This window comes from Janthinobacterium sp. CG_23.4 (assembly GCF_029892305.1).
Classification (GTDB): Bacteria; Pseudomonadota; Gammaproteobacteria; order Burkholderiales; family Burkholderiaceae_D; genus Janthinobacterium; species Janthinobacterium lividum_D.
In genome coordinates, this window is the sequence record NZ_JARXUX010000001.1 from 3,621,109 (window position 1) to 3,851,794 (window position 230,686).

Sequence of the window (230,686 nt, forward strand, 5' to 3'; positions counted from 1 at the left end):
AGGGCGTCGCGGATGAAGATGTCGCGCGCTTCGGGCAAGTTGAAATTGCCGTAATTGATGCGGCGCTGGCTGTACACCACCAGCCCATACAAAGTCGCCCGTTCGGATGCCGTCACCTGCGCCGAACGTTTTTCCCAGCGTGGTTCGCCCCAGGATTTTTTTAGCAGGTGTTCGCCCACTTTTTCCAGCCACTCTGGCTGGATCTGCGCCACGCCGCGCGCATACAAGCGCGTCGTGTCGACCAGTTCGGCCGCCATGATCCACTTGCCCGGCTTTTTCAGCAGCGAGGAACCGGGCCAGATATGGAACTTGATACCACGCGCGCCCAAATAGCCCGCGCCCGGCTCGTCCTCGCCCTTGAAGCCGATATTGCCCAGCAAGCCGGTCAGCAAAGCCATGTGCAAATTATCGTAGGTGGCGGGTGCTTCATTCAAGCGCCAGCCCTGTTCCTTGACGATGGTTAGCAACTGCGAATGCACGTCGCGCCATTCGCGCAAGCGCATCTGCGACAGGAAATTCGTGCGGCAATTGTCTTGCAACTGGCGGTTGGTTTTCTTGTGCTCGATGGCGGCTTCGAACCAGCGCCAGATTTTCAGATAGCTCAAGAATTCCGACTTTTCATCGGCGAATTTTTTGTGCGCCTCGTCAGCCGCCTGCTGATGCTCCATCGGGCGGTCACGCGGATCTTGCACGGACAAAGCGGAAGCGACGATCAGCACTTCCGTCAAACACGCGTTATCGAGCGCGGCCAGAATCATGCGGCCCACGCGCGGGTCGAGCGGCAGCTTGGCCAGCTTGTTGCCCAACGGCGTGAGTTTATTGACATCATCGACGGCGCCCAGTTCCTGCAGCAACTGGTAGCCGTCGGCCACCGCGCGCGCCAGCGGCGGCTCGATGAAGGGGAAGGTTTCCACGTCCGTCAGGTGCAAGGATTTCATGCGCAAGATGACGGCGGCCAGCGAGGAGCGCAGGATTTCCGGTTCCGTGAATTTCGGCCGCAACAGATAATCCTGCTCTTCGTACAGACGGATGCAGACGCCATCGGCGACGCGGCCGCAACGGCCGGCGCGCTGGTTGGCGGCCGACTGGGCGATCGGCTCGACCTGCAACTGCTCGACCTTATTGCGGTAACTGTAGCGTTTCACGCGGGCCAGGCCTGCATCGACGACATAGCGGATGCCGGGCACGGTCAGCGAGGTTTCCGCCACGTTGGTGGCCAGCACGATGCGGCGCGCATTGCTGGTTTTAAACACGCGCTCCTGCTCTTCGGCCGACAAGCGGGCGAACAGGGGCAAAATTTCCACGTGCGGCGGATGGTGCTTGCGCAGCGCTTCGGCGCAGTCGCGAATTTCGCGCTCGCCCGGCAAAAACACCAGCACGTCGCCCGAGCCGATGCGGCACAGCTCTTCCACGCCATCGACGACGGCATCCATCAAGTCGCGCTTTTCGCGCGCGGCGGCGGTACGTTGCCCCGGCTTGTCGGCGCTGTTGCTACCCGCGCCCGCGCCCGGCATGGCTACCTGCTCGCGCTCCACGGGACGATAGCGCACTTCGACCTGGTACAAACGGCCCGACACTTCGATCACCGGCGCGGGCTTTTCCGGCGTGCCGAAATGGCGCGAGAAACGCTCCGCATCGATGGTGGCCGAAGTGATGATGATTTTCAGATCGGGCCGGCGCGGCAGCAGCTGCTTCAGATAGCCGAGCAGGAAATCGATGTTCAGGCTGCGTTCATGCGCTTCATCGATGATGATGGTGTCGTAATTTTTCAACAACGGGTCAGTCTGCGTCTCGGCCAGCAAAATACCGTCCGTCATCAGCTTGACGGAGGCGCCACGGCTCAGGGTATCGGTAAAGCGCACCTTGAAACCCACGGTTTCGCCCAGCGGCGTACCGAGCTCCTGCGCGATACGCTTGGCCGTCGATGAGGCGGCGATACGCCGCGGCTGCGTGTGGCCGATCATGCCCTTCTGGCCACGCCCCAGTTCCAGGCAAATCTTCGGCAACTGGGTCGTCTTGCCGGAACCGGTTTCGCCCGAGACGATGATGACCTGGTTTTCCATCAGGGCCTTGGCGATTTCGGCGCGCCGGCCCGAGACGGGCAAGTCTTCAGGGTACGTGATCAAAGGCAGCGGGTTGCGAAAAGCCTTTTCCGCCTCGCGCACGGCGCGCGCTGCGTCACGGCTTTCCTGCCCCTCGCGCGGCGGGCGCGCGCGAGGCTTGTCCTCTCCCGCGCGCGGCTGCTGTTGCTGCTGCGATGGTTGTTTCTGCTGTTGCGCGCGCGGCTGCTGCTGCCTTTGCTGGCTCACGGGCGGGCGCGGGCGGACCTGCGCGGGCGTGACGACAGGCGTGGAAACATCTGCGCTGACGGGCACATTTGCAACGGTGGAAGGAGGGGAAGACTTATTGCTGGCTGAAGACATTGTTTTTTACAGGTATTTTAAGCGCGCACATCGCGCAGCGAATTATAATGCGCTTAATGGAAAACCCTACCCAATTCGTCCAATGGCTGCGCTCGGTCGCGCCCTACATCCACGCCTTTCGCGGCAAGACCTTCGTGGTCGCCTTCCCCGGTGAACTCGTCAGCGCCGGGGCGCTGCAGGTGCTGGCCCATGATTTGTCCCTGCTCCATGCGCTCGACATCAATGTCACCGTGGTCTACGGCTCGCGGCCGCAGGTGGCTGAACAACTGGCCTTGCGTAACGTCGAAGGCCGCTTCCACAACGGCGTGCGCATCACCGACATCGCGGCGCTGGAATGCGCGAAAGAGGCGGCCGGTGAGCTGCGTCTCGATATCGAGGCCGCATTTAGCCAGGGCTTGCCGAACACGCCCATGTCGCATGCCGCCATCCGCATCATTTCCGGCAATTTCATTACGGCGCGCCCGCTGGGCGTGATCGATGGCGTGGACCTGGAACTGACGGGCATCACGCGCAAGGTCGACGCCGAAACCATCCATTCCATCCTCGGCTCCGACGGCCTGGTGCTGCTGTCGCCACTTGGTTTCTCGCCAACCGGCGAAGCGTTCAATCTGACCATGGAAGACGTCGCGTGCAGCGCTGCCATCGCCCTGCACGCGGACAAACTGATTTTCATTACCGAAACGCCGATGATGGAAGACGCCACGGGCGTGGAAATCCGCGAACTGTCGTCGCACCAGGCCGAAGCCGTGCTGATGGCCGGTTTCTTGCCAGACGCCACGGCGTTTTACCTGAAACATTGCGTCAAGGCATGCCACAACGGTGTCGAGCGCTCGCACATCGTGCCCTTCTCGATGGACGGTTCGGCCCTGCTGGAATTGTTTACCCATGATGGCGTCGGCACCATGATCAGCCATGAAAACCTGGAAAGCCTGCGCCTGGCCACCATCGAAGACGTGGGCGGGATTATTAAACTGATCGAACCACTGGAAGCGGACGGCACTCTCGTCAAGCGGGGCCGCGAGCTGATCGAGCGCGAAATCGATTATTTCTCCGTCATCGAGCATGATGGCGTGATCTTCGGCTGCGCCGCCCTGTACCCATTCCCGGCGCAAAAGATGGCAGAAATGGCATGTTTGACCGTCAACCCGGAAGTACAAGCCCAGGGCGATGGCGAGCGCATCCTGAAACACATGGAAAACCGCGCCCGTGCAGCCGGCCTGAACAAGCTGTTCGTGCTGACCACGCGCACCTCGCATTGGTTCAAGAAGCGCGGCTTCGTCACGGCCACGGTCGACGATTTGCCGAAGGACCGCCAGCATATGTATAACTGGCAACGCAAGTCGCAGGTGTTAATGAAAACCCTGTAACACTGAAAAAGCCCGCTTCCTGCGTAATGCCGTTCAGTTAGTGTGTTGGTGACGCTATTTTTAGCCCAAGAACCAGGACAGGGGTCGGACCCGGCGGGTCCGACCCCAGCTCTTTGCCTCTGGGGTTAGCGAATTTACTGGCGCTCATCAATCACGCCAAAACCCTTAACTGAACGGCATTACCGCTTCCTGCGGGCTTTTCTACTTTGCTATCGTTATTTGATATTCAAGGGGGCAAACGACTTGACCAAGTCGTCCAGCGCCTTCAATTGCGCCAGGAATGGCTCCAACTGGTCCAGCGGCAAGGCGCTGGGGCCGTCGCAGCGGGCGTTGTCGGGGTCCGGATGGGCTTCCAGGAACAAGCCGGCGATGCCGACGGCCAGGCCGGCGCGGGCCAGGTCCGCCACTTGCTGACGGCGGCCACCCGAGGCGGCACCACCGGGGTCGCGCTGCTGCAGCGCGTGCGTGACGTCGAAGATGATGGGCAAGTCGTCGCAGGTCTTTTTCATGACGCCAAAGCCCAGCATGTCAACTACCAGGTTATCGTAGCCCAGGCAGGTGCCGCGGTCGCACAGTATCAATTGCTCGTTGCCCGCTTCCTTGAACTTTTCGACGATATTGGCCATCTGGCCAGGGCTCAAAAATTGCGGCTTCTTGATATTGATCACCTTGCCAGTTTTCGCCAGGGCCACGACCAAGTCCGTCTGGCGCGCCAGGAAGGCGGGCAATTGCAGCACGTCCACCACCTCGGCCACCTGCTGCGCCTGCCATGGCTCATGCACGTCGGTAATCACGGGCACGCCGAACGCCGCCTTGACATCCTGGAAGATGCGCATGCCTTCTTCCAGGCCCGGGCCGCGGTAGGAATGGATCGATGAACGGTTGGCCTTATCGAAACTGGCCTTGAACACATAGGGAATGCCCAGTTTTTGCGTCACGCGCACATATTCTTCGCAAGCGCGCATGGCGAGATCGCGCGATTCGAGCACGTTGATACCGCCAAACAACACGAAGTTGCCTGCATTGCTGACGTCGATGCCATGGACTTTCACTGAGGTCATAGGGACTTCCATATTGGTTAATTACTACTACTTACTTGGACGAGGCACAGCCAGCGGCTGGCGCGATAGGGCATCTTACTAGCTGGGGCGGCGCAGATCAAATTTGATCCGGCGCAAGGATGCGGCAAACGGCAACAAAGCTGGCCGCGATGACCCCGCGAGGGCTGGCGCAAAGTGCCTTATAATCACGCTTTATCTCTACACTGATTCAGGAGCACAGATGGCCCGCACGATCCACTGCAGCAAACTCAACAAGGAAGCCGAAGGACTCGATTTCCCACCGTACCCGGGCGAACTGGGCAAGAAGATTTACGAATCGGTATCGAAAGAAGCATGGGCTGCCTGGCTCAAGCATCAGACCATGCTGGTCAATGAAAATCGCTTGAACCTGGCCGACGCGCGCGCCCGCAAATACCTGGCCACGCAAATGGAAAAGCATTTCTTCGGCGATGGCGCCGATGCGGCCATGGGCTACGTTCCACCAACGGAATAAAACACCTAACCAAACCTACTGCGCGTCATGATTTGCGGCCTCCGATGCTCACTTTGCTAAAGCACAGCTCCGCTTCTCAGCCACAACTCACTACCGCTCGCTACGGTTTTCTTAGGTGTTGAAGTTTTTCGACATTCCCGCCCGTGGCCGATGCGCCACGGGTAGCTTCCGCTGCCGCCTTCCCGCTTTTCCATTTTCCCGCCTTCATATTTCGCGCCGCCTGACGCCGTTTCACGGCAAGCCGCGCCCGTTTCGTCGCACGCCGCTCGTCATCGGCGCCGTTGGCGGGCACAGTACAGCCATCGACAACCTCACACCAAGGCGGACACCATGTTGCAGCAAATCTTCAGCCACACTCCCCTCTACGTCTGGGCCATCCTGGGCTTTCTCGTATACCGCGGCGTGCTGGCCAGCCGCGCACGCGAAGTGAGCTTGCGCAAGCTGTGCATCATTCCCCTGGTCATGCTGGCCCTTTCCCTGAGCGGCGTGCACGGCAGCTTCGGCTTGGCCGGCAGCGCGCCATTCGTCTGGGCCACCGGCACCCTGGCCGGTGCGGCGCTGGCCTGGACACTGCTCGATACGCACAAGATCGTCGCCATTCCCGAGCGCAGCAGCGTGCAGCGTCCCGGCAGCTGGCTACCATTGATCTTGATGATGAGCATCTTCTGCATGAAATATGCGGTCGCAGTGACCCTTGCCGTCGCCCCGTCGACTGCCCATGCAAGCGCCTTCATCGTGCCGGTCTGCCTCGCTTACGGCGTCTTCAGCGGACTTTTCCTGGGAGGCTTGCTGCGCACCGTGAGCGTGTACCGGGCGGTACAAACGTAAGGCTGGGGTCAGACCCGGCGCGGGGAGTGCGCCCCAGTGGGGCGCATTCCGATCACGCAGTGACTGACCACGGATTTCTGCTGCGTATCAGTAAGCCAACGTCCGCACGCCTTCCGGCATGCCCAGCAGGCAAACGTTGGCGCCGCGCACGGCGAACAGGCCGACGGCGATGACGCCGACGATTTGATTGATCTGCTGTTCCAGCGCCAGCGGATCGGCAATCTGCAAGCCCAGCACGTCGATGATTTCGCCACCGTTGTCGGTAATGAACGCTTCGTTGCTGCCGGCCTTCAGGCGCAAACGGGGCGTGCCGCCCAGCGCGGCCAGCTGGCGCGATACGGCGGCGCGGGCCATCGGCACCACTTCCACCGGCAGCGGGAAGGCGCCCAGGGTATCGACCAGCTTGGAGCCATCGGCGATGCAGACGAACTGTTTCGCCACGGAAGCGACAATCTTTTCACGCGTCAATGCTGCGCCGCCGCCCTTGATCATGGCGCCGCTGGCCGTGATTTCATCGGCACCGTCGATGTAGACGGCAATCGACTCGACATCGTTCAAGCTGAACACGGCGATGCCATGGCCGGCCAGGCGCGCGGCCGTCGCTTCGGACGATGCCACCGCACCCTTGATGGTGTCCTTGATCTTGGCCAATTCATCGATAAAAAAGTTGGCAGTAGAACCGGTGCCGACACCGATGATTTCACCCTCGACCACGTACTTAATGGCGGCACGGGCTACGGCTTGCTTCAATTCGTCTTGGGTCATGACATTCAGGCTAAAGTGGGGAATGGCGCTATTTTAACGGATTGCCAGCCCCGCTTACCCGCCATGCAGCGCCAGCATTGGCTTTGATACAACAGGTAAGCGGAAAAACCTTACTAAAATGCATTTCCACATCCGATTACTCTATCAAGATTTAAAATATGCGAAAATGTAACAACAGACCACTACGACGTTTGAGGAACAGGAAATGAATCATAACAAACAGGTACTTGTCGTCGATGACAGCCGTGTTTCACGTTTGATGTCGCATCAATTCATTCTCAGCAAACATGCCGACTGGCAAGTGATTGAGGCGGCGACAGGTGAAGAAGCGCTGGAAAAAATGAAGACTATCGCCCCTGTTATGATACTACTCGATGTCAACATGCCCGGCATGGGCGGCGTGGCGGCGGCAGAACAATTGCGCGCGCTATACCCGCAAACGCACATCATTCTCGTCACGGCAAATGTGCAAAATGCCATCCGCAACCGCGCCAGCGAAATGAACGTGGGATTCATGGAAAAGCCCATCACGGAAACGCGCATCCATCAGCTGATCGAATCACTGGGACTGTGAGCATGATCAATCTCTCCGAACTGGAAAATGATGCGCTGGTAGAGATATTCAACATCGGGGTAGGCCATGCGGCCGCCGCGATGAGCGAGATCGTCAATGAAGAAGTCACCATGTCGGTGCCGTCGATCAGCTTCGTGAACCGTGACGATGCGGCCGCCCTGCTCGGCAGCAAAAAGGATGACGAACGCATCTGCGGCATCAGCCAGCATTACGATGGCGCATTCACCACCGAAGCCATCCTGATGTTCCCGGAAGACAAGAGCCTGGAAATCGTCCGTCTGATGGTGGGCGACGCCATGCCGCTGCAGGAATTGACGGAGATGGAACAGGAGGCGATGAGTGAAATCGGCAACATCATCCTCAACGCCTGCGTGGGCACCCTGGCCAATCTGTTCGACAGCGAACTGCATGGCTCGCTGCCCGTATACCACCTGGGCACCAGCGCGGAAATCCTGTCCTCATTCGGCGGCCAGGAAGAAGAAGCCGTCGTGCTGATGCTGCACATCGACTTCGTGCTGTCCCGGCACCAGATCCACGGCTATGTCGCCTTCGTGCTCGACCTATCGGCCTTGCACGACCTGAAGCAGCAAGTGAGCCACTATTTGGCCAAGGTCCTGGGACAGGCGTGACGATCATGCCGGATGCCTTGCACCGACTCGCTCTGCTCGAGAACATACTCGGTGCCGTGAACCTGGGCGCCATCGTGCTCGATGAGCAGCAGCGCATCGTGCTGTGGAACCAATGGATGGCGCACCACTCGGCGTGTCAGGCCGACGCCATGCTGGGCCAGAACTTTTTCGCCGTCTATCCGGAATTGCGGCACAAGCGCATCGACTCGGCCATCACCCAGGCCCTGCGCGGCAATTTCCAGTCGCTGTTGTCGCAAACCCTGCACAAGGCGCCATTTGCCCTGTACACGCATGGCGCGACCGATGGCGCGCTGGAAGGCCAAGAACGCATGCAGCAGGCCATCGCCGTGACACCGATCAATTTGCCTGCTTTACCGCGCCACTGCCTGATCCAGATCAATGATGTCACCAGCGCCGTGGGCCGTGAAAAGCTGCTGCGTGAACAAACCATCGTCTTGCGGTCGCAAACTTTTTCCGACGGCTTGACGGGCATCGCCAACCGCCGCCACTTCGATGTGGCGATCGAGAAAGAAATGCGGCGCGCCATGCGCACAGGCAGTCCCCTGTCGCTGCTGATGATCGACATTGACTGTTTTAAGGATTACAACGACCATTACGGCCACCAGCAAGGCGACGACTGCCTGATACGCGTAGCAGCCGAACTGGCCGCCATGCTGCAGCGCCCCACCGACCTGCTGGCGCGCTATGGCGGCGAGGAATTTTCCGCCATCCTGCCCGACACCGACGCCGTGCAGGCACTGCGCATGGGCGAGATGATGCGCGCACGGGCAGCCGAGCTGTGCATTCCGCATGCCAGGGCGTGCACTCAAGACAAGCACGTCACGGTCAGCATCGGCATCGCCACGCAACATCCGCAGCAGCAACTGGCTGTCGCCACCCTGATCGGCGCCGCCGACCGCGCCCTGTACCTGGCCAAGGGCGCCGGGCGCAACAGGGTCATGGTGCAGTCGCTGTAGCAAAGCCAGGCCGGCGACGCCATTCCAGCACACAACTTTACGGCGGCGGCGTAGACAGCTGTATCCTTGCAGCAAAAAATCAAGGATTGATCTGCGCCTCCCTCAAGTACGCTCGACAATGCGCACAGGAAAAGCCATAGAATGACATTAGCGCGGCAGCAAGCGGCGGTCGGCGGGGTTGCGCAGGAAACCGTGCAGTATCTGCTGCAGTTGCGGCAACTTCGCCACGTAGGCGGCAATGCCCAGCTGGCGCGCGCCGAAATAGTGGGCGATGATATCGCCCTGCTGCTCCATGTTGAAGTCGGACAGGACGCCGCCGGCTTGCGCGTCGTAGCGGTAGGCCCGCTGCCCGATGTAGCCGCCGCACAGCGCCAGCAGTGCGCCATGCAGCAGCACGCTATAGCCAAGCTGGTACTGCCACACATGCACCATTTCATGGATGAAGAACAACTTGCCGCCAGTGCCTTCGCGCGAAAAATCGTCGCGGTACTGGGCCGGCATGAAATGCAGGCTGCCGCGCGGCGTCATCGCCGTATTCTGGTCCTGCAGGCCAAACGGAAGAAAAGAGCCGCGCACCACGCGCACGCGCGCGTAGTCGATGGCGTCCTGAAAGACGCTGCGGGCCATGGCGATTTCGCCAATGGTGAGGGGGCGGCGCAAGACTCGCATAATGAGTATGGAATAAAGCGCGGCAGGCATAAAAGCCTGCCGAATACTATAACTGCAAGTACCTGACAGAAGCGTAGCGAGCGGCAGTGATTTGTGGCTAAGAAGCGCAACCGTACTCTAGTACGGTGAGCATCGCAGGCCGCAAAGCGCGACGCGCAGTAGCTTATGTCAGGTACGACTAGGCGGAGCGCAGGCCGCTGGCCGCTTTCGCGATTTCCGTGATGCGGTCCCAGTTGCCGGCCGCAATCGCGTCTTTCGGCGTCAGCCAGGAACCGCCCACGCAGGCGACGTTCTTGCAGGCCAAAAATTGCGACGCCGTCTCTTGCGAGATGCCGCCCGTCGGGCAAAAGGTAATGTCCGGCAGCGGGCCGTAGATGGCGTTGAGCATGCCGATGCCGCCAGCCGGCACGGCCGGGAACAGTTTCAGCTGCTGGAAGCCGTTTTCACGCGCCGCCATCACTTCACCGGGCGTCATCACGCCTGGCAGCAGGGGCAAGCCGCTGCTTTTCGCCGCCGACACCAGGGCCGACGTCAGGCCTGGCGAGACGCCAAACACGGCGCCCGCATCGCGTGCCTGGACGAATTCTTCCGGGCGAGTCAGCGTACCGACGCCGACGATGGCGCCCGGTACGGCCGACATGGCGCGGATCGCTTCGAGGCCGTGCTTGGTGCGCAGGGTCACTTCCAGCACGCGGATACCGCCCGCCACCAGCGCGCGCGCCAGCGGTACGGCGTGTTCAGGATCGTCGATCGCAATCACGGGGATCACGCTCGAGGTGCGCATAATTTCCAGTAGTGTCATGGTCATCTCTTATTTCCTAGCCAAAAAGTCTTCATCGGAACCCGGTACGGTATCACCGACATTGTCGGCGTCGTGCAAGGCGACGGTGGTGGGAATCGGCGACGGCAGGCCGAAGGTGGTGGCACCCTCTTCCGCCGCGCTGACGGTGGAACGGAACATGGCAAACAGCTCGCGGCCCATGCCGACGTGGTTCGGCGACAAGTCCGCCGTTACCAGCGAACGGGCGTGCCAGACGTCGGCCGGCACCAGCGCTTCCAGGACGCCGGTAAACGCGTCGAGGCGGATGATGTCGCCATCGCGCACCAGGCCCAGCGGGCCGCCGGCGAGGATTTCAGGCGAGACATGGATGGCGGCCGGCACCTTGCCCGACGCGCCCGACATGCGGCCATCGGTGACCAGCGCCACCTGGCGACCCGCATCCTGCAGGTTGGCCAGCGCAGGGGTCAGCGCATGCAGTTCCGGCATGCCGTTGGCGCGCGGGCCCTGGAAGCGCAGCACGGCGACGAAGTCGCGGTCCAGGGTGCCAGCCTTGTAGGCGGCCATGAACGCTTCCTGCGAATTGAACACCAGGGCAGGCGCTTCGACCGTGCGGTGCTGCGGCTTGACGGCCGAGACCTTCATCACGGCGCGGCCCAGGTTACCTGCGACCAAGACCATGCCGCCGTCCGGCGCGAACGGCTTCGCCGCCGGGCGCAACACGTTTTCGTCGGCGCTGGCGGCCGGTGCATCTTTCCAGAAGACCTTGCCGTCTTCGCCCAGGAACGGTTCCATGCAGTGCGCGCGCAAGCCGTGGCCGAGGATGGTATTGACGTCTTCGTGCAGCAAGCCCGCATCGAGCAGTTCGCGGATCAGGTAACCGGTGCCGCCAGCCGCGTGGAAATGGTTGACGTCGGCGTCGCCGTTCGGGTAGATACGCGTCAGCATCGGCACGATGGCCGACAGCTCATTGAAATCATTCCAGTCGATGACGATGCCGGCTGCCTTGGCGATCGCCACCAGGTGCAAGGTGTGATTGGTCGAGCCGCCCGTGGCGAGCAAGCCCACGACGGCGTTGACGATACATTTCTCGTCAACGATATGACCGACTGGCAAGTAGCTGGCGCTTTGCGCCGTGATGCCGGCAGCGCGCTGGGCCGCAGCTTTGGTGAGCGCATCGCGCAGCGGCGTGTTCGGCGTGATGAAGGCGGCGCCGGGCAAGTGCAGGCCCATCACTTCCATCAGCATCTGGTTGCTGTTCGCCGTGCCATAAAAAGTACAGGTGCCGGCACCGTGGTAAGCCTTGCTTTCACCTTCGAGCAAGTCTTCGCGCGTGGCCTTGCCTTGTGCATACAACTGGCGCACCTTGGCTTTTTCCTGGTTCGACAGGCCCGACGTCATCGGACCTGCCGGCACGAAGACGGCCGGCAAATGGCCGAAGTGCAGCGCGCCGATCAACAGGCCCGGCACGATCTTGTCACACACGCCCAGGTACAGGGCCGCATCGAACATATTGTGCGACAGCGCCACAGCCGTCGACATGGCGATGGTGTCGCGCGAAAACAGCGACAACTCCATGCCCGGCTGGCCTTGCGTCACGCCGTCGCACATGGCGGGCACGCCGCCGGCGAACTGGGCCACGGCGCCCACTTCGCGCACGGCTTGCTTGATGATTTGCGGGAAACCTTCGAAGGGCTGGTGCGCCGACAGCATGTCGTTGTACGAGGACACGATGGCCACGGAAGGCTTCTTGTATTCCTTCAGCGACAGCTTGTCGTTGGCAGGAAAGGCGGCAAAGCCATGCGCCAGGTTGGTGCACGACAAAGCGCCGCGCTGCACGCCCTGGATGCGGGCCGCATCCAGATGCGCCAGGTAGGCGCCGCGCGATGGCCGGCTGCGCGCGATGATGCGCGCTGTTACGGATTCGACTACTGGATGCAGCGCCATATGAATTTCCTTAAAAATGAGTATTTCGTGAAATTTTACTACAAAATGATCGCGCAGAAGCACTCTTGCAGTGGCCAGCGACAGAAATAATGCATTTTTACACGACCTTTCAAGGCAAAACAACAACGCCCCACATCCATTCGTCTCGCTTGCTTCTCTATTACAGCAAGCATAAAACCCCAAAAAAAATACCAAAAATGCCATATTTCCGCATAAACTGTAGTGAAATTACCTTTTTCTAATGTATTATTCCCACACCAAGGCCGGCACGTCCGTTCGCCAGAATGAATGCGCCGCGCTCCTTTTAACCGAGACAAGCACCCAAGCCGACCGCCATGCGCCAGCCAGCACCTACTCCTGCCATCACCGCCACCGCCAGTTTCCAGTCCCTGCAAACGCACAGCGCCAGCCTGCGCGAGGTGCATCTGCGCCAGCTGTTCGCGCTCGATCCCGCGCGTTTTTCCAGCATGACAGTCGATGCGGCAGGACTGCTGCTCGATTACTCGAAGAACCGCGTCGACGCCACCGCCATGGCACTGCTGATGGACCTGGCACGCGAGCGCGGTGTGGAAGCGCAGCGCGAAGCGATGTTTACAGGCGAGAAAATCAATCTTACCGAACATCGGGCCGTTCTGCATACCGCCTTGCGCGCACCGCGTGGCACCGCCCTGGTGGTCGATGGCCAGGATATCGACGCTGACGTGCAAGATGTGCTGCAGCGCATGAAGGCGTTTACGGACAAGGTACGCAATGGCAGCTGGCTCGGCTACACCGGCAAGCCGATTTGCGACATCGTCAACATCGGCATCGGCGGTTCGGACCTGGGCCCGAAAATGGCCTGCCTGGCACTGCGCTCCTACGCCAACCCGGGCCTGGAAATGCACTTTGTATCCAACGTCGACGGGCACGACATGGAAGCGACCTTGTCCAAAGTCGATCCCGAAACTACCCTGTTCATCGTTGCATCGAAAACCTTCGTCACGGCCGAAACCATGCTCAACGCCAACACGGCGCGTGCCTGGTTCCTGCTCGAAGGCGAAGAAAAGGACTTGGCGCAGCACTTCGTGGCCGTCTCGACCAACGTGCAAGCGATCGTCGATTTCGGCATCGCGCCGGAAAACATGTTCCCGTTCTGGGACTGGGTCGGTGGCCGCTATTCCGTCTGGTCCTCGATCGGCCTGGCCGTGGCCCTGTCCGTGGGCTTTGAATACTTCAGCGATTTCCTCGCCGGCGCGCATGCGATGGATCAGCACTTCCGCCAGGCGCCACTGGAGCAAAATATGCCCGTGCTGCTGGCCATGGTGGGCTTCTGGAACCGCCAGTTCCTCGACTGCGACTCCGTTTCCATCGCCCCCTATCACCAGGACTTGAGCCGCTTTGCCGCCTACTTGCAACAACTGGACATGGAAAGCAACGGCAAGCGCGTCACCAAGGATGGCCTGCCCGTCGACGTGCCGACCGGTCCCGTGATCTGGGGCGATTGCGGCACGAATGCGCAGCACGCATATTTCCAGCTGCTGCACCAGGGCAGCGACATCACGCCCATCGACTTCATCGCTGCCCTGCGCGCCACGCACGATTTGCCGGGCCACCATGACGCCTTGCTGGCTAACTGTTTCGCCCAGTCGGAAGCCTTTATGACGGGCAAGACGGGCGACGAAGTGCGCATGGACCTGCAGGCGCAGGGCTTGCCGGAAAGCGAAGTCGAGGCGCTGGTGCCGCACAAGACCTTCCCCGGCAATCGCCCCAGCAATACGATTCTGATGGACCAGCTGACCCCGACCACGCTGGGCGCCCTGATCGCGCTGTACGAACACAAGACGTTCGTGCAAGGCGTCCTGTGGAACGTCAACAGTTTCGACCAGTGGGGCGTGGAACTGGGCAAGGTACTGGCCAAGAAAATCCAGGCCGAACTGACGGGAGTAGCCCGTCCCGAACACCACGACAGCTCAACGAATGGCTTGATCGCCCTGGCCAAGGCCGCAAAAGCCGCATATTAAAGAGAGATAGATGAATATTTACGAGATCAAGGCAGTCAGCGACAAGCCCATGCAAGTGGGCGAATGCCCGCTATGGCATGGCAAGGAAGCGGCCCTGTACTGGGTCGACATCGATGGCCGCGCCGTACATCGTTTGCACCCGGCCAGCGGCCAGCAGGCGCAATGGAGTATGCCGACGGAGCCGTCGGCACTGGCTATCAATGCCGGAGGCGGTCTGATCGTGGCCTTGCGCAGCGGCTTCGCCCACCTCGACACCAAGACAGGCAGCTTGGCGCAAATCGCTCCCGCGCCATTCGACGTTGCCACCACGCGCTTCAACGATGGCAAGGTCGACCCAAGCGGCCGCTTTTGGGTTGGCACGATTTTCGAACCACGCAGCGCCGCTGCAGCAGAAATGTTTGTGCTGGAAAAAGGGCAGGTACGCAAGGTCTGGTCCGGCGGCATGACGGTATCGAACGGCCTCGGCTTCAGCCCGGACGGGCGCACCATGTACCACTCAGATACCACTACGCACCGCATCGATCGCTTTGATTTCGATGCAGCCACGGGAGCTATTTCCGAAGCGCAACCATTCCAGCGCTTCTCCACCGACAAAAAAGCGGCGGACTATGGCGGGCGCCCGGACGGCGCGGCCGTCGACAGCGAAGGCAATTACTGGTCGGCCATGTTTGAAGGTGGAAAAATTTTACGCTTCGCCCCCGACGGCCACCTGCTGGGCGAAATTACCGTGCCCGTGCGCTGCCCTACCATGGTGACGTTTGGCGGCCCCGACCTGCGCACCCTATACATCACCAGCGCCAGCCACAACCGCTCAGCTACCGAGCTTGCCGACTATCCGCTAACGGGCCACGTGCTGTCCGTGCGCGTGGACGTGGCGGGCCAGCCGGAAACGCCGTACCAGGCGTAACAATACCGGGGTCAAACCCTCAATAATAATACCGGGGTCAGACCCTCAATGCCGCCAACTCAGGGGCTTGTGCTGTCGCCCCGGGGGTCTGACCCCAGCTTTTCCGCCCCCGGGGGGTCTGACCCCAGCTTTTCGACCTTGGGTTGAAATTACCGGGCCAGCACTTTGCGGATGGTGTCAGCCAATTCCGCTGCCACAAACTTGGCCACATAACCGTCTGCGCCCACGCCCTTGACGTGGTCTTCGTTGGTCGAGCCCGTCAAAGACGAGTGAATCACCACGGGGATGTTGGAGAAGCGGCCATCGTTCTTGATGTTGCGCGTCAAGGTGAAACCATCCATTTCCGGCATTTCCAGATCCGTCAGCACCAGCGCGACCTTGTCTTTCGCCGTCTTGCCTTCGGTCGCCGCCTGGGCCGAGATCGCCTGCAGGCGCTCCCATGCTTCCTTGCCCGTCTTGGTCATGATGAACGGTACGCCCATCGCTTCAAGACCCTTTTCGATCAGCGAGCGGGCCAGCGAGGAATCATCGGCCGCAAGGATCACGGCACCGGCCGGCAAGCGCACTTGCGGGCCGATACTGTTCTTGTCCACGTCCGGGTCGCCCGACGGCAGCACGTCGCGCAAGATTTGCTCTACGTCCAGCACTTGCGCCAGGCGCGTCTTGTCCGTGTCGCCATCGAGGCGCGCGATACTGGTGACGAGGCCGCCACCGACGCTCGATTCGGCCGACAGCACCTGATTCCATTCCAGGCGCACGATTTCATCGACCTCTTCCACGGCAAACGCCTGTGTCGAGCGGGCAAATTCGGTCACCATCAGGATCTTCAAGCCGCTGCTCTTGCAACCGACCGCCATCGGCAAGTCGATCACGGGCACGATCTGGCCACGGATATTGACCACACCGAGCATGTGCGGGTGCGAACCGGCGACTGCGGTGATGGCCGGCATTTCCATGATTTCACGGACTTTGAACACATTGATGCCGAACAGTTCGCGGCTGGTCGAGTGATCACTGGTGCCCAGCTTGAACAGGAACAGTTCGAATTTGTTATTGCCTGTCAGGCTGGTGCGTTCATCGACATCTTGCTGCATTGAATTCATTGTGTCCCCTTGAGCCGTCATGTAAAGTTAAGCTGCCTACCCGTGATGCTGCTGGCAGCGCCAACTACACGTCGCACGTACGCCGGACGGCGGGTTCGGGGCATGGCCGGCGCTGCGTTTCAGTGTAGTTCGTACGACCAATAGTTGCTATCGTTTTCGGCTCCAATTATACGGTTTTTTACTTTCCTTAAAGCTACTTTACGCTGCCAACAGCGATCCTGAAAGCATTTCTTGACTTGCTTGTTGCTACAACGCAAATGATGATGAAGAGAATCGAAAATTTCCCTGGCAACCATGGTAGCTTTGAAAAGTCCGCTGCCAAGCGTGCCCGCGTACCTGCACCGGCGAACGGCATATAATGCGCTTGCGAGCGCCAATGGCAAGCAGACAGGGCTAAACTGCGACGCCAGACCATGGGATGTAGTAAAATTTCTTGCAATTGCCTGTTCTGCGTAGTAAATTTACACCATCGAATATAGTAGCGACAGACTGGCACTTCCGGTCGGCCTCCTCCCCGTTCCGGCTCTTTTACTTTTGCGACGACACTCACTTATGGCACTTACCGATTTTGACCTGGTCCTGTTTGGCGGCAGCGGCGATTTAGCAATGCGCAAGTTGCTGCCTGCAATGTATGCGCGCGACGTCGCCAACGATTTGCCGCCGACGGCGCGCATCATCTGCGTGGGCCGCCAGGACAGCGGCCAGGATGCGTTCTTGAACATGGTGGAGAGCAACTCGCGCCCCCATATCAAGGCCAGCACCCTCAATGCCGCCACCTGGAGCAAGTTTTGCGCGCGCATCGTGTATGTGTCGCTCAACGCCAGCGATGCGGCCACGTACGCGCCGCTGGTCGAAGCGCTGCGCGGCGATGCCGACCTGACGCGCGTGTACTACCTGGCCACGCCGCCGCACCTGTTTGCCTTGATCTGCGATAACTTGAAAGACAACGGCCTGGTGACGCCGAATTCGCGCGTCGTACTGGAAAAACCGCTGGGCCGCGACCTGGCCAGCGCCAAGCAGATCAATGCTGAAGTGGGCAAAGTCTTCCAAGAGTCGCAGATCTACCGTATCGACCATTACCTGGGCAAGGAAACTGTGCAGAACTTGCTGGCCCTGCGCTTTGGCAATATCCTGTTCGAGCCGCTCTGGCGCCGGGAATGGATTTCCGACGTGCAGATCACCATCGCCGAGAAACTGGGCGTAGGCAACCGCATGGGTTATTACGACACCTCGGGCGCACTGCGCGACATGCTGCAAAACCACTTGCTGCAACTGCTGTGCATCGTCGCCATGGAACCGCCGACCTCAATCGCACCGGACGCCGTGCGCGATGAAAAGCTGCAAGTGCTGCGCTCGCTGAAAAAATTCACGCCCACTACCCTGGCGCAAAACATCGTGCGTGGCCAATACCGCGCCGGTCACGTCGACGGCGCCACCGTGCCGAGCTACCGCGACGAGCCGGACGCGCCAGAGCATTCGCGCACCGAGACTTTCGTCGCGCTGAAGGCGGAAATCGACACCTGGCGCTGGGCTGGCGTGCCGTTCTACCTGCGCACGGGCAAGCGCATGGCCGACAGCCTGGCCGAGATCGTCGTGCGCTTCAAGCAGATCCCGCACTCGATCTTCAACCAGCCGACGTCCAGCTTCCAGCCGAACTGCCTGGTGATCCGTCTGCAGCCGGACGAAGGCTTGCGCATGAATCTGATGGCGAAAACCCCGGGCGACGGCATGCGCTTGAAACCGGCAGAACTGGAACTCGATTTCCGCGAATCGTTCAAGACCCCGCGCATGGATGCCTACGAGCGCCTGCTGCTCGACGTCCTGCGCGGCCAACTGACCCTGTTCATGCGCGGTGATGAACTGGAAGCGGCCTGGGAATGGGTCGAACCGATACTCGAGAACTGGGAACAGAACGACAGTGCGCCGATTCCCTACACGGCCGGTACCTGGGGTCCGGCTGCGGCCAGCGCCCTGATCGGGCGCGATGGCTTGCAGTGGCGTGAAGAGGCCTTACCCGAGGATTAACAGGCAACGCCATAGCCTGCCCTTGCAAGGCCATACCGTAACGCAGGCGTGGAGCGGTGCTCCACGAAATCCCTGTTCCACTGCTTCTTGAAGACTGGGACCGTGAATATCTGACTAAAGCCAGGACGGCAGAAATGCCGGGGTCGGACCCTGAGGGTCCGACCCCGGAACTTGCTTTTGGGGTGAAGAAGGACGCCAACTCAACGGGCATTAAGCCAGAAAATTAATCAATGCTACTCGACTCCATCCGCACCCAGCTCGATTCTCTCTCCAAGTCGGAGAAAAAGGTCGCGCTGGCCGTGCTTGACCAGCCTAACCAGACGGTCAGCCAGAACATCACCGCGTTGGCGAAAAGCGCGCAGGTGTCGGAACCGACCGTGGTGCGCTTTTGCCGCACCCTGGGCTATGACGGCTGGCATGAATTCAAGCTCAAGCTGGCGCAGGGCCTGGCGCTGGCCATGCCCGGTGCGAACGAGCAGCCGACGCAGGACGACTTGGCAGCAGATCTGGTAAATAAAATCTGCAGTCGCTCGATCAACACCCTGCTCGACCTGCGCAACAACCTGAACCCGGAAGCGATCCAGCGCGCGCTCGACATCCTGTCGCGCGCCAGCAAGATCGAATTCTATGGCCAGGGCACGTCGGGCATCGTGGCGGCCGACGCGCAACACAAGTTCTTCCGCTCGGGCGTGCCGACGGTCGCCTACAGCGACCCGAACATCCACAGCATCGCCGCAGCCCTGCTGCGCGGCGGCGACTGCCTGGTAGCCATCTCGCAGCGCGGCAACAGCCCCGCCCTGGTGCGCTCAGTGAAACTGGCGCGCCGCGGCGGTGCCGACGTCGTCGTACTGGCGCCATCGGGCACGCCGCTGGCCGACCTGGCGACCGTGCTGATCCCGATCGACTTGGTATTCAATACCGATCCCTACACACCGATTTCCGCCCGCCTGGCCTACCTGGTGGTGATCGACGTGCTGGCCGTGGGACTGGCCCTGCAGCGCGGGCCAGAATTTCGCAAGAAGATGCAGAACGCGCAGAAGGCGCTGCAGGAATTCGACATGCAGTTCGACTCTTTTATTGGCTAGATGGCATAAATCCGGGGCCCGACCCGGCGGGTCTGCCCCCGGCTCCCAATTTTTGGGGGGGCAAGACAAGCGTTCCCTCCCGCCACGGATACCGCCTGCTTTACCCCAAAAGCCACAACTGGGGTCGGACCCTGAAGGTCCGACCCCGGCACTTTAGCCCTTGGGTTAAAAGCGCCGCCACCGTCCCGCATTCGGTACAATAGCCTGGCAAGCCCTTTCACTTTCTCCCGAGCAGCCATGAACCAACTCGAACAACTCAAACAATTTACTACCGTGGTGGCCGATACCGGCGACTTCCAATCGATCCAGGCTTACACGCCACGCGATGCGACGACGAATCCTTCGCTGATCCTGAAGGCCGTGCAAAAGGACGAATACAAGCCGCTGCTGGAAAAGGCCGTACGCGACCATCCGAACGCCTCCACCAGCGAAATTATCGACCGCCTGCTGATCGCGTTTGGCGTGGAAATCCTGCAAATCATCCCCGGGCGCGTCTCCACCGAAGTCGATGCGCGCCTGTCGTTCGACACCGCAGGCACGGTAGCCAAGGGCCGCGACCTGATCGCCCTGTATTCGAACGCAGGCATTGCACGCGAACGCGTACTGATCAAGATCGCCGCCACCTGGGAAGGCATCCGCGCAGCGGCCATCCTGGAAAAGGAAGGCATCCGCTGCAACATGACCCTGCTGTTCTCGCTGGCGCAGGCCATCGCCTGCGCCGAAGCGGGCGCGCAGCTCATCTCGCCCTTCGTTGGCCGCATCTACGACTGGTACAAGAAGTCGACGGGCATCGATTACATGGGTGCGGAAGACCCGGGCGTGCAGTCGGTCCGGCGCATCTACAACTACTACCGCAAGTTCGGCTACCAGACTGAAGTCATGGGCGCGAGCTTCCGCAACACCTCGCAAATCCTCGAACTGGCCGGCTGCGACTTGCTCACCATCAGCCCCGACTTGCTGCAAAAGCTGGCCGACAGCGAAGCGCCGGTGGAGCGCAAGCTGAGCGCCGAAGCGGCGCCATCGGCCAGCATCGTGCACATGACGCTCAACGAAGAAGCCTTCCGCTTCATGATGAATGAAGACGCCATGGCGACGGAAAAGCTGGCCGAAGGCATCCGCGCTTTCTGCGTCGATTCCGGCAAGCTCAAACAGATGATCGCGGCGCTGCGTTAAGCGCCGATGCCTGTTGCAAAAAGCGGCCTCCGTGCAGTGCACGGCGCCGCTTTTTTTTACGCGATGGCATCGCGCACACGAGCAATGGCGCTAGAATAAAGCATCGCCACCCATCGCCGCCGCATGTCTTTTACTTCATCTGCCATCAGCATACGACTGGGACGCCGCGCCCGTGCCCGCATCGCCGAAAACGGCTTGTGCGCGCTTGACGTCGCCATCGTCCCCGCCGCCGCAGGCGGGCCGAAAGGCTTGATCCTGCACCAGCTCGATTGCTGGATGTTGCGCGACTTTCTGCCACAGGCGCCGCGCCCCCGCCACTTCGTCGGCGCCTCGATCGGCGCCTGGCGCATGGCCGCCGCCGTATTGCCCGACCCGCTCGCCGCGCAGCGCCGCCTGGTGCGCGAATACGTGGGCCAGCGCTATCCCGACAAACCCGATGCGACGCACGTCAGCCGCACCTGCCGCGCCCTGCTCGACGCCGTCCTCGATGGCCAGGATGCGCAGCTGCTGTCGCATGCGCAGCATAGCCTGTCGGTGCTGGCCGTGCGCGGTATCGGCGCGCTGGCACAGCCGGGAAAATGGCGCGACCGGCGCGGCTTCCTGCTCGCAGCAGCCGGCAATATGATGGCGCGCACACGTCTGGCCGCCTCACTGGAGCGCGTGGTATTGCATGCCGGGCCCGATGGCGCCAGTTGGCTACGCTCGCGCTTCGATGCCGTTCATACCCATTTCGTCCCGCTGGCGCAAGACAATCTGCGCGACGCACTGCTGGCCTCCGCTTCCATCCCGCTGCTGCTCGATGCAGTAACGGACATCGCCGGCGCACCGCCCGGGCGCTACTGGGACGGTGGCCTGGTCGACTATCATTTGCACTTGCCATACCAGCGCGAACCGGACCTGGTACTGTACCCGCACTTTGCCGAGCACATCGTGCCGGGCTGGCTGGACAAGGCCATGCCGTGGCGCCACGCGCGCAGCGGCGATAGCGCACTCGACAACATGATCCTCGTCTCGCCCTCGCCTGCCTTCGTGGCCAGCCTGCCCAATGGCAAACTGCCGGACCGGCGCGACTTCCGCCATTACGGACAAGACCATGCGGCACGCATGCGCGACTGGCGCCGCGCCATCGCAGAAAGCGAGCGCATGGCGGCCGCTTTCGCCCGCTGGGTGGAGCAGCCGGACTTGCGCCAGGCGGGCGAGCTGTAGCACGGGCGTGGCTGCAACAGTGAGCAAAACAGGATGTTTTTTCGCTTACCTATTGGTCACTTATCAGTGCATACTATGTTGCACAGGCAAGCTTAATCCCTCTGCGACAGGAGTCTCACCATGCACGCTCTCTCCCATCTTCGTATCGGCATCCGCCTGGCTGCAGGCTACGCCCTGGTGCTCCTGCTGTGCGTGATCTCCACCTCGTACGCGCTGTACAGTGCGCGCGTGAATACCGACGCGACCCGGGAAATGATGGAAAAACCGCTGGCCAAGGAACGTCTGATATCAGACTGGTATGTGCTGATTCACTCGGCCATCGCGCGCACCTCGATGATCGCGCGGAGCACGGATGAAACTCTGTCGAGCGTCTTTGCCGACACCATCGCCGACAGCAGCAAGCAAGGCGCTGAGCTGCTCAAGCAAATCGAAACCCTGCTCGTCAACGAGGAAGAAAAAGCCATCTTCAAGTCCTCCCTCGAGATACGCGTCAAATACCAGGATGCCAAGACCTCGGTGATGAACGCGCGCAAGGGCGGCAACGCGGCCCAGGCGGAAAGTATTTACAACGCCAGCTTTGCCCCGGCGGCGGCCAGTTACCAGAGCAACGTCAAGGCCCTGCTGGCGCAGCAGCGCAAGGCCATCGACGACACGGCGCACGCCATCGAAACGGCCAATGGACGCAGCTTCACCCTGTTGTTGTTGCTGTGTGGGCTGGTGGTGGCCTTGGGCAGCATCTGCGCCTGGCTCATCACGCGCTCAATCACCGTGCCCCTGCAAGCGGCCGTGAAGGTGGCCGAGACGGTCGCTGCGGGCGACTTGCGCACGCACTTCGGCGCGGCGGCCCGCGATGAAATCGGCGACCTGATGCGCGCGCTGCACGGCATGAACGAGGCACTGCGCAAGGTCGTGTCGGAAGTGCAGACGGGCACCAACGCCATCGCCACGGCATCGGGCGAGATCGCCGCCGGCAACCAGGATTTGTCGTCGCGCACGGAGCAGCAAGCCAGTTCACTGGAAGAAACGGCGTCGTCGATGGAAGAATTGACCAGCACCGTGAAGCAGAATGCCGACAATGCGCGCCAGGCCAATCAGATGGCGGTCGCCGCGTCTGGCGTGGCCGAACGCGGCGGCAGCATCGTCAGCCAGGTGGTCGATACCATGGGTGCGATCGACACGGCATCGACGAAAATCGTCGACATCATCGGCGTCATCGATGGCATCGCCTTCCAGACCAATATCCTGGCATTGAACGCGGCAGTCGAAGCGGCGCGTGCCGGTGAACAGGGGCGCGGCTTTGCCGTCGTCGCCACGGAAGTACGCAGCCTGGCGCAGCGCTCGGCGGCGGCGGCACGTGAAATCAAGACCCTGATCGGCGACTCGGTAGATCAGGTCAACAACGGCACGCGGCTGGTGCAGCAAGCTGGCAGCACCATGGGCGAGGTGGTCGACAGCGTGCGCCGCGTTACCGACATCATGGCCGAGATCACCGCCGCCAGCGCCGAGCAAAGTCTGGGCATCGACCAGGTCAACCAGGCTATCGCGCAGATGGATCAGGTAACGCAGCAAAATGCGGCCCTGGTGGAAGAAGCGGCAGCGGCGGCCGAAAGCATGCAGGACCAGGCGGCACGCCTGGCGCAGGTGGCGGCCGGTTTCCAGCTCGAACTCGTGGCCACGGCAGCGCCAGTGCGCGCCGCGCGACCTGCCAGCACCCAGCTGGCCAAGCCGGCGGCCAGGAGCGCGCCCGCCAGGCAGCCAAGCACTGCGGCCAAGAGCACGCCCGCTGCGCGCAAGCCCCAGGCAAACGTGGCTGGCGAACAGGATTGGGAAGAATTTTAAGGCGGGAGGACCAGTTTAAACGGGCAGCTTAAACAGACAACTTAAACGGCCAGCTTAAACAGTAATGCCGTTCAGTTAGTGTATTAGTGATGCTATTTTTAGCCCAAGAACGAGGACAGGGGTCGGACTCTGAGGGTCCGCCCCCTGCTCTTTGCCTCTGGGGTTAGCGAATTTACTGGCGCTCATAAATCACGCCAAAATCCTTAACTGAACGGCATTACAGCTTAAACAGACAGTTTAAGCTGGGCGGACTGCGCCTTGGTGCGCGAGGCGCCGTGTTTCAGGCGGCACGGGACAGCAGCGACGGCAATACATGGTGCGCCTGACATGGTTCCACGGCGCACTAGCAGCTTCTAATCTTCCAGGAACATTTGCTGCAGGTCGTTCAGGAAGCGCAATCCCAATGGCGTCGGGCCGATGATCTGGTGGTCGCGGTACAGCAAGCCTTTCGCTTCCGCAGCATTGAGCGGTTTGTCGATGGCGTTGATGGCCAGGCCAGTGCGCTCGGCGAACAGGTTGGGCGCAAAGCCCTGCGTCAGGCGCAGGGTGTTGAGCATGAATTCAAAACCCATTTCCTCGCGTGCCAGCTCGCGCTCTTCCTGCACCGGCTGACCCGCCAGTACCGCGTCCATATAGGCGCGCGGCTGCTTGTAGCGTGCCTGGCGCAGGACGCGGTGCGGGAACGAGATTTTTGAATGTGCGCCCGCGCCGATGCCCAGGTAGTCGCCGAACTCCCAGTAATTGCGGTTGTGGCGCGCCTGCCGGCCCGGCTGCGCGTAGGCCGACACTTCGTAGCGGCCATAGCCGGCCTGCGCCGCGCGTTCTGCCACCATGTCGGCGATGTCGGCGCTTTCGTCGTCGTCCGGCAGCACGGGCGGGTACTTGGCGAACAGGGTGTTCGGTTCGAGCGTCAGGTGGTACAGCGACAGGTGCGGCGGCGCGAACGACAGCGCCGTTTCCAGGTCCTGCTGCGCCTCTGCCAGCGTTTGCGTGGGCAGCGCGTACATCAGGTCGAGATTGAAATTGTCAAAGTTGGCGTGCGCGATTTCGACCGCGCGGCGCGCTTCGTTGTCGTCATGGATACGCCCCAGCGCCTGCAGATGGCGGCCATTGAAGCTCTGGATGCCGATCGACAGGCGGTTGATGCCGCTGGCACGGTAAGACTTGAATTTTTCCGCTTCAAAGGTGCCGGGATTGGCTTCCATGGTGATTTCGCAATTACCATCGAGCGGCAGCAGGGTGCGCACGTCCGACATCAGGCGCTCCAGTCCCGCCGCCGACATCAGGCTGGGCGTGCCACCGCCTATGAAAATGGTGTGGATCTTGCGGCCCCAGATCAGCGGCAGCGCCATTTCCAGGTCCAGGCGCAGGGCTGCCAGGTATTGCGCTTCCGGAAAGCCATCGCGCACTTCATGCGAATTGAAGTCGCAATACGGGCATTTTTTCACGCACCACGGGAAATGGATGTAGAGCGACAGCGGCGGCAGGGCCGTCAGGTTCAACGCGCCCGGCTGCAGGTACTTCAGCGCCGCGCCCGCCGCGCCGGAAATGCCTTCCTGCGGCGCGGGCGAGACTGCCGCCTTGGCGCCTGATTTGGCAACCGCACCGACCAGTTTGATCGGGATCATCGCAGGGTCCGCAACTTGTCGACCAGCGCGCGCAAGGCCTGGCCCCGGTGCGATAGCGCGTTCTTTTCATCAGACGTCAGTTCGGCCGCGCACTTGCCCAGCGCGGGAACAAAGAAATGCGGATCGTAGCCAAAACCGCCCTGGCCGCGCGGCGTCGCAATCATCTCGCCATTCCAGCGGCCATCGGCGATCACCGGCTGCGGGTCGTCCGCATGGCGCACGTACACCAGCACGCAGTAGTAATACGCGCACTTGTCGGCATGCGCTTCCAGGTCGGCGATCAGCTTGGCGCTATTGGCAGCGTCCGATTTCGGCTCGCCCGCATAGCGCGCCGAATACACGCCAGGGGCGCCGCCGAGCGCATTGACGCACACGCCGGAATCATCGGCTAGCGCCGGCAAGCCGGTCAGGCGGGCAGCGTGGCGCGCCTTTTGCAGGGCATTTTCCACGAAGGTGTGGAACGGTTCGTCGCTTTCCGGCACGGCGTACTCGCCCTGAGCATGGACGGAAAAACCGATGGTCGAGAGCAGCTCGTTGAATTCCTTGAGCTTGCCGGCGTTATTGGAGGCGAGAATGAGGCGTTGGGTCATGTCAGTAGTCCGGTTGAGGTGCCGACATTGTAAACCTTTTGCGTCCCCCTCACCGCGCCGCGCCGCTGCCGAAAAAACGGCAGCGGCAGGCTTTTTGCCGCGCGCGGCGAAGAAATAGCTGTCACTCCACGTCAGGATTACAGTCCCAGCGCCTGCTTCTGCATGACGATAAGATCGGCAATCCCACCGTGTGCCAGATCGAGCAAACGGTTCATGCCGGCGCGGTCAAAGGCGGCGCCTTCGGCCGTGCCCTGCACTTCGATGAAGTGACCGGCTTCCGTCATCACCACGTTCATGTCCGTGTCGCAGCCCGAGTCTTCCACATAGTCGAGGTCCAGCACCGGCATGCCCTGGTAGACACCCACCGAGATGGCGGCGACAAAGCTTTTCACGGGGATGGCGGCAATCGCGCCGCGCGCCTGCAGTTGGGAAAAAGCGTCATACGCGGCCACCATGGCGCCCGTGATCGAGGCGGTGCGCGTGCCACCATCGGCCTGGATGACGTCGCAATCGAGGTGCAGGGTGCGTTCGCCGAACGCTTGCAGATCAAAGGCGGCGCGCAGCGAGCGGCCGATCAGACGCTGGATTTCCTGCGTGCGGCCAGACTGCTTGCCGCGCGCCGCTTCGCGATCCATGCGCGTGTGCGTCGAGCGTGGCAACATGCCGTACTCGGCCGTCAACCAGCCCTGGCCCTTGCCCTTCAGGAAACCCGGCACCTTGTCTTCGATGCTGGCGGTGCAGATGACCTTGGTGTCGCCGCACTCGATCAGCACCGAGCCTTCGGCATGCTTGGTGTACTGGCGAGTGATGCGGATGGCGCGCAGCGCATCGACGGCGCGGCCGCTCGGGCGGGATTCAAATGTCATGGCGGGTGTCCTGTGTGATTGGAGTTGCGGCGCCGATTTTACCACTGCGGCGCCATCACACGGTGCAGACCGGGCTGCACACAAGATCCCTACAATCCTGCCCCGCCAAACACAATTTTCTTTACAATGCGGTAAAACGCACAGTAACCAGCAATTTTCAGGCCATCGCGCACTTTGGGCTTGTTTTGCGGCGCCGGCGGTATTGCCTGCGCTGGCTGATTAAGTGTATAAGTGACTGTATATAAGACCAAATCGGGGAATCCTTTGAGCATTTCAAGCATGACAGGCTACGCGGTTGCCACCAGCGAAGGGGCTGCAGGCACACTGACAATTGAAATCAAGAGCGTCAACTCGCGCTTTCTCGACCTGCAATTCCGGATCAACGATGATCTGCGGGCGCTGGAGCCTGACCTGCGCGCCGCCGTCATGTCTGCCATCACGCGTGGCAAAGTCGAGGTACGCCTGAGCTTTGGCCGCAAGGCAGCGACAGCCGGCACGCAGGCGCTGAACTTGCCCCTGCTGGCCGAACTGGCGCGCCTGCAAAACGAAGTGGGCCAGCATTTTGTCTCCGCCCCCGTCATGACGGTGGCCGAACTGCTGCGCTGGCCGGGCATCATAGAAGAAGCGCAAGTGGGGCAAGAGTCCTTGCAGGCGGACGTGGCCGCGCTGACCCGCCGCACCGTGACTGCCTTCGTCGACAGCCGCAAGCGCGAAGGTGCGGCACTTGAAACTGTGCTGGTGTCGCGCATCGAGGCGATGGAAGCCATCGTCAAGCGCATCACGCCATTGATTCCGCAAGTCGTGGCGGCCTTCCAGCAAAAAGCCATCGAGCGCATGCAAGATGCGCTAGGCCTGGCCAGCCAGGGCTCGAATTCGGCCCTCTCGCGCCAGGACGCCATGGAGCGCATACGCCAGGAAGTCATTTTGTACGGCATTCGCATCGACGTTTCGGAAGAACTGGCGCGCCTGTCGGCCCACCTGGGCGAAACGCGCCACATCCTCACCAAGGGTGGGCAAGTGGGCAAGCGCCTCGATTTCATGATGCAGGAACTCAATCGCGAAGCCAATACGCTGGGCGCCAAGGCTTCCGTCAAGGAACTGGCGGACGCCTCGATGGACTTGAAGCTGCTGATCGAGCAGATGCGCGAACAAGTGCAGAACCTGGAGTAAGCGATGAGCACGCCGCGTACATTGATACTCGCCTGCGCCACCGTGGCGCTGCTGGCAACCGGCGCGCAGGCGCAAACGACGCAGCAGCCATCGCCGTACGCGATCGAAAGCTGCACGTCCGGCTGCTTTATGCTCAAGGAGCGCGGCGCCGCCATCTACACGGGCGCCGATCCCGCTTCCTATCGCATCTGCTCGCGCAGCAACTTGGGCGCGGAAGTGTCCGTCGACAACACTGTCGTACGCCTCAATAACCGCGACTGCACCGATGTGAATGGCCGCACCATCATCCTCAATACGGGCGAAATCGCCCTGGGTCGGCTGCCACGCTGAGGCTGCTCTGGACGGTTTGTTTTTTATCATGCCGCAGGCAGGGACTGGCTCAGCGCCTTGCCTCTTGGTAAAATACCGGATTGGGCGCCGCCTGCGCAGGCATCGGCGCCATCACACGCCTATTGAAAGATCCGCATGAGCCACCCTACCGCCTTCTCGGGCAGCCTGTTCGTGGTTGCCGCGCCATCGGGCGCCGGCAAATCGACACTGGTCAACGCATTGCTGGCGCAAGAGCCAGGCATTAAATTGTCAATTTCGACGACCACGCGCGCGCCCCGTCCGGGCGAGCAGCACGGCCGCGAATACTACTTCACGACGGCGGAAGACTTTATTGCGCGCGCCGACCAGGGCGAATTCCTGGAATGGGCGGAAGTGCATGGCAATTACTATGGCACCTCGCGCATCATGGTGGAACAGCAAATGCTGGCCGGTACCGACATCCTGCTGGAAATCGACTGGCAAGGTGCGCGCCAGGTGCGCAAGCAATTCCCGCGCGCGGCCGGCATTTTCATCTTGCCGCCATCGATCGATGCGCTGGAAGAGCGCCTGAACAAGCGCGGCCAGGACGAGCCGCATGTGATCACGCGCCGTTTGCTGGCAGCCGGCGGCGAAATCGCACACGCTCCAGAGTTCGAGTATGTTATTATCAATGAAGAGTTTACGGTCGCTTTGTCCGAACTGAGCGCGATCGTGAGAGCGGCCCGTTGCCGGTTTGCGCAACAAGCGGCCCGCAACGCATCGCTATTCGCCCAACTGGGCCTGCACGCAGAGTAACGCGTCTGCACGTCAGTTCACACAGCGCCACGCACCACGCATAAAATTTAGGAGTTACTATGGCCCGTATCACAATCGAAGATTGCCTGAAGCAGATCCCTAACCGTTTCCAGCTGACCCTGGCTGCAACGTACCGCGCACGTCAGTTGTTGCAAGGCCACACCCCTAAGGTGGAAGCCAAGGACAAGCCTACCGTTGTTGCCCTGCGTGAAATCGCTGCCGGCAAAGTCGGCATCGAAATGCTGAAAAAGGTCCCGATGTAAGTGGGAACCCGCGTGCCGGAACAGTGCTGATCCCTGGTTCTACCGTATCCTTTATTCACACTGTAAAGCAACGCGACGTTTTATGAGTCTGACCCCAGCCGACACGACTTCTGCAGCACTGCCGCCCTTGGCCCCGCGCCAGGCGGCAAAAACACAGGGCGCGTCCGCGTCCGGTGCCGGTACGTCCACCGGGACCGCCTCCGCCACACCGACAGTCCCCGCCTTGGGCGTGGCCTCGGTCAGCCACCTGGCCGACAAGCTGGCCCAATACCTATCCCCTGCGGACCTGAAAAAAGTCAAGGAAGCCTACCGCTTCTCCGACGAAATGCATCTGGGCCAGATGCGCCGCTCGGGCGAGCCATATATCTCGCATCCGATCGCCGTCGCCGAAATCTGCGCCGACTGGAAACTCGACGCGCAAGCGATCATGGCGGCCCTGCTGCATGACGTCATGGAAGACCAGGATGTCAAGAAGGAAGAATTGATCGAGCGCTTCGGCGCGCCCGTGGCGCATCTGGTCGATGGCCTGTCGAAGCTGGAAAAAATCGAATTCCAGAGCCAGATCGAAGCGCAGGCAGAAAACTTCCGCAAGATGCTGCTGGCCATGGCGTCCGACGTGCGCGTGATTCTGATCAAACTGGCTGACCGCCTGCACAATATGCGCACGCTGGACTTCATGACGGCGGCAAAAAAACGCCGCATCGCCAGCGAAACCATGGAAGTGTATGTGCCGATCGCGCACCGCCTCGGCCTGAACAATATTTACCATGAACTGCAGGACCTGTCGTTCTCGCACCTGTATCCGATGCGTTACCGCACCCTGGCGAAAGCGGTCAAGGCGGCGCGCGGCAACCGGCGCGAAGTGGTCAAAAAGATCATGGAAGCGGTAAAAAGCACCCTCTCCATGGCCGAACTCGAGGCCGACGTCACGGGCCGCGAAAAGACCTTGTACGACATCTATAAAAAGATGCGCAGCAAGCATTTATCGTTTTCGCAAGTGCTGGACGTGTACGGCTTCCGCGTGGTGGTGGGCAGCTTTGCCGACTGTTACGTGACCCTGGGCACCCTGCACAGCCTGTACAAGCCCATGCCGGGCAAGTTCAAGGATTACATCGCGATTCGCAAGCTGAACGGCTACCAGTCGCTGCACACGACCGTCATCGGTCCGTACGGCACCCCGGTCGAATTCCAGATCCGCACGCAAGAGATGCACCGCACGGCAGAATCGGGCGTGGCGGCGCACTGGCTCTACAAGAGCGGCGAATCGAACCCGTCCGACATGCAGCAGCGCACCCATGCATGGCTGCAATCCTTGCTCGACATCCAGCAGCAGACGGGCGATTCGGCCGAATTCCTCGAACACGTCAAGGTCGACCTGTTCCCCGATTCCGTCTATGTGTTTACGCCGAAGTCGAAGATCATCGCCCTGCCGCGCGGCGCCACGGCCATCGACTTTGCCTATTCGATCCATACGGGCATCGGCGACCAGACCGTGGCCGTGAAGATCAACAATGAAACCTCGCCGCTGCGCACCGAGCTGCACAATGGCGATATCGTCGAAATCATCACCGATTCCTCATCGCGCCCCAGCCCCACCTGGCTGTCGTTCGTGCGCACCGGCAAGGCCCGTTCGGCCATCCGCCACCATTTGCGCACAATCAACCTGCCTGAATCGATCGCCCTGGGCCAGCAACTGCTGTCGCAAGCGCTGCAAGCGCTAAACATTGACGCCGAGCTGCCGGCGCCGCTGGTCGAACGCCTGCTCAACGAATCGAGCGCCAATTCCATGGACGAGCTGTACGCGGACATCGGCATCGGCAAGCGCATGGCCACGCTGGTGGCACGTCACATTTTTGGCCTGATCGGCGGCGAAGCGGCCAACATGCCCGTGGAGCACAACAGCGGCAGCGAACTCGACCCCGTCACCATCTGCGGCAGCGAAGGCGTTTCGGTGCAGCTGGCGCCCTGCTGTTTGCCGATTCCCGGCGACCAGATCATCGGCCAGCTGCGCCGCGACCAAGGCTTGCTGGTACACACCAGCGACTGCTCGCTAGCCAAGCGCCAGCGCGCCAAGGAACCGGACCGCTGGATCGCCGTGCGCTGGGGCACGGAACTGAACCGCCGCTTCGACTGCCGCATCAAGGTCCTGATCAACAGCGAACGCGGCATCCTGGCCCGCGTGGCGGCCGAAATCGGTGAATCCGACGCCAACATCATCTATGTGGGCATGGATGAAGACAAGGACAACGTCCTCGACCAGCTGCGCTTTACCGTGCAGGTCAAGGATCGCGTCCATCTGGCCGCCCTGCTGCGCAATGTGCGCCGGGTCGCTGGCGTCAACCGCATCTTGCGCGAGCGCAACTAACTATGGGGTCAGACCCGCCGGGTCTGACCCCAAGCTTACGCCTGCGGCTAATTTCCACGCTCTGCAACATGTCACAAAAAATCCTGATCACCAAGTGCAAATTCGGCATTAATACTGGTGCGCAACTGACTCAACTCTTTCAACGACCAAGCCCGTTGAAAAAGTTCACGATAAGCAGCCCGTACTTCCACCTGACTCCTACCCAAACGCCAATACAGCGGATGCGCAGTCACCAAGCTATCTTGTTCTCCACAAGCGTTACAGTGATAGCTGGACCAACGATACTCTCCTGACAGGTCAACCATTCCAGCGCGAACAGGATTGAGCTCTATATAGCGCTGACAAACAAGTAGGTATACCTCGTCTTGCACCAGGCAAGACTTATAACGGCCATCCCATATGCTTCCAGTCCTTCCGTAACGCCAATTGAAATATTGCGCATAACGCTGCGCCAACGACTTCATTAAACCAGCGGGAGTGGCGGAAGTATCTGCTGACAACAACAAATGCACATGATTAGTCATGAGCACGTAAGCATGGATTTTGCACGGATTCGCTTGCAGCGCCAGGCTCAAATAGGACAAATATCGCAGATAATCTTCTGCATCAAGAAAACATGCTTGCCTGTCAGCCCCCCGCTGCACTACATGCAAGGGCATGCCAGGCAAAAATAAGCGCGCGCCACGGGGCATAGCCAATCCTCACAAAACAAGGAGCCTTCAGTCTGACGAAATACGCCGCTTGCCACCGTGCGTCACCGCAAACTACGCCGCCCCCGGCGCCGGATACGTCACTTCCAGCAACTCCAGTTCCTGCTCTCCCTGCGGCGTGTTGAGGGTGATCACGTCGCCTTCGCGCGCCTTGGTGATGGTGCGGGCCATCGGCGAGACCCAGCTGATCTTGCCGTTCAGGGGATCGAATTCATCGATGCCGACGATGGTGATGGTGTGCGTTTCGCCGTCACTGGTACGATAGCTGACCGTGGCGCCGAAAAATACCTGGTCGTTGCCATGGTGTACGCTGGGATCGACGATGGCGGCGAGGTCCATGCGCTTGGTCAGGAAGCGGATGCGGCGATCGATTTCGCGCAAGCGCCGCTTGCCGTAGATATAGTCGCCATTTTCCGAACGGTCGCCGTTTGACGCCGCCCAATGCACGATGCGCACCACTTCCGGGCGGTCGACGTCGATCAGCTGCAGCAGCTCTTGCTTGATGCGCTCGTAGCCGGCCGGCGTGATGTAGTTCTTGGCGCCGGCCGGAATGGCCAATGCCAGTGCGACCGCTTCCTCATCGTCGTCGTTGTCGGATTCTTTTACAAAGGCTTTATTCATCTGCCTATTGTAGCCCCGCCAGCGTGCCACAGGCGCACCGGATGCCACGGCAGGCGGGCTTTTTTGACGTATCATCGAGGCAATCGCAGTCATCGCGGCCAACCTGCGCCGCACACAGAAACGGATGAAAAAATTCTACAGAGTCAGGCGTTGGCTGTTCGCGCCACTGGTCTACCTTGCCGCCATCTTCCTGCTGATCGAAGAATGGCTGTGGGTGACGGGCGCGCGCATCATGCAGGTGGTGGCGCAATTTCCGCCCCTGCAAGCGCTGGAGGCCTGGATCAAGCGCCTGCCGCCGTACTGGGCGCTGGCCGTCTTCATGCTGCCGGCCGTGCTACTGTTTCCCGTCAAGCTGCTGGCCCTGCTGGCGATCGCGCGCGGCCATGCGCTTTACGGCATCGGCGTGATCTTCATTGCCAAGCTGGGCGGCGCGGCCGCCGTGGCGCGCCTGTACAGCCTGACGCGCCCTGCCCTGCTCAGTTTGCCGTGGTTTGCGCGCTGGCATGGCCGCTTCATGGAAACCAAAGAGCGCTGGATCGCCCGCCTGCGCGCCACGCGTCCGTGGCGCCGCGTCAGCCGCCTGTCGGGCGCGCTGGGCCGCGCCCGCCGCGCCTGGTGGCAACGCTTGCGCAAGGGTGCGCCAGGCCGGCATCAGTCCCGACCGGCCAGAATACTGCGCCGCTTCGCCGCTTTTTGGCGTGCCCGCCGCAGATAAAGAAAGGCAATGCCATGCACGATACTGCCTGCCTAGCCCCCGCCATGCGCGCGGCGACGCCGGAAATTTACTTGTACGACGCGAGCAGCTTGCAATTGCTGGACGCCAATGATGCCGCCTGCGCCAACTTGCAATATGCACGCACGCAATTGCTGGCGATGACACCCTTCGCCCTGGCGCCGCAGCTCGACGCGCAACAACTGGCGGCCGTGCTGGCCACCCTCGATGACGGCATCGGTGCGCAAGCCCAGCTGCACGTTCAGCAGCGCCGCCGCGATGGCAGCCTGTATTCGCTCAGCCTGCAACTGTCGCGCGCCAGCCACCATGGCCGCGCCCTGCTCCTGGCCGAAAGCGAAGACTTGCGCACGCCACAGGCAACGGCCGCCGCCCTGGCGCAGGTGCAGTCGCGCTTTAACGCCATCGTCTCGAATACGCCGGGCCTGGTATACCAGTTCTGCCTGCATGCGGATGGGCGCGCCGCCTTCCCCTACCTGAGCGATGGCTGCCAGGCCTTGCTGGGTTTGGCCCCGGCACAGCTGCACGCGCGCCCGGAACTGTTTTACCAGCTGATCCTGGCCGACGACCGCGCCGCCTATCTGGAGTCGATGCAGGCCTCAAAAACCGCCTTATGGAGCTGGAACTGGGAAGGCCGGATCTGGATCGATGCCTGGAAAGATGTCAAATGGATCAACCTGCGCTCCACGCCGCGCGCGCTGGCCGACGGTACGGTGCAGTGGGAAGGCATCATGACGAATATTAGCGAAAGCCGGCTCGAACAAATCGAAGTACGCCAGTCGCGCGCGCGCCTGGCCGAACTGACGGCGCATATCGACAAGGTCAAGGAACACGAACGCACACGCCTGGCGCGCGAATTGCACGATGACCTGGGCGGCAATTTGACGGCGATCAAGATGGCACTGGCCATGCTGACACGCCGCCTGCCCGCGGACGACCCGCTGCTACAGGAAAAGGCCGACTATCTCGATGCCCTGGTCGACCGCAGCATCGATGCCGTGCACCGCATTTCGCTGGACTTGCGCCCCTCCATGCTGGACCTGGGACTGGTCGCCGCACTGGACTGGCAGGTGAAAGAGTTCGCGCGCCAGGCCGGCATCGAATGCCAGTTCATGTCGAACCGCCAGCATATCGAACTGGAACTGGACCAGGCGACCAGCCTGTTCCGCATCGCCCAGGAGGCGCTGACAAATATCGCCAAGCATGCGCAGGCCAGCAAAGTGAGCGTGCGCCTGGCCCGGCAGCGCCAGCATTTGCGCCTGACCATCGCCGACAATGGCGTCGGCACGCGGCTGTCTGACCGCGCCAAGCCGCAATCGTTCGGCATCCGCGGCATGGCTGAGCGCGCCAGCGCGCTCGGTGGCACCCTGAGCCTGACGGATGGGCCCGATGGTGGCACCATGCTGAGCATAAAAATCCGGCTGAGCACGCCGCGAGAGGCGATAATAGCGGCCGCAGCCAGCACACCAGCGCAAAGCGGACCGCCCTAAGGCTACGGGGTTGCCGCCGGGCGCAGAGATTCAGATAGGAAACAACGCAGTTATGAAAGAAAAAGCCACCATCCGGGTATTCATCGCCGACGATCATGCGATCGTGCGCGAAGGCTTGAAACAAATCCTCGCCGACACGCGCGACATCGTCGTTGCCGGCGAGGCTGAAAATGGCCACGATGCCATCAAACTGTTCCGCGCCTCGAAATGTCAGGTATTGCTGCTCGACATTTCCCTGCCCGACCGCAGCGGCATCGAGGTGCTCAAGCAGATCAAGAAGGAAAAGCCGGAACTGGCGGTGCTGATGCTCTCCATGCACCGCGAGGACCAATACGCGATCCGCTCGCTCAAGGCGGGCGCGGCCGGCTACCTGACGAAACAGAGTGCGCCGCGCGAACTGGTCACGGCCATTCGCCAGGTGGCGCAAGGTTTGAAATACATCAGCGCCTCGCTGGCGCAGGAATTGGCCAACACGGTAGGCGAAGACCATGAAACGGCATTGCACGACACCTTGTCGGACCGCGAATACCAGACGCTGGTCATGATCGCCTCGGGCAAGGCGGTGGGCGTTATCGCCGAAGAGCTTAAATTATCCGTAAAAACCGTCAGCGAATACCGCGCCCGCTTGTTGCTCAAGATGAAACTCAAGAACAGCGCCGAACTGACGCATTACGCCATACGCAATCAGTTGGTGGATTGACGAAAAAGTTGACGACACAGCGGCATGCCCGCTGGCATCGGGCGAATTGACAGGCCTTTTCCTTGCTTCTCGCACAATAAGTTCTTTGCCAACTCGCCTATCATGAGGATAATGAGAAATATCTGAAAAGGCTGCGTCTATATGTCCAGTAAATTGCCACCTTCACCAGCAAGCGTCCCCGCTGGCGCCACGCATACCGCCGCCGCTGCGGTGATGAATCCGGCCGATATCGCGCGCGAGGCGTTTCGCCGCCTGGCCACGCGACGCATCGCCCCTACGCCCAACGCCTACCGCGACATCTACAACGAGATCGCGGGCATCAGCGAACCGGCCGAAACGCCAGGTGCGCCTGCTGCGGTGCTGGCCGCCAGCGCCCCGCTTGACGGCGGCGCAGAAAACGTCCTGACGCAGTTTGCCGCCAAGATGAGCGAATCTGCGGGTGAACTGGGCGACTTTGGCAGACGTTTCCAGCGCGCCCTCAAAGCGCGCGACTGGGACAGCTATGCCCGCACGCTGGCGCAGCTGGCGGAAAAACAAGTCAAAAAAGGCGGCGGCATCGAATTGCCGCCCCTGCCGGACGGCGAACAGACGCGCACCCTGCGTGAATTGCTCAGCCGCACCCTGGGCTTTGCCGTTGCCACCTTGCTCACGGGCACGCCCGCGCTGGTGGAAGAGGCTGAATCGCTGGGCGCGGCCATCAAGCTGGCGCATACGGAAGAGGCGCTGAACGAAGCGGCGCTGCGCTTAAAGCAGCTGTGCTACCAGATCGAACTCAAAAGCGGCGATACGGCCGAACAGCAGGAATTGCTGCTGCGCCTGTTCAAGTTACTGCTCGACAACGTCAGCCAGTTGCTCGACGACGACAGCTGGTTGCGCGGCCAGGTCGATGCCGTGCAAAACCTGATCACCGGCCCGCTCGACCAGCGCGCGCTGGAAGACGCCACGCGCAGCCTGAAAGAAGTCATCTACAAACAAAGCCAGCTCAAGCACAGCCTGTCCGACGTCAAGCTGACGGTGAAGAACATGATGATGACCTTCATCGACCGCCTGGGGCAAGTGGCGGCCAGCACGGGCGACTTCCATGAAAAGATCGGCGGCTATTCGGAAAAGATCAGCCAGGCGGAAAATATCAGCGAACTGAACAGCGTTCTTGACGAAGTCTTGCGCGAAACGCGCATGGTGCAGAACGAAGCCTTGCGCGCCCGCGACAAAATGGTGCTGGCGCGCCAGGAAGTGCAGGATGCGGAACAGCGCATCCACAACCTGGAAGCGAAGCTCCAGCACATGAGCGAACTGGTGCGAGAAGACCAGTTGACGGGCAGCTTGAACCGCCGTGGCCTCGATGATGTATTTGAGCGCGAAACGGCGCGCTCCGACCGCCGCGGCACGCCGCTGTGCATCGCCATGCTGGACCTCGACGATTTCAAGCGCCTGAACGACACCTATGGCCACCTGGCCGGCGATGCAGCCTTGAAACACCTGGTCAAGATCGTCAAGGAAACCCTGCGCTCGATGGACGTCATCGCCCGCTTCGGCGGCGAGGAATTCCTCATCTTGCTGCCGGAAACCACGGTCGAAGCAGCCTCATCGACGATGACGCGCTTGCAGCGCGAGCTGACCCGGCATTTCTTCCTGCACGACAACGAAAAAGTCTTGATCACCTTTTCCGCCGGCGTAGCCCTGCGCCAGCCCAACGAAGAACAGGCCGAACTGGTCAAACGGGCCGACCGCGCCATGTACCAAGCCAAGCAGACGGGCAAGAACCGGGTGGTGGTGGCCGACTAAACGGCAACTTGCAGGCTGTCACACGCTACGCCCACCCTACGGTGGGTTTTTTTTTGCCTGCGCCCGGCCTGGGAGTACGGCGGCGCTGGAGCGGCCGACATGCCCCCCCCTGTGGCAATCTGAACATCGCGAACAATATTTCTTATATTTAATTATTTACACCCCTAAAGTTTAGTCAAAGCGTGCCGTCTACGCGTCCTCGCTTATGACAACTTGAGGGGCAATACAAAAAATATACTCGCTTCATTTTCCTAAACTTTACATGAGCCACTCCGTTAATGAATATAACTGCGGTGTGAGTGTCCCGGAAGGCAGGGGCAGACCAAGGTACAAGGCACATAGCCAAAACATATAGTAAGGAGCTTCAAAATGGCCTCAGTCATCAATACCAATACCTCGTCACTGAATGCGCAACGCAACCTGAGCACATCGCAGTCCGCCCTGTCCACATCATTGCAACGCCTGTCTTCGGGTTTGCGCATCAATAGCGCTAAAGACGATGCTGCTGGCCTGGCTATTTCCGAGCGTTTCACCTCGCAAATCCGCGGTCTCGATCAAGCCAAGCGCAACGCCAACGACGGCGTGTCGCTGCTGCAAACGGCCGAGGGTTCGCTGGCTTCGACGGGTAACATCCTGCAGCGCGTACGTGAATTGTCGGTGCAATCGTCGAACGCCACCAACTCGGCAGGCGACCGCAAGGCAATCCAGGCTGAGGTAGGCCAGTTGCTGTCGGAAGCCGACCGCATCTCGCAAACGTCGGAATTCAACGGCTTGAAACTGCTCGACGGCTCGTTCGGCACGGCATCGTTCCAGGTCGGCGCCAACGCTGGCCAGACCATCCAGGCCACGACCGCCAACTTCCGTACCAGCAACTACGGCAACAACGAGGCAACCAGCGCCGCACCGACCACGATCACCGGCGGTACCGCCTACAGCGGCGGCACCTTCGACATTCAAGGTCTGCAATCGGCAACGATTACGGCCAAGACAACGGACACCGCGCAATCGCTGGCAGCGACCATCAATGGTTCGACCGACAAGACGGGCGTGACGGCAACGGCCAAGACCGAAGAATCGGCCAAGTTTGTTGCGGGCAAAGTGTATTCGCTGGCAGTCAACTCCGACAACGCTACCGCCGCCAACGTCACCTTCACGGTCGGCGCAGCGCTCAATGCATCGGGCTTGGCCTCGGCAGTGAGCGCCTTCAATGACGTGTCGTCCACCACCGGCGTCACCGCCAAGTTGAACGATGCCAACGATGGCCTGGTGCTGACCAACGCTTCCGGCAATAACATCACGCTGAAAAACAACAGCACCGATGCCGGCTCGCTCGTGACCGCGGCGTCCATCGACTCGGCTGGCGCGGTAGGCACCACGGCCTCGATCGGCACTGGCGAGACAGCAAAGACGATGGGCTATATTTCGATGAACTCCGACAAGGGTTTCTCGCTGGGCAATGTCACGGCAGGCAACGGTGTTGTCGCCGCCTCCGCCAGCCTGAAATCGGTGGCCAGCATCGATGTATCGACCGTCAAAGGCGCTAACGATGCGCTGAAGATTCTCGATTCGGCCTTGTCGAGCGTCAACAGCCAGCGCGCTTCCTTCGGCGCCTTGCAGTCGCGTTTTGAAACGGCTGTGAGCAACCTGGAATCGACCTCGGAAAATCTGTCGGCTTCGCGTAGCCGCATCCAGGATACCGACTTTGCGGCGGAAACGGCCAAGCTGACGCGCGGCCAGATCCTGCAACAGGCTGGTACCGCGATGCTGGCCCAGGCCAACTCGCTGCCTAACGGCGTGCTGTCGCTGCTGCGCGGTTAATCACCGCCAAGTAGCACCGTAGCTTAGCCCTCCCCGGCCGGTCAGATGACGCATCTTGATCTGCCGGGGATTTTTCTTTAGAGGACAACATCATGGATATCCAGGCAACAGGCGGCATGCCAGCCGCACTGCAGCAGCGCGGCGCGGTCACGTCAGGCGGCACCACTGCCCCCAAGCCTGCAGCGCCAGCGCCAGCGCCAGCGACCACGGACAGCAAGCCCGCCGGCAAGGCCACTAGCAAGGAAGACGCGCAGTCCGAGCTGAAAGAGGTCAGGCAGGCCGTCAGCGACATCAACAAAGCCATGCAGTTCATGTCGCGCGAACTGGAGTTTTCGGTCGACACCGACAGCGATCGCACCGTCGTTAAAGTGATCGACCAGCAAACGCGCGAAGTCATCCGCCAGATGCCCACCAAGGAAGCATTAGAAATCGGCAAGGCCCTGGAAAAAGTGCAAGGCTTGCTGATTCGGCAAACGGCGTAAGCGCCCCCCTTCTGTCACCGCTTTGTGCATAGGGCAAACAGGCGGCCAAATACCCCTCTAAAGTACGGATGAAATGTGCCGTTAACTGGTTATATTCATGCATTCCCTAGGAGGTCATTGTGGCTGTTTCATCCCTCAGTACTGGTGGTGTCCTTGATGTAAATGGCCTGGTCAGTCAACTGATGGCCGTGGAGAGCCGCCCCTTTGTCGCCATGCAGAACAAAGAGAAGGCCATCACCACCCAATTATCGGCCTATGGCACCCTGAGCGGCGCCGTCGGCGCATTCCAGACCACCGTCACCGCCCTGGCCGACTCCTCGAAATACAAAGTGGCCAATGCCAGCTCTTCCGACATCACCATCCTGACCGCCACGGCGGGCAAGGATACCGTCAAGGGTAACTACAGTGTCAATGTGAGCCAACTGGCACAGGCGCAAACCGTCAGCGCCGCCGGACAAGTCAGCACCAGCGCGCTGATCGGCTCTGGCGCCAGCACCGTGCTCACTTTTGACTTCGGCAGCGTCACGGGCGGCACCCTGGCCGACGGCAAGTATACGGGGGCCACTTTCGATCTCGATGCGACGCGCACGGCGCGCACCGTCACCATCGACGGCAGCAACAACTCGCTGCAAGGCATCCGCGACGCCATCAACAAGGCTGGCGTCGGCGTGACCGCCAGCATTATTTCCGACGGTAGCAGCACGCCGAACCGCCTGGTGCTGACCTCGGACAAGAGCGGCGAAACGTCGAGCATGCGCGTTTCCGTCGCTGGCGACCAAGACTTGAGCGATTTATTGTCCTACGCGCCGAACGGTACGCAGAACATGAAGCAAAGCAATGCTGGCCAAAATGCCAAACTGACCGTCAATGGCGTAGCCATCACCAGCCAGACCAATAGCGTCGACAACGCCGTGCCGGGTGTCACGATGTCGGTGCTGAAGATCGGCACCAGCAATGTCGGCATCAGCACGGACACCTCCGGCATCAAGACGGCCTTGAACAATTTCGTCAAGGCCTACAATGAGCTCAATACGACCATCACCGGCCTGACGGCCGTCACGCCGGACCAGAAGCAGGGTGCGGCGCGCACGGGCGGCCCGCTGGTGGGCGACTCGACCGCGCTGAGCTTGCAGGCGGGCTTGCGCAAGATGTTTGCCAGCAACGTGCCTGGCTTGTCAGGCAGCGTGACAAGCCTGAGCCAGTTGGGCGTCGCCTTCCAAAAGGATGGCACACTCAAGCTCGATACGGGCAAGCTGCAAACGGCCATCGACAAGAATTCGGAAGACGTCATCAAGCTGCTGGCCACCTCCGGTTCGACCACCGACAGCCTGGTCAGCTTCGTCAGCTCGACCAGTAACTCGACGGTTGGCACCAAGCCCATCTCGATTTCCAAGCTGGCCACGCAAGGCACCCTGGTGGGCAGCGCGCCAGCGGGCCTGAACATCATCGCCGGCGTCAACGACAACCTCTCGATGACGATCAATGGCGTCAGCAGCAAGGCCACGCTGGTGCCGGGCGCCTACACGGCGGAGAGCCTGGTCAGCCATCTGCAGTCGCTGATCAATGGCGCCTCCGGCAGCACCGACAAAACTGTCGGCGTGACGGTCAAGCAGGAAAACGGCATCATCAGTATTACCTCGAACAAATATGGTACCGCGTCGAAGCTGGAAATTACCGGCAACGGCGCCGATGGACTGTTTGGCAGCCCGACCATGACCACCGGCGTGGACGTAGCGGGCACCATCGACGGCGCCGTGGCCGTCGGCAGCGGCCAGACCCTGACCGGTTCGCCAGGCTCCGGCAGCGCCGGCATTGCGGTGCTGGTCAACGGCGGCCAACTGGGCAGCCGGGGCACGGTGAACATTTCGAAAGGCGTCAGCGCGCTGTTTGCCAGCACTACCGACAGTTACCTGGGCACGTCGGGCCTGATTCAAAACAAGAATGATGGCTTGAACAAGAGCATTTCCGATATCACCAAGCAGCGCAGTGCGCTCAATAGCCGCCTGACCCTGACCGAAGCGAGGCTGCGCAAGCAATACAGTTCGCTCGACGTGAAGCTCAGTTCGATGAACAGCACCACCAATTATTTGACTCAGCAACTGGCGAAGCTGTCTTAGAGCTAATCAATATCCACTAGAGGAAAACAAATGTTTGGATCATCAAACAAAGGCGCGCAATCCTACGCCAAGGTTGGCCTGGAAACAGGCATAGGTGCCGCGTCCCCGCACAAGCTGATCGCCATGCTGTACGACGGCGCGCTGGTAGCCGTGCTGAGCGCGCAGATGCACATGAAAGCAGGCAATATCCCTGAAAAGGGCAAGTCCATTTCACGCGCTATGCAGCTGATCGACCAAGGACTGCGCGCCAGCCTGGACAAGAATGCGGGCGGCGAGATCGCCGAAAACCTCGATGCGCTGTATGAATACATGGGCGCGCGATTGCTGACGGCGAACCTGAAAAATGACTTAAGCATCCTCGATGAGGTACAACGCCTTTTGACCGAACTGCGCGACACCTGGAACGCCATAGGCACGCCTTCCGGCATCAATATTGCCGCTAGCGATGCATCTGTTACCCGCATCTCCAACTATGCGAGCGCCTGATCCATGATGACGAATCAAGAAGTCCTGAGCACCTACGAAACCATGCAGTCGCTGACGGGTCAGATGGTCACCGCCGCCAGCAACGCCGACTGGGACGCCCTTGATGCGCTGGAGCAGCAAGTGAGCGCGCATGTGGCAACACTGAAAGCGAATGAAGAAAAGGTCGTGCTGGAAAGCGCCGGCCGCCAGCGCAAGGTCGCCCTGATCAAGCAGATCCTGGAAGACGACCGCAAGATCCGCGACCTGACCATGCCGTGGATGGCGCAATTGTCTAATCTGATCAACAGCACGGGCACCGAAAGGCGCCTGGCCAACGCCTACGGCGTCTAAACGCCCACGGGGCAAGGTCTTATATCATGTTGCCGAAGATGGATGCCATCGGCATGACGCCCCTCACTGCGGTCAAGGGCACGCGCCCGGCCGACAGCGTCGGCGACCCGCGCCAGGCCGAGTTCCAGCGTTCGCTGCAGGGCCTGATCGGCAAATCCATGCAAGGCCAGGTGCTGGCCCGCATGGGCGATGGCAACTACCTGGTACGCGTGGCAGGCACGCCGGCCCGCATGCAGCTGCCCGCCGGCGCCCAGCCGGGCACCGACGTTCCGCTGACCTTGATCGGCATCAATCCCCGTCCCTCGTTTCAGATAGGCAATAATCGCGACCAGCCCGCCAGCGCCCTGCTGACGTATGCCGACGCCGAAGCAGAACCCGCCGCCCTTGAAGCGCGCGGCCCCCAGGCCGGTGCGGCCGAAGCGGGCACGCGCGCCAGCAGCACGGCCGCCACCCTGCTCAGCCGCGCACCGCTGACACCAGCGAACTTGCTGCCCGCCCTGGCCGGCGACACGCCAGCACCAGAGCTGAGCACCACTGCGCGCGCTATCAGCAGCGTGCTCAGCCAGGCCGAAAGCGTACCCGGCGCACCGCTGGCGCTGCTCGGCAAGACGCCGCTGATGGCTAGGCCGGGGGCCGATCCGGCCCAGGTGGCGCAAAAGCTGCGCGACACGGTCGGCAGCAGCGGCTTGTTCTATGAATCGCACGTGGCCGAATGGGCCGAAGGCAAGCGCCCGCTCGCTTCGCTGCTGCTGGAACCGCAAATGCAAAAGGCGGCGCCGGGCGAGACGCCCAGGACGGGCACCGACCTGGCCTCGGCGCAGCTGATCAATTTACAGCTGCACACGCACGAACAGGCGCGCGTGCAATGGCAAGGCGAAGCCTGGCCAGGCCAGAAGATGCAGTGGGATATCAGCCAGGATGCGCCACAAGGCGGACAGCACGCGAGCCGCAACGGCGACGAGGAAGCGACCGCCTGGCGCAGCAATGTGCGCTTCCAGTTCGCCCTGCTGGGCGACTTGGCCGCGCACGTGCTCTTGCAGGGCGGGCGCGTGCACATCGAGTTGCAAGCGGGCAGCGAAGGCAGCGCCGACACCTTGCGCCAGCATGCGGCGCGGCTGGAAGCGTCGCTGGCGGCCGCCGGCTGGCCCCTGTCCTCCCTCAGCATCGCCAGCAAGCCGGCGGCGGCCGACGCGCCAGCAGCGGTGCCAGCGCAGATGGCCGCAGAAATGGCAACGGAGACAGCAGCAATACCAATAGCAGCAGGAGCAGGAGCAGGCGATGCCTGACGATACCAAGCGCAAGGTGCCGCAGACGGCCGTCGCCCTCGCCTACCAGAGCGGCACGCCGGCACCCAAGGTGGTGGCCAAGGGCAGTGGCCTGGTCGCCGACAAGATCATCAGCACGGCGCGCGAACACGGCGTCTTCGTGCATGAATCAAAGGAATTGGTAGCGCTGCTGATGGATGTCGACCTCGACCGTCAGATTCCACCGGGCCTGTATCGGGCGATTGCGGAACTGCTGGCATGGTTATATTATATTGAATCTGCGAATGGCGGACCGATCCCGCCGCCGCCCGACACCAGCGTCAACCTCACCGATACATAGACAGGCATCAATGCAAGCACATATTATGGATTCCGGCCTCGAAAACTGGCATGACTTTGAAGTCGAGTCGCGACGGGAAATCATCTCCTTGCTGCGCAGCATCAGCGAAAAGAACCAGCTGATCCGTATGCTGATCCACGGTGAATCCGATGTGTGCGTCACCTCTATCCTGGAAGTCGATGCCGAACGCAATATCGTCATCCTCGACCGTTCCGTGAATGCCGACCAAAACCGTCGCATGGTGGTCGCTACCGGCATCTCGTTTGAAACGTCGCTCGACAAGATCCGCATCCTGTTTGCCAGCCCCATGGTACAAGAGTGCAATTATGGCGGCACGCCCGCCTTGAAAATTGCCATTCCAGAAACACTGATCCGCTTGCAGCGGCGCGAGTATTACCGCATGAGCACGCCCGTGAGCAATCCCGTGCGCGTCTCGATTCCCCTGCCACCCTCGCTGGGCGGCGCCAACACCCTGTTTCCACTGGCCGACATCAGTTGCGGCGGTATCGCCATCCTGGACAATAAATTGATCATGGGCGAGACCATCGGCCGCGATTATCCGGGCTGCCGCATCGACTTGCCCGAGGTCGGCATGGTCACCGCCACCTTGCAAATTCGCAATTCGCTGGACATGACTCTGCTCAACAATAAGCTGAACCGTCGCCTGGGCTGCCAGTTCGTCGACCTGCCGCGCAGCATGCTGGCGCACGTGCAACGCTATATCACGCGGCTCGAACGCGAGCGCAATGCGCGCATGGCGGGGTTAGGTTAATAACCCAAAACGAAGACTGGGGTCGAACCCTGAGGGTTCGACCCCGGACCTTGCACTTGGGGTTGTCATGACTTAAACCTGCATATTCATGATCTCGTGATACGCAGAAACCAGTTTATTCCTCACCTGCACCGTGGCCTGGAATTCGATGCTCGATTTTTGCATCGACACCATCACGTCCGACAGGCTGACCTTTTCGTCGCCCATGGTAAAGCGCCGACCCAGCGCCGACGACGCTTGCTGCGCACCGCTGACGGAATCGAGCGCGCTCTTGAAGGCATCGGCAAAGTTCACCTTCGCCGCCGGCGCCTCGGTCTGGATCGCCGGTATTTTTGCCTCCGGCCGCGTGGCTGCCGACTTCAGTTGCGCGATCATCGCCTCGATCCTGCTGCTATCGATACCGCCTGTTTTCACTTTGCCTCCCGATTCTGGTCTGCTGCATAACTGTTCCTTGCCTGTTGCACCCAGAGAACAAAACTCTGGCTTGCAAGGCAACGACGGGTACAATAACTTCCGTCACATGTTGCCAGGGTTCCACAATACCAGCGCCAACACCAGCCGCTCGGCCGAGCAGGCGGCAAAAGCGCCTTCTGTTTGGACGATTGAAGCGCGTGACAGTGGCGGATAATTCTGCCTATCGCCCCTCCTCACGAGGAAGCGGACCCCGCGCATCACCCAATATCCGTCAAACCACGCGCCCTGGAAGGCAATCATGGCTGTAGCCGAAGAAATCGATGTGAACCGCATACCGCCGGAACCGGCGCCTGCCCGCTCGCCCGTGGAATCCGTGCAAGCCTTCGCCAAGACGCCGATGGGCAAGAATTTTCTGCGCGGCCTGGGCGTGGCGGCACTGATTGCCATCGGCGTGGCGCTGTACATGTGGAACCAGCCGCCCGAGTACAAGGTCCTGTTTTCCAACTACACGGACCGCGACGGCGGCGCCATCACCGCGTCGCTGGACCAACTGGGCATCAAGCACAAGTTTTCCGAAGGCGGCGGCGCCATTCTCGTGCCGTCCGAACAAGTCCACGACGCGCGCCTGAAACTGGCCGCGCAAGGCTTGCCGAAAGGCGGCAACGTGGGCTTCGAACTGATGGAAAACCAGAAGCTGGGCGTGTCGCAATTCCTGGAACAGGTCAATTTCCAGCGTGCGCTGGAAGGCGAACTGGCAAAGTCGATCGAATCGGTGTCCGCCGTCGATACGGCCAGAGTCCACCTGGCCCTGCCCAAACCGTCCGTCTTCGTGCGCGACCAGCAAAAACCGACCGCCTCCGTGCTGCTGAACCTGCATCCGGGGCGCGGCCTTGACCAATTGCAGGTCAGCGCCATCGTGCACCTGGTGGCGTCGAGCGTGCCGGAACTGTTGCCCGTCAACGTCACCGTGGTCGACCAGGCCGGCACGCTGCTGTCGAACCAGGAAAAAGACAAGGACCGCGCCAATGGCATCAAGAGCCTGGACCCGAACCAGCTAAAGTACGTACAGCAATTGCAACAAAGCGTGATCAAGCAAGTCGAATCGATTTTGCTGCCCATCGTCGGCGAAGGCAATGTACGCGCCGAAGCGACGGCCGACGTGGACTTCTCGCAAAGCGAGCAGGCGGCCGAAACCTACAAGCCCAATTCACCGCCGGAAGCGTCCACCATCCGCAGCCAGCAAACGAGCGAATCGACGGGCGCCGGCAATGCCAACCCGTCCGGCGTGCCGGGTGCCTTGTCGAACCAGCCGCCGGGCGTGGCCACGGCACCATTGAGCGCCGAAGCGCCAGGCGCTGCGGCTGGCGCGCCGACGGCACCGACCCAGAAAGAATCAACGACAAATTACGAAGTTGACAAGACCGTGCGCTACGAGCAGAAATCCATGGGCGGCTTGCGCCGCCTGTCGGTCGCCGTCGTCGTCAACTACCGCCGCAGCTTCGACAAGGATGGCAAGGTCACGGTGAAGCCGATTTCGCCTGCCGAAATGCTGCAGATCAATAATCTGGTCAAGGAAGCGATGGGCTACAACAAGGAGCGCGGCGACAGCTTCAGCGTGGCCAACTCGCCCTTCGACGGCATCGATCGCGCGCCGGAAGGCAAGCCGGAGTGGTGGCGCGATACGGCCAACCTGCCGCTGGCGAAGGAACTGGCGAAATTTCTCATCACGGCCCTCATTTTGCTGTATATCTTCATCAAGATCGTGCGCCCGATGCTGCGCCCGGTGATGCGCAAGATCGACGATTTCGGCGCGCCACCGCCCGTCATCGAGCCGGAAGTGAGCAAGGAAGACGAAGAAAACGAAGTCCTGCTCAGCGAAGCCGAGCTCGAAGAGCTGGAAGCAGACACGGCACGCGGTTATCGCGAAAACCTGGCGATGGCGAGGAAACTGGCACAAGAAGACCCACGCGTGGTGGCCAACGTAATCAAAGCATGGATAGGCAATAATGACTGAAACAACGGGACTGCAAAAAGCATCGATCCTGATGCTGGCACTGGGCGAGAGCGAAGCGGCCGAGGTCATGAAGTTTCTCGGCCCGCGCGAAGTGCTGAAACTGGGCGCCGCCATGGCCACCATGAAGGGCATCGCCCACGAACAGGTGGTCGAAGTGCTGGGCGACTTCCGCGCGCAAACGGAGCTCAATTCCACGGTCGGCCTCGATTCGGACGAATACATCCGCCAGGTGCTGACCAAGGCGCTGGGCGACGACAAGGCATCCGTGCTGCTATCGCGCATCCTGGGCGGCAAGGATGCGTCCGGCATCGAATCGCTGAAGTGGATGGATTCACAATCCGTGTCCGAGCTGATCCGCAACGAGCACCCGCAGATCATCGCCACCATCCTGGTCCACCTGGAGCGCGATCAGGCGTGCGAAATCCTCGGCCATTTCACGGATCGCCTGCGCAACGACGTGGTGCTGCGCATCGCCACCCTGGACGGCGTACAGCCGGCCGCCTTGCGCGAACTCAACGATGTGCTGACGAAACTGCTGTCGGGTAACGAAAACATCAAGAAATCGTCGCTCGGCGGCGTGCGCGCGGCGGCCGAGATTTTGAACTTCATGAGCGGCGAGCAGGAAGGCTCCGTCATGGACAATATCAAAAACTACGATAACGACATGGCGCAAAAGATCATGGACGAAATGTTCGTCTTCGACAACGTGATCGATATCGACGACCGCGGCATTCAATTGCTGCTGCGCGAAGTGCAGTCGGAAATGCTGATCATCGCCCTGAAAGGCGCCTCGCAAGAGCTACGCGACAAGATCTTCAGGAACATGTCGCAGCGCGCCGGCGAGATGATGCGCGAAGACCTGGAGTCGAAAGGCCCCGTGCGCTTGTCAGAAGTGGAATCGCAACAGAAACAGATTCTGCAAATCGTGCGCCGCCTGGCGGACGAAGGGCAGATAGTACTGGGTGGAAAAGGCGAGGATTCGTTTGTCTAATTTAATCCCCAAAGAGCAACAAACTGCTTACCAGCGCTGGGAAATGACCTCGTTTGGCGACGAGCGTCCCAGCGTGGTGGCGGCGCGCAAGCTGCTCGAACCCGAGCCGGAACGGCAATTCGACCCGGAAACGGATCCCTACGGCGAGCTGGAGCAAGAAGAGCCGGGGCCGCCGCTCGCCTATCCGACGCAAGAAGAAATCGACGCCATCCGCGAAGAAGCGCGCGCCACGGCCTACGATGAGGGCCGCGCCGCCGGCTATGCAGAAGGCCACGCGGCCGGCCATGCCGATGGCCATGCGCAATCGTATACCGAAGGCAAGGCGGCCTCGGACGTGGAACTGGCGCATCTGCAAAGCATCGCCGTCGACTTCGGCACGGCCGTGCACCAAGCCGATGAACTGATCGCCAACGAAGTCATGGAACTGGCCTTGCAGTTGGCCAAGAGCATGCTCAAGGCCGCCTTGCCCGTGCGCCCGGAACTGATGCTGCCGCTGGTGCGCGAGGCCATCGAATACTTGCCTGTGCTACAACAACCGGCCTTGCTGATACTCCATCCCGACGATGCGCAAGTGGTACGCGACGGCATCGGCGACGAGCTCGACAAGAGCGGCTGGCGCGTCATCGAAGACCCGAGCGTGGAACGCGGCGGTTGCAAGATCGACACGGCCAGCAACCAGATTGATGCGCAAAACGCCACCCGCTGGCAGCGCCTGACGCATGCGCTGGCCAAAGACCTGGACTGGCTGGCGCCGTGAACGATTGCGTCAAAGGCACGCAAGCCCATGCGGCGCGCTGGCGCGCCTACCTGAGCGACTGTTCGGCCGTGCTCGGCTTTGTGGAACCGATGCAAATATCGGGCCGGGTCACGCGCGTGGCTGGCCTGGTGATGGAAGCGGTGGGCCTGCGCCTGGCCGTCGGCGCCGCCTGCACCGTGCCGCTGCCCAATGGCGGGCGAGTCGAGGCGGAAGTGGTCGGCTTTGAAGGCGAGCGCCTGTTCCTGATGCCGCAAAGCGACGTCGAAGGCATCGTGCCCGGCACGCGCGTGTTTTCCGTCGAACCGGCCATTCCCCGCCCCGGCAGCGTGGCGCATCCGCGCCGGCGCCCCAGCGACCGTGCGCGTCACCTGCCCGTCGGGCCGCAACTGCTGGGCCGCGTGCTCGACGGCGCGGGCCGCCCGCTCGACCAACTGGGTCCGCTGCACACGACCGACAGCGCCCCCATCAATGTACGCCCCGCCAATCCCCTGGGCCGCGCGCCCATCGTCGATACGCTCGATGTGGGCGTACGCTCGATCAATGCCATGCTGACCGTGGGCCGTGGCCAGCGCATGGGCTTGTTCGCCGGTTCCGGCGTGGGCAAGAGCGTGCTGCTGGGCATGATGGCCCGCTACACGGAAGCGGACGTGATCGTCGTCGGCCTGATCGGCGAACGGGGCCGCGAAGTGAAGGAATTCATCGAGCAAATCCTCGGCGCCGAAGGCCTGGCCCGCTCCGTCGTCGTGGCGGCACCGGCCGACACGCCGCCGCTGATGCGCTTGCAGGGCGCCGCGTATGCGACGGCCATTGCCGAGTACTTCCGCGACCAGGGGCAAAATGTATTATTGATCATGGATTCGCTGACCCGCTACGCCATGGCACAGCGCGAAATCGCCCTGGCCATCGGCGAGCCGCCTGCCACCAAAGGTTATCCGCCGTCCGTCTTCGCCAAGCTGCCCGTGCTGGTGGAACGGGCCGGCAATGGCGAGGAAGGCGGCGGCTCGATCACGGCCTTCTACACCGTGCTGACCGAGGGCGACGACCAGCAAGACCCGATCGCCGACTCCGCGCGCGCGATTCTCGATGGCCACATCGTGCTGAACCGGCGCCTGGCCGAGGCGGGCCATTATCCCGCCATTGACATCGAGCAATCGATTTCGCGCGCTGCCCACTCGATCACCACGCCTGCACACCAGCAGCAGGCGCGCAAGCTGAAACAGCTGTATTCGCGCTATGAACGCAGCCGCGACCTGATCAGCGTGGGTGCCTACAGCGCCGGCACCGACCCGGTGCTGGACCAGGCCATCGCCCTGCATGAAAAGATCGAGGCATTTTTACAACAGCAAATCACGGAGCGGGTCAGCATGGACGAGAGCTTGGGGCAACTTACCGCTCTATTCGACTGATGAGCGCTTGCATGGCGGGAATATAATCGGGCATGGCCTCTCCTTCCCAACTTGCAACCCTGATTGACCTTGCCCAGCGCGAAACGGATGATTGCGCCAAGCGCCTGGGCGCGGCCCTGAAGGCGCTCGACGATTGCCGCCAGAAGCTCGATATGCTGTCCGGCTACCGCGATGACTATGCCAAGCGCTTCGAGGCGAGCATGAGCAACGGCATGACGCCCATGGCCTACCGCAATTTCCAGGCCTTCATGCTCAAGCTCGACAGCGCCATCATGGGTCAAGAGCAAGTAGTCAAGCACGCGCAGGCACGCAGCGACAATGAAAAGCAGCGCTGGCAGGACGCCGAACGCAAGCGCATGTCGTACACCACCCTGAACAACCGGGCGCAGGAACAGGCGCTGAAGCTGGAAAACAAGCGCGACCAGAAAGCAATGGATGAGCACGCGGCGCGACAAGCCTATTACAAACGCTAAGCTACACTGAGGCAGCATCATGCAAACCCTGCAAAACCCGATTTCCCAGATTGTCTCGCCGAACGCCACGCCGGGCACCGCCAAGCGCAGCCAGCCGCCCACCAGCGGCACGGCGGGCGACTTCCAGCGCACCTTGAACCAGCAGATCGAACAACGCCAGGCCAGCCGCAACAGGGAGCAAGCAGCAGCACCGGCCGCAGCTGCGGCCCGGACCGCCAACCCTGCCGCCCCGCAAGCCCCCGCCAAGGCGCCGGCCAAGGAAACGCAGCCAACGCAAGTGGACAAGGAACAGGGCGGCAACAGTGAACTGCCGTGCGCACCGGCCAGCGAAACGGCCGCGCCCGCCACCGGCGACCGCACCACGGCCGAGGCCAGCATGCTCGCCACCGCCACCGCGCCAGTAGTGCCGCCAGCCGATCCGGCCGCCGAGATGCTGGCCCTGGTGGGCAGCATCCAATTGGCCATCGAGCCGCCAGCGGCAGCCACGGCGGCCAAGGAAGTAGCGGAACTGCCCGCGAACGCGAGCATCAAGGCCGACGGCAAGAACCTGGCAACAGAGCGATTGCTGGCAGCCGGCCAGGGCAGCGGCAAGACTGTCGCCAGCGCCGCCACTGCGCAAGCAGAGCGCGGCGACTTCGCCGACAGCTTGGGCCAGGCCCAGGGCAAGACAGCCACTGCACAGGGCAGCAGCGTGCTGAGCGGCAAAGCCGAGCCGGGCAAGCTGGCCATCGATGCCCAGTTGGCGGCCAGCGCCAGGGCTGGCACCGCCGTGGCCGAACCAAGCATCAAGGAAACGCCAGCCGACCTGAGCCGCCTGGCCGCGCAGTTGCAGCCAGGCGCGCTGCCACTGGCAGCCGCCGCTGCGGCCGTGCCAGCAGACAAGCTGACGGGCAGGGTCGGCACGCCGGCCTGGGACCAGCAACTGGGACAGAAAGTCGTATGGATGGCGGCCGGGGGCGACCAGAGCGCCACCCTGACCCTGAATCCGCCCGATCTCGGGCCCGTGCAAGTGGTCTTGACGGTCACCAATGACCAGGCCGATGCCGCCTTCATGTCAGCCCAGCCCGAAGTGCGCCAGGCACTGGAAGCGGCCATGCCGCGCCTGCGCGAGATGATGAGCGAAGCGGGCATCGCCTTTGGCAGCGCCACCGTCTCGGCCGGCACGCCGGAACAGCAAAACAATGGCGAGCGTGCCGCCTCGGGGGAACGCCGTGGCACAGGCCAGGGCGAGCGCGTATCCGGTGGCGAGATCGCCATCGCACCGGCCAGCCGGCCCAGCCTGAGTGCCGTGGATACCTTTGCCTGAGGATAATTCATCGCGTGCAAGCCACTGGCGCGCGCCACAGCATCACTTTTCTTATAAAAACAGCGAGTTGAGGGCGCTTCCGCCCTCTTTTCACTGCATCCTTCTGCGCAGAATTTGCCGATAATGACATAATGGCGTCGTGATCCACTTCCATGCACTCGTGTACCATTGAAAGCAAATCCAAAAATGAAAGCAGATCCGAAAGCAGATGCAGGCCTGCCCCCCGCCGGTGCCTCGAAAAAGAAGCTTCTGATCATAGTGCTGGCCGCGGTGCTGTTGGCCGGCGGTATCGGCGGCGGTGCCGCCTGGTACTTCCTGCATGGCAAGGCCGATAAGGAAGAAGAAGCGGCGCCCAGCAAGAAGAAGCAGAAACATGCAGCCTCCAAAGCGGGCCCACCCGTCTTCGTGCCCATCGACTCCTTCACCGTCAACTTGCAGCCGGAAAATGGCGAGCAATACCTGCAAATCGCCTTCACCTTGCAGGTCAGCAGCCCGGAAGAAATGGACTTGATCAAGGTCAACATGCCGAAAGTGCGCAGCCGCTTGCTGCTGCTGCTGTCCGGCAAAAAGGCCTCCGAACTGAACACCGTGGAAGGCAAGCAGCAACTGGCGGCCGAAATCATCAATCAGGTGAACCAGCCGTTTGAAGGCAAAGGGCCGGAGCAAGACGTGACGGACGTATTATTTACCGCATTCATCATTCAATAAGCAGCCATGGCCGATAATTTCCTCTCCCAGGAAGAAGTCGATGCCCTTCTGAAGGGCGTCAACGGAGACCAGGACGACGCACAGACGCCGGAAGATGTCGCGGGAGTTCGTACCTACAACCTGGCAACCCAGGAGCGCATCGTGCGCGGCCGGATGCCAACGTTGGAAATTATCAACGAGCGTTTCGCCCGCCTGCTGCGCGTGGGCCTGTTCAACTTCCTGCGCCGCAGCGCCGAAGTGTCGGTCGGTTCCGTACGCGTATCGAAATACAGCGAGTTCATCCGTAACTTGGTGGTGCCAACCAATTTGAACCTGGTCCACATGAAGCCGCTGCGCGGCACGGCCCTGATGGTCTTCGATCCGGGCCTGGTGTTCTTGCTGGTCGACAATCTGTTCGGCGGCGATGGACGTTTTCATACGCGCGTCGAAGGGCGCGACTTTACGCAGACCGAGCAGCGCATCATTTTGCGCATCCTCGACATCGTTTTTGAAGCTTACACCAAGTCGTGGGAGCCGGTCTTCCCCGTCGAGTTCGAATATATCCGCTCGGAAATGAACACGCAGTTCGCCAACATCGCCACGCCGAACGAAGTGGTGGTGGCGTCGACGTTTACGGTGGAATTAGGCTCTGTTTCCGGACAAATTCACTTCTGCATGCCGTATTCGATGATCGAACCGATCCGCGATTCGCTCACTTCGAGCCTGCAGGGCGAGGCGCTGGAAGTGGACAAGCGCTGGATCCGCCTGATGACACAGCAAATCCAGATCGCCGAAGTCGAACTGGTGGCCTCGCTGGGCACGGCGCGCGTCTCGTTCGACGAAATCTTGAACATGAAGGTGGGCGACATTATCCCCCTCAACATTCCCGAACTGATCGCCGCCACCGTCGACGGCGTGCCCGTGATGGATTGCACGTACGGCGTGTTGAATGGACAATATGCGCTGAAGGTCGAAAAGTTGTTGGCGAACGCCGACAACATGAACAATCACTAAATAATTGCACTGGCCGCGTTGCGGTCCGTATCTGTACAACAGGAGAAACACATGTCTGACAACCAAGACGACCAAACTGCGGAAGACGATTGGGGCGCGGCCATTGCCGAACAGGCCAAGGCCGAAGCGGAAGCGCTGCAAAACCAGGCCGCCAGCACGGCCAGCGCGGCCAGCGCGGCCGTGTTCAAGGACTTTTCCAAGCAGCCATCGAAGTCGGAAACGCACAACGATATCGATTTCATCCTCGATATCCCCGTGCAGCTAACGGTCGAACTGGGGCGTACCAAGATCGCCATCAAGAACCTGCTGCAACTGGCGCAGGGTTCCGTGGTCGAGCTCGACGGCCTGGCCGGCGAACCGATGGACGTGCTGGTGAACGGCTGCCTGATTGCCCAGGGCGAAGTGGTGGTGGTGAATGACAAGTTTGGTATCCGCCTGACCGACATCATCACGCCTTCCGAACGCATTCGAAAATTGAATAAATGAAGCCTGGCCTGTTCATTTCCACCGTGCTGCCGCTCATGGCGGCATGCAGCATTGCGCTGGCGGCGCCGGCTTCGGCGCCCGTACCAGCTTCGGTCCCGGCCGAAACGGCGGCGCCCAGCGCAGCTGCCGAAGTTGCATCTGAAAAACCCGCTGCCGCCGCTGCAGCGGCACCCGCCCCTGCCGCCGCCCTGCCCGCCATGCCGGCCGGCGCGCCCATGGCGATGGCGCCGACCAGCTCGGCGGGCAGCCTGCTGCAAACCATCTTCGCGCTCGTCTTCGTGCTGGCCCTGCTGATCGGCCTGGCCTGGTTCATGAAGCGTTATGGCCCCAAGGTCATGGGCGGCAACAACAAAATGCGCGTCGTCAGTTCGCTCAACCTGGGCGGACGCGAACGCATCGTCCTCGTCGAGGTAGCCGACCAGTGGATCGTCGTCGGCGCCTCGCCTGGCCGCATCAACGCGCTGGCGACCATGGCGCGCCAGGAAGGCGAGTTGCCGCAACTGGCAGCGGCACAAAACGGCCCCGCCGCCGCCAATTTTTCCGAGTGGCTGAAACAGACCATCGAAAAACGCAATGGGAAATAAGCAGCAAATGATGTGCTCCAAGCTAAAGACTCCCTTGACCTGGCTGCTGGCGGGCGTCGCGCTGGCCTTGCCGCTGTGGGCCATGGCCCAGCCGGGCATACCGGCCTTCAACAGCACGCCAGCGCCGGGCGGCGGGCAAAATTACTCCTTGCCGGTGCAGACGCTCATCCTGATGACGTCGCTCACCTTTTTGCCGGCGGCGCTGTTGATGATGACCTGCTTTACGCGCATCATCATCGTGCTGTCCTTGCTGCGCCAGGCCATCGGCACGCAATCGGCGCCACCCAACCAGGTGCTGGTAGGGCTGGCCCTGTTTTTGACCCTGTTCGTCATGGGTCCCGTGTTCGACAAGATGTATACGGATGCCTATCTTCCCTACCAGGAAAACAAGATCAGCATGCAACAAGCGATGGACAAGGGCGTCGATCCGCTGAAAACCTTCATGCTCAAGCAGACGCGCCAAGCCGACTTGGCCCTGTTTGCCAAGATGTCGCGCTCGCCGGCGCTGCAAGGCCCGGAAGACGTGCCGCTGCGCATCCTCGTGCCCGCCTTCGTCACCAGTGAACTGAAAACCGCGTTCCAGATCGGCTTTGCCATCTTCATCCCGTTTTTGATCATCGACATGGTGGTCGCCAGCGTGCTGATGTCGATGGGGATGATGATGATGTCGCCAGCGACGATTTCGCTGCCATTCAAATTGATGCTCTTCGTGCTGGTCGATGGCTGGCAGTTGCTGCTGGGCTCCTTGTCTCAGAGTTTTTACTAGGGGAGGCACGATGACACCCGAAAGCGTCATGACCCTGGGCCGCCATGCGATGGAAGTGACCCTGATGGTGGCTGCGCCCATGCTGCTCGTCGCCCTCATCATCGGCTTGATCGTGAGTATTTTCCAGGCCGCTACGCAGATCAACGAGTCGACCCTGTCCTTTATCCCCAAGCTGGTCGGCATCTTTGTTGCCCTCGTCGCGGCGGGCCCGTGGATGCTGTCCGTCATGCTCGACTACATGCGCCAGGTATTTACCGGCATTCCGAACCTGGTAGGCTAGGCATGGCGCCACGGCAGACGCAATGCTGACCCTGTCGAGCATCGAACTCAATACCTGGATCGCAGCATTGCTGTGGCCGCTTAGCCGCATCCTCGGCCTGATTGCGGCCGCGCCCCTGTTCGGCAACGCTGCCGTACCGGCCAGCGTGAAGGTGACCCTGGGCGCGCTGCTGGCCATGATCATCGCCCCCACCGTGCCAGCCCTGCCTGCCATCAACCCGATGTCCTTGCCCGGTTTGCTGATCCTGACGCAAGAGATGCTGGTGGGCCTGGCCATGGGCTTTTCCATCCGCATCGTGTTTTCCGCCATCGAAATGGCCGGCGAGCTCAGCAGTCTGACCATGGGCCTGGGCTTCGCCTCCTTCTTCGACCCGCAAACCAAGGGCCGCTCGTCGGCCATCAGCCAGTTCCTCGTCATGCTGGCCACGTTGATGTTTCTCACCGTCAACGGCCACCTGGTCTTGCTGGCGGCGCTGGCGGAGAGTTTTATCAGCCTGCCGATTTCATCGAGTCCCATCAGCAGCGGCGGCTTCCAGCAAGTGGCGGCCTGGGGCGGGGAAATCTTCCGTTCCGGCCTGCAGATTTCGCTGCCCGTCATCGCTGCCTTGCTGCTGACCAACGTGGCGCTGGGCATTTTGACGCGCGCTGCGCCGCAGCTGAACATTTTCGGCATCGGCTTCCCCGTCACCCTGGGCGTGGGCTTGCTGGTGATCAGCATGGTCTTGCCCTACTTGGCGACACCCTTCCAGAATATGTTCCTGCGCGGCATAGAAACGGCGCGCCTGCTGCCGCGCGGCTTTGCCACGCGCGACCGCCCGCCACCGCCCGCGCCGCCGAACCCCTTGCGCCCTGCGCTACCGGCGCCGTCGCCGCTGCCACCCGCGCGCTGATGCTCGCCGCCGCGCTCAGATAGCCATGGGCAGCAGGCAGTGGCTCAACGATCCTCCAGCACAACAGCGATGCAGTAGACTGCACAGCTTGCCTGCGTAGTTTGCAAGGATGGCCAGCTTGCGGGCGCAAAAAAGCCGGGGCGGGAGACGCACTGCCTGCCCCGGCTTGCCGCTCATTGCGCGCTGCTGGCCGCTTAGCTGATGTAATTGAACAGCGACAGGCCCGAGATGGAGCTGAACGATTTTTGTGCCGCCTGCAGGGTCACTTGCTGCTGGGTGAAGCTGGAGATGGCCTTGACCATGTCGAGATCTTGCAAGTCGGACAGCGTGGTGGCGTACTGGATGTCGAGGTCTTCGCCTGCGCTGTCGAGATAATCGAGTTCCTTCATGCGGGCGCCCACTTCGGTGCGCACCGACAGTACATTGTCGTAAGCGGTGTCGAGAATATTATGCGCGGCGTTCAAGCCATTCGTCAGGCGCGCCTGGCCCGCGTCGCCGACGGCCGTCTGGCGCAGCACGCCGATCAGGTTTCTCACGCTGGTAAACAGCGATTCCTTGGCGCTCGGCTCCAGCGTAAAGCTGTCCAGATCGGCCGGTTTTCCCGTGATGTTCAGCTGCTGGCCGTCGAAGGTGATGGTGTCGCCCGACTTGTAGGCGACGGGTACGGCGGGATTTGGCACCGTCTGGCCCAAGGTGGCGTCCGTGACAGTATAGGTGGTGACGGCGGTTGTGCCCGTGCCCGTGATGTTGAAATCGATCGAATACTTATGCCCCGTCAAGGCCGACGGATCCGTCACCGTGCCGCTGGAAATGATGCCTGAGCCGCCGCGCGTGAAATTGGCGGTGGCCGCTGCCGTGGTGAACTTGCCGTTGCCGGTCAGGTTATTCTCGAACACGATGGCGCCGGAATCGCTGGTCGGCAGGTAGCGCGCCGATCCCACCTGCAGTTCACGCTGTCCCTGGTCGCCCACGTAGGTGGCGCCCGTCGGCGTCTGGCTGAATGGCTGGGTGGTGGATTTATAACCGGAAAACAGATAGCCGCCAGCGCCGTCGGCCGTGTTCGCAATGCCCAACAAGTCGGTCAGCCGGCCTTCCAGCTCCTTGGCCAGGGTTTCGCGGTCGACATCCTTGAGAGAAGTATTACCGGCCTTCACGACCAGGTCTTTCACGTCGGCGATCAGCGAGGTGGTGCTGGCCAATGCCAGCTCTTCCTGCGACAGGAAATTCTTTGCATTCAAGCGGTTCGTCACGAACTGGGTATTGATCGATTGCGACTGCGTCACTTCCAGCGCGCGCGCCGAGGCGATCGGATCATCGGCCGGCGTCAGATTGCGACGGTTCGACGACAGCTGCATCTGCGTACGGTTCAAGGCGCCCTGCAGATTGTTCAGCTGGGCGCTGCCCTGGTCATAAATCATTCGTGTGCTGATGCGCATGATGCTGCCCTTCCTGAAAGCCGCGGCGCGCTGCGCTGCGGTAAAAATTAATTAACGTCCCAGACCGATCACCACATCGAACAAGGTGCTGGCGATCTGCATGACCTTGCCGCACGCCTGATACGATTGCTGGTAACGCAGCAGGTTGGCCGCCTCTTCGTCGAGGTTGACGCCAGAAATGGCCTGCTGCTGGGTGCTGGTCTGCTGCAGCAAGGCCAGGCTGGCCAGGCCACTGACCTGTACTTCGCGTGTCTTGTTGCCCACGAAACTGACGGTTTGCGCATACGAACCCTGGAACGTGGTATTGCCGCCATCGAGGATATTCTTGGTCTGCAAGCCCGCCAGCAGCACCGCGTTGCGGTTGTCGCCCACGCCGCCCGTGTTGGGCGCAATGGTAAATTTATCGCCCTGCGCCGGCGCGCCCGTCATGCTGACATTGATGCCGCCGAAGCTGAAGTTATCGCCTTCCTTGTACGGGATATTCGCCGTCCCGGCCGGATAGATCGTGGTGCTGCCATTCAAGCCCTTGACCGTCACCGCCTGGCTCGGCGGGAAACCCGTCAGCGAGGTAGTCGCCTTGTCATATGTTAACGTCAGCGGACCCGTCAGGGCATTGCCCGGGGTCAGGTAGGCCTTGTCGACCGAGCCTGGACTAAGCTTGCCTGAACCCGTATTGGCCACCGGTGCCGAGGTGGCAATGGGAGAGGCGGCGGCCATCTTGTTGCGGTCGGTGATCAGCACAGCCAGGCCGGCCGCGCCATTTGCCGTCGGCTTGATGACGTAATTATCGCCCTGCGCGGCCGCGCCCGAGATCGAGAAATCGACGCCATCGATGGTTTGCGGCGCGGTTTGCGGATACGGGTTGATGATGGTGTGCGTGCCGTCCGATTCGCGCGTCACCACGTAGTTGCTGCCATCGTATTTCAGGCTGTAATCGCTGGCTGTCAGCTTGGTGGCGTCGCTGACCTTGGCCGACAGCACGGTGGTGCTGCTGGCGTTGTTGCCACGGTCGGCACCGATCACGGGGTCAGGTATCTTGAAAAAGTCGCCGCCCATGGCGCCACTCAAGTCCTGGCCCAGCTTGTGCTGGTCATTGAAGGTGCTGGCCAGCGCGATGGCCACCTTGCCCAGAGAGTTCTCGACATTGTCCAGCGTGCCGCTGCGAAACTCCAGCAAGCCGCCCAGCGAGCCACCGGTCAGGGAGCTGTCCGGCAGCACCGTGACAGTACTGCCCGTGACGTAGCCCACCTCTATGCGGTTCGGGTCGGTCCGCGAAGGCGTGGCGGCGAGCGCAAAGCTGCGCTCAGCCACCACCAGCGGCTGGCCCGCGCCGATGGAAATGGTCACGGTATTGTTGGCTGCCGGTTGCACCGTCGCCTTGACATATTTGTTCAATTCCGTGATCAGCTGGTCGCGCTGGTCCAGCAGATCGTTGGGCTGGTTGCTGGCATCGACCGACAGCTGAGAAATCGATTGATTCAGCTCGGCGAGCTGCTTGGCATAGGTATTAATCACCGTCACACTCGACGTGATCTGCGAATTGACGCCGTCGCCGATCTCCGTCAGGCGCGCGCTCAAACCCTGGAAACGGGAAGTGAGCGAGCCGGCGCTCGACAGCAAGGCCTGGCGCGAAGCGACCGAGGACGGATTGGCGCTGAAGTCCTGCACGCCCTTGAAGAAATCCTGCAGCGCGGGCGAGAGACCGGCCGTGGGATCGGCCAGCAAGTTGTCGATCTGGCTGATCTGCGTGTGATAACTATCGAGCGCACTGGTGGCGCTTTGTGCAGCATTGACCTGGGTGGCGATGAAGCTGTCGTACTGGCGCTTGATCTGCGACACTTCCGTGCCCGTGCCGACGAAGCCGTAGCCGGCATAGTTCGAATGCGCAGTCTGCTGCAGTACCGTCTGGCGATTATACCCGGGCACATTTGCATTGGTGATGTTATGCCCGGTCGTCGACAGGCCCACCTGCGCTGCAAGCAAACCGCTTTTACCAATACTGAGGAGATTCGAAGTCATGGTGTCTTATTGTTTACCGTCAAGATGATTTACGGCAGTTGCGGCAAAAACTTGAAGCACGCGGCCTGCACAAGGGTAGGGACGCGCCTTAACCGACCAGCGAATGATTGATTATTTTTGTCAATTTGGCCGCATAGTTGGGGTCCGTCGCGTAACCAGCCTTTTGCAAGCCCTGGGCGAACTTGCTGGCGTCGCCCGCACTGGCCAGCACTTTTTCGTAGCGCTTGTTGCCGGTTATTAACTGCGCGTAATCCTTGAAGCTGTCCGCATAACTGTCGTAGGCGCGGAATTTTTCCACCTTGCGCTGCGCCTTGCCATTTACATATTCCGTGGTGACCGCTTCCGCGACCTTGCCCTTCCAGTCGCTTGAGGCCTTGATGCCGAACAGGTTGTGGCTGCTGCTGCCGTCGCGGCTGATGATTTCGCGCTTGCCCCAGCCCGTCTCCAGCGCAGCCTGGCCCAGCATGAACTTGGCCGGGATGCCGGTAGCGCGGCTGGCTTCTTCCGCATGCACGCCGAGTTTTTCCTGAAACGCGCGCACGTGTGGCGCCTGCGTGGCATTGGCCTTGTCGCTCAAGGTCTTGCCGGTGGCGCTGGCCGCGCCATCGGTCAGCGCGCCCTGCTGCTGGCGGAAGGCTGCCAGCGCCTGCGCCATGCTCGACGAACGCGGCGACGGCGCTTCGGCGCCATCGGCAGCGAGCGCCTGGTTCGAGGACGACAACTGACGTATCAGCACGTCCGCCAGGCCCGTGCCACGCTTGGCCAGGTTCTGGCTGGTCTGCTGGTCCAGCATCGAGGTGTACATCTTGCTTTGCTGGCTATCCATGATGCCGTCCTGCGGCGAGGCGTCGCGCATGCTTTTCATCATCATGTTGATGAACATGGCTTCAAACTGCGTAGCTGCCTCTTTCAGGGCGGCTGGGTCCTTCGCCTTGGCGGACTGGCGCAAGCCATCCATGCCCTTGACGTCGTAAGCGGCGGTATTGCTGAGGTCGGTTTGGCTGATCATGGCGTACCCATCAAATGATTTCGAGTTCGGCGCGCAGCGAACCGGCCGCCTTCATCGCCTGCAGGATGGCCAGCAAGTCTTGCGGCGAGGCGCCGATGGCATTCAAGGCTTTCACCACCTCGGCCAGCGAGGCGCCGCCCTTGACCAGCATGACCTTGCCCGGTTCTTTCTTGATATCGATCTGTGCTGTCTGCGTAACCGTCGTGCGCCCGCCCGACAAAGGCGCCGGCTGGCTCACATCGGGCTCGACATTGACGGTGACGGACAGGTTGCCATGCGAAATGGCGCACGTTTCCAGGGTCACGGACTGGTTCATCACCACGGAACCGGTACGCGCATTCATGATGACCTTGGCGGCCAGGCGGGCCGGATTGACTTCGATGCTTTCCAGTTGGCCCAGAAAGGTCACGCGCTGGTCGCTGCCACCGGGCGACTGCACCTGGATCACCCGCCCGTCCAGCGCCGCAGCCGTGCCGGCGCCGTAGCGGCTGTTGATGGCGTCGACGACGCGGCTGGCGGTAGCGAAATCGGTCGCATTCAATTCCAGGCGTATCGTGTTGTTGGCGCCCAGTACCGAAGGCACGGTGCGCTCGACGGTGGCACCGCCCGAAATGCGTCCCACGCTCAAGTGATTGATGACCACCGAGCTGCCGGCCGCCTGCGCGCCTACGCCACCCACCAGTACATTACCCTGCGCCATGCCATACACCTGGCCATCGGCGCCCTTCAAAGGCGTCATCAATAAAGTACCGCCGCGCAAGCTTTTTGCATTGCCCATCGACGACACCGTCACGTCGAGCAACTGGCCCGGCTGGGCAAACGCGGGCAAGGCTGTCGTCACCATCACGGCGGCCACGTTTTTCAGCTGCAAGCTCGTGCCTTGCGGCAAGTTAATGCCTTGCTGCTGTAGCATCGCCGCCACGCTCTGGATGGTGAACGGCGTTTGCGTGGTCTGGTCGCCGCTGCCATCGAGGCCGACGATGAGGCCATAGCCCATCAGCTGATTCTGACGTACGCCGGCGATGCTGGCCAAGTCTTTCAGGCGCTCGGCCTGCGCCACGGGTGCCAGCAGGCACATGGCCAGGCCGATGGCGATCAAAACGCGCTGAAAAGTAAACGTAGTCATGATCAGAATGGCAGCAAGCTGAGGAAGAAGCGCGAAGCCATCGACGCCATTTCGGCGCGGTCGATCTGGCTGTTGGTGCGGTATTCGACGCGCGCGTCGGCTACCTGCGTCGATGGCACGACGTTGCCGATGCCGATGGTGTCGGGATTGACCATGCCCGAGAAGCGGATGAATTCCGTGCCCTTGTTCATGGCGATCTGTTTTTCGCCAGCCACGATAAGGTTGCCGTTTGGCAGCACCTCGATCACCGTCACGCCGATCGTGCCGGAAAAGGTGTTGCTGGCGGATTGGTTGTCGCCATCGGCAAATTTCGTTGCGCCATTTGCCGAGACGGTGCCGCCCAGACGGCCCTGGGCCAGGCCGGGCGTGCTGAAGCCCACGCTGCCGGACTTGTTGCCGGAACTGGCGCCCGCCTTGACGGCATTCGTGCGCTCGGTAATGGCGATGATCATGATGTCGCCCACGTGGCGCGCGCGGCGATCTTCGAAGGCGGGACGGTAGGTCGATGGCTGGTAGATGGAACCGTTGCTGACGACCACCGGTTCGGGCATCGGCGCGCGCGTGGTGGTCGGGTATTGCACGATCGAGGTGGGCGTAATGGCGCAGCCTGATAACAGGACTGCAGACAACAGGGCGATGATGGGGTATTGCATGAGGAACCTCCGCGGCCATCCGTTGGCGGATGGCAGGACGACGATGAACATTAGAGTTGCGACAATTTCTGCAGCATTTGATCGGATGTGGTGATGGCCTTGCTGTTGATCTCGTAGGCGCGCTGCGTCTGGATCATGTTGACCATTTCCTCGGCCACGTTGACATTCGAGCTTTCAATATAGCCCTGCATCAGCACCCCCGCGCCATTCGTGCCTGGGGTATTGGTCTGCGCCACGCCGGAAGCGCCCGTTTCCATGTACAGGTTTTCACCCTTCGATTCGAGGCCAGCCGGATTGACGAAGGTGGTCAGCTGCAGCGAACCGATCTGCGATGGCGCCACCGTATTGGGCAGGGTAACGGAGACGGTGCCGTCGCGCGCCACTGTCAGGCTCAGCGCGTTCGTCGGCACGGTGATGGCGGGCTGGATGACGAAGCCTTCGGAAGTGACGAGCTGGCCGTTGGCATCGGTCTGGAAGGAGCCGTCGCGCGTGTAGGCGGTGGCGCCATCGGGCAGCAGCACCTGGAAGAAACCGGTGCCATTGACCATCACATCGCGCGAATTGCCCGACGCCTGGGGATTGCCCTGGGTATGGATGCGCTCGGTAGCCACGGTGCGCACGCCCGTGCCGATCTGCAGACCCGAAGGCAGCTGGGTTTGCTGCGACGATTGCGCGCCCGGCTGGCGCACATTTTGATACAGCAAGTCTTCAAACACGGCGCGCGACTTCTTGAAGCCGGTGGTGCTGACGTTGGCCAGGTTATTGGCGATCACGTCCATCTGCGTCTGCTGCGCTTCCAGGCCGGTCTTGGCTATCCAAAGGGAACGAATCATGTTTTTTCTCCAATAACAGCGCTTGCCAGCCCTGTAAGCTATTTCTATGTAACCATTATGCGACCGGCTCTATCAATTCAAAGCGAGGATCTGGGTGGCTTTCGCCGCGTTATTCTCGGCATTCTTCAACAAGCTCATTTGGGTTTCGAACTGGCGCGCCAGAGCGATCATGCTGACCATCGATTCGACGGGGCTGACATTGCTGCCCTCCAGCGCGCCCGTGGTCAATTTGACGGCCTGGTCGGCCTGCGCCAGCGTGCCATCCTTCAAGCGGAACAGGCCGTCATCGCCGCGCACCAGTTGCTGCTCGGGCGGGTTGACCAGCTTGATGCGCCCCAGCACCGTGGACGGCCCTGGCGGCACGTCGGTGGAAATCGTACCCACCGTGCCATCGCCGGCAATAGTCACTGTCACGCCCGGTGGAACGGCCAGCGGGCCCGTGTCGCCCTGTATCATCAGGCCCGATTGCGTCTGCAGCATACCGTTTTCATTGAGCTTGAAAGCGCCATTGCGCGTATAGGCTTCGGAACCGTCGGTCGACTGTACCGCGATCCAGCCGCTGTTTTCCACGGCCACATCGAGCGCGCGGCCCGTGTGCTGCATGGGTCCTTGCGTGAAATCGGAACCGACGGTCGAATCGACAACGAAAGCACGTGTCGGCATCATGCCATCGGCCACGACGGGCACGGCGCGAAACGAGTCGAGCTGGGCACGGAAACCCGTGCTGGTGGCGTTCGCCAGATTATTCGCGGTAGTGGCCTGCTTGTCCAGGATGTGCTTGGCGCCCGAGCCGGCGGTGTAGATGAGACGGTCCATGTTTTTTCTCCGTGCAAAACGAAAGCCGGGAGCAGTCCGAAAGAACTGCTCCCCTTACACTTAACGCAGGTTGACGAGTGTTTGCAAGACCGAATCCTGCGTCTTGATGGTCTGCGCGTTCGCCTGGTAGGCGCGCTGGGCAGTGATCATGTTGACCAGTTCGGCCGTCAAGTCCACGTTCGACACTTCCACCGACGAGGCGCGCAAGTCACCCAGGCCACCCGAGCTCGGCTCGCCCGTCATGGGGCTGCCCGAGGTCGAGCTTTCCGCCCAGGCATTGTTGCCCAGCGGCTCAAGGCCATTCGGATTGGCAAACTTGGTCAGCACCACCTGCCCCAGGTCACGCGTCTTGCCATTGTTGTACTGGCCCTGGATCACGCCATCGGTGCCCACGACGAAACGGCTCAACTGGCCAGCCGCATAGCCATCGGCCACGGTCCGCTTTTCGCTGGTGGACGAACTGAGCTGGGTGGAATTGCTGAAGTCGACCTTGATCGCCAGGTTCGAGTTCGCGCCTGTGGCGGGGAACACAGGCAGGTTGACCGTCACCGGCAAGGTTTGCGGCGGCGTCAGGGCCAGCATGGCTGCCTTGTCCAGGCTGCCGACGCTGTTGAACACCAGCGAAGCCGACCTCACGGCGGGCACTTGCGTCACCTTAGCGATATTACTGTCGATCTGATCTGGCGTCAGGCTCGAATTGATGCCGTTGGGCACGGCGCTGCCATAGGTGGCGCTGATGGCGGCCAGCTGGGCAGGGCTGGCGCCGGCCGTGGCGGCTGCGGCGCGCACGGCAGCGCCGGCGGCGTTGCCATAGGCGACGGCGGCAGCCGTGATATTGGCCGGCACCAGCGGCACGGCCGTGGCGGCGGCCTGATAGGCGGCGCGCGCAGCGAGCGAGGCGGCATCGGTCTGCGCCGTCGACGCCACTTTCGCGCTGGTGATTTCCATGCCGTCAGTGGCTGTGTAGACATCCCAGGAATTGGTGCCGGTCTTGACGTAGAAATTGGACATGGTGTGCGAATTGCCGAGCGAATCGAAGACCGGCACGGGGAACTGCTTGGTCCACGATTTCTGCTCGCTCACGCTGAACGGCACCACGGTCGGCATCTCCGAATTGGAATCGAGGTTGACCTGGGTATCGACCTTGCTGGTCGCCTGCGGCGCCATGTCGGCCGGGTCGATCTGCAGGGGCACGGTGGCGCCAGCTAAGATCTTGCCGTTCACATCGGCCGGATAGCCGGTCAGCTGGGCTTTCTGTGCATTGATGATGAAGCCGCTCTTGTCGACCTGGAACTGGCCGTTGCGCGAATACTGGATGGTGCCGTTGACACTGGTGCGGAAGAAACCGCCGCCATTGATGGCGATGTCGAGCGGATTGGACGAACTCTCCAGGTTACCCTGGTTAAACAGCTGCGCTACTTGTGATACGGAAACACCGATGCCAGGCTGGTTGCCGCCCACGCCATACAGCGAGTTGGCATAGATATCGGCGAACTGCGCCTGCGATTGCTTGAAACCTACGGTGGCCGAGTTGGCGATGTTGTTGCCGATGACGTCCAGCGATTTGGCGGCGCCGTTCAAGCCGCTCAGGCCTTGTTGGAAAGACATTGTATTCTCCTGGTAGAAATGAGGTGTAGAGGGTCTACGCTACAAATGAGCGGCTTACAAAATTTGTTTCACATCGGCCATGGTGATGCTGCCCACGCCCGGCACATTCAATTTCACGCCAGCGGCGCCCGTCGATACGCTGGCGACCGAACCGAACATCAGCGCCGCTGCATCGGTGAGTTTGCTACCGCCGCGCGTTGCTTCCACCGAGAAGGTGTAGGCACCGTCGGCCAGCACGATCGGCTTGCCATCCTTGTCGAGGTCGGCAGTGGCGCCATTCCAGCCCAAGGGCAAGGTACCCGCATCCTGCGGGCCCAGGTCGATGGAATGGACTTGCTTGCCCGCACCGTTGTAAATGAGGACCTTGACGCTGTCGGCCGGCGTCGCCAACTCCACGCCCAGCAAGGCCGCGCTCTTGCTCAGGGTGATGTTCTTGCCTGCCGTCAGCACGCCATGACCGATGATATTGGCCGCCTGCATGGATTCGGCCTGCTGGTAGCTGGTTTTCAGCGTTTCCAGCGTGGTATTGAGCTTGTTGACGCCCGTCACCGTCGACAGCTGGGCCAGCTGGCTGGTCAGCTGCGCATTGTCCAGCGGGTTCATCGGGTCCTGATTTTTCAGCTGGGTCACCAGCAACGTCAGGAATTTGTTCGTTTCTTCCTCGACGCTGCCCTTCGCGGCCGTCGTCTTCTTCGGATTCATTGTCGCCATCAAGTCGGTGACGGTGGCAGAGCTGGTATCGATGGTTGCCATAATAGTCAGTCAGCCTTATTGGCCGAGCGTAAGGGTTTTCAGGAGCAGCGACTTGGCCGCATTCATGGTTTCCACATTGGTCTGGTAGGAGCGCGAAGCCGACAGCATGTTGACCATCTCGTCGACCGTATTCACGTTCGGCATGGTGACGTAGCCCTTCTCGTCGGCCAGCGGGTTCTTCGGGTCGTAGACCAGCTTCATCGGCGACGGGTCTTCGATCACCTTTTGCACCTTGACGGCGGTGGCGCCGTTGGCCATGGGCACGGCCTCGAACACCACTTGCTTGGCGCGGTAAGCCTCGCCACTGGCGCTGGTGGCGCTGTCGGCATTGGCCAAATTGCTGGCTACCGTGTTCAGGCGCTGCGCCTGGGCGCTCATGGCCGAACCGGACACATTGAAAATATTAAACAGCGACATAATTATTGTCCTCCCTGGATGGCCGTCAACATGCCCTTGATCTGCGAGTTGAGGAACGTCACGGCTGCCTCGTAGCGGATGGCGTTGTCGGCAAAGGCATTGCGTTCGAGATCCATGTCCACCGTATTGCCATCGACGGCGCCCTGGGCCGGTGCGCGGTACAGCAGCGGCGTGCCGTCGGCCAGCGCGCCGACCTTGCCGCCCGTGCTGCTGCCTGCGCCAGCGGCTAAGCCCTTGCCCGGCATATGCTGCGGCGCCGTGCCCTTGAGGGCCGGCGGCACGCCATCCTTGCGCGCCATCGCCCCCTTCAAGGCGCTGGCGAAATCGACATCGCGCGCCTTGTAGTTGGGCGTGTCGGCATTGGCGATATTCGAGGCGAGCAATTCCTGGCGCGTCGAGCGCAGGCTCAGCGCCGTCTCGTTGAAGCGCATGTAATCGTCGAGTTTCCCTATCATGTCAGGCTCCGGAAAAATCTGCCACTGGCGCCTGAGATGGCGGAAGGATGGCGGTATAGTGATGACAGGAAACATAGTACGGCGCGCACCGGCAAGGCCATCGCCGGATCAGACCATACTTTTACCCCTTAATCGACGCTTCGATCAGGGCGGCGCGCACTATCATGGCACTATTCCAGAGGCCTATCACCATGAAAACACCGCTTGCACTCTTACTCGCTCTTGCCGCCCTGCCACCGCTGACGCAGGCGCAAAACGCCGGCCGGCAGACGCCGGAAGCGCTGCGCAACAGCGTGGAACAATTCCTGCAGGTACAAAGCAAGGGCTTGCCGGGCAAGGTGACGATCAGCGTCGGCGCCGTCGATCCGCGCCTGAATCTGGCGGCGTGCCCCGCACCGCAAGCATTCATGGCGCCGGGCGCCCGCGCCTGGGGCAAGACCACCGTGGGCGTGCGCTGCACGGCACCGAGTAACTGGAGCATTTATCTGCAAGCCAACGTAGCCGTCGTCGGCGATTACGTGGCCAGCGCCGTGCCGCTGGCGCAAGGGCAAGCCATCGACGCCAGCCAACTGGTGACGATGCAGGGTGACTTGGCCGCATTGCCAGCAGGCATCGCCACGGACATGGCCCAGGTCGTGGGCGCGAGCACGAATATTTCCTTGCCACCAGGCACGCCGATGCGCCTCGACACCCTGCGCCGCAAGCCAGTGGTGATGCAGGGCCAGCTGGTGCGCGTCGTTTCGAGCGGTAATGGTTTTCAGGTAGCATCAGAAGGACGCGCCATCGGCAGCGCCGGCGATGGCCAGACGGTGCAAGTACGCACGCAGAGCGGCCAGCAGATCAGCGGCGTGGCGCGCGCTGGCGGCATGGTGGAGGTCGCCTTTTAAACAGCGAAGAACAGCGATGCACAGCGATATTCTGGTCTGGCGCACTAAAGTTTCGGAAGAAGGTGCCGATAAAGAGCTATATCCCGGAGTTTATTGACTTCGACCAGACGAGGATCACGCTGTGAAAATTACCGACAACACTATTAAAAGCAATCCCGGCCTGCCGGTGTCGCCCGCGAGTACCTCCGGCGCCCGCAATGCCGAGAAAGCCCAGGCAACACCGACGACGTCGGACAATGTACGCCTGTCGCCGCAAGGACAGGCGTTAGCGGCCAGTGCAACTGCCGGCAGCAACACCGTGTTCGACACGAAAAAAGTCGAACGCATCAAGCTGGCGATCGCCGACGGCCAGTTCCAGGTCAACTCTGAAAAAGTGGCAGACGGTCTCCTCGACACAGTCAAGGACTTGCTGCACTCACGCAATAGATAGGTTCCCTCATGCAATCAGTGACTCCGTTTTCCAGCCTGCGCGACGAGCAACAGCTCATGACCACATTGCTGGCATTGATGAAAGAAGAACAGCGGCATCTGGTTGCCGCTGACATCGATGCAATCACGGAGTTGACGGCGCGCAAGACGGCACTCGTAGGACAATTGAGCCAACTGGCGGCGCAACGCCACAAGGCGCTGGCGGCAGCTGGCTTCACGGCTGCAGAAGCTGGCATGGAAGACTGGCTGGTCGGTGCCAGCGAAGCCGAAGCGGCGCCCCTGTGGAAAGCCCTGCTCGATATCACGCGCGAAGCCAAGGAACAAAACCGGCTGAACAGCCTGCTGGTCAACAGGCACATGCTGCATACGCAAGGCGCCCTGAACGCCATGCGCCCCACGGCCCAGAGTGGCAATTTCTACGGCCCCAGCGGCCAAGCGATGACGAACACGGCCAGCCGACGCGTCGTCATCGGCTAACTGTCCCAACGCCACACCATCACACCATCACACCAAGACGCAGCAGCCTTGCAGCGTCAACCATGCGCAGCAGGCCGCGCATGCTGGCGACATTCATGCTGGCGACATTTCGCTGCGATGACCTGCCCCTTCGCCGCTGGACCAGCGGATCGTCGGGACGTTAGCCCACGCGCATGCGCGCACGTCAAAGCTAAGCGCCAGCCTTTTTAGGCTGGTGGCCCAGCTTGGCCAGCGCGGCCACGATGGTATCGACATGGTCGCCCTGCACTTCGATCACGCCATCCTTGACCGTGCCGCCCGAGCCGCACTGCGTGCGCAACTGCTTGCCCAGCAGGGCCAGCGCGATGGCGTCGAGCGCCAAGCCTTTCACTACGGTGACGCTCTTGCCGCCGCGCCCCTTGGTCTGGCGCGACACGCGCACCACGCCATCGCCCGCCAGCACCGCCTTGGCTTGCGCCTTGCATGCGCATTGCGCCAGCGGCTGGCGGCATGCGGGGCACATGCGGCCCGTTTCGGTGGAATATACAAGAGCGCCTGCGGAACTGCTTTTCATGATGGAGAGAGAATAAGGGAGAAGGCCGCGATTGTACCAAGCAATACCGGGGTCAGAGCCGACGGGGCTGACCCCGCCAGTCAGTTGGCCGGTGCCGGCGCTGGCGATACCGGCGCCGTCGGCACCTCCATCACCGTCTCGGGGATGCCGGAGAGGATCGTCACGGCGACCCTGCGGTTGCGCGTGCGTCCTTCCGGCGTGGCGTTTGGCGCCACGGGGATGTTGTCGGCGTGCCCCACGGCCGACAGGCGCGACGCTTGCACACCGCTGGCGATGAACAGGCGCACCACGGCGCTGGCGCGCGCGGCCGACAATTCCCAGTTCGAGGCAAAATTTGAATTGCTGATCGGCTGTACATCCGTATGCCCTTCCACCTGCACGTCGTGCGTATCGTCCTTGAGCAGCACGGCCACGGCGCGCAAGGCCTGGTCCGACTCCGTCGTCAAGCCGGCAGCGCCCGGATCGAACAGCACGCTGGCGTTGATTTCCACGCTCACGCCGCGGCTCGTCTGCGTGACCCTCACTTTGCCTTCCTTGACCAGCGGCGCCAGCGTCGATGTGAGGTCCTGCGCCAGGCGCGTCATGTGTTCGCGCTCGCGGCGGATGGCTTCGGCGCGGCGTTTCAGGGCGGGGTTCGGCAGCGCGATGGCTTGCGGCGCTTCCATGATAATGGGCGGCGCGCCCTTTTCCAGGCTGAAGGCCTCGCCGATGGCATTCTGGAAGACGCGGTACTTACCTTCGTTGACTTGCGAAATCGCATACATGACAACGAAAAAGGCGAACAGCAAGGTAATGAAGTCGGCGTACGAAATCAGCCAGCGGTCCTGGTTATCCGCTTCCTCGTCATACTTCCTGCGCGCGCGCCGCATCATGCTCAGTGCTCGTGCAGCAGGCTGGCCACGCGCTCTTCGATGATGCGCGTATGGTCGCCCGTGGCGATGTCGTACAGCACGGCGGCCGTGATCTCGTACTGCAGCACGCGGCGCGACACGATGGCCTTGAGTTTATTCGCCACCGGCAGGAACAGCAGGTTGGCCAGCCCCACGCCGTAGATGGTCGAGACAAACGCCACGGCAATGCCACTGCCCAATTTGCTCGGGTCGGTCAGGTTTTCCATGACGTGGATCAAGCCCAGTACGGCGCCCACGATACCGATGGTGGGCGAATAGCCGGCCGCCGATTCCCACACCTTGACGGCTTGGCGCTCGGCCATTTCGTAGGCAGAGATTTCCACATCGAGCACCTGGCGCAGCTTGTCGGGCGCAATGCCATCGACGATCATCCTCAAGCCCTTGGCATTGAAGCGGTCGGTCGTGTCTTCCATCAGGCGCTCAAGCGCCAGCGTGCCGTCGCGACGCGCCGTCAAACTCCATTGCCCGATATCGCGCGCCAGCGCGGCGCGCGTATCGGCGGGCGGCAGGAAGACCCAGCGCAGCATTTGCATGCCGCGCGCGAAGGTACGCAGCCGCGTTTGCAGCAGCACGGCACCAAAGGTGCCGACGATGACGATGGCAAAGGCGGCCGGCTGCAGCAGGGAGGCCATCTTGCCGCCTTCCAGTGTCTGGCCGACCAGCAGGCCCGCCAGCGCCAGCGCCAGCCCGATTACGCTGGACCAGTCCACGCCTGCTCCCTCAAAGTTGCGCGCAGGCGCGCGACGGCCTGGGTATGCAATTGCGAGACGCGCGATTCGGACACGCCCATCACCGCACCGATTTCCTTCAGGTTCAGCTCTTCTTCGTAATACAGGCCCATGAGTATTTTCTCGCGTGGCGGCAGCGCGTCGATGGCATCGATCACGGATTGCCGGAAATCGGTATCGAGCAGGGAACGCAAAGGATCGCTATCCTCGTCCACGCAATGGCGGTCAAGGAAGCTGTCATTGCCGTCCGGGTCATGAAAGTCTTCGTAGTACACCAACTGGTGCCCACCGCCATCGCCCAGCATTTCCTGGTAGTCGGCGAGCGACATTTTGAGCAGCTTGGCCACTTCCGACTCGGTCGGCGGATGACCGAGGCGCTGCTGCAAGGTACTCATCGCCTCTTCGATCTTGCGCATGTTCTGGCGCATGCTGCGCGGCAGCCAGTCGCTGGTGCGCAATTCGTCGAGCATGGCACCTCGGATGCGCAGCACGGCATACGTCTCGAACTGCGCGCCATGCGTCTCTTCGTAGCGACTGATAGCGTCGAGCAGGCCGATCATGCCGGCCTGGATCAGGTCATCGACCTCGACCGAAGGCGGCAATTTCGCCTTCATATGGTGCGCCAGACGCTTTACCAACGGAATATGCTCCGTCAGCAAATAGTCCTTGTTCGATTTCCCTTTGACCGTGTACATAGGCTGCTTATTGTTTTAACTGCTATCGAGTGCTGATAATGGAATCAGGCGCTGAACTGGTGCAGGCTTCCCGTCTGGTACAAGGTGCCGCCGAGCACTGGCGCCGCCGAACGGGCCAGCCGCTCGGCCAGTCCGCGAAACGCCACCGAGGCCCCCGCCAATGGAAAGGCATCGACCACGCTGCGTCCCAGACGCGCCGCGCGGTGTAGATACTCGTCGGCAGGCACCGACCCCATCGAGGTCAATTTCACGGCCAGATAACGGCTCGCCGCCTGCGCCATATTATCGTACACCACTTTTGCCTCAGATTCGGAAGCGCCGGTAACAAGAATGCCAAACGGACGCCGTCCCAGTTCCTGGCTCAGGCGCTTGATGAGGCAGTAAGCGGCCTTGATCGAGGTGGCGCTGGTCGAGACCTGCACCACGATGTCGGATGAGGCCATCAGCGGCACGGGGAAGCAGTCGCCCGCGTCGGCCATGACGCCGTCGACCAGCACGATGCCGCTCTGGCGCGCCAGCACCTCGAAGGTCTTGCCTAGGCGGCGCAGTTCTTCCTCGCCAGCATAGTCCAAGCTATCCATCAGATGGTTGCGCGCGCCCAGGCTGGCCACGCCGAAGCCTTGCGGCACTTGATGGATGACCTGGTTCAAGGCGCACTGCTGGCGTGCCACGTCGCGCAGGCTGGCGCCGTGCGCCAGTCCCAGGCGGGCAGCGACGCCGTCGCTGCCGCCGCTGGCGTCGAGCAGCAGCACGTCATTGCCGCCGTACACCAGCGAGGCCCCAAGGTTGACCAGCATGGCGCCCTTGTCGTCTTGCGGCGTGGCCGACAAGAACGTCATGACGCGCGGCTGCGGGCCGGCCAACATGCGGCGCAAGCCTTCGGCCTGGTCGAAATCAAAATTAGCCAAGGTGCACCCCGCGCGCTTCATTGTTGCGCGATGCCGCCTGTGCCATCAACAGCGGCAGTTCGGCATCGGAAAACTGCGTCGCCGCGGCATCACGCTTGAGCTTGAAAGCGCGGTCGATCAGGTAGCCACGGTCGGCCAGGTACAAGTCTTCCGGCACGCGCTGGCCATTCGACACATAAAACAGGTTCAGTTTCTGGCGGATCACCACGTCGAGCACATTGCCGATCGAGGCCGCTTCATCGAGCTTGGTCATGATGCAGCCAGCCAGGCCGCTGCCCTGGTAGGCGCGCACCACTTCGTTCAAGGTTTCCTGCGTGGCCGTGGAGTTCAGGCACAGCAGGCGTTTCACGTCGGCGCCGGCGCCAGACAGCATGGCCACCTGTTCGGTCACCATCTGGTCGCGCTGGCTCACGCCCACCGTATCGATCAGCACCGTGTGCTTGTTTTTCAATTCCTTCAAGGCGATGCGCAAGTCCGCCTCATCCTTCACCGAATGCACCATCACGCCGAGAATCTTGCCGTAGATGCGCAGCTGTTCATGCGCGCCGATACGATAGGCATCGGTGGTGATCAGGGCCAGCTTTTCCGGGCCGTGGCGCATCACGCAGCGGGCCGCCAGCTTGGCCGTGCTGGTGGTCTTGCCAACACCGGTCGGGCCCACCAGCGCAAACACGCCGCCCTGCTCCAGCATGGCGTCTTCGTTGGCGACTGTATTGAGGTTGCGGCTGAGGACGGTCTTGATCCAGCGCATGCTTTGCGCGCCATCCAGGCCGGCGGGCAGCTTGTCGATCAGGTAGCGCGCCAGGCTGGCCGAGAAACCGGCGGCCAGCATTTCACGCAGCACCACGGCTTTTTGCGGCTCGCGCTGCTGCGTCGAGCCCCACGAAATTTCCGCCAACTGGGTTTCCATCATGCCGCGCATGGCGCGAATTTCATTCATCATGCCGCTCATCTCGGCGGCGGCGTTCTCTTTCACGTGCGCCAACGCGCTGGCCATCATCTGCTGCATGCGGGCCATGTCCACTGGCTCGCCGGCTGCTTGGCGCGGTGCGGCAGGACGTGGCGCAGCCGGGCGCTGGGCCGGGGCGGGCTGACGCTGCGGCGTAGCGAACTGGGTCTGCAACTGGGGCCGCGGCTGGGACATTTCGGACGCCGCCGGCGGCGACGCCAGCGAAGCGGCATCGTCATTGGCCAGCGCCAGGATTTCCACCACGCCATCGGCCTGGCGGTTCGACAAGATCACGGCATCGGGGCCCAGCGCTTCACGCACCTTGCGCAAGGCATCGCGCGACGAGGCACCGGTAAATTTTTTCACATTCATGATCGGCCTCCCGGGGCGGGGGTAGCGCAATACTGGCTGAACTGTGTGACCATCATCGACTCCTGTTGCTTGGGTGCTGTCTTCCACATGGACACAGATCACCCGGACAGTTTCTATTATTAGCGATGCTTGGAAGAAATGATCGAAGGAACAGGACGGGAAAGTACCCGTTATTCAGTTTGCCAGCAGGAAATTGATGTTTATTTGACCAAAGGCAAGGGCTCAGCAAAGGATGGGGTCAGACCCCCACTGACGCTAACGCAAAGCTCAGCGCTAACGCTGCAGGGGGTCTGACCCCGGTATTCGGCTAACGCAAAGCTCAGCGCTAACGCTGCAGGGGGTCTGACCCCGGTATTCGGCTAACGCAAAGCTCGGCGCTCACGCTGGAGGGGGGCTGACCCCGATGCCGATGCTGTCAACTATTGCGCACCGACCAGGCTGGTGACGCGGATGGTTTTGGTTTCCGGCACTTCGGCATGCGACAACACTTTCAGCTGCGGCAAGGCGCGGCGCAGAAAGCGCGACAGCAGAGCGCGCAATGGTGCCGGCACCAGCAGCACCGGCGTCAGGCCCAAGGCTTCCTGTTGCTGCGCAGCCAGGCCCGCCTGATGCGCGATGGTGTCGGCCAAGCCCGGCTCGATGCCGGCGCCATCGCCGCCATTGCCCATCGCTTGCAGCAGCAGGCGCTCCAGGCGGCTGTCCAGGGTCATCACGGACAGTTCGGCAGCGCCAGGGAACAGTTGTTGCACGATGGCGCGGCCCAGGGCCACGCGCACCAGCGCCGTCAGCTCGTTCGGGTCTTGCGTATTGACCGTATGCTCGGCCAGGGTTTCGATGATGCTGCGCATATCGCGGATATGCACACCCTCGGCCAGCAGATTTTGCAGCACTTTTTGCAAAGCCGACAGCGACAGCATCTTCGGCACCAGGTCTTCCACCAGGCGCGGCGCATCCTTGCCCAGGTGATCGAGCAGCGATTGCACTTCCGCGCGCCCCAGCAGTTCGGAAGCGTGCGAGGTGATCAGGTGATTCAAATGCGTGGCCACCACGGTGCCCGCATCGACCACCGTGTAGCCCATCGATTGCGCCTGGTCGCGCAAGCTCGCGTCGATCCAGGTAGCGGGCAAGCCAAACGCAGGGTCGCTGGTGACCAGGCCGGGTAAAGTGCCGCTGGCCATGCCGGGATTGATCGCCAGGAACTGGCCGTTGTAAGCCTCACCCACGCCCACTTCCACGCCCTTGAGGGTGATGCGGTAGGCGGACGGTTTCAACTCCAGGTTGTCGCGAATATGCACGGGCGGCGCCAGAAAGCCCACTTCCTGGGCAAATTTCTTGCGGATGCCTTTGATGCGCTTGAGCAATTCGCCACCCTGCGTCTTGTCCACCAGGGGTATCAGGCGGTAGCCCACTTCCAGGCCCAGGGTATCGACGGGCATGATGTCTTGCCAGCTCGCTTCTTCCTGCTCGGGTGCCACGGTCGCTTGCGGCACTTCGGCCGGCCTCTCGGCCGCCGCTTTTTCCTGCAGGCGCTTCTTGCTGATCAAATACGCGGAACCGCCCAGCAATGACGCCAGCAAGAGAAAGACCATGTTCGGCATGCCGGGAATCAAGCCCATGCCGCCGATAATGGCCGCAGTAATATACAGCACTTGCGGTTTCGCAAACAATTGCCCCACCAACTGGGTGCCGATATCCTGATCACTGGCCACGCGCGAGACGACAATACCGGCTGCCGTGGAAATGATCAGCGACGGAATCTGCGCCACCAGGCCGTCGCCGATGGCCAGCAGGGTGTAGTTCTTGAGCGCATCAGCAAAGCCCATGTCGTGCTGCAGCAAGCCTACCAGCAGGCCGCCGACGATATTGATGACGGTGACCATGATGCCGGCGATGGCGTCGCCGCGCACGTATTTGCTGGCACCGTCCATGGCGCCATAGAATTCCGCTTCCTGCGCCACTTCCGTGCGGCGGCGGCGCGCTTCATCTTCGCCGATCAGGCCGGCGTTCAAGTCGGCATCGATGGCCATCTGCTTACCGGGCATGGCGTCCAGCGCGAAACGGGCACCCACCTCGGCGATACGCCCGGCACCCTTGGTCACCACGGTAAAGTTGATGATCGTCAAAATGATGAACACCACGATACCGACCGTGTAGTTGCCACCGATCAGGAAGTGACCGAACGCTTCAATCACCTTACCGGCCGCATCGGCGCCCGTATGGCCTTCCGTCAGCACCACGCGCGTGGAGGCCACGTTGAGCGACAGGCGCAGCATGGTCGACACCAGCAAGATGGTCGGAAACGCCATGAAGTCGAGCGGCTTGACCGTGTACAGCGCCGTCAGCAGCACGATGATGGACAGCGCGATATTGAAACTGAAGAAAATGTCGAGAATGAAGGCCGGCAATGGCAGCACCATCATCGACAACAGCATGATGATGATGATAGGCGCGGCGATGCCCTTGCTGGCGTTGCCCCCCATTCCGCTGAGCCAGGCTGGCAATCTCAGGCCGTTCATGGTGTACTTCCTTTATTCTTGTCTGCTGCGGTTTTGGCCTGCGATGCGGGATCGAGCGGATCGAGCTCGGGCGGCACGTCGAGTTTTTTCGGCTTGTCCGGGCGCTGGCCATGGCCACTGCCGTAGCTGCGCAGCTGGAACACATATGCCAGCACTTCGGCCACGGCGCCATACAGCGCCTCGGGAATCTCGTCGCCGATGTCCGTGTGCTGATACAGCGCACGCGCCAGGGCCGGCGCTTCCAGGATGGCGACCTTGTGTTCGCCGGCCAGCTCACGTATCTTCGCGGCCACCTCGTCGATACCCTTGGCCACCACCTGCGGCGCGCCGCGCGAATTCTCGCCATACTTCAAGGCTACAGCGTAGTGAGTAGGGTTGGTCACCACCACATCGGCGGTGGGTACGTCGGCCATCATGCGGCGGCGTGACATTTCATGCTGCATCTGGCGAATCTTGGCCTTGATCTGCGGATTGCCGTCCGACTCCTTGGCCTCTTGCTTGACTTCCTGCAAGGACATTTTCATCTTGTTGGCGTAGTGCCACATCTGGTACGGACCGTCGATGGCGGCGATCAGGCCGAGCGCGCCGACGATCAGCAAAAAAGCCGTGATCAGCAGGCTGATCAGATGGGCCGAACCGGAACGCAAGGATTCGACCGACAGGCCCAGCACGGCATCTTTCTGGTGCTGCATCACCATCCAGGCAACGACACCGACGACGATGGTCTTGGCAACGGCCTTGAGCAATTCCACCAGCGCATTCTTCGAAAACATATTGCCCAGGCCGCGAATCGGGTTGAGCTTGCCAAAATTGGGGGCGAATGCCTTGGAACTGAACAGCCAACCGCCCACCAGCACGGGCGAGGCCAGGGCGACGAGCATGATGGCCAGCGCGTACGGCAGGCAAGTCAGCAAGACCGAGCCCACGTCGTAGCCGATGCGCAGCATCATCGCATCGGGATTGAGGATTTGCTCGCGCTCCAGGGTCAAGCCAGACACCATGACGGCCGTCAGACGGCGCACGATGGCGTCGCCGGCAAACCACAGGCAGCAGCCGGACGCCATCAGCACCGTAAACGTTGCCACTTCACGCGATCGCGGAACGTCGCCTTCCTCACGCGCCTGCTCGAGGCGCTTCGGTGACGCGGCTTCGGTCTTTTCTGCGTCGCTGTCATCCGACATCAATCAACTCCGGTGAAGTCCTGCAGCCTGGTTAGGCACAATACGGACTGGGCATGACACATTATCGATTCAAGTGCGTCAATCTCATCGAGGGAAAAGGAGGGCTAATCCCCTGCTTTTCCTTTGCCTATAGAAAACAAGGCGCCGCAGGCGCCCATTCCAGAGGTAGCCTAACGGCTTTTGCTTGCTTGCGCCTGTTTGACAGTCTGTTCGATGGCACCAAACAGCGATTTCCCGTCATCCCCCTGCATATCCAATCGAAGCACATCGCCGAACAGCAAATAGGGCGTACTGGCAACACCATCGGCAATCATCTCCTGGTTACGTCGCTCAAAAATACTCGAAAATCCCTTCTTGACTTCCTTGTTGGCAACACCGCCCGCGCTGACCACGCTACCGGCGCGCGCGTTGCGCGTCTGACACAAGTGCGCGAGCAATTGCGGGTAATTGAAGGTCATGTCGGCGCCCGCCTGCGGCTGGCCCGTCAATTTGCCATTCAGGCTGCAGCGTAGCGCGTAATGCACCTTGCCGCCGCGCCAGGCATCGCCCAGTTCGTCCGGCGTGATGGCGACAGGAGAGCACGCCATGGCCGGCTTCGCCTGCAGCAAGCCATAGCCACTGGCCTGTTCGCCAGGCACCAACTTGCGCAGGGTAATGTCGTTGACCAGCATCAACAGCTTGATGTTCAAGTGTGCCTGGTCCGGCGTGGAGCCCATGAAGACATCGTCCGTGATGGCGGCGATGCCGGCCTCGTAATCGATGCCCCACTGCTCGTGCGCCACGCTGATATCGTCGTGGGCGCCGCGGAAATCGTCGCTGGCGCCCTGGTACAGGCGCGGCGCCTCGCGCAAGTTGGCGGGCACGTCAACGCCCGCAGCCTTGCAGGCGCGCTCGATCTGCTGCAGGTAGGATGCACCAGCGACGCGCAGGCTGCTGCGCGGCAAGGGCGCCATGCAATTGGCGGAATCAAACTCGAAGGCGCGATGGCCACGACCGCTATTGATGGTTTGGTACAGCAAATCGAGCTGTGGCGCGATGAAACTCCAGTCGTCGAGCGCCTTTTGCAAGGTAGAGGCAATACCATCGGCCAGATGGGCCGTTTTCAGGTCGCGCGAGACGACAGCGAGCTGGCCATCGCGCGTGCCATCCTTCAGGGTAGCTAATTTCATGTAGGGAAAACTTCGTCAAATGCAGGCAATGGAGGCTAAAAACGCCAAAAAGCCGGGAAATACCGATATTTGGCGATCAAGAAGAGAGGTGCAACACCAGACAAAACCGTAGCGAGCGGCAGTGATTTGCGGCCGAGAAGCGCAGCCGTGCTAAAGCACGGTGAGCATCACAGGCTGCAAAGCACGACGCGCAGTAGGTTTGGCCTGGTGTTATTACGCCAGCAGCGCGATCTGCTCTGGCGTCAGATAGCACCATTCGCCTTCGGCGATGCCCAGCGACTCCAGCGTCAGGCTACCGATGGCGGAACGGTGCAGCGCGTTGCAATGGTTGCCGGCGGCGACCAGCATGCGCTTGACCTGGTGGTATTTGCCTTGCTCAAGCACGATTTCGAGCTGGAATGGTCCGCGCTGGACGCAGACCAGGGCGGCCAGCGGGGATGGCTCGTCGTGCAGTTGCACGCCAGCCAAGAGCTGCGCCACCAGTTCATCGCTCACGGGTTCTTGCGTGGTCGCCTGGTAAATCTTGGGAACGTGACGCTTCGGCGACGATTGTGCATGGATAAATGCGCCATCGTCAGACATCAGCAGCATACCGGTCGTATCGTGGTCGAGCCGGCCGACGGGCTGGACTTCGCGCCAGGTAAACTGTTCCGGCAGCAAGGTCAGCACGCCAGGGTGATGGCTGGGCTTGCGCGAGCATTCGAAGTTGGCGGGCTTGTTCAGCGCCAGGTACAGTTGCGCGCGGTAGACCCACTCTTCTTCAAAAACATGCAGCACCAGGCCTTCGGTCTCGACGGTGGTGCGGTAATTGGTCTGGGTGACGCCATCGATGACGACATCGCCATCCTCGATAAGGGAACGACAATATTTACGGGTGCCAAAACCCTGCGATTGCAGGATGCGGTCTAGGGATAATTTACTCATGGGCGTGACTTTACCAGAAGCGGCTGGCAGCGTGAAGCAGCGACGCGCGACGTCTGCGCCTGACAGCGCAGCGCGCGCCCGACTTGCACACGCACAGATACGACAAAGCACAAGGTGAGATTTCGATATGGACGGCCCATTCCTTTGAGATATGTCAAGCGCTCGGAATATCGCATTGATAAACTGAAATTCCATTAGGAATCCGCCTAATGTCGTTTAGGAATTGTGGCAGTGGCCAAACAGCATAAGGACATCGTATGAAGCAGACCGATACCATCGCCTTACGAGGCAGCATCACCGACATGCGCCAGCACATCGCTGCGAGACAGGCGGCCATGCACAGGGTTCAGCTTGGCGTGGCGCGCTGGCGCAACGCCCCTGCGGCCGATACGGACGCGCCGCCGTTGCCAGCGAGCCAGACGCACTGGCATGCCGAGGCGCAATGCCATTTCATGCGCTGGCTCGAACTGGGCGGTTTTGCGCACGCGGTTGTGGGGATGCGTGCGGATGCGGATGCGGATACCGATATGCATGCCGCAGCCGGCAAGCTGAACACACCCGCCATGGCGCACACGCCGCCCGACACCGGCACGAGCGATAGTAGCGGCACCAGCAATAACTCTGGCACTGGCACAACGACGATGCGGCCAGCGACCGAAGCCCCCGTGCCCGAGCACTGCAACAACTGCGCCGCCTGAGCGCGCCGCCATAAGACCGGCCATGCCCAGCCCCCGCATGCCTGCCTTGCCTCACCTTACGTTGCCTTGCCTCACCTTGCCTTACGTTGCTTTGCCTTGTCTTGCCTCACCTTACGTTGCCTTGCCTTGCCTCACCTTACCTTGCCTTGCCTTGCCTTGCCTGCTTTGCCTGCCTTGCCAGCCAGCCCGGACCGCGCAGCCACCGGCCGCGACGCCAGCCCCCGCCATCGCCATCGCGCACAACACGCACAAAAGGAAACGACGGCATTGCGCCGCCGTTCCAAGCCCCAACGGGACTTTAGTGAGGAATGTGAATTCACTCAAAACCACATCTGCGATGCGGCGAGTAGTTCCAAGACCTGCCAATCAAGTTAGTACTGACAACATAGTTGATATATCGCCCCTCCTTGAAAAGAACTACACTTTCAATATAGCCCAAGCAGCGCGTTTTTCAAGCCAAACTACCACTTTACTAAAAATTATTCTCGGCTGACTCGCGTGTCATGCAGTACTGCCGTCATCAGCGTAACGACGGTTGCGACTGCTGCACGGCCGCCTTCATGGCGCCGGCGCCCATGGCAGCGCCAAATTTCTTCAGCACCCGTTCCGGTAAACCTTCATGTTGCGTGTAGTCGACGATGTCTTCCGCCTTGATGATATCGCGCGCCACGCTGTCGACCGTGCCAAAATCGTCGGCCAGGCCCATTTCCACGGCTTTCGCACCCGTCCAGTACAGGCCGGAGAAGGTATCGGCCGTTTCCTTCAGGCGCTTGCCCCGCCCCGTGCGCACCACGTCGATGAATTGCTGGTGGATTTCATTGAGCATGCCTTGCGCATACGCCTTGTGTTTGTCGCTCAAGGGACTGTACGGGTCCATGAAAGCCTTGTTCTCTCCCGCCGTCAGCAGGCGCCGCTCGACGCCCACTTTTTCCATCACGCCCGTAAAGCCGAAGCCATCCATCAGCACGCCGATGGAACCGACCACGCTGGCCTTGTTGACATAGATGCGGTCGGCGGCGGCAGCGATGTAATAGCCGCCCGAGGCACACATTTCATCGACCACCACATACAAGGGCTTGTCCGGATAGCCCTTGCGCAGGCGCTGCATCTCGTCGACGATCATGCCGGCCTGCACGGGACTGCCGCCCGGACTATTCATATGCAGCACGACGGCCACGGAGCCGGCGTCGGAAAACGCCTTGTCCAGCGCGGGGATGACGACGGCGGCCGAGCCACTGCCTTCGGACTCGATGGCGCCGCTGATGTCGATCAGGGCCGTGTGGCGCCCCAGGGTCTGGCTGTCGTCGGCCGTGTTGTAGTCATAAAACACCCATAGGGCGAACAGCACGATCAGCAGGCTGAAGACCTTGAAAAAGATGCTCCAGCGGCGGTGTGCACGTTGCTCTTGCAAGGTGGCAAATACCAGCTTTTCCAGCACATCGCGCTCCCAGTTACCGGCAGGGGCAAGCTGGCCGGCTGCGGGCGCGCTGCTGCCCGCCGTGTCATTCGTGTTATCGCTCATGGTTCACTTTGTTTAAATTGCAATCATTCCTGGATCCGGCTTCAGACCGACAGCGGCTGAACATACTCATCGGGCTGCCAGTACAGTTGCCCGTCGCGCTCGGTCACGGCAATCGAACGCAAGCGGCCGCCCTTGCAGGGACCGCCCGCGCAGTAGCCACTCTCCGGCACATAGATGGCGCCATGCGTCGAACACATCAGGTACAAGCCGCTCGATTCGAAAAACTCGCCTTCGGCCCAGTCCAGTTCGATCGGCACGTGGGCGCAGCGGTTCAGGTAGCCATACGCCTTGCCGCCGTGGCGCACGACAAAGCCGGTGCCCGCTTCGCCACCGGCCGAAACGGCAAAGCGCACGCCCTTGCCCCCCTCGGCCAGCGCGTCGGCGGCACAGATGAATACTTGCGCAACATCGGTCATCATGCGTGCTCGCTCAGCCATTGGTGCAGATCGGCCACCGTCGCGGCCGAATACAGAGGATTGCAAACCTGCAACTGCTCCACCGGATGCGCACCATACTCTACGGCAATACCGGCCGCGCCGGCATTACTTGCCATCAACAAATCATGACTGGTGTCGCCGATCATCACTGTGCGACGCATATCCTGCCCCAGTTCGCGCGTCAACTCCTGCAGCATGGCCGGGTGGGGCTTGGAGAACGTTTCATCGGCGCAGCGCGTCGCATCGAACAGCGACAGCAGCTTGACGGCATTGAGCGAACGGTTCAGGCCGACACGGCTCTTGCCCGTGGCGACGGCCAGAAAGTACGCTTGCTGCGAGAGTTCCTGCAGCATTTCTTGCACACCGGGAAACAGGGTCAGCTCATGGTCGCGCGACAGATAGTGATAGCGGTAACGCTCCGCCATGCGCACATGGTATTTCGGCTCGACGTCGGGCATCACCAGCCGCATGGCTTCCTGCAAGCCCAGGCCGATCACATGCGAGGCCAGCAAATCGGTGGGAATTGGCAAGCCCAGGTCTTTGGCCGACGCCTGGATGCACTTGACGATGGTCGAGGTACTGTCTATCAGCGTACCGTCCCAATCGAAGACGATCAGATCAAATTGCTTTCTTGCCATATTTCCCGGCGGCAAAGCCGCCGGCTCCTTGAGAATGAATGATGGCGACTGACTGCCTGTTGAGTCGTGTCGCGCGCACGCGATAACTATTTAGCGTGCGGCAACGGCCAATGGTTTGCCCAAGCTTACCAAGAAACGCTCACATTCGGCAGCCAGCGGCGCGTTCAGGGTCATCGCCTTGCCCGTCTCCGGATGCGTAAACGTGATCTGGTGCGCGTGCAAGAACATGCGCTTCAGGGCACCGCGCGTGCTATCGGCTTTCAACAAGGCACGGTTGAGGGCAAAGTCGCCATATTTATCGTCGCCGGCGATGGGGAAGCCGGACGAAGACAGGTGCACGCGGATTTGGTGCGTGCGTCCGGTCTTCAGTTCCGCTTCCAGCAAGGCGAAGTTGTGATATTTATGCAACAGTGAGAACACCGTGTGCGAAGCCAGGCCATCGGCCTGCACGGCCACCCGGCGCTCGCCTTCGGCCGTCGTATATTTATGCAGCGGCAGCTTGATATGCTGACGCGCATTCTTCCAGTCGCCAGCGACCAGCACCAGATAGCGCTTGTCCGTGACGCCGTCACGCATCTGTTCATGCAAATTCGTCAGCGCAGTGCGTTTCTTTGCCAGCAACAACAAGCCGGACGTGTCGCGGTCCAGACGGTGCACCAATTCCAGGAACTTGGCGTCTGGACGCGAAGCGCGCAATTGCTCGATCACGCCGAACGAGACGCCCGAGCCGCCATGCACGGCCACGCCGGCCGGCTTGTCGATGACCAGCAGTTGCGCATCTTCGAAGATGATCTTGAATTCGGCGGCCGGCGCGCCCGTGGGCGCCTTTTCGGCCACGCGCACCGGTGGAATGCGCACCACGTCGCCAGCGGCGAGGCGGTACAACTGATCGATACGGCCTTTATTAACCCGCACTTCTCCCGATCGCAAGATCCGGTAGATGTGGCTTTTAGGCACTCCCTTGCACACTCTTAATAAGTAGTTGTCGATGCGCTGGCCTGCTTCTTCCTCGGCGATCGTTACGAATTGGGCTTGCGGCTGAACCGGGGGTGTTGAAGGGGGAACAACATCATTTTGACTCTTCATTTACTATGTCTTCCCAGAAATCTCTCTAAGTCCTTCATTTTGAATATATAATTGTTTTTGCTGCGGCCCTGGCTGCTGCGAGTGTAAGAATAAAAGCACATTTTACACAGGGGCGTCTCCACCGGCCTCGCCAAATTGCAAATTCGGTGGAAAAAAATGTATATGCACCATCGCCGCGCGAATCAAGGTTGCACCGTAGTTGTAATCGGATAAGGCGTGGAGATGCAGAAGTGAGTGTGGGATTATAAGGATAAGTACCCGTTAGCGCGACTTATCGAGTCGGGCTCGCGGGTTGATGAAGTTGATAACGCTTGCCGTTTTCGCCAAACCCCGTATGTGGCCAAATACTGAGGGTTGTCGATGATAGGCTGAGGCCAAGCCTCGCCATCGCGATCCCTGTAATGAGCCGGCTAACGATTTTGGCTCTGAATTTGCTGACCACTTGCATTCTCTGCCCCCGATGCAGTTCATTCTCATCCGGGCTGTTTCAGATGAGTTGCAGGTGTCCTGTGCACTCGGCATGACGATTGACCTCACCGCGCCTGTTGCGGCCGTAACGTATACCTCGTACGCGTTGTTGCTCCGCACGCCTAGGCATTTCCCCCGCCAACACTCCCGTTCTCGCATATATCCCTGTACTTTCGCCGCTTCCCAGGAAGCGGCCTTGAGATGGCCTACGGGTCGCGGAGTTATAAAAATGAAACGCATGTTGTTTAATGCCACGCAGCAAGAAGAACTGCGCGTAGCGATTGTCGACGGACAGAAACTGATCGACATCGATATCGAGACAGCCGGGCGCGAACAGCGCAAATCGAACATCTACAAGGGCGTGATCACGCGCATCGAGCCTTCGCTCGAAGCGTGCTTCGTCAGCTATGGTGAAGACCGCCACGGCTTCCTGCCTTTCAAGGAAGTTGCGCGCACGTATTTCCGCGAAGGCGTCGATGTGCGTAACGCTTCCGTCAAGGAAGCGCTGCGCGAAGGCCAGGAAATCATGGTCCAGGTGGAAAAGGAAGAGCGCGGCAACAAGGGCGCTGCGCTGACCTCCTTCGTTTCGCTGGCCGGCCGTTACCTGGTCTTGATGCCGAACAACCCGCGTGGCGGTGGCGTATCGCGCCGCGTGGAAGGTGAAGAGCGCCAGGAATTGCGCGAAACCATGGATAAACTGGACTTGCCTGCTGGCATGTCCGTCATTGCCCGCACCGCCGGCATCGGCCGCAACGTCGATGAACTGCAGTGGGACTTGAATTACCTGATGCAACTGTGGCGCGCCATCGAAGGCGCTGGCAAGTCGGCCAATGGCGCTTTCCTGATTTACCAGGAATCCTCGCTCGTGATCCGCGCCATCCGCGACTACTTCCAGCCCGACATCGGCGAGATCCTGATCGACACCGACGAGATCTACGACCAGGCGCACCAGTTCATGAGCCACGTGATGCCCGACATGGTGCACCGCGTAAAACGCTACAGCGACGACGTGCCGCTGTTCTCGCGCTTCCAGATCGAACACCAGATTGAAACGGCGTACAGCCGCACCGTGCCGCTGCCATCAGGCGGCGCCATCGTGATCGACCATACCGAAGCGCTGGTGTCCGTCGACGTCAACTCGGCCCGCGCCACGCGCGGCTCGGACATCGAGACGACCGCCTTCAACACCAACTGCGAAGCGGCCGAAGAAGTAGCCCGCCAGCTGCGCCTGCGCGACTTGGGTGGCTTGATCGTCATCGACTTCATCGACATGGAAGTGGCAAAAAATCAGCGCGAAGTAGAACAGCGCCTGAAAGATGCGCTGCACCATGACCGTGCACGTGTACAAATGGGCAAAATTTCCCGTTTCGGCCTGATGGAATTGTCGCGCCAGCGCCTGCGCCCTTCGCTGTCCGAAGGCTCGCACGTGACTTGCCCGCGCTGCTCCGGCACCGGCCACATCCGCGATACCGAATCGTCCGCCCTGCAGGTGCTGCGCATCATCCAGGAAGAAGCGATGAAGGAAAACTCGGCCACCATCCACGTGCAAGTGCCCGTCGACGTGGGCGCTTTCCTGCTCAACGAAAAGCGCGGCGAAGTACTGAAAATCGAGAACCGCCACCGCATCGCCGTGATCCTGATCCCGAACAAGCACCTGGAAACGCCGCACTACAAGCTCGAACGCATCAAGCACGACGATCCGCGTCTGGAAGACAGCCAGGCCAGCTACAACCTGGCCGAAAACGCGGAAACCGACATGGCTTACAGCAAGCGCCAGAAGGAAGAAGCCAAGCCGCGCCAGGAAGCCGTCGTCAAGACGATCACGCCTGACCAGCCGGCACCGCTGGTCGAGCGCAAGCCCGTCGAAGCGAAACCAGCTCCGGTGGCGGCACCAGCCGCGCCGCAAGGCCTGCTCGCCAAGATCATCAGCTTCTTCACAGGCGCACCGGCACCGGTGGTAGCGGCACCTGCCGCGATCACCCCAGCCAAGCCGGCCGGCGCCGAGCGTGGCGACCGCAACAGCCGTGGCCCGCGTGGCCGTGGCCGCAATGGCAAGCCTGGCCGCGAAGAACGCGAACCGGGCCAGGGCCGTCCGGTCCAAGACGATGCGGCCAAGGAAGCCGAAGCACTGGAAAAGGCGGCCCGTCCGCCACGTCCACCGCGTCCGCCACGCGAACCGCGTGAAGTGCGCGAGGCTGGCGATGCAACGGCGGCACCACGCGAGCGCGGTGAACGTCCAGAGCGCGCCGAACGTCCAGAGCGCGCGGAACGTCAAGAGCGCGCCGAACGCCCGGAACGTGCCGAACGTCCGCCACGCCAGCCACGCGAAGGCCGCGAGCCACGCGCCGACAAGGCTGTTGTTGCTGAAGTGAAAGCTGACGAACTGGCCCTGGCAGGCGCCAGCGCCATCAACGTCGTCGTAGCGTCCGCTGGCCCGGAATCCGACGCCGCACCGGCGAACTTGCTGAAAGCCCCGGCGAATGCCGGTCCTGAAGGCGAAGAGATGGAAAGCGACGTGGAAGGCGAAGAACCGCGCCGCCGTCGTCGTCGTGGTGGCCGCAACCGCAACCGCCGCGACCGCGAAACGGGCGAGCTGATTGAGTCGGAAAATGGCGACAATGATGGCCAGGACGCGCCCGTGATCAGCTTCACGGTCGCTCCGGCGCCGGAAGCTGGCACCGTCGTCGTCGCTGATGCAGCCCCGGTTGCCGTGGTGCCTAGCGCCACTGTCGTCGCCGTCGCTGCAGCGCCAGTCGAAGCTGCTGTCGCGGACGTGGCCGAGGTGACTGAAGTGAGCAAGGTCGTGGACATTGCCAAGGTGGAAGAAGCCGCTCCTGCCGCTGACGCTGCACCCGTGGCTATGGCTGCAGTGATCGTGCCGGCAGCACCTGCCGTAGCCGTAGCCGTAGCCGTCGTCGCTGTAGCGCAAGCTGAGCCAGCCGCCGCCGAACCGGCACCAGCGGCCGAGTACAGCTTTGCCGAGAAAGTGCAAGCTGAGCCAGCACCAGCGGAAGTCATCGTCGAAGCCGCGCCAGTGGTGGAAACGCCTGCTGTCGCGGAAACCGTCGCCGTGGCGCAAGCAGCGCCAGTAGTCGAAGTGGCGCCGCTTGTGGTGGAAGCGGCCCCGGTGGTCGCCGAAGCTGCTCCTGCTCCTGCTCCTGCTCCTGCTCCAACGCCAGCGCCTGTGGCCGCTCCTGTCGCTGCTGCACCAGTTGCCGCACCAGTCACCGCGCCGCTGGACTTGAGCGCGGTGCTCGGTTCGGCCGGCCTGACCCTGGCTGCCACCGATCCGGAAAAACTGCGCCTGGCGCAGGAAGCGGCCGCCAAGGCAGTCGCCCCGGTGCGCAAGCCACGCGAACGCAAGCCACTGCCGCCGCAATCGGATGAGCCGTTGGTCCAGGTCAACACGCAACGTCCGTAAGCGCGCCGGGTTCGCCCAGCCGCCAATGATGAAAGGGGGAGCTCAGGCTCCCCCTTTTTTTGTCAAGTCCACGCGCTTTGCCAGCGAGCCGCCATGCACAACGATAGCAAGCTTCCCCGCCCCGCCCCCGTCAGCCTGCGCAGCGCGTTCTGGTACTGGCTCAAGCTGGGCTGCGTCAGCTTTGGCGGTCCGGCCGGGCAAATCGCCATGATGCATGCCGAGCTGGTGGAAAAGCGGCGCTGGATTTCCGAGCAGCGTTTCCTGCACGCCCTCAATTACTGCATGCTGCTGCCAGGACCGGAAGCGACCCAGCTGGCCATCTACATCGGCTGGCTGATGCACCGCACGCGCGGCGCCTTGGTGGCGGGCCTGCTATTCCTGCTGCCCTCGCTGGGGGTGCTGATCGTCCTGTCCTGGCTCTACATGGCATATGGCCACGTGGCCGCCATCGCCGGCATCCTGTACGGCATCAAGCCGGCCGTCGTCGCCATCGTGCTGGCGGCCGCTTGGCGCCTGGGCCGGCGCACCTTGCGCAGCCCCGCCCTGCTAGCCATTGCGGCCAGTGCATTCATCGCCATCGCCCTGCTGCGGCTGCCATTTCCGCTAATTGTGTTCGCCGCAGCCCTGCTGGGCATGGCGGGCGGGCGCTACTTACCGGCCCACTTCCATGCCGGCGCTACGCCGCATGACAGCGCAGCCCGCTTTGGCGCGGCCCTGATCGATGACGACACGCCCACGCCGCTGCATGCGCGTTTCAGTTGGCCGCGCCTGCTGGTCACGTGCGCGCTGGGTCTGGCGCTGGCTTTCACCAGCTGGCTGGGTCTGGCCCTGCTGGGCGGACGCGAGCAGCCGCTGGCGCAGATGGGCGTGTTTTTCAGCAAGGCCGCCCTGCTGACCTTCGGCGGCGCGTATGCCGTGCTGCCCTACCTGGTGCAGGGCGCCGTCGAGCATTACCACTGGATCAGCAACGCGCAGATGATGGATGGCCTGGCGCTGGGCGAAACCACGCCCGGTCCGCTGATCATGATCGTCGCTTTCATCGGCTTTGTGGGCGGCTGGAGCCACGCCGTGGCAGGGGAACATCTGTGGCTGGCGGGCGTATGCGGTGCGCTTGTCGCCAGCTGGTTCACCTTCCTGCCCTCGTTCATCTTCATCCTGGGTGGCGCGCCGCTGCTCGAAGCGTCACGCGGCAACCTGCGCCTGAGTGCGCCCCTGACGGCCATTTCGGCGGCCGTGGTGGGCGTCATTGCCAGCCTGGGCCTGTTTTTTGGCCGCCATGTCTTTTGGCAAGCAAATACACTGCCACACTGGGACATGCTGGCCATCGCCATCGCGCTGGCGGCCGGCGTGGCGCTGCTCAAGTATCAAATTGGCAGCATCAAATTGCTGCTCGCCTGTGCCATCTTCGGCCTCGTGCTATCGTAGCTGCCTTAACCGACTTTACGTTTGGCATTACCTTTCATGGCTGACAAGATTATCTACCTTGCCGAGGCCCGCAATGCGGCTTTGGTGATCCCCGCAGTGCTGGAAAGTCCCAGCGGCAACGTGGCCGATAGCCTGGGCAGGCCCCTGCACGACCTGCGCATCTCGATTACCGACCGCTGCAATTTCCGTTGCGTGTATTGCATGCCGAAGGACGTATTCGACAAGGACCACGTCTATTTGCCGCACACCGATTTGCTGTCGTTCGAGGAAATCACGCGCATCGCGCGCCTGTTTGTGGCGCACGGCGTGGAAAAAATCCGCCTGACGGGCGGCGAACCGCTGCTGCGCAAGAATATCGAAAGGCTCATCGCCATGCTGGCCGAACTGCGCACGCCATCGGGCCAGCCGCTGGACCTGACCCTGACGACCAACGGCTCCTTGCTGGCAAGAAAGGCGCAGGCGCTCAAAGATGCAGGCCTGAACCGCGTCACCGTGTCGCTCGATTCGCTCGACGACGCCACCTTCAAGCGCATGAACGACGTCGATTTCGCCGTGACCGATGTGCTGCGCGGCATCGATGCAGCACATGCGGCGGGCCTGGGGCCGATCAAGATCAACATGGTCGTCAAGGCCGGCATGAACGAGCAAGAAATCGTGCCGATGGCACGCCATTTCAAGGGCACGCCCTACATCTTGCGCTTCATCGAATACATGGACGTGGGCGCCTCAAATGGCTGGAACTTGCAGGAAGTCATCCCATCGGCCGACGTCGTGCGGCGCATCGCCGCGCACCTGCCCTTGCTGCCCATCAACCCCAACTACACGGGCGAGACGGCGGCGCGCTGGCGCTATGCCGATGGCAGCGGCGAAATCGGCCTCATTTCCAGCGTCACGCAAGCGTTCTGCACCGACTGCAGCCGCGCCCGCCTCTCGACCGAGGGCAAGCTGTACACCTGCTTGTTCGCCAGCAGCGGCCACGATTTGCGCAGCCTGCTGCGCGGCGGCCGCAGTGACGCAGAAATCTCGTCGGCAGTAGCGCAGTTGTGGCGCGGTCGCGCTGACCGCTATTCGCAATTGCGTACCAGCCAGACGGATTTGACGGGCGGTACGCTTGAGGATGGCAAAAAGAAAGTAGAAATGTCGTATATCGGCGGCTGAATCAGGCGCGGCGCAGGCCCGCCGCTGCTACCATGGCGCATGCACCCATTTTTCTACCTGACATGATCAACAAACAAGACATTACCGGCCTGATCCTGGCCGGCGGCCTCGGCACGCGCATGGGCCAGCGCGACAAGGGCATGCTGCCTTTGCACGGCCAGCCACTGGTGCGCCATGTGCTGCAGCGCCTGTCTGCGCAAGTGGGCCAGCTGGCCATCAGTGTCCACGCGCATGGCGGCGACTATGCGCGCTTCGGCCTGCCGGTCTGGCCGGACGTGCTGCCGGGCCAATTGGGTCCGCTAGCGGGCTTGCACAGCGGCATGCGGCACGCCAGCACGCCTTACCTGCTGTGCGTACCGTGCGACTCGCCGCTGCTGCCGCCCGACCTGGCAGCGCGCCTGGCCGCTGGCTTGACGCAGAACAATGCCGACCTGGCCATCGCTGTCACCGAGGAAGTCGACGCGGCGACGGGATCGCCTGCGCGCCGTGCGCATCCCGTCTTTTGCCTGGTGAAAACATCCGCCCTGTCCCAACTGGACGCCTACCTGGCCGCCGGCGAACGGCGCATGCGCAGCTGGCACGGCGACTTGAAACTGGCCGAGGTACTGTTCGAAAATAGTGGTGCGTTCGGCAACATCAACACCCCGGACCAGCTGGCCGCCCTGCAGGCGCAGGGCCTGTCCGTGCCGATGGCGCAAGCTATCCTGGGGGACGCCGTCGGCCCCGTGGCAGAGATCGAAACATTGGCGCTGCCGCAAGCGTTAGCGCGTATTTTGGCGGCCGACATCATCTCGCCCATCAGCGTGCCCGCGCATGACAATTCCGCCATGGATGGCTATGCGCTGCACGGGGCCGACCTGGGCGGCAGCGTGCCACTGACCCTGACCGTGGTCGATACCATCCTGGCCGGGCGCCCCGGCACGGTCAACGTCGGGCGTGGCCAATGCGCGCGCATCATGACGGGCGCTGTCATGCCGGACGGCTGCGACAGCGTGGTGCCGCAGGAACTGGTGCGGCAGGTCAGTGCAAGCAGCATTACGCTGGCACCGGACTGCATCCGCCCCGGCGACAACCGCCGTTTCAAGGGTGAAGACTTGATGCAAGGCCAACCGGCCCTGCTGCAAGGCAAGCGATTGGGGCCGGCCGAACTGGGGCTGCTGGCCTCGCTGGGCATCGCCACGGTGCCCGTGCGGCGCCGCGTGCGCGTGGCCGTCTTTTCCACGGGCGACGAATTGCGCGCGATCGGCGAGCAACTCGATGCCGCTTGCATTTACGACAGCAACCGCTACACCTTGTTGGGCATGCTGACGCGTCTGGGCTGCGAGGTGCTCGACATGGGCATCGTCAAGGACCAGCCACAAGCGCTGGAAGCGGCCCTGCGCAGCGCCTGCGCCAAAGCTGACGTCATCATCACCTCGGGCGGCGTCTCCAGCGGTGCGGCCGATTTTACGCGCGAGATCCTGGCGCGCCTCGGCGACGTGGCCTTTTGGCAGATCAACATGCGCCCGGGCCGCCCGATGGCCTTTGGGCAGATTTCCAGCCAGGGCGAGACGGCCTTGCTGCTGGGGTTGCCCGGCAACCCGGTGGCCGTGATGGCGGCGTTTTATTTCCTCGCCCGCCCGACCTTGCTGCGTCTGATGGGCGCCGATGCGGACACTGCCACCCTGCCGCTGCTGCAAGTGGCGGCGCAAGCACCGATACGCAAGAAGCCGGGCCGCACGGAATACCAGCGCGGCATCGTCGAGCGGGGCGCGGACGGGCGCCAGCACGTGCGCGTGACGGGGGCGCAAGGCTCCGGCATCCTGCGTTCGATGACGCAAGCCAATTGCATGATCGTGCTAGATGAAGCGCAAGGCCAGGTGGCGGCCGGCGACCTGGTCGATATCGTGCTGTTCCATGGCCTGACCTGATGCGGCAGCACCGGCCAGGCTGCTGGCAGGACTGGCGTTGCGGGTCTGCCGCGCGCGAAAAATCGCTGCCGACAAGCATGGCGCCTGAGGCGTAGCGAGCCAGGTGCGCACTTGTTACTATGCTGCATTCCAGACAAGGACCGCCATGCCCGACATCGACATCCGTTTGACACGTCTGATTGCACTGCGCGAAGAAGGCCAGCATGCGGATGCGCTCGTGCTTTTACAACAGCTATTTGCGGAAGCGGAACAGACCATTACTGCGGCCCGCACAGGCTACTTCATGCTCATGCTGGAATGGAAATTCTTGGCCGAGCTGCATGCACCCGCGCAACTTGCTCTGAGGGTCGAGCGTGACGAGCAAATACGGCGACTACGCGCAGATGCACCTTTTCAGCGACGCGATGACGGCGGCGCGCCGCAGACAGCCGACAGGTTCTGGCGCACATCGCGCTTTTCGCTGATCGTCGAGATGAATGAGACACTCGATGATGCCCGTTCCACCGCCGCCCTGTTCGCCCAGCTGGACGCCAGCGCCCCCGAACTGGCGCGCCAGAACGCTGGGCTAGCCTTGCCAGCCGTCGTCGAGGCGGGCAATTTCGCGCTGGCGGAGCGTTATCTGACGGCGCCGCTCGCCCATCTCGGCATGCTCAATACCCTCGCTGCCAGCGAGCCCCTGTTTCCTGCCGCGGGCGCTGCACCGCGCCTGGCAGCGCAGTTGACGAATCTTGTGAAAGACGTGCGGATCGCCGCTGCCGTACTGCGCGGCCAGGACCAAGCCGCCAAGGCCGACGCGCTGTGCGCCGACTTGCTCGCTGGCCTGGCGAATGACGCCATGCGCGCGCTGGCGCAGCGCGAACTCGATGCGCCAGGCAGCATCATCACTGCCATCGTCAAACATCGAATGGACCAGGACCAGCAGGAACAGTCCACCTAGCCGCTCGCTGCGGCAAGCCAGCTAGCGCTATTCACCGTCCGCCTCGGCGCTCCCCAGCAGCAAGGCGGCCGCTTCGCCCGGCAAGGCTTCCACGGATTTTAATTTGCGCGCCATCTGCCGGCTGCGCACTTCCGCGCTTTCGATATTCTTCGCCGCCTTTTCCAGCGTCAGCCGGGTTTGCGACAGCACGTCGCCGAACTTGCCGAACTCGGTCTTGACGGCGCCCAGCACTTGCCACACTTCGGACGAACGCTTTTCCAGCGCCAGGGTGCGAAAACCCATCTGCAGGCTATTGAGCAAAGCCGTCAGGGTCGATGGCCCGGCGATGCTGACGCGGTGCACGCGCTGCAATTCGTCGGCCAATCCCGGCCGGCGCAGCACTTCCGCATACAAGCCTTCCGTGGGCAGGAAGAGGATGGCAAAGTCGGTGGTCTGTGGCGGCGCCAGGTATTTCTCGGCGATGGTTTTCGCTTCGCCGCGCACGGCACGTTCGAGCTCGCGTCCGGCCAGGGCCACGCCGTCGGCATCGGCCCGCTCGGCCGCGTCGACCAAGCGCTCGTACTGCTCCTTGGGGAATTTCGCGTCGATAGGCATCCACACGGGCGGACCGCCATCTACCATGCCCGGCAACTTCAGGGCAAATTCCACACGCGCGCCGCTACCGGGCAGCGTTTCCACGTTCTTGGCGTACTGGTCGACAGTAAGTACCTGCTCAAGCAGCATTTCCAGCTGCACTTCACCCCACGTTCCGCGCGTCTTGACGTTGGTGAGTACCCGCTTCAAGTCGCCCACGCCCAGCGCCAGCTGCTGCATTTCACCGAGGCCCTGGTGGACTTTTTCCAGCCGCTCCGACACTTGCTGGAACGAGGCCGAAAGGCGCGTCTCCAGCGTCGCATGGAGTTTTTCATCGACCGTCTTGCGCATCTCTTCCAGACGCGCACCATTGTCAGCCTGCAAGTCACGGATCTTGCTTTCCAGCGTGGCGCGCACTTCCAGCATGCGCTGCGCATTCGACTCCGTGAGCTGGGCCAGGGTTTGATTCGTGCTGTCGGCGAAGCGCGCCAGGCTTTGCGCCTGCTCTTCGCGCCCGACTTTCCCCTGCGCCTGCATCTGCGTGCGCAGGCTGTCGAGCTGTTGCAGGGTTGCCGCCTGGAATTGCGCCAGGCCAGCGGCCAGGTCTTGCCGCGTCGCCTGCGCCGACGCCTGCAGTTGCAGCCGCACTTCGCGCTCAACGCGGTCGATGCGCTCCAGGCTTTGCTGCTGGTGTTGCTGCACCAGCGCCAGCGTAGTGGCGCCATCGCCGCCAGCGCCGCGCGGACGCAGCAGCAGCAAGATCAACAACACGATGACGACGGCGGCGCTGCCCAGCAGGCTGTAAAACTCGATAGGGCTCATGGGTGTCAGTCCGGCTTGTTGCGCATCCAGTCGGCTGTCTGATAGAACGATTCCATCAGGCGCACGCGCAAGGACTCTTCGATGCCCGTGTCTTCCATGGCCCAGGCCATGGCGCGCAGCCACTGGTCGCGCTCGCTGGTGCCGATGGCGTAGGGCAAGTGACGCGCACGCAGGCGCGGGTGGCCGAATTTCTCGATATACAAATCCGGGCCGCCCATCCAGCCCGTGAGGAAGAAATACAACTTGTCACGCGAGCCGTCCGTGGAAGGCGGATGCATCACGCGGATGCCGGCGAACTCGGGTTCAAGTTCCATCAGATCATAAAAACGGTCGACCATGTCGCGCAGCACGGGGGCGCCGCCGATGGTCTCGTACAGAGTGGGGGCAGTGGTATCAGTCATGTCCGCCATGATAGCGCAAGCGCCGCTTCCCCACGCGCAGTGCGCTGACAATGCTACACGAGTGCCAGCTTGCGCAGGCGCCGCGTCGACGGCCAGTGGTCCACGCCCACTTCGGCGCGCACCGCCGCGCAGGCCGCCAGCAGCCGGGCGATGCCCGCCTCGTCGAGTCCTGCATTGAGGGTCAGCCGCACGAGGGCGCGATTCTTTGCCGTTGCCGGTGCACAAAACATGGCGCCGTAAATGCCATGCCGCTCGAGCGCCTGGCGCAGCGCCAGGGTGGCCGGTTCGCCGCCCGCTTCCAGCGCCACGATCTGCTCGCTGCCGTCGCTGACGTTGTAGCCGAGTGCGCTCAAGCCCTCGCGCACCTGCACCGTGTGACGCCGCAAAATGGCGCGGCGCGCATCGGCGGCCATGATGAAATCGAGCGCCGCGTCCAGCCATGCCAACTCGTGGGCCAGCAGGCAAGAGCTGAAGATGGCGGGACGCGATTCGGACAAAAAATATCCCTTGAAGCGGCTCGAACAACTGATGAAACCGGCGCGCCCCGCAAAGGCCTTGGCCAGTGACGCCGTGCAGAAATGCACGCGATGACCCAGGTCCCAGGCTTGCACCAGGCCTGCGCCTTGCGGGCCATGCGTGCCCAGCGAGTGAGACTCGTCAACCACCACCACGCAATCGCTGCGCTCGGCGATGTCGAGCAGTTCCAGCAGCGGCGCCAGGCTGCCGTTAGTACTGTACAAGGCATCGACGACGATCACGCCGCGGCCATGTTTTTCCACTTGCCGCCGCAGGTGCGCCATGTCGTTGTGCAAGAAGGCGACGGCGCGGGCCTGCGCCGACAGCACGCCTTCCCACAGAGAAGCGTGGGCCTGCATGTCCAGGTAGACGGGGATGCCGGGGCCAGCGATACACTGCAGCAAGCCAATATTGGCCGCCATGCCGGACTGCGCCAGGATGCCGTCTTCGCAGCCCATGAAGCGGGCCAGACGGCTTTCCAGCCGGTGCTGCTTACTGCCTTCCTGCAAGTACACGGCCGACATCAGCATGCCGCCCGCGTGCGCGTGCAGGCAAGCCACCTGGGCCGCCACCAGCGCCGGCTCGGCGGCGATGGAAAGATAGTCATTACCGGCCAGAAAAATGGCATGCGCTGGTATCGCTTGCCATGCATGCGGATGCTGGCCGCCCAGTAGTTTTTCAATGCGCCCGATGTGATGCGCATCCATGCGCCGCCCGATGTAGTCGGGCAGGCAGTGTTCGGCGCGGGCGAAGGATGGGGCGTGCACGCTAGTGGCGAGGGTCATGGGCTTTCTCCTGGGGACGGTTTGCTGCAAAACTCAAGCCTTCACCGTGTCGCCACCCCCCCCATTGACGTATATCAATGTCGGGCAAAATAAGCGTACAAGCCAAAAGAATTGCGCGATGATAATGTTCTGACAAGGATCAAGGCAGCGTCATGACGCAACAATGGCAAACAGGATGGACACACTGGCGCAGGCGCCTGCTCCATGCGCTGCTCCATGAACGCCTGCCGCACGAAAACCTGGCTTGCCGCGTCGCCATGCTGGCCGCCGTGGGCACGCTGGCGATGCCGCTGTACTACCTGCTATGGCAATTTTTTTTCCCGCAATCCTATGAAAACCTGACCCTGCGCCTGACGGGCATGGCCATCTGCGTGGCAGGCCTGTTTGCGCGCCGCTTCTCGGTGCGCTGGCTGTCGCGCTACCTGCTGTTCGCGCTCAGCTACATCCTGCCCTTCTTCTTCACCTTTATGTTTTTGATGAACCATGCCTCGTACATCTGGAGCCAATCGCTGCTGATCGGCCTGGTGGTGCTGTTTCATTTCGAAACGGGACTGGCCTGCCGCGCCTACCTGATCGGCACGGGCGCCGCCTGCCTGGCCGTTATCTTGCAAGGGGAAGGCGCCTACCTGCTGCAGCGTGAAGTGCTGCAGCAATTGCCCTTGCACTGGTTCACCATCACCGCCCTGTGCGTGGTGAAAGTGGGCCGCAAGGTGCTGGAACGGGAACGGCTGGCGGGCATGGCGGCCGGGCTCGGTTCCGTGGCGCACGAGTTGCGCACGCCGCTGACCAGCGTGGAAGCGAATGTGCGGGGCATGCGCCGGCTGCTACCGCAGCTCGCTGGCCAGGCGGACGACATGGCGCCGCTGCAAGATGCCATGTCGCGTATCCAGTTCGAAGTGCGCCACATGCAGCACATGATCGATTTGTTCCTGATGAGCGCCAGTGCCGTGAACCGCAACTTGCAACCTCGCCAGTCGCTCTCGATGCTGGCGATGGTGGACACCGTGCTCAAGCGCTACCCATTTACCGGCAAGCTGCAGCGTGCCAGCGTCACGCTGGACGTGCGCGCCGACTTCCAGTTTGCGGGACAGGACGAGCTGTGCGTGGTGATCTTGCTGAACCTGCTGAGAAATGCGCTGAAGGCCATCCAGCGGGCCGGCAAGGGCCGCGTGCGCATCATCATCGACGGCGCCCGCCCTGTGCCCAGGCTGCTGTTCATCGACACCGGCTGCGGCATCGCGAAGAACCGCCTGCCGCTGATCTTCGAGCGATTTTATTCCTATCCCGTGCATAACGGCATCGGCATCGGCCTCGCCCTGTGCCGGCAGATCGTCAGCGCCTGGCAGGCGCGCATTGGCTGCGTGTCGCGCGAGCATGCGTATGCAATTTTCATCCTGGAATTTCCCCAGCCCGTGCCTGCCCGCTTCCAGCCCTCTTCTGTCGCACCCTCTTCTCCCGCAAGGTGACGCATGCTACTGCCCGTCTACACCCATCCGACCCTGACCGTCTTGATCGACGACAGCGATTCCTTCCTGAAAAGCCTGGCATTCCAGCTCGATCCTGGCCTGGCGCGCAAGACTTTCCACGACACCAGCAGCGCGCTGGACTGGCTGCGCCACAGCACGCAATTGGGCGAGACGCCACTGCACGTCAATTTCGACACGCAAAACCTGCCGCCCGACCAGTGCAACGTGGCGCTCGATCTCGATAGCATCTGGCGCATCAGCGGCCAGGCGCAGCGCTTCGCCGTGCCCTCGGTGCTGGTGATCGATTACTCGATGCCGCAGATGAATGGCCTGGAATTTTGCCAGGCCGTGCACGACCTGCCTTGCAAGAAGATCTTATTTACGGGGGCGGCCGATGAAAAAGTGGCCGTGACAGCCTTCAACCGGGGCTTGATCGACCGCTACATCAAGAAGAGCGACGACGATGCGCTCGATATCCTGGAACAGGAAGTGCATGCGCTGCAGCGCGCGTTTTTCCTGCAGCAATCGGACACCGTGCGCGACTTGCTATTGCTACACGACTATGCTTTCCTGCAAGACGAAGCCATCGCCGCCGTCGTGGACGCGCTATGCCAGCGCCATGGCTTCGTCGAGTTTTACATCTTCCCCAATCCCAGCGGCATCCTGTTCTTTACGCGCGATGGCCACGCCAGGCTGATGATCATCGAGACCGAGCGCAGCCTGCACACGCAGTACGAAATGGCGCGCGACAGCGACGCACCGGCGTCCTTGCTGCTGGCCCTGCTGGAAATGCGCGTGATCCCTTACTTTTCGGACGCCGACAGCGACGGCATGTATGCGGCGCACATCGGTGAAAACTGGTTCCGCTACTGCGCCGCGCCCACCATCTGCCTGGGCCGCGTGAGGTATTTCTGGGCCCTGTTCGACGTGCCGCCGCACCAGTTGCGGCAGCCGGTCGTGTCTTTCGCGCAATTTTTACGCGCACAGGCGGGCGACAGCGTGAGCGCCTAGCTTTCCCGCAGCGTTTGCAGCGGCGGATGTTTCAAGACATTGCGCAAGCCCAGCCAGCCGCCGGCGATGGCGCACAGGGCGCCGGCCAGCAAGCCGAAAACCCACACGCCCGGGGCAAAGCTCCAGGCGAACTTGAACTGGTAGGTGGCCAGGGCCCAGCCCATGGTCGCTGCGCCCGTAGCCGCCAGCAAGCCGGCCAGCGCGCCCACCAGCGAAAACTCGATCAGCTGCGCCTGCGCCAGTTGACGCCGCGTGGCCCCCAGCGCGCGCAGCAACCCCGCTTCACGCGTGCGCTCGTCTTGCGAACCCATCAGCGCTGCATACAGCACCAGCAAGCCCGAGGCCAGGGTGAAGGCGAACAGGAACTCGACCGCCGTCACCACTTGGTCGAGCACGCCCTGGATCTGTTTCAGCACGCCGCCCACGTCGACCAGCGTCAGGTTCGGGTAGGCGCGCAGCAAGGCATTGCCGAGGTCCGCCTGCGCGGACGCGGACGCGGGCACGGACGCGGGCGCGGTAGGCAAGTGGAAGGCCGTGATCCACGTCTGCGGCGTGTCCGCCATGGCGGCCGGGTTGATGATGACAAAGAAATTGACGCGCATCGAGCCCCATTCCAGCTTGCGCAAGCTGGTGATCGTCGCCTCCACCGGCTGGCCGGCGATATCGAAGCGCAGCTTGTCGCCAAGCTTGAGCTTGAGCGTCTTGGCGATGCCCTCTTCCACCGACGCCTCAGCCGGCGCGCCAGGCGCATTGCTGAACCACTTGCCGGCCACGAGCTTGTTTTCTTCCTGCATGGTGGCCATCGTCGAGAGATTAAATTCGCGCTCGGCCAAGCCCTTGGCACGGTCATCCTGGTAAGTTTCTTGCGTGATGGCGTTGCCATTCACGGCCACCAGGCGCCCGCGTATCATCGGATATAACGGTGCATTGCTCACCCCGGCCTGGACCAGCCGCGCGGCGATCGGGTCTTTTTGTTCGGGCAAGATATTGATCATGAAACGGTTCGGCGCATCGGGTGGCGTGGCGTTGCGCCAGGCCAGCATCAAGTCGCCGCGCACCACCGTCAGCAGCAGCAAGGCCATCAGGCCCAGCGCCAAGGACACCACTTGGATGACGGTGGCACCGGGACGGCGCTGCAAGGACGTGACGGCGAAGCGCCAGCCCTGATGGTTGAAAGCGCCGCGCAGCGATTTCAGCGCTTTGAGGCCCAGCCAGCCGGCCAGGCCGAACAGGGCAAAGCCGCCCAGGAAGCCGGCCGCCGTCAACAGTGCCAGTTTCACGTCGCCCGCCTGCCACAAGAGTAGCAAGACGAAGGCGGCAATACCGAGGCCGTAGGTGGCCAGGGCCAGCGCCTGAGGCGGCTCTTGCTCGCGGCGGATCACCCTGTTATGCGGCACATTGCGCAACTGTAAAATCGGCGGCAGCGCAAAGCCCAGCAGCAATAACATGCCGGTGGCCACGCCCTGCAGGGCCGGTAGCAGGGAGACGGGCGGCAAATCGCTCTGTACCAGTTTGCCCAGCAACTCCAGCAGCACCAAATGGCCGCCGAAGCCGACGGCCACGCCCACCGCGCTGCCGGCCAGGCCGACGAGCAAAAATTCGATCACATACATGGCTGTAACCTGGTTCTGCGTCAAGCCCAGGCAGCGCAGCATGGCGCAGGCATCGAGGTGGCGCAGCATGAAGCGGCGCGCCGCCATCGCCACGGCGACAGCCGCCAGCATGGCCGATAACAGGCCGACCAGGGACAGGAAGCGGTCGGCGCGGTCGAGGGTCGATTGCATCTGCGGGCTGCCCGATTCGAGCGACTCGATGCGCACGCCCTTGATGGCCTGCGTCTTGATCTGGCCTTCCAGCCACACCTGATATTGCGCCAGCTCGGCCGCCTTGGCTGGCGGCGCCGACAGCAGCAGGCGGTACGACACGCGCGAGCCGTTCTGCACCAGTGCCGTAGCGGCAAGATCGCTCAAGGACAACATCACGCGCGGGGCAAAGTTCAAGAACGAAGCGCCCCGGTCCGGCTCGCTGGCGATCAGTTGCGTGACGGTAAATGCCTTGTCGCCCAAGGTCAAGGTGTCGCCCAACTTGGCGTTCAGGCCGGACAGCATCGCCGCGTCGACCCACAGGGTGCCGGGCGCCGGCACCAGGCTGGTCGGCCGGCCCACGGCATCGTGCGCTTCACTGCTGCTGGTGGTGATTTTCAGCTTGCCGCGCTGCGGGTAGCCGGGCGAGACGGCCTTGATGGAGGCCAGCTGCGAGGTCGACTGCTCGCCCTCGCCTGCCTGCGCCATGCTGGGGAAGGTCACCGTATCGGCCAAAGCAAAACCGCGCTTGAGCGCTTCGGCGCGCCAGGCCGCATTGACGGGCTGGTCGGCGCTGATGACCAGATCGCCCCCCAGCAACTGATGCGCGTCGCGGTTCAGGCCGGCGCGCAAACGGTCGACAAAGAAGCCCACGGCCGAGAGAGCAGCCACGGCCACGATCAGGGCGACGAGCAAGAAACGCAGTTGCCCGGCGCGCCAGTCGCGGCCGGTCATTTTCAGGGAGAGGCGGAGCATGGGCGGCGGGTCTTTATGCAAAGTATCGGTTATTGCGCTGCGCCGTGGGCGGCGGCATGCCGTGCAAAATACGCATCGACTGTCGCGAGGAAAGCGTCTTTTTGCGCCTGCGGCAGGAAGGCGGCGATGAAACCGTTGCGCGCCAGGCGCTGCGCGTGCGACAGGCCGAGTGGCAAGGCGTCGAAAATGGCGTCGAAATTGTCATTCATATAGCCGCCGAAATACGCAGGATCGTCCGAGTTCACCGTCACCAGCAAGCCAGCGTCGAGCAATTGCACCAGGTTATGCTCATGCATCTGGTCAAACACGCGCAGCTTGGTGTTCGACAATGGGCAGACGGTGAGCGCGATTTGTTCGCGCGCCAGGCGGGCCGTCAGTTCCGCGTCTTCCAGGCAGCGCACGCCATGGTCGATGCGCTCGACTTTTAAGTCGTCGAGTGCCGTGCGGATGTAGGCTGGCGGACCTTCCTCCCCCGCGTGGGCAACCAAGTGCAAGCCCAGTTCGCGGCAACGGGCAAACACGCGCGAGAATTTCTCGGGCGGGTTGCCCACTTCCGAGGAGTCGAGGCCGATGCCGATGAATTTGTCGCGGTGCGGCAAGGCCTCTGCCAGGGTGACGAATGCTTCTTCCTCGCTCAGGTGGCGCAGGAAGCACAGGATCAGGGCCGCGCTGACGGGGCTGTCCTGGCAGGCACGGTAAATGCCATTGACCACATCGGCCATCGGCACGCCGCGCGCCGTGTGCGTTTGCGGGTCGAAGAAAATTTCCGTGTGCAACACGTTATCGGCTTCTGCGCGGCGCAGGTAGGCTTGCGTCATGTCATAGAAATCCTGCTCTTTCAAGAGCACGCTTGCGCCAGCGTAATAAATGTCGAGAAATGACTGCAAATCCGTAAAAGCATAGGCGCTGCGCAAGTGCTCTACCGATTCATAGCCGAGTGGCACGCCATTGCGCTCGGCCAGTGCGAAAATCAGTTCTGGCTCCAGCGAGCCTTCGATATGGATATGCAGTTCGGCCTTCGGCATGCCGCGCACGAGCGCACGCAATTGGGGGTTCATCATGGGTGTTCCTTGTAAGGTGGCGATAAAAGTGCTGGCTCGCGCACGCGCACACGCGTTGGGCGGAGCCATCAGACATGCGAGCATCTTAGCGCAAGATGGCCGGCCGCACCGACGCCCGGCCAACATGACGGCGCTGACAGCAGCGTCATGGCCGGCACCGGCACGCACTGGAAAATTGTCGTATGATGATCTTGGAGGAATAAAAAATCGCATTCAAAACGATGCGAAGTCTAGCAATTTTCTCAATTAAATCAATAATTTACAAACAAGTATTACGAAATTACTGACATATCTTTTGACTTCCTGATCCTTTAGAGCAATAATTAATTTCATCGCTTACAGGTAGGTGCAAGCAGCGCTATCAAGAGTAAAAAAAAGCCGGCTGGCCACGTCAGCGCAAGGCAGCAAGCGCCAGTTTTTTGGTCCGGGCAATCCGGACTCGCAAAGACAGCCGGGCTTGAAACAAGAATAAAAATCGGCACGCGGTATAGCAAAATTTCAGGCGGCAAGCCCAGGCGAATGCCAGGCGGGTGGCCATGGTGACTGGCAGTTCAGGTTTACATTAAAGGACATTGACATGACCATTTTTGATAACTATGCAGCACGCTACGAGCGTACCCGCGAAGAGGAAATGTCGCTCACCGAATACCTGGCCCTGTGCAAGAAGGACAAGCTGACGTATGCCAGCGCGCCCGAACGCATGCTGGCCGCCATCGGCGAGCCGCAACTGGTCGACACGCGCAACGACACGCGCTTGTCGCGCATCTTCGCCAACAAGGTCATCAAGATCTATCCCGCCTTCCGCGAGTTCTACGGCACCGAGGAAGTCATCGAGCAAGTCGTCGCGTATTTCCGCCATGCGGCGCAAGGCCTGGAAGAACGCAAACAGATCCTGTATCTGCTGGGGCCGGTCGGCGGCGGCAAGTCGTCCATCGCGGAAAAACTCAAGTCGCTGATGGAGCACGTGCCCTTCTATTGCCTGAAAGGTTCGCCCGTCAACGAATCACCGCTGGGCCTGTTCAACGAGGAAGAGGACGGCACCATCCTGGAAGAGGATTACGGCATCGCGCGCCGCTACCTGCGCAACATCCCCAGTCCGTGGGCCGTCAAGCGCCTGCATGAATACAATGGTGATATCAACCAGTTTCGCGTCGTCAAGCGCTACCCTTCCGTACTGAAACAGATCGCCATCTCGAAAACGGAGCCTGGCGACGAAAACAACCAGGATATTTCCTCGCTGGTGGGCAAGGTCGATATCCGCAAACTGGAAGACTACGCCCAGGACGACCCGGACGCCTACAGTTACTCGGGCGGCCTATGCCTGGCCAACCAGGGCCTGATGGAATTTGTGGAAATGTTCAAGGCTCCCATCAAGGTACTGCATCCGCTGCTGACGGCCACGCAGGAAGGCAATTACAAGGGCACCGAGGGTTTCGGCGCGATTCCATTTGACGGCATCATCCTGGCCCACTCGAACGAGTCGGAATGGAAAGCGTTTAAAAACAACCGCAACAACGAGGCGTTTCTTGACCGTATCTATATAGTCAAGGTGCCGTACTGCCTGCGCGTGACCGATGAAATCAAGATCTACGACAAACTGGTGGCCAATTCCTCGCTCGTCAAGGCACCGTGTGCACCCGGCACCTTGCGCATGATGGCGCAGTTCGCCATCCTGTCGCGCCTGAAAGATCCGGAAAACTCCAGCATTTTTTCGAAGATGCTCGTCTACGATGGCGAAAATCTCAAGGATACGGATCCGAAAGCCAAGTCCATGCATGAATACGTCGACTATGCGGGCGTAGACGAAGGCATGAACGGCCTGTCGACGCGCTTTGCGTTCAAGATCCTGTCGAAAGTGTTCAACTTTGACAATTCCGAAGTGGCCGCCAATCCCGTGCACTTATTATATGTACTGGAACAGCAAGTCGAGCGCGAGCAGTTCGCGCCGGAACTCGAACAGCGCTACTTCTCGTATATTAAAGAGCACCTGGCGCAACGCTACGTGGAATTCATCGGCAAGGAGATCCAGACGGCTTACCTGGAAAGCTATTCGGAATACGGCCAAAACATTTTCGACCGTTACGTGACGTTTGCCGATTTCTGGATACAGGATCAGGAATACCGCGATCCGGACACCGGCGAGAGCTTCGACCGCGAATCGCTGAACAATGAACTCGAGAAGATCGAAAAGCCGGCCGGCATTTCCAATCCGAAGGACTTCCGCAATGAAATCGTCAATTTCGGGCTGCGCGCGCGGGCCTCGAACGGCGGCAAGAATCCGGCCTGGACCAGTTATGAAAAATTCCGCACCGTAATCGAAAAGAAAATGTTCTCGAATACGGAGGAATTGCTGCCGGTGATTTCCTTCAATGCCAAGGCCAGCGCCGACGATGCCAACAAGCACGCCGACTTCGTGGCCCGCATGGTGGAAAAAGGCTACACGGCCAAACAGGTACGCCTGTTATGCGAATGGTACTTGCGCGTACGCAAGTCATCGTAGCGCGGACAGCGGAGGCGCGCTCCCGCCCGGTGACTGGCGGGACGCGCAAGACGAGAGGCAAGGAGGCACGCTTTGACATACCTCATCGACAGGCGCTTGCAAAGCAAGAATAAATCCGCCGTCAACCGCGAGCGTTTCCTGCGGCGTTACAAGGGCCAGATCAAGGATGCCGTGGGACGCGCCATCAAGGGGCGCTCGATCACGGACGTCGAGAATGGCGAGAAGGTCAGCATCCCCGTCAAGGACGTGGGCGAACCATCGTTTGGCCACGCGCATGGCGGCGTATGGGAAGTGGTCAATCCTGGCAACAAGGAATACCTGAAGGGCGACCAGATCACCCGGCCCAAAGGCGGCGGTGGCGGTGGTCGCGGCAAGGCGGGCAATAGCGAAGAGAAGACGGAAGACGACTTCATCTTTGAATTGTCGCGCGAAGAATTCATGAATTACTTCTTCGAAGACTTGGAATTGCCGCATATGGTGAAAACCCAGCTGACGGCCACCACGGAATTCAAAAACCAGCGCGCCGGCTACAATATGTCGGGTACGCCATCGAATATCCATGTGCTGCGTTCCCTGCGCGGCGCGCTGGGCCGGCGCATCGCCGTCGGCGGCGGCGCCCGCAAGCAGTTGGCGCAGGCCGAGGAAGACCTGGCCACCCTGCTGCTCGACGGCGCCGCCGAGGACGACCCGCTGGTGGTGGAACTGCGCCGCGTGATCCACCACCTGCACACGCGCTTGCTGGCGATCCCCTTCATCGACCCGTTCGACTTGCGCTACAGCAACCGCGTCAAGGTGCCCAAACCGATGACGCAAGCCGTCATGTTTTGCATCATGGATGTCTCGGGCTCCATGGACGAGTCGCGCAAGGACACGGCCAAGCGCTTCTTCATCCTCTTATATCTGTTTCTCAAGCGCGCCTACGACAAGATCGAGGTCGTCTTCATCCGCCACCATACGGCGGCGGCGGAAGTGGACGAGCATGAATTCTTCAATTCGCGCGAGTCGGGTGGCACCGTGGTGTCTTCCGCCCTGCATTTGCTCAATACCATCATCGACGAGCGCTATGGCGCGGGCCAATGGAATAGCTACGTGGCACAGGCGTCCGACGGCGACAACTGGGACAACGATTCCGTGCTGTGCCGCCAGTTGCTGATCAATACCATCATGCCCAAGGTGCAGTACTACACTTATGTCGAAATTACCGACGGTCCGCAGCAAAACCTGTGGGAGCAATATGCGGGCGTGCTCGAGCATCACGCCCATTTCGCCATGCAAAAGATCGTCACGCCGGCCGATATCTACCCGGTCTTCCGCGAACTGTTCAAGAAACAGGTGAAATGATGAGTGCAGCCTTTGATCGCGCCAGCAACACCCCGGGCGAACCGCAGATGCGCCTGCGCCACCCGAACGCCCTGCCTGAACAATCGGAATGGACGTTCGAACTGATCGAGCAAATCCACGAGGAAATCCGCCGCGTGGCCAAGCAGTTTGGCCTGGACACCTATCCGAACCAGCTGGAAATCATCACGGCCGAGCAAATGATGGACGCCTATACCTCGGTCGGCATGCCCGTCTCCTACAACCACTGGTCGTTCGGCAAGCATTTTCTTTCCACCGAGAAAAGCTACAAGCGCGGCCAGATGGGCCTGGCCTACGAGATCGTCATCAATTCGAACCCGTGCATCGCCTATTTAATGGAGGAAAACAGCCTGACCATGCAATCGCTGGTGATCGCGCATGCGGCGTATGGCCACAACTCCTTCTTTAAAGGCAACTATCTGTTCCGTGCCTGGACCGATGCGGACGCCATCATCGACTATATGGTGTTTGCCAAGAATTACATCGCCGAATGCGAGCAGCGCCATGGCGTCGATGCGGTGGAATTGCTGCTCGACTCGTGCCACGCTATCCAGAACTATGGCGTGGACCGCTACAAGCGCCCGGCGAAACTGTCGATGGCAAAGGAATATGCGCGCCAGAAAGAGCGTGAAGCCTATGTGCAGTCGCAGATCAACCAGCTGTGGCGCACCCTGCCCCGGCGCGAGGAGGACGAGGACGACGAAGACCAGCGCAAGGCTGCCGCCCGCTTTCCACCCGAACCCGAGGAAAACCTGCTGTACTTTATAGAGAAGTACGCGCCGCTGCTGGAGCCATGGCAGCGCGAGATGGTGCGCATCGTGCGCAAGATTTCCCAGTATTTCTATCCGCAGCGGCAAACCCAGGTGATGAACGAGGGCTGGGCCACCTTCTGGCACTACACGATCTTGAATCAGTTATATGACGAAGGCGTGGTGGGCGACGGCTTCATGATGGAGTTTTTGAAAAGCCATACCAACGTGGTCTACCAGCCGCCCATCGACAGCCCGTATTACAGCGGCATCAACCCGTATGCGCTGGGTTTTGCCATGATGAGCGACATTCGCCGCATCTGCGAGCATCCGACCGACGAAGACCGCGCCTGGTTCCCCGACATTGCCGGCAGCGACTGGCGCAAGAGCCTGGACTTTGCCATGCGTAATTTCAAGGATGAAAGTTTCATCGCCCAGTATTTGTCGCCGCGGCTGATCCGCGAATTCCATTTCTTTGCCGTCCTCGACGATGACAAGAATGAAAAACTGGCCGTTTCCGCCATCCATAACGATGCCGGCTACCGCTACGTGCGCCAGCAGCTGGCCGAGCAATACAACCTTGGCAACCGCGAGCCCAATATCCAGGTCTGGAGCGTCAATACACGCGACGACCGCGCCTTGACCCTGCGCCACACGCAATTCCAGCGCCGCCCGCTGAACCAGCAGGCCGCTGAAGTACTCAAGCACGTGGCGCGGCTGTGGGGCTTCGATGTCCACCTCGATACGGTCGATCCACAGGGCGCCGTCATGGGCACCCTGAATTGCCGGCGCGAGAAGCGCAACCGACGCGACGATGGACCGGCTCGGCCATAAATGATCCTATTGACAAGCATTTTAGCAAGCACATAAGATTATCCTATGCCTGCATAGGAATTGCGTATGGCCTGGCGACGTCGAAACGGTCGCCAGAGCGTCTTTTTTGACCTCGGTAAAGTTACTTTCGCACCCGATTGGTGCGCAGGCAAGAGGAAGTGGTCTGGTTCCACAGAAAAATAATTCCTAAAAGAAATATTCCCCTCCAAATTTAGCGGTTTCGATATTGAATAACGCGAAATATAATTTCGCGATATTGCCACATCGAAGAACTTAGCAATGGTCACCCAAAACACCCCTGGAAAACAAATAGGACCGCCTTTTTTTATGTCCGAAAGCGTGCAAAGATGACATAAGCAAGTACGTTTCCGGGGCGCAAAAGCGGCAAAAATTTAACCGGTTTTAGGCGTTAAAAATCTGTGTAAAATAAAGAATTCGTATGTATAATTCGGCGACGTCCCGGATACGGCTGGAGCTTTGTGTCGTCATTTTGGGGTTCAGTTGCAAGACAAGAGATGGTATTTGGAGAAAGCAGGCATGAATTTTTCGAACGAGAAAAGTCCCAAGAACTACACAGGCATCACTGTCGTTGTCCTGCTGCACGTTCTCGCGGCTTACGGGATAGCGACGGGCTTGGGCAAGCGCTTGGTGACCAAAATGATGGAACCGGTTGAAACCAAGATTATCGAGGAAGTCAAACCGCCTCCACCGAAGGATCTTCCACCGCCACCACCGCCGCCCGAAATGAAAGCGCCACCGCCGCCATTCATTCCGCCGGTCGAGGTGAACGTGCAGCAGCCGCCACCACAGCAGAACGTGATTGCAAACGCGACTGCCGTGAAGCCGGCCACGAATGTATTGACGCCGCCATCACCGCCTGCACAGCCTGCGCCAACTCCTGGACCAGCCAAATCGGTGCGTACGCCGGCCGTGGTTGACTTCAGCGTCTGCGAAAAACCGGCTTATCCAAAGTCGTCGCAGCGCAATGAGGAAACCGGTGTCGTGACACTGTCGTTCCTGATCGGTGTAGACGGCAAGGTCGCTGATTCGAAGATCGTGAAGTCCAGCGGCTTCAGAGACTTGGACAAAGCCGCAGTGCAAGGTATCAGCCGCTGTACATTCAAGCCGGCAACAGTTGACGGCAAGCCGGAACAAGGCTGGCAGCAAATGCAATACGTTTGGTCGCTGGATTAAAACCCGAGACAGTTATCCCCTGTTTCACACTATGATTTCGTTGTCATTACGTTCAGCGATCTGTTATTTTTAATTTTGGAGGAAGCATGTTTAAGAATACCCGTTTGTCCGCATTTTTTGCCGCGGTTCTGTTGTCCGTTACCGCTACTACCGCACTGGTAGCAGCTCCGGCATTCGCTGACGCGCCGGCATCGGCTGCCGCTTCGGCTCCTGCGGCAGACGCTGCAGCAGCACCAGCACCAGTTGCCGCAGATGCAGCCGCTCCAGCAGCTGATGCAGCCGCTCCAGCGAAAACCGAAGAAGTGCACAACCCGTTCGGCCTGTCCGCAGTCTGGGACGGCGGCTTCGTGCCACGCGCCACCTTGATCATCCTGTCCATCATGTCGATCGGCAGCTGGTACATCATCATCACCAAGCTGCTCGATCAAATGAAGATCTTCAAGCAAGCTAAAGAAGCCGCTTCCAAATTCTGGAAAGCACCTTCGATCGCTGCTGGTTCGGCTACGTTGACCGAAGGCTCGCCATTCCGCTTCATCGCTGAATCGGGCACCAAGGCAACCGCACACCATGACGGCGCCCTGCTGGAACAAATCGATCTGTCGACCTGGGTGACGATGTCGATCCAGCGCGCTTCGGACAAAGTCCAATCGCGTCTGCAAGATGGCCTGTCGTTCCTGGCAACCGTTGGTTCGACCGCACCGTTTATCGGTCTGTTCGGTACCGTTTGGGGTATTTACGGCGCGCTGACCGCTATCGGCATGACCGGTAACGCATCGATCGACAAAGTGGCAGGTCCAGTTGGTGAAGCACTGATCATGACCGCTTTCGGTCTGCTGGTCGCTGTTCCTGCCGTTCTGGGTTACAACTGGCTGGTTCGTCGTAACAAATCCGCAATGGAAGACATCCGCTCGTTCAGCGCCGACGTTCACTCGGTTCTGGTTTCCGGCGTCATGTCGACCAGCGAAGCTGGCCGTGCCGCCGGCGCTAAAAAGATCGGATAAGAATCATGTCGATGTCCGTCGGCTCCGACAACGGAGATGAAGATCAAGTAATGTCAGAAATCAACACGACGCCGCTCGTCGACATCATGTTGGTTTTGCTGATCATTTTCTTGATTACGAGTCCGGTTGTCCTCAAGCTGCAGAAAATCGATCTGCCGATTGAGACCAATCAAGCCCTGCAAACCAAGCCAGAGAACGTTAACATCGTTGTTAACAAGGATGGCGAGATCTACCTGGGCCAGACCAGACTGAAAGACACGAACGAATTGTTCGACTATCTTAAAGTTGAAGCAGTGAAAGTACCGCAGCCGGAAGTACACGTTCGTGGCGACCAAGAAACACGCTACGAATCGATCGGCCGGGTTATTTACACGACCCAACGTGCCGGGATCCAGAAGGTCGGCTTCATCACCGAACCACCTGACAAGGGCTGATAGCGGCCGGCAGCGGCGTCCCGGCAACATCGGGGTGCCGCTGCCGGAAGCTGACCGGGCGGCAGTTTCGCCCGGTGCTTCGTTGGACTTCTTAAAGGAAACACTATGAGTATGAATGTCGGTTCTGGAAGCGCAGCAGGCGCGGATCCGGAACCAATGATGGAACTGAACATGACGCCCCTCATCGACGTGATGCTGGTGCTGATTATCATGTTGATCATCACGATTCCTAAGCAAAACCACTCGGTGAACTTGAACATGCCGGTCGGCACCCCGCCGCCACCGACAACCGAACCAGTGGTCGTCACGATCGATGTCGATTTTGACGGTACGGTCTTGTGGGATAACCAGGTCGTTCCTGACCGCGCTACGCTGGAATCCAAGCTGAGCAACGTTGCTGCGCAAGCAGACCAGCCGGAAGTGCATCTGCGTCCGAACAAGCTGGTGGAATACAAAGTCGTCGCCGGTGTGATGGCGTCGGCGCAGCGTCTGGGCGTGACCAAAATCGGTCTGGTCGGCAACGAGCAATTCCAGTAAGCTGCAGCAATCAGGTTCTCTTTACATCCGAATAGGCAGGCCTTCCTGCCTATTCGCTTTTTACTGAAAGACTTTCTCATGTCCAAGTTTCGTCTCGCTCATCTCGGCCTCGTCATGGCCGCTATCGGTTTTACCGCAGCAACTCCCGTAATCGGCTTGGGCTCGCTGGCATACGCCGCGGACACCGTGCGTGCCGAAGTGGGCAAGCCATTGCAAGAAGCGCAAAAACTCGCTAGCAGCGGCAAAAACAAGGAAGCGCTGGCCAAGCTGCGCGAAGCTGACAGCGTCGGCGGCAAGACCGCCTTTGAAAGCTACCAGATCGAGCGCGTGCGCGCCTCGGCCGCTGCTGCTGCCGGCGATAATGGCACCGCCATCAAGGCTTTCGAAGCCGTCATCAATTCCGGTCGCCTGAGCGCCGCCGAAGCGCCCAAATTCACGCAAGCACTGGCCGGCATGTACTACCGCGCCAAGGACTGGCCCAACACCATCACCTGGATCAAGCGCTCGCTGAAAGACCGCGACGATGCGCAGATGCGCGAACTGCTGATCCAGACCTACTACGTGAGCGGCAACTACGCAGAAGCGGCCAAGGAACTGCAAGCACGCGGCGGCAACTCGGAAGCGAACCTGCAAATGCTGGCCAACATCCAGTTGAAGCAAAACGACAAGGCTGGCTATGTTGCCACCCTGGAAAAACTGGCCGGCAGCTATCCAAAGACCAGCTACTGGGCTGACCTGCTGAACCGCGTCTCGGGCAAGCCTGGCTTCTCGCAGCGCCTGGGCCTCGATGTCCAGCGTCTGCGCCTGGCCAACGGCCTGTTCTCCAAGCCGTCCGAATACATGGAAATCAGCCAGTTGGCCTTGCAGGCAGGCAATCCTGGCGAAGCGTTGAGCATCATTGAGCAGGGCTACAAAAAAGGCGTGCTGGGCACCGGCACCGATGCCGCCCGTCACCAGCGCCTGAAAGACCTGGCCCTGAAAACCCAGGCCGACCTGAAAGCCAGCGCCGCCAAGTCGGAAGCGGAATACGTCAAGAACAAGGACGCCGACAGCTTGAGCAAGCTGGGCTTTGCCCTGGTCTACGATGGCCAAGCAGAAAAGGGCTTGGGCCTGATGAATGACGCCGTAAAAATGGGTAGCGCCAAGTACGCCGAAGAAGCCAAGCTGCATCTGGGCATCGCCTACATCCACGCCGGCAAGAAGTCCAATGCAACGACGGCACTCAAAGCCGTCAAGGGCACGGATGGCGCAGCTGACCTGGCCCGCTACTGGACCTTGATGAACAAGTAAATCACATCGAACCCAAGCCAATGCGCGTCGCACTTTGCAGTCTGTGATGCTCACCGGCTCGCTGCGCTTGGCTTCGACGTTGAGAGTGCATTGAATCAATACCAAAGCGTTGCCAGTACACTTGCTGGCAACGCTTTTTAGCATTTCAGCAGGGAAATTACCGCTGTGCCGCCACTGCCGGGTGTGCATCCCTGAAACAGTCCGTATAATCGCTCTTTTGGCACAGTTTTCATCAGATTCCTATGAAGGTATTCCGCGGACTTCCCAATGCCGAGGCGCGAGCGCCTTGCGCTCTGACCATCGGCAATTTTGACGGTGTCCACATCGGCCATCAAGCCTTGCTGGCCCGCGTGCGCGGCGCGGCGACCGAACTCGGCATTGAAGCGGCCGTGATGACGTTCGAACCGCACCCGCGCGAATTCTTTGCGCAGCGCGCGGGCGACCTGTCGAAGGCGCCGCAGCGCATCGCCAACCTGCGCGACAAGCTGCAATCGCTGGACGACGCCAACATCGACCGAGTCGTCGTCGAGCACTTCAGCGCGCAATTCGCCGCCTTGACGCCGCAGCAATTCACGGAACAAGTCCTGGTCGACGGCTTGCACGTGAAATGGCTGATGGTTGGCGACGATTTCTGCTATGGCGCCCGGCGTGCGGGCAATGTCGCCATGCTGCAGCAAGCGGGCCGCGAATATGGTTTTCATGTGGAAACTTTGCCAACGGTCATGAATGGCAGCACACGCATCTCATCGTCTGCCGTGCGCCTGGCCCTGGCCGCCGGCGATTTCCCTCTCGCCACGCAGTTGCTCGGTCACCCGTACGCCATTTCCGGCCATGTGATCCACGGCCAGAAACTGGGCCGCACCCTGGGCTTCCCCACCTTGAACCTGCGCGTGGCGCACCGCCCCGCCCTGTCCGGCATCTTCATCGTGCAAGTCCATGGCCTGGCGCCACAGCCACTGCCCGCCGTGGCCAGCCTGGGCGTGCGCCCTACCGTTGACGACAGCGGCCGCGTCTTGCTGGAAGTACATCTATTTGATTTCGCCCAGTCCTGCTACGGCAAGCTGGTACGCGTGGAGTTTTTGCAAAAGCTGCGCGACGAAGAAAAGTATAACGACCTGCCCACCCTGACCGCCGCCATCGAGCGCGATTCAAACCAGGCGCGCGCTTATTTTGCGCAGCACCGCAGCGCCATTACCGCTACCGACCGAATTTGACGCCGGCCAACTCCGCCGCCTGGCGGCATTTGCCACCGCAAACCCGCTGCAAAAATAGACTCCACACCATTAAAGAAGATTATGTCCGATCAAAACAAGCCAGCCACGCCCAAGCAGAACAAGAAGCCTGAAAGCAAATACCCGGTTAACATGACGGAAACGCCGTTCCCGATGCGCGGCGACATGGCCAAGCGCGAGCCGCAATGGGTACAGCAATGGCAAGACAAGAAAATTTACGAACGCGTGCGCAAGGCTGCCGCCGGCCGTCCGAAATTCATCCTGCATGACGGCCCGCCGTATGCGAATGGCGATATCCACCTGGGCCACGCCGTCAACAAGATCCTGAAGGACATGGTCATCAAGTCGCGTTCGCTGGCCGGCTTCGACGCACCCTATGTGCCGGGCTGGGATTGCCACGGCATGCCGATCGAGATCCAGATCGAGAAACTCCATGGCAAGAACCTGCCGACAGCCGACGTGCTGGAAAAGGCCCGCGCCTACGCGAATGTGCAGGTGGAGCGCCAGAAAAAGGACTTCATCCGCCTGGGCGTGCTGGGCGAGTGGGACAATCCTTACCTGACCATGGCGCATGGCAATGAGGCGGACGAACTGCGCGCGCTGGGCAAGCTGCTGGAAAAAGGCTACGTTTACCGCGGCCTGAAGCCTGTCAACTGGTGCTTCGACTGCCAGTCGGCGCTGGCCGAGGCGGAAGTGGAATACGCGGAAAAACGCGATCCCGCCATCGATGTCGGCTTCAAGTTCGCCGAACCGGAAAAACTGGCGAGCGCTTTCGGCTTGCCTTCCTTGCCGACGAATAACGGTTTCATCGTCATCTGGACCACCACGCCGTGGACCATCCCGTCGAACCAGGCGCTGAACGTGCACCCGGAAGTCACCTACGCGCTGGTAATGGCCGAGCGCGATGGCCAGCCATTGCTGCTGATCCTGGCACAAGACTTGGTCGAGTCCAGCCTGGCGCGCTTCAAGCTCGATGGCACGACGATCGCCACCTGCGACGGCGCGGCCCTGGCCGGCATCAGCTTCCGCCATCCGCTGCATGCGACCGACGCTTTCTATGACCGTTTGTCGCCGCTCTACCTGGCCGAATACGTGACCACGGAAAGCGGCACGGGCGTGGTGCACTCGGCGCCAGCGTACGGCCTGGACGACTTCATCTCGTGCAAGGCGCACGGCATGAAGGACGACGACATCATCAAGCCCGTCATGGGTGATGGCAAGTTCGCCTCGACCCTGCCCCTGTTCTGCGGCATGAGCATCTGGGAAGCGTCGAAGCCGATCTGCAACGCCCTGCGCGAAGCGGGCGCGCTGTTCGAAGTGAAGATGTTCGACCACAGCTATATGCATTGCTGGCGCCATAAGACGCCGATCATCTACCGCGCCACCTCGCAGTGGTTCGCCGGCATGGACGTGACGCCGAAAGACGGCGGCGCAACCCTGCGCGAGACGGCCTTGAAAGGCATCGCCGACACCGAGTTCTTCCCGGACTGGGGCCAGGCGCGCCTGCACGGCATGATCGCCAACCGTCCTGACTGGACCCTCTCGCGCCAGCGCCAGTGGGGCGTGCCGATGGCCTTTATCGTGCACAAGGAAACGGGCGACTTACATCCGCGCACGCCGGACTTGCTGGAACAAGTGGCCAAGCTGATCGAAAAGAGCGGCATCGAAGCATGGCAGGCGCTGGACTTGCAAGACCTGATCGGCGACGAAGCGGCCATCTACGCCAAGAACAAAGATACCCTGGACGTATGGTTCGATTCCGGCGCCACGCACCAGACGGTGCTGGGCGGCCCGCAAGCGCACGGCTCGCATTCAACGCAGCTGCAATTCCCGGCCGATCTGTACCTGGAAGGCTCGGACCAGCATCGCGGCTGGTTCCACTCGTCCCTGCTGGTGTCGTCCATGCTGAACGGCCGTCCGCCGTATAAAGCCCTGCTGACGCACGGTTTCACGGTCGATGGCGAAGGCAAGAAGATGTCCAAGTCGCTGGGAAATACCCTGGCACCGCAAAAAATCTCGGACACCCTGGGCGCCGACATCCTGCGCCTGTGGATCGCCTCGACCGACTACACGGGCGAGCTGTCGATCTCCGACGAAATCCTCAAGCGCGTGACAGAAGCGTACCGCCGTATCCGCAACACCCTGCGCTTCCTGCTGGCCAACACCTCGGACTTCAATCCGGCCACGGATGCCGTGCCGGTGGCGCAGATGTTCGAGATCGACCGCTATGCGCTGGCCAACATGGCCTCGCTGCAAACGCAGATCGAGAACAATTACGCGCGCTACGAGTTCCAGCCGGTGGTGTCGAAGCTGCAGACGTACTGCTCGGAAGACCTCGGTGGCTTCTATCTGGACATCCTGAAGGACCGTCTGTACACCTCCGGCTTGAGCTCGCAAGCGCGCCGTTCCGCGCAAACGGCACTGTGGCACATCACGCAAAGCCTGCTGCGCCTGATGGCGCCGGCCCTGTCGTTCACGGCCGAAGAAGCATGGGTCGTCTTTGCCGGCAGCGAAGCCTACGCCGCCAGCGATGAAACCATCTTCACGCAAACCTGGTGGCAGTTGCCGGAAGTATCGGATGCGGCCGACCTGCTGGAGAAATACACGGCCCTGCGCGCCGTGCGCACGGACGTCACAAAACAGCTGGAAGACTTGCGCACCTCGGGCGCCATCGGCTCCTCGCTGCAGGCGGAACTGACGATCAAGGCTGCGCCGATGAAGTACAAGCTGTTGACGACCCTGGGCGACGACTTGAAATTCGTCTTCATCACCTCCCAGGCTAGCGTTGTCGAAGTGCCTGAGGAGGCGGCCGAAGAGGTGGTCGTGGCCGCGTCCACGGCGCCGAAGTGCGAGCGCTGCTGGCACTACCGCAGCGACGTGGGCACGGATGCCGCGCATGCCACCCTGTGCGGCCGCTGCGTCAGCAACCTGTTTGGCAAGGGCGAAGTTCGCCGCTTCGCCTAACAACGGCGCGCGACTGGAATACAGACCCAGTGCGCCGCTTCCCACCGCCGCTGCCCGCAAGAGTAGCGGCGGCTTTATCTTCCCTGGAAAAATATGGCCACTAAAAACCGTTTTTCATCGAAATCGTCCTCCTCATCCTCGCTCGTGCCCTGGCTGGGCATTGCCGCCGTTGTCATTCTGTTCGACCAGATCACCAAGATCACGATCCTGAAGACGTTCCACTATGCGCAGGAAATGGTCATCACTTCGTATTTCAACCTGGTGCTCGCGTTTAACAAAGGTGCGGCGTTCAGTTTCCTGTCCGACCAGGGCGGCTGGCAACGCTATTTCTTCACCGGCATCGCCCTCGCGGCGGCCATCTACATCATTTACTTACTGAAAAAGCACGCCGGCCAGCGCATGTTTTGCTGGGCTCTGGCGCTGATCCTTGGCGGCGCGCTGGGCAACGCCATCGACCGCCTGATTTACGGCCATGTAGTCGACTTCCTCGACTTCCACTGGAAAAGCTGGGGCCACTTCCCCGCCTTCAATATTGCCGACAGCGCCATCTGCATCGGCGCGGCCCTGTTCATCATCGATGAACTGCGCCGGGTAAACAAATAAACCAGCAGGAGAACGGCATGGAATTGTCCGGCAAAAAAATTGTCCTGGGACTTACCGGCGGCGTCGCCTGCTACAAGGCGGCAGAACTGTGCCGCGCCCTGAACAAGGCTGGCGCCTCGGTGCAAGTGGTGATGACCGATGCGGCCAGCCATTTCATCACGGCCGTGACGATGCAGGCGCTCTCGGGCCATCCCGTACACACCAGCCAGTGGGATGCGCGCATCGCCAACAACATGGCGCATATCGATTTGACGCGCCATGCGGACGCCATCCTGATCGCACCGTGTTCGGCCGATTTTCTGCGCAAACTGGCGCACGGCGTGTGCGACGACCTGCTGTCGACGCTGTGCCTGGCCCGCCCGGCGCACCTGCCTTTGCTAGTAGCGCCGGCCATGAACGTGGAAATGTGGCAGAACCCCGCCACGCAGCGCAATGTGCAACAGCTGCGCGATGATGGCATCAAGCTGTTCGGCCCCGCCGCCGGGGAACAGGCGTGCGGTGAAGTGGGCCTGGGCCGCATGCTGGAACCGGAACAGCTGCTGACGGAGCTGATCGCCGCCTTCCAGCCGAAAGTCTTGGCAGGCAAGCGCGTGCTGGTCACGGCCGGCCCCACCTTCGAAGCCATCGACCCCGTGCGCGGCATTACCAATCTGTCCTCGGGCAAGATGGGCTATGCGGTGGCGCGCGCGGCGCGCGAAGCGGGCGCCGAAGTGCTGCTCATTTCAGGTCCGACTGCCCTCGACGCGCCCTTCGGCGTGCGCCGCATCGATGTGCAAAGCGCGCAGCAAATGCATGATGCGGTACTGGCCCACGTCGACGGCCAGCATGTCTTTGTCGCCGTGGCCGCCGTGGCCGACTGGCGCGTGACCAACGCCAGCGAGCAGAAGATGAAAAAGCAGGCCGACGGCTCCGTGCCCGAACTGCAGTTCACGCAAAATCCCGACATCCTGGCCACCGTAGCGGCACGCACCAACCTGGCCGGCTATCCGTATTGCGTGGGCTTTGCCGCCGAATCGGAAAACCTGGTGGAATTTGGTTCGATCAAGCGCGAAAAAAAGGGCATTCCTTTGCTGGTCGGCAATATCGGCCAGAACACCTTCGGTCAGGATGACAACACCATCATCCTGTTCGATGAAGAAGGCCATACCGTGCTGCCGCGCGCCTCGAAACTGAACCTGGCGCGCCAGCTGATTTCGGAAATCTCAAAGCGACTCGCCAACAATTCGCTGCTCAAATAAACCTTTTTTATACGACTTAGCTTAGTTAATCAGATTAATGAAAAATATCGACATCAAGATCCTCGACGCCCGCATGAAAGAACTGCTGCCAGCCTACGCCACGCCCGGCAGCGCAGGCCTGGACTTGCGCGCCTGCATAGACGAGGCCATCACCATCGAAGCTGGCCAGACGGTACTCATTGCGACCGGCCTGGCCATCCATATCGGCGACCCGTCGTATGCAGCCATGATTTTGCCGCGCAGCGGCATGGGCCACAAGAACGGCATCGTATTGGGCAATCTGGTAGGCTTGATCGACTCCGATTACCAGGGCCAGCTGATGGTATCGACCTGGAACCGGGGCCAGAGTGCTTTCACGCTCAATCCCATGGAACGCCTGGCGCAACTGATTATCGTACCGGTACTGCAAGTGGGCTTTAACGTCGTCGAGGAATTCGGCGACAGCGAACGCGGTGTTGGCGGTTTCGGCAGCACCGGCAAACATTAAGGACTAGTTTATGCCAGGTTTCCGCCATCTGATTTCGACTTCGCTGCGCCGCCTGGCCACTCCCCTCGTGTTGGCTGGCGCGGCCATTCTGGCCGGCTGCACCGCGCCGGCGACGAATGTCAGCGGCCCGTTCAATGTCGTCGCGGCGCCCGACGCACCGGCCCTGACGGCGGAGAAAAAGGCGGAGCAGGAAGAACTGGTGAAGATGGTGGCGCAGCAGGATCGCCTGTCGAAAGTGTCGGCGCCCCTGCTGATCAACAATGCGGACCTGTGCAAGACGCATGCACGCAAGCTGCTGGGCTTCACGGCCCAGAACAAATACTCGTACCCGGGCGTCTATGCCGACGCGGCCCAGGCAGCCCTCGGCTACGGCGAGCAGATGCAAGTGTCGGGCGTGCTGCCAGGCAGCGGCGCCGCGCGCGCCGGCTTGCGCAAGGGCGACGCCTTGCTCGCTGCCGAAGGCAAGCCGCTACCCGCCGGCCCCAAGGCGGAAGCTCCGTTCGGCGCCATCGTTGGCCCATTGGTCTCGAAAAGCGCCAGCCTGAACATGACCATCGCCCGCGACGGCCAGCAGCAGGATCTGAAGATTCCCGTCACGCGTGCCTGCGCCTTCCGCGTTACCCTGGGCAATGCAGACAATATCAACGCCTATTCGGATGGCGCGAGCATCATGCTCACGCGCGGCATGGTCAATGCAGCGCAAAACGACGAAGGTATCGCCTTCGTGATCGCGCGCGAAATGGCGCATAACATCCTCGATCATGCGCGCAGCCAGCGCACGGCCGGTACGGCCAGCAGCATCATCGACAGCCTCGGCGCCGTACAGCCCGACGTGTCGATGCTGACGGGCGGCGCCGGCATCAAGGCCATGCCGCAGGAACTCGATGCGCAAGCCGACACCATCGCCATCTACCTGCTGGCGCGCGCCGGCTACAATATCGACAACGCCGCCCTCTTCTGGCAGCGCCTGGCCACGCAAGTACCGGCCACGCTGGCCAACGGCTACACGGCGCTGCATCCTGGCACCAACGCGCGCATGGCGGCCATCAACCGCGCCGTGACGGAGGTGCGCGCCAAGCAGGCGGCAAAGAAGCCGCTCAAGCCTTAGGCCTGATGAGCAAAGGAGGCGCCTGACAAAACCGTCGCGGGCGGCAGTGATTTGTGGCTAAGCAGCGCAAGCGTGCTCTGGCACGGTGAGCATCGCAGGCCGCAAAGCGCAAGGAGCAGCAGCATTGTTCAGCCGCCGGGGAAATTCGGGAAATAGGTGCCCATGATCCAGGTCAGGGCACCGCAGAACACCACGGCAAAAAACAGGGCAATGAGCAGCTTGCCGAACTTGGGAATACCCTCTTCTTGCGTCTTGACTTCATTTGACATGAAAATTCTCCGCACGGTGGTGGAACAGGTAGTATATCCACAATCTTGAAACCTATTCCATGCTTTGTCGCAGACATGCGGCATGCAACTCTGGCACCCTATGGACAGCATCGATCTTGAAGTTCTGAAAACCAGCGCCGCCTGGCTGGCCGCCGGCCACCGTTGCGAACTCGTCACCGTCATCAAGACCTGGGGCTCCAGCCCCCGTCCGGTGGGCGCCACCCTGGCCATCTGCGACGACGGCACGGTGGTCGGCTCCGTCTCCGGCGGCTGCATCGAGGATGACTTGATCGACACCGTCCGCGTACACGGCATCGTGCGCGCGCTGCCAGAAATCGTCAGCTACGGCATCAGCGCAGACGAGGCGCACCGTTTCGGCCTGCCCTGCGGCGGCACCATCGAACTGGCCATCGAGCCGCTGCATGCGCACAGCCGCGTGGCCGAACTGCTGGCGCGCCTGGAAGCGCATGAACTGGTCGAACGCCGCCTCGACCTGCGCACTGGCAACGTCACCCTGCAAAGCGCCGTGCCGGGTGCCGCCCTGACCCTGGAAGACGCCGTGCTCACCACGCAGCATGGCCCACGCTGGCGCCTGCTGATCATCGGCGCCAGCCAGTTGTCGCGCTTCGTGGCGCAGATCGCCACGGCCATGGATTACCACGTCATCGTCTGCGACCCGCGCGAGCAATACCGGGATGGCTGGAACGTGCCCGGCGTGCCCCTGCTGCACGCCATGCCGGACGATCTCGTGCTCGAATTGAAGCTCGACAGCCGCAGCGCCGTCGTCGCCCTCACCCACGATCCCAAGCTCGACGACCTGGCCCTGATGGAAGCACTCAAATCACCGGCTTTTTACGTGGGCGCCATCGGCTCGCGCGCCAACAATGCCAAGCGCCGCGAGCGGCTGCTGCAGTTCGACGTCAGCGCGCAACAACTGGCCCGCCTGCATGCGCCGATCGGCCTGTACATCGGCAGCAAGACGCCGGCCGAAATCGCCATTTCCATCCTGGCCGAGCTGACGGCCGTGAAGAACGGCGTGCCCGACGCCCTGCAAATCCAGCACGCGGCAGCCCTCAGCCCAGCTGGCACCGAGATCTGCGCGCGCTAAAGGCAAAAAGCAAGAAACGCGCTGCGCCCGCCTCGCCTGCCTGCTACCTTCCTTCACTTTGGCCCACCATGACCCTGCTGCACTGGACCCTGCCCCTGCCTGCCGGCTACCGCCGCGATGATGTCATCGCCTTCCACAGCCGCGATGCGCAAGGCGTGGCCGAACAGGTCACAGCAAACGGGCTGCGCAAGGGCATCGTGCTGCAAGGCCTGCCTGTCGTGCTCGATGTGGCGTTCACGCACGACGGCGCCGTCTGCCAGGCCGACATCGACGGCAATGACAATACCGTCACCGCACTTCAAACGCACCTGCACGACGCGCTGCTAAACATCCTCGGCCTGCGCATCGATCCGCAGCCGTTCGCCCTGCTCGCTGCCAGCGATCCGCTACTGGCGCCTTTAATTCGCAGCAATCCGGGCTTACGCATCGTGCAGTCGGCCAGCCCCTTCGAGGCGCTGACCTGGGCCATCATCGGCCAGCAGATCAATTTGCCGTTCGCCATTGCGCTGCGCCGCAGCTTCATCTTGCAGGCAGGGCGCGCGCACAGCAGCGGTGTGTGGTGCTACCCGGAGGCGCGCGACGTGGCGCGGCTGTCGGTGGAAGAACTGACCAGCCGCAAATTCTCGCGCGCCAAGGCGGAAACCGTGCTGCGCCTGGCGCGCCTGGTCAACGAGGGAGAATTGTCGCTGGCGCTGCCGCCTTGCGGCGACGTGACGGCCATCTCGCAGGCGCTGCTGGCCGTGAAGGGCATCGGCCCGTGGAGCGTCAATTATGCGCTGCTGCGCGGCTACGGCTACGCCGATTGCTCGTTGCATGGCGACGTGGCGATACGCGCCGCCCTGCAAAAGCTGCTCGGCGAGGTGACGAAACCGGACATGGCGCGCACGCAGCACTGGCTGCGCCAGTATGCGCCGCACCGCAGCATGGCCGCCGCCCACCTGTGGGCCAGCCTGCATGCAAAAAATATTCCACCAGCGGCGGAATAAACAGGGAGCACCTTGCGTCTATCCCTTGCAAGCCCCAAAAAACTCAAGGAGACCATCATGCGCTTTACTCAGCTTACCGCTACCAGCTTCGCCCTCGCCACCCTGTTGTCCGCACCGCTGGCCTTCGCCGCCGATGTCATGCCCGCCAACGGCATGCTGGTCAACGCCACAGGCATGACAGTGTATGTATTCGACAAGGATGTCGCTGACAGCGGCAAGAGCGCCTGCAGTGGTGGCTGCCTGGTCGCCTGGCCCGCCGTCATCGCCACCGAAGCGGCGCCCGCCGCGCCGTATGGCAGCATCAAGCGCGAAGACAATGGCGCCATGCAGCTGACCTACAATGGCAAGCCCCTGTACCTGTACAAGGAAGACAAGAAGGCGGGCGACATGGCCGGCGACAACTTCAAGAATGTGTGGCACGTCGTCAAGCCGTAAGCAGCCATTCCCGCCGCCGCGATGACCACGCCAGAGGACAGTCGACAGCTGCAAGCGTGCCTGCCCAGCCTGCGCCGCTATGCGCGCGCGCTGGTGGGCGCCCTGCACGGGGACGACCTGGTGCAGGACACCGTGGAGCGTGCCTGGCGCAGACTGGATCAATGGCAGCGCGGCGGTGAGATGCGGCCCTGGCTGTTTTCTATCATGCACAACCTGCACGTCGATCAATTACGCCGCCCCGGCCTGTCCCTGGAGGAGCTCGACGACGACAGCGTGCTGCCCGCACCGGAACGCGCGCCGGGGCAAGCGATCGCCATCGGTGAAATGGATGCGGCGCTGGCCAGCTTGCCGCTGGGACAGCGCGAAGTCATCCTGCTCGTCGCGCTCGAGCAGATGGCCTACGAACAGGTGGCGGCCACTCTGGACATCCCCGTCGGCACTGTCATGTCGCGCCTGTCACGCGGACGCGACAAACTGCGCACCCTGCTCGATGGCCGCCCTGCTGGCAGCCAGGGCAGCGGCCCACCCACCCTGAAAGTCGTGAAATGACAACGCCAGCCATCAGCGAAGCGCAATTGCATGCCGCGGCCGACGGCGTCCTGCCCGAGGAGCAGCACGCGGCCATCGACGCCCACCTGCGCGCGCACCCGCAAGACGCCGCCAGGGTGGCTGCCTGGCGCGAGCAGAACCGGCAATTGCGTGCCCTGTTCGATCCGCTGCAGCAGGAAGCGCTGCCACGGGCGCTACTGCAGGCTGCTGCCCCGCCGGCAGCCAATTACGTCCGGCACCAACGCGCCATGCAGGCGGCTGCGGCTGTCGTGCTGGTGTTCGCCGGCGCCATGAGCGGCTGGCTGCTGCGCGGCGATGCCGGCGCCGCCGCTGACATGCAGGCCGCCAGCGCCAGCCCCCTGGCCCTGGCGCGTAGCGCCGCCATCGCCCATGCCGTCTACACGCCCGAAGTGCGCCACCCGGTGGAAGTGGGCGTGGAACAAGAGGCGCACCTGGTGCAATGGCTATCGAAACGCCTGGGTAGCACCTTGCAGCCACCCGTGCTGTCGACGCTCGGCTATCACCTGATCGGCGGGCGCCTGCTGCCCGGCGACGGCAATGGTCCCGTGGCACAATTCATGTACGAAGAAAGCACTGGCAAGCGCCTGACCCTGTACGTGGCCAAGGAACGGGCCGGCAGGCGCGAAACGGCCTTCCGCTATACGCAGGAGCAGGAACTGGGCGTGTTTTACTGGATCGATGCCCAGATGGGCTACGCTCTCTCGGCCAGGCTGCCAAAAACCGAGTTGGGCAAGATCGCCGACGCCGTATATGCGCAGCTCGAAACGCAGCGCTGAACTACGCCTAAGCGCTATTGCAGCCGCTAAAAACAGCAGCAAGCCAGGGGCCGATAGGCACGGCAAGCCTTGCGCTGCAGCACATGGCAGCTGGTGCTACCATCGCACGCTGATGCACTGATGCGCTGATCCGTCTGCCGGACGACCGTCACGCTTGCCCAAACCATCCCCACCCCGAGGAATACACATGACGACCCTGAGCATCAATGGCAAGCAGCACGCGCTTGCCCTGCCTGAAGATACGCCCCTGCTGTGGGCCCTGCGCGACGAACTGGGCATGACCGGTACCAAATTCGGCTGCGGCATGGCCCTGTGCGGCGCCTGCACCGTGCACCTCGATGGCGAGGCTATCCGCTCCTGCGTGACGCCGATATCGGCCGCCGCCGGCAAGAACATCACCACCATCGAAGCGGTGGGCGAAGACAAGGTTGGCCTTGCACTACAGCATGCCTGGCAAGAACACGGCGTGCCACAATGCGGCTATTGCCAAGCCGGCCAGATCATGTCGGCCACGGCCCTGCTGCACAAGACGCCAGCGCCGAACGACCGGCAGATCCGCGAAGCGATGAGCGGCAACATCTGCCGCTGCGGCACCTACACGCGCATTCACGCGGCCATCAAGCATGCCGCAGCGGCCATCAACGCAAAAGGAGCGGCCAAATGAGCATCCCTGAAAACAACCGTGCCCCCGCCTCGCCTGCACGGCGCAACTGGCTCAAGGCGGCCGGCGCGCTGGCCGGTTTGAGCCTGGTGGCCGGCCCCTCCGGCCTGGTGATGGCGGCCGACGCCGTCAAATATGGCGGCGACAAGATGGCCGGCGGCGTGGTCGACGATACCCTGGTATTTCTGTCGATCAGTGCCGACGGCATCGTCACCATCGTGGCGCACCGCTCCGAAATGGGCCAGGGCATCCGCACCAGCTTGCCCATGGTGGCGGCCGACGAACTGGGCGCCGACTGGGCACAGGTACGCGTGCAGCAGGCGCCCGCCGACGAAGCGCGCTACGGCAGCCAGGACACGGACGGTTCGCGCAGCATGCGCCACTCGTTCCGTGCCATGCGCCACGTGGGCGCCACGGCGCGCCTGATGCTGGAAACAGCTGCCGCCGCGCGCTGGGACGTGCCAGTGACGCAAGTCAAGGCCGTCAACCATGCCGTCGTGCATGCGGCCAGCGGGCGCTCACTGTCGTTCGGCGCCCTGGCAGAACAAGCGGCCAAACTGCCGGTGCCGCCGCGCGCGCGCATCAGCCTGAAAACAGCCGGCGAACTGCGCTATATCGGGCAAACCAGCACGCGCGGCATTGACCTGCACGATATCGTCACCGGCAACACCCACTTCGGCATCGACACGCGCCTTGATGGCATGGCGTATGCCGTCATCGCCCGTCCGCCCGTCTTTGGCGGCAAGCTGAAAAGCGTGGACAAAACGGCGGCCCTGAAGGTGCCTGGCGTGCTGCGCATCGTCGAACTGGCGGGCAGTCCACCACCAGCCATGTTCAATCCGCTCGGTGGCGTAGCCGTCATCGCCAGCAATACCTGGGCCGCCATCAAGGGCCGCGAAGCGCTGCTGCTGGAGTGGGAAGACGGCCCGAACGGCACCTACGATTCAAAGGCTTTCCGCAAGACGCTGGAAGCGGCCGTGCGCCAGCCGGCCAAGCCGGCGCGCGACCAGGGCCAGACGGTGGCCACTCTGGCCGCCACTGCCGCCACGCGCAAACTCAGTGCCGAATATTATCTGCCCCACCTGGCGCACGCCACCATGGAGCCGCCCGCCGCCACCGTGCGCATCGTCGATGGCAAGGCCGAAGTGTGGGCCTGCGTGCAAGCGCCGCAGGCGACGCGCAGCAACGTGGCCACGGCACTGGGTCTGGCGTATGACGACGTGACCGTCCACGTGACCCTGCTGGGCGGCGGTTTCGGGCGCAAATCAAAACCCGATTTCGCCGTCGAGGCGGCGCTGCTGTGCAAGGCCATGGATGGCGCGCCCGTCAAGCTGACGTGGACGCGCGACGACGACCTGCAGCATGACTATCTGCACACGGTGTCGGTCGAACGGCTGGAAGCGTCGCTCGACGCAAAAGGCATGCCGACGGCCTGGCTGCACCGCACGGCCGCACCCACCATCGCCTCGACCTTTGCCGCCGGTGCGAACCAGCAGGCGCCGTTCGAGCTGGGCATGTCGGCCATCAACGTGCCATTCGCCATTGCAAACATCCGCGTCGAAGTACCCGAAGTGCCGGCCCACACGCGCATCGGCTGGTTCCGTTCCGTCTCGAATATTCCGCACGCATTCGCCATACAGTCGTTCACGGCCGAACTGGCGCACGCGGCAAAGAAGGACCACCGCGACTACCTGCTGGCGCTGCTCGGCCCGGCGCGCAAAATCAACCCGGCCGACCTGTCCGATGGCTGGAACTATGGCGAAGACCCGGCCAAGTACCCGGTCGACATCGGTCGCATGCGCCACGTGATCGAGCTGGCGACAGCCAAGGCGGGCTGGGGCCGCAAATTGCCCAAGGGCCGGGGGCTGGGGCTGGCCGTGTCTTACAGCTTTGTCACCTATGTGGCGGCCGTGATCGAGGTGGAGATCAATGCGGCCGGTGAAGTCATCGTGCCCAGGGTCGATATCGCCATGGATTGCGGCCCGCAGATCAACCCGGACCGCGTGCGTTCGCAGATCGAAGGCGCTTGCATCATGGGCCTGTCCCTGGCCATGAGCGGCGAAATCAGCTTCAAGAATGGCCGGGTCGAGCAAAGCAATTTCCACGACTACAGCGTGCTGCGCGCCGCCGATGCGCCGCACGTGATCCATACGCACCTGGTGCCCGGCACCCTCGATATGGAACTGGGTGGCGTGGGTGAACCGGCCACGCCGCCTATCGCGCCGGCCCTGTGCAACGCCATCTTCGCCGCCACGGGCAAACGCATCCGCGCCCTGCCCGTGGGCATGCAACTGGCGAAGAAAACCTAACAGTGCCGCGCGGCAGGCAACTGCAGCGCGGCGGCGGCTACCACGGCGGCGCTGGTGGCCGCCGGTGGTGTATTTGCGCCAGGCACATCATTGTCAGGCACATCATCGTCAGGCACATTACAACGAAAAAACCGCTGATCCTCTTGCGAGAAATCAGCGGCTTCGAAATGGTTGCGGGGACAGGATTTGAACCTGTGACCTTCGGGTTATGAGCCCGACGAGCTGCCAGACTGCTCCACCCCGCACTCGAATTATATACCAGATTGTTGCGCGGCGTAAAGGGCAAGATTTGACAATGTGATTCTGCCCCCTCCTGCCCCGCGTCCCGCAGCTTACCCTTGGCCAGGAATGAAAAAAGCCGCTGATCTTTTGCAAGAATCAGCGGCTTTCAGGTATTGGTTGCGGGGACAGGATTTGAACCTGTGACCTTCGGGTTATGAGCCCGACGAGCTGCCAGACTGCTCCACCCCGCAGACGAATTATAAGGGCAAACGGACAGCTTAGGCAATAGCTATCTCAACTTAAACTGCAATAGAGCTATTTAATAAAAGTGTGTCAAAAAGTGCGTAAAAAGGCGCGGCCAGTTGCCGCTTGCCATTGTGTCGGCCTGTCACGCCACGGCGCACGCAATAGGTGTACAGTAGGCGTTACACTATAGCCTTCCCCGATGCCACCCCTATCCCAAGCCCGCCCATGAAATTTTGCTCCGAATGCGCCCATCCTGTCAGCCTCTCCCTTCCGGAGGGCGACAACCGTCTGCGCTATGTCTGCGCCAACTGCGACGCCATCCATTACCAGAACCCGAAAATGGTGGTCGGCTCCATCCCCGTCTGGGAAGAGGATGGCCAGTTGCAGATCTTGCTGTGCAAGCGGGCCATCGAGCCGCGCCTGGGCTACTGGACCCTGCCGGCCGGCTTCATGGAAAACGACGAAACCACGTCCGACGCGGCCGAGCGCGAAACGGTGGAGGAAGCGGGCGCCAATATCGAGCTGGGGCCCCTGTTTTCGCTGCTCAACGTACAGCGCGTGCATCAGGTGCACCTGTTCTACCTGGCGCGCTTGCGCGACCTCGATTTCGCGCCGGGCATCGAAAGCCTGGAGGTGCAGCTATTTACGCAAGCGCAAATCCCCTGGGATGACCTGGCCTTCCCCACCATTCGCACCACGCTGGAACTGTTCTTTGCCGACCGCGTGAACATTCGCGAGGGCGGCAGCTACGGCTTCCATACGGGCGACATCACGCGCCCGATGCCGCGCCCGGATGCAGAGCAAGCTCCCGAGTAAGCCTACACCACCTGCCACCTTTGACCGCCGCATGATTACCTGGCTAGACATCCACACCCCGTTCCCCGACGTCTCGCGCGCCCTGACCGAGGAAGCGCCCGGTCTGCTGGCGGCCGGCGCCGACCTGTGGCCCGCGCGCCTGCTCGACGCCTACAAGCACGGCATCTTCCCCTGGTTTTCCGAAGGCCAGCCCATACTCTGGTGGAGCACCGACCCGCGCATGGTGCTCATGACGGAGGACTTCAAGGTCTCCGACAGCCTGGCCAAGGCGATCCGCAAGGTCGAGCGCAGCGCCGCCACGGACGGACGCTGGCAACTGCGCTTCGATAGCGACTTCGACGCCGTAATGCGCGCCTGCGCCGCACCACGCAAGGATGGCCCTGGCACCTGGATTTCCGACGAAATCATCGCCGGCTACACGGGCTTGCACAAGCTGGGCTATGCGCATTCGTCGGAGCTGTGGCTGGACGGGGAACTGGTGGGCGGCGCATATGGCGTGTCGATAGGACGCATGTTCTACGGCGAATCGATGTTCGCGCGCGTCTCGGATGGCTCGAAGATTGCGCTAGCGCAACTGGTACGTTTTTTGAGAGCGCGTGGCGTGACCATGATCGACTGCCAGCAAGAAACAAAACACCTGGCCTCGCTAGGCGCACTACCCATTTCGCGCGCATGCTTCCTGGCCCATGTACGCATCGCCATTGAAGCGGCGCAAATCACCGATTGGCAGACTGCAACGCCAGCGTAAAAAAGCTATGATAACGCCACGCAGAGCTCCATTGCCGCGGCCAGACCAGACAGGATCAGCATGACGCACCTGAACGAACTACCGTTTGCCACCCTGCAGTTCTACACGACAGCGCCCTACCCGTGCAGCTACCTCGACGAGCGCCAGGCGCGCTCACAGGTGGCCACACCTTCGCACCTGATCAACAGCGACGTGTATTCGGAACTGGTGCGCAACGGCTTTCGCCGCAGCGGCATCTTCACCTACCGCCCGTATTGCGATGGCTGCCAGGCCTGCATTCCCGTGCGCGTGGTCATGCAGTCCTTCACACCCAACCGCAACCAGCGCCGCGCATGGAGCCGGCACGCCGACCTGCAGGCGGGCGTGGCCAACCTGTCCTTTCTTGACGAGCACTACGAGCTATATCTGCGCTACCAGAGCACGCGCCACGCCGGTGGCGGCATGGACCAGGACAGCCGCGACCAGTACGCGCAATTCCTGCTGCAAAGCCGGGTCAACACGCGCCTAGTGGAATTTCGTGATGCTAGCGGCACGCTGCGCATGGTCAGCATCATCGACGTGCTGGCCGATGGCCTGTCGTCCGTCTATACTTTTTTTGATCCCGACGTGGCGGGCGCCTCCTACGGCACCTATAACGTGCTGTGGCAAATCGCCCAGGCGCGCGAACTGGGCCTGCCGTATGTCTACCTGGGCTACTGGATCGCGCAAAGCCCGAAGATGGCCTATAAAATCAACTTCAAGCCGCTGGAAGCACGCATCAAGGGGCAGTGGGTGATCCTGTAAATTAAACCCAACGGCAGACACTGGGGTCGTACCCTGAGGGTACGACCCCGGCCCTTGCTATTGGGGTCGAATTGCCACCCTACTTGCTCTTGTCCGGAAACGCCGGACGTGCAGGCAGCACAGGCGGGTTCTTCGCCAGTTCGGCCTGGATCACTTGAATCGCTTTTTCCAGCTGGGGATCGCGCCCGGCGATGACGTCGGCCGGCGTTTGCTCGACTTCGATATCGGGCGGCACGCCTTCGTTTTCCACGCCCCAGCCGTTTTCGCGCGTCCAGAACGCCAGGTTCGGCGCCGTGATGAAGCCGCCGTCCATCAACACGGGAAAGCCGAGCACGCCCACCAGGCCACCCCACGTCGCCTTGCCGATCAGCGGCCCCATATTATTTTTGCGAAACATCCACGGCAGCAGGTCGCCGCCCGAGCCGGCCGTCTCGTCGATCAGCATGGCGCGCGGCCCCTGGATCGAGGCCGACGGCGTCTTCATGTCGGCGCCGTAGCGCATGGTCCACCAGGCGATTTCCTTCTTTTGTAAGATCTCGATGTAGTAATCGGCCACGCTGCCGCCGCCATTGAAACGCTCGTCGACGATGATGGCCTGCTTGTCCGCCTGCGGGAAGAAATAGCGCTTGAAGTAGGTGTGGCCCAGGCTTGCCGTATTGGGCACGTACACGTACGCCACTTTGCCGCCGGTTGCCGCATGGACCTTGCGCATATTGCCTTCGATCCAGTCGCGGTTGCGCAAGGCATCTTCGGTCGCCACCGGCACCACGCTGATCGTGCGCGCGCCCTTGCCGTCGGCCGATGGCCCTACGGTCAGGTCGACGGCCTTGCCGGCCGTGTTTTCAAACGCGCTGTACAAATTGGTCGGCGGCAGCAAAGGACGACTATCGACGGCCAGCAGGTATTCGCCCGCCTTGACGTTCAGGCCCGGCTCCGTCAGCGGCGCGCGCAGGGCCGGGTTCCAGTTCAAGCCGCCATACACCTTCTTGAAGCGGTAATGGCCGTCTTTGACCTCATAATCGGCGCCCAGCAAACCACCGGGCACCTTCTTCGCCTCGATAAAATCGTCGCCGCCGCCGCCGCGATGGTGACCCACGGCCAGTTCGCTGCACATCCACTGGATCAAACGATTCAGGTCGGCGCGACTCGACAGCTCGGGCAGGAAGACGGCGTACTTGTCGCGCATGGCCTTCCAGTCCACGCCATGCATGCCCGGGTCATAGAAATAATCGCGGTTGATACGCCAGACCTCGTTGAAAATCTGCGTCCACTCGGCGCGCGGATCGGCTTTTACCTCGATGGCATCGACCTTGATCTTGCCTTCGCCGGGCGCCAGCAGCTTGCCCGTGGCGCTACCCATGGCCCAGTTATCCTTCTGGCGGTACAGCAGCTTCTTGCCGTCGGCCGACACTTCGTAATCGTCTGCCTCCGCCACCACGGTTTCCGCCTTGCGCTCCTTCAAATCAAAACGCTGCACGGCCTTCTTGCCATCGCTTTCGCGCAGCAGGAAAATCTGCCCCGCAACGCCAGCGGCCAGGCTGGAGAACTGCGCGGCCGGCAACGGCAAGTCGACGATGCGCGTGGCGATGCCGTCGAAATCGATGACTATCGGCGCCACCGGCGCCACCGCCACTTTCGGGTCGTCGCGGCCCGTCTTCGGGTCGACCTTCGCTTCGCTCTTCGCTTCCGGTTCCGCCTTCGCCGTGTCTTTTTTGGCGTCTGTGCTGGCGGCTTTCTCTTCGTCGCTTTCCTTGATCAGGGGCGACGGCAGATCGCGCCGCAGCACGGCCATCCACACGGTGCGCGTCACCAGGTTGTCTTCGTTCTGCTGGGAGAACCAGTTATTACTGGGCCCCGCATTGGTCGAAGCGAAGAAATACAGGTACTTGCCACTCTTGTCGAACACGGGTTCGGCCACGTCGGACAAGCCATCGGTCACCGGCATGGACTTGTTCTGCTCGATGGAATAAATGTAGGCGCTGCGCGTGTAGGTAGGCGAATTGAGCGTGTAGGCCAACCACCGCGAATCGGGCGCCCACGAGGCGCGCATGCTCTTGTCCACGCCATACATAGCTTCCGTGGCGACCTTTTGCAGCTTGCCCGTGCCGACGTCGATCACATACATGCTCCAGCCATTGTCGGCAAACGCAATCTTCTTGCTATCGGGCGACCAGACCGCGTTGTCATAAAAGCCGCTGCCATTGAGCTTGAATTTCTTCACGGCGCCCTTGCCATCCTGCGCGCGCACATGCAGTTCATATTCGCCCGGCTCGTCCGAGAAATACGCGACCGAGCGGCCATCGGGCGACCAGACCGGCGTTCGCTCGTGGGCGCCGGCCGTCTGCGTCAGGTTGCGCACGTCGCCCTTGTCGGCGGGGATGGTGACGATCTCGCCCCGGTATTCAAAGGCGACGCGCGCGCCCGATGGCGAAATCGATGCGTCGCGGATGTATTTTGCATTCTTCACCCAGCGCGGACGCGTCTGCCCCAGGTCGCTGGCCACGCCGATGGTCAGTTTGTGCGCCTGGCCGCTGGCGATATCGAAGGCGTGCAGGTAGCCGGCCTGCTCGTAGACGATCGTGCCGTTCGCCGCCGCCGCGTTCAGCACGGGGAAATCTGCGTGCTGCGTCAACTGGCGCACGGCTTTCGTCTTGACGTCGTAGGCAAACAGGTTGAATTCGCCGCTGCGGTCGGAACGGAAGTAGACGGTGTCCCCCAGCCAGATGGGATCGACGTCATTCGAACGCGTGCTCGGCTGGGGGATTTTTTCGATGGATTTGTCGCTGGAGGAAAACAGCCACAGCCAGGAGTTGGTGCCCCCCCGGTAGCGCTTCCACTGCTTGAAGGCAGGCATCAGCGGGTTGTAGGCGATGCGCTTGCCATCGGGCGAATAGGTGGCGCGCGAGGCATTGGGGATCTCCAACTGGGTTTCCACGCCGCCCGCCACCGGCACCGTAAACAGCTTCTGGAAGCGGTTGTTGAAGGCGGCGCGGGGCGAAGTGAACATCACGCACTGGCCATCGGGCGTGAACGATTGCGCCAGATCGGCACCGGGGTGGAAAGTCAGGCGGCGCGGCACGCCTCCCGCCGCCGCGATCACATACACGTCGATATTGCCGTCAATGTTCGCGCTGTACGCGATCTGGCTGCCATCGGGCGAAAACACCGGATTGGACTTTTCGCCCAGGTCGGAAGTGAGGCGCCGCGCGCCGCCGCCATCGAGGTTCGACAGCCACACATCGCCCGCATAAATGAAGGCGATGTGGCGGCTCGATACAGCCGGTTCGCTCAGCATGCGGGTGTCTTGCGTATTGGGCAGGGCCAGGGCCGAATGGCTCAGCAGCAGTGCGCTGGCGGCGGCGATGGCCGTCAAGATGCGTGTCTTTTTCAATCGGTGTCTCGCTTATAGAAGTCAACAGAACAGAGAAAAAACAGGAAGGTCCGTAGCCCGATGCGAATGAATAAAGAAGCAATATTGCATCAGACCAAAAAGAACTATACACCCGGCAGCGGCGCGGAACACGGTAAAATACGCCACTTATTTCGCGCACCGCCAGCCCGTCCCGGTAGCGCGCACACCAACTCAAAGCGCCCCATGTCTGAAAAATTCCTGTACTCCCTCGCTCGCCCGCTGCTGTTTTCGATGGATGCCGAAGCGGCCCACCATCTCACCCTGCCCGCCCTGAAACGCGCTAGCGCGCTGGGCTTGACGAAGCTGGGCGGAAAGCCCGCTGCCGATCCGCGCACGGTGATGGGCATTACCTTCCCCAATCCCGTGGGCCTGGCCGCCGGTCTGGACAAGGATGGCGCCTACATCGATGCGCTGGCCGACCTCGGTTTCGGCTCTATCGAAGTGGGCACCGTCACGCCGCGCGCGCAGGCGGGCAATCCGAAACCGCGCATGTTCCGCCTGCCGCAGGCACAGGGCATCATCAATCGCATGGGCTTTAACAATGGCGGCGTGGACGCCTTCGTGGCCAACGTGCAGGCGTCGAAGTTTTACCAGCAGCGCGCCGGCGTGCTGGGCCTGAACATCGGCAAGAACGCCGACACGCCCATCGAGCGGGCGGCCGACGACTATCTGCTGTGCCTGGAAAAAGTCTACCCTTACGCCAGCTATGTGACGGTGAACATCTCTTCGCCGAACACCAAGAATTTGCGCCAGTTGCAAGGTGCGTCCGAACTCGACGCCCTGCTGTCGCAGCTCAAAGATGCCCAGGCGCGCCTGGCGGACAAGCACAAGCGCTACGTGCCGCTGGCCCTCAAAATCGCACCGGACATGGATGGCGAACAAGTCAAAAGCATCGCCGAGTCACTCACGCGCCACCGCATCGACGGCGTCATCGCCACCAACACGACCCTGTCGCGCAGTGCCGTCGAAGGCATGCCGCACGGCGCGGAAGCGGGCGGCCTGTCGGGCGCGCCCGTGTTTGCGCTGTCGAACAATGTCATCCGCCTGCTGAAGGCGGAACTGGGCGACGCCTTGCCCATCATCGGCGTGGGCGGCATCATGCAGGGCAAGGATGCCTTGGCCAAGTTCGAGGCAGGCGCGCAGCTGGTGCAGTTGTACAGCGGCCTGATTTATGCTGGCCCGGCGCTGATCAAGGATTGCGCCCGCGCGCTGCGCGGCAAGCAAGCCCGCTAAGGACCGCGCATGGAAAAGATCAAGCTGGGTTCGAGCAACCTGGAAGTGAGCCGGATCTGCCTGGGCACGATGACCTTCGGCGAACAGAACACGCAAGCCGAAGCGCACAGCCAGCTCGATTATGCGCTGGAACGCGGCATCAACTTCGTCGACACGGCGGAAATGTACCCGGTGATGGCCAGCGCCCAGACGCAGGGCAGCACGGAGCGCTATATCGGCAGTTGGCTGAAGAAAAGCGGCAGGCGCGCCGACATTGTGCTGGCCAGCAAAGTGGCCGGGCCGAACTCGCGCATGCACTGGATACGCAAGGGCAAGACGGACCACGACGCGGTCAATATCCGCGCCGCCGTCGAAGACAGCTTGCGCCGGCTGCAGACAGAACACATCGACCTGTATCAGTTGCACTGGCCCAGCCGCAACCTGCCCATCTTCGGCGCCAGCGTCTACAACCCGCGCAAGGAACACGCCTCGGTGGCCATTGAAGATACCCTGGCCGTGCTGGGCAAGCTGGTCGAGGAAGGCAAGATCGGCCACATCGGCGTGTCGAACGAATCGTCGTGGGGCGTGTGCGAATTCATTAAGCAGGCCGAGCTGAAAGGCTTGCCACGCATCGCATCCATCCAGAACCTGTACAACCTGACGGCGCGCCATTTCGAGACGAGCTTGCTCGACGAAACCTGTCACCGCGAAAACGTCGGCTTGCTGGCCTACAGCCCGCTCGCTTTCGGCCAGCTGACGGCGAAATACCTCGACGATCCGCAGGCCAAGGGCCGCCTGACACACTTCCCGGCCGGCTGGAGTCCCCGCTACGTGCGCCCTGCCACCATCGCGGCAGCCAGCGAGTATGCGGCGCTGGCCCGCGCGCACGGCTTGACGCCGGCGCAACTGGCGCTGGCCTGGTGCTACTCGCGCTGGTTCGTCGCCTCGACCATCATCGGCGCCACCAGCGTGGCGCAATTGCAGCAAAATATCGACGCGCAGCAAATCACCTTGTCGCCGGAACTGGTGGCGGCCGTCGACGCCATCCACGCCAGAGCGCCCAATCCGGGGCAATAAACGCCCCTTGCCTGGCGGTGCATGCCGCCGCCAGGCAAGCAAGGCAGACACATAGTCGTATTTATACAACAGCGGGCCATTTACTGCCGTGCGCCATTGCAGCCGCGCCATGCCCGGTCGTATGCTGAAAACGAGGCGATATGCGCGATTCGCGCCATGTCGACGTGCTTAAGCTATTTATTGCATATCGATAGACAGAACGAATCGTAAGCACGCCACGTCGCCGCTGTTAATCTGCTTGCATCACCGGACCGCCATGGTCCGCGCATCCACCAACCGAAGAGATATTGTCGATGAGTTCAAGTACCGTCCGCTCCCAGCATCGCGCCCTGCCCGTGAAAACCGTCATCGCCGCCAGCCTGATCGCCTGCTTCAGCCTGCCGATGCAGGCACAAGCGCAGCAAGAACTGCCGGCCGAAGGGGAATTGCAATCGGTGGTGGTCACTGGCACCTTCGCCAAGAACCGCCGCACCATCGATTCCGAATCGCCGGTCGACATCCTCACTTCGCGCGACCTGCAAAGCACGGGTTCGGGCGAATTGGCCACCGTGCTGGCACGCCTGCTGCCATCGTTGAACTTTGCCCGCGCCACGGGCGCCGACGCCAGCGATGCCGTGCGTCCGGCGCAGCTGCGCGGCCTGTCGCCCGACCAGACTCTGGTACTGGTGAACGGCAAGCGCCGCTATACTTCGGCCGTCGTTAACGTCAATGGCTCGCTGGGCCGCGGCTCGGCGCCCGTCGACCTGAACGCCATTGCCCTGGCCGCCATCGACCACGTCGAAGTGCTGCGCGATGGCGCAGCGGCGCAGTACGGCTCGGACGCGATCGCCGGCGTGATCAACATCATCCTGAAAAAAGGCGCGGCCGGCGGCGATATTGAAGTGGGCTATGGCCAGACGCAGGAACGCGACGGCAAGCAAAAATCCATCAAAGGTTCGGCCGGCTTCGCCCTGGGCGACGACGGCTGGGTGCGTGTTTCGGCCGAAGTGGCAGAGCGCGACCCGACCAACCGCGCCGGCGCCGATTTGCGTAATCCGCTGGAACCGCGCTACGGCAAGGTCAACCAGCGCTATGGCGACCCGGAAAGCAAGCCGGCGACGATTTTCCTCAACAGCGAATACCGCATCAATGACAATCTGGACTGGTATGCCTTCGGCAATTACGGCGTGCGCGATACCTCGGCCGCTGCCACCTGGCGCACGGCATTGATACAGAACACAGACACCAAGGTCTACTCGCAGCGCACGCCGCTCTTCCCCGAGGGCTTTTTGCCACTGCAAAACAGCACCCTGACCGACCAGTCCATCGTCACAGGCTTGCGCGGCGAAGCGGCCGGCTGGCGCTGGGATGCCAGCATCAATTACGGCAGCAACAAATTCGAACTGGACCTGGACAACACGGTCAACCAGTCGCTGGGCGCGAACAGCCCCACGCATTTCTATGCCGGTTCGCTGAAAAACGAACAGACGGTATTGAACCTCGATGCGGCGCGCGAATTTCCCGTCGCTTACTTTACGGGACCGCTGACGGTGGCCGTGGGCGCCGAAGCACGCCATGAAAAGTACAGCATCGGTGCCGGCGACGCGGCCTCGTATACGGGTAGCGGCTCACAAGGCTTTGCCGGCTTCCGTCCCGCCAACGCCGGTAGCCAATCGCGCCACAATGAATCGATCTATGTGAACCTGGAAGCGGAAGCGACGAAAAACCTGTCCGGCGGCGTGGCCCTGCGCCATGAGCGCTACAGCGACTTCGGCAGCACCACCTCGGCCAAGGGTTCGGCCCGCTACTCGTTCAGCGATACCCTGTCGCTGCGCGGCACCGTGTCGAGCGGCTTCCGCGCGCCGTCGCTGGCGCAGCAACACTACACCATCACCACCACCAACTTCCAGGTCGTCAACGGCCTCAATACGCCGATCGAGACGGGCACCTTCGCTGTCAACACGGCGCAGGCGCGCGCACTCGGTGCGCAAGACCTGAAACCGGAAAAAGCCCGTAACTACAGCCTGGGCCTGCAATTCCAACCGAGCCGCAACTTCACGACGACGGTGGACGCCTACCGCATCGACATCGATAACCGCATCCTGTTCTCGGCCAATTTGGTACTCAGCGATGCGTTGAAAAACGTCCTGGCCGCACAGGGCACGCCAGTGGGCTCGGGGCGCTACTTCACCAACGCCGTCGACACGCGCACCGAAGGCGTGGACATCGTCAGCACCTACCGCATCGACCTGCAAGAGAAAGACCGCCTGGACCTCACCGTGGCCTATAACCATAACAAGAGCACGGTACAGAAAATCGCCGACAATCCAGCCATCCTGACGGCCAACAACTTGAAACTGATCGACCGCCAGAGCATCGACCGCATCACGGTGGCGTCGCCGAAGGATAAATTCAGCCTGGCCGCCGACTACAGCTTCGGCAACTGGAATGCGCACGGCGTCGTGACGCGCTACGGCAGCTTCACCGTGCCGCAAAACAATGCCACGCTGGACCAGACGTATGACCCGCAATGGGTGCTGGACGTCTCCTCTTCCGTGAAACTGGGCAAGAACTGGCGCCTGGTGGCCGGCATCGACAACGTCACCAACCGCTATCCGGCGCAAGTGACAAGCGCGGGCAACCTGAACGTCAACGGCACCCAGCCGTACAGCATCTTCGCGCCAAACGGCTTCAACGGCCGCTATTACTATGCCAAGGCCGGTTATAGCTGGTAAACAGCCCTCTGCCATGTAAAAAGCCCGGAATGCATCGCGTTTCCGGGCTTTTTTCTTATCTTGCTCCCGCAGGCGCGTCAGGCTCGGACGCGGCGACGGCGCGCGACAAAACCGACCAGGCCAAGGCCCAGTATCAGCATGCCGTAGGTCGCTGGCTCAGGCACGGCCGAGACGGAGTTGAACGCGCGGAAATTGCTCAGGCCACGCGGCAGATTGGCAATGCTAAAAACCGTATTGGCGGCAAGCGGCGTGGCCCAATGGAACAACAGTTCGCCACGGCCATAATGCACGGCCAGGTAGTCAAAGCTGGATTTGACGGTGAACGAACCGGACTTGCTGCTGGCCAAGTCTCCCTGGGCAGCAAAGACCAAAGAGCCGGTACCACTGGACGGCAGGCCAAATTTGCTGCTGACCAAGCTCAAGATAGCGGCCGCGCTTTGCGCCCCGGGCGGATTGGCACCGTCGTACACCCATACGCTGGCGGCAGCGACAGGACCGTAGGTGACGCTCGTGCCGCCCACCGTAAAGCCGCCCTGGGCCGGGTTGGCGATCTGGACCCAGCTGGCCGCGCTGGCCAGCGGCGCCAGGACGGCCGACACGCTAAGGCATAGTCCCAATACTGCCTGTTTCGTCTTGTTCATAGACTTCCCCCTGATTTCATTTCACCAAAGTAACTTAGTTATCTTTTTTGTTATCTCACTTGCACAAGGGGAAAGATATCATCAAGGAAACGCAAATACAATTAGAGAAACGTCTTTTACCATTGGTATTTTTAATCGACCCCATCCATTTATTGCCAGTAGCGTCTCTCGTGGGGCGTGCCATCATTCCAGCCATGGCCAGGCGCAGCTGCCGCAAACAGGATTGTTGTAAATCGGTACAAAATATATCCGGATGACGATATAGCTCTGCGGCAATGGCAAGCCTGAAGCGATGCATGCTCAATCAGGCTTAGCTGTGTAGCGGATGGAACGGTGCAGGATAGCTACGCGCGCGCCAGGGCCAGCCTGACGCGCGCGCAGAGCGCGTCCGTAGTCTAGAGACTAGAGACTAGAGAGCTTCCTCGCCCGCCATGGCGCGGTCGATGTCTTCACGCGTCAAGTCCGGCGCCAGTTGCAGGATGAACTCGTAGGCGTAGGCACGCAGGTAAGCGCCGCGGCGCACGGCCAGGCGTGTCGTATTGATGGCGAACAAATGTGATGCTTCTACCGCCTGCAGCCCCTTGTCGCGGCCATGATCAAAAGCCATCGACGCCACAATGCCCACGCCCAGGCCCAGTGCCACGTATTGCTTGATGACGTCGGAATCCATGGCCGTCAAAATAATATCGGTGGCCACGCCTGCCTTGGCGAACGCATCGTCGATATGACCACGTCCCGTGAAGCCCTTGTCATAGGTAATCAAGGGATATTTGGCCAAGTCTTCCAGGCCAATGGGTGCATGCGCGAGCAGCGGATGGCCGTCCGGTACAACAATCAGATGACTCCAGCGGTAGCAGGGGAACGATACCAGATCGGGAAACTGGCTCAAGCCTTCCGTGGCGATGCCGATATCGGTCTTGCCAGACAGCACCCATTCTGCGATGTGCTCGGGCGCGCTTTGTTGTAGCGCAATACGCACCTCGGGATAGGCGGCGCGGAAGCCCTGCACCACTTTCGGCAGCGCATAGCGCGCCTGCGTGTGGGTGGCTGCCACCGACAAGGTACCGCTGGTCTGGCCGCTGTATTCGAGGCTGGCCTGTTGCAGGTTTTCCGCCTCGATCAAGAGGCGGTCAACGATCTTCAGGATACCCTTGCCCGGCTCGGTCAAGCCCGTCAAGCGCTTGCCGTTGCGCTCGAAGATGACCACGCCCAGCTCGTCTTCGAGTTCGCGAATTTGCCGGCTCACGCCAGGCTGCGAGGTGAACAGGGCGTTCGCCACTTCCGTCAGGTTATAGCCGCGGCGGGCCGCTTCGCGGATCGAGCGCAGTTGTTGAAAGTTCATGGCGTTCCAATATTAAGTTCGGGTGGGTTCGACAAAGACACGCAAGCGCTTTGGACGCACGACCAAGGTCTCGCCTTCCTTTAGCTGTAAATGGGTAAAACGCTCGTTCGACATCACAGCTTCGATCAGCTCGCTGTTATCGAGGCGCTGCAAGTCCAACTGGGCCAGCGGGCCAATCGCATGGGCGCGGCTCAGTTTCACTACAATGCCTTCGGCGCCTTGCGTGTAGCGGTCGATTTCCAGGTCATGCGGACGCACATAGGCCGTGCCCTTGCTATCGCTCACGCCCGCGTAATCGGGCACCTCGAAGCTGGCGTCGCCGGTGGCCATTACGCCTTCATGCACGCGGCCGTGGAACAGGTTGACGTTGCCCAGGAAGCCATAGACGAAAGGCGAGGCCGGATGGTTGTACACTTGCTCAGGGGAACCGAGTTGTTCGACGGTGCCCTTGTTCATCAGCACCACTTGATCCGCCACTTCCAGCGCTTCTTCCTGGTCATGCGTGACGAAAATGCTGGTGACGTGCAAGTCGTCATGCAGGCGGCGCAGCCAACGGCGCAATTCCTTGCGCACCTTGGCATCCAAAGCGCCGAACGGTTCATCGAGCAGCAGCACGCGCGGCTCGACAGCGAGGGCGCGCGCCAGGGCGATGCGCTGGCGCTGCCCCCCCGACAACTGCGGCGGATAGCGGTCGGCCAGCCAGTCCAGCTGCACCAGTTCCAGCAACTCTTTCACTTTGCGGCGGATCTGGTCTTCCGACGGACGCTCGCTGCGCGATTTCACGCGCAGGCCGAAGGCCACGTTTTCAAATACCGTCATGTGCTTGAACAGCGCATAGTGTTGAAACACGAAACCGACTTGCCGCTCGCGCACGTGGCGGTTCGACGCATCTTCGCCGTCCAGCAGCACCTGGCCGCTGTCCGGGTGTTCCAGACCAGCAATAATGCGCAGCAATGTTGTCTTGCCGCAGCCGGATGGGCCCAGCAGTGCAGTCAATTCACCGGTTGGAAAATCCAGAGAGATATTGTCGAGGGCGACGAAATCGCCGAAGCGCTTGTGGATGTTGTTAACTGCGATGGTCATATCAGTGCTCCGTAGAACGTAAGGCGGAATCGTCGGCGTCGCTCTCGTTCAAACGCCACTCAATGAAAGCTTTCAAGGCCAGGGTCACCAGGGCCAGCAGGGCCAGCAAGGAGGCGACGGCAAACGCGGCGGCGAAGTTGTACTCGTTGTACAAAATTTCCACCTGCAGCGGCATGGTGTTGGTTTCTCCGCGAATATGACCGGACACGACCGAGACGGCACCGAACTCGCCCATGGCGCGCGCATTGCACAGGATCACGCCATACAGCAAACCCCATTTAATATTGGGCAAGGTCACGCGGCGGAAAGTATTCCAGCCCGAGGCGCCCAGCACGATGGCGGCCTCTTCCTCTTCGCTGCCCTGCGACTGCATCAGCGGGATCAATTCGCGCGCCACAAAGGGGAAGGTAATGAAGATAGTGGCCAGCACGATGCCAGGCACGGCAAACAAAATCTTGATATCGTGCGCCTGCAGCCACGGACCGAACCAGCCCTGGGCGCCAAACATCAGCACATAGATCAGGCCGGAAATCACGGGCGAGATGGAAAAGGGCAAGTCGATCAGGGTCAGCAGGATGCTCTTGCCGCGAAACTCAAACTTGGCGATGCACCAGGACGCCGCCACGCCAAACACCAGGTTCAGCGGCACGGCGATGGCCGCCGTGATCAGGGTCAGTTTAATGGCGGAAATCGCGTCAGGGTCGATGATGGCGGCGATATACGCTTCCCAGCCCTTCTTGAACGCTTCGGCAAACACGGCCACCAGGGGCACGATCAGGAACGCCGTCAGGAACAGCAAGGCGATGCTGATCAATACCGTGCGCACCCACAACGGTTCCAGCGCAACAGGACCGACATTGGGCTCAAAACGGCGCGCTGTTGGCAGCGCATCTTTCACTTGCGCCGCCGCAGAGACATTGATACTCATGATTTTTTCGCCTTTCCGCGCGTCCATGCTTGCAGCAGGTTAATTGTCAACAGCAGCAGGAAGGACACCACCAGCATCACCACGGCAATGGCCGTGGCGCCCGCGTAATCGTATTGCTCCAGCTTGGTAATAATGAACAGCGGCGTGATTTCCGACACCATCGGCATGTTGCCGGCGATAAAGATCACGGAACCGTACTCGCCCGTGGCGCGCGCAAAGGCCAACGCAAAGCCCGTCAGCAAGGATGGCAGAATCGTGGGGAAGATCACGCGGATAAACGTTTGCAGGGAATTGGCGCCCAGGCTGGCGGCCGCTTCTTCCAATTCTTTTTCCGCGTCTTCCAGCACCGGTTGCACGGTGCGCACCACAAACGGCAAGCCGATGAAGGTCAGCGCCACCACCACGCCCAGCGGCGTGAACGCCACCTTGATGCCCAGCACGCCTTCGATGAACTGGCCGAACCAGCCGTTCGACGAGTACAGGGCTGTCAGGGTGATGCCGGCCACGGCCGTCGGCAAGGCGAACGGCAAGTCGACCAGCGCGTCGATGATGCGCTTGCCGGGGAAGGTATAGCGCACCAGCACCCAGGCCAGGATGCCGCCGAACACCACATTGAGCAGCGCGGCGATCAGCGAAGCGCCAAACGTCAATCGGTACGACGCCATCACGCGGTCGGACGTAACGGCGCTGAAGAAGGCGTCCCACGCCATGGTGAACGTTTTCAGGAACACCGACGAGAGTGGAATGAGGACGATCAAGGCCAGGTAAAAGAGCGTGAAGCCGAGCGACAGCTTAAACCCCGGCATGACCCGAAACGGCGCTCCGCGCGCCTTGGGCGGCGCTGCTGATGCTGATGCTGCAGACATAGACACTCCCTCTTATTACATTTTTGAGTTATGGAGTGCAATAATCACATGTATCCGTTATAAAAAGAACTAACCATTTCTCATTTGCTTAGATGAATTTCGCATACTTGCTGGCAGAATCGGCGGACGAAAAAAAACGCACCGATGAGGTGCGTTTTTGCTTCTTAGACATATTTATACCCGAGACAAATGCTGGGGTCAGACCCGACGGGTCTGACCCCGGAATTACTTGTTGGGCTGCGGCGTCAGGCGCAAATATGGCTTGGCGGCCGTAAAACCCTTCGGATATTTCTGCTTGATCAGCTCCGGGTCTTGCACGGTCAAGGGAATGATGACGTCGTCGCCGTCTTTCCAGTTGCCGGGCGTGGCCACCGTATAGCCGTCCGTCAGTTGCAAGGCGTCGAGGACGCGCAGGATTTCATTGAAGTTGCGGCCCGTGCTGAGCGGATACGTGAGGATCAACCGAACTTTCTTGTTCGGGTCGATGATGAACACGGAGCGCACGGTGGCAGTCAGGGATTGCTCCGGGTGGATCATGTCATACAGCAGCGACACCTTCTTGTCGACGTCGGCGATGATGGGGAAACCCACCACCGTGTTTTGCGTCTCTTCGATATCCTTGATCCAGATCTTGTGCGACTCGGCTGCGTCCACGGACAGGGCGATGGCCTTCACATTGCGTTTGTCGAATTCCGGCTTGAGCTTGGCCGTCAAGCCTAGTTCCGTCGTGCACACAGGGGTAAAGTCGGCCGGATGGGAAAACAGCACTACCCAGGAGTCGCCGGCCCACTCGTGGAACTTGAGCGTGCCGATGGAGCTATCTTGTTCAAAATCGGGGGCGACATCGCCCAGGCGTAAAGTCATCGTGATCTCCTTGAAAAATTCTGTTGCGCAATGTTCGTTGAGTGCGTTGAATCAGGCTGCCTGACGCGGGCGTTTATCGCTTTGCGCCAGATCAAACAGCGTTTGCAGTTGCGCCTGGCCGTAAACCCAGTCACCGAGGCGCGACTCGGCGTTGATATGACCGAGCGCACCGCCATCAATATACTTGCAATTCCAGCGTCGTGCCCACTGCGCCGCGTGTTCGGCCGTCATCCACGGGTCCGTCTGGCTGGCGATCAATATGCCGGGGCAAGGCAAGCGCTTTTGCGGCAAGGCTTGCGCCACGCCAAACTTGTCGGGATCGGCCGGCCCCACCAGCAGCACGCCGGCCACGCCCTGCGGGTCGCGGGCCAGGCTGTGCGCCGTCGTCAGGCAGCCGAAGCTGTGGGCGACGATCAGGGTCGGGCGCGCATCTTGCCGCCGCACTTGGTCCAGGCGCGCCGACCAGGTGCGCAGGTCCGGTTCATGCCAGTTCTCTTGCTCGACGCGCTCGAATTGCGGATACAGGCGCTGCCAGCGGCTCTGCCAGTGCTCGGGACCGCTGTTATGCAAGCCCGGCACGATCAGTACCCGGTAATCGGAAAAACGACGCAGCGCCATGATGGATCCCTTTGCCTGGCAGTCTGGCAATCGTTGCCGATTGCCATCTGATATCTGATGTTACTTGGGTTGGTAGATCTGGTCGAAGATGCCGCCGTCAGCAAAGTGCGCCTTCTGGGCCGCCGTCCAGCCGCCGGCTACTTGCTCGATGCTGAACAGATTGACCTTGGCGAACTGGGACGCGTATTTCTTCGCCGCCCTGTCCGTTGCTGGACGGTAGTAATTCTTGGCGATGATGTCTTGCCCTTCATCCGTGTACAGGTAGTTCAGGTAAGCCTCGGCCACCTTGCGCGTGCCGTGCTTGTCGGCGAACTTGTCGACGACGGCGACAGGCGGCTCGGCCAGGATGCTGACGGAAGGCGTGATGATGTCAAACTTGCTCGGGCCCAGTTCCTTGACGGCCAGGTAAGCTTCGTTTTCCCAGGCGATCAACACGTCGCCGATGCCGCGTTCAACGAAGGTGGTGGTGGCGCCGCGCGCGCCGGAATCGAGCACGGGCACGTTCTTGTACAGTTTACCGACGAAATCCTTGGCCTTCGCTTCGTTGCCGCCCGGCTGGCGCAGCGCGTAACCCCAGGCTGCCAAATGGTTCCAGCGGGCGCCGCCCGAGGTTTTCGGATTCGGCGTGATGACGGACACACCGGGCTTGATCAAGTCGTTCCAATCCTTGATGCCTTTCGGGTTGCCTTTGCGTACGAGAAACACGATGGTCGAGGTGTACGGCGAGCTATTGTGTGCCAAGCGCTTTTGCCAGTCGGTGGCCAGCAGCTTGTGCTCGGCCAGCGCGTCGATGTCATAGGCCAGGGCCAGCGTCACCACGTCCGCTTCCAGGCCGTCGATGACGGCGCGCGCCTGTTTGCCGGAACCACCATGCGATTGCTTGATCTTGACGTTGTCGCCCGTCTTGCCTTTCCACTGCTTGGCAAACGCCGCGTTCACATCCTGGTACAGCTCGCGCGTCGGGTCATACGACACGTTGAGCAAGGTGATATCGGCAGCCTGTGCCGTTTGCAAAATGGCAAACGCGCTGAGGGCGGCGGCAATGATGATTTTTTTCGACAGCATCTAAGATCCCCGTGTGGTTGAACTTTCAGAGCCACCAGATTACGCCGCAACGACCGCGAAGAGAACGAAGCGTTTCGCCGTTTGATATACATTTTTCGCATATCGACGACACACAACAGGGGTAAAGCAATCGAATAAAGTAGTCAATAGTAACGGTTAAACAAGACGACCGCCCAGGTAGCAAAGGCCAGGATGCACGTCAGCAGCACGGCGGCGCTGCCAAAGTCCTTGGCGTTTTTCGACAGTGGATGGCGTTCCAGCGAAATACGGTCGACCACGGCTTCCAGCGCAGAATTGATCAGTTCGACGATCAAGACCAGCAGCAGCACGCCGATCAGCACCAGTTTTTCAAAGGCGGAGATGCGCAGCAGCAAGGCAATGAGCGTGCCGATGATGAACAAACCCAGTTCCTGGCGAAACGCGTGTTCATGGCGCCAGGCCGCCTTCAAGCCGTCGAGCGAGTAAAAAAAGGCGGAAAATATCCGCCTCAAGCCACTTTTACTCTTGAATTCATTTACAGGTTGCATAATTTTCCGTCATTCAAAGTGCGTCCAGTCGACAATTATGACGGCCAGCATGGGAATTGTGACAATTTATTCGCCGAGTATCTCGGGACATTTCACTATTTTTTCACATCATGGTATAAAGATGCATGAATACTGCATTGCACCAAATCCATCATGAAAATTGAACCGGTCGCAGCGCCGAAGACGACGATACAGGTAATCGAACGCATGGTCGCCCTGCTCGATGCCCTGGCAAAATATTCCGACCCGGTCAGCCTCAAGGAATTGTCCAAGGTATCGGGCCTGCACCCGTCGACAGCGCATCGCATCCTCAACGACATGGTGCTGACGCGCTTTGTCGACCGCATCGAACCGGGTACGTACCGATTGGGCATGCGCCTGCTGGAATTGGGCAATGTGGTGAAAAGCCGCCTCAGCGTGCGTGAAGCGGCGCTCGACTTCATGCGCCAACTGCACAAGAAAACCCAGCAAACCATCAACCTGTCGGTGCGCCAGGGCGACGAGATCGTCTACATCGACCGCGCCTTTTCCGAGCGCTCGGGCATGCAAGTGGTGCGTGCCATCGGTGGCCGCGGCCCGCTACACCTGACTTCGACAGGTAAATTATTTCTCTCCGTCGATGAGCCGAAAGCCATCCGCGCATATGCCACGCGCACGGGCCTGGCCGGGCACAACAAAAATTCCATCACGGATCTGCAAAAACTTGAGCGCGAGTTGAGCCTGGTGCGCGAGCGCGGCTATGCGCGCGACAATGAAGAGCTGGAACTGGGCGTGCGCTGCATGGCCGCCGGCATCCGCGACGACTCGGGCAAGCTGATCGCCGGCCTGTCCATTTCCGCCCCCGCCGACCGCCTGCAAGATGAGTGGCTCGTCGATCTGGTCGAAACGGCCAACCAGATTTCCGTCACCTTGGGTTATATCCCGCAAGACTGACTGAGTACGCCTGACCAAATCTACTGCGCGGCGCGCTTTGCGGCCTGCGATGCTCACCGTACTTAAGTACGGTTGCGCTTCTTAGCCACAAATCACTGCCGCTCGCTACGATTTTGTCAGGCGTTGAACCGTTTGCAATACAACAGCACTGCTTAGTGACAATCAAGCGCCAGGCAGGCTCATGTTGGCAGGTTTGAGCGCCTCGAGCCACTTGCGCATGCGTCCTGCATCGGCCGTGCGCGACTGTTTCCCCTTGGAATCGAGGAAGACCATGATCACGGCCCGTCCTTCGATGACAGCCTGCATCATCAAGCAGCGTCCCGCCTCGTTGATAAACCCCGTCTTTTGCAAGCCGATTTCCCAGCCCGGATTGGCCACCAGATGATTCGTATTGCCAAACCGCATAGGCTGGCCGCTGGCTTCGACGATAGCTTTCGGGTCCGTCGAATACTCGCGCAGCAAGGGGTGGTGGAAGGCAGCCATGGCCAGCTTGCCCAAGTCACGCGCGCTGGCCACGTTCATTTTCGACAAGCCGCTCGAATCGACGTAATGCGTATCGAGCATGCCCAGCTGGCGCGCCTTGCTGTTCATGGCCTCGACAAAGGCCGGCAAGCCACCCGGATAATTGCGGCCCAGCGCCGAAGCGGCGCGGTTTTCCGAGCTCATCAGGGCGATATGCAGCATATTGGCGCGCGTCAATTGCGAGCCCACTTTCAGGCGTGAGCTGCTGAATTTGGCGCGGTCTACGTCCTCGTCCGTGATCGTCAGCACTTCCTCCATGTCCTGGCGCGCTTCGACCACGACCAGACCCGTCATCATCTTGGTGATCGAGGCGATGGGCAGGGCCACGTTGGAATTCTTTTCAAACAGCACTTCCGAGTTGGCCTGGTCCAGCACCAGCGCCACGCTCGACTTGAGGTCGAGCGGATCACGCGTCAGGTTCAGGCCGGCCAAGTCGCCCATGGTGGCCATCGGTGCGGCCATGGGTACGGCCGCGCTGCTGACTTTTTGATAGATCACTTTGCGTTTGCCGCGCACCATGACGACTCGGCGCACGGTATTGTCGCGCGGCGCGGCCGTCGCGCCCTTGCGCAACACGACTTTGAATTTCTTGGTATTGTGTTTCTTGGAGGCGGAGGATTTGCCGTTCGCGTCCTTGGCGTGCACGGCCGCAGCCGGTGCGAGCGCAAACAACAGGGAAGCCAGGACACCCAGCACAAGTTTAAACTTAGCCATTCGATCATTCCCCGTGAAACTTTTACCATATGGCAGTGTAGCGAAATGCAGAGTAATCGCAAGCCAATTTAACAGTTGCGACAGCATTTATTACAGAAACGAAATGCAAATCGTTGACGATCAGCAAACAAACTGCTGGTTCATCCACTGATTTCCTGTGCCCATCGCTGGCAAGCGCTATTTGTCCATGAATTGAACAAAGCCAGGCAGCGGCTCGCGTTCGGTGTGCAAGCGGTTCTCGATCTTGTCAGGGTCGGCGTAGCCAAGCGCCATGCCGCACACCACCATTTCACTGGCCGGCACGCCCAGTTCCGCGCCGATGATGTCATGGTAGTGGATGAAGGCCGCTTGCGGGCAGGTATCGAGTCCGCGCGCGCGCGCCGCCAGCATGATGTTTTGCAAGAACATGCCATAGTCGAGCCAAGAACCCTGTTCCAGCACACGCTCAATGGTAAAGATCAGGCCGACGGGCGCATCGAAAAACTGGAAATTGCGTCCATGCTGGGCGGCCATGCCGGCCGTGTCGCCGCGTTCCAGGCCCAGCAGCTGATACAGGTCCAGGCCGATCTTGCGGCGGCGCGCAATGAACGGTGCCGTCCACTGGCGCGGATAATAGGTGTACGACGCCGTGCGCGCGGGCGCGCCAGGCACCTTCTGTGCGGCGTAGGCGTCGAGGATGCGGCGCGACAGGCGCAGGCGGGCCTCACCCGACAATACATACACTTTCCAAGGTTGCATGTTGGCGCCCGAGGGCGCGCGCGCAGCCACTTCCAGGATGCGCGCGATCTCCTGCTGCGCCACCGGGGTGGGCAAAAAGGCGCGGATCGAACGGCGCGACACGATGACGGCGTCCACCGCTTGCGGCGTCGACGGTGTTTCAAATGTTTGCTTGCTCACTGCCCTGCTCTCCCGCTCGTTATCTACTTGTTCTCTACCTGATGCGCTATTTCTTGACGACAAACACCACGCCGACCACGGCCACCAGCATGCCGGCGAGGCCCAGCATAGTAAAGGCTTCGCCAAACATCAGCCAAGCCATCACGGCCGTCGTGGGCGGCGTCAGGTACAGCAAGCCCGTCACTTTCGTGGCATCACTGCGGCGTATCAGGGCGAACAGCAAGAAGATGGCGCCGATGGATAAGACGAGTACCGACCACAGCAAGGCGCCGATAAAGTGTGCCGTCCATTCCACGTGGCTGAAATGCAGGTCCAGCCCTTCGTAATACAGGGCAAATGGCCATACCACCACGATGGAGGCGGCAAACTGTACCAGCGTGCCAGTGCGCAAGTCGAATTGGGGACAGTGGCGTTTTTGGTACAAGGTGCCGGCCGTCATCGACAGCAGCGCGAAAATACACAGCAGCACGCTTTCCACGCTCAAGCCCACGCGGTTAATCTTGGCATACACGACCAGGGCCACGCCCAGCAAGCCAAAGAACAGGCCCAGCCACTGGCGCGGGCGCACAACTTCGCCGATCAGGGGCGCGGCGCAGGCCGTCAGCACGGGCTGCATGCCGACGATCAGTGCGCACAAACCGGCCGGCATGCCCAGCTTGATGGCGCACCAGACGCCGGCCAGATAGCCGGCCTGCATCAGGATGCCAGCCACGGCGATCTGGCGCAGCTGTCCCACAGGCCACGGCGCGCGCAACAGCAGTACCAGCGGCAGCAGGATCGCCAGCACGCCCAGGAAGCGCAGCAACAGTAAGGTCAGCGGCGGCGCGTACGGCAGGCCGAACTTGGCGACAATAAAGCCTGTGCTCCATAACAACACAAAGAAGCCGGGCAAGGCCATCGGCGCCAGTCTCGTCAGGAAAGGAGCTTTGGGGGCTTTGGCGGCTTTGCCGCTGGCGCCAGCAGCAGCGGGAAACTTGGACATGGTATCAACTCGGCAAACGGGGTCGGCAGCGGGACGCTAGGCCAGTGCGGGAGCAAAGTCTAGCATGCTGCGCAGCGATCGCCGCCACAACTGCTGGAAACAGTAGTTGTGGCGCAAACCATTGACACTCAGAAATGAAATATTTCCCTTTGGAAACAATGACTTTTGATGCAAATCTATTCAATTGTTGCAACGCACAAGAATCGCTTGACTTCGTTTTTTTTCGCCGTAGAATAGGGTTTGTTGCGTTGCACAATTCTTGTTCAGCTTGAAAAATTTAGATTCACCTGCTTTCCCAAACGGTACACGCAGCATCAAATTAACCAGATTTCGATTTTTGGAGATTTATATGTTTTCAATTCCTGAGCAATTTTCGTCCGCTACCAAAGCCAACCTGGAAGCCCAATTCGCCCTGTTCTCGTCGCTGACGGGCAAAGCCTTCGAAGGCATCGAAAAGATCGTCGAACTGAACCTGACCGCTGCCAAGGCAACGCTGGAAGAATCGACCGCCGCCGCCAAGCAATTGCTGTCGGCAAAAGATCCACAAGAATTTTTCTCGCTGAGCACTGCTCAAGCCCAGCCTAACGCCGAAAAAGCCATCGCTTACGGCCGTCACCTGGCAGCCATCACCTCCGGCACGCAAGCCGAGTTCAGCAAAGCTGCTGAATCGCAAATCGCTGAAACCAACCGCAAAGTTCTGTCGCTGGTGGAAGAAGTGACCAAGAACGCGCCAGCCGGTTCGGAAAACGCCGTCGCCATCTTGAAAAGCGCGATCGGCAATGCCAATGCAGGCTACGAGCAATTCTCGAAAACCAGCAAGCAAGCCGTCGAAACTATCGAAGCGAACCTGACATCGGCCGTGAACCAGTTCACGCAAGCGGCTGAAAAAGTCGTGCCGCGCACGGCTGCCAAGTAATTATTGCACGACCGCTGCGGCGGTCCGCTGTGAGCAGTTACCAGCTCCTCCAGGCAGCCATCGCGCACTTCACCGACGGATGCCATTATGCCCCAGCCTAGCTGGGGCATTTTTTATGGTGCGCTACTCCCCCAGATACGCCGCTTTCACGCGCGGGTCGTCGAGCATGGCAGCGGCGTTGCCGCCCATGGTGAGCAAGCCCGAATCCATCACATAGCCGCGGTGCGCCGCCTGCAGGGCCAGGCGGGCATTCTGTTCGACCAGCAAGATCGTGATGCCTTCGGACGACACCTTGCGGATCACCTCGAAAATCTTCTCGACCATGATGGGCGACAGGCCCATCGATGGTTCGTCAAGCAGCAGCAGCTTCGGATGGCTCATCAACGCGCGCGCCATGGCCAGCATCTGCTGCTCGCCGCCCGACAGCGTGCCGGCCATCTGCGCCGCCCTCTCCTTCAGACGCGGAAACACATCGAACCACCTGGCAATGTCATGCTCGACGCCCGCCTTGTCGGTGCGCGTGTAGGCCCCCATCATGAGGTTTTCGCGTATCGACATGCGGGTAAACACGCCCCGCCCTTCCGGCACCATGGCCAGCTTTTTTTCTACCAGATGAAACGATTTCGTGCCCTTGAGCGACGCGCCCAGGTAGCTGATCGTGCCTTCGATCTTGCATTCGGGCAAAGTGCCCGTGATGGCTTTCAAGGTCGTCGTCTTGCCGGCGCCGTTCGCGCCGATCAGGGCGATCAGCTCTCCCTGGTTCACTTCCAGGTCGATGCCTTTCACCGCCTTGATACCGCCGTAGGCCACGTGCAGGCCGGCGACCTTGAGGACGTTGTGGTTCAATCCATTGTGCGTCATGCGTGCGATCCCCCCAGATAAGCCTCGATAACGGCCGGGTTTTGTTGTATTTCGGCCGGCAAGCCTTCGGCGATGCGCTTGCCATACTCGAGCACCGTGATGCGGTCGCACAGTCCCATCATCAGTTTCACGTCGTGCTCGATCAACAGCACGGTCTTGCCTTCGGCCTTGATTTTCACCAGCAATTCGCGCAGGGCCAGCTTTTCCGTCGCATTCATGCCGGCCGCCGGCTCATCGAGAGCCAGCAGGGTCGGGTCGGTGGCCAGCGCGCGGGCAATTTCCAGGCGCCGCTGGTCGCCATATGATAAAAAGCGCGCCGTGCGCTTGGCAAACTGGGCGATACCGACGAAATCGAGCAATGCCATGGAGCGCTTGCGGATGGCAGCCTCTTCCTCGCGCGCTGCCTTGTGGCGGAAGATGGCGCCGAACACGCCCTGGTGCGAGCGCACATGGCACCCCACCATGACATTTTCCAGCGCCGTCATGTCGCCAAACAGGCGGATGTTCTGGAAGGTGCGCGCGATACCCGCCTTGGCCACCTTGTGCGGCGCCGATGGCGAATACGGCTTGCCAGCGAGCTTGAAGGTGCCCGTGTCGGGCTGGTAAAGGCCGGTGATGACATTGAAGAAGGTGGTCTTGCCGGCACCGTTGGGGCCGATCAAGCCATAGATCTGACCTTGCCGAATGGTAATGCCCACGTCCGTCAACGCTTGCAAGCCGCCGAAACGCTTGTTGACGCCGGCGATGTCGAGAATGATCTGTTGGCTCATGCTACCCCTCCCTTATGCGGACACGATGCCGGTGGATTTGTTCGACTGGTCCACATCATGGTCGGGCCGGTCTTCGTGCTTGGGCGATGGCCACAGTCCGGCGGGACGATTGAGCATGATCAAGACCATGGCCAGGCCGTACAACAACTGGCGCAGCACTTCCGCCTCGATCACCACATGGCCGAACAGCGCCAGCTGAGCCGGTTCCACCATGTGGCGCAGCACTTCGGGTATCGAGGCAAGGATCACGCCGCCGAGGATCACGCCAGGAATATGCCCGATGCCGCCCAGCACCACCATGGCCAGCACGGCGATCGACTCCGTCAGCGAGAACGATTCCGGCGAGACAAAGCCCTGGAACGAGGCAAACATGGCACCGGCCACGCCGCCAAACGAAGCGCCCATGGAAAAGGCCAGCAATTTGACATTGCGCGTGTTGATACCCATGGCTTTGGCGGCGATCTCATCTTCGCGGATGGCCACCCAGGCGCGGCCCAGGCGCGAATGCTGCAGGCGCTTGGTGACGAACACGATGCCGATGCACAAGAAGAGGAACAAAAAATAATATGCATTCACGGACGGCATGGAAAAGCCGCCCACCACGACGGTGCTGTTGGTGCCGGCCTCCCCCGCCAGGTTGACGCCAAAGATGCGGATGGGATCGATCAAATTGATGCCTTGCGGACCGTTCGTAAAATTAATCGGATCGTTCAAATTGTTCATGAAGATGCGGATGATTTCGCCAAAGCCCAAGGTTACGATGGCCAGGTAGTCGCCACGCAGTTTCAGCGTCGGTGCGCCCAGCAGCGCACCGCACAGGCCAGCAACAAAGGCGGCCAGCGGCACGATGAACCAGATCGACAGATGAAGGCCGTTTTCGCGGATTTCCGGTCCCATCAGTTGCACCAGGGTTGCACCCAGCAGCGGATACTGATTCACCACCGATTCGAGCAAGATGGCAAACTGCGGCGACGCCAACAAGGCCGTCAGGTAAGCGCCCACGGCGTAGAAGGCGATATAGCCGAGATCGAGCAAGCCGGCAAAGCCGACCACGATGTTCAGGCCCAGCGCCAGCATGATGTACAGCAAGGCCATGTCGATGATGCGCACCCACGAGTTGCCGAACTGCGCGGCAAAAAAGGGGAACACCATCAGCAGCGCGGCCAGGCCCAGCATGCCGGCGTAGGCTTTGGCGGGATTGTTCTTGGCGTCAAAATCGAGTAGTGCCATGGTGATCAACTCCTTGTTTTTATGGATGACGTCAGGCGCGGTCGGCCACGCGCTCGCCCATGATGCCGGACGGACGCAGGGTCAGCACGATGATCAGCACGACGAAAGCAAAGATATCCTGGTAATGGCTGCCGAGGAAACCACCGGTAAAATAGGCGATATAGCCGGCACCGAGGCTCTCGATGAGGCCCAGCAGGATGCCGCCCAGCATGGCGCCATAGATATTGCCGATGCCGCCCAGCACGGCCGCGCAAAAGGCTTTCAAGCCGGGGATGGCGCCCATGGAAAATTGAATGGATGCATAGTTGGCGCCCCACATCACACCTGCCACGGCCGCCAGCGCGGCGCCAATGGCAAAGGTGGCCACGATGACCTTGTCGGAATCGACGCCCATGAGGCCAGCCACGCGAGGGTTTTCCGCCGTGGCGCGCATGGCGCGGCCCATTTTTGTTTTTTCCACCAGCAACACCAATGCGCCCATCGACAGGGCAGCCAGGGCCAACAGCAGTACTTGCGTTTGCGAAATCACGGCGCCGCCCACATTGATAGGGTCGGTCGACAGCAATTGCGGGAAGGGCAAGGGATTACGCGTCCAGATCATCATGGCGAAGGTTTGCAGCAGGATGGAAACGCCGATGGCGGTAATCAGGGGGGCAAGGCGGGGAGCATTGCGCAGGCGGCGGTAGGCGACCCGCTCTATGATGATGTTGACCAGAATACAGGCGGGGATGGCGCCGAGGATGGCGGTGGCCAGTTTCAAGTAGCCGGGCCAGTCCGGCACATAAATGCCCAGCAGCTTGAGGATGCTCAAGCCCACCATGGCGCCTATCATGAGCACGTCGCCGTGGGCGAAGTTGATCAGGTTCAGAACGCCATACACCATCGTATAACCGAGAGCGATCAAGGCATACATGCTGCCCAGCACCAAGCCGTTAATGATTTGCTGGATGAATGTATCCATGGTCAGATTGCCCTATCAAATATGCATTTTTCGGGAACAACTTCCGCCAGAACATGTGAGGCTGATACAAAAACGGCACCGGAGGAACAATTCCCGCAGTGCCATCCTTGGACCGTTCTCACCAGCATGGTGCACGCACCCAAAACGGGCGCGACCTTACTGAGTCATAACGACAACATCTTCAAGCTTGAACCAATAATAACGATGTTTTGTGAAAACTAAAATTGGAATAAATTATTCATTTCCAAATTAAATTTTGTTTTGAGGTGGCTCCTCTTCGATACTCAATCGCCGCATGCCATCAAGCGACGTCGCGCTTGATGCCGTCGAGGCCTTTCGGCATCGGGAAGGTGACCGCTTCCTGCACGCCATCGAGCGGGCGCACGCTCTTCACGCCGCACGCTTTCAAGCGCTCGATGACGGCTTGCACCAGCACCTCGGGCGCCGAGGCACCGGCCGTCACCCCCACGCGCAGCTTGCCTTCCAGCCAGGCGGGATCAATCTGCGAGGCATTATCGACCATGTAGGCAGGCGTACCCATCTTCTCGGCCACTTCGCGCAGACGGTTCGAATTCGAGCTGTTCGGGCTGCCCACGACGATCACCACTTCCACTTGCGGGGCCATGAATTTCACGGCCTCCTGGCGGTTGGTGGTGGCGTAGCAGATGTCGCCCTTTTTCGGCTCGGCGATATTCGGATATTTCGCTTTCAAGGCCGCGATAATGTCGCTAGTGTCGTCAACTGACAACGTTGTTTGAGAAACATAGGCCAGGCTATCGGGATTGGCGACCTGCAAAGCGGCCACATCGTCGAGCGTTTCCACCAGATGCATGCCCATCTCGGCCTGGCCCATCGTGCCTTCCACCTCGGGATGGCCATCGTGGCCGATCATGATGATCTCGCGCCCTTCGCGGCGCATCTTGCCCACTTCCATGTGCACCTTGGTGACCAGCGGGCAAGTCGCGTCAAAAATGCTCAGGCCACGCGATTCCGCCTCGGCGCGCACGGCTTTCGAGACGCCATGGGCGGAAAACACCAGCGTATTGCCAGCAGGCACGTCATCAAGATCATCAATAAAGATGGCGCCCTTGTTGCGCAAGTCTGCCACCACATAGGCGTTATGCACGATTTCATGGCGCACATAGATCGGTGCACCAAATTGCTGCAAGGCACGCTCGACGATTTCGATCGCCCGGTCGACACCAGCGCAAAAACCGCGAGGCTGGGCCAGTAACAGTTCTTTATCCATCGCTATTCCTTTTTACAACACTGAAATGAGCTTGACTTCGAAGCGCAGTGGCTGACCGGCCAGCGGATGATTAAAGTCGAACAGGGCCGAGTCCGCGCGCATTTCGCGCAGCACGCCGGCAAAGCGGCCGCCGCCCGGTGCGGCGAAGTCGACCAGGTCGCCAATCTTGTAGTCGGCCCCGGGTACCGAGTTTTCGTCGAGGGTCGCGCGCGAAACAGACTGCACCAGTTCGGGGTTGCGCTCGCCAAAGCCTTCGCTGGCGCTCAGCTCAAACGTCTGGTGCGTACCTTCAGGCAAGCCCAACAGGCGCTGCTCGAGGAATGGCGCCAACTGGCCCTGCCCCAGCATCAAGGTCGCAGGATTTGCGCTAAAAGTAGTGACAATATCAGTACCGTCAACAGTAGCAAGACGATAATGCAGGGTGAGGTAAGCCGCTTCGGTGACGATTGCTGGTTGCTCGTTGGACATAGTGAGTTTTCAAGTAGCTGATGCAAAGCGATATTGTAAGCCACACTGGCCGCGCCTGCCCCATGGCTTCGTCAAAGAAGGCCATGGGGCGCTCAGCGCCGGCGGCAAACAGGAGAACAGCATGGGTATCAAGGACTGGCCGGCCAGCGAGCGGCCACGCGAACGTTTGATCGAGGATGGCGCGCAGTCGCTGTCGGATGCGGAATTACTGGCCGTGTTCCTGCGCACCGGGGTGCGCGGCAAAAGCGCCGTAGAACTGGCGCGCGACACCGTGGAGCACTTCGGTTCCCTGCGCGGCCTGTTTGCTGCCAGCCTCGTGAGTTTTTCCGCCGTGCATGGCATGGGCAGCGCCAAGTTCGCCCAGTTGCAGGCGGTCATGGAACTGGCGCGGCGCGCCATCATCGAGGATTTACAGACGGGCCAAGCCCTCAGTTCGCCGCACGCCGTCAAAGACTATTTGCGCCTGACCCTGGGCAACCTGGCGCATGAAGCGTTCCATGTGTTGTTTTTGGACGTCAAGAACCGCCTGATCACGAGCCGCGAAATGTTTCGCGGCACTCTCACCCACACCAGTGTGTATCCGCGCGAAGTGGTCAAGCAGGCGCTGCTGCACAACGCGGCCAGCGTCATGCTGGCCCACAACCACCCGTCCGGCACGCCGGAGCCGAGCGAGTCGGATTTACTGCTGACGCGCGCGCTGGTGCAAGCCTTGTCGCTGGTGGACGTGCGCGTCCTCGACCACTTCGTCGTCGCCGGGCGACAAGTGCATTCGTTTGCGGAACACGGCCAGATCTAAGTAAGCGCGCAGGCCAGCACCACCGTGGTCGCAGTTAACCATGTGTAAACAAGGACATACGTGACAGCGCCGAGACGCTTATCTAGCAGCAAACAGCGCTGTTTACCAGTGCTTTTCCCGATGGGAAAGGGGAAAAACCAAATTGTTAAATTTATTCACCGACATATGACACAATTGTTTTTCGCAAGTCATTGATAAATCTGCTTATTTTAGATATACTCTCGTTTTTCCAATTTGGAATATCTTTAAGGAGTGCGCCATGGCACGTGTTTGCCAAGTCACTGGGAAGAAGCCGATGGTCGGCAACAATGTTTCCCATGCAAACAACAAAACCAAACGTCGTTTTTTGCCTAACTTGCAGAATCGTCGTATTTTTGTTGAATCTGAAAACCGCTGGGTCTCCCTGCGTTTGTCCAACGCCGGTCTGCGCGTCATCGATAAAGTCGGCATCGACGCCGTATTGGTCGATATGCGCGCTCGTGGCGAAAAAGTCTAATTAGCAGAATAAGGGAGCTATCATGGCAAAATCAGGCCGCGACAAAATCAAGTTAGAATCGACCGCCGGTACGGGTCACTTCTACACGACCACCAAAAACAAGCGTACGACGCCAGCGAAAATGGAGATCATGAAATTTGATCCTAAAGCACGCAAGCACGTAACGTACAAAGAAACCAAAATCAAGTAATTGATATTGTGTTCTGCAGAAAGAGCCGCTCCGATGAGCGGTTTTTTTTCGCCCGGATTTCGGGCCGGCGGCTGCACACTTTGCCTAGATAAAAAAAAGGCCCTGGAATCGAGGGCCTTGATATGGCGTAACAGGCTAATCAGGCATAGCTGCGCAGGCGCAAGGAAAACTCTTGCAGCGATTGGATACCCGACGCTTCGGCACGTGCGCACCAGTCTTGCAGCTTTTGCAGCAATTGCTCACGCGTAAAGTGCGAACGCTCCCAGATCGCGCCCAGCTCCACACGCATCTGGTGCATGGTTTCCAGCGCCTTGCTATGCTGGAACAATTCCGACAGCTGTGCGTGATGCGCATCGGCCAGCTTGCCCGGTTCGCGCTGCATCAGCTTGCGCGACGATTTCAGGAAGCGCTTTTCCAGTTCGGCCTTGTGTTTCAGGTGTTCCAGCTCTTCCTTCCATGCATGCTTGATCGATTTCGCATACTTGGCCATCACGTCATAGCGGTTGGCGATGACCGATTGCAAGGTCTCGAAGTCCGCTTCCAGCTTGCCGTGCGAGAACTTCGGTTCCGGCGCCAGCTTTTTCACCTTCGCCAGGCCGAGCATTTCGAGTGCGCGGATATAGGCCCAGCCGATATCGATTTCATACCACTTCGACGACAGCTTGGCCGACGTAGCATAGGTATGGTGGTTGTTGTGCAACTCTTCGCCACCGATCAGGATGCCAAATGGAATGATGTTGGTGGCCGCGTCGGCGCAATCGTAGTTGCGATAGCCCCAATAATGGCCGATGCCGTTGATGATGCCCGCTGCCGTGATAGGTATCCACATCATTTGCACGGCCCACACAGAAATGCCGATCACGCCGAACAACACGAAATTGATAAGCAACAGCGCTACCACGCCCAACCAGCTGTATTTCGTGTAAAGGTTGCGTTCGATCCAGTCCGTCGGCGTGCCGTGACCATACTTGGCCATGGTTTCCATGTTCTTCGATTCAGCGCGGTACAGCTCGGCGCCTTCCCAGAACACTTTCTTGATGCCGCGCGTCACGGGGCTGTGCGGATCTTCTTCCGTGTCGCACTTGGCATGGTGCTTGCGGTGGATGGCCGCCCATTCCTTGGTGACCTGACCGGTCGTCAACCACAGCCAGAAACGGAAGAAGTGGCTGGGAATAGCGTGCAATTCCAGCGCCCGGTGGGCCTGGTGGCGGTGCAGGTAAATCGTCACGCTGGCGATGGTGATGTGCGTAACGACCATGGTGTACAGGAAAACTTGCCATGCGGACAAATCGGTAATGCCAGTTGCCATGAACTGTAAAACGTCGTGTAAAACGGAACTCAATGTCATTACTGCTACTCCAAGTGGACAGGGCATGCGCTCGGTCGCTCCAGTGACTCCGGAGGTCCGGCAGCGTTAATTTTAGGCGTGATTGTACGCCCTAATGGGAACTATCAGGCAAATCGAAGGCAGACAGCAAGGTCAGGGCTGGGTGCCGGATGACGCAGACTCACCGCCTGCCGCGCCCGTGAGCGGGACAGGAGGCGTACCAACAATACGCAATTCGCGTTGCGGAAACGGCACAGTGACCTTATGTTCCTGCAAGGTGCGCCAAATGGCGCGATTCACATTCGACTTCACGCCGCCCGTGCCGTTTTCCGGATCCGCGATCCAGAAGCCAATTTGCACATCGAGACCGTCGGCACCGAAACGCACGAGAGTGGCCGATGGCGGATTGCTTTGCGACACACGCGGCACCTTGGCAGTGGCCGCTTCCAGCAAAGGGAAGATGACATCAAGATCGGTTTCATAGCCCAGCGACACGGCCGTCGACAGCCAAACCATGCGGTTGCTCAGCGACATGTTCTGCACGCCGCCAGAAATTAGCATTTCATTGGGCACGATCGATTCCACGCCATCACCACCTAGCAAGACAGTATAGCGCGTATTGATCTGCGTCACCTTGCCCGTAAATTGACCGACTGTGATCATGTCGCCGATGGTCAGACTGCGGTCGAGCAAGATGATGAAACCGGACACAAAGTTCGCGGCGATCTTTTGCAAGCCAAAACCCAGCGCCACGCCAAAGGCGCCACCAAACACCGACAGCACCGTCAAGTCGATGCCCACCAGCGACAAGCTGACCAGCACGGAAACGAGGATCAGCACGGCGCGCCCCATGCGCGACAACACCACGCGCAAGGAAGTGTGCAGGCCCTGCATTTTCATCAGGTGCTCGTCGAGCGAAGTGCCAGCCCACATGGCCAGCACCAGCAGCACGGCCACCGAAATAGCGGCTTGCAAGATGGCAGCCACGGATACCTTGTTGCGTCCCAGCGGCACGAAAATGCTTTCCAGGAACGCATGCAGATCGGGCCACAGGCCGGTGATATACAGGGCCATGCCGGCCCACACCACCACGGTAAATACCTTTTCCAGCAACAACATGGTGGGGCTGATATCGCCATGATGGGCAAAAATGCGGCGCAGCACATAAAAACCGAGACGCACCAGCGCCATCGATGTACACAGGGGAATGGCGATACTGAGCAGATTCACCGACTGGAACTTGGCCAGGAAATGTTGCGCGATGCCCAGCAACATGGCCGCCAGCAAAGGCGTCAGGATGCGAATGAAACTGTCCGTGCGCTGCAAGGTTTCCGGCGTAGACGGGACGGCAGCCGCTTGCGCCCGCTGGTGCAGGAATGCGCGCAATTGCCGCACCAGCAACCAGCTCAGTGCCAGGCAAGCGACGATGAGCAAGGCCTGCCACAAGATGGCTGGCTGACGGAAATCGTTGACAAAATCAGTGATCAGGTTGAGCAGCGGGGTTTCATTCATGGCGCAGGAGATCCGGAAGGGGAACACAGAAGTGGTACGGATGGGCATAGAACCCATGCCGCCAGGCGGGCTGACGGCATTGAAGCGGCCACTGCAGGGTGCAGCGGCCGCCCGTGACAAGCTTACTCGGCTTGCTCAGCATCAACGTCGTCGGCCGGCTTTTCATCGGCGTAGACTTTTTTCGGCATGACTTTGCGCTCGAACACGGCGGCGAAGAAGCCGTCGGTCTGGTGCAGATGTGGCAACAATTTCAGGTAGTCGCCCATTTCCAGTTCGATCTTCTGTTCAGCCAGTACCTTGCTCATCGGCACCAGGGTGAAGTCCGGATGGGCGGCCAGGAATTGCTCGGCGATAAAATCGTTTTCTTCGTTCAGGAAGCTGCAGGTGGCGTACACCAGGCGGCCGCCGCCCTTGACCAGGCGCGCCGCGCCGGCCAGGATGGCTGCCTGCTTGGCTTGCAGTTCGACGATGGAGTTCGGCTGCTGGCGCCATTTCACGTCAGGATTGCGACGCAGGGTGCCCAAGCCACTGCACGGGGCATCGACCAGCACGCGGTCGATCTTGCCCGCCAGGCGCTTGATCTTGGCATCGCGCTCATGCGCGATCTGCACCGGATGCACGTTCGACAGGCCGCTGCGGGCCATGCGCGGCTTCAGCTTGGCCAAGCGCTTTTCCGACACGTCGAACGCATACAAACGACCCGTATTGCGCATCAGCGCACCCAGCGCCAGGGTCTTGCCGCCCGCGCCGGCACAGAAATCGACCACCATCTCGCCGCGCTTGGCGCCGACGATCTGCGACAGGATCTGGCTGCCTTCATCTTGCACTTCGATCGCGCCGCTTTGGAACAATGGCATGTTTTGCAGCGAAGGCTTCTTGATCACGCGCAAACCCAGCGGCGCATATGGCGTTGGCGTGCTGAGGATAGGTGCTTCGGCCAGCGCCAGCATCACGTCCTCGCGCGTCGCCTTGAGCGAGTTGACGCGCAAGTCCAGCGGCGCCGGTGCGTTCAGTGCATCGGCCAGCTTCATGGTTTCCGCTTCGCCGAACTGGGCGATCAGCTTGTCGAACAGCCAGGTCGGCATGTTGGCACGCATGTTCGACGGCATCAGGCTACGGTCGATCTGCGTGATGCGTTCCAGCCATTCGACTTCTTCTTCCGTCAGGCCGCCCAGGGAGTCGGCGCCCACCGCTTCGGCCAGGCCGAGGATGGTCAGGCGGCGCATGGTCGGGCCACTGCCCGCTTCGGCGAAATCGGTAAAGAACGATTTGTTGCGCAGGACGGCATAAATGCCTTCGGCGATGGCGCCGCGTTCGCGCGAACCGAGGCGCGGATGGTCACGGAAATAGCGCGACAGGGTGGTGTCGGCCGGGGCCGTGAAACGTAAAATTTCGCGCAATACTTCTTCAGCATTGGCGAGTATCGCTGGTGGCAATCTCATTGTTATTTTTCCTGTAATATTTTATTGAGGGCCCACGCGGACCTGGCCATGCTCGACTGACAGTTTATCGTCAATGAACAGGCGAATGGCGCGCGGGTAAAGCAAATGTTCCTGTACCAGCACGCGCGCCGATAAGCTGTCTTCTGTGTCGTCTGGCAAGACTGGCACCACCGCGCTCGCCACGGCCGGGCCGTGATCGAGCTCGGCAGTCACGAAATGCACGGTCGCGCCGTGTTCCGTCACGCCCGCCTCGAGCGCCTGGCGGTGTGTCGCCATGCCCGGGAACAGCGGCAGCAGCGACGGGTGGATATTGAGCATGCGCCCCGCATAGTGCTCGACGAAAGGCGGCGTCAGGATGCGCATGAAACCGGCCAGCACGACCAGGTCGGGGGAGTAGCCGTCGATCACGGCTTGCAGCGCCGCATCGAACTGCTCGCGGCTGGCATAATCCTTGTTGGCAACGACTGCCGTCGCTATCCCATGTTCTGCGGCAAAAACCAGTCCCTCGGCGTCGGCCCGGTTACTGATGACGGCGACAATACGCGCTGGCCATTGCTCGGCTTGCGCCGCGCGGACGACCGCTTGCATGTTGCTGCCGCGTCCAGAAATGAGGATAACGATATTTTTCATAGCGCGCATTGTACCTGCTATGGCGATGCGAATCTAGAAAGGCCGGTATTATTGTTGCGCCGCAACATAGGCGCCGGCGCGCCTCAGCCGACTGGCATGGCCGACTGTCATCTGCGCGAGAGGCTAGTTTTAGAGCGTCACAGCAAGAGTAAGTATTTACTCGAACGAATAGAAGACGCGGAACGGAACTTTCTTCTCGGCCCAGTAGTCGGCCGCGTCGCGGAACACGTCGAGCAGGATCTCGCGCGCTTCCTTATCAAATTTTTGCGTATTTGGCAATTGCTCGAGCACCACCAGAAAGCCCGTTTGCGTGCCTGCCTTGTGCATGGTGTCCGTCAGGCACAGGCGCAGGGCATCGAAATTCTTCGCCAGGTTTTTCGGAAACAGGAATGCTTCTGCAATCATGCCGATGACTTGTTGTTTGGTCTGCCCAGCGTTGCAATGCGCATATAAAAAGTGCTGCCCGAGACGGCTAGCCTCGTCTTGTAACTCGGTCACGCGAAAGGCGCGGATGGACTGGACAAGGTTGGGCGGCACGGTTAGTAACAAACTCATTTTTCCCTCAAATCGACCTGTTATGTATGGATTTTTTCTAGCTGCTCTTCTTATTGCATCCCCGCACGCGGGTCAATACGCACGCGGTGATTCGATCTGTCTCAACTTTTATGCGATTCAGTGCGATTTTATATAAGCCATACGCGTATTAGGGTAACGTGTTGTCCTGCATGAATCAACCCGAATGTGATGTCAAACGCAAGATTTGTTACAAACCGCTGGTTTCAAGTGATCCAACATCTTGTATCGTTTGAAAGTGCATGTTACAGACTGTGGGGCAAGGGACTTGGGCTGTTACATTTTGTTGCCACGCAAAACACTTGTCTAGTGCTGGCGCGACTACTATAGTCTCAAGTTATAAAAAATACCCTGAAAGATTCTCTCCATAATGAGGTTACAAATGAACTTGCAAGCCAAATTGATGATGTCCGCCCTTTGTATCGGCGCATTGCCACTCGCTCAGGCTGCCGACTTTGAAGATTTTGGCAGAGTCGTACGCGTCGTGCCGCAAGTGGAACAGATCAATCGTCCACGCCAGGAATGCCGTACGGAATACGTGCAAGTACAGGCACCGCCGCAGCAGCGCAGCGCTGGCGGCTCCATCGTCGGCGGTATCGCTGGCGCCCTGCTCGGTAGCCAGGTCGGCGGCGGCAATGGCCGCACGGCCGCCGCAGCCGCTGGCGCGATTGCCGGCGCCGTCGTCGGTGACCGCGTCGACAACCAGAACAACTACCAGGGCGGCGTACAGGAACAAGCCATCAAGCAATGCCGCCAGGTCGACCATTGGGAATCGCGCAACAATGGCTACCAAGTCACCTACGACTACCGCGGCCGCAACTACACGAGCATCATGTCCTACGATCCGGGTGAACGGATCCGCCTGCGCATCTCCATCGAGCCCGCCCAACAGTAAGGCCTGACATAAGCTGCTGCGCGTCGGCATAGGCGGCCTGCGATGCTCACCGGCTCGGCGCCCCCGTACAGAGTACGGTTGCGCTCCTCGGCCACCTCTTCCTTGCGCTCGCGACGCCTCTGTCAGACGTTGTTACTCATGATTAAAATGCCGATCCCCAAGGGTCGGCATTTTTTATGGCGCCCCGGCACGGGCTATAATGCGGCTCACTTTCAGGCCGCCTTATGCTCATCAAACGAAAATCCATCGAACAAGTCGAATCTTCGCGCCCCGCGCGCAAGCCCCGCTATGCCCCTGTCACCCTATCCGAAATGGATGGCGTGCGCTATCTGCATTTCGGCACGGAATGGGTGCAAGGCGCCATGCGCATCCGCAAGCCGGACTGGCCGGAGCTCGAATACGCGCAGCAGATGATGGCGTGGATGCTGTGGATCGAGCAACCACAGCGCCTCGCCCAGCTGGGCTTGGGCACGGGCGCACTGACCAAGTTCTGCTACCGCCAGTTCCCGCAGGCGCAAGTCGAAGCGATTGAACTGAACCCGTCCGTTGTCAGCATCTGTGCCTCGATGTTCAAGCTGCCACCCAACGACGAGCGCCTGCACGTGCGCGAGATGGATGCGCTCGACTATGTCAACGACGACACCAAGCACGGCACCCTGGATGCACTGCAAGTGGACCTGTACGACGCCACGGCGCGCGGTCCCGTGCTCGATAGCGCCGATTTCTATACCGCCTGCTGCGCCTGCCTGGCGCCGCATGGCATCATGACGGTCAACCTGTTTGGCGACCACCCCAGCTACGCGAAGAACATCAAGGCGATGAAGTTTGCGTTCGCACAGGTGATCTGCCTGCCGGAAGTGCATGATGGGAACGTAGTGGCGATCGCCTTCAAGACCAAAGTGGCGCTCGATACCGAAGCGCAAGCGGCCTTGCTGGAACGGGCCAAGCAGATCGTCGCCGAAACCAAACTGCCCGCCAAGACCTGGGTCAAGGGTATCGTCAGCACCCTGTAACCGCCGGCAAGGCCGGCAGCCCGAAAAGGCGCCGGCCATGCCAGACTCCGTTCCTCTGCCCCCTGCTCCTCTGCCCCCTGCTCCGGCTGTACCGCTGGAACTACCGCAACTGCTGACCTGGCTGCAAGAGGACGGCTTGCTCGATGCGGCGCAAGCGGCCGCCATCGGCGCCCAAGCCGCCCTGCTGCCAGCACCGCCCTTGCATCCGCTATGCAACATCGCCGATGCCGGCCTGACGCTCGACACCCTGTGCGCGTGGCTGGCGCAGCGCGCCGGCTTGCCGTATATGCGCATCGATCCCCTGAGTATCGACTTCAGCCAGGTGGCCGACGTCATGACGGCCAGCTATGCGGCACGCTTCAACATCCTGCCCGTAGAAAGCACGCGGGAACGCATCGTCATTGCCACGGCCCAGCCCTACGCACTCGCTTGGCAAGCGCAACTGGGCAAGCTGGCGCCACGCAAGCTGAGCCTGGTCATCGCCAACCCGCTGCACATCGCCGATGCCATCGCGCAATTTTTCAGCCTGGCCAGTTCCGTCAAGGTGGCCCGGCAAGCGTCCACGCAAGACTTGACGCTGCGCCAGAATGTCGAGCAACTGGTGGAGCTGGGGCGCAACAAGAACAGCCTCGACGCCAACGACCAGCATGTCGTGCGCATCGTCGACTGGCTGTGGCAATACGCGTTTGCCCAGCGCGCCTCCGACATCCATTTGGAACCAAAGCGCGACACTGGCTTCGTGCGCCTGCGCATCGATGGCCGGCTGCACCAGGCCTACCAGCTGCCGCCCGTGGTACTGCTGGCCATGACGGCGCGCATCAAGTTGCTCGGGCGCATGGACGTGGTAGAAAAGCGCCGCCCGCAAGATGGCCGCATCAAGACGCGCAATGCGCAGGGCCAGGAAATCGAACTGCGCCTGTCGACCTTGCCCACGGCCTTCGGCGAAAAACTCGTCATGCGCATCTTCGACCCGGAAGTCGCCGTCAAGAGCCTGTTCGAGCTGGGCTTTCCGCCCGCAGATGCCGAACGCTGGCGCCAGCTGACGACGCGCACGCACGGCATCGTGCTGGTGACAGGGCCCACAGGCTCGGGCAAGACCAGCACCCTGTACAGCACCTTGAAGGCGCTGGCCAGCAGCGAAGTCAATGTATGCACGGTGGAAGACCCGATAGAAATGGTCGAGCCGGCCTTCAACCAGATGCAGGTACAAACCCAGGCCGGCATCGAACTGTCGTTTGCCGATGGCGTGCGGGCGCTGATGCGGCAAGATCCCGACATCATCATGGTGGGCGAGATCCGCGACCTGGCCACGGCCGAAATGGCCATGCAGGCTGCCCTGACGGGCCACCTGGTGCTGTCTACCCTGCACACCAACGACGCGCCCTCGGCCGTCACGCGCTTGCTGGAACTAGGTCTGCCCGCCTATCTGCTCGAAGCGTGCCTGGTCGGCGTGCTGGCGCAACGGCTGCTGCGCTGCCTGTGCCCTGGCTGCAAACAGCCGGACGCCGCCCCCGACGACGCGCCATGGCAGCGCCTGACGGGCGGACAGCTGGAACGCCCCCACGCCATATACCGTCCGGTCGGCTGCACCCTGTGCCGGCACAGCGGCTACCTGGGGCGGGCCGGCATTTATGAATTGCTGAGCGTGACGGAAACGTTCGGCCATCTGGTCAGGGCCGGCGCCGACCTGCACGCGCTACGCCGTCAAAGCATCGTCGACGGCATGACGCCGCTGCGCATCGCCGGCGCGCGCAAAATCGTCGATGGCACGACCAGCATTGATGAAGTGCTCAAGCTCACGGCAGCGCTGCCTTAGCAGAGCTGCACTTTCTCGCAGGAATGCTTTGCATTCTTTTTCAAAAGATATATAATGCGGCCTCTTTCGGGTCGTTAGCTCAGCTGGTAGAGCAGCGGACTTTTAATCCGTTGGTCGCAGGTTCGAATCCCGCACGGCCTACCACGAATGCGCAGTACTAAAAAGCCCCTCCCCACGGAGGGGCTTTTTTCATTTGCGCGACCCTGCCAGCGACGGCAGGCGCTGGGCAGCGCCGAGGCCGCCCTTGCCCACCGCAGCCGCGCATGTCTGGGCTGGCTTTGTCATCGGCTTGCCATCCATGGCCTTGAGTTCCTGCCGTTGTGTTCCTGCCGTTGTGTTCCTGCCGTTGTGTTCCTTATGCGCCGCCACTTGCGCCGTCGACATGCTGGCCGGCACGGCGTCGATGCAGCATGCCTACTTGGGCGCCCGCCTTGGCAGTACTGGAAGCCATGGGCAATAATGTTGTCCGTTGTACTTTTTTCACTTCCCGGACCACGCCCATGACCTCACCCCGTCTTCGCCACTCCCTCACGGCCCTGCTGATCGCCGCCACCTGCGCCTCGCTGGCAACGACCATCCACGCCGCCGATGCCACGCCGGCATCGCCAGTTGTCGCCACGCAAACCAATGCCAAGCACGCCATCACGCATGAAGACGTGTGGCTGATGAAAAGAGTCGGCGCGCCCGTCGCCAGTCCGGATGGGCGATGGGCCGTGTTTTCCGTCGTTGACAGCGCCTACGATAGCAAGGAACAATGGTCGGATCTGTGGATCAAGTCACTGACTGACGACAGCGCCGCGCGCCGCCTGACCTATTCCAAAAGCGGCGAAAGCGCCGTGGCATGGTCGCCGGACAGCCGCCAACTGGTGTTTGTCGCCAAGCGCGATGGCGATGAGGCTGGACAGATTTATCGCCTCGACGTGGCCGCTGGCGGCGAAGCGCAGCGCCTGAGCTCGCTCACCCTCGGTGCGCGCATGCCGAAGTGGAGCCCGGATGGCAAACAATTGCTGTTTGTCAGCGATATTTATCCAGGCAACAAGTCGGAACGCGACGTCAAGCAAAGCGCCAAAGAGCGCAAGGAGCGCAAATACAGCGCCCGTGCGTATGAAACAACGGCGCCCCGCCATTTCGATAAATGGCTGACCGACAAGCAAGTGCGGCTGTTCATCGTCGATGCGCAGCCTGACGCCAAAGGCGAGAACTCAGCGCGCGACATCCTGTCGGGCACGCAACTGGTCACCCTGCCGGGCTTTGGCGGCAGCCAGGACGATGAGGGACAATCGCTGGACGCCGTATGGACGCCCGATGGCCAGGCCGTCGTCTTCAATGCGGCCACCAACCACGATGCGGCGCAGCGCGAAACCGTGCTTGCCCAACTGTATCTGCTGCCCGTGGCCGGCGGTGAAGCGCAGCGCCTGACGCAGGATAACCATAGCTACAGCTCGCTGAAATTTTCCGCCGACGGCAAGACCCTGTTCGCCCTCAGCGACGCGCAAACAGCGGGCAAAGTATATGACGTGAAACGCCTGGCCAGCTTCGCCTGGCCGATGAGCAACCCTGCGCCGACGATCTTGAGCGCCAAGCTGGACCGGTCGATTTCGCGCTTCGTGCTGCCCGAAGGCGGCAAGCGCGTCATCTTCAGCTATGAACATGCGGGTCTGGAAAAGCTGTACTCGATCGACGCCGGGGGCGGCGAGGTGCGCGAAGAACCATCCTTGCCGACCGGTAGCATCAATTCGCTGAGCAGTGGTGGCAAGGCCCTGGTGGGCGTGTGGGAGTCGAGCATCAGCCCGCCGGAAATCTACGCCTTCAATGGCAAGCAACCGAAACGCCTGACGGCCTTCAACACGGACAAGGCGAATAAAATCGACTGGCAGGCGCCCGAGCACTTCTGGTTCACCACGGCCGATGGCCGCCAGATCCACAACATGCTCGTCAAGCCCGCCAACTTTGACCCCAACAAGAAATACCCGCTGTTTACCGTCATCCACGGCGGCGCGGCCAGCATGTGGCGCGACCAGTTCGTACTACGCTGGAACTATCACTTGCTGGCCAAACCAGGCTATGTGGTGCTGCTGACCGACTACAAGGGTTCCACCGGCTATGGCGAGCAATTTGCGCGCTCGATCCAGTTCGACCCATTGAAGGGGCCGGGCGATGAAGTCAACCAGGGTGTGGATGAAGCCATCAAGAAATACCCGTTTATCGACGGCACGAAACTGGCCGCTGGCGGCGCCAGCTATGGCGGCCACCTGGCCAACTGGCTGCAAGCGACCAGCACGCGCTACAAGGCCATCGTCTCGCACGCGGGCGAAATGGACTTGATCATGCAGTGGGGCACCAGCGATGGCGGTTTCGGCCGTGAAACCAATGCAGGCGGCCCCGTCTGGTCGAACCTGCCCGTATGGCGCGATCAAAGTCCAATCATGCAAGCGGGCAATCACGAGAAAGGTACGGGATTTACCACCCCCATCCTGATCACCGTGGGCGAGCTCGACTATCGCGTGCCGGCCAACAATGCGCTGATGAACTTTGCCGTGCAACAGCGCCTGAACGTGCCGGTAAAACTGCTGGTCTTCCCGGATGAAAACCACTGGATTTTGAAGGGCGAAAACAGCCGCTTCTTCTACAGCGAAGTCGAGGGCTGGCTGGCGAAGTATCTGAAATAAGCAAGGACACACGAGCGGGCGTCCTTGCTGGCAGCGTAGCGCAAGCGCCGGCAAGGCAAAACACAAAAGCCAGGTCTGCGCATGCGCAGACCTGGCTTTTTTCATGCAGGCAAAGCCTTTGCTGCTGCGACTGACGCCGCCTCGCTTACTTCACCTTCAAGTCATTCTTGACATCCGTGACACCTTCCACGCCACGGGCCAGGTCGGCGGCTTTTTTCACCTGCGCCTGGGAAGGCACGAAGCCGCTGAGCATGACGACGCCATTCATCGTTTCCACGTGAACATCGAGCGCTTTCAAGTCATTGTCCTTGACCAGGTCCGCCTTGATCTTGGTCGTAATGACGGAGTCTTCCACGGCTACCTTGGTACTGCCAGCGGCATTGCGCGTCATGCAGGCGACCTTGGCTGGCGCATCCATGGCGTCGCAGTTTTCCTTCATCATGGCAGGCGGATTTTGTGCCATATTGGTGCCGGCCCTGGCACCCATGTTGGCGTCGGCCAGCGCGGCCGTTTTCGATGCCTTGGCATCGTTCATGCACGCTGTCTTGTCGGCGCCGGAGCGCTCGCCGCACTTGGCCTTGGCCAAGTCATACTCGGCATTGGCGATATCCTTGCGCGCCTTGCCCAGCTCACGCGGCGTGTTGCGGTATTGCGCCACCGCATCCGCATCGGCCTTGCTGCGCGCCACCTTGGCTTCTTCCACGCAAACTTTTTTCGCGTTGCCGCTGCGGGCATCACAGGCGGCCTTGGCCTGTTTGTAGTCGGTCGACGCCTGGTCCATCAAACGCTTGTAAGCGCCATCCTGCGCATGGGCAGGCGTGGCGGCAAGCAGGGCGCTGGCACTGGCGGCCAGCATGAGTGCGATCATTTTGTGCATGATGATTCCTCTCTGGTTAGTTGCTACCCAGATTAGACCCCTGCCGCGCATAAAGCTCCGTGCGACAGCACACACTGAGCAGCCATGCGCGCAAAAATCAGCGTCTATTTGTCGCCGCTCAAGCCCTCCCGCCACACTAGTTGCGCCTGTTCAAATGGTGAAGCGGCACCATCAAAGGCAGTCGCGCCATCGGCCAGCGCCAGCCATGCCTGCGTGGCGTGGGAACTGCCGACACCGCCGCCCGCACTGTCGCCGCTGGCGCGCACGCCGCGCATCCAGGACAGCACCTGCTGATACTGCCCGCGATGGCGCCCATGCATCCAGGCCAGGGCCACCAGGTCTGCATAGGCCTCTTCACGGCGCGTTTCGCGCAGCTCCTGCGCCAGCGGTGTCAACTTGCCCCGCTGCATGGCGGGCGAGTCGACAAAGCCATGCGGCAAGGCGTGCCAGTGGCCCTGGGCATAGCGCTGGCAATGGCCGATTTCATGCGCCATCATCGCTTCCATCATCAAGCCATGGTGCGCGGGCAATACATCGTGCAAGACGCCCTGCGCCTGCGCATTGCCGCGCAGCGATAGCACCAGCTTGCAGCGCCCGGCTGCATAAGCGAGCGCCAGCGGCACAGCGCCAGGGGCATCCTGCGGTTGCACGATGATATCGATGAGCAAACCTTGCGCGCGTGCAAACACGATGACGGATTGGCCCGCCTGCAGCCAGCGGCTTTCCAGCTCGGTGAGCTGGGCGGCAGCCCCGGCGGACGGCAAAACAAGGAGTAGGCTAGACAGCAAGAACGGCTTTGACATGGGATCGATGGGAAGAAAGGCGGATGGAGCACTGCAGAGTAAGCGATGAAAATATTTCCGCAAGGAAAAACTGGCAACGTTCCCTCAATAAAGATGAAAAAAAACCGGTGCAGCAGCACCGGTTTTTCACCCTCGGCATGGCCGAGTTCAGGACTATTTCTGCGTCGCTTGCTGCAGTGCGCGGGCGGTGACGAATTGCGGACGGATATCGTTAGGCACCACCTTCATCTTGTCGAGCGCCACTTGTACTTCAGGGCGTATCACCACGTACTTACTCATCATTGCTTGCGCGCGCGCATAGTCGCCGGTCGCCTCGATGCTCAAAAATTCACGGTCCAGGTCGATCACGGCTTGCTTGATCTTGCCGAAATCAACGCCGAACTTGCCGTTCCCCAGGGAAACAAAACCGCCCTTGTCGAGGATGTAATTGATCTGGATAGCCATGCCGCGCGCATGCGAATCGGTCAGGCCGAAATGCAGGGTACGGAAACCGGAGGCGAGGAAAGTGTTGTACAGCTTGCGCTCGGCCGCCTCGCCCTGGCCCAGGGTATCGTTGAGTTGTCCTTTGTCCATCATGTAGCGCAGCGCGTACAGGCCCGTGATGTCGGCCTTGGCTTCTTCGATGGTGGAATACGCTTCCTTCAAGTCCTGGCGCGGCGTGGAAGGCTTGCCGTCGACGACGGTGGCATGTGGGCCCAGGCCATGCATGATTTCATGCGCAAGAATGTGCGTGAAGAAGGAATTGAAATCCACGTCCTGCTGCGCTTCGGGTGTCAGAACCAGCCTGGAAATCGGCATCAGGGTGGCCTTGAACTTGGCTTCCTGCACGTTTTTCAGCATCACGCGCTTGGAACCGCGCGCGCTGATGATGCGCTCGTCGTTGGGCAAGTTGTAGGCGGCTGTCTGCACTGCCATGTTGCCGTCGCCCGCGCCATACACCTGGTTGACGACCACCATTGGTGCCAGCGCGCCCACTTTCGGGTTGCGGTACCGGGCGTCCAGCGGCAGGTTGTCTTCCAGCTCCTGCATGTGCTTGGCGAAGAAATTGAGCTTCTGCGTTTCGGCCTGGTCACGGATATTCACATACGCTTCGAACGCGGCCTTGTAGCCAAACAGTTCGTCGTTATACGTTTCGTACGGACCGATGGTGATGTCGACCGGCGAATCGAGGTCCATCCAGGCAAAGTCGGATGACAGGTAATCGTTGTCGAGGAAAGCCTTGGCGCGCAGGGTAAGGAATTTCTTCAGGGAGGCATTGTCCGTGGCGGCCGCTGCTTCGTCGAGCAGCTTGGCCAGCCGTGTCAACTCCACCTTGTACTCGTCCGAATACTTGAGCGTCTGATATTTGCCATCCTTGCCCGCGCGAATCGTCGTGAAGAACCATTGCGCCTGCTGCTTGTCATCCGCCGACAAGCCATTCATCCACGTTTCCAGGCTGGCCTTGGTGGCGCCCGGAGGATAGAAATTGCCCGCTTCCAGCTTGTGCGCGGGAATGGCGATGCCCGCATAGCTGGCCGGCATGAACGTGGCGTGCGCGTCGAGTACCGACCACGGCCCCTTGTTGATCCAGAAATAGTTGAGGCGCGCCTGGCCCAGGGCTGATTTATCCTTCTTCAAGGCGGCCCACAGCGCTTCATTACCGGACCAGCGCTGGCGCAGTTGCAGCACGTCAACCAGCTTGGCTGCTTCGACCAGTTTGGCGATGGCCCGGCGGTCGCCGAGGGACAGGTGCGTGATATCGGCGCTCAGCGCAACGGGCGCATAACGGGCGCTCATGGCAGTCAGTTGTTGCGCCGTGGCCGGGGCGGCGGGTGCGGCGACTGGCGTTGCAGCGCCAGCGCTGCCGACGGCGGCAGCCATCAACAGGGGAATCAGGAGTTTTTTCATGGCAGTCTCGGTTAGATTTTTCGCAGAAGCGGCCGGCGCGACTGGCGCGCTACCGCTTTCTTGCTCAGCCTGCGATTGTAATCGACCTGCCCGCAAGGCACGACCATGAGCTTAGCCAACCCGGTAACGTCGACGGCGTCCTTAATTGGCCTTCGCCGCTGGCGCAGACGCCAGCTTCGCCAACTCGCCATCCGGCTGCCAACCGGCGCCCAGGGAACGGGCTACGGCGACACTGGCCAGCAGGCGCTGGGTTTTGATCTGCACGGCGGCGCGGTCCGCTGCCAGCGAGCTGCGCTGGGCGTCGGTGACGTCCAGATAAGTCGAGATGCCGCGCTCATAGCGCGTGCGCGCCACCAGGTAGGCACGCGCGGCGGCGGCCTGCGACAAAGCCTGGGCATCGCCCTGCAACTGGCGCTGCTGCACGTCGGATAAAGCGTCTTCGACCTCGCGCAAGGCCGTCAGCAGCTTGCTTTCGTGATTCGCCACGGCTTCCGCATAGCGCGCCTTGGACAGATCCAGGTTGGATTGGTTGCGGCCAGCGTCGAAGATGGGCAGGGACAGTGCCAGCGGGCCGAAACTGAACTGACGCGAACCGCCTTGCGCCAGGTCGCGCAGTTTTTCGGATGCATAGCCGAAATTGCCCGTCAATTGCAGCGATGGGTAAAACGCGCCTTCGGCCACGCCTACTTGCGCATTCGCCGCGCGCAGGTTCGCCACGCTGGAGACCAAGTCCGGGCGATGCGCCAGCAGGCTGGCCGGCAAGCCGACCGGAATGGCGGGCGGCAGTGGCAAGCTGGAAGGCTCGGCGGCCAGCGGCAATTGCAGCGCCGACGGCGGTTTGCCCGTCAGAGTGGCCAGGCTGTTTTCCAGTTGCTGGCGCTGACGCTGGACTTCATGCAGGTCGGCTTGCGCGTTCGACAGTTCGACTGTCGTTCGCGCCAGGTCCAGCTCATTCGTCAGGCCCGCATTGAAGCGTGCTTCGACCAGCTGTGCCGACTCGCGGCGGGTGTCGAGCGCACCGTTCAGGATGGCCATTTCCGCATCCAGCCCGCGCAGCTGCCAGTAATTGCTGGCCACTTGTGCCGACAGCATCAGCAGCACCCCGTCGCGCTCTGCCTGCGCCGCCAGCGCCTGCGAGTCAGATGCTTCGACCATGCGTTTCACGCGACCGAGCAAGTCGACTTCATACGACAGCGAGCCGCCCACGGAAAAATTATTGCCGCTGATGGAGCGCTTGCCCAGAGCCAGGCCCTGCGAGGTGTTGGCCGAGGTGCGCGAATTCGAGATGCCCGTGCTGACGTTGACGTTCGGGCCCTGGTTGGCGCGCGCCGTACCGCTTTGCGCCAGCGCCTGCAGCAGGCGCTGGCCGGCCGCCTTCACGCCGGGATTGTCCTGCAGCGCGCTTTGCTCCAGGCGGTCCAGGGTGGCGTCGCCGTAGATGCGCCACCACTGCCTGGGTAGCTGCGCGGCGTCGGCTGCGCCAGCGCCATGGCGGAAAATGCCGTTGTCAACGCCGGCCACATTGGCCGGGGCGGTGAAATCCTGGCCCACGCTACCGCAGGCGGACAGCGCCACGGCAAGGGAAGCGGCCAGCGCGATTTTCGTCAATACTGTTTGCATGATGGTTTGCATGATGATTACCTTCTTGTTCTTGAGGGGCTGCTGTGCGCGGTCAATGACCGCCGCCGCCGGCACCGGGAGCTTTCAGTTTGTCGGCCAGCCACAGCGGCACGATGCACACCAGCAGGATGGTGCCGATAAGGAAAAAGCCATCGTTGTAGGCCATCACATACGCTTCGCGGCGCACGATGCCATCGATCGCCTGCAAGGCTTGGTTGCCGGCCGTGACGGCGTCATAGCCCTTGGCCATGAACGACGACGTCAGCTGGTCGAGGCGCAGCTGCGTGGCGCTGGAATACGCATTGATCGCTTCCCCCAGGCGCTGCGAGTGGAAGTGCTCGCGGGTACTCAGGGCCGTGGCCAGCAGGGCGATGCCGATCGAACCGCCCAGGTTACGCGTCATGTTGAACAGGCTCGATGCCGACGGCATGTCCTTCGGCGCGATGCCCTTCATGGCGAAATTCGACAGGGTCAGCATGACGAAGGGCTGGCCCAGCGCGCGCACCACCTGCGACCATAGCAACTGGTCGTAGCCGGTGGAGGCGTCCATGTAGGCATTCATCAGGCACGAACCGCCGAACAGCAGCAGGCCAAACGAGCACAGGATGCGGTTGTCCACCACGGACGACAGCTTGGCGACGAAGGGCATGATGAACAGTTGCGGCAAGCCCACCCACATGATGACTTCACCGATCTGCATCGGCGAATAGCCGGCGATCTGGCCCAGAAACAAAGGCAGCAAGAACGCCGAACCATACAGGCCCATGCCCGTCACGGCCGATAGCACGGTGGCGACTAAAAAATTGCGCTGGCCGTACAAGGCCAGATTGACGAACGGTTCGGCGCGCGTGGCGCTGGTAACGACCCAGCCCAGGATGCCCGTCAGGGCCAGCGCGGCAAAAATGATGATGAAGCCCGAGTCGAACCAGTCCTTCGAATTGCCTTCTTCCAGGAAGATGGTCAGGCAACCCAGGCCCAGGGCCATGAAGAAGATGCCCAGCCAGTCGGCTTTCCAGAACATCTGGAGCTTCATCGGCTCCTTGTCGAGGCCATACACCATGCCGGCGATCAGCAGCACGCCCGGTACCCAGTTGATATAGAAGATCGAAGGCCAGCCATATAGCTCGGAGAGATAACCGCCCAGAGTCGGGCCCATCGCTGGCGCCAGGGTGGCCGTCAAACCGAAAATGGCCATGCCGACGGCGCGCTTCGACGGCGGCAGCTTGAGCATCACCAGGGTGAACGCCATGGGGATCAGAGCGCCGCCGGTGAAGCCTTGCAGCATGCGAAAGACGATCATGCTTTCCAAATTCCAGGCCGTGCCACACAGAGTGGAGAACAGCAGGAAGAAAGCAGTGGTGCCTATCATGTAGGTACGCAGTCCGAACACGCGCGCCAGCAGCGCGGTAAGTGGAATGACGATGATTTCCGCCACCAGGTAGGCCGTGGAAATCCACGAGCCTTCTTCCTGGGTAGCCGACAGCGAGCCGAGGATATCCCTGAGCGAGGAGTTGGTGATCTGGATGTCGAGCACCGCCATGAAGGCGCCCAGCATGCCGGCGGCGACCGCCAGCCAGGTGCGAGCTGAGACTTTCTCGCTGATCACGGGAAACGCCGGCGATGCCGCCGATGTGATGGAAGGGCTGCTCATGGAAGCTTAGCGGGCGCTACTTTGGGCGGCAGGAGCAGTCGGCGCGACTAGCGCGGCGGCATGACGTGGGGCAACGGCCTTGTCCTGGGCCGACACGGGCTGGTTCACTTCCACTTCGGCGATCACCGACATGCCCGGCACCAGGCGGCCATTGATGGCCTTGATATCTGCCGGCTGGAAGACGATTTTCACCGGCACGCGCTGCACGATCTTGGTGAAGTTGCCGGTAGCGTTATCGGCTGGCAGCAGGGCGAATTGTGCACCCGAGGCAGGCGCGAAGCTATCGATCGTGCCCACCAGTTTCTTGCCCGGCATGGCGTCGATAGTCACGTGCACGCTCTGGCCGCGCTGCAGGTCGGCCAACTGGGTTTCCTTGAAGTTGGCGGTGACCCAGACGTTATCTTGCACGATGGCCGTCAGTTGCTGGCCAGGCTGCACGCGCATGCCCGTTTCCAGGTTGCGCTTGCCGATGCGCCCGGCGACGGGGGCCAGGATGCGGTTGTATTGCAACTGCTGCTCGGCGTCCTTCAATTGCACGCGCAGCACGGCCACTTGCGCCTTGGCCACGTCGCGCGCGGCCTGGGCGGCGCCGATCTGCGCCTTGGCAGCCGCGGCGCTGTCACGGCGCGCGGCCAGATCGGCCACGGCACTGGAGCGGGCCGCGTTGGCGGCGTCCAGCTCCGCTTTCGAGACGGCTTTCATCTGGCTCGTATACAGCTGGCCATAACGCTCGGCATCCTGTTTCGCGCGCAACAATTGTGCGTCCGCTTGCGCCACTTGTGCCTGGGCCGCGCTTGCTTGCGCTTGTACTTGCGCGATCTGCGCGTCGGCCTGCAACACTTGCTGCTCGGCGCTGGCAATCTGCGCGGCGATCTGCTCGGTTTTCACGCGCTGGTCGAAGGGATCGAGTTCGGCGATGACGTCGCCCTCTTTCACCATTTGATTGTCGTCGATGAAAACCTGGGTAACGACGCCGGAAATGCGCGCCGAGACCGGGTGCACGTGGCCGGAGACATAGGCGTTTTCCGTTTCCACGAAATAGTGGCTGCGGTACCACATGCGCGCACCGGCACCCAACGCCACCAGGACAATCAGGCCGGCAATGATTTTCACGCGCTTGTTCGGCGCTGCGGAGCTGGCGGAAGCGGCCGACGCAGGCGGGGCGGCAGGTGCAGCAGATGCGGCAGATGCGGCGGGTGGGACAGCGCTCAGCACCTTGTGCTCTGCTTGGCCTGGCTGATTGGACATACTCGCTCCGGAAATGAAATTATAGAGGTTCATTATTGGACAAAGAAATACCAAAGTCAAGAAATGAAACGATTGCATTTCATTTTAATTTACACTACAGTACAAGCCTGCACTGACCTTACAACTGATAAAAAGACCCAGACCATGTCCGATCCCGGCCTCAGCGAACCCTTGCCCAACGACACAGCATCCGACGCCGCCACCGAGGAGCCTTCCTGCTGCGGCAAGCCGGCCGGCAGGCCGCGCGCAGCCGACATGGAAGCGCGCATGGAAAACCTGCTGCACACGGCTGGCTGCCTGTTTCTGGAAAAAGGGTATGGAAAAGTAAGCCTGGAAATGATCGCCCGCGAAGCCCATGTGGCAGTGCGCACGATTTATGTGAAATTTGGCGGCAAGGCCGGCTTGTTCAATGCCGTGGTGGAACAGCGCCGCGCCGCCTACTTCTCGACCATGCCCGCGCTGGAAACGGATATGCGACCCTTGTCCACCATCCTGGGCGAGTTCGGCTTACTGTTCCTGCAACTGGTCACGACGCCGGCGGCGATTCGCCTGCATCGCATGGTGGTGGCCGAAGCGGCCACACAGCCGGAACTGGCAGAAACGTTTTACAAGGTGGGACCGGGACAGACACGCGACATGCTGAGCACGTTTTTCAGCCGTCCCGACATCGCGCCGCTGTTTCGCGCGGAGTTGACGCCATCGATCCTGGCGCTACACCTGCTCAATTGCCTGCTCGAAGATCAGATGTCGCGCCTGCTGTTTACGCCGCAGACGCAAGCCGATGTGGTGCAGCTGCGCGCCAAGGTAGCGCTCAGCCTGGACCTGTTCTTGCGCGGCACCTTGCGCCAGCCGCACGTGGCCTGACGCGCGATTCAGCCGGGGCGGCCACCCTCTTCTTGCATCGCCGCTTCCGCACGCTCATCGCTGAAGCCCAGCGCACGCAGGAAGGGCTGGGCCGCCGACGGGCAATCAAGACCGAGTGAAGACTTACTTCCATCAAGACGCCCGGAACCATAGCACCTCAAATCAAACGAAGTTTCAAAGCGCTGCGCCAAGAAATAGGTACGGAAGTAATCGATGGAAAACGCCACCTGGCCATCGACCAACAGCAGCAAGCCATGCGCATGCAGCGGCGCCAGCCAGTCCCTTGGCGCCACGTTCCAACCCTTTACGCCACAATAATCGCTGGTAAAACGCTGCAGTTCCGCTTCGCCGAGAAACACAGTCTTGGCTTCGAACATCACGAACGCCAGTTCGATCAGGAATGCGCGCACATCGGCAGCCACGCCGGCATCCGCGCCCTGCTGCGCGTCCGATTTACCCAGCAAGCCGTCAAAATAGGCGCGTTCGCTTGCCAGTTGTGGCAGCAAAGTGGCAAACACATGCTCGGCATCCAACTGCCCCGTTTCCTGGCCATTCGGCGTGTACAGCACCGACAGCGCGAAGTTCTTGCTCACTTCGTCGAACTCGCGCAGCGACACCGTCCACGGCCTGCCCGGCGCCTCGCCATCGGCCCCGCGCGTGCCGAACTCGAGCACGGAAAACGCCGCCATCTGGCCATGCGCACCGTACAGGCTGCCGGGATTGCTCTTGAACAGAATGCCCAGCGACTTCATCAGTGAACTGGCGTCGCCCGTATGCTGGTGGCCATGAAACACGGCGTGGATATTCTTGTAGTACGCGCGCTGTTCGGCACTGGCGTGCTCATCAGCGGAGAAAAAACTGAAACCGGCATTGCCCAGCGCCGCCGCGCCGCCCTGCTGGCGGCCGCCCGGCACCAGGTAAAAACGCGCACCGGGCAAGCTGGCCGCCCGCAGCAAGGGACGCAGGAAGTATTCGTAGACATACGGGGGCGTCGTGCCAGCACAGGCATCGAGCGCCACCAACTGGCCAGTAAAGAAAATTGCATCGATCTGCTTGCCCGCCGCCAGGATAGCGGCCACATCCTGATGCAAGGCATGCAGCATCACGGCTTGATCTTGCTCATCAGCCCGACGCAAACGGGCATCGGCAATATGAAGGGCGGTAAACTTTTTCATTGTTGCAAAACTTTCTTAGGGCCTGTCCCGCTAGGTAGCGTCTTCTGCCGGTAGTTCATCCGGGGCGCCAGCAAGGGACGTATCCATCTGCTGGGACAGACTCCCAGTGCAGCGGGACTTGAGCGACCCACGCGCTGGCAACATTCCTGGAAAAATCACGCGCTGCTTTTGAAGCAAAAGCAAAACATGGTGACAGAGCTCCATTTTGCCATTTTCCCAGGCAACAATACTCACCAATATTCACATGCGATAGATGCGCCACAGCTTGTCCGCAGCATACGCTGGCGAGGTCAAGGGACATCAAGGGACATAAAAAAACCGGGAACACGTCCCGGTTTTTTTATACTGAAAGTTAAGGCTTTATCAACGCTTGCGCGGTGGCGGCAAGTCCGTGCACACGCCTTCGTACACTTCAGCGGCCATACCGATCGACTCGCCCAGCGTCGGGTGCGGGTCGATGGTCTTGCCGATGTCGGTGCCATCGCAGCCCATCTCGATGGCCAGCGCGATTTCACCACTTCATCGTTCACCTGTCGCCCGCGTGCGTACCGACGATGATGCCGCCTATGAGATGTTTAATCATAGTTGGATAATAAAATCCCCGCAATCGCTTGCGGGGATTTTAGTGTTACGACACAGCGCTACAACATCAACGCTTGCGCGGTGGCGGCAAGTCCGTGCACACGCCTTCGTACACTTCAGCGGCCATACCGATCGACTCGCCCAGCGTCGGGTGCGGGTGGATGGTCTTGCCGATGTCGGTGCCATCGCAGCCCATCTCGATGGCCAGCGCGATTTCACCACTTCATCGTTCACCTGTCGCCCGCGTGCGTACCGACGATGATGCCGCCTATGAGATGTTTAATCATAGTTGGATAATAAAATCCCCGCAATCGCTTGCGGGGATTTTAGTGTTACGACACAGCGCTACAACATCAACGCTTGCGCGGTGGCGGCAAGTCCGTGCACACGCCTTCGTACACTTCAGCGGCCATACCGATCGACTCGCCCAGCGTCGGGTGCGGGTGGATGGTCTTGCCGATGTCGGTGCCATCGCAGCCCATCTCGATGGCCAGTGCGATTTCACCAATCATGTCGCCCGCATGCGTGCCAACGATGGTGCCGCCGATAATGCGATGCGTTTCTGCGTCGAACAGCAACTTGGTAAAGCCTTCTGCGCGGCCATTGGCCACGGCGCGACCCGAGGCGGCCCACGGGAAGTGGCCCTTCTCGACCTTGATGCCCTTGGCTTTCGCTTCGTCTTCCGTGATGCCGGCCCATGCCACTTCCGGGTCGGTGTAGGCGACCGACGGGATCACCTTGACATCGAAATGCGACTTCTGGCCGGCGGCAGCTTGCGCCGCCACGTGGGCTTCATGCACGGCCTTGTGCGCCAGCATCGGCTGGCCGACCAGGTCGCCGATGGCGAAGATATTGGGCACGTTGGTGCGCATCTGGCTGTCGACGTTGATGAAACCACGCTCCGTCACTTGCACGCCGGCCTTGTCGGCGGCCAGCTTCTTGCCGTTCGGGCTGCGGCCCACGGCGACGAGCACGAGGTCGTAGATTTGCGGCGCTGGCGCAGTAGCACCCGCTTCTGCCGCTTCGAACGTGACCTTGATACCTTCCGGCAACGCCTCGACGGCGACCGTCTTGGTCTTGGTCATGATGTTGTCGAAGCGCTTCTCGTTGAACTTCTGCCACACCTTGACGGCATCGCGGTCGGCGCCCTGCATCAGGCCATCCATCATTTCGACCACGTCGATGCGCGCGCCAAACGTGGAGTACACAGTCGCCATTTCCAGGCCGATGATGCCGCCGCCGATGACCAGCATGCGTTTCGGGATCTGGCGCAATTCCAGCGCACCCGTCGAATCGACGATGCGCGGGTCTTCCGGCACGAAAGGCAGCTTCACCACGGACGAACCGGCGGCGATGATGGCTTGCTTGAACTGCACGACCTTTTTCGAACCGTCGGCTGCCGTCACTTCGATGTGGTTGGCGCTGAGGAACTGGCCCAAGCCCGTCACCACTTGCGTCTTGCGCGCCTTGGCCATGCCGGCCAGGCCGCCCGTCATGTTCGAGATGACGCCTTCCTTGTACTTGCGTACCTGGTCGATATCGATCGTCGGCTTGGCAAACGTCACGCCCGTGTTGGACATATGCGCCGTCTCGTCGATGACGGAAGCGACATGCAGCAACGCCTTCGACGGGATGCAGCCCACGTTCAGGCACACGCCGCCCAGGGTGGCGTAGCGCTCGACGATGACGGTCGACAGGCCCAGGTCGGCCGCGCGAAAGGCCGCCGAATAACCGCCAGGACCACCGCCAAGCACCATCATGTCGATATCGATATCGACCTGGCCGCTGTAATTGCCGGCCGGGATGGCGGCGGCGGCTGGTGCGGATGGTGCGGCTGGTGCAGCAGCTACTGCCGCTGGAGCCGGCGCCGGTGCGGCAACTGCCGCGCCTTGCGTCGCCTCTACCACCAGCAAGGCGCTGCCTTCGGCAATCTTGTCGCCGACCTTGACCTTGATTTCCTTGACGACGCCTGCGTGGGTCGACGGAATCTCCATGCTGGCCTTGTCCGATTCGACCGTGATCAGCGACTGGTCCAGCTTGATGGTGTCGCCGACCTTGACCATCAGTTCGATCACTTCGACTTCCTTGAAGTCGCCGATATTCGGTACTTTTACCTCTACTGTGCTCATGAATCGCTCCTTACAGCAGAATTTTGCGCATGTCGGCCAGGACTTCGCCGAGGTACACGGAGAATCGCGCGCCCATCGCGCCATCGACCACGCGGTGGTCGTAGGACAGCGAAGTGCCCATCATCAAACGTGGCTGGAAGGCCTTGCCATCCCATACCGGCTTGATCGAGGCTTTCGACAGCCCCAGAATCGCCACTTCCGGCGCATTCACGATAGGCGTAAAGTGCGTGCCACCGATGCCGCCCAGGGACGAAATGGTGAAGCTGGCGCCCTGCATGTCAGCCGGTTTCAGCTTGCCTTCGCGCGCCTGCAGCGACAATTCCGTCATTTCGCGGGCGATCTGCGAAACCGACTTCTGGTCCGCGCCCTTGATCACCGGCACCACCAGGCCATTCGGCGTGTCGGCCGCGAAGCCGATGTTGTAGTACTGCTTGAGGATCAGGTTTTCGCCCTTGGCGTCCAAGGACGCGTTGAACGCGGGGAATTTCTTCAGTGCGGCAACCGAGGCCTTGATGACAAAAGCGAGCATGGTCAACTTGGCCGCATCCTTGTTCTTCGCATTGGCCGCGTTGGTATCGACACGGAACGCTTCCAGGTCCGTCACGTCCGCTTCGTCGAATTGCGTGACGTGCGGGATCATGACCCAGTTGCGGTGCAAATTCGGACCCGAGATTTTCTTGATGCGCGACAGCGGCAGCAATTCGGTCGTGCCGAACTTGCTGAAGTCCAGCGACGGCCATGGCAGCAAGTCCAGACCCACGCCCGAACCGGCCTTGGCGACAGGGGCAGCATTGGCAGCACCTGGCGCAGCAACAGCGCCCGACATCACGCCCTTGACGAAGTTCTGCACATCCTCCTGGGTAATGCGCCCTTTCGGACCGGAACCGCCCACGCGGGCCAGGTCCACGCCCAGTTCGCGCGCGAACTTGCGGATCGATGGCGACGCGTGCGCCAGCTTGCCGTTGACGGCAGGTGCTGAAGTAGCGGCAGGCGCGGCAGCAGGGGCAGCGGCAGGCGCCGAAGCAACGGCGGCGGTTGGCGCGGCGGCAGCTTGCGCGGCCGGTGCAGCAGGGGCAACAGCAGGAGCGGCAGCGCCACCGGTCGTTTCCACGACCAGCACCAGCGAACCCTTGGCAACCTTGTCGCCAACCTTGACTTTCAATTCTTTCACGATACCGGCGTGGCTCGATGGAATTTCCATGCTCGCCTTGTCCGATTCGACCGTCAGCAGCGACTGGTCGACCTTGATCGCGTCGCCCACCTTGACCATCAATTCGATGACTTCGACTTCCTTGAAGTCGCCGATATCGGGCACGGTCACTTCGACCAGACCGCCGGCGGCTGGCGCAGGGGCGGCGGCAGCTGTGGCGGCAGGTGCGGCTTCCGCAACTGGCGCGGCTGCCGGTGCAGGCGCAGGCGCCGAGGCGTCGTCCGCCACTTCCAGCAGCAGCACCAGCGAACCTTCGGCGATCTTGTCGCCCACGTTGACTTTCAATTCCTTGACGACACCGGCGTGGCTCGATGGAATTTCCATGCTGGCCTTGTCCGATTCGACCGTGATCAGGGACTGGTCTAGCTTGACCGTGTCGCCTGGCTTGACCATCAGTTCAATGATCTCGACTTCCTTGAAATCGCCGATATCCGGGACTTTGACTTCCACAATGCTCATAGCTTGCTCCGTTATTTTATTTGTCAGATGGACCCGCACACACGCCAGGGCGGCACTTTCGCACCGCCCTGGCATCATCGGGTCCGCACAACGATTACTGGGTCACCGGATTCGGTTTGTTCGCGTCGATGCCGTACTTGGCAATCGCCTGCTCCACCACCGACACGTCGATCTTGCCTTCGTCAGCCAGCGATTTGAGCGCGGCCACGGTAACATAATAACGGTTCACTTCGAAGAACTCGCGCAGCTTGGCGCGGCTGTCCGAACGGCCAAAGCCATCGGTGCCCAGCACTTTATAAGTGCGGCCCTTCGGCATGAAGGCGCGGATCTGTTCTGCAAACGCGCGCATGTAGTCGGTCGTGGCGACGATCGGGCCATCCGTGTCTTGCATCAGCGACGTCACGTACGGCACGCGCTGCTGTTTCGACGGGTTGACCATGTTCCAGCGCTCGGCATCCTGGCCATCGCGGGCCACCAGAGTCAGCGACGGTGCCGACCATACGTCCGCAGCCACGCCCCAGTCGTTTTGCAACAGTTCGGCAGCGAAGATCGATTCGCGCAAGATGGTGCCGCAGCCGATCAGTTGGACGCGCAGCTTGGCGTCAGCCTGGCCTTCCTGCAGCTTGTACATGCCTTTCAAGATGCCTTCTTCCTGGCCTGGCTTGATGCCTGGCTGGGCGTAGTTCTCGTTCATGATCGTGATGTAGTAGAACACATCTTCCTGGTTGGCGATCATGCGGCGCAGGCCATCCTGGATGATGACGGCGACTTCATGGCTGAAGGTCGGATCGTACGGCATGCAGGTCGGGATGGTCGCCGCGAAGATATGGCTGTGGCCATCTTCGTGCTGCAAGCCTTCGCCGTTCAGGGTCGTGCGGCCAGCCGTGCCGCCCATCAGGAAGCCGCGCGCGCGCATGTCGGCCGAAGCCCATACCTGGTCGCCGATGCGCTGGAAGCCGAACATCGAGTAGAAGGTATAGAACGGGATCATGATGCGGTCGTTGGTGGAATACGACGTCGCGGCGGCAATCCACGAGCTCATGCCGCCCGCTTCGTTGATACCCTCTTGCAGGATCTGGCCAGCCTTGTCTTCGCGGTAGTACATGACCTGGTCCTTGTCGACCGGCTCGTACAACTGGCCTTTCGGGTTGTAGATGCCGATCTGGCGGAACAGGCCTTCCATGCCGAAGGTACGCGATTCATCGACCAGGATAGGCACCACGCGCTGGCCCAGGTTCGGGTCTTTCAGCAGGGTCGAAATGACGCGCACGAACGCTTGCGTGGTCGAGATTTCGCGGCCTTCCGGTGTTGCTTCCAGCACGTTCTTGAAGGCGTCCAGGCCAGGTACTGGCAGGGTTTCTTCCGACTTCTGGCGGCGCTGCGGCAGGTAGCCACCGAGGGCCTTGCGGCGCTCGTGCAGGTAGACCATTTCCGGCGCGTCGTCGGCAGGCTTGAAGAACGGGATATCGGCCAGCTTGTCGTCAGGAATCGGCAGCGAGAAGCGGTCGCGCATTTCGCGGATCGCTTCGTCGTCGAGTTTTTTCGTCTGGTGCGCCGTGTTGCGCGCTTCGCCGGACTTGCCCATGCCATAGCCCTTGATGGTTTTTACCAGCAGGACGGTCGGCTGGCCCTTGTGTTCCTGGGCAATCTTGAACGCTGCGTAGATCTTGTGCGGATCGTGGCCGCCACGGGTCAGGCGCCAGATGTCGTCGTCCGTCATGTTGGCGACCATTTCCAGCAACTTCGGATGCTTGCCGAAGAAATGCTTGCGCACGTAGGCGCCATCCTTGGCCTTGTAGTTCTGGTATTCGCCGTCGACGGTTTCCATCATCACGCGCTGCAAGATGCCTTCCTTGTCTTGCGCCAGCAGGGCATCCCAGCCCGGACCCCAGATGACCTTGACGACGTTCCAGCCGGCGCCACGGAATTCGCCTTCGAGTTCCTGGATGATCTTGGTATTGCCGCGCACCGGGCCATCGAGGCGCTGCAGGTTGCAGTTGACCACGATGACCAGGTTGTCGAGCATGTCGCGTGCGGCCAGGCCGATCGCGCCCAGCGATTCCGGCTCGTCCATCTCGCCATCGCCGCAGAAGGCCCAGATCTTGCGGTTGTCGGTCTTGGCGATGCCGCGTGCGTGCAGGTATTTCAGGAAGCGCGCCTGGTAGATCGCCATGTGCGGGCCCAGGCCCATCGACACGGTCGGGAACTGCCAGAAGTCAGGCATCAATTTAGGATGCGGGTACGAAGACAGGCCCTTGCCGTCGACTTCCTTGCGGAAGTTCAGCATTTGCTCTTCCGTCAAACGGCCTTCGAGGAAGGCGCGCGCGTAGACGCCGGGCGAGGAGTGGCCCTGGATGTACAGCAGGTCGCCGCCGTGGTCGGCCGTTGGCGCGTGCCAGAAGTGGTTGAAACCGATGCCCAGCATGTTCGCCAGCGAAGCGAACGAGGACAAGTGGCCGCCGAGGTCGCCGTCGGCGCGGTTGGCCTTGACCACCATCGCCATGGCGTTCCAGCGCATCCACGAGCGCAGGCGCTCTTCGTATTCCAGGTTGCCTGGGCAGTGTGCTTCTTGTTTGGTGGGGATGGTATTGACGTAGGCGGTGGTGCTGGAGAACGGGATTTGGGCGCCGCGGCGACGGGCCAGGTCGACCATGCGCTCCATCAGGTAATGCGCGCGTTCCGGACCTTCATTTTCCAGCACGGCTTCGAGCGCGTCCAGCCACTCCTTGGTTTCCTGCATATCCGGGTCGGTGCCGATCTGTGTCGTTACCTGATTCAGTTGAGCTGACATCTGTTGAGTCTCCTTTGTGAGCGCCCCACCCCGATTTTCCGGATCGCTGTCGGACGATATTTCGCTGATTATTTACTATAACTTGGTTTAGTGAGAGGATTCTAACAGCGTATTTACTATTTTTCAAATTACGATATAGCATTTCAGATAGTGAAATTACGCTATGAAATTTATGCTGCGCTGCCGCAAATTCTGCCCGGAGACCAGGATGCGCGCACCAGCAAACCAAATGAAAACCCCGGTCGTCCGCACAGGCATACCGGGCCAGGCGGGCCTGAAAAACGTCGAGGGCAAGGCGCGGCGACACAGACAGTACGCCAGTACGGCAAGGAGCTGCAACGCCGCCATCGGCATTTTCTCAGGCCCGCGTCTCTGGCCCGCTTTTTAAGCTAACGGCAATAGCGCCAAAAACGCCGGCCAGGGGCTGGCGGCTTTATAATCTGTGTTTTCCCTTTCACCAGCTCTCAGCCTCCCTACCATGCCAGCACAACTGATCGACGGAATCGCCCTCTCCCAAAAACTGCGCAGCGAGATCGCCACGCGCGCCGCCGCCCTCACGGCCAAGGGCATCCAGCCCGGCTTGGCCGTGATCCTCGTCGGCGAAGACCCGGCCAGCCAGGTGTATGTCCGCAACAAGGTCAAGGCATGCGGCGACGTAGGTTTTCACTCGGTGCTGGAAAAATATGCAGCGGACCTGCCGCAAGCGGACTTGTTGGCGCGCATCGCCAGCCTCAACACCGATCCGGCCATCCACGGCATCCTCGTGCAAATGCCCTTGCCCAAGCACATCAACCCACACAAAGTCATCGAAGCGATCGCCACGACGAAAGACGTGGATGGTTATTCCGTCCTGAGCGCCGGTGAACTGATGACAGGCTTGCCAGGCTTCCGTCCGTGCACGCCCTATGGTTGCATGAAATTAATCGAAAGCACAGGCGTCGACCTGCGCGGCAAGCACGCCGTCGTCATCGGCCGCAGCAACACTGTCGGCAAGCCGATGGCCCTGCTGCTCTTGCAAGCGAACGCTACCGTCACCATCTGCCATAGTGCGACACCGGACCTCGGTCTGTACACGCGCCAGGCCGACGTGGTCGTGGCCGCCGTCGGGCGCCGCAATACCCTGACTGCCGACATGGTCAAGCCGGGCGCCATCGTCATCGACGTGGGCATGAACCGTGACGATGACGGCAAGCTGTGCGGTGACGTCGATTTCGCCGGCATCAAGGAAGTAGCGTCGCACATCACGCCGGTACCGGGTGGCGTGGGGCCGATGACCATCACGATGTTGTTGATGAACACGGTCGAAGCCGCAGAACGTATTTAATAGAGGAGCACCTGAGAAAATGCCCGTGGCGGCCTTGCAGTGTCTCGCCAGGGACGTTTTTCAGGCGCTCTAGCATGCAGGCGGCGTTGCCGCCTGCAGATATAAAGACAGAATGGACGAACCGACGATGAATACCAATCCCCTGCTTGATTTTTCCGGCCTGCCACGCTTCGACGCGATCACGCACGAGCATGTCACGCCTGCCATCGATACCCTGCTGGCCCAGGCGCGCGCCACGGTGGCACAGCTGGAAGCGCCGATGGAAGAAGTGAGCTGGGAAAACTTCGTCGCGCCCCAGGACCAGATCGCCGAAACCCTGGGCCGCGCCTGGAGCATCGTCAACCATCTCAACAGCGTGGTCGACACGCCCGAGCTGCGCGCCGCCTACAATGCCAACCAGCCCAAGGTGACGGAATTTTGGACCGAACTGGGCCAGAACGACATCCTCTTCGGCAAATACAAGCAATTGCAAGCCAGCGCCGCTTTCGCCAGCCTGTCGCCGGCGCGCCGCCGCATCGTCGACAATGCCGTGCGCGACTTCCGCCTGGGCGGCGCCGAGTTGCCCGAGGACAAGAAAGAGCGCTTTGGTGCCATTCAGGAAGAACATGCAGCCGTCTCGACGCGTTTTTCCGAAAACGTGCTCGACGCCACGAATGACTACAAGTTGCTGGTCGAGAATGAAGCCGAGCTGGCCGGCCTGCCCGACGACGTGAAGGCGGCCGCGCGCGCTGCCGCCGAAAAGGCGGGCAAGCAAGGCTACGAATTTTCGCTGCATTTCCCGTCTTATTACCCTATCTTGCAATTTGCCGACAATCGCGCCTTGCGCGAAACCATCTACCGCGCCAACGCCACCAAGGCATCCGACCAGGGCGAGGTCTTCAGCAAAAAAGAGGACTGGGACAACACGCACAACATCGTCACCCTGTTGCAACTGCGCGACGAGGAAGCCAAGCTGCTCGGCTACGGCAATTTTGCCGAAGTGTCGCTGGTCTCCAAAATGGCCACCTCGCCCGCGCAAGTCATCGCTTTCCTGGAAGACCTGGCCAAGCGCGCGCGCCCGTTCGCCGAACAGGATTTAGTCGAACTGAAACAATTCGCCCGCGAAGAACTGGGCATAGAAGCGCTGCAAGCGTGGGACGTGCCTTACGCTTCCGAGAAACTGCAGGAACGCCGCTACGCGTTCTCGGCCCAGGAAGTCAAACAGTATTTCCCTGAACCCAAGGTGATCGATGGCTTGTTCCGCCAGATCCAGAACCTGTTCGCGGTCGAGATCAAGCCCGATACGGCACCGGTCTGGCATCCGGACGTGCGCTTTTACCGCATCGAGCGCGACGGCCAGCTGGTCGGCCAGTTCTACCTGGACCTGTATGCACGCGCGGGCAAGAGCGGCGGCGCCTGGATGGACGACGCGCGCGGGCGCCGCGCCGATGCTGGCCAAGTACAAACACCGATCGCCTACCTGACCTGCAATTTCACGCAGCCCGCCGTGCTCGATGGCCAGCTCCAGCCTGCCCTGTTCACACACGATGAAGTGATCACCCTGTTCCACGAATTCGGCCACGGCCTGCACCATATGCTGACCGTCGTCGACGAGCTGGGCGTGTCGGGCATTGCCGGCGTCGAATGGGATGCCGTGGAACTGCCATCGCAATTCATGGAAAACTTCTGCTGGGAATGGGAAGTGCTCGAGCACATGACGGCGCATGCCGTCACGGCTGAGCCGCTGCCGCGCGCGCTGTACGACAAGATGCTGGCGGCCAAGAATTTCCAGTCCGGCTTGCAAACCTTGCGCCAGGTGGAGTTTTCCCTGCTCGACATGCATTTGCACTATGACTACGATGCCAGCACGGGCCAGAGCGTGCAGCAGCTGATCGACGGCGTGCGCGCCCAGTTCGCGCTGATCATCCCGCCCCCGTTCAACCGCTTCCAGAATGCCTTTGGGCATATCTTCGCCGGTGGCTACGCGGCCGGCTACTACAGCTACAAATGGGCCGAGGTGCTGTCCGCCGACGCCTATGCGGCCTTCGAGGAGGCGCGCGCGCTGGGACCGGCGGCCACCACACAGGCAGGCAAGCGCTACCTGCGGGAAATCCTGTCCGTCGGCGGCTCGCGCCCGGCACTGGAATCGTTTACCGCCTTCCGCGGCCGCGAACCATCGATCGATGCCCTGCTGCGCCATAGCGGCATGGCAGCCTGAGCCCTGCCATGAGCCGCGTCGATTTTCACAGCAACGTGCCCGACAAGCTGGCCTACGCCTGCCGCCTGGCGCGCAAAGCCTATATGGCCGGCAACAAGGTCGTCGTGCTGGCGGCCGACAGCGCCCAGCTCGACGCCTTGAACAGCGCCATGTGGACCATTTCGGCCACGGATTTCCTGCCGCACGTGCTGGCCGACGACCCGCTGGCGGCGCAAACGCCCATCATCCTGACCGATGACGTGGCGGCGGCGCTGCCGCACCACGACATCCTCGTCAACCTGTCGCAGCTGCCGCCGCCCAACTATGCGCAATTCCAGCGCGTCTTCGAAATCGTCTCGATGGATGAGCAAGATGCGCAGGCGGGCCGCCAGCGCTTCCTGCACTATCGCCAGCAAGACGTGCAGCCGACCCACTTTGTGGCCGGCAACTCAGCGGGCAAAGCATGAGCGGGCAGCCATTCGACCAGGGCATCCCCTTGCTGACGGAGGTGCTGCTGGGGCCGGAAGTGCCGCCAGCGTTGGTACCAGCGGCGCTGGCGCCCGCCGTGGAAAAAATGCCTGTATCGCTACCGAGCGTGGCGCAACCCGACTGGGACGCCATCGAACAGCGACTGACGCAACGCATCTTGCAACAAGTGCAGGGCAAGATCGACCATCTGCTTGAAGAACGCATCGCCCACGTCCTGCAGACGGCCTTGCACAATGCCCTGATCGACATGCGCGGCGCATTGCGCGCAGACTTGCAGCAATCGCTGGAACAGATCGTCGCGCATGCGGTCACTCATGAGCTGGGGCATTTGCATCGGCCTGCACAGCAATCAAGCCACTTTTACCCCTAACGGCGAATTGCCGGGGTCGGACCCTGAGGGTCCGACCCCAGTCCTTGCCGCTGGGCCAATGTCAGCATCCCCCCCTACACGGTTCCCCCGCAAAACGCCATTGTTTGGTGCGCTCGCGCCTGCGAAATCGGTGCATCGCGCCGCACTTTGGTGATTGTTGCGACAAAATGCAAAAAGCCCCAAAAGCGGCTTTGCGCCGCCTGTTTTTTGTTGTACCTTTCTTCACACGTACCGCTCCCCATAGCGGTTTCACGAGACGCCGCCGTATCTTTATCCATAGGAGAATGTTTATGCTGCTCAAGACCAAAGTCCTTCCTGTCGCCGTCGCCCTCGCCTTTGCCGGCCATGCGGGCGCACAGGAAATCATCAAGATAGGCCATGTCGCCCCGGTCTCTGGCGCCAGCTCCCACCTGGGCAAGGATAATGAAAACGCGGCCAAGATGGCGATCGATGATTTGAACGCCAAAGGCTTCAAGATCGATGGCAAAGTCGTCAAATTCGTGCTGGTGCCCGAAGATGACGCAGCCGATCCCAAGCAGGGCACTGCCGTGGCACAAAAACTCGTCGACGCCAAGGTCAACGGCGTGATCGGCCACCTGAACTCGGGCACGACGATACCCGCCTCGCGCATTTATTTCAATGCCGGCATTGCGCAAATTTCGCCCGCCGCCACCAACCCGACGTACACCCAGCAAAAATTCAACACGGCCTTCCGCGTGGTGGCCAATGACAACAAGCTGGGCGGCACCCTGGGCGCGTATGCCGTGGGCAAACTGCAAGCGAAGAAAATCGCCGTCATCGATGACCGCACGGCCTACGGCCAAGGCGTGGCGGAACAGTTCGTCAAGGGCGCCAAGAAAGCGGCACCCGGCGTGCAAATCGTCGGCAAAGAATTTACGAACGCCAACGCCACCGACTTCAATGCCATCCTGACCAGCATCAAGTCGAAAAATCCCGACCTGATCTTCTTTGGCGGCATGGATTCCGTGGGCGGCCCCATGTTGCGCCAGATGAAGGCACTGGGCATCAAGGCCAAGTTCATGGGCGGCGATGGCTTGTGCACGGAACCGCTGGGCAAGCTGGCCGGCGACGCGGTGGGTGAAGACATGGTCACCTGTGCGGAGGCGGGCGGCGTGACGGGCGCGCAGCAAAAAGGCATGGACGATTTCCGCGCCCGCTACAAGCAGAAATACGCGATGGAAGTACAGCTGTACGCGCCGTACGTCTACGACGCCGTGATGACCATGGCCACCGCCATGGCCGATGCAAAATCGTCGAAGCCTTCGGTGTACCTGCCCTTCCTGGCCAAGGTGAACTACCAGGGCGTGACGGGGCCCATCTCGTTCGATGCCAACGGCGACATCAAGGATGGCGCGCTGACTTTATTTACTTACCGTGACGGCAAGAAGACGAAAATGGAAGTGATCAAATGAACTAGCGGCGCTACGCTAAGGCGTAGCGCCGCCAGTCTGCCACCAGGCATACGACGTGGCACACCGCGCCATCCGTTCCAGCCTCGTGACCCGGCTCCGGCATCGCTCGCAGGCTTTGAAACGCCGCAAAAAAACGCGCCGGAATGACCGACGCGTTGATTGCAGCTACTGCGGCACAGATTATTTCTGTGCCAGCACCCATTTGACCAGGGTGCGGGCTTCGGCCTCGCTCACTTGCGGATTGGCTGGCATCGGGATCGCGCCCCAGGTGCCGGAACCGCCCTTCATGACTTTCACTACGAGCTTAGCTTCCGCGTCTTTTTGACCGGCATACTTGGCCGCCACGTCTTTATACGCAGGACCCACCAGTTTCGTCCCCACCGCGTGGCAAGCCATGCAGTTTTTTGCTTTCGCCAGATCCGGATTGGCCAACGCTGCTTGCGATGCCAGGGCCGATACGGTCAATACACTCACCAACATTAAACGTTTCATTGTCTTTTCTCCAAAGTTACTTCCTGCGGCATTTTACTGTGTTTCCGCAGATGCACCACGAGCCCAGATCAAGCGTTTCAATGTAGTAACGCAATGTGGCAACCATCAGGCAGTTATATTCTGCCCCATCTGCACGCGCCTGACCATGTTGTTTGTAAGCCGATGTAAGGACAAGCGCCGTAGCAGGCTCAAACAGGGCCGGCCGTCGCACTTACACAACAACACGGTGTACGACACCAGGCACAAACGTCGCGAGCGCAGCAGGTTTTGCCTGCTGCGCTTAGCTTAGCGCTTCTTCAGTTGCGACAGATCGCGCACGGCGCCACGGTCGGCCGAGGTCGTCAGCGCCGCATAGGCCTGCAGCGCCTGCGACACATAGCGCTCGCGCTTGACGGGCAGCCAGGCCGCATCACCCTTCGCCTCCATGGCGGCGCGGCGCGCAGCCAGCTGCACATCGGTCACGCGCAAGTTGATGCTGCGTTCGGGGATATCGATGTCGATGAAATCGCCCTCTTCCACCAGGCCGATGGCGCCGCCTTCGGCCGCTTCCGGCGAGGCGTGACCGATCACCAGGCCCGAAGAGCCGCCCGAAAAGCGCCCGTCCGTGAACAGCGCACATGCTTTGCCCAGGCCCTTGGACTTGATGTAGGAAGTCGGGTACAGCATTTCCTGCATGCCCGGACCGCCTTTCGGGCCTTCGTAACGGATGATGACGACATCGCCTTCGTGCACGCTATCTTCCAGGATGGCAGCGACGGCCGCGTCCTGGCTCTCGAACACGCGCGCCTTGCCCGAAAATTTCAGGATGCTGTCATCGACGCCCGCCGTCTTGACGATGCAGCCCTTTTCGGCCAGGTTGCCGTACAAGACGGCCAGGCCACCATCTTGCGAGTAAGCGTGGGCCTTGTCGCGGATGCAGCCCGTGCTGCGGTCGGTGTCGACGGCAGCGAAGCGCTCCGACTGCGAGAAGGCGGTCTGCGTCGGCACGCCGCCCGGTGCGGCGCGGAACAGTTCATGCACCGCCGGATTGTCCGTGCACATGATGTCGTTTTGCGCGATGGCGTCGGCCAGGGTCGGCGCGTGGATGGTCGGCAGGGTGGTATCGAGCAAGCCAGCACGCGCCAATTCGCCCAAAATCGCCACGATGCCGCCCGCGCGGTGCACGTCTTCGATATGGTATTTATCCGTCATCGGCGCGACCTTGCACAGGCACGGTACCTTGCGCGAAATGCGGTCGATGTCGGCCATGGTAAATTCCACTTCCGCCTCGTGTGCGGCGGCCAGCAAATGCAGCACGGTGTTGGTCGAGCCGCCCATGGAGACATCGAGCGCCATGGCATTCTCGAAGGCGGCCTTGGTAGCGATCGAGCGTGGCAGCACCGAATAATCGTCCTGCTCATAATGGCGCTTGGCCAGCTCCACGATCAGACGTCCAGCGCGCAAGAACAGCTGCTGGCGGTCCGAGTGCGTGGCCAGGATGGTGCCGTTGCCGGGCAGGGCCAGGCCCAGCGCCTCGGTCAGGCAATTCATCGAATTGGCGGTGAACATGCCGGAGCAGGAACCGCAGGTCGGGCAAGCCGAACGCTCGATTTCGTCCACGTCGGCGTCGGAAACGCTGCTGTCACCCGCCTTGATCATGGCATCGACCAGGTCCAGCTTGATGATCTTCTGGGTGCCGTTGACAACCTTGATGACCTTGCCCGCTTCCATCGGGCCGCCCGAGATGAAGACCACGGGGATGTTGATGCGCATGGCGGCCATCAGCATGCCCGGCGTGATCTTGTCGCAGTTCGAGATGCACACCATGGCGTCGGCGCAGTGGGCGTTGACCATGTATTCGACGGAGTCGGCGATCAGGTCGCGCGAGGGCAGTGAATAGAGCATGCCGCCGTGGCCCATGGCGATGCCGTCATCGACGGCGATGGTGTTAAATTCCTTGGCCACGCCGCCGGCCGCCTCGATTTCGCGCGCCACCATCTGCCCCAGGTCTTTCAAATGCACGTGGCCAGGCACGAATTGCGTGAACGAGTTGACGACGGCGATGATCGGCTTGTCGAAGTCGCCATCCTTCATGCCGGTGGCGCGCCACAGGGCGCGGGCGCCAGCCATGTTGCGGCCGTGGGTGGTGGTGCGGGAGCGGTATTGCGGCATGATGGGGTCCTTCCAAGGATGATTGATGCCTGACTGCGCGGATTTTCAGCAAAACCCTGCATACAGTGGGGATACACCAGATTGCCTTGCGCGCGCGCCACTGTCAAATATATGATGCGCGTGTCTGTGAGTCTTTTTTCATATCACAGCATTCAATCTGCATGGAAACACATATGAATCTTGAACTGCGCCAGTTGCGCTACTTTGTTACCGTCGCCGAAGAGTTGCACTTTGGCCGCGCCGCCACGCGACTGCACATGACGCAGCCGCCGCTGTCGCAAACCATCATGGCCCTGGAAGAACTGCTGGGTGCGTCCCTGTTCGTGCGCACGCGCCGCGAAGTGCAACTGACGCCAGCCGGCACGGCCCTGCTGCCCGAGGCGCGCCGGCTGCTGGCGCAGGCGCTCGATTTACCCGCGCTGGTACAGCGCGCCGCGCAGGGCGAGGCGGGGCGATTGAGCCTGGCCTTCGTTTCCTCGGCCGACTACAGCGTGTTGCCGCCTTTGCTGCGCGCTTATCAGACTGCCTATCCACAGGTGCAGATCCAGTTACAGGAAGCCACCTCCGACCTGCAGCTCGACGAATTGCTGGCCGGGCGCACGGATGCGGGGCTGTTGATTCCGCCCCTGCCCGAGAAGGCGAAAGGGGCGCTCGATTACCTGCCCGTGCTGACCGAAGCGCTGGTGCTGGCCGCGCCGTCCTGCCTCGACCTGTTGCAGATGCCCGGCCCCGTGAACCTGCGCGACCTGCCGCCCCTGCCGCTGATCATTTTTCCGCGCGCAATTTCTCCCGCCCTGCACGACGCAATCCTGGGCGTGTTCCGCGCCGCCGGCATCACGCCGCAGATCGGCCAGCAGGCGATACAGATGCAAACCATCGTCAGCCTCGTCTCGGCTGGCATGGGTATCGCGCTTGTGCCACAATCGGTATCGAATCTGATGCGCCCGGGCGTAGAATACAGGCCGCTGCAGGACGCCACGCCGCTGGTGGAAACCGGCCTGGCCTGGCGCCGCGACAATCCGTCTTCCGTGCTGCAAGGCTTTTTGGCGCTGCTGCGCAAGCAGATAAGCGCTACTGCCAGCTAAATTAAGTGGCCGCTAAGGCAAAAAACTGCTGGCGCCGCCATACTACGCAACCTTGGCTTTACATACATATAGAAAGAAACCCCATGCTGATACACCCGATGCCCGACCCGATAGCCATCCAGATCGGCCCGCTGGCCGTGCACTGGTACGGCTTGATGTATGTGCTGGCCTTTGCCCTGTTCATTATCCTGGGCCGCGTGCGCATCAAACAGGCGCACATCGCCGTGCTGGGCTGGCAGAAGGAAGACCTCGATGACATGCTGTTCTACGGCATGCTGGGCGTGGTGATCGGCGGGCGCCTGGGCGAAGTGCTGTTCTACCGCCCCGAATATTTCATGCACAATCCGCTGGAAATTTTCATGGTGTGGCACGGCGGCATGTCCTTCCATGGCGGCTTCCTCGGCGTCATCGTGGCCATGTACCTGTGGAGTCGCAAGGCCGGTCGCTCGCTGTTCGACGTGCTCGACTTCATCGCCCCGCTGGTACCGCTCGGTTATGCCGCCGGCCGCCTGGGCAACTTCATCAATGCCGAACTGCCGGGCCGCATAGCGCCGGAAAGCTTGCCGTGGGCCATGCAATGGCCGGGCATTGCGTATCCCGTGCACCCGTCGCCGCTCTATCAGATGCTGGTGGACGGCATTCTGGTGTTCATTATTCTGTGGCTGTATGCACGCAAGCAACGCCCGCGCATCGCCGTAGGCGCCGTCTTCACCCTGCTGTACGGCTGCGCGCGCTTCTTCACGGAATACTTCCGCACGCCGGACTGGGAAGTCGTGTGGCTGGGCGTGCCGATCACCTCGGGCCAGATGTTGTCCTTGCCAATGATCGTCGGCGCCATTGCGCTGCTGGCATGGGCGTATAAAAGCCAGGTAATGGGCACGCCGCCCACCAAGCCCCGCCCGGCCTGAGGCAGGGCTTAGGCTACGCTTAGGCTACGCTTAGGCTACGCTTAGGCTACGCTTAGGCTACGCTTATGCTACGCTTATGCCTCGCTTATGCCTCGCTTATGCCTTTAACTTGCTTGTAATGACTGTCCATTGCGCCGGCGTCACCGGCGTGATGGACAAACGGCTGCCCTTCTTGAGCAACAGCATGTCTTCCAGCTCCGGCGTCTGGCGCATCTCGGACAGGGACAGCAGCGCCGTCTTCTTCACGCCGCGCACGTCGACGCTGATCCAGCGCGGCTGCTCAAACGTAGCCTTGGCATCGAAATACTTGCCACCTGCTTCAAACTGGCTATGATCGGGGTAGGCGCCGCTGGCCACTTCGGCCACGCCTGCCACGCCCGGCTGCGGGCAGCTGGAGTGATAAAACAGCACGCCATCACCCACTTGCATGCCATCGCGCATGAAATTGCGCGCCTGATAATTGCGTACGCCGAACCACGGCAGGGTGTGCTTGGGCGCGGCCATCAAGTCGTCGATACTCACTTCATCGGGCTCCGATTTCATCAGCCAATATTGTTTCATCCAGACTCCGTATCACAGCGACAGGCGTAAAAAAACGGTTGCGCATCGATGCGGCAACCGTTTTCAGTTGTAGTGCAAATTGGGCCCCGCCTGTGCCGCTATGCCGGCATCCCGAACCAAACGGTTCAAGGTGGTCACGTTAGTTCAATTTCGGGTTCGTCGAACGAGCGACGCTCACTCCCATCGAACAAAATTCGCAACCGATGCGCATAAATGGTTCAAGGAATATATGGCAATCGCGAACACCGCAGGGTAAGCATGAGTTTACTCCTTTGAGCGCGCATCGCAAAGACATATCGTGCCGTGCCCGCTTAAAATCCCGTGTGCAACACCGAACAAAGGCGTGGCGAGAGGCGGCGAAGTGTGACAAGGAAATCCTACTGTGCGCCTGCACAGTAGCCACGATTGAGTGTTTAAAAAAGATTTTCCTGGGGCGTCAGGGCACTGTCGAGCACCGTGTGCATGGCCGAGATCTTTTGCTTCACTTCCATTATCGTCAATTCCGACAGCGGGCCTTGCGGCGACTTCACGGAGAGGAATTCCGCAGCCACACCCAGGGCGGCCAATACGGCGATGCGATCATTGCCCTTGACCTTGCCGGCGTCGCGGATGGCTTTCATTTTGCTATCGAGATAGATCGCCGCTTCACGCAGCGCGCGCTCTTCACCATCGCGGCACACCATGCTATACGACTGGCCCATGATATTGACATCGACACGCGCCATTACGCTTCCTTCTCGTTCTCGGTAGGGTAGGCGCCCGCTTCCGAAGCGGCTTGCTCCAGGCCAGCTTGCACCAGTTCGGGAATTTTTTCCAGCAATGCTTCCACGCGCTCCTGCGCCTCGCGCATGCGTTGCACATACTGGGCGTTCTCGGCGGCCAGCGCGGCATTGTCCTTGCGCAGTTGCGCGTTTTCACGGCGCAGCGCGTGGGTCATTTCGGCCAGCAGACCGATTTTGTCGGATAATTCATTGAATTCGGAAATCATCCCGCCACTATAGGGCGGACGCTCCCCGGGCGTCAATCGAATCAGGTCGCTGTCACACATATTTACATCAATGCAGGGCAGTTGGCGGACATTACACGATTTTTCCGGCGCTTTTCGTCAAGTGCGCGCATCTTCCAGCGCCGCGATGGCAGCGTTTTACTCGTCGACGTAATCGGCTTCGATATCGAGTCCGCCATAGCGGTTTTCGCAAGAGCGGCGCGTCAGCGTCTGTTGTCCGCCCTTGCCGTCAAGCAGCATCGTCAAGTCGCGGCAAGTACGGCGGTAGCTGCCAGGTTTGGCATCCGTGCGCGAGGGCGTCAGGCGCACTGCCAGCGGCGCCGCATTGCCCAAGCCCTTGTTGCTCCACTGGCGCGTCTTGCCATCCTCTTCATCTTTCAAAGTGCGCACGGCAGCCGTCAGCAGCGCTTGCTGCTCCTTGGCATTGAGCTTGGCCACCGTCACGTCCGACAAGAAAGGCCGATACACGACGGGTGCGGCATCCTTGCCCTGTACGTCCCACTTGCCGCTGTTGTGCGAACAGGTACGCCGGCTCAAATCCTGCGACTTCTCACCCGCCGTGACGACGAATTTCAGATCGCGGCAGACGTGCGCCTTCAGACTGAACTCCGTCATGCCGGAGTTGCTGAAGCTATACGTGACTTTTACCAGCCCGCCACTATTGCCGCCGTTGCTCCACACCTGCGCTGCCTGCTCGTCGTCAGCCTTGTTCAAGGCGTTGAACAAGTCGCCCAGCAACATTTCCTTTTCCTGCGGCGTCAGCGTCGCCACGCTGATCTCGTCGACGATGCTAGGCGTTTGCGCGGCGGCATTGCCCAGGCAGGCGAGGCCAATGACGGTGGCGTTCAACAGGTGCAAGACGGGATGGGGAATCGGCAGTGGCATGCGGTTCTTTCTGGCATAAATGCTGATATTGATATGCAATTGCAATCATCTTATCAAATTCCATAGTCAAACTCTGTTTCCTGCGCGTACAGGAACGCCCCTCGTCTGCCGAGCATGCTAGAGTCGCGCCTGTTGCTGACGCCCGGCAAGTTGGCTTGCGCCAGCGCAAACCCTGTGTAAATGCAGGCTGCGCAGAACGTCCAAGCATATCTTTCCGGTGAATAAGCCCTTGAATAAGCCCCCTACCGTCCCTATAATTAGCACTCGTTAGTAGAGAGTGCTAACAAACTCTTTCGTAGCAATCCTCAGGACATGATGGTGCTTGCCAGACCACTGCAGGGAACGCTACGCGGCGGGCGACGCCGCGATGCACTACTGCCGGATAAAGGCAAGAACAGCATGACATGGGGTTTGCTTGACCGTTGCGGGCTGCTTTCAACGGCGGTCACTGAAAGCACGTCTGGCGCTGTGCCAGTCATGTATTCATTTAGCAACACTTATCCATTGAACTTTAAGGAGTTTTGTATGAATCTGCGCCCATTGAACGATCGCGTCATCGTCAAACGCCTCGACCAGGAAACCAAAACTGCGTCCGGCCTCATCATTCCTGATGCAGCTGCTGAAAAACCGGATCAAGGCGAAGTCCTTGCCGTAGGCAATGGCAAGATTCTCGACGACGGCAAAGTGCGTCCTCTGGATGTCAAAGTAGGCGACCGCGTCCTGTTCGGCAAGTACGCCGGCCAAACCGTCAAAGTTGACGGCGATGAGCTGCTGGTCATGCGCGAAGAAGACATCATGGCGATCGTCGTCAAGTAATTGTTTCCACGTTGTAGACAGATACATCCCGAAACTCAGGAGAATTGAACATGGCAGCTAAAGAAGTAGTATTCGGCGACGCAGCGCGCGCCAAGATGGTCGAAGGCGTCAATATCCTCGCCAACGCAGTCAAAGTAACGCTGGGCCCGAAAGGCCGCAACGTGGTCCTGGAGCGCTCGTTCGGCGCCCCTACCGTCACCAAAGATGGTGTGTCGGTAGCGAAAGAAGTTGAACTCAAAGACAAGCTCATGAACATGGGCGCGCAAATGGTCAAGGAAGTTGCTTCCCGCACCAGCGACAACGCCGGCGACGGCACCACCACCGCGACCGTGCTGGCCCAAGCCATCGTGCGCGAAGGCATGAAGTTCGTTGCCGCCGGCATGAACCCGATGGACCTGAAGCGAGGTATCGACAAAGCGGTTGCCGCGACGGTCGAAGAACTGGCGAAAATCGCCCGTCCTTGCACCACCACCAAAGAAATCGCCCAAGTTGGCGCGATCTCGGCGAACTCGGACTACTCGATCGGCGAGCGTATCGCTGAAGCGATGGAAAAAGTCGGTAAAGAAGGCGTCATCACGGTTGAAGACGGCAAGTCGCTCAACGACGAGTTGGACATCGTTGAAGGCATGCAGTTCGACCGCGGCTACCTGTCGCCATACTTCATCAACAACCCAGAGAAACAAGTTGCCGTACTGGACAGCCCATTCGTCCTGCTGTGCGACAAGAAAATCTCGAACATCCGTGACCTGCTGCCGGTACTGGAACAAGTCGCTAAAGCTGGCCGTCCACTGCTGATCATCGCAGAAGACATCGAAGGCGAAGCGCTGGCAACCCTGGTTGTGAACAACATCCGCGGCATCCTGAAGACCTGCGCAGTGAAAGCACCTGGCTTCGGCGACCGTCGCAAAGCCATGCTGGAAGACATCGCTGTCCTGACCGGCGGCCAAGTGATCGCTGAAGAAGTCGGCCTGACCCTGGAAAAAGTGACCCTGGCCGAACTGGGCCAAGCGAAACGCATCGAAGTGGGCAAGGAAAACACCATCGTCATCGATGGCGCCGGCGAAGCTGCCTCGATCGAAGCACGCGTGAAACAAGTGCGTGTACAGATCGAAGAAGCGACCTCGGACTACGACCGTGAAAAACTGCAAGAGCGCGTAGCCAAACTGGCTGGCGGCGTTGCCGTGATCAAGGTTGGCGCAGCCACCGAAGTCGAAATGAAAGAAAAGAAAGCCCGCGTTGAAGATGCACTGCACGCTACCCGCGCTGCCGTGGAAGAAGGCATCGTTCCTGGCGGCGGCGTAGCCCTGCTGCGCGCACGCGCCAACATCACGGTCAAGGGCGACAATCCTGATCAAGATGCTGGTATCAAGATCGTCTTGCGCGCAATGGAAGAGCCACTGCGCATGATCGTGCAAAACGCTGGCGAAGAAGCTTCGGTCGTCGTGGCAGCCGTACTGGCTGGCACGGGCAACTACGGCTACAACGCTGCCAACGGCACGTATGGCGACATGGTGGAAATGGGCGTTCTGGATCCAGCCAAAGTGACCCGTTCGGCGCTGCAAAACGCCGCTTCGATCGCTTCCCTGATGCTGACAACCGACTGCATGGTCTGCGAAATCGCTGACGACAAAGCAGGCGGCGGCATGGGCGGCGGCATGGGTGGTATGGGCGGCATGGGCGGTATGGACGGCATGATGTAAGCCCGGCGTCCCCGCCCGCAGGCGACGGCGCGCGGGGATGCCTATGCCGGGCCAGGACAGACAGGCCAAAAGCTGTTTGCGCCTGCCCGGCAGCCCCGAAAGCTATCTTCTACGGAAGGTAGCTTTTTTTTCGTCGATTGCTTAGACAAGCCCCTTAGGCTCGCCAGGCGATTGCCGGCCTGCGTGTTTTGCTTTAGCATGGCCGCCATCGTCCCTCTTTCTCATGCTCACCACCATGCCGCCACGCGCCTCCTCTTCCAAAACCACCATCATCGCCGGCATCCTGGCCGGCTTGCTGGCCGCCGGGCTAGGCGCTTTTTATCTGCACCAGCGGTCCGCACAGCACGACGGCAATCCACCTGCCGCGAGCAGCCAATCGGCGGCGCAAGAGCAGAACGCGCGCGCCGTCGATGCGCTGATGGCGCTGCCGGAAATCAAGGCCTGGTCGGCGCATATCGAAAAAGCCTCGGGCGGACGCGCGCACGGTGCGGTGATGGAAACGTCGCCCGAGACACGCCTGGTCGATGGCGTCGTTTGCTACCAGCTGAGCTTTTTCGAAAGCACGCCGGAAGCGGCCCACCGCTGGGAAAGCTTTGTCGTCACGCCCGATGGCAAGCGCATCTTCGTCGACGACAGCGTCACAGGTGAGCTGCTGAGCCTGGAACAATGGCGCAAGGACAGCGCTCCCATGCAGCGCACCGCCACCCAATAAACGCTCCTACGCCGGCGCGCCCTGTGGCGCCGCGCCGCGCACGCGCGCCACCCACCACACCGTCCACAGCGACAACGCCGCCGCCAGCCAGCCATTCCAGCCATAACCGCTGATATGGCCGGCTGCGTCCGTGTGCAAGCTCAAGCCGCCCAACCAGGCGCCCAGGCCGCTACCCAAACTTTGCAGGGCCGAATTAGCGCTGAGAAAGGCGCCGCGCTGCTGCGGCTGCGGGATGCTGGTCAGCAGCGCCTGCAGCGGGATGGTGCGGCCAGATACCAGGGCCATAAAAAATGGAAACAGCAACATCAGCGCCAGCAACGACAACTGCGGCAGGTGCGTGATGAACAGCAGCGGCGCGATCGACAGCAGGGAGACCCAGCGATACACCTGCTGCTTGCCGGCCCGGTCTGCCCATCGCCCGATCAGGCGCGCCGTGAAGATGGTGGCGCAGCCGCCCGTCAGGTAGACCCAGGTGACGTCGACCGGCGCCAGTCCCATATTGCCCACCAGCACAGGCGAAATGAAGGGAATGACCAGCATGCCCGCCGTCATGTTGACAATCGACAGGGAAAACGCTTCCAGGTGGCGCCGTTCCCTAAATAGCGCCAGCAGGTTCGGCAGCACCTGGCGCAGCGGCGTGGGGGCCGCGCCCATATGCGCCGTCAGCGAGGGCAGCACGCGCGCCGCGCCCAGCCAGATCAGCAGCGACAGCACGACCAGCAGGAAGAATGGCGAGGCCCAGCCAAAATGGGCGGCCAGCACCACGCCGATGGGCACGCCGCCCACGGCCGCCATGGCAAACGAGGTCATGACGATGCCCGTCGCCGCGCCACGCCGCTCGGCGGGAATCACGTCACCGATGATGGCCATGACGATGGCGCCCAGCACGCCGCCCGTCAGCCCCGCAAAGGCGCGCGACCACAGCAGCACATGGAAGTTCGGCGCCAGTGCGCAAGCCAGATTTGACACGGTAAACAGGCAAAACATGGTCAACAGCAGCTTCTTGCGGTCGAAACGGTCGATATACGTGGCCGCCAGCAAGCCGGACAGGCCCGCGCACCACGCATAGGCAGAGACAGCGCCCGAAACGGCTGCCGGGCCGATATTGAACGCCTGCATCAGTTGCGGCGCCAGCGGCATCATCACCATGAAATCCATGATGACGGTAAATTGCGTCAGGGCAAGCAGCCACAACATCGCGCGTTCGCGCCCCGGCGTCAGCAGGGGCACGGGTGCGGGTGCGGGCACCGCTGCGGCCATCATGCCAGCGCCTCGATATCGCTACGGGCCTGGCGCAGGATGGCGCGCACGGCATCGAGGCGGCGGGCATCGGGCTCGGCGGTGCGCCCGCGCGCCAGTACCGCTACCTTCAGTTCGTGCATCAACTGACGCAGATCGTCGTCCGCGCCGGCCGGCGCATCGACCCTGGCGGCAATCGCGTTGACGTAGGCGCGGTTCGCTGCCAGGAAAGCCAGTCCTTCCGGCGTGATGCTGTGCAGTTTCTTGTTGCCATCGAGGCTGACAGCCACGTAACCGTGCCCCACCAAGCCATGCATGAGCGGATAGATGGCGCCGGGACTGGGCGCATACGCGCCACCGGCGCGTTGCGCGATGGACTTGATGATGTCGTAGCCGTGGCGCGGCTTGTCGGCGATCAATTGCAGCACCAGGTAGCGCAAGGTGCCTGCATCAAACATTTTCGGCCCGCGCGCAACAGGGTTGCCAAGCGGGGCCGCCGTCTCTCCCTGAGCGTGGGCCGCCGCGCGCACGGGATACGCGCCGCGTAACAGATGGAGCATGCTGATTCCTTAAGATATATCGTAAGAAGATATATCTTATGTTGAAAAATAGCACAACACAAGGTTTACTTTCTGGCATCGAAGCCCGATACTCGGCCACATGCCCGCCACCACTGTCCGCCCGCTCACGCCAGACGACGCCAGCACCTATCGCGCCCTGCGCCTGACCGGCATCGCCGAACTGCCCGCCGCTTTCTGCACCACGCACGCCGCGGAAAGCGGCTTGCCGCTGGCACAGATGGCACAGCGCTTGCGCGCCACCTCGCACCAAATAATATTTGGCGCGTTTAACGAAGAACAATTGATCGCCATTGCCGGCCTGCGCCGCGAACCGATTGCCGTCGTACATGACAAGGCCAGCTTGTGGGGCGTGTATGTGGCACCGCAGGCGCGTGGACGCGGCGCGGGACGGCAACTGACGCAGGCAGCCATCGCACACGCCTGCGCCATTCCCGAACTGGGCTGCGTGCGCCTGGCCGTGGCGCAGGATAACCACGCGGCGTTGAGCCTCTACCTGAGCTGCGGCTTTACCCTGGCAAACGGCCCCGCCGCGAAAGGCATGCTGCCACTGCAGCTATTGCTGCCCCGCCCCGCTCTTGCAAGTGCCCGTGCAAGTACGAGCGCAAGTGCCGAAAGTAATGTCTTTATGAAAATCAATACCTTACAAATCCCTGCGAAATAGCGGACAGGCCGTTTTTTCTGTTGCAAGCAAACGCGGCAGGCCTTAGCATCGCGGCTTACAAAAAAAACTTGGGGAGAGCCAATGTCATCGGCCGAGACACAAACCGCCACGGGCAAGATGCCCCGGCAAATACCGTACATCATTGCCAACGAAGGCTGCGAACGCTTCAGCTTTTATGGCATGCGCAACATCCTGACGCCATTCCTCATCAGCACCTTGCTGCTGATGATCCCGATCGACCAGCGTACGGGTGAAGCCAAGCACGTCTTCCACACCTTCGTCATCGGCGTGTATTTCTTCCCGCTGCTCGGCGGCTGGCTGGCCGACCGCTTTTTTGGCAAGTACAACACCATCTTCTGGCTCAGCCTCGTATATTGCGCCGGCCATGCCTGCCTGGCCCTGTTTGAAAACAGCGTCAACGGTTTCTATTTCGGCCTGTTCCTGATCGCCTTCGGCTCCGGCGGCATCAAGCCCCTTGTCGCCTCGTTTGTCGGCGACCAGTTCGACCAGACCAACAAGCACAAGGCCAAGCTGGTATTCGACCTGTTTTACTGGATCATCAACTTCGGCTCCTTCTTCGCCTCGCTGCTGATGCCGATGTTTCTGCGCGACTACGGCCCGTCGATCGCCTTCGGCATTCCCGGCCTGATGATGCTGGCCGCCACCATCGTCTTCTGGATGGGCGCCAAGAAATACGTGCACGTGCCGCCGGCGCCGCCGAATCCCGATTCGTTCACCCGCGTCGCCCGCACAGCCTTGATGGCGCGCGTCGATGGCGGTTCGCGCCCCGGCCTGTACGTGGCCTATGTCGGCGTGATCGGCGCCCTGTATGCGTTCTACAGCATTCCAGAATGGGGTTTCGTGATTTCAGCGTGTACCGCGCTGGTCTTGCTGCTGGCCTTCGGCAGCATCGGCACGGCCATGCAACTGGAACGCGCGCGCGGCATCCATCCTGACGAAGCCGTCGAAGGCGTGCGCGCCGTGCTGCGCATCCTCGTCATCTTCGCCCTCGTGACGCCCTTCTTCTCGCTGTTCGACCAGAAGGCTTCGACCTGGATCGTGCAAGCGAACACCATGGAAAAACCAAGCTGGTTCCTGCCGGCGCAGATGCAGGCGCTGAACCCGATGCTGGTGATGCTGCTGATCCCGTTCAACAACCTGGTGCTGTACCCGATGCTGAACCGCTTCGGCCTGGAAGCGACGGCCCTGCGCCGCATGACGGCCGGTATCGGCTTTTCCTCGCTGGCCTGGATCGTCATCGGCTTGCTGCAGTTGGCGCTCGACAGCGGCAATGCCGTCTCCATCATGTGGCAAATCCTGCCGTATGCCTTGCTGACGTTCGGTGAAGTGCTGGTCTCGGCCACGGGCCTGGAGTTTGCCTACAGCCAGGCGCCAGTGTCGATGAAGGGCGCCATCATGAGCTTCTGGAATTTGTCGACCACGGTGGGCAACCTGTGGGTGCTGATCGTCAACCGCAGCGTCATGAACGAGGGTGTGATCGGCAAGATTGCCGAAAGCGGCATCAGCGTGACGGCCTTCCAGATGTTCTTCTTCGCCGCCTTTGCTGCCGTGGCCATGCTGGCCTTCGGCCTGTATGCGCGCAACTACAAGATGGTCGACAACTACCGCCAGGCCGCAGTGCCGGGCAAGGCATGATCCAACAGTAAGCTGAGCAAGAGCGCCCACGCAACACATCGTGGGCGCTTTGCCTGTCCTCGTCAGGTCGTCACCGTCGGCGCATCGCGTCCCGTGCGTTCGCGGATCTGCGCCAGCTGCTGCGCCACCGCGATCAGCCCCGCCAGCGCTTGCTGGGTCGCGATGTCATGCTGCGCCGGATCGGCTTCGTAGCGCTCCAGGTACAGGCGCAAGGTGGCGCCTTCGGTGCCGGTGCCGGACAGGCGCAGCACGATGCGCGCGCCATCGGTCATGATGATGCGGATGCCCTGCTGCGTCGCCACGCAGCCGTCGACCGGGTCGGTGTAGCTGAAATCGTCGGCCAGCGCCACCGTGTAGCCACCGAACACCTGGCCCGGCAAGGCGGCCAACTGGTCGCGCACGGCCTGCATCAACTGCGTCGCGCCAGCGCTGTCGATGTCTTCATAATCGTGGCGCGAATAGTAATTGCGGCCATACGTGGCCCAGTGCGCGCGCACAATCTCTTCCACCGATTGTTTTTTCTCTGCCAGCAGGTTGAGCCAGAACAGCACGGCCCACAAGCCATCCTTTTCACGCACGTGATCCGAGCCCGTACCGTAGCTTTCCTCGCCGCATAAGGTCACCATGCCGGCGTCGAGCAGGGTGCCAAAGAATTTCCAACCCGTCGGCGTCTCGTAGCAAGGGATGCCCAGCGCGCTGGCAACCCGGTCGGCCGCGCCCGAGGTCGGCATCGAGCGGGCAATGCCCTTCAAGCCGGCGCGGTAGCCGGGTGCCACGCTGGCGTTGGCGGCCAAAATCGCCAGGCTGTCAGATGGCGTGACGTCAAAGTTGCGGCCAACGATCATGTTGCGGTCGCCATCGCCGTCCGAGGCGGCGCCAAAGTCGGGCGCCGCATTCACACCGTCTCCGGCCGCCATGATGGCGATCAACTCTTGCGCGTTGACGGGATTGGGGTCGGGATGGCCGCCGCCAAAGTCTTCCAGCGGCAGGCCGTTGATGACGCTGCCCTTGGGTGCGCCCAGCATGCCTTCCAGGATAGCCGTCGCATACGGGCCGGAAACGGCGTGCATGCCGTCAAAGCAGATGCGCGTCCCGCCCGCGAACAGGGCGCGGATAGCGTCGAAGTCGAACAGCTGCTGCATCAGTTCCGCGTAATCAAGAACCGGGTCGATCACCTCAACCACCATCTGTTCGATGCGCGCCAATCCCCGCACATCGAGGTCGATGTCGGCCGCGTCGCTGATGCGGTATTGGCTGATGGTTTGCGTGCGCGCATAGATGGCCTCGGTGACCTTCTCGGGCGCCGGGCCGCCATTGGCGATGTTGTACTTGATGCCGAAATCACCATCGGGGCCACCGGGATTATGGCTGGCCGACAGGATGATGCCGCCGCTGGCGCCATGCTTGCGAATGACGCAACTGACGGCCGGCGTCGACAGGATGCCGCCTTGCCCCAGCAGCACGCGCGCATAGCCATGCGCGGCCGCCATGCGCAGCACCGTCTGGATCGCCGCGCGGTTGTAATAGCGGCCATCGCCCCCCAGCACCAAGGTCTGGCCGCGACAGTCGCCGAGCGTGTCAAAAACGCTCTGCACGAAGTTTTCCAGGTATTGCGCTGCGCTGAAGAGCGTCACCTTCTTGCGCAGACCCGATGTGCCGGGCCGCTGGCCAGCAATCGGCGCCGTATTGATGATTTGAATAGACATATTGCCTCCCTATTAACTTCTGATGATAACGCATGCCGGGCAAGCGACAAAGCGATGTACGGCTTCTACGGTGCGCCAAGCCGCTGAGTGCCGTATTCGCCGCACATGCAATAGTTAAAATCATGCTCATCCTTGGCATTCCTGGCCGCAAACTCGAACATCGAACATCGGACGCCGTGACCTGCGAGCAGGCCACCGCCCGCAATCAGGCGCCCCCTGTCGCAGTCCACACCACACTCTTGCACGTCTCACAACTCCACACTATAATAGTAATAGTTCTCATTACGATTTAAACCCTCCCCCGGACTCTGCGCGCAGTCGCCTGAAGATGCGCGGCCGGGTGACACGCTGCGCCAGCCAGGCATCACCGCCAAGCAAGTCTCCATCTCGAACACGCCATTTGCAGCACTACGGCCGTCTTTTTCATTGCACATAAAAAGTACAAGGGATACACCATGCACATCATCTCCATTGCGCTCTGCGGCGCTCTCGCCAGCACTTTGCTGGCCGGCCTTGCCTTGCCACCGAGCAAGGATCACGACTGATCATGCAAGCGCCTGCCCATACCGAATCGACTGACGCGGCTGAAAAAATGCCACGCCTGCGGCTCTGCGCCGGGGCGATATACCGCCTTGGCGTGGCCTCACGCAGCCTGGCGGCCATCGTTGGCGGCTATATGCTGACCGCACTGCTTACCATGCTGCTGTCGGTAAGCCTGCCCATGGCCCGTGCCGAAGCCGTCATGACGGCCACCGTGCTGTCGTTTGCCGTCTACACCTGCGCCGTGATGTGGGTCTTCGCCACGCGCAGCGCCCTGCGCGCCTGGCTGGGCCTGTTGATTCCCGCCGCCGTCATCGCCGCCATCTTGCAATTGCTCGATGCACTATCCTGGAGTCTCGCATGAAAGAAGGTTTCCGCCAGTCGATGGCATGGCTACACACCTGGTCCGGACTGCTCGTCTGCTGGATTTTGCTGCTGGTGTTTTGCACCGGCACGGCCAGCTATTACCGCCATGAAATCACCGTGTGGATGCAGCCTGAGCTGCATGGCGCCGCCGCCAGCCAGGTAAGCACCGAGGAAGCGACCAAGGTCGCGCAGCAGGCCTTGCAGGAGAGGGCCACGGGCGCCACGCGCTGGCTTATCAGCCTGCCCGACGAGCGCAATCGCGCTACCCAGCTGGGCTGGAGCAAGCCGTCGCAACCGGGCGAAAAGACGCGCGGACGGCGCGGCAACTTCCACCGAGAAAAAACCGACCCCGCCACGGGCGAAGTGCTATCGAAGCCGCGCGACACGCGCGGTGGCGAGTTCCTCTATCGCCTGCATTTCAACCTGCACTACATGTCCGCCATCTGGGGCCGCTGGATCGTGGGTTTTTGCACCATGTTCATGTTCGTCTCCATCATCAGTGGCATCGTCACGCATAAGCGCATCTTCAAGGATTTGTTTACCTTCCGGCCGAAAAAAGGCCAGCGCTCGTGGCTGGACGCGCACAATGTGAGCGCCGTGCTGGCACTGCCTTACCACATCATGATCACCTACACGGGCCTGGTGACGTTGATGTTCCTGTACATGCCGTCCGGCGCCACGGCCGCCTACAAGGGCGACCAGGATGCCTTCTTCGCCGAAGCGTTTCCGGGCCGCGCTGGCGACAGCAAGCCGGCCGGCGTGGCCGCGCCGCTGACATCGCTGGCGCCGCTCGTGCGCCAGGCAGAGCTGCAGTGGGGCGACAAGGTCGAGCGCATCTCCGTGAATCACCCGGGCGACGCCAACGCCAGCGTAACGCTGTCGCGCGCAGCCGGACGCAGCATGTCGTCGAAGCAGCCGTCGATGGAATTCGATGGCGTTTCCGGCAAGTTACTGTCGACCAATGGCGAGGCGCTGCCTGGCGCAGCCGCCACACACGGCGTCATGGTCGGCCTGCACATCGCCCACTTCGGCGGACCGCTGCTGCGCGCGCTGTTCTTCCTGTCCGGCCTGGCCGGCTGCGCCATGGTCGCCACAGGCGCCCTGCTGTGGGCCGTCAAGACGCGCCAGAAGCAGGCCAAGGCGCTGGCCGCCGGCAAGCGCGCCAGCTTCGGCCTGCGCCTGGTCGAAGCACTCAATATCGGTGCCATCGCCGGTATCCCGATCGCCTTCGGTGCCTACTTCTGGGCTAACCGCCTGCTGCCGGTCGGCATGGAAGAACGCCCGCAAGAGGAAATCGCCTGCTTCTTTGGCGCATGGGCCATGGCCGCCATCATTGCCCAGCTGCGTCCCTCGCGCGCCATGTGGCGCATGCAGCTGGCCGTGGGCGCCTTCCTGCTGGCGTCCCTGCCCGTACTGAACGTTTTCACCACCGAGTCGCACCTGGGCATGACCCTGTTCCTGGGCCGCGGCCCCGTGGCGGTGGCCGCCTTCGACCTGGTGGTGCTGGTGCTGGGCCTGGGCCTGGCGTATGCGGCGTTCAAGTTGAAACCGCTGCCCGTGAAGGCGGCCAAAACCACCCCCGCCGCCAAGCCGGCAACGACGATGGAGGCCGCGTGATGGAGCTGCTGTCCAATTTCCTGGTCTTTGCCCTGTGCTATGCGGGCTTGTCATCGCTGTGCCTGGCGATGGACCGCCACTACGCCGACCTGCACGGACGCGGCGCAGAACCGCCCGCGCCGCTGCGCCGCCGCTTGCAGTGGACGGGGTCGCTGACGCTGGCCGCCGGCCTGGCCTGGGCCATGCATATCGCCGGCGGCGGCTATGGCTTGGTGTACTGGATCGGCAGCCTGACGGGCTGCGGCTTGCTGCTGATCTGGCTGCTGCCTTACGCGCCGCACCTGGCGATGCGCCTGGCGCGCCTGATCGGCGGCGCAGCCGTGCTGGCGGCCGTGCTGCTGGCGGCGCTCTCCATTACGCCGGGCTAGGCGTCTTGAGCAGCACCTCGACATCCTCGGGCGCCATGGCGCGGCCGAGGACATAACCAAACGCCTCGTCGCAGCCCATCTCGGCCAGCAGTTCCAGCTGCGCGCTGCTTTCCACCCCGCCGGCGATGCTGCGCAGCCCGAGCGTGCGTGCCATCGCCACGATGGCGCGCACCATGGCGCTGTCGCCGCCCGGATTGCCCAGGTCGTCGACGAAGCACTTTTCGATCTTCACGGCGTCCGTGGGAAAGCGTTTCAGATAATTGAGCGACGCGTCGCCCGTGCCGAAATCACTGATTGCAATCGCCATGCCCAGCTGACGGAATTGATGCAATATCAGTTCGCAGTTCTGGTTGCGGTCGATCAGAATGCCGGCGGCGATTTCCAGTTCGATGCAATGCCCGGGCACACCGGCCGCTTCCAGCACGGCGGCGAAATTGCGCGCAATATCGCGCTGGTAGAACTGGCGCGCCGACAGGCTGACGGACACTGTCAGCAACTGCCCCTGCGCAATCCACCTGCGCGCCTGTTCCACCGCAGTGGCCAACACCCAGGCGCCCACCGGCAAGATCAAGGCACTTTCTTCCAGCACCGGCAAAAAATCGAGCGGCATCATCAGTCCCAGTTCCGGGTGCTTCCAGCGCAGCAGCGCCTTCACTCCCGTGATCCTGCGCGTCTTCAGGTCCATGCGCGGCTGGTAAAACAGCGTGAATTCCTTGCGTTCGAGTGCATGGCGCAGAGCCGTCTCGAGGATGGTGCGCGAATACGACTGCGCCTGCATGCGCGCGGCATAACGCAAACAAGTGCCAGGCGCGCGGCGCTTGGCAGCGTACATGGCCAGGTCGGCTTTTTCGATCAGTGCATTGACGTCGTCGTCATCGTCCGGGTACAGGGCCAGGCCCACGCTGGCCGCCACCGCCAGGCTGTATTCGCCGATGACAAAGGGAGCGGCGATGGCGGCGACGATTTTTTCGGCCACCCGCTCGGCATCATGCGCCGTGTGCAGCTCCGTCAGCAAGATGATGAATTCATCGCCGCCCTGGCGCGCCACCGTGTCGACCTTGCGCACGCACTGCTGCACCCGGCGCGCGAACTCCGTCAGCACCTGGTCCCCGACGTCATGCCCCAGGCTGTCGTTGATGGATTTGAAGCGGTCGATGTCGACGAACAGCACGGCCAGCAAGCCCTGGTGGCGGCGCGCGTAGGCGATGCCGTGCTCGAAGCGGATCTGGAAATGCAGGCGGTTCGGCAAGCCCGTCAAGCCGTCGTGGTGGGCGATGAATTCCAGCTGCTGCTCGGCGCGCCGGCGCGCCGACACATCGTGCAACAGCAGTACGGCGCCACCCTGCGCCAGCGGCGCGCAGCTGTACTGGACGTCGATACGCTTGCCATCGAGATGGCGCAGCAGCACGGCGCCGCGCGCCACTTCCAGCACTTCCTGCTGCGCCACGCACTCGCGCACCTGGCGCGCCGCATCGATGGGGCTGCCGTCATGGAACAGCGGCAGCAGCTGTGTCACGGGCTGGCCCAGACCATCGTCGCCCAGCAGCCCACCCATGGCGCTGGCGCGGGGATTCAAGTACTGCACCACGCCATCGTGGTCGGTGCCGATGACGGCCGCCGGCAGCGCGTGCAGCAGCGCCAGCGCATCGGCCATGCGCTGGCGCTGCCCCGCCTGCAGCATGACTGCGGCAGCATGGCGCCGCCCCCAGGCGCGCGCCGCACGCCACTGGCAGGCCAGCAGCACGCTCAGCATCACAGCCATGCATAGGCATAGGCACAGTGCCAGCAGCAGCAGCGCCGTCATGCATCACCCGTCAGGCGGAAAGTGAAGGACATGCTTTTCCTTTGCAACACGCGCCATGCGAGCGGGCGCAGATACATGCTGAAAGGAAATAGTATAAGAATTTAGGCGCGATATTTGCCTGATCGGACACCGCTTGACTGGCATCAAGCGGTGCGGGACAAGCCTGCGTCAGGTCAGCGACAGCCTGCGGGCCGGCGCAGTGAGACCGGCAGTGGCATGCAGTTTGAAGATGCTGACGGCATCGGCCAGGCTGGCTGCCTGCTGCTGCAAGGCGTCTGCGGCGGCCGCGGCCTGCTCCACCAGCGCCGCATTTTGCTGCGTCACGCCATCCATCTGGCTGATGGCGATGCTGATCTGCTCGATGCCATCGCTCTGCTCCACGCTCGCCACGGCGATCTCGCCGATGATAGCGTTCACGCGCTGCACGCTGCTGACCACGTCATTCATCGTGCGTCCTGCCTGGCCGGCCAGCACACTGCCCTCTTCCACCGTACGCACGGATTCGCCGATCAGCTGCTTGATTTCCAAGGCGGCCGCCGCCGACCTGTGCGCCAGGCTGCGCACTTCCGAGGCGACGACGGCAAAGCCGCGTCCCTGCTCACCCGCACGCGCCGCTTCCACGGCCGCATTCAGGGCCAGGATATTCGTCTGGAAGGCGATGCCGTCGATGACGGCGATGATGTCGACGATGCGCTTGGACGAGTCATTGATATGGTTCATGGTCTGCACCACTTGCGCCACGGCCTCGCCGCCGCGCTGCGCCACATCGGAGGCGCCGCTGGCCAGCTGACGCGCCTGGTCCGCGTTGTCGTTATTCTGCCGCACGGTGGTGGTCAACTCGATCATCGAGGCGGCCGTTTCTTCCAAGGAACTGGCCTGTTCCTCGGTGCGCGAAGACAGATCCATATTACCTCTGGCAATTTCGGTCGACGCCGTGGCGATGGCATCCGTGCCGACCCGCACGCGTCCCACGATATCGGCCAGGTTACCACTCATGGCCTTCAAGGCACGCAGCAGATCGCCGATTTCATCGCGGCTGCTGTCGGCCACCACGGCGCGCAAGTCGCCGGCCGCCACTTGCTGGGCGATGCCGACGGCCGCACCCAGCGGCACCGTGATGCTGCGCACCAGCCACCACACCGTGGCGCTACCGACGACCAGGATCAGCAGCACGGTGGCCAGCATGACGATACTGGCGCTGCGGTTCGCGGCGGCGTCCTGCTCCTTCATCTGCGCCATCAAGGCGTGCGACTGTTTGCCGATGCCAGCGACGATAGCGTCGATCTGGCGCGTCGGTTCGCGGTCCATGCCTTTCACCAGCGCATCGACCGTCTGGGCACTTTCGGCGCGCGCGCCGTCGTACTGCTTCAGCGCCGCCAGATAGCTCAGGCCCAGCGCATCGTGCGCCTGCATGGCTTTCGCCACGGGTGCCGTATCGAGTTTCAAGGCCGTCATCAATGACTGCAGGCCGGCCAATTCCTTGCGCGTTTGCGCGCCGCTGGCGACAAACGCTTCGCGGTAGCGCTGGAAGGCGGCCGCATCGCCGCCGCGCAGCAGGATGTTTTTCCATTCCTGCACCTGGATCTTGAATTCCACCTGCGCGCTGCGCGCCGCGTCAACCGCTTCCGTCAAGGCCACTGAGCGCTGCATGGCATCGGCACTGCGCGTGCTGGCCGCGTCGAGCGCGCTCCAGCCACGCACGCCGACGAACACCAGCGCAATAAAAAAGAAAGCGCCCAACAGACCCAGGCGGACGGAGATTTTCAGATTCGCTAATTGCATGTGTTTCTCCCGGCGGCAAAAACAGGCTGGCAACAAAATTGCTGCCAAAAACATCTAATTCTCACCAAATAGGCAAATCATGCAGCCCATGCTGTAAAAAACCAAGCGGCACTTTCGCTAGAGAAAAACTTTCAGCATAGAAACAACAAATTACAAGGAAATATTGACTGAGTAACCATATTGCCGGGCGCGCAGCATGGGCAGGCCAGCAATCTTACCCACAGCACCACTCATGCAGGCCACTGCATCGGATCGGTCAACAGCTGATACATCACGTAGGCGTCGACATAGCCCAGCTGCGCGTGGCGGTAGGCCAGCGGCAGGGTGCCGATGATGCTAAAACCCAGCTTTTTCCACAGGGTGACGGCGGCCAGGTTGGTGCTGACGACGAAGTTGAACTGCATCGCCAGGAAGCCGGCACGGCGCGCTTCTTGCATGCAATGCACGCCCATCAGGCGGCCCACCCCCACGCCCTGCGCGGCCGGATCGACCATGAACAAGGCATTGGCCACGTGCGCGCCATGCCCCGGCTGGTTCGCTAGCAACCTGTACATACCCAGCAGGCGCTCGCTGCCCATCACGGCGACATAGCTTTGCACGCCAGGGCCGAACCAGTAGGCGTGGCAGTCTTCGCGCGAGGTAGCGGCGGGAAAGGCGCAGGTGTCGCCGCCGGCCACCAAAGTCTGGAAAATCGGCCACATGGCCTCGAAGTCGGATTCCAGGGCAAGACGGATGTCAATTTCTTTCAAGGTGCGCCTCCGGCAGCAAAAGTATGCGCAGATTGTCGGGGATTTGCGCCGGGTCGTCCAGTGGCATACGCATCGCCATTTCAGCGCCCCAGGCGAAAATTCACGCTCCCAGGGCGTCCCTCCAGATGCAGGCGCGCACTGGCACGCGGCGCTTCGCTGACGATCTTGCCACGGCGTAGTACCAGGCGCCGCGCAGCGCGCAGGCGCAGCGCTTCCACCGTAGAGCTGCAATCGAGGATCAGCAAGTCCGCATGGCAGCCAGGGGCAATGCCATAGCCATCGAGGCCCAGGATGCGCGCTGGCGTTTGCGTCACCGCCAAAAAGCACTCGTGCATGGCTTGCTGGCCCGTCATCTGCGCCACGTGCAGCCCCATGTGCGCCACTTCCAGCATATCGCCCGAGCCGAGGCTGTACCACGGGTCCATCACGCAATCGTGGCCGAAGGCGACAGCGATGCCGGCGGCCAGCATCTCGGGCACGCGCGTCATGCCGCGCCGCTTCGGATACGTATCGTGGCGCGCCTGCAGGGTGATGTTGATGAGAGGGTTGGCGATGGCTGCCACACCTGCCTCGCGGATCAGCGGTAATAGTTTGCTGACGTAATAATTGTCCATCGAATGCATGGACGTCAGGTGCGAACCCGTCACCCTGCCCTGCATCCCCAAGCGATGGCTGTGGAAGGCCAGGGTTTCAATGTGGCGCGACAGCGGGTCGTCCGACTCGTCGCAATGCATGTCCACCATCAGGCCCCGCTCGCAGGCAAATTCGCACAGCAGGCGCACCGATTCGGCGCCGTCGGCCATGCTGCGTTCAAAATGCGGGATGCCACCCACCACGTCGACGCCCATGGCAATGGCGCGCTTCAATTGATCGAAGGCGCCGGGGCTGCGCAAGATGCCATCCTGGGGAAAGGCCACCAGTTGCAAGTCGAGATACGGCGCCACTTGCCGCTTGACGTCGAGCAGGGCTTCCACGGCCAGCAAGCGCGGGTCGCAGATATCGACGTGCGAGCGGATGGCCAGCAAGCCGCGCGCCACGGCCCAGTCACAATACTGCAGGGCGCGCTCCACCAGTGCATCCTGCGTCAGCTGCGGCTTCAGTTCGCCCCACAAGGCGATGCCTTCAAGCAGGGTGCCGGAAGCGTTCACGCGCGGCAAGCCATAGCTGAGCGTGGCGTCCATGTGGAAGTGCGCATCGACAAACGGCGGCGTGACCAGATCACCTGCGGCGTCGATCTCTTGCGCACCCTGCACGGGCAAGGCAGGGCCGACGGCGGCGATGCGGCCGTCGTCGATGGCGATATCGATGGCGCGGCGCCCATCGGGCAAGCTGGCATTGCGGATGACTAAGTCCATGCGAACACTCCTTGAGTTGATTACGCTGCCTGGTGCTTGAGCTACATTGCCATTGCAGGCGTTTTTCGTGGGATGCTGCAGTGCAAGAAGGCGGCCACTCACAAAAGCATCGCCATACATTGGCCGACAACACCTTGCGCATGCGCAAACTTCCCACCAATGCTAGCAGGCCCACAAATAGGGCAAGCATACGCCACGCGGCCTGCATAAAATAACTTTCAACTAACTCGAATCACCGCTAGACTATGCATATTGCATTGCATCATAATTAATCCATCATCAGCTATTTAGCACGCTAGCTACTTTACAAAACGCGGCCCACTCTGGTTTTCGGGATTTTGCAGAGCGTTTTGCCAGCATTTTAATCCGTACAAAGGAGTAAATATGTTTCCGCTTCCTGAACACCTTTCCAGCGCCGCCAAATCGCAACTGGAAAGCCAGTTGCAAATTTTCAACACCCTGACCGGCAAAGTCTTCGAAAGCGCCGAGAAAATCATCGCCCTGAACCTGAACGCAGGCAAGGCTGCCCTGTCGCACACGGCAGAAACGGCGCAGCACCTGCTGGCAACACAGGACCCGCGCGACTTCTTTCGCTACAGCACCAGCCAGGCGCAGCCGAACATCGAAAGCGTGCTGGCATACAGCCGTCAGCTATTCGGCATCGCCTCGAGCACCCAGGCGCAATTGCTGGCCTCGGCCAAGGCCCGCCTCGATGCCGCCGCCCCTGCTAGCGTCACGTCAGTGAGCCAGCCGACGCTGGCCGTCGCCGCTCCTGCTACTGAACCGGCCGCCGCACCGGCACCAGCGACAAGCGCGCCGGCCCATGCCGCCCAAGTTGCGCCAGCCAAGCCTGTCGATGTGGCCAAAACTGCCGCCAAGCTAGTGCCCGCTCCCGCCGCTGTTGCTGCGCCAGCAGCCAAGCCAGCAAGCCAGCCAGCGGCAGCGCCTGCCAAAGTTGCCGAGAAGCTGGCCGACAAGCCCGCCGTGCAAGCAGCCGTGCAAGTAGCCGTGGCCAAGCCAGCGATCAAGCCCGCCGACAAGCCATTTCCTTCGAGCAAACCAGCCGCCAAGCCAGCCAGCGCCGTTGGCAAGAGCATGGCCAAGATTACCGTGAAACCAGCAGCCAAAGTTGCGTCCAAGGGCACGCCATCGAAACAGCTCGACATGCTGGGTGGCAGCAAAGGCAGCGGCCGCAAGCAAGGCCACAAGTAAGGCCGCAAGCAAGGCCGCAAGCAAGGCCGCAGCTTAAAGCGGCAGCAGCAGCGCCGCAGCGCGCACTACAACGGGCCACGGCCCGTTTTTTCTTGCGTGCCCGTCCACAGCGCGCTTTTCCACCTTGTTGTATCCTACGCGTACTTTCAGTCTGCGGGCCCGTTCTTCCGCCCCGCGACATCCCATTACAAAAAACAAAAGGTAACCATGAGTTTATCGAGGCTCATCGCCGGCTTCGTGCGTCAGCACAGTGCGGCGTATGCCGCCGCCGCCGCCATGCTGGCCGGCGTCGCCGCACTGACCGTCTGGATCCCCCGCCGCGTGGGCGCCATCATCGACGCACTGGCCGCACACCGCATGACGACGAACGAACTGTGGCTTGAACTGCTGACCCTGCTCGCCTTGGGCGTCGTCATCTACTTCCTGCGCGTAGGCTGGCGCATTACCCTGTTCAAGGCCGCCTACCAACTGGGCGTGATGCTGCGCACGCGCTTCTACACGCGCATGTCGCAGCAAGGCGCCGCGTTTTACCAGAACCAGCGCACGGGTGACCTGATGGCGCTGGCGACGAACGACATCGACGCCATCGAAATGGCGGCCGGCGAAGCCATGCTGGCAGGCTTCGACGGCAGCTTGACCTTGCTGATGGTGCTGGGCATCATGCTGCTGGGCGTGGACTGGCGCCTGGCCTGCATCGCCCTGCTGCCCTTCCCGCTGATGGGACTGGCCTTCTGGCGTATCTCCAGCCATATTCACACGGCATCCACCGATTCATTAACACGCTTTTCAGCGCTGAACGAACATGTGCAGGAGTCGCTGTCGGGCGTGCGCACCTTGCGCGCGCTAGGCCTGGAAGAGCGCAGCAGCAAGCAATTTTCCACCCTGGCCGGCCACGCGGCCAACGCCAGCCTGACGGCGCAGCGCTGGGAAGCGGCGTATGAACCGGCGGTCGGCCTGACCCTGACGACGGCGACGGCGCTGACCCTGGGGCTGGGCGGCTACCTGGTGTGGCACGATCAATTGACCATAGGCGCGCTGACGAGCTTTTCCATGTATCTGGGACAGCTGATCTGGCCCATGTTTGCCGCCGGCTGGGTACTGTCGCTGATCGAACGGGGCCGCGCCGCCTGGCAACGGCTGCAGCCGATGCTGGACGCGCCGCTGGCGATCGACGATCATGGCAGCATCGCCACGCTGACGCCCGGCCCGCTGCAACTGACGGACATCGGCTACGCCTACGCGGGCCAGACGACGCCGGCGCTGTCCGGCATCTCGCTGCTATTGCAGCCAGGCCAGACCCTGGGCCTGGTCGGGCCCACCGGCAGCGGCAAGTCGACCCTGCTGCGCGTGCTGCTGCGCCAAGTCACGCCACAGTCAGGCACGGCTACCTGGAATGACCAGCCGCTCGATGCATATGCCTTGCATGCGTTGCGCGCGGCCATCAGCTGGGTGCCGCAGGAGTCCTTCCTGTTCTCGGCCAGCATCGCCGACAATATTGCCCTGGCGCGTCCCGACGCCACGCGCGAAGAAGTGGAACGGGCGGCGCAGCTGGCCGATATCCACGATGACATCCTGCAATTTCCCGAAGGCTATCTGACGCATGTGGGAGAAAAGGGCATCACCCTGTCCGGCGGCCAGCGCCAGCGCGTGGCGATTGCACGGGCCTTGCTGGCCGACAATGGCTTGCTGCTGCTCGACGATGCCCTGTCAGCCGTCGACACAGGCACGGAAACGCGCATCCTGCAGCACCTGGAAGAACTGCGCCGGCGCCGTCCCGAACGCAGCGCCATCATCGCCAGCCACCGCCTGAGCGCCGTCGTGAATGCCGACCTGATCCTGGTGCTGCGCGATGGCCACATCACGGAAACGGGCAAGCACGACGCGCTGATGCAGCGCGACGGCTGGTACGCCAGCCAGTGGCGTTATCAACAACTGGAGGCCAGCCTCAATGCCATCTAAGACCGACCAAGCCAACAGCACCACGCAGTCCGTGCGCCGCCAAGCCGCGCAAGCGATCGGCCTGCTGCGCCGCGCCGCCGCGCCCGACCTGCGCCATTTATATTGGGCCACATTCTGGCTGATCCTCGCCGCCGCGCTGGAAGTGACGGGCCCCATCCTGGGCAAAGCCCTGATCGACCAGCACTTGCTGCCGCGCAACCTGGACTGGACCCGCATGTCGCTGCTGCTGGGCGGCTGCCTGCTGACGGGCTGGATCGCCTCCGGCCTGCGCTACCTGCAACTGGTGCGCCTGTCCGGCCTGGCCATGCGTTCGGTGCAGCGCCTGCGTGAAAGCGTCTACCAGCACGTGCTGCGTCTGCCGATGGCCTTCTTCGACCGCGCCATTACGGGGCAATTGGTGAGCCGCGTCACGAATGACACGGAGGCCGTCAAATCGTTGTACGTGCAGGTACTGTTCGTCATCCTCGACAGCTCCATCGTCCTGCTCGGCACCATGGCCGCCATGGCTTTCCTCGACTGGCGTTTGATGCTGATCGTGCTGGCCCTGCTGCCGGCCGTGCTGGTGATCGTCTTCCTGTACCAGCGCTGGAGCGCGCCAGCCGTCACGCGTGCGCGCGCCCTGCGCAGCGAAATCAACGGGCAGATCGCCGAATCGATCGGCGGCATGAGCGTGCTGCAGGCGAATAACGCGCAGCGCCGCTTCGGCGCGCGCTTCACGGGCATCAACCAGGACCATTACACGGCGCGCATGCAGGAATTGCGCGCCAACGCCTGGCTGCTGCGTCCCGCGCTCGACATGCTCAACATCGTGCTGCTGTCCGTCGTCATCTTCAGCTTCGGCCAGCGCGAAATGGGCGCCGTGGAAGTGGGCGTGCTGTATGCGTTCATCAGCTATATCGCGCGCGTGATCGAACCCTTGATCCAGATCACCATGCAATTTAGCCAGTTGCAGCAGTCGGTGGTGGCGACGGCCCGCGTCTCGGCCCTGCTGGACGAAGCGCAGGCGCTGGAACACGCACCGGGCAAGGCCAACAGTGACGCACACCCGGCGGCGCGCCACGGCGCACACGACGGCGACACGCCCGCCGTGGACATCGCCCACCTGAGCTTCGCCTACGTGCAAAACCAGCCCGTGCTGCACGACCTGTCGCTGAGCATACCCCAGGGTGCGTTTTTTGGCATCGTCGGCCACACGGGCAGCGGCAAATCGACTTTGCTGTCCTTGCTGCTGCGCTTTTACCCCGTCACGCAGGGCAGCATCGCCATCAACGGCAGCGCCATCGACAGCATAGCCAACGCGCATTTCCGCGCCGATGTCGGCCTGGTGCCGCAAGACCCCTTCCTGCTGGCCGCTTCGGCGCGCGAAAACATCGACATGGGCCGCGGCTACACGCAGCAGCAGATCGAGACGGCGGCGCGCGCCGCGCATGCGCACGACTTCATCGCCGCGCTGGAACACGGCTACGACACGCCGCTGGGCGAAGGCGGCTCGCGCCTGTCGTCCGGGCAGAAACAGCTGATCGCGATTGCCCGCGCGCTGGCCGGCCAGCCGCGCATCCTGCTGCTCGATGAAGCCACGTCGCGCATCGATAGCCAGACGGAGCAAATCGTGCAACTGGCCCTGAATGAATTGCGCGGCAAGGTGACCATCATCGCCATCGCCCACCGCCTGTCGACCATCCGCGAGGCCGAGCGGATCATCGTGCTCAACCATGGCCGCATCACGGAAGCGGGAGCGCACGAGGAACTGATGCAGATCGAGGGCGGCTTGTACCAGCGCCTGTATCTGCTGCAGCAGTTGGCGGTGTAAGAGGAGGTGCCTAGCCCTCGCGTAGCGCGACGTCAAGCGCAGCCTGGAGCGGGTGAGCGCCACCGACAAAATCGCGCTGGGCAAGGCCAAACTGTGGGCGCGTACTGAAGCGCAAGTCAGTATCCTGGAAGAAACAGCAAATTCGACGGCAACGCTGACGGCGACGGTGCGGCGCAGCATGGCGATGCTGGTGGAATCGATGCAGCAGGTGGCTGCCATCATGCACGAGATCACCAGCGCCAGTCACGAGCAATGCGCGGGGATCGGCAAGGTCAGCCAGGCGCTCACGCAGATGGACAATATCAGGCAACAGAACGCCGACCTGATTGAGGCCGTCGCCATCTTCCGCCTGAAGCGCAGCGCGCGGACCTCGGCCACCCTGCCCTCGCGTTAACTTGCAACTAAAGTGTGCATTTTTATAAATTTCTGTATCCCACATGATATTTCTTGATTGCAACAGATTATAATCTGTTGTAAAAAGCAACTTATTGTGGGGGGGGACTTTGGCAGACAGACAGAAAGGGGCATCGTGGCGCAAGGCGCATTGGCTGTTAGCACTGGCCTGCCTGCTGACGCCTGCTGCTCAGGCTCAAGCTCCGGCTCCGGCTCAAGCTCCGGCTCAAACTCAGGTCGGCAACCTTGAGCAGCATATCGCCGCCGTGCGTGAAGATGGCCGCTTCGTTCCTGCGCGCGCCCTGCAGCACCTGCAAGAGATAGAAACACAGGCGCGCAGCGCTCCCCTGCCAGTGCGCGCGGAATTCCTTACCCAACTCAGTACCGTGCACATGCGACTGGGGCAAAACAAGGTTGCCATGCAGGTGGCCGAGGAGCTGATCGCCTATGCCCGCCAGAACAAGAACGACGTGGCGCTGGCGAAAGGCCTACTTTGCAAGGCGTACATCACGTTTGCCCGGAACGAACGCAACGCCTCGCATCTGCTGGCGTTCGAGGCGGAAAAGATCGCCAACCGTACGGACGACCTGCCCGTGCGCGTGCAAGCGACCATCAGCGCGGGCCAGTCGTGGGCCGAGGAAGGCAATTTCCCGTTCGCGCTGACCAAGCTGCAGGCGGCCGTCGACCTGGCGCGCCAGAGCAATTCCCCCTACAGCCTGGCCGCCGCCCTAAATGCCCTCACGGTGCTATACACGCAGCTGCGCGAGTACGACAAGGGCTTCGAAGTGCTCGACGAGCTGCTGGCCGTCTCCGCCACCCTGGAATCTCCGGGCCGCATGGCGCAGGCGAAGAACACGGAATACGGGCTGGCACTGTCGGCGCAACAGCCGCAACGGGGCCAGCGCGCCCTGCTGGCAGCCCTGGCGCTGGAACGCCAGCTGGGCGCCCGCGCCATGGCGGCCGTTACCCTCGTCAATCTGTCGGACAGCTATCTGAAGGAAGGCGACTACGCGCGCACTCTGCGTTATGCGAATGAAGCCATCGACGCGGGTCGCCTGGTCAACGATGAACAAGTGGAAGCGACGGCGCGCCTCAATATCGGCCAGGCGCTGATCGGCCAGGGACGCTTACAGGAAGGCAAGCAAAGCGTGGCCACGGGCCTGGCCTACTACGAACGCACGGCTAATCAGCCAGACATGCAGGCCGTGCTGCTGGAATACGGCATGGCGCTGGAAAAGGCCGGCGACCTGCGTGGCGCCGTCACGGCGTACCACCGCGAGCGGGGCATTTCCAACCAGCTGTTCGAGAAGCAGCGGCAAAAGGCCGTGTATGAATTACAAGAAAAATATGAAGCGGAGAAGAAGCAGCGCCAGATCGAGCTGCTGAGCCGCGAAAATCAGCTCAAGAGCACCGAAATCGACAATCGCCGCCTGCAGCAGCGCGTGTGGTGGTTGCTGGCACTGGTGCTGGCCATGGCGTCCGTCATCGTCGGCTTGCTGTACCGCAAAGTGCACCATGCGAATGTGCAGCTGAAAGTCAAGAACCAGGAACTCAAGCGCCAAAGCTCGCGTGACCCGCTGACGGCCCTGTACAACCGCCGCCATTTCCAGGAATTCATGCGCAGCCATGCGGGCAAGGCGCAGCAGGGCTACGGCGGCACCGATATCGTGGGTGCGCTGTTCCTGCTCGATGTGGACCATTTCAAGCACATCAATGACCGCTACGGCCATGCGGCAGGCGACATGGTGCTGACGACGATCGCCGAAACCTTGCACGAGGTGTTGCGCGAAACAGACATGATCGTGCGCTGGGGCGGCGAGGAATTCCTCGCCTTCCTGCCTGCCGTCGCGCGCGACGGACTCGACGATATTGCACGGCGTATCCTCAACGGCATGGCTGCGCAAGTGATCCATTACCAGGGACAAGCCATCACGGTACACGTATCCGTCGGCTTTGCCCCCTATCCGCTGGCACCGCTCGGGCGGCAACTGACGTGGGAACGCAGCGTCAACCTGATCGATATGGCGCTATACCTGGCCAAGGCGCACGGGCGCAACCGGGCCTACGGCTTGCGCGCCTTCCAGCAGGTGGAAAAAACGACGCTGGAAGCGGTGGAGCAAGACCTGGAGCGCGCGTGGCGCGACGGCTTTGTGGATTTGAGCGTGGTACTGGGCAGTACCGACGGCATGGACGCTGCCGATACAGCGACGGCGGCGCATGGCAGGCAGGCTAGCGCCAACGACGGCGTCGCCGCACCAGCCATCACTGGACGGTAGATACGCGAGCCGGGCCGGCAGCAGCCAGCCCGGGCGCAGTGATTACGCAGATTACTTGTGCGCGGCGTCCTGCATCTTTTCGCCGGCTTTTTCCACTTTCTTGCCGACGGCATCAGCCGCTTCGCTCATTTTCTTGTCGGCGTCAGCGGCGATCTGATCCATCTTGGCACCCGTATCGGCAGTCGCCTGGCTCACGGCAGCGTCGGCCTTGCTAGCGGCAGCCTTGATGTCGGCTTCAGCCTTGGCAGCGGCCGCATCGATCTTCTGGCCAGCTTGTTGCGCAGGACCTGCGGCGACATCGCTTTGCTTCTGGCAGGCAGCCAGAGACACAACCATCATCGCGGCGGCGCATACGCTCATCCATTTTTTGCTTGCTTGCATGATATTCCCTTTCATTGTTATCAAAAGACACAGATCAATGCGCAATATACACCTGCCTAAGATTATCTAGCGTACGCTAACGCACATAAAAACAGGCCTTTATGGCGTAGTTGTAAGCAATGGTATCTTGCATTTTCAAGCTGCTTTTCGCGCCGAGCCGGCAGGACAAGCGCCTTGCTTTGCACTACTGGGCCGGGGCCGGGACCGGGACCGCGACCGGGACCGCGTCCAGCAGCGAACGCTCGAGCAGTTGCGACAGCGCCGTGCGCAGCGCCTGCGTGCGCGCCGCCAGTTCCGGCCGCTTGTAGCGTTCGGCAGCGGTCAGGCTAGTTTCCAGGCAGATCCGGTCGCCCTTGGCAAGGCAAGCGTCGGCCGCATCGAGCCGGATGCTCGCTTGCGCCACTTTCACCTTGGCATCGAGTTCCACGGTGTCGGGATCGTCGCCCCAACGTTTCACATAGACGGCCAGGCGCGTGGCGGCCAAATCGGCCTTGCCCGCACCGAGCGCCTGCTTGACGCTGTCCTGCAACGCCGGCCATGCCTGCGCCCGCTGCTGTTGCCTGTCACAGGCGGCAGCAGACTTGGTGATGCTCGCCTGCAAACGCTTGATATGCGCGGCCGGTGCCTTGGCGCTTTTCAGTACGGCCAGCGCACTACGCGCCCCGTCAAGGTCGCACTGCAGCGCCAGCGCAGTGGCGGCCTCCACCTGCTGCGCCACGCTGGCCGGCGGGTCGGCGGGCTTGTTGAAGAACCAGATACCAATCAGCACCACGGCAGCAGCGATCCACGTGCGCAAGCGCACGGGCGGGCGCGGCGGCGGCACAGAAGCCCGGGCGACCGATTTCGCGGGCGGCGCCTTGGCTGGCGCAGCAGGCGGTGCTGGCGAGGCGGGCTTGGGCACAAAGGCAGGCTTGGGCGCAGCAATAGCTGCGGGGACAGGTGCAGGGATAGGCGCAGGAGTAGCAGCAGGGACAGGCGCAGCGACGGGTACCGGCGGCGGCACGCGCGGCAGTGGCGGCGGCACGCGCGGCAGTGGTGGCGCCGCAGCTTGCTCCAGAACTGGCACTTGCGCCACCTGGCGCGCGCCGCAAAACGGACAATACGCCACGCGCAGCAGCAAGGTGCCACCGCAAGCGGCGTTAATGCAAACATCATTCACTGTTTGAAGCACATTACAACCTTTTCCTGGAGTCATTCCACTGCGTTCTGCCGCAATATTACCTTACGCGCGCACCGCAACGACACACCCGCAGGGAGTTCCAAGGCAAGGATAGCGATCAAAAAAATGGCTCTGTCTCCCGTCAATAGGGGGACAGAGCCGATATTGTCGTCGCTTGCGGCGAGTCGCCGAAAACGGCAGAGCAAATGTTCAGCGCCAGCGAGCAACGCCCTCAGCATTTTGTCAGCCGCTCTTAGGCCTTGACGGGATCAACTTTTGCAATCACCGTGCGCGCAATGATATCGGTTGCCGGGCAAGTATCCATCGCGTCCGAATAGGCGAGCCAGCGTTGCAGGCTTTCCATACGACGGATGGTAATGCCCTTGCCATTGATGTAGCCGATCTGCTCGAAATTGGCGGGGCTGGTGGTCAGCTTGGAGACGGTGGGCGCGTTCTCGACCAGGCGGTCGTAAGCCTTGCGCGCCTTTTGCTCCCACTTGGCCAGCAGCGGGTCGTCGAAGCGGTTGCTTTCAAAATACACCGTGACGGTGCGGTCGTGATTGGCAAAGCCAACGATCGCCGCACTCTTGCGTATGGTCAGCAGGACATCTTCCTTGACGCCAGTGACGGGAACGAACACGGCAGCGCGCCCATCCGTATCGGGCCGCTCCATGGGAATATCTTGTCCGATTATGCTCATCACTTCACACTCTTAGTCATCGTCTGTAGGCTTATTGTCCCTGCATTACTGAAAGCGCGGCCGGCACAGGCGTACCTTTGCCGCTGCGACTGCTCACTTTCAAGCTGTGTATTAAATAATACATTGCGATAAAGCACTATACAAGATAATCAGGAACACCGCAGCCACAGGCCCTACACCGGATGGGCAATCGTGTAGCCTGCCGCAATCACTTTATAATACAGCCCTTACTTTACGCCGGACACCTCCGCACCATGACGCTTCCCGACAATGACACCAGCCGGCTCGATGCCATCAGCACCGCCGCCACCGAAGTGGCCGCGCAAAACGTGGCCGACCTGCTGGCCATGGCAATCTGTCACCGCCCGGATGAACCGGCGTTGATCGTCTGCGACAAGCGCAGCTGGCTCAATGTCGTGTTGACGCAAGCGTATCACCTAGCCTTGCCGGACGCGACTCTCATCGATTTCGACGACGTCACGCCCGACGCCGTGCTGGCCGCGTTCGCCGAACTGCCCGCCGGCAGCCTCGTCGTGCTGATACAGTCGACCAGCTTCCGCCTGGAAGCGTTCCGCATCCGCATCGAACTGTTCAAGCGGGGCCTGAAAGTGATCGAACACGTGCATTTATCACGCATGCCCGGCGTGCAGGGGCTGCACTACATCGCTTCGCTGGCCTACGACCCGGCCTACTATCGCGGCGTGGGCCATGCGCTGAAGGCGCGCATCGACCGCGCCCGCCATGGCATGCTCGACAGCGGCGGCGAGCAACTGGTGTTCGCCTCGCCGTTCGAAGCGGCCAAGCTCAACATCGGCGACTACAGCGGCATGAACAATATTGGCGGCCAGTTCCCCCTGGGCGAAGTGTTTACGGAAGCGCAAGACCTGGAAGCGGTAAATGGGCGCGTGCGCATCTTCGTCTTTGGCGACACGCACTTCATGGTCAACCGCCCCGACACGCCAATTACCCTGATCATCGAAAAGGGTCGCGTGACGGGCACCGAGCAGGCCACGCCGGAATTTACCGCCATGCT

At 61.3% G+C, this 230,686-nt stretch carries 213 protein-coding genes, 3 tRNA genes and 1 other RNA gene (2 of these 217 running past the window's edge); 115 read left to right on the forward strand and 102 right to left on the reverse strand.

Annotation, left to right across the window (positions count from 1 at the left end; translation table 11 throughout):
- Positions 1-2,423, reverse strand: partial view of an ATP-dependent RNA helicase HrpA gene (hrpA, locus tag H4V96_RS16195; RefSeq protein ID WP_196854774.1) — the 5' portion only. The gene continues 1,780 nt to the left of window position 1, outside the view; only the first 2,423 of its 4,203 coding nucleotides appear in the window; the start codon lies at positions 2,421-2,423; its stop codon lies off the left edge, out of view.
- 56 nt (positions 2,424-2,479) lie between these two features.
- Between hrpA and argA the strand changes: the two genes are divergently transcribed.
- Positions 2,480-3,790, forward strand: coding sequence for an amino-acid N-acetyltransferase (argA, locus tag H4V96_RS16200; protein WP_010400682.1), 1,311 nt, complete (start codon positions 2,480-2,482; stop codon positions 3,788-3,790).
- 215 nt (positions 3,791-4,005) lie between these two features.
- Here the strand turns inward: argA and kdsA are convergent, their stop codons facing one another.
- Complete coding sequence (kdsA, locus tag H4V96_RS16205; protein WP_010400683.1) at positions 4,006-4,851, reverse strand: 3-deoxy-8-phosphooctulonate synthase; 846 nt, start codon at positions 4,849-4,851, stop codon at positions 4,006-4,008.
- A gap of 220 nt (positions 4,852-5,071) precedes the next feature.
- On the opposite strand from kdsA, the gene H4V96_RS16210 reads away from it, so the two are divergent.
- Both H4V96_RS16210 and H4V96_RS16215 read left to right on the forward strand, forming a co-directional pair.
- Complete coding sequence (locus tag H4V96_RS16210) at positions 5,072-5,344, forward strand: oxidative damage protection protein (RefSeq protein WP_010400684.1); 273 nt, start codon at positions 5,072-5,074, stop codon at positions 5,342-5,344.
- Between the two features lie 192 nt (positions 5,345-5,536).
- Positions 5,537-6,172 carry a DUF6622 family protein gene (locus tag H4V96_RS16215; RefSeq protein WP_343029382.1) on the forward strand — a complete coding sequence of 212 codons (636 nt, stop codon included), beginning with the start codon at positions 5,537-5,539 and terminating at the stop codon, positions 6,170-6,172.
- 87 nt (positions 6,173-6,259) lie between these two features.
- Here H4V96_RS16215 and rpiA read toward each other — a convergent pair whose 3' ends face one another.
- Positions 6,260-6,937 (reverse strand): ribose-5-phosphate isomerase RpiA, encoded by a 678-nt coding sequence (gene rpiA, locus H4V96_RS16220; protein WP_196854773.1) that lies wholly within the window; start codon positions 6,935-6,937, stop codon positions 6,260-6,262.
- A 205-nt stretch (positions 6,938-7,142) separates the two neighbouring features.
- Here rpiA and H4V96_RS16225 point away from each other — a divergent pair, with 205 nt between their 5' ends.
- From H4V96_RS16225 to H4V96_RS16235, 3 genes are read left to right on the forward strand one after another with little or no spacing between them, the layout of a single operon-like run.
- A complete protein-coding gene (locus H4V96_RS16225) occupies positions 7,143-7,511 on the forward strand; it encodes a response regulator (RefSeq protein WP_070346425.1) in 369 nt (122 codons plus the stop codon).
- Positions 7,512-7,513: 2 nt separating this feature from the next.
- The gene (locus H4V96_RS16230; protein WP_196854772.1) at positions 7,514-8,140 is read left to right on the forward strand and encodes a chemotaxis protein CheC; all 627 of its coding nucleotides are present in this window, start codon (positions 7,514-7,516) and stop codon (positions 8,138-8,140) included.
- Between the two features lie 5 nt (positions 8,141-8,145).
- Positions 8,146-9,117 (forward strand): GGDEF domain-containing protein, encoded by a 972-nt coding sequence (locus H4V96_RS16235; RefSeq protein ID WP_029496593.1) that lies wholly within the window; start codon positions 8,146-8,148, stop codon positions 9,115-9,117.
- Between the two features lie 147 nt (positions 9,118-9,264).
- On the opposite strand, the gene H4V96_RS16240 is transcribed toward H4V96_RS16235, so the two are convergent.
- From H4V96_RS16240 to edd, 3 genes are all read right to left on the reverse strand, one after another.
- Positions 9,265-9,786, reverse strand: coding sequence for a hypothetical protein (locus H4V96_RS16240; protein WP_029496594.1), 522 nt, complete (start codon positions 9,784-9,786; stop codon positions 9,265-9,267).
- Between the two features lie 178 nt (positions 9,787-9,964).
- Positions 9,965-10,594 (reverse strand): bifunctional 4-hydroxy-2-oxoglutarate aldolase/2-dehydro-3-deoxy-phosphogluconate aldolase, encoded by a 630-nt coding sequence (gene eda, locus H4V96_RS16245; RefSeq protein ID WP_196854771.1) that lies wholly within the window; start codon positions 10,592-10,594, stop codon positions 9,965-9,967.
- Positions 10,595-10,597: 3 nt separating this feature from the next.
- Positions 10,598-12,511 (reverse strand): phosphogluconate dehydratase, encoded by a 1,914-nt coding sequence (gene edd / locus H4V96_RS16250; RefSeq protein ID WP_196854770.1) that lies wholly within the window; start codon positions 12,509-12,511, stop codon positions 10,598-10,600.
- A gap of 335 nt (positions 12,512-12,846) precedes the next feature.
- Here edd and pgi point away from each other — a divergent pair, with 335 nt between their 5' ends.
- Together pgi and H4V96_RS16260 are read left to right on the forward strand one after the other, a co-directional pair.
- Complete coding sequence (gene pgi / locus H4V96_RS16255) at positions 12,847-14,511, forward strand: glucose-6-phosphate isomerase (protein ID WP_010400698.1); 1,665 nt, start codon at positions 12,847-12,849, stop codon at positions 14,509-14,511.
- Positions 14,512-14,521: 10 nt separating this feature from the next.
- The gene (locus H4V96_RS16260; RefSeq protein WP_010400701.1) at positions 14,522-15,418 is read left to right on the forward strand and encodes an SMP-30/gluconolactonase/LRE family protein; all 897 of its coding nucleotides are present in this window, start codon (positions 14,522-14,524) and stop codon (positions 15,416-15,418) included.
- 149 nt (positions 15,419-15,567) lie between these two features.
- Here the strand turns inward: H4V96_RS16260 and H4V96_RS16265 are convergent, their stop codons facing one another.
- On the reverse strand, positions 15,568-16,521 hold the full coding sequence (locus H4V96_RS16265) for a chemotaxis protein (protein WP_029496595.1): 954 nt from the start codon (positions 16,519-16,521) through the stop codon (positions 15,568-15,570).
- Positions 16,522-17,073: 552 nt separating this feature from the next.
- Here H4V96_RS16265 and zwf point away from each other — a divergent pair.
- From zwf to H4V96_RS16290, 5 genes are all read left to right on the forward strand, one after another.
- Positions 17,074-18,546 (forward strand): glucose-6-phosphate dehydrogenase, encoded by a 1,473-nt coding sequence (gene zwf, locus H4V96_RS16270; RefSeq protein ID WP_010400704.1) that lies wholly within the window; start codon positions 17,074-17,076, stop codon positions 18,544-18,546.
- A 230-nt stretch (positions 18,547-18,776) separates the two neighbouring features.
- A complete protein-coding gene (locus tag H4V96_RS16275; RefSeq protein WP_010400706.1) occupies positions 18,777-19,631 on the forward strand; it encodes an SIS domain-containing protein in 855 nt (284 codons plus the stop codon).
- A gap of 237 nt (positions 19,632-19,868) precedes the next feature.
- Complete coding sequence (tal, locus tag H4V96_RS16280; RefSeq protein WP_010400708.1) at positions 19,869-20,804, forward strand: transaldolase; 936 nt, start codon at positions 19,869-19,871, stop codon at positions 20,802-20,804.
- A gap of 123 nt (positions 20,805-20,927) precedes the next feature.
- Positions 20,928-22,010 (forward strand): patatin-like phospholipase family protein, encoded by a 1,083-nt coding sequence (locus H4V96_RS16285; protein ID WP_196854769.1) that lies wholly within the window; start codon positions 20,928-20,930, stop codon positions 22,008-22,010.
- Between the two features lie 120 nt (positions 22,011-22,130).
- The gene (locus H4V96_RS16290; protein WP_196854768.1) at positions 22,131-23,849 is read left to right on the forward strand and encodes a methyl-accepting chemotaxis protein; all 1,719 of its coding nucleotides are present in this window, start codon (positions 22,131-22,133) and stop codon (positions 23,847-23,849) included.
- Positions 23,850-24,202: 353 nt separating this feature from the next.
- On the opposite strand, the gene hemW is transcribed toward H4V96_RS16290, so the two are convergent.
- The 4 genes from hemW to H4V96_RS16310 form a co-directional block, all read right to left on the reverse strand.
- Positions 24,203-25,477 carry a radical SAM family heme chaperone HemW gene (gene hemW, locus H4V96_RS16295; RefSeq protein ID WP_196854767.1) on the reverse strand — a complete coding sequence of 425 codons (1,275 nt, stop codon included), beginning with the start codon at positions 25,475-25,477 and terminating at the stop codon, positions 24,203-24,205.
- Complete coding sequence (rdgB, locus tag H4V96_RS16300; protein WP_010400715.1) at positions 25,474-26,067, reverse strand: RdgB/HAM1 family non-canonical purine NTP pyrophosphatase; 594 nt, start codon at positions 26,065-26,067, stop codon at positions 25,474-25,476. The genes hemW and rdgB overlap by 4 nt, the downstream gene beginning before the upstream one ends.
- Positions 26,068-26,204: 137 nt before the next feature.
- Positions 26,205-26,933: a ribonuclease PH gene (gene rph / locus H4V96_RS16305; protein WP_196854766.1), complete on the reverse strand. Its 729-nt coding sequence runs from the start codon at positions 26,931-26,933 to the stop codon at positions 26,205-26,207.
- Positions 26,934-27,022: 89 nt separating this feature from the next.
- Positions 27,023-27,214 (reverse strand): hypothetical protein, encoded by a 192-nt coding sequence (locus tag H4V96_RS16310; protein WP_128089180.1) that lies wholly within the window; start codon positions 27,212-27,214, stop codon positions 27,023-27,025.
- Here H4V96_RS16310 and H4V96_RS16315 point away from each other — a divergent pair.
- The 5 genes from H4V96_RS16315 to H4V96_RS16335 all read left to right on the forward strand — a co-directional run bounded on the left by H4V96_RS16315 (position 27,213) and on the right by H4V96_RS16335 (position 31,835).
- Positions 27,213-28,103, forward strand: coding sequence for a YicC/YloC family endoribonuclease (locus H4V96_RS16315; RefSeq protein WP_010400718.1), 891 nt, complete (start codon positions 27,213-27,215; stop codon positions 28,101-28,103). The two genes, H4V96_RS16310 and H4V96_RS16315, sit on opposite strands and share 2 nt — an antisense overlap.
- 3 nt (positions 28,104-28,106) lie before the next feature.
- Entirely contained in the window at positions 28,107-28,433 is a 327-nt protein-coding gene (locus tag H4V96_RS16320) for a hypothetical protein (RefSeq protein WP_196854765.1), read from the forward strand.
- A gap of 135 nt (positions 28,434-28,568) precedes the next feature.
- Complete coding sequence (gmk, locus tag H4V96_RS16325; RefSeq protein ID WP_010400722.1) at positions 28,569-29,207, forward strand: guanylate kinase; 639 nt, start codon at positions 28,569-28,571, stop codon at positions 29,205-29,207.
- A gap of 59 nt (positions 29,208-29,266) precedes the next feature.
- Positions 29,267-29,470: a DNA-directed RNA polymerase subunit omega gene (gene rpoZ, locus H4V96_RS16330; RefSeq protein ID WP_010400723.1), complete on the forward strand. Its 204-nt coding sequence runs from the start codon at positions 29,267-29,269 to the stop codon at positions 29,468-29,470.
- 82 nt (positions 29,471-29,552) lie between these two features.
- Positions 29,553-31,835 (forward strand): bifunctional (p)ppGpp synthetase/guanosine-3',5'-bis(diphosphate) 3'-pyrophosphohydrolase, encoded by a 2,283-nt coding sequence (locus tag H4V96_RS16335; RefSeq protein WP_196854764.1) that lies wholly within the window; start codon positions 29,553-29,555, stop codon positions 31,833-31,835.
- A gap of 71 nt (positions 31,836-31,906) precedes the next feature.
- On the opposite strand, the gene H4V96_RS16340 is transcribed toward H4V96_RS16335, so the two are convergent.
- Positions 31,907-32,527: a transposase gene (locus H4V96_RS16340; RefSeq protein WP_196854763.1), complete on the reverse strand. Its 621-nt coding sequence runs from the start codon at positions 32,525-32,527 to the stop codon at positions 31,907-31,909.
- Positions 32,528-32,599: 72 nt separating this feature from the next.
- On the reverse strand, positions 32,600-33,166 hold the full coding sequence (gene greB / locus H4V96_RS16345; RefSeq protein ID WP_070346416.1) for a transcription elongation factor GreB: 567 nt from the start codon (positions 33,164-33,166) through the stop codon (positions 32,600-32,602).
- Positions 33,167-33,290: 124 nt separating this feature from the next.
- Between greB and H4V96_RS16350 the strand changes: the two genes are divergently transcribed.
- The 12 genes from H4V96_RS16350 (at position 33,291) to H4V96_RS16405 (ending at position 45,481) form a co-directional block, all read left to right on the forward strand.
- The gene (locus H4V96_RS16350; RefSeq protein WP_010400730.1) at positions 33,291-33,881 is read left to right on the forward strand and encodes a hypothetical protein; all 591 of its coding nucleotides are present in this window, start codon (positions 33,291-33,293) and stop codon (positions 33,879-33,881) included.
- A gap of 14 nt (positions 33,882-33,895) precedes the next feature.
- Positions 33,896-35,386 carry a sensor histidine kinase gene (locus H4V96_RS16355; protein WP_280721055.1) on the forward strand — a complete coding sequence of 497 codons (1,491 nt, stop codon included), beginning with the start codon at positions 33,896-33,898 and terminating at the stop codon, positions 35,384-35,386.
- A 52-nt stretch (positions 35,387-35,438) separates the two neighbouring features.
- The gene (locus tag H4V96_RS16360) at positions 35,439-36,086 is read left to right on the forward strand and encodes a response regulator transcription factor (protein WP_010400733.1); all 648 of its coding nucleotides are present in this window, start codon (positions 35,439-35,441) and stop codon (positions 36,084-36,086) included.
- A 213-nt stretch (positions 36,087-36,299) separates the two neighbouring features.
- Positions 36,300-37,871: a diguanylate cyclase gene (locus H4V96_RS16365; RefSeq protein WP_196854877.1), complete on the forward strand. Its 1,572-nt coding sequence runs from the start codon at positions 36,300-36,302 to the stop codon at positions 37,869-37,871.
- 369 nt (positions 37,872-38,240) lie between these two features.
- Positions 38,241-39,689 (forward strand): flagellin, encoded by a 1,449-nt coding sequence (locus H4V96_RS16370; RefSeq protein WP_010400736.1) that lies wholly within the window; start codon positions 38,241-38,243, stop codon positions 39,687-39,689.
- A gap of 92 nt (positions 39,690-39,781) precedes the next feature.
- On the forward strand, positions 39,782-40,171 hold the full coding sequence (locus H4V96_RS16375) for a flagellar protein FlaG (RefSeq protein WP_196854762.1): 390 nt from the start codon (positions 39,782-39,784) through the stop codon (positions 40,169-40,171).
- 119 nt (positions 40,172-40,290) lie between these two features.
- Positions 40,291-42,288, forward strand: coding sequence for a flagellar filament capping protein FliD (gene fliD / locus H4V96_RS16380; RefSeq protein ID WP_196854761.1), 1,998 nt, complete (start codon positions 40,291-40,293; stop codon positions 42,286-42,288).
- A 30-nt stretch (positions 42,289-42,318) separates the two neighbouring features.
- Positions 42,319-42,774 carry a flagellar export chaperone FliS gene (gene fliS / locus H4V96_RS16385; RefSeq protein ID WP_010400740.1) on the forward strand — a complete coding sequence of 152 codons (456 nt, stop codon included), beginning with the start codon at positions 42,319-42,321 and terminating at the stop codon, positions 42,772-42,774.
- Between the two features lie 3 nt (positions 42,775-42,777).
- Complete coding sequence (locus H4V96_RS16390; protein WP_010400742.1) at positions 42,778-43,104, forward strand: flagellar protein FliT; 327 nt, start codon at positions 42,778-42,780, stop codon at positions 43,102-43,104.
- 26 nt (positions 43,105-43,130) lie between these two features.
- The gene (locus H4V96_RS16395; protein ID WP_196854760.1) at positions 43,131-44,390 is read left to right on the forward strand and encodes a flagellar hook-length control protein FliK; all 1,260 of its coding nucleotides are present in this window, start codon (positions 43,131-43,133) and stop codon (positions 44,388-44,390) included.
- On the forward strand, positions 44,383-44,709 hold the full coding sequence (locus tag H4V96_RS16400) for an EscU/YscU/HrcU family type III secretion system export apparatus switch protein (protein ID WP_010400745.1): 327 nt from the start codon (positions 44,383-44,385) through the stop codon (positions 44,707-44,709). Before H4V96_RS16395 ends, H4V96_RS16400 begins: the two co-directional genes overlap by 8 nt.
- A gap of 25 nt (positions 44,710-44,734) precedes the next feature.
- A complete protein-coding gene (locus H4V96_RS16405) occupies positions 44,735-45,481 on the forward strand; it encodes a flagellar brake protein (protein WP_010400747.1) in 747 nt (248 codons plus the stop codon).
- A gap of 72 nt (positions 45,482-45,553) precedes the next feature.
- Here the strand turns inward: H4V96_RS16405 and fliE are convergent, their stop codons facing one another.
- Entirely contained in the window at positions 45,554-45,856 is a 303-nt protein-coding gene (fliE, locus tag H4V96_RS16410; RefSeq protein ID WP_010400749.1) for a flagellar hook-basal body complex protein FliE, read from the reverse strand.
- On the opposite strand from fliE, the gene H4V96_RS16415 reads away from it, so the two are divergent.
- The 14 genes from H4V96_RS16415 to fliR all read left to right on the forward strand — a co-directional run bounded on the left by H4V96_RS16415 (position 45,753) and on the right by fliR (position 57,548).
- Positions 45,753-46,109, forward strand: a complete 357-nt coding sequence (locus H4V96_RS16415; protein ID WP_261980981.1) for a hypothetical protein — start codon at positions 45,753-45,755, stop codon at positions 46,107-46,109. The genes fliE and H4V96_RS16415 overlap by 104 nt on opposite strands.
- Positions 46,110-46,292: 183 nt before the next feature.
- Complete coding sequence (fliF, locus tag H4V96_RS16420; protein WP_280721191.1) at positions 46,293-47,909, forward strand: flagellar basal-body MS-ring/collar protein FliF; 1,617 nt, start codon at positions 46,293-46,295, stop codon at positions 47,907-47,909.
- Positions 47,902-48,900 carry a flagellar motor switch protein FliG gene (fliG, locus tag H4V96_RS16425; RefSeq protein WP_010400752.1) on the forward strand — a complete coding sequence of 333 codons (999 nt, stop codon included), beginning with the start codon at positions 47,902-47,904 and terminating at the stop codon, positions 48,898-48,900. The genes fliF and fliG overlap by 8 nt, the downstream gene beginning before the upstream one ends.
- 43 nt (positions 48,901-48,943) lie before the next feature.
- A complete protein-coding gene (gene fliH / locus H4V96_RS16430; RefSeq protein ID WP_010400753.1) occupies positions 48,944-49,657 on the forward strand; it encodes a flagellar assembly protein FliH in 714 nt (237 codons plus the stop codon).
- Positions 49,658-49,746: 89 nt separating this feature from the next.
- Positions 49,747-51,063, forward strand: coding sequence for a flagellar protein export ATPase FliI (fliI, locus tag H4V96_RS16435; protein ID WP_261980972.1), 1,317 nt, complete (start codon positions 49,747-49,749; stop codon positions 51,061-51,063).
- Between the two features lie 32 nt (positions 51,064-51,095).
- Positions 51,096-51,536: a flagellar export protein FliJ gene (gene fliJ, locus H4V96_RS16440; RefSeq protein ID WP_010400759.1), complete on the forward strand. Its 441-nt coding sequence runs from the start codon at positions 51,096-51,098 to the stop codon at positions 51,534-51,536.
- A 19-nt stretch (positions 51,537-51,555) separates the two neighbouring features.
- Positions 51,556-52,842, forward strand: a complete 1,287-nt coding sequence (locus H4V96_RS16445) for a flagellar hook-length control protein FliK (RefSeq protein WP_280721056.1) — start codon at positions 51,556-51,558, stop codon at positions 52,840-52,842.
- Positions 52,843-53,028: 186 nt separating this feature from the next.
- Entirely contained in the window at positions 53,029-53,550 is a 522-nt protein-coding gene (gene fliL / locus H4V96_RS16450; protein WP_196854759.1) for a flagellar basal body-associated protein FliL, read from the forward strand.
- A gap of 6 nt (positions 53,551-53,556) precedes the next feature.
- On the forward strand, positions 53,557-54,543 hold the full coding sequence (gene fliM / locus H4V96_RS16455) for a flagellar motor switch protein FliM (protein ID WP_010400765.1): 987 nt from the start codon (positions 53,557-53,559) through the stop codon (positions 54,541-54,543).
- Positions 54,544-54,594: 51 nt separating this feature from the next.
- Positions 54,595-55,029: a flagellar motor switch protein FliN gene (fliN, locus tag H4V96_RS16460; RefSeq protein WP_010400766.1), complete on the forward strand. Its 435-nt coding sequence runs from the start codon at positions 54,595-54,597 to the stop codon at positions 55,027-55,029.
- Entirely contained in the window at positions 55,026-55,613 is a 588-nt protein-coding gene (fliO, locus tag H4V96_RS16465) for a flagellar biosynthetic protein FliO (RefSeq protein ID WP_010400767.1), read from the forward strand. The genes fliN and fliO overlap by 4 nt, the downstream gene beginning before the upstream one ends.
- A gap of 82 nt (positions 55,614-55,695) precedes the next feature.
- Positions 55,696-56,379 (forward strand): flagellar type III secretion system pore protein FliP, encoded by a 684-nt coding sequence (gene fliP / locus H4V96_RS16470; protein ID WP_193365540.1) that lies wholly within the window; start codon positions 55,696-55,698, stop codon positions 56,377-56,379.
- A 10-nt stretch (positions 56,380-56,389) separates the two neighbouring features.
- Entirely contained in the window at positions 56,390-56,659 is a 270-nt protein-coding gene (gene fliQ, locus H4V96_RS16475) for a flagellar biosynthesis protein FliQ (protein ID WP_196854758.1), read from the forward strand.
- 22 nt (positions 56,660-56,681) lie between these two features.
- On the forward strand, positions 56,682-57,548 hold the full coding sequence (gene fliR / locus H4V96_RS16480; protein WP_010400771.1) for a flagellar biosynthetic protein FliR: 867 nt from the start codon (positions 56,682-56,684) through the stop codon (positions 57,546-57,548).
- 194 nt (positions 57,549-57,742) lie between these two features.
- Here the strand turns inward: fliR and flgL are convergent, their stop codons facing one another.
- The 11 genes from flgL to flgB form a co-directional block, all read right to left on the reverse strand.
- On the reverse strand, positions 57,743-58,984 hold the full coding sequence (gene flgL, locus H4V96_RS16485; protein WP_196854757.1) for a flagellar hook-associated protein FlgL: 1,242 nt from the start codon (positions 58,982-58,984) through the stop codon (positions 57,743-57,745).
- A gap of 51 nt (positions 58,985-59,035) precedes the next feature.
- Positions 59,036-61,003, reverse strand: a complete 1,968-nt coding sequence (gene flgK, locus H4V96_RS16490) for a flagellar hook-associated protein FlgK (RefSeq protein ID WP_196854756.1) — start codon at positions 61,001-61,003, stop codon at positions 59,036-59,038.
- 88 nt (positions 61,004-61,091) lie between these two features.
- Positions 61,092-62,012 carry a flagellar assembly peptidoglycan hydrolase FlgJ gene (gene flgJ, locus H4V96_RS16495; RefSeq protein WP_280721057.1) on the reverse strand — a complete coding sequence of 307 codons (921 nt, stop codon included), beginning with the start codon at positions 62,010-62,012 and terminating at the stop codon, positions 61,092-61,094.
- A gap of 10 nt (positions 62,013-62,022) precedes the next feature.
- Positions 62,023-63,138, reverse strand: coding sequence for a flagellar basal body P-ring protein FlgI (locus H4V96_RS16500; protein WP_196854754.1), 1,116 nt, complete (start codon positions 63,136-63,138; stop codon positions 62,023-62,025).
- Between the two features lie 2 nt (positions 63,139-63,140).
- The gene (locus tag H4V96_RS16505) at positions 63,141-63,791 is read right to left on the reverse strand and encodes a flagellar basal body L-ring protein FlgH (RefSeq protein ID WP_029496605.1); all 651 of its coding nucleotides are present in this window, start codon (positions 63,789-63,791) and stop codon (positions 63,141-63,143) included.
- A gap of 50 nt (positions 63,792-63,841) precedes the next feature.
- Positions 63,842-64,624: a flagellar basal-body rod protein FlgG gene (gene flgG / locus H4V96_RS16510; RefSeq protein WP_010400781.1), complete on the reverse strand. Its 783-nt coding sequence runs from the start codon at positions 64,622-64,624 to the stop codon at positions 63,842-63,844.
- Between the two features lie 72 nt (positions 64,625-64,696).
- A complete protein-coding gene (locus H4V96_RS16515) occupies positions 64,697-65,440 on the reverse strand; it encodes a flagellar basal body rod protein FlgF (protein WP_010400782.1) in 744 nt (247 codons plus the stop codon).
- A 60-nt stretch (positions 65,441-65,500) separates the two neighbouring features.
- A complete protein-coding gene (locus tag H4V96_RS16520) occupies positions 65,501-67,048 on the reverse strand; it encodes a flagellar hook protein FlgE (protein ID WP_070346411.1) in 1,548 nt (515 codons plus the stop codon).
- 54 nt (positions 67,049-67,102) lie between these two features.
- The gene (locus H4V96_RS16525) at positions 67,103-67,801 is read right to left on the reverse strand and encodes a flagellar hook assembly protein FlgD (protein ID WP_010400790.1); all 699 of its coding nucleotides are present in this window, start codon (positions 67,799-67,801) and stop codon (positions 67,103-67,105) included.
- A 15-nt stretch (positions 67,802-67,816) separates the two neighbouring features.
- Positions 67,817-68,218, reverse strand: coding sequence for a flagellar basal body rod protein FlgC (flgC, locus tag H4V96_RS16530; RefSeq protein ID WP_196854753.1), 402 nt, complete (start codon positions 68,216-68,218; stop codon positions 67,817-67,819).
- A 2-nt stretch (positions 68,219-68,220) separates the two neighbouring features.
- The gene (gene flgB, locus H4V96_RS16535) at positions 68,221-68,673 is read right to left on the reverse strand and encodes a flagellar basal body rod protein FlgB (protein WP_196854752.1); all 453 of its coding nucleotides are present in this window, start codon (positions 68,671-68,673) and stop codon (positions 68,221-68,223) included.
- A 191-nt stretch (positions 68,674-68,864) separates the two neighbouring features.
- Here flgB and flgA point away from each other — a divergent pair, with 191 nt between their 5' ends.
- From flgA to H4V96_RS16550, 3 genes are all read left to right on the forward strand, one after another.
- On the forward strand, positions 68,865-69,560 hold the full coding sequence (gene flgA / locus H4V96_RS16540) for a flagellar basal body P-ring formation chaperone FlgA (RefSeq protein WP_010400796.1): 696 nt from the start codon (positions 68,865-68,867) through the stop codon (positions 69,558-69,560).
- Between the two features lie 121 nt (positions 69,561-69,681).
- A complete protein-coding gene (flgM, locus tag H4V96_RS16545) occupies positions 69,682-69,990 on the forward strand; it encodes a flagellar biosynthesis anti-sigma factor FlgM (RefSeq protein ID WP_280721058.1) in 309 nt (102 codons plus the stop codon).
- Between the two features lie 8 nt (positions 69,991-69,998).
- Positions 69,999-70,466, forward strand: a complete 468-nt coding sequence (locus tag H4V96_RS16550) for a flagellar protein FlgN (protein ID WP_010400799.1) — start codon at positions 69,999-70,001, stop codon at positions 70,464-70,466.
- A gap of 190 nt (positions 70,467-70,656) precedes the next feature.
- On the opposite strand, the gene H4V96_RS16555 is transcribed toward H4V96_RS16550, so the two are convergent.
- The 10 genes from H4V96_RS16555 to H4V96_RS16600 all read right to left on the reverse strand — a co-directional run bounded on the left by H4V96_RS16555 (position 70,657) and on the right by H4V96_RS16600 (position 81,372).
- Entirely contained in the window at positions 70,657-71,019 is a 363-nt protein-coding gene (locus tag H4V96_RS16555) for a translation initiation factor Sui1 (RefSeq protein WP_196854749.1), read from the reverse strand.
- Between the two features lie 80 nt (positions 71,020-71,099).
- Positions 71,100-71,888: a flagellar motor protein MotD gene (motD, locus tag H4V96_RS16560; protein ID WP_280721192.1), complete on the reverse strand. Its 789-nt coding sequence runs from the start codon at positions 71,886-71,888 to the stop codon at positions 71,100-71,102.
- A 5-nt stretch (positions 71,889-71,893) separates the two neighbouring features.
- A complete protein-coding gene (locus H4V96_RS16565) occupies positions 71,894-72,640 on the reverse strand; it encodes a flagellar motor protein (protein ID WP_070346410.1) in 747 nt (248 codons plus the stop codon).
- Positions 72,622-73,353 (reverse strand): RNA polymerase sigma factor FliA, encoded by a 732-nt coding sequence (locus H4V96_RS16570; protein WP_010400804.1) that lies wholly within the window; start codon positions 73,351-73,353, stop codon positions 72,622-72,624. The genes H4V96_RS16565 and H4V96_RS16570 overlap by 19 nt, the downstream gene beginning before the upstream one ends.
- A 44-nt stretch (positions 73,354-73,397) precedes the next feature.
- Positions 73,398-74,261 (reverse strand): antiactivator of flagellar biosynthesis FleN protein, encoded by an 864-nt coding sequence (locus tag H4V96_RS16575; RefSeq protein ID WP_043462625.1) that lies wholly within the window; start codon positions 74,259-74,261, stop codon positions 73,398-73,400.
- Complete coding sequence (flhF, locus tag H4V96_RS16580) at positions 74,254-75,582, reverse strand: flagellar biosynthesis protein FlhF (RefSeq protein WP_010400809.1); 1,329 nt, start codon at positions 75,580-75,582, stop codon at positions 74,254-74,256. The genes H4V96_RS16575 and flhF overlap by 8 nt, the downstream gene beginning before the upstream one ends.
- Before the next feature lie 419 nt (positions 75,583-76,001).
- Positions 76,002-78,098, reverse strand: coding sequence for a flagellar biosynthesis protein FlhA (flhA, locus tag H4V96_RS16585; protein ID WP_070346409.1), 2,097 nt, complete (start codon positions 78,096-78,098; stop codon positions 76,002-76,004).
- Positions 78,095-79,279 carry a flagellar biosynthesis protein FlhB gene (flhB, locus tag H4V96_RS16590; protein ID WP_010400814.1) on the reverse strand — a complete coding sequence of 395 codons (1,185 nt, stop codon included), beginning with the start codon at positions 79,277-79,279 and terminating at the stop codon, positions 78,095-78,097. The genes flhA and flhB overlap by 4 nt, the downstream gene beginning before the upstream one ends.
- A gap of 170 nt (positions 79,280-79,449) precedes the next feature.
- Complete coding sequence (locus H4V96_RS16595; RefSeq protein WP_196854747.1) at positions 79,450-80,448, reverse strand: fumarylacetoacetate hydrolase family protein; 999 nt, start codon at positions 80,446-80,448, stop codon at positions 79,450-79,452.
- A gap of 213 nt (positions 80,449-80,661) precedes the next feature.
- Positions 80,662-81,372 (reverse strand): 16S rRNA pseudouridine(516) synthase, encoded by a 711-nt coding sequence (locus H4V96_RS16600; RefSeq protein WP_010400819.1) that lies wholly within the window; start codon positions 81,370-81,372, stop codon positions 80,662-80,664.
- Between the two features lie 257 nt (positions 81,373-81,629).
- Here H4V96_RS16600 and H4V96_RS16605 point away from each other — a divergent pair, with 257 nt between their 5' ends.
- The gene (locus tag H4V96_RS16605; protein ID WP_196854746.1) at positions 81,630-82,070 is read left to right on the forward strand and encodes a hypothetical protein; all 441 of its coding nucleotides are present in this window, start codon (positions 81,630-81,632) and stop codon (positions 82,068-82,070) included.
- A gap of 520 nt (positions 82,071-82,590) precedes the next feature.
- Here H4V96_RS16605 and H4V96_RS16610 read toward each other — a convergent pair.
- From H4V96_RS16610 to H4V96_RS16625, 4 genes are all read right to left on the reverse strand, one after another.
- Positions 82,591-83,592: a S49 family peptidase gene (locus H4V96_RS16610; protein ID WP_010400821.1), complete on the reverse strand. Its 1,002-nt coding sequence runs from the start codon at positions 83,590-83,592 to the stop codon at positions 82,591-82,593.
- Between the two features lie 41 nt (positions 83,593-83,633).
- Positions 83,634-84,011, reverse strand: a complete 378-nt coding sequence (locus H4V96_RS16615; protein ID WP_196854745.1) for a Rieske 2Fe-2S domain-containing protein — start codon at positions 84,009-84,011, stop codon at positions 83,634-83,636.
- Entirely contained in the window at positions 84,008-84,667 is a 660-nt protein-coding gene (locus H4V96_RS16620; protein WP_196854744.1) for an HAD-IIIA family hydrolase, read from the reverse strand. Before H4V96_RS16620 ends, H4V96_RS16615 begins: the two co-directional genes overlap by 4 nt.
- Before the next feature lie 90 nt (positions 84,668-84,757).
- Positions 84,758-85,753 (reverse strand): RluA family pseudouridine synthase, encoded by a 996-nt coding sequence (locus tag H4V96_RS16625; RefSeq protein ID WP_043462609.1) that lies wholly within the window; start codon positions 85,751-85,753, stop codon positions 84,758-84,760.
- Between the two features lie 697 nt (positions 85,754-86,450).
- On the opposite strand from H4V96_RS16625, the gene H4V96_RS16630 reads away from it, so the two are divergent.
- The 5 genes from H4V96_RS16630 (at position 86,451) to H4V96_RS16650 (ending at position 95,072) form a co-directional block, all read left to right on the forward strand.
- Complete coding sequence (locus tag H4V96_RS16630; RefSeq protein ID WP_196854743.1) at positions 86,451-89,642, forward strand: Rne/Rng family ribonuclease; 3,192 nt, start codon at positions 86,451-86,453, stop codon at positions 89,640-89,642.
- Positions 89,643-89,735: 93 nt separating this feature from the next.
- Complete coding sequence (gene chrA, locus H4V96_RS16635; RefSeq protein WP_010400831.1) at positions 89,736-91,067, forward strand: chromate efflux transporter; 1,332 nt, start codon at positions 89,736-89,738, stop codon at positions 91,065-91,067.
- Between the two features lie 36 nt (positions 91,068-91,103).
- Complete coding sequence (gene moaA, locus H4V96_RS16640; RefSeq protein ID WP_196854742.1) at positions 91,104-92,225, forward strand: GTP 3',8-cyclase MoaA; 1,122 nt, start codon at positions 91,104-91,106, stop codon at positions 92,223-92,225.
- A 62-nt stretch (positions 92,226-92,287) separates the two neighbouring features.
- Entirely contained in the window at positions 92,288-94,135 is a 1,848-nt protein-coding gene (gene glp / locus H4V96_RS16645) for a gephyrin-like molybdotransferase Glp (RefSeq protein WP_280721059.1), read from the forward strand.
- Between the two features lie 145 nt (positions 94,136-94,280).
- Positions 94,281-95,072, forward strand: coding sequence for a hypothetical protein (locus tag H4V96_RS16650; protein WP_196854740.1), 792 nt, complete (start codon positions 94,281-94,283; stop codon positions 95,070-95,072).
- Between the two features lie 27 nt (positions 95,073-95,099).
- Here H4V96_RS16650 and rmuC read toward each other — a convergent pair whose 3' ends face one another.
- Genes rmuC through cqsA form a run of 3 tightly spaced genes read right to left on the reverse strand, consistent with a single transcriptional unit; the run spans position 95,100 to position 98,169 of the window.
- The gene (rmuC, locus tag H4V96_RS16655; RefSeq protein WP_196854739.1) at positions 95,100-96,467 is read right to left on the reverse strand and encodes a DNA recombination protein RmuC; all 1,368 of its coding nucleotides are present in this window, start codon (positions 96,465-96,467) and stop codon (positions 95,100-95,102) included.
- A 5-nt stretch (positions 96,468-96,472) separates the two neighbouring features.
- Positions 96,473-96,877, reverse strand: a complete 405-nt coding sequence (locus H4V96_RS16660; RefSeq protein WP_196854738.1) for a group II truncated hemoglobin — start codon at positions 96,875-96,877, stop codon at positions 96,473-96,475.
- 44 nt (positions 96,878-96,921) lie between these two features.
- Positions 96,922-98,169 carry an alpha-hydroxyketone-type quorum-sensing autoinducer synthase gene (cqsA, locus tag H4V96_RS16665; protein ID WP_280721060.1) on the reverse strand — a complete coding sequence of 416 codons (1,248 nt, stop codon included), beginning with the start codon at positions 98,167-98,169 and terminating at the stop codon, positions 96,922-96,924.
- 152 nt (positions 98,170-98,321) lie between these two features.
- On the opposite strand from cqsA, the gene H4V96_RS16670 reads away from it, so the two are divergent.
- A complete protein-coding gene (locus tag H4V96_RS16670) occupies positions 98,322-99,635 on the forward strand; it encodes a HAMP domain-containing sensor histidine kinase (protein WP_196854736.1) in 1,314 nt (437 codons plus the stop codon).
- A gap of 3 nt (positions 99,636-99,638) precedes the next feature.
- Positions 99,639-100,646, forward strand: coding sequence for a response regulator (locus H4V96_RS16675; protein ID WP_010400844.1), 1,008 nt, complete (start codon positions 99,639-99,641; stop codon positions 100,644-100,646).
- Here the strand turns inward: H4V96_RS16675 and H4V96_RS16680 are convergent.
- Together H4V96_RS16680 and H4V96_RS16685 are read right to left on the reverse strand one after the other, a co-directional pair.
- Entirely contained in the window at positions 100,643-103,204 is a 2,562-nt protein-coding gene (locus H4V96_RS16680; RefSeq protein WP_196854735.1) for an FtsX-like permease family protein, read from the reverse strand. The genes H4V96_RS16675 and H4V96_RS16680 overlap by 4 nt on opposite strands.
- A gap of 29 nt (positions 103,205-103,233) precedes the next feature.
- On the reverse strand, positions 103,234-104,265 hold the full coding sequence (locus H4V96_RS16685; protein WP_196854734.1) for an adenosine deaminase: 1,032 nt from the start codon (positions 104,263-104,265) through the stop codon (positions 103,234-103,236).
- A 577-nt stretch (positions 104,266-104,842) separates the two neighbouring features.
- Between H4V96_RS16685 and H4V96_RS16690 the strand changes: the two genes are divergently transcribed.
- The 14 genes from H4V96_RS16690 (at position 104,843) to H4V96_RS16755 (ending at position 121,795) form a co-directional block, all read left to right on the forward strand.
- Entirely contained in the window at positions 104,843-106,765 is a 1,923-nt protein-coding gene (locus tag H4V96_RS16690; RefSeq protein ID WP_070346404.1) for a PrkA family serine protein kinase, read from the forward strand.
- Positions 106,766-106,837: 72 nt separating this feature from the next.
- On the forward strand, positions 106,838-108,106 hold the full coding sequence (locus H4V96_RS16695) for a YeaH/YhbH family protein (RefSeq protein WP_196854733.1): 1,269 nt from the start codon (positions 106,838-106,840) through the stop codon (positions 108,104-108,106).
- 47 nt (positions 108,107-108,153) lie between these two features.
- Positions 108,154-109,707, forward strand: a complete 1,554-nt coding sequence (locus tag H4V96_RS16700; protein WP_050855961.1) for a SpoVR family protein — start codon at positions 108,154-108,156, stop codon at positions 109,705-109,707.
- Between the two features lie 537 nt (positions 109,708-110,244).
- On the forward strand, positions 110,245-110,901 hold the full coding sequence (locus H4V96_RS16705; RefSeq protein ID WP_010400854.1) for an energy transducer TonB: 657 nt from the start codon (positions 110,245-110,247) through the stop codon (positions 110,899-110,901).
- Positions 110,902-110,987: 86 nt separating this feature from the next.
- Positions 110,988-111,902 (forward strand): MotA/TolQ/ExbB proton channel family protein, encoded by a 915-nt coding sequence (locus H4V96_RS16710; protein ID WP_082260986.1) that lies wholly within the window; start codon positions 110,988-110,990, stop codon positions 111,900-111,902.
- 5 nt (positions 111,903-111,907) lie between these two features.
- Complete coding sequence (locus tag H4V96_RS16715; RefSeq protein WP_010400857.1) at positions 111,908-112,336, forward strand: biopolymer transporter ExbD; 429 nt, start codon at positions 111,908-111,910, stop codon at positions 112,334-112,336.
- Positions 112,337-112,441: 105 nt separating this feature from the next.
- Complete coding sequence (locus tag H4V96_RS16720; RefSeq protein WP_196854732.1) at positions 112,442-112,873, forward strand: biopolymer transporter ExbD; 432 nt, start codon at positions 112,442-112,444, stop codon at positions 112,871-112,873.
- 78 nt (positions 112,874-112,951) lie between these two features.
- Complete coding sequence (locus tag H4V96_RS16725) at positions 112,952-114,163, forward strand: hypothetical protein (RefSeq protein ID WP_010400862.1); 1,212 nt, start codon at positions 112,952-112,954, stop codon at positions 114,161-114,163.
- A 242-nt stretch (positions 114,164-114,405) separates the two neighbouring features.
- Entirely contained in the window at positions 114,406-115,377 is a 972-nt protein-coding gene (locus H4V96_RS16730; protein WP_196854731.1) for a bifunctional riboflavin kinase/FAD synthetase, read from the forward strand.
- 81 nt (positions 115,378-115,458) lie between these two features.
- Entirely contained in the window at positions 115,459-118,359 is a 2,901-nt protein-coding gene (gene ileS, locus H4V96_RS16735; RefSeq protein ID WP_280721061.1) for an isoleucine--tRNA ligase, read from the forward strand.
- 93 nt (positions 118,360-118,452) lie between these two features.
- Positions 118,453-118,962, forward strand: coding sequence for a signal peptidase II (gene lspA, locus H4V96_RS16740; RefSeq protein ID WP_010400868.1), 510 nt, complete (start codon positions 118,453-118,455; stop codon positions 118,960-118,962).
- 17 nt (positions 118,963-118,979) lie between these two features.
- Positions 118,980-120,200, forward strand: a complete 1,221-nt coding sequence (coaBC, locus tag H4V96_RS16745) for a bifunctional phosphopantothenoylcysteine decarboxylase/phosphopantothenate--cysteine ligase CoaBC (RefSeq protein WP_196854729.1) — start codon at positions 118,980-118,982, stop codon at positions 120,198-120,200.
- A gap of 37 nt (positions 120,201-120,237) precedes the next feature.
- Positions 120,238-120,687, forward strand: a complete 450-nt coding sequence (gene dut, locus H4V96_RS16750; RefSeq protein ID WP_010400870.1) for a dUTP diphosphatase — start codon at positions 120,238-120,240, stop codon at positions 120,685-120,687.
- Between the two features lie 10 nt (positions 120,688-120,697).
- The gene (locus tag H4V96_RS16755) at positions 120,698-121,795 is read left to right on the forward strand and encodes a M48 family metallopeptidase (RefSeq protein WP_196854728.1); all 1,098 of its coding nucleotides are present in this window, start codon (positions 120,698-120,700) and stop codon (positions 121,793-121,795) included.
- 128 nt (positions 121,796-121,923) lie between these two features.
- On the opposite strand, the gene H4V96_RS16760 is transcribed toward H4V96_RS16755, so the two are convergent.
- Entirely contained in the window at positions 121,924-122,064 is a 141-nt protein-coding gene (locus H4V96_RS16760) for a hypothetical protein (protein ID WP_193365541.1), read from the reverse strand.
- A 100-nt stretch (positions 122,065-122,164) separates the two neighbouring features.
- Between H4V96_RS16760 and H4V96_RS16765 the strand changes: the two genes are divergently transcribed.
- The 7 genes from H4V96_RS16765 to H4V96_RS16795 all read left to right on the forward strand — a co-directional run bounded on the left by H4V96_RS16765 (position 122,165) and on the right by H4V96_RS16795 (position 128,909).
- A complete protein-coding gene (locus H4V96_RS16765) occupies positions 122,165-123,172 on the forward strand; it encodes an XdhC family protein (RefSeq protein ID WP_070346401.1) in 1,008 nt (335 codons plus the stop codon).
- A gap of 68 nt (positions 123,173-123,240) precedes the next feature.
- Complete coding sequence (locus H4V96_RS16770; RefSeq protein WP_196854727.1) at positions 123,241-124,158, forward strand: DNA-3-methyladenine glycosylase 2; 918 nt, start codon at positions 123,241-123,243, stop codon at positions 124,156-124,158.
- 57 nt (positions 124,159-124,215) lie between these two features.
- A complete protein-coding gene (locus tag H4V96_RS16775; RefSeq protein ID WP_010400876.1) occupies positions 124,216-124,593 on the forward strand; it encodes a hypothetical protein in 378 nt (125 codons plus the stop codon).
- Positions 124,594-124,614: 21 nt separating this feature from the next.
- The gene (locus tag H4V96_RS16780; protein WP_070346398.1) at positions 124,615-125,142 is read left to right on the forward strand and encodes an RNA polymerase sigma factor; all 528 of its coding nucleotides are present in this window, start codon (positions 124,615-124,617) and stop codon (positions 125,140-125,142) included.
- Positions 125,139-125,939 carry an anti-sigma factor gene (locus tag H4V96_RS16785; protein WP_196854726.1) on the forward strand — a complete coding sequence of 267 codons (801 nt, stop codon included), beginning with the start codon at positions 125,139-125,141 and terminating at the stop codon, positions 125,937-125,939. Before H4V96_RS16780 ends, H4V96_RS16785 begins: the two co-directional genes overlap by 4 nt.
- Positions 125,940-126,126: 187 nt before the next feature.
- Positions 126,127-126,603: a (2Fe-2S)-binding protein gene (locus tag H4V96_RS16790; protein WP_010400882.1), complete on the forward strand. Its 477-nt coding sequence runs from the start codon at positions 126,127-126,129 to the stop codon at positions 126,601-126,603.
- Entirely contained in the window at positions 126,600-128,909 is a 2,310-nt protein-coding gene (locus tag H4V96_RS16795) for a xanthine dehydrogenase family protein molybdopterin-binding subunit (protein WP_196854725.1), read from the forward strand. The genes H4V96_RS16790 and H4V96_RS16795 overlap by 4 nt, the downstream gene beginning before the upstream one ends.
- Positions 128,910-129,077: 168 nt before the next feature.
- Here the strand turns inward: H4V96_RS16795 and H4V96_RS16800 are convergent.
- Positions 129,078-129,154, reverse strand: a tRNA-Met gene (locus tag H4V96_RS16800).
- A gap of 151 nt (positions 129,155-129,305) precedes the next feature.
- Positions 129,306-129,382: transfer RNA gene (locus tag H4V96_RS16805), tRNA-Met, on the reverse strand.
- A gap of 220 nt (positions 129,383-129,602) precedes the next feature.
- Between H4V96_RS16805 and H4V96_RS16810 the strand changes: the two genes are divergently transcribed.
- Genes H4V96_RS16810 through H4V96_RS16820 form a run of 3 tightly spaced genes read left to right on the forward strand, consistent with a single transcriptional unit; the run spans position 129,603 to position 131,724 of the window.
- Positions 129,603-130,193 carry an NUDIX hydrolase gene (locus H4V96_RS16810; RefSeq protein ID WP_010400884.1) on the forward strand — a complete coding sequence of 197 codons (591 nt, stop codon included), beginning with the start codon at positions 129,603-129,605 and terminating at the stop codon, positions 130,191-130,193.
- Positions 130,194-130,224: 31 nt separating this feature from the next.
- Entirely contained in the window at positions 130,225-130,941 is a 717-nt protein-coding gene (gene aat, locus H4V96_RS16815; RefSeq protein WP_196854724.1) for a leucyl/phenylalanyl-tRNA--protein transferase, read from the forward strand.
- 60 nt (positions 130,942-131,001) lie between these two features.
- Entirely contained in the window at positions 131,002-131,724 is a 723-nt protein-coding gene (locus H4V96_RS16820) for an arginyltransferase (protein WP_010400888.1), read from the forward strand.
- A gap of 79 nt (positions 131,725-131,803) precedes the next feature.
- Here the strand turns inward: H4V96_RS16820 and H4V96_RS16825 are convergent, their stop codons facing one another.
- Positions 131,804-135,115 carry a S41 family peptidase gene (locus tag H4V96_RS16825; RefSeq protein WP_196854723.1) on the reverse strand — a complete coding sequence of 1,104 codons (3,312 nt, stop codon included), beginning with the start codon at positions 135,113-135,115 and terminating at the stop codon, positions 131,804-131,806.
- Between the two features lie 204 nt (positions 135,116-135,319).
- Between H4V96_RS16825 and H4V96_RS16830 the strand changes: the two genes are divergently transcribed.
- From H4V96_RS16830 to H4V96_RS16840, 3 genes are all read left to right on the forward strand, one after another.
- The gene (locus tag H4V96_RS16830) at positions 135,320-136,369 is read left to right on the forward strand and encodes a quinone-dependent dihydroorotate dehydrogenase (RefSeq protein WP_196854722.1); all 1,050 of its coding nucleotides are present in this window, start codon (positions 135,320-135,322) and stop codon (positions 136,367-136,369) included.
- Between the two features lie 9 nt (positions 136,370-136,378).
- Positions 136,379-137,425 carry an aldo/keto reductase gene (locus tag H4V96_RS16835; protein ID WP_196854721.1) on the forward strand — a complete coding sequence of 349 codons (1,047 nt, stop codon included), beginning with the start codon at positions 136,379-136,381 and terminating at the stop codon, positions 137,423-137,425.
- 293 nt (positions 137,426-137,718) lie between these two features.
- Positions 137,719-140,139 carry a TonB-dependent receptor gene (locus H4V96_RS16840; RefSeq protein ID WP_280721062.1) on the forward strand — a complete coding sequence of 807 codons (2,421 nt, stop codon included), beginning with the start codon at positions 137,719-137,721 and terminating at the stop codon, positions 140,137-140,139.
- A 77-nt stretch (positions 140,140-140,216) separates the two neighbouring features.
- Here the strand turns inward: H4V96_RS16840 and H4V96_RS16845 are convergent, their stop codons facing one another.
- From H4V96_RS16845 to H4V96_RS16885, 9 genes are all read right to left on the reverse strand, one after another.
- A complete protein-coding gene (locus tag H4V96_RS16845) occupies positions 140,217-140,780 on the reverse strand; it encodes a PEP-CTERM sorting domain-containing protein (RefSeq protein WP_196854719.1) in 564 nt (187 codons plus the stop codon).
- A gap of 409 nt (positions 140,781-141,189) precedes the next feature.
- The gene (locus H4V96_RS16850; RefSeq protein ID WP_010400897.1) at positions 141,190-142,122 is read right to left on the reverse strand and encodes a CysB family HTH-type transcriptional regulator; all 933 of its coding nucleotides are present in this window, start codon (positions 142,120-142,122) and stop codon (positions 141,190-141,192) included.
- Positions 142,123-142,134: 12 nt separating this feature from the next.
- Positions 142,135-143,205, reverse strand: a complete 1,071-nt coding sequence (locus H4V96_RS16855) for a sulfate ABC transporter ATP-binding protein (protein ID WP_010400898.1) — start codon at positions 143,203-143,205, stop codon at positions 142,135-142,137.
- A 1-nt stretch (position 143,206) separates the two neighbouring features.
- Positions 143,207-144,133 (reverse strand): sulfate ABC transporter permease subunit CysW, encoded by a 927-nt coding sequence (gene cysW, locus H4V96_RS16860; RefSeq protein ID WP_196854718.1) that lies wholly within the window; start codon positions 144,131-144,133, stop codon positions 143,207-143,209.
- Positions 144,130-144,939 carry a sulfate ABC transporter permease subunit CysT gene (gene cysT / locus H4V96_RS16865; protein WP_280721063.1) on the reverse strand — a complete coding sequence of 270 codons (810 nt, stop codon included), beginning with the start codon at positions 144,937-144,939 and terminating at the stop codon, positions 144,130-144,132. The genes cysW and cysT overlap by 4 nt, the downstream gene beginning before the upstream one ends.
- A 285-nt stretch (positions 144,940-145,224) precedes the next feature.
- Positions 145,225-145,863 (reverse strand): peroxiredoxin, encoded by a 639-nt coding sequence (locus H4V96_RS16870; protein WP_196854717.1) that lies wholly within the window; start codon positions 145,861-145,863, stop codon positions 145,225-145,227.
- 51 nt (positions 145,864-145,914) lie between these two features.
- Complete coding sequence (locus H4V96_RS16875) at positions 145,915-146,481, reverse strand: alpha/beta hydrolase (protein ID WP_196854716.1); 567 nt, start codon at positions 146,479-146,481, stop codon at positions 145,915-145,917.
- Positions 146,482-146,541: 60 nt separating this feature from the next.
- Positions 146,542-147,546, reverse strand: coding sequence for a sulfate ABC transporter substrate-binding protein (locus H4V96_RS16880; RefSeq protein WP_010400906.1), 1,005 nt, complete (start codon positions 147,544-147,546; stop codon positions 146,542-146,544).
- A gap of 143 nt (positions 147,547-147,689) precedes the next feature.
- Positions 147,690-148,073, reverse strand: coding sequence for a diacylglycerol kinase (locus tag H4V96_RS16885; RefSeq protein WP_010400907.1), 384 nt, complete (start codon positions 148,071-148,073; stop codon positions 147,690-147,692).
- Positions 148,074-148,226: 153 nt separating this feature from the next.
- On the opposite strand from H4V96_RS16885, the gene H4V96_RS16890 reads away from it, so the two are divergent.
- The gene (locus tag H4V96_RS16890; RefSeq protein WP_034785179.1) at positions 148,227-149,006 is read left to right on the forward strand and encodes an IclR family transcriptional regulator; all 780 of its coding nucleotides are present in this window, start codon (positions 148,227-148,229) and stop codon (positions 149,004-149,006) included.
- Between the two features lie 162 nt (positions 149,007-149,168).
- Here the strand turns inward: H4V96_RS16890 and H4V96_RS16895 are convergent, their stop codons facing one another.
- From H4V96_RS16895 to H4V96_RS16905, 3 genes are all read right to left on the reverse strand, one after another.
- Positions 149,169-150,242 (reverse strand): serine hydrolase, encoded by a 1,074-nt coding sequence (locus H4V96_RS16895; protein ID WP_070346389.1) that lies wholly within the window; start codon positions 150,240-150,242, stop codon positions 149,169-149,171.
- A 177-nt stretch (positions 150,243-150,419) separates the two neighbouring features.
- On the reverse strand, positions 150,420-151,139 hold the full coding sequence (locus H4V96_RS16900) for a nitroreductase (protein ID WP_196854715.1): 720 nt from the start codon (positions 151,137-151,139) through the stop codon (positions 150,420-150,422).
- A 46-nt stretch (positions 151,140-151,185) separates the two neighbouring features.
- Complete coding sequence (locus H4V96_RS16905; RefSeq protein ID WP_280721193.1) at positions 151,186-152,037, reverse strand: DMT family transporter; 852 nt, start codon at positions 152,035-152,037, stop codon at positions 151,186-151,188.
- Positions 152,038-152,470: 433 nt separating this feature from the next.
- Here H4V96_RS16905 and H4V96_RS16910 point away from each other — a divergent pair, with 433 nt between their 5' ends.
- A complete protein-coding gene (locus tag H4V96_RS16910) occupies positions 152,471-153,037 on the forward strand; it encodes a phasin family protein (RefSeq protein WP_196854714.1) in 567 nt (188 codons plus the stop codon).
- A 123-nt stretch (positions 153,038-153,160) separates the two neighbouring features.
- Here the strand turns inward: H4V96_RS16910 and H4V96_RS16915 are convergent, their stop codons facing one another.
- From H4V96_RS16915 to H4V96_RS16940, 6 genes are all read right to left on the reverse strand, one after another.
- Complete coding sequence (locus H4V96_RS16915) at positions 153,161-153,883, reverse strand: ABC transporter ATP-binding protein (RefSeq protein ID WP_010400917.1); 723 nt, start codon at positions 153,881-153,883, stop codon at positions 153,161-153,163.
- 11 nt (positions 153,884-153,894) lie between these two features.
- Complete coding sequence (locus tag H4V96_RS16920) at positions 153,895-154,668, reverse strand: ABC transporter ATP-binding protein (protein ID WP_010400919.1); 774 nt, start codon at positions 154,666-154,668, stop codon at positions 153,895-153,897.
- A 12-nt stretch (positions 154,669-154,680) separates the two neighbouring features.
- Positions 154,681-155,898 (reverse strand): ABC transporter ATP-binding protein, encoded by a 1,218-nt coding sequence (locus H4V96_RS16925; RefSeq protein WP_196854713.1) that lies wholly within the window; start codon positions 155,896-155,898, stop codon positions 154,681-154,683.
- Positions 155,899-155,929: 31 nt separating this feature from the next.
- Positions 155,930-156,859 carry a branched-chain amino acid ABC transporter permease gene (locus tag H4V96_RS16930; protein ID WP_010400921.1) on the reverse strand — a complete coding sequence of 310 codons (930 nt, stop codon included), beginning with the start codon at positions 156,857-156,859 and terminating at the stop codon, positions 155,930-155,932.
- Between the two features lie 301 nt (positions 156,860-157,160).
- Positions 157,161-158,108, reverse strand: a complete 948-nt coding sequence (ispH, locus tag H4V96_RS16935; RefSeq protein WP_010400923.1) for a 4-hydroxy-3-methylbut-2-enyl diphosphate reductase — start codon at positions 158,106-158,108, stop codon at positions 157,161-157,163.
- Between the two features lie 12 nt (positions 158,109-158,120).
- On the reverse strand, positions 158,121-158,576 hold the full coding sequence (locus H4V96_RS16940) for an FKBP-type peptidyl-prolyl cis-trans isomerase (protein ID WP_010400925.1): 456 nt from the start codon (positions 158,574-158,576) through the stop codon (positions 158,121-158,123).
- A gap of 121 nt (positions 158,577-158,697) precedes the next feature.
- On the opposite strand from H4V96_RS16940, the gene radC reads away from it, so the two are divergent.
- From radC to rpmG, 3 genes are all read left to right on the forward strand, one after another.
- Positions 158,698-159,372: a DNA repair protein RadC gene (radC, locus tag H4V96_RS16945; RefSeq protein WP_010400927.1), complete on the forward strand. Its 675-nt coding sequence runs from the start codon at positions 158,698-158,700 to the stop codon at positions 159,370-159,372.
- Between the two features lie 259 nt (positions 159,373-159,631).
- Positions 159,632-159,868: a 50S ribosomal protein L28 gene (gene rpmB, locus H4V96_RS16950; protein ID WP_010400928.1), complete on the forward strand. Its 237-nt coding sequence runs from the start codon at positions 159,632-159,634 to the stop codon at positions 159,866-159,868.
- A gap of 22 nt (positions 159,869-159,890) precedes the next feature.
- Positions 159,891-160,058 (forward strand): 50S ribosomal protein L33, encoded by a 168-nt coding sequence (gene rpmG, locus H4V96_RS16955; protein ID WP_010400929.1) that lies wholly within the window; start codon positions 159,891-159,893, stop codon positions 160,056-160,058.
- Positions 160,059-160,197: 139 nt separating this feature from the next.
- Here the strand turns inward: rpmG and H4V96_RS16960 are convergent, their stop codons facing one another.
- From H4V96_RS16960 to H4V96_RS16980, 5 genes are all read right to left on the reverse strand, one after another.
- Complete coding sequence (locus H4V96_RS16960) at positions 160,198-161,406, reverse strand: fatty acid desaturase (RefSeq protein WP_010400930.1); 1,209 nt, start codon at positions 161,404-161,406, stop codon at positions 160,198-160,200.
- A gap of 132 nt (positions 161,407-161,538) precedes the next feature.
- Positions 161,539-162,897 (reverse strand): mechanosensitive ion channel domain-containing protein, encoded by a 1,359-nt coding sequence (locus tag H4V96_RS16965; protein WP_070346388.1) that lies wholly within the window; start codon positions 162,895-162,897, stop codon positions 161,539-161,541.
- A gap of 122 nt (positions 162,898-163,019) precedes the next feature.
- Positions 163,020-164,339, reverse strand: coding sequence for an RsmB/NOP family class I SAM-dependent RNA methyltransferase (locus H4V96_RS16970; protein WP_010400934.1), 1,320 nt, complete (start codon positions 164,337-164,339; stop codon positions 163,020-163,022).
- A gap of 21 nt (positions 164,340-164,360) precedes the next feature.
- Positions 164,361-164,969, reverse strand: a complete 609-nt coding sequence (purN, locus tag H4V96_RS16975) for a phosphoribosylglycinamide formyltransferase (protein WP_029496618.1) — start codon at positions 164,967-164,969, stop codon at positions 164,361-164,363.
- A 156-nt stretch (positions 164,970-165,125) separates the two neighbouring features.
- Positions 165,126-165,524 (reverse strand): barstar family protein, encoded by a 399-nt coding sequence (locus H4V96_RS16980; protein ID WP_196854710.1) that lies wholly within the window; start codon positions 165,522-165,524, stop codon positions 165,126-165,128.
- 400 nt (positions 165,525-165,924) lie between these two features.
- Between H4V96_RS16980 and H4V96_RS16985 the strand changes: the two genes are divergently transcribed.
- The 4 genes from H4V96_RS16985 to H4V96_RS17000 all read left to right on the forward strand — a co-directional run bounded on the left by H4V96_RS16985 (position 165,925) and on the right by H4V96_RS17000 (position 169,410).
- Entirely contained in the window at positions 165,925-166,437 is a 513-nt protein-coding gene (locus H4V96_RS16985; RefSeq protein WP_010400938.1) for a glycine zipper 2TM domain-containing protein, read from the forward strand.
- 224 nt (positions 166,438-166,661) lie between these two features.
- Positions 166,662-167,450 carry a spermidine synthase gene (locus H4V96_RS16990; protein WP_010400940.1) on the forward strand — a complete coding sequence of 263 codons (789 nt, stop codon included), beginning with the start codon at positions 166,662-166,664 and terminating at the stop codon, positions 167,448-167,450.
- A gap of 37 nt (positions 167,451-167,487) precedes the next feature.
- A complete protein-coding gene (locus H4V96_RS16995; protein ID WP_196854709.1) occupies positions 167,488-169,266 on the forward strand; it encodes a GspE/PulE family protein in 1,779 nt (592 codons plus the stop codon).
- A 68-nt stretch (positions 169,267-169,334) separates the two neighbouring features.
- Positions 169,335-169,410, forward strand: a tRNA-Lys gene (locus H4V96_RS17000).
- A 45-nt stretch (positions 169,411-169,455) separates the two neighbouring features.
- On the opposite strand, the gene H4V96_RS17005 is transcribed toward H4V96_RS17000, so the two are convergent.
- Complete coding sequence (locus H4V96_RS17005) at positions 169,456-169,662, reverse strand: hypothetical protein (RefSeq protein ID WP_280721064.1); 207 nt, start codon at positions 169,660-169,662, stop codon at positions 169,456-169,458.
- 104 nt (positions 169,663-169,766) lie between these two features.
- Between H4V96_RS17005 and H4V96_RS17010 the strand changes: the two genes are divergently transcribed.
- Positions 169,767-171,935 (forward strand): S9 family peptidase, encoded by a 2,169-nt coding sequence (locus tag H4V96_RS17010; RefSeq protein WP_196854707.1) that lies wholly within the window; start codon positions 169,767-169,769, stop codon positions 171,933-171,935.
- A gap of 145 nt (positions 171,936-172,080) precedes the next feature.
- Here H4V96_RS17010 and H4V96_RS17015 read toward each other — a convergent pair whose 3' ends face one another.
- From H4V96_RS17015 to H4V96_RS17040, 6 genes are all read right to left on the reverse strand, one after another.
- On the reverse strand, positions 172,081-172,812 hold the full coding sequence (locus H4V96_RS17015; protein WP_070346385.1) for a BON domain-containing protein: 732 nt from the start codon (positions 172,810-172,812) through the stop codon (positions 172,081-172,083).
- 104 nt (positions 172,813-172,916) lie between these two features.
- The gene (locus tag H4V96_RS17020; RefSeq protein WP_196854706.1) at positions 172,917-173,615 is read right to left on the reverse strand and encodes a hypothetical protein; all 699 of its coding nucleotides are present in this window, start codon (positions 173,613-173,615) and stop codon (positions 172,917-172,919) included.
- A gap of 153 nt (positions 173,616-173,768) precedes the next feature.
- Positions 173,769-175,502 (reverse strand): hypothetical protein, encoded by a 1,734-nt coding sequence (locus H4V96_RS17025; RefSeq protein ID WP_196854705.1) that lies wholly within the window; start codon positions 175,500-175,502, stop codon positions 173,769-173,771.
- A 141-nt stretch (positions 175,503-175,643) separates the two neighbouring features.
- A complete protein-coding gene (locus H4V96_RS17030; protein WP_280721065.1) occupies positions 175,644-177,134 on the reverse strand; it encodes an efflux transporter outer membrane subunit in 1,491 nt (496 codons plus the stop codon).
- A gap of 40 nt (positions 177,135-177,174) precedes the next feature.
- On the reverse strand, positions 177,175-178,773 hold the full coding sequence (locus H4V96_RS17035) for a DHA2 family efflux MFS transporter permease subunit (RefSeq protein WP_196854704.1): 1,599 nt from the start codon (positions 178,771-178,773) through the stop codon (positions 177,175-177,177).
- A gap of 6 nt (positions 178,774-178,779) precedes the next feature.
- Positions 178,780-180,021, reverse strand: a complete 1,242-nt coding sequence (locus H4V96_RS17040; RefSeq protein ID WP_196854703.1) for an HlyD family secretion protein — start codon at positions 180,019-180,021, stop codon at positions 178,780-178,782.
- 144 nt (positions 180,022-180,165) lie between these two features.
- Between H4V96_RS17040 and H4V96_RS17045 the strand changes: the two genes are divergently transcribed.
- Positions 180,166-180,885, forward strand: a complete 720-nt coding sequence (locus H4V96_RS17045; RefSeq protein ID WP_196854702.1) for a TetR/AcrR family transcriptional regulator — start codon at positions 180,166-180,168, stop codon at positions 180,883-180,885.
- Positions 180,886-180,893: 8 nt separating this feature from the next.
- On the opposite strand, the gene H4V96_RS17050 is transcribed toward H4V96_RS17045, so the two are convergent.
- The 6 genes from H4V96_RS17050 to aceE all read right to left on the reverse strand — a co-directional run bounded on the left by H4V96_RS17050 (position 180,894) and on the right by aceE (position 189,231).
- Positions 180,894-182,060: a hypothetical protein gene (locus H4V96_RS17050; RefSeq protein WP_280721066.1), complete on the reverse strand. Its 1,167-nt coding sequence runs from the start codon at positions 182,058-182,060 to the stop codon at positions 180,894-180,896.
- Positions 182,061-182,423: 363 nt separating this feature from the next.
- Entirely contained in the window at positions 182,424-182,552 is a 129-nt protein-coding gene (locus H4V96_RS17055; protein ID WP_261980891.1) for a hypothetical protein, read from the reverse strand.
- A gap of 157 nt (positions 182,553-182,709) precedes the next feature.
- On the reverse strand, positions 182,710-182,838 hold the full coding sequence (locus H4V96_RS17060; RefSeq protein ID WP_261980892.1) for a hypothetical protein: 129 nt from the start codon (positions 182,836-182,838) through the stop codon (positions 182,710-182,712).
- A 157-nt stretch (positions 182,839-182,995) separates the two neighbouring features.
- On the reverse strand, positions 182,996-184,771 hold the full coding sequence (gene lpdA / locus H4V96_RS17065; RefSeq protein ID WP_196854700.1) for a dihydrolipoyl dehydrogenase: 1,776 nt from the start codon (positions 184,769-184,771) through the stop codon (positions 182,996-182,998).
- 10 nt (positions 184,772-184,781) lie between these two features.
- The gene (gene aceF / locus H4V96_RS17070; RefSeq protein WP_196854699.1) at positions 184,782-186,440 is read right to left on the reverse strand and encodes a dihydrolipoyllysine-residue acetyltransferase; all 1,659 of its coding nucleotides are present in this window, start codon (positions 186,438-186,440) and stop codon (positions 184,782-184,784) included.
- A gap of 94 nt (positions 186,441-186,534) precedes the next feature.
- Positions 186,535-189,231, reverse strand: coding sequence for a pyruvate dehydrogenase (acetyl-transferring), homodimeric type (gene aceE / locus H4V96_RS17075; protein ID WP_010400959.1), 2,697 nt, complete (start codon positions 189,229-189,231; stop codon positions 186,535-186,537).
- Between the two features lie 150 nt (positions 189,232-189,381).
- Between aceE and H4V96_RS17080 the strand changes: the two genes are divergently transcribed.
- From H4V96_RS17080 to H4V96_RS17100, 5 genes are all read left to right on the forward strand, one after another.
- Entirely contained in the window at positions 189,382-189,624 is a 243-nt protein-coding gene (locus tag H4V96_RS17080) for a hypothetical protein (RefSeq protein WP_196854698.1), read from the forward strand.
- An 85-nt stretch (positions 189,625-189,709) separates the two neighbouring features.
- Entirely contained in the window at positions 189,710-190,555 is an 846-nt protein-coding gene (folD, locus tag H4V96_RS17085) for a bifunctional methylenetetrahydrofolate dehydrogenase/methenyltetrahydrofolate cyclohydrolase FolD (RefSeq protein ID WP_196854697.1), read from the forward strand.
- A 127-nt stretch (positions 190,556-190,682) separates the two neighbouring features.
- On the forward strand, positions 190,683-192,752 hold the full coding sequence (locus H4V96_RS17090; RefSeq protein WP_196854696.1) for a M3 family metallopeptidase: 2,070 nt from the start codon (positions 190,683-190,685) through the stop codon (positions 192,750-192,752).
- Between the two features lie 8 nt (positions 192,753-192,760).
- Complete coding sequence (locus H4V96_RS17095) at positions 192,761-193,198, forward strand: DNA polymerase III subunit chi (RefSeq protein ID WP_196854695.1); 438 nt, start codon at positions 192,761-192,763, stop codon at positions 193,196-193,198.
- Positions 193,195-193,590 (forward strand): hypothetical protein, encoded by a 396-nt coding sequence (locus H4V96_RS17100; protein ID WP_196854694.1) that lies wholly within the window; start codon positions 193,195-193,197, stop codon positions 193,588-193,590. The genes H4V96_RS17095 and H4V96_RS17100 overlap by 4 nt, the downstream gene beginning before the upstream one ends.
- A gap of 74 nt (positions 193,591-193,664) precedes the next feature.
- On the opposite strand, the gene H4V96_RS17105 is transcribed toward H4V96_RS17100, so the two are convergent.
- The gene (locus H4V96_RS17105; RefSeq protein WP_196854693.1) at positions 193,665-193,868 is read right to left on the reverse strand and encodes a hypothetical protein; all 204 of its coding nucleotides are present in this window, start codon (positions 193,866-193,868) and stop codon (positions 193,665-193,667) included.
- Between the two features lie 12 nt (positions 193,869-193,880).
- Here H4V96_RS17105 and H4V96_RS17110 point away from each other — a divergent pair, with 12 nt between their 5' ends.
- Positions 193,881-195,023 (forward strand): branched-chain amino acid ABC transporter substrate-binding protein, encoded by a 1,143-nt coding sequence (locus H4V96_RS17110; RefSeq protein WP_196854692.1) that lies wholly within the window; start codon positions 193,881-193,883, stop codon positions 195,021-195,023.
- A gap of 180 nt (positions 195,024-195,203) precedes the next feature.
- Here H4V96_RS17110 and H4V96_RS17115 read toward each other — a convergent pair whose 3' ends face one another.
- Positions 195,204-195,515, reverse strand: a complete 312-nt coding sequence (locus H4V96_RS17115; RefSeq protein ID WP_029496622.1) for a c-type cytochrome — start codon at positions 195,513-195,515, stop codon at positions 195,204-195,206.
- A gap of 285 nt (positions 195,516-195,800) precedes the next feature.
- A complete protein-coding gene (gene ilvD / locus H4V96_RS17120; RefSeq protein ID WP_010400970.1) occupies positions 195,801-197,666 on the reverse strand; it encodes a dihydroxy-acid dehydratase in 1,866 nt (621 codons plus the stop codon).
- A 173-nt stretch (positions 197,667-197,839) separates the two neighbouring features.
- Here ilvD and H4V96_RS17125 point away from each other — a divergent pair, with 173 nt between their 5' ends.
- Together H4V96_RS17125 and lgt are read left to right on the forward strand one after the other, a co-directional pair.
- Positions 197,840-198,751: a LysR family transcriptional regulator gene (locus tag H4V96_RS17125; protein ID WP_196854691.1), complete on the forward strand. Its 912-nt coding sequence runs from the start codon at positions 197,840-197,842 to the stop codon at positions 198,749-198,751.
- An 83-nt stretch (positions 198,752-198,834) separates the two neighbouring features.
- On the forward strand, positions 198,835-199,659 hold the full coding sequence (gene lgt / locus H4V96_RS17130; protein WP_196854690.1) for a prolipoprotein diacylglyceryl transferase: 825 nt from the start codon (positions 198,835-198,837) through the stop codon (positions 199,657-199,659).
- A gap of 96 nt (positions 199,660-199,755) precedes the next feature.
- On the opposite strand, the gene H4V96_RS17135 is transcribed toward lgt, so the two are convergent.
- The 5 genes from H4V96_RS17135 to H4V96_RS17155 form a co-directional block, all read right to left on the reverse strand.
- Positions 199,756-200,220 carry an EVE domain-containing protein gene (locus H4V96_RS17135; RefSeq protein WP_196854689.1) on the reverse strand — a complete coding sequence of 155 codons (465 nt, stop codon included), beginning with the start codon at positions 200,218-200,220 and terminating at the stop codon, positions 199,756-199,758.
- 79 nt (positions 200,221-200,299) lie between these two features.
- Positions 200,300-200,477, reverse strand: a non-coding RNA gene (gene ssrS, locus H4V96_RS17140) — 6S RNA.
- 156 nt (positions 200,478-200,633) lie between these two features.
- Complete coding sequence (locus tag H4V96_RS17145; protein ID WP_010400975.1) at positions 200,634-200,945, reverse strand: cell division protein ZapA; 312 nt, start codon at positions 200,943-200,945, stop codon at positions 200,634-200,636.
- Positions 200,945-201,208 carry a cell division protein ZapB gene (locus H4V96_RS17150; protein ID WP_010400976.1) on the reverse strand — a complete coding sequence of 88 codons (264 nt, stop codon included), beginning with the start codon at positions 201,206-201,208 and terminating at the stop codon, positions 200,945-200,947. Before H4V96_RS17150 ends, H4V96_RS17145 begins: the two co-directional genes overlap by 1 nt.
- A gap of 156 nt (positions 201,209-201,364) precedes the next feature.
- Positions 201,365-202,111 (reverse strand): hypothetical protein, encoded by a 747-nt coding sequence (locus tag H4V96_RS17155; RefSeq protein ID WP_280721067.1) that lies wholly within the window; start codon positions 202,109-202,111, stop codon positions 201,365-201,367.
- 525 nt (positions 202,112-202,636) lie between these two features.
- Here H4V96_RS17155 and groES point away from each other — a divergent pair.
- The 3 genes from groES (at position 202,637) to H4V96_RS17170 (ending at position 205,339) form a co-directional block, all read left to right on the forward strand.
- A complete protein-coding gene (groES, locus tag H4V96_RS17160; protein ID WP_010400979.1) occupies positions 202,637-202,927 on the forward strand; it encodes a co-chaperone GroES in 291 nt (96 codons plus the stop codon).
- A 50-nt stretch (positions 202,928-202,977) separates the two neighbouring features.
- Positions 202,978-204,627: a chaperonin GroEL gene (gene groL, locus H4V96_RS17165; RefSeq protein ID WP_010400981.1), complete on the forward strand. Its 1,650-nt coding sequence runs from the start codon at positions 202,978-202,980 to the stop codon at positions 204,625-204,627.
- Positions 204,628-204,862: 235 nt separating this feature from the next.
- Positions 204,863-205,339: a hypothetical protein gene (locus H4V96_RS17170; RefSeq protein ID WP_280721068.1), complete on the forward strand. Its 477-nt coding sequence runs from the start codon at positions 204,863-204,865 to the stop codon at positions 205,337-205,339.
- A 6-nt stretch (positions 205,340-205,345) separates the two neighbouring features.
- Here H4V96_RS17170 and H4V96_RS17175 read toward each other — a convergent pair whose 3' ends face one another.
- Positions 205,346-206,602, reverse strand: coding sequence for an MFS transporter (locus H4V96_RS17175; protein WP_196854687.1), 1,257 nt, complete (start codon positions 206,600-206,602; stop codon positions 205,346-205,348).
- Positions 206,599-207,138: a PadR family transcriptional regulator gene (locus H4V96_RS17180; RefSeq protein ID WP_280721069.1), complete on the reverse strand. Its 540-nt coding sequence runs from the start codon at positions 207,136-207,138 to the stop codon at positions 206,599-206,601. Before H4V96_RS17180 ends, H4V96_RS17175 begins: the two co-directional genes overlap by 4 nt.
- A 100-nt stretch (positions 207,139-207,238) precedes the next feature.
- Between H4V96_RS17180 and H4V96_RS17185 the strand changes: the two genes are divergently transcribed.
- Positions 207,239-207,820 carry a GNAT family N-acetyltransferase gene (locus H4V96_RS17185; RefSeq protein WP_070346374.1) on the forward strand — a complete coding sequence of 194 codons (582 nt, stop codon included), beginning with the start codon at positions 207,239-207,241 and terminating at the stop codon, positions 207,818-207,820.
- An 81-nt stretch (positions 207,821-207,901) separates the two neighbouring features.
- Entirely contained in the window at positions 207,902-209,476 is a 1,575-nt protein-coding gene (locus H4V96_RS17190) for an oligopeptide:H+ symporter (protein ID WP_280721070.1), read from the forward strand.
- 62 nt (positions 209,477-209,538) lie between these two features.
- Here the strand turns inward: H4V96_RS17190 and H4V96_RS17195 are convergent, their stop codons facing one another.
- Positions 209,539-211,182 (reverse strand): alpha-D-glucose phosphate-specific phosphoglucomutase, encoded by a 1,644-nt coding sequence (locus H4V96_RS17195; protein WP_196854685.1) that lies wholly within the window; start codon positions 211,180-211,182, stop codon positions 209,539-209,541.
- Positions 211,183-211,729: 547 nt separating this feature from the next.
- Between H4V96_RS17195 and H4V96_RS17200 the strand changes: the two genes are divergently transcribed.
- The 3 genes from H4V96_RS17200 to H4V96_RS17210 are packed head-to-tail and all read left to right on the forward strand — an operon-like array spanning position 211,730 to position 214,073.
- Positions 211,730-212,086: a DUF3649 domain-containing protein gene (locus tag H4V96_RS17200; protein ID WP_010400991.1), complete on the forward strand. Its 357-nt coding sequence runs from the start codon at positions 211,730-211,732 to the stop codon at positions 212,084-212,086.
- Complete coding sequence (locus H4V96_RS17205) at positions 212,083-213,705, forward strand: PepSY-associated TM helix domain-containing protein (protein ID WP_196854684.1); 1,623 nt, start codon at positions 212,083-212,085, stop codon at positions 213,703-213,705. Before H4V96_RS17200 ends, H4V96_RS17205 begins: the two co-directional genes overlap by 4 nt.
- The gene (locus tag H4V96_RS17210) at positions 213,705-214,073 is read left to right on the forward strand and encodes a DUF3325 domain-containing protein (RefSeq protein ID WP_010400993.1); all 369 of its coding nucleotides are present in this window, start codon (positions 213,705-213,707) and stop codon (positions 214,071-214,073) included. The genes H4V96_RS17205 and H4V96_RS17210 overlap by 1 nt, the downstream gene beginning before the upstream one ends.
- Here the strand turns inward: H4V96_RS17210 and H4V96_RS17215 are convergent.
- The 4 genes from H4V96_RS17215 to H4V96_RS17230 form a co-directional block, all read right to left on the reverse strand.
- Complete coding sequence (locus tag H4V96_RS17215; protein WP_280721071.1) at positions 214,060-215,877, reverse strand: EAL domain-containing protein; 1,818 nt, start codon at positions 215,875-215,877, stop codon at positions 214,060-214,062. The two genes, H4V96_RS17210 and H4V96_RS17215, sit on opposite strands and share 14 nt — an antisense overlap.
- A 168-nt stretch (positions 215,878-216,045) precedes the next feature.
- The gene (locus H4V96_RS17220) at positions 216,046-217,659 is read right to left on the reverse strand and encodes a methyl-accepting chemotaxis protein (protein WP_280721072.1); all 1,614 of its coding nucleotides are present in this window, start codon (positions 217,657-217,659) and stop codon (positions 216,046-216,048) included.
- Between the two features lie 230 nt (positions 217,660-217,889).
- Complete coding sequence (locus H4V96_RS17225; protein ID WP_196854683.1) at positions 217,890-218,408, reverse strand: GNAT family N-acetyltransferase; 519 nt, start codon at positions 218,406-218,408, stop codon at positions 217,890-217,892.
- An 80-nt stretch (positions 218,409-218,488) separates the two neighbouring features.
- Positions 218,489-219,763 carry an amidohydrolase family protein gene (locus H4V96_RS17230; protein WP_196854682.1) on the reverse strand — a complete coding sequence of 425 codons (1,275 nt, stop codon included), beginning with the start codon at positions 219,761-219,763 and terminating at the stop codon, positions 218,489-218,491.
- A 384-nt stretch (positions 219,764-220,147) separates the two neighbouring features.
- On the opposite strand from H4V96_RS17230, the gene phaP reads away from it, so the two are divergent.
- The 5 genes from phaP (at position 220,148) to H4V96_RS17255 (ending at position 227,413) form a co-directional block, all read left to right on the forward strand.
- Positions 220,148-220,975 (forward strand): TIGR01841 family phasin, encoded by an 828-nt coding sequence (gene phaP, locus H4V96_RS17235; protein WP_196854681.1) that lies wholly within the window; start codon positions 220,148-220,150, stop codon positions 220,973-220,975.
- 207 nt (positions 220,976-221,182) lie between these two features.
- On the forward strand, positions 221,183-222,934 hold the full coding sequence (locus tag H4V96_RS17240; RefSeq protein WP_196854680.1) for an ABC transporter transmembrane domain-containing protein: 1,752 nt from the start codon (positions 221,183-221,185) through the stop codon (positions 222,932-222,934).
- On the forward strand, positions 222,924-224,744 hold the full coding sequence (locus H4V96_RS17245; protein ID WP_280721073.1) for an ABC transporter transmembrane domain-containing protein: 1,821 nt from the start codon (positions 222,924-222,926) through the stop codon (positions 224,742-224,744). The genes H4V96_RS17240 and H4V96_RS17245 overlap by 11 nt, the downstream gene beginning before the upstream one ends.
- A gap of 52 nt (positions 224,745-224,796) precedes the next feature.
- Positions 224,797-225,138: a hypothetical protein gene (locus tag H4V96_RS17250; protein ID WP_196854678.1), complete on the forward strand. Its 342-nt coding sequence runs from the start codon at positions 224,797-224,799 to the stop codon at positions 225,136-225,138.
- Between the two features lie 265 nt (positions 225,139-225,403).
- The gene (locus H4V96_RS17255) at positions 225,404-227,413 is read left to right on the forward strand and encodes a GGDEF domain-containing protein (RefSeq protein ID WP_280721074.1); all 2,010 of its coding nucleotides are present in this window, start codon (positions 225,404-225,406) and stop codon (positions 227,411-227,413) included.
- A 51-nt stretch (positions 227,414-227,464) separates the two neighbouring features.
- Here the strand turns inward: H4V96_RS17255 and H4V96_RS17260 are convergent, their stop codons facing one another.
- The 3 genes from H4V96_RS17260 to H4V96_RS17270 all read right to left on the reverse strand — a co-directional run bounded on the left by H4V96_RS17260 (position 227,465) and on the right by H4V96_RS17270 (position 229,653).
- The gene (locus tag H4V96_RS17260) at positions 227,465-227,794 is read right to left on the reverse strand and encodes a hypothetical protein (protein WP_029496624.1); all 330 of its coding nucleotides are present in this window, start codon (positions 227,792-227,794) and stop codon (positions 227,465-227,467) included.
- Positions 227,795-227,978: 184 nt separating this feature from the next.
- A complete protein-coding gene (locus tag H4V96_RS17265; RefSeq protein WP_196854677.1) occupies positions 227,979-228,965 on the reverse strand; it encodes a hypothetical protein in 987 nt (328 codons plus the stop codon).
- Between the two features lie 241 nt (positions 228,966-229,206).
- Positions 229,207-229,653 (reverse strand): hypothetical protein, encoded by a 447-nt coding sequence (locus H4V96_RS17270; RefSeq protein WP_029496626.1) that lies wholly within the window; start codon positions 229,651-229,653, stop codon positions 229,207-229,209.
- 254 nt (positions 229,654-229,907) lie between these two features.
- On the opposite strand from H4V96_RS17270, the gene H4V96_RS17275 reads away from it, so the two are divergent.
- Positions 229,908-230,686, forward strand: partial view of a hypothetical protein gene (locus H4V96_RS17275; protein ID WP_070346365.1) — the 5' portion only. The gene runs 292 nt beyond the window's last position; only the first 779 of its 1,071 coding nucleotides appear in the window; it begins with the start codon at positions 229,908-229,910; its stop codon lies off the right edge, out of view.

Coding starts and splice junctions, on each gene's coding strand:
- argA (WP_010400682.1), top strand. CDS start 2,480: ATGGAAAACCCTACCCAATTCGTCCAATGGCTGCGCTCGGTCGCGCCC.
- kdsA (WP_010400683.1), bottom strand. CDS start 4,851: ATGACCTCAGTGAAAGTCCATGGCATCGACGTCAGCAATGCAGGCAAC.
- H4V96_RS16210 (WP_010400684.1), top strand. CDS start 5,072: ATGGCCCGCACGATCCACTGCAGCAAACTCAACAAGGAAGCCGAAGGA.
- rpiA (WP_196854773.1), bottom strand. CDS start 6,937: ATGACCCAAGACGAATTGAAGCAAGCCGTAGCCCGTGCCGCCATTAAG.
- H4V96_RS16225 (WP_070346425.1), top strand. CDS start 7,143: ATGAATCATAACAAACAGGTACTTGTCGTCGATGACAGCCGTGTTTCA.
- H4V96_RS16230 (WP_196854772.1), top strand. CDS start 7,514: ATGATCAATCTCTCCGAACTGGAAAATGATGCGCTGGTAGAGATATTC.
- H4V96_RS16235 (WP_029496593.1), top strand. CDS start 8,146: ATGCCGGATGCCTTGCACCGACTCGCTCTGCTCGAGAACATACTCGGT.
- H4V96_RS16240 (WP_029496594.1), bottom strand. CDS start 9,786: ATGCGAGTCTTGCGCCGCCCCCTCACCATTGGCGAAATCGCCATGGCC.
- eda (WP_196854771.1), bottom strand. CDS start 10,594: ATGACCATGACACTACTGGAAATTATGCGCACCTCGAGCGTGATCCCC.
- edd (WP_196854770.1), bottom strand. CDS start 12,511: ATGGCGCTGCATCCAGTAGTCGAATCCGTAACAGCGCGCATCATCGCG.
- pgi (WP_010400698.1), top strand. CDS start 12,847: ATGCGCCAGCCAGCACCTACTCCTGCCATCACCGCCACCGCCAGTTTC.
- H4V96_RS16260 (WP_010400701.1), top strand. CDS start 14,522: ATGAATATTTACGAGATCAAGGCAGTCAGCGACAAGCCCATGCAAGTG.
- H4V96_RS16265 (WP_029496595.1), bottom strand. CDS start 16,521: ATGAATTCAATGCAGCAAGATGTCGATGAACGCACCAGCCTGACAGGC.
- zwf (WP_010400704.1), top strand. CDS start 17,074: ATGGCACTTACCGATTTTGACCTGGTCCTGTTTGGCGGCAGCGGCGAT.
- H4V96_RS16275 (WP_010400706.1), top strand. CDS start 18,777: ATGCTACTCGACTCCATCCGCACCCAGCTCGATTCTCTCTCCAAGTCG.
- tal (WP_010400708.1), top strand. CDS start 19,869: ATGAACCAACTCGAACAACTCAAACAATTTACTACCGTGGTGGCCGAT.
- H4V96_RS16285 (WP_196854769.1), top strand. CDS start 20,928: ATGTCTTTTACTTCATCTGCCATCAGCATACGACTGGGACGCCGCGCC.
- H4V96_RS16290 (WP_196854768.1), top strand. CDS start 22,131: ATGCACGCTCTCTCCCATCTTCGTATCGGCATCCGCCTGGCTGCAGGC.
- hemW (WP_196854767.1), bottom strand. CDS start 25,477: ATGATCCCGATCAAACTGGTCGGTGCGGTTGCCAAATCAGGCGCCAAG.
- rdgB (WP_010400715.1), bottom strand. CDS start 26,067: ATGACCCAACGCCTCATTCTCGCCTCCAATAACGCCGGCAAGCTCAAG.
- rph (WP_196854766.1), bottom strand. CDS start 26,933: ATGACATTTGAATCCCGCCCGAGCGGCCGCGCCGTCGATGCGCTGCGC.
- H4V96_RS16315 (WP_010400718.1), top strand. CDS start 27,213: ATGACAGGCTACGCGGTTGCCACCAGCGAAGGGGCTGCAGGCACACTG.
- H4V96_RS16310 (WP_128089180.1), bottom strand. CDS start 27,214: ATGCTTGAAATGCTCAAAGGATTCCCCGATTTGGTCTTATATACAGTC.
- H4V96_RS16320 (WP_196854765.1), top strand. CDS start 28,107: ATGAGCACGCCGCGTACATTGATACTCGCCTGCGCCACCGTGGCGCTG.
- gmk (WP_010400722.1), top strand. CDS start 28,569: ATGAGCCACCCTACCGCCTTCTCGGGCAGCCTGTTCGTGGTTGCCGCG.
- rpoZ (WP_010400723.1), top strand. CDS start 29,267: ATGGCCCGTATCACAATCGAAGATTGCCTGAAGCAGATCCCTAACCGT.
- H4V96_RS16335 (WP_196854764.1), top strand. CDS start 29,553: ATGAGTCTGACCCCAGCCGACACGACTTCTGCAGCACTGCCGCCCTTG.
- H4V96_RS16340 (WP_196854763.1), bottom strand. CDS start 32,527: ATGCCCCGTGGCGCGCGCTTATTTTTGCCTGGCATGCCCTTGCATGTA.
- greB (WP_070346416.1), bottom strand. CDS start 33,166: ATGAATAAAGCCTTTGTAAAAGAATCCGACAACGACGACGATGAGGAA.
- H4V96_RS16350 (WP_010400730.1), top strand. CDS start 33,291: ATGAAAAAATTCTACAGAGTCAGGCGTTGGCTGTTCGCGCCACTGGTC.
- H4V96_RS16355 (WP_280721055.1), top strand. CDS start 33,896: ATGCACGATACTGCCTGCCTAGCCCCCGCCATGCGCGCGGCGACGCCG.
- H4V96_RS16360 (WP_010400733.1), top strand. CDS start 35,439: ATGAAAGAAAAAGCCACCATCCGGGTATTCATCGCCGACGATCATGCG.
- H4V96_RS16365 (WP_196854877.1), top strand. CDS start 36,300: ATGAATCCGGCCGATATCGCGCGCGAGGCGTTTCGCCGCCTGGCCACG.
- H4V96_RS16370 (WP_010400736.1), top strand. CDS start 38,241: ATGGCCTCAGTCATCAATACCAATACCTCGTCACTGAATGCGCAACGC.
- H4V96_RS16375 (WP_196854762.1), top strand. CDS start 39,782: ATGGATATCCAGGCAACAGGCGGCATGCCAGCCGCACTGCAGCAGCGC.
- fliS (WP_010400740.1), top strand. CDS start 42,319: ATGTTTGGATCATCAAACAAAGGCGCGCAATCCTACGCCAAGGTTGGC.
- H4V96_RS16390 (WP_010400742.1), top strand. CDS start 42,778: ATGATGACGAATCAAGAAGTCCTGAGCACCTACGAAACCATGCAGTCG.
- H4V96_RS16395 (WP_196854760.1), top strand. CDS start 43,131: ATGTTGCCGAAGATGGATGCCATCGGCATGACGCCCCTCACTGCGGTC.
- H4V96_RS16400 (WP_010400745.1), top strand. CDS start 44,383: ATGCCTGACGATACCAAGCGCAAGGTGCCGCAGACGGCCGTCGCCCTC.
- H4V96_RS16405 (WP_010400747.1), top strand. CDS start 44,735: ATGGATTCCGGCCTCGAAAACTGGCATGACTTTGAAGTCGAGTCGCGA.
- fliE (WP_010400749.1), bottom strand. CDS start 45,856: ATGATCGCGCAACTGAAGTCGGCAGCCACGCGGCCGGAGGCAAAAATA.
- fliF (WP_280721191.1), top strand. CDS start 46,293: ATGGGCAAGAATTTTCTGCGCGGCCTGGGCGTGGCGGCACTGATTGCC.
- fliG (WP_010400752.1), top strand. CDS start 47,902: ATGACTGAAACAACGGGACTGCAAAAAGCATCGATCCTGATGCTGGCA.
- fliH (WP_010400753.1), top strand. CDS start 48,944: ATGACCTCGTTTGGCGACGAGCGTCCCAGCGTGGTGGCGGCGCGCAAG.
- fliI (WP_261980972.1), top strand. CDS start 49,747: ATGCAAATATCGGGCCGGGTCACGCGCGTGGCTGGCCTGGTGATGGAA.
- fliJ (WP_010400759.1), top strand. CDS start 51,096: ATGGCCTCTCCTTCCCAACTTGCAACCCTGATTGACCTTGCCCAGCGC.
- H4V96_RS16445 (WP_280721056.1), top strand. CDS start 51,556: ATGCAAACCCTGCAAAACCCGATTTCCCAGATTGTCTCGCCGAACGCC.
- fliL (WP_196854759.1), top strand. CDS start 53,029: ATGAAAGCAGATCCGAAAGCAGATGCAGGCCTGCCCCCCGCCGGTGCC.
- fliM (WP_010400765.1), top strand. CDS start 53,557: ATGGCCGATAATTTCCTCTCCCAGGAAGAAGTCGATGCCCTTCTGAAG.
- fliN (WP_010400766.1), top strand. CDS start 54,595: ATGTCTGACAACCAAGACGACCAAACTGCGGAAGACGATTGGGGCGCG.
- fliO (WP_010400767.1), top strand. CDS start 55,026: ATGAAGCCTGGCCTGTTCATTTCCACCGTGCTGCCGCTCATGGCGGCA.
- fliP (WP_193365540.1), top strand. CDS start 55,696: ATGGCCCAGCCGGGCATACCGGCCTTCAACAGCACGCCAGCGCCGGGC.
- fliQ (WP_196854758.1), top strand. CDS start 56,390: ATGACACCCGAAAGCGTCATGACCCTGGGCCGCCATGCGATGGAAGTG.
- fliR (WP_010400771.1), top strand. CDS start 56,682: ATGCTGACCCTGTCGAGCATCGAACTCAATACCTGGATCGCAGCATTG.
- flgL (WP_196854757.1), bottom strand. CDS start 58,984: ATGCGCATCAGCACACGAATGATTTATGACCAGGGCAGCGCCCAGCTG.
- flgK (WP_196854756.1), bottom strand. CDS start 61,003: ATGACTTCGAATCTCCTCAGTATTGGTAAAAGCGGTTTGCTTGCAGCG.
- flgJ (WP_280721057.1), bottom strand. CDS start 62,012: ATGATCAGCCAAACCGACCTCAGCAATACCGCCGCTTACGACGTCAAG.
- H4V96_RS16500 (WP_196854754.1), bottom strand. CDS start 63,138: ATGACTACGTTTACTTTTCAGCGCGTTTTGATCGCCATCGGCCTGGCC.
- H4V96_RS16505 (WP_029496605.1), bottom strand. CDS start 63,791: ATGCAATACCCCATCATCGCCCTGTTGTCTGCAGTCCTGTTATCAGGC.
- flgG (WP_010400781.1), bottom strand. CDS start 64,624: ATGATTCGTTCCCTTTGGATAGCCAAGACCGGCCTGGAAGCGCAGCAG.
- H4V96_RS16515 (WP_010400782.1), bottom strand. CDS start 65,440: ATGGACCGTCTCATCTACACCGCCGGCTCGGGCGCCAAGCACATCCTG.
- H4V96_RS16520 (WP_070346411.1), bottom strand. CDS start 67,048: ATGTCTTTCCAACAAGGCCTGAGCGGCTTGAACGGCGCCGCCAAATCG.
- H4V96_RS16525 (WP_010400790.1), bottom strand. CDS start 67,801: ATGGCAACCATCGATACCAGCTCTGCCACCGTCACCGACTTGATGGCG.
- flgC (WP_196854753.1), bottom strand. CDS start 68,218: ATGTCGCTGTTTAATATTTTCAATGTGTCCGGTTCGGCCATGAGCGCC.
- flgB (WP_196854752.1), bottom strand. CDS start 68,673: ATGATAGGGAAACTCGACGATTACATGCGCTTCAACGAGACGGCGCTG.
- flgA (WP_010400796.1), top strand. CDS start 68,865: ATGAAAACACCGCTTGCACTCTTACTCGCTCTTGCCGCCCTGCCACCG.
- H4V96_RS16550 (WP_010400799.1), top strand. CDS start 69,999: ATGCAATCAGTGACTCCGTTTTCCAGCCTGCGCGACGAGCAACAGCTC.
- H4V96_RS16555 (WP_196854749.1), bottom strand. CDS start 71,019: ATGAAAAGCAGTTCCGCAGGCGCTCTTGTATATTCCACCGAAACGGGC.
- motD (WP_280721192.1), bottom strand. CDS start 71,888: ATGCGGCGCGCGCGCAGGAAGTATGACGAGGAAGCGGATAACCAGGAC.
- H4V96_RS16570 (WP_010400804.1), bottom strand. CDS start 73,353: ATGTACACGGTCAAAGGGAAATCGAACAAGGACTATTTGCTGACGGAG.
- flhF (WP_010400809.1), bottom strand. CDS start 75,582: ATGAATGTGAAAAAATTTACCGGTGCCTCGTCGCGCGATGCCTTGCGC.
- flhA (WP_070346409.1), bottom strand. CDS start 78,098: ATGAACGGCCTGAGATTGCCAGCCTGGCTCAGCGGAATGGGGGGCAAC.
- flhB (WP_010400814.1), bottom strand. CDS start 79,279: ATGTCGGATGACAGCGACGCAGAAAAGACCGAAGCCGCGTCACCGAAG.
- H4V96_RS16595 (WP_196854747.1), bottom strand. CDS start 80,448: ATGAAATTAGCTACCCTGAAGGATGGCACGCGCGATGGCCAGCTCGCT.
- H4V96_RS16600 (WP_010400819.1), bottom strand. CDS start 81,372: ATGAGTAAATTATCCCTAGACCGCATCCTGCAATCGCAGGGTTTTGGC.
- H4V96_RS16605 (WP_196854746.1), top strand. CDS start 81,630: ATGAAGCAGACCGATACCATCGCCTTACGAGGCAGCATCACCGACATG.
- H4V96_RS16610 (WP_010400821.1), bottom strand. CDS start 83,592: ATGAGCGATAACACGAATGACACGGCGGGCAGCAGCGCGCCCGCAGCC.
- H4V96_RS16615 (WP_196854745.1), bottom strand. CDS start 84,011: ATGATGACCGATGTTGCGCAAGTATTCATCTGTGCCGCCGACGCGCTG.
- H4V96_RS16620 (WP_196854744.1), bottom strand. CDS start 84,667: ATGGCAAGAAAGCAATTTGATCTGATCGTCTTCGATTGGGACGGTACG.
- H4V96_RS16625 (WP_043462609.1), bottom strand. CDS start 85,753: ATGAAGAGTCAAAATGATGTTGTTCCCCCTTCAACACCCCCGGTTCAG.
- H4V96_RS16630 (WP_196854743.1), top strand. CDS start 86,451: ATGAAACGCATGTTGTTTAATGCCACGCAGCAAGAAGAACTGCGCGTA.
- chrA (WP_010400831.1), top strand. CDS start 89,736: ATGCACAACGATAGCAAGCTTCCCCGCCCCGCCCCCGTCAGCCTGCGC.
- moaA (WP_196854742.1), top strand. CDS start 91,104: ATGGCTGACAAGATTATCTACCTTGCCGAGGCCCGCAATGCGGCTTTG.
- glp (WP_280721059.1), top strand. CDS start 92,288: ATGATCAACAAACAAGACATTACCGGCCTGATCCTGGCCGGCGGCCTC.
- H4V96_RS16650 (WP_196854740.1), top strand. CDS start 94,281: ATGCCCGACATCGACATCCGTTTGACACGTCTGATTGCACTGCGCGAA.
- rmuC (WP_196854739.1), bottom strand. CDS start 96,467: ATGAGCCCTATCGAGTTTTACAGCCTGCTGGGCAGCGCCGCCGTCGTC.
- H4V96_RS16660 (WP_196854738.1), bottom strand. CDS start 96,877: ATGGCGGACATGACTGATACCACTGCCCCCACTCTGTACGAGACCATC.
- cqsA (WP_280721060.1), bottom strand. CDS start 98,169: ATGACCCTCGCCACTAGCGTGCACGCCCCATCCTTCGCCCGCGCCGAA.
- H4V96_RS16670 (WP_196854736.1), top strand. CDS start 98,322: ATGACGCAACAATGGCAAACAGGATGGACACACTGGCGCAGGCGCCTG.
- H4V96_RS16675 (WP_010400844.1), top strand. CDS start 99,639: ATGCTACTGCCCGTCTACACCCATCCGACCCTGACCGTCTTGATCGAC.
- H4V96_RS16680 (WP_196854735.1), bottom strand. CDS start 103,204: ATGCTCCGCCTCTCCCTGAAAATGACCGGCCGCGACTGGCGCGCCGGG.
- H4V96_RS16685 (WP_196854734.1), bottom strand. CDS start 104,265: ATGATGAACCCCCAATTGCGTGCGCTCGTGCGCGGCATGCCGAAGGCC.
- H4V96_RS16690 (WP_070346404.1), top strand. CDS start 104,843: ATGACCATTTTTGATAACTATGCAGCACGCTACGAGCGTACCCGCGAA.
- H4V96_RS16700 (WP_050855961.1), top strand. CDS start 108,154: ATGCGCCTGCGCCACCCGAACGCCCTGCCTGAACAATCGGAATGGACG.
- H4V96_RS16705 (WP_010400854.1), top strand. CDS start 110,245: ATGAATTTTTCGAACGAGAAAAGTCCCAAGAACTACACAGGCATCACT.
- H4V96_RS16710 (WP_082260986.1), top strand. CDS start 110,988: ATGTTTAAGAATACCCGTTTGTCCGCATTTTTTGCCGCGGTTCTGTTG.
- H4V96_RS16715 (WP_010400857.1), top strand. CDS start 111,908: ATGTCGATGTCCGTCGGCTCCGACAACGGAGATGAAGATCAAGTAATG.
- H4V96_RS16720 (WP_196854732.1), top strand. CDS start 112,442: ATGAGTATGAATGTCGGTTCTGGAAGCGCAGCAGGCGCGGATCCGGAA.
- H4V96_RS16725 (WP_010400862.1), top strand. CDS start 112,952: ATGTCCAAGTTTCGTCTCGCTCATCTCGGCCTCGTCATGGCCGCTATC.
- H4V96_RS16730 (WP_196854731.1), top strand. CDS start 114,406: ATGAAGGTATTCCGCGGACTTCCCAATGCCGAGGCGCGAGCGCCTTGC.
- ileS (WP_280721061.1), top strand. CDS start 115,459: ATGTCCGATCAAAACAAGCCAGCCACGCCCAAGCAGAACAAGAAGCCT.
- lspA (WP_010400868.1), top strand. CDS start 118,453: ATGGCCACTAAAAACCGTTTTTCATCGAAATCGTCCTCCTCATCCTCG.
- coaBC (WP_196854729.1), top strand. CDS start 118,980: ATGGAATTGTCCGGCAAAAAAATTGTCCTGGGACTTACCGGCGGCGTC.
- dut (WP_010400870.1), top strand. CDS start 120,238: ATGAAAAATATCGACATCAAGATCCTCGACGCCCGCATGAAAGAACTG.
- H4V96_RS16755 (WP_196854728.1), top strand. CDS start 120,698: ATGCCAGGTTTCCGCCATCTGATTTCGACTTCGCTGCGCCGCCTGGCC.
- H4V96_RS16760 (WP_193365541.1), bottom strand. CDS start 122,064: ATGTCAAATGAAGTCAAGACGCAAGAAGAGGGTATTCCCAAGTTCGGC.
- H4V96_RS16765 (WP_070346401.1), top strand. CDS start 122,165: ATGGACAGCATCGATCTTGAAGTTCTGAAAACCAGCGCCGCCTGGCTG.
- H4V96_RS16770 (WP_196854727.1), top strand. CDS start 123,241: ATGACCCTGCTGCACTGGACCCTGCCCCTGCCTGCCGGCTACCGCCGC.
- H4V96_RS16775 (WP_010400876.1), top strand. CDS start 124,216: ATGCGCTTTACTCAGCTTACCGCTACCAGCTTCGCCCTCGCCACCCTG.
- H4V96_RS16780 (WP_070346398.1), top strand. CDS start 124,615: ATGACCACGCCAGAGGACAGTCGACAGCTGCAAGCGTGCCTGCCCAGC.
- H4V96_RS16785 (WP_196854726.1), top strand. CDS start 125,139: ATGACAACGCCAGCCATCAGCGAAGCGCAATTGCATGCCGCGGCCGAC.
- H4V96_RS16790 (WP_010400882.1), top strand. CDS start 126,127: ATGACGACCCTGAGCATCAATGGCAAGCAGCACGCGCTTGCCCTGCCT.
- H4V96_RS16795 (WP_196854725.1), top strand. CDS start 126,600: ATGAGCATCCCTGAAAACAACCGTGCCCCCGCCTCGCCTGCACGGCGC.
- H4V96_RS16810 (WP_010400884.1), top strand. CDS start 129,603: ATGAAATTTTGCTCCGAATGCGCCCATCCTGTCAGCCTCTCCCTTCCG.
- aat (WP_196854724.1), top strand. CDS start 130,225: ATGATTACCTGGCTAGACATCCACACCCCGTTCCCCGACGTCTCGCGC.
- H4V96_RS16820 (WP_010400888.1), top strand. CDS start 131,002: ATGACGCACCTGAACGAACTACCGTTTGCCACCCTGCAGTTCTACACG.
- H4V96_RS16830 (WP_196854722.1), top strand. CDS start 135,320: ATGTCTGAAAAATTCCTGTACTCCCTCGCTCGCCCGCTGCTGTTTTCG.
- H4V96_RS16835 (WP_196854721.1), top strand. CDS start 136,379: ATGGAAAAGATCAAGCTGGGTTCGAGCAACCTGGAAGTGAGCCGGATC.
- H4V96_RS16840 (WP_280721062.1), top strand. CDS start 137,719: ATGAGTTCAAGTACCGTCCGCTCCCAGCATCGCGCCCTGCCCGTGAAA.
- H4V96_RS16845 (WP_196854719.1), bottom strand. CDS start 140,780: ATGAACAAGACGAAACAGGCAGTATTGGGACTATGCCTTAGCGTGTCG.
- H4V96_RS16850 (WP_010400897.1), bottom strand. CDS start 142,122: ATGAACTTTCAACAACTGCGCTCGATCCGCGAAGCGGCCCGCCGCGGC.
- H4V96_RS16855 (WP_010400898.1), bottom strand. CDS start 143,205: ATGACCATCGCAGTTAACAACATCCACAAGCGCTTCGGCGATTTCGTC.
- cysW (WP_196854718.1), bottom strand. CDS start 144,133: ATGAGTATCAATGTCTCTGCGGCGGCGCAAGTGAAAGATGCGCTGCCA.
- cysT (WP_280721063.1), bottom strand. CDS start 144,939: ATGCCGGGGTTTAAGCTGTCGCTCGGCTTCACGCTCTTTTACCTGGCC.
- H4V96_RS16870 (WP_196854717.1), bottom strand. CDS start 145,863: ATGACTTTACGCCTGGGCGATGTCGCCCCCGATTTTGAACAAGATAGC.
- H4V96_RS16875 (WP_196854716.1), bottom strand. CDS start 146,481: ATGGCGCTGCGTCGTTTTTCCGATTACCGGGTACTGATCGTGCCGGGC.
- H4V96_RS16880 (WP_010400906.1), bottom strand. CDS start 147,546: ATGCTGTCGAAAAAAATCATCATTGCCGCCGCCCTCAGCGCGTTTGCC.
- H4V96_RS16885 (WP_010400907.1), bottom strand. CDS start 148,073: ATGCAACCTGTAAATGAATTCAAGAGTAAAAGTGGCTTGAGGCGGATA.
- H4V96_RS16890 (WP_034785179.1), top strand. CDS start 148,227: ATGAAAATTGAACCGGTCGCAGCGCCGAAGACGACGATACAGGTAATC.
- H4V96_RS16895 (WP_070346389.1), bottom strand. CDS start 150,242: ATGGCTAAGTTTAAACTTGTGCTGGGTGTCCTGGCTTCCCTGTTGTTT.
- H4V96_RS16905 (WP_280721193.1), bottom strand. CDS start 152,037: ATGGCCTTGCCCGGCTTCTTTGTGTTGTTATGGAGCACAGGCTTTATT.
- H4V96_RS16910 (WP_196854714.1), top strand. CDS start 152,471: ATGTTTTCAATTCCTGAGCAATTTTCGTCCGCTACCAAAGCCAACCTG.
- H4V96_RS16920 (WP_010400919.1), bottom strand. CDS start 154,668: ATGAGCCAACAGATCATTCTCGACATCGCCGGCGTCAACAAGCGTTTC.
- H4V96_RS16925 (WP_196854713.1), bottom strand. CDS start 155,898: ATGGCACTACTCGATTTTGACGCCAAGAACAATCCCGCCAAAGCCTAC.
- H4V96_RS16930 (WP_010400921.1), bottom strand. CDS start 156,859: ATGGATACATTCATCCAGCAAATCATTAACGGCTTGGTGCTGGGCAGC.
- ispH (WP_010400923.1), bottom strand. CDS start 158,108: ATGGATAAAGAACTGTTACTGGCCCAGCCTCGCGGTTTTTGCGCTGGT.
- H4V96_RS16940 (WP_010400925.1), bottom strand. CDS start 158,576: ATGTCCAACGAGCAACCAGCAATCGTCACCGAAGCGGCTTACCTCACC.
- radC (WP_010400927.1), top strand. CDS start 158,698: ATGGGTATCAAGGACTGGCCGGCCAGCGAGCGGCCACGCGAACGTTTG.
- rpmB (WP_010400928.1), top strand. CDS start 159,632: ATGGCACGTGTTTGCCAAGTCACTGGGAAGAAGCCGATGGTCGGCAAC.
- rpmG (WP_010400929.1), top strand. CDS start 159,891: ATGGCAAAATCAGGCCGCGACAAAATCAAGTTAGAATCGACCGCCGGT.
- H4V96_RS16960 (WP_010400930.1), bottom strand. CDS start 161,406: ATGACATTGAGTTCCGTTTTACACGACGTTTTACAGTTCATGGCAACT.
- H4V96_RS16965 (WP_070346388.1), bottom strand. CDS start 162,897: ATGAATGAAACCCCGCTGCTCAACCTGATCACTGATTTTGTCAACGAT.
- H4V96_RS16970 (WP_010400934.1), bottom strand. CDS start 164,339: ATGAGATTGCCACCAGCGATACTCGCCAATGCTGAAGAAGTATTGCGC.
- purN (WP_029496618.1), bottom strand. CDS start 164,969: ATGAAAAATATCGTTATCCTCATTTCTGGACGCGGCAGCAACATGCAA.
- H4V96_RS16980 (WP_196854710.1), bottom strand. CDS start 165,524: ATGAGTTTGTTACTAACCGTGCCGCCCAACCTTGTCCAGTCCATCCGC.
- H4V96_RS16985 (WP_010400938.1), top strand. CDS start 165,925: ATGAACTTGCAAGCCAAATTGATGATGTCCGCCCTTTGTATCGGCGCA.
- H4V96_RS16990 (WP_010400940.1), top strand. CDS start 166,662: ATGCTCATCAAACGAAAATCCATCGAACAAGTCGAATCTTCGCGCCCC.
- H4V96_RS16995 (WP_196854709.1), top strand. CDS start 167,488: ATGCCAGACTCCGTTCCTCTGCCCCCTGCTCCTCTGCCCCCTGCTCCG.
- H4V96_RS17010 (WP_196854707.1), top strand. CDS start 169,767: ATGACCTCACCCCGTCTTCGCCACTCCCTCACGGCCCTGCTGATCGCC.
- H4V96_RS17015 (WP_070346385.1), bottom strand. CDS start 172,812: ATGCACAAAATGATCGCACTCATGCTGGCCGCCAGTGCCAGCGCCCTG.
- H4V96_RS17020 (WP_196854706.1), bottom strand. CDS start 173,615: ATGTCAAAGCCGTTCTTGCTGTCTAGCCTACTCCTTGTTTTGCCGTCC.
- H4V96_RS17025 (WP_196854705.1), bottom strand. CDS start 175,502: ATGAAAAAACTCCTGATTCCCCTGTTGATGGCTGCCGCCGTCGGCAGC.
- H4V96_RS17030 (WP_280721065.1), bottom strand. CDS start 177,134: ATGCAAACCATCATGCAAACAGTATTGACGAAAATCGCGCTGGCCGCT.
- H4V96_RS17035 (WP_196854704.1), bottom strand. CDS start 178,773: ATGAGCAGCCCTTCCATCACATCGGCGGCATCGCCGGCGTTTCCCGTG.
- H4V96_RS17040 (WP_196854703.1), bottom strand. CDS start 180,021: ATGTCCAATCAGCCAGGCCAAGCAGAGCACAAGGTGCTGAGCGCTGTC.
- H4V96_RS17045 (WP_196854702.1), top strand. CDS start 180,166: ATGTCCGATCCCGGCCTCAGCGAACCCTTGCCCAACGACACAGCATCC.
- H4V96_RS17050 (WP_280721066.1), bottom strand. CDS start 182,060: ATGAAAAAGTTTACCGCCCTTCATATTGCCGATGCCCGTTTGCGTCGG.
- H4V96_RS17055 (WP_261980891.1), bottom strand. CDS start 182,552: ATGGGCTGCGATGGCACCGACATCGGCAAGACCATCGACCCGCACCCG.
- H4V96_RS17060 (WP_261980892.1), bottom strand. CDS start 182,838: ATGGGCTGCGATGGCACCGACATCGGCAAGACCATCCACCCGCACCCG.
- lpdA (WP_196854700.1), bottom strand. CDS start 184,771: ATGAGCACAGTAGAGGTAAAAGTACCGAATATCGGCGACTTCAAGGAA.
- aceF (WP_196854699.1), bottom strand. CDS start 186,440: ATGAGCATTGTGGAAGTCAAAGTCCCGGATATCGGCGATTTCAAGGAA.
- aceE (WP_010400959.1), bottom strand. CDS start 189,231: ATGTCAGCTCAACTGAATCAGGTAACGACACAGATCGGCACCGACCCG.
- folD (WP_196854697.1), top strand. CDS start 189,710: ATGCCAGCACAACTGATCGACGGAATCGCCCTCTCCCAAAAACTGCGC.
- H4V96_RS17090 (WP_196854696.1), top strand. CDS start 190,683: ATGAATACCAATCCCCTGCTTGATTTTTCCGGCCTGCCACGCTTCGAC.
- H4V96_RS17095 (WP_196854695.1), top strand. CDS start 192,761: ATGAGCCGCGTCGATTTTCACAGCAACGTGCCCGACAAGCTGGCCTAC.
- H4V96_RS17100 (WP_196854694.1), top strand. CDS start 193,195: ATGAGCGGGCAGCCATTCGACCAGGGCATCCCCTTGCTGACGGAGGTG.
- H4V96_RS17105 (WP_196854693.1), bottom strand. CDS start 193,868: ATGGATAAAGATACGGCGGCGTCTCGTGAAACCGCTATGGGGAGCGGT.
- H4V96_RS17110 (WP_196854692.1), top strand. CDS start 193,881: ATGCTGCTCAAGACCAAAGTCCTTCCTGTCGCCGTCGCCCTCGCCTTT.
- H4V96_RS17115 (WP_029496622.1), bottom strand. CDS start 195,515: ATGAAACGTTTAATGTTGGTGAGTGTATTGACCGTATCGGCCCTGGCA.
- ilvD (WP_010400970.1), bottom strand. CDS start 197,666: ATGCCGCAATACCGCTCCCGCACCACCACCCACGGCCGCAACATGGCT.
- H4V96_RS17125 (WP_196854691.1), top strand. CDS start 197,840: ATGAATCTTGAACTGCGCCAGTTGCGCTACTTTGTTACCGTCGCCGAA.
- lgt (WP_196854690.1), top strand. CDS start 198,835: ATGCTGATACACCCGATGCCCGACCCGATAGCCATCCAGATCGGCCCG.
- H4V96_RS17135 (WP_196854689.1), bottom strand. CDS start 200,220: ATGAAACAATATTGGCTGATGAAATCGGAGCCCGATGAAGTGAGTATC.
- H4V96_RS17145 (WP_010400975.1), bottom strand. CDS start 200,945: ATGGCGCGTGTCGATGTCAATATCATGGGCCAGTCGTATAGCATGGTG.
- H4V96_RS17150 (WP_010400976.1), bottom strand. CDS start 201,208: ATGATTTCCGAATTCAATGAATTATCCGACAAAATCGGTCTGCTGGCC.
- H4V96_RS17155 (WP_280721067.1), bottom strand. CDS start 202,111: ATGCCACTGCCGATTCCCCATCCCGTCTTGCACCTGTTGAACGCCACC.
- groES (WP_010400979.1), top strand. CDS start 202,637: ATGAATCTGCGCCCATTGAACGATCGCGTCATCGTCAAACGCCTCGAC.
- groL (WP_010400981.1), top strand. CDS start 202,978: ATGGCAGCTAAAGAAGTAGTATTCGGCGACGCAGCGCGCGCCAAGATG.
- H4V96_RS17170 (WP_280721068.1), top strand. CDS start 204,863: ATGCCGCCACGCGCCTCCTCTTCCAAAACCACCATCATCGCCGGCATC.
- H4V96_RS17175 (WP_196854687.1), bottom strand. CDS start 206,602: ATGATGGCCGCAGCGGTGCCCGCACCCGCACCCGTGCCCCTGCTGACG.
- H4V96_RS17180 (WP_280721069.1), bottom strand. CDS start 207,138: ATGCTCCATCTGTTACGCGGCGCGTATCCCGTGCGCGCGGCGGCCCAC.
- H4V96_RS17185 (WP_070346374.1), top strand. CDS start 207,239: ATGCCCGCCACCACTGTCCGCCCGCTCACGCCAGACGACGCCAGCACC.
- H4V96_RS17190 (WP_280721070.1), top strand. CDS start 207,902: ATGTCATCGGCCGAGACACAAACCGCCACGGGCAAGATGCCCCGGCAA.
- H4V96_RS17195 (WP_196854685.1), bottom strand. CDS start 211,182: ATGTCTATTCAAATCATCAATACGGCGCCGATTGCTGGCCAGCGGCCC.
- H4V96_RS17200 (WP_010400991.1), top strand. CDS start 211,730: ATGCAAGCGCCTGCCCATACCGAATCGACTGACGCGGCTGAAAAAATG.
- H4V96_RS17205 (WP_196854684.1), top strand. CDS start 212,083: ATGAAAGAAGGTTTCCGCCAGTCGATGGCATGGCTACACACCTGGTCC.
- H4V96_RS17210 (WP_010400993.1), top strand. CDS start 213,705: ATGGAGCTGCTGTCCAATTTCCTGGTCTTTGCCCTGTGCTATGCGGGC.
- H4V96_RS17215 (WP_280721071.1), bottom strand. CDS start 215,877: ATGACGGCGCTGCTGCTGCTGGCACTGTGCCTATGCCTATGCATGGCT.
- H4V96_RS17220 (WP_280721072.1), bottom strand. CDS start 217,659: ATGCAATTAGCGAATCTGAAAATCTCCGTCCGCCTGGGTCTGTTGGGC.
- H4V96_RS17230 (WP_196854682.1), bottom strand. CDS start 219,763: ATGGACTTAGTCATCCGCAATGCCAGCTTGCCCGATGGGCGCCGCGCC.
- phaP (WP_196854681.1), top strand. CDS start 220,148: ATGTTTCCGCTTCCTGAACACCTTTCCAGCGCCGCCAAATCGCAACTG.
- H4V96_RS17240 (WP_196854680.1), top strand. CDS start 221,183: ATGAGTTTATCGAGGCTCATCGCCGGCTTCGTGCGTCAGCACAGTGCG.
- H4V96_RS17245 (WP_280721073.1), top strand. CDS start 222,924: ATGCCATCTAAGACCGACCAAGCCAACAGCACCACGCAGTCCGTGCGC.
- H4V96_RS17260 (WP_029496624.1), bottom strand. CDS start 227,794: ATGCAAGCAAGCAAAAAATGGATGAGCGTATGCGCCGCCGCGATGATG.
- H4V96_RS17270 (WP_029496626.1), bottom strand. CDS start 229,653: ATGAGCATAATCGGACAAGATATTCCCATGGAGCGGCCCGATACGGAT.